At 63.9% G+C, this 226,861-nt stretch carries 204 protein-coding genes, 7 tRNA genes, 3 rRNA genes and 3 pseudogenes (2 of these 217 only partly in view); 118 read left to right on the top strand and 99 right to left on the bottom strand.

Annotated elements, in window-relative coordinates; genetic code table 11:
• Together CCOS191_RS03950 and CCOS191_RS03955 are read right to left on the bottom strand one after the other, a co-directional pair.
• Positions 1-510, bottom strand: the 5' portion of a protein-coding gene (locus CCOS191_RS03950; protein WP_431196981.1) for a response regulator. Its footprint begins 273 nt before the window's first position; 510 of the gene's 783 nt are visible here — the first part of the coding sequence; the start codon lies at positions 508-510; its stop codon lies off the left edge, out of view.
• A 113-nt stretch (positions 511-623) separates the two neighbouring features.
• Positions 624-1,094 carry an A24 family peptidase gene (locus tag CCOS191_RS03955; RefSeq protein WP_038706832.1) on the bottom strand — a complete coding sequence of 157 codons (471 nt, stop codon included), beginning with the start codon at positions 1,092-1,094 and terminating at the stop codon, positions 624-626.
• A 75-nt stretch (positions 1,095-1,169) separates the two neighbouring features.
• Here CCOS191_RS03955 and CCOS191_RS03960 point away from each other — a divergent pair, with 75 nt between their 5' ends.
• Positions 1,170-1,613: a TadE family protein gene (locus CCOS191_RS03960; RefSeq protein ID WP_046854139.1), complete on the top strand. Its 444-nt coding sequence runs from the start codon at positions 1,170-1,172 to the stop codon at positions 1,611-1,613.
• The gene (locus CCOS191_RS03965; protein ID WP_052752576.1) at positions 1,610-4,246 is read left to right on the top strand and encodes a PAS domain-containing sensor histidine kinase; all 2,637 of its coding nucleotides are present in this window, start codon (positions 1,610-1,612) and stop codon (positions 4,244-4,246) included. The genes CCOS191_RS03960 and CCOS191_RS03965 overlap by 4 nt, the downstream gene beginning before the upstream one ends.
• On the opposite strand, the gene CCOS191_RS03970 is transcribed toward CCOS191_RS03965, so the two are convergent.
• The 7 genes from CCOS191_RS03970 to CCOS191_RS04000 form a co-directional block, all read right to left on the bottom strand.
• The gene (locus CCOS191_RS03970; RefSeq protein ID WP_231867469.1) at positions 4,231-6,186 is read right to left on the bottom strand and encodes a pilus assembly protein TadG-related protein; all 1,956 of its coding nucleotides are present in this window, start codon (positions 6,184-6,186) and stop codon (positions 4,231-4,233) included. The two genes, CCOS191_RS03965 and CCOS191_RS03970, sit on opposite strands and share 16 nt — an antisense overlap.
• A 116-nt stretch (positions 6,187-6,302) precedes the next feature.
• Positions 6,303-6,863 (bottom strand): DUF4136 domain-containing protein, encoded by a 561-nt coding sequence (locus tag CCOS191_RS03975; RefSeq protein WP_023630953.1) that lies wholly within the window; start codon positions 6,861-6,863, stop codon positions 6,303-6,305.
• A gap of 19 nt (positions 6,864-6,882) precedes the next feature.
• On the bottom strand, positions 6,883-7,515 hold the full coding sequence (locus CCOS191_RS03980) for a DUF4136 domain-containing protein (protein ID WP_038706830.1): 633 nt from the start codon (positions 7,513-7,515) through the stop codon (positions 6,883-6,885).
• Positions 7,516-7,535: 20 nt separating this feature from the next.
• Positions 7,536-8,285 (bottom strand): methyltransferase domain-containing protein, encoded by a 750-nt coding sequence (locus CCOS191_RS03985; RefSeq protein WP_046854140.1) that lies wholly within the window; start codon positions 8,283-8,285, stop codon positions 7,536-7,538.
• Positions 8,282-8,587 (bottom strand): MazG-like family protein, encoded by a 306-nt coding sequence (locus CCOS191_RS03990; RefSeq protein ID WP_046857688.1) that lies wholly within the window; start codon positions 8,585-8,587, stop codon positions 8,282-8,284. Before CCOS191_RS03990 ends, CCOS191_RS03985 begins: the two co-directional genes overlap by 4 nt.
• Before the next feature lie 56 nt (positions 8,588-8,643).
• Positions 8,644-9,495, bottom strand: a complete 852-nt coding sequence (locus CCOS191_RS03995) for a MaoC family dehydratase (protein ID WP_046854141.1) — start codon at positions 9,493-9,495, stop codon at positions 8,644-8,646.
• Between the two features lie 2 nt (positions 9,496-9,497).
• The gene (locus tag CCOS191_RS04000; RefSeq protein WP_046854142.1) at positions 9,498-10,850 is read right to left on the bottom strand and encodes a 3-oxoacyl-ACP reductase; all 1,353 of its coding nucleotides are present in this window, start codon (positions 10,848-10,850) and stop codon (positions 9,498-9,500) included.
• Between the two features lie 114 nt (positions 10,851-10,964).
• On the opposite strand from CCOS191_RS04000, the gene CCOS191_RS04005 reads away from it, so the two are divergent.
• Positions 10,965-12,242, top strand: a complete 1,278-nt coding sequence (locus CCOS191_RS04005; RefSeq protein WP_046854143.1) for an acetyl-CoA C-acetyltransferase — start codon at positions 10,965-10,967, stop codon at positions 12,240-12,242.
• Between the two features lie 59 nt (positions 12,243-12,301).
• Complete coding sequence (locus CCOS191_RS04010) at positions 12,302-13,078, top strand: AraC family transcriptional regulator (RefSeq protein ID WP_038706826.1); 777 nt, start codon at positions 12,302-12,304, stop codon at positions 13,076-13,078.
• Positions 13,079-13,145: 67 nt separating this feature from the next.
• Here the strand turns inward: CCOS191_RS04010 and CCOS191_RS28660 are convergent, their stop codons facing one another.
• From CCOS191_RS28660 to CCOS191_RS04030, 5 genes and pseudogenes are all read right to left on the bottom strand, one after another.
• The gene (locus CCOS191_RS28660) at positions 13,146-13,913 is read right to left on the bottom strand and encodes a methyl-accepting chemotaxis protein (protein ID WP_442963666.1); all 768 of its coding nucleotides are present in this window, start codon (positions 13,911-13,913) and stop codon (positions 13,146-13,148) included.
• 90 nt (positions 13,914-14,003) lie between these two features.
• Positions 14,004-15,092, bottom strand: a pseudogene (locus CCOS191_RS28665) (HAMP domain-containing protein); the annotation flags it as partial.
• A 197-nt stretch (positions 15,093-15,289) separates the two neighbouring features.
• Positions 15,290-15,694, bottom strand: a complete 405-nt coding sequence (gene cueR, locus CCOS191_RS04020) for a Cu(I)-responsive transcriptional regulator (RefSeq protein ID WP_023631307.1) — start codon at positions 15,692-15,694, stop codon at positions 15,290-15,292.
• Positions 15,691-18,090 (bottom strand): heavy metal translocating P-type ATPase, encoded by a 2,400-nt coding sequence (locus tag CCOS191_RS04025; RefSeq protein ID WP_046854145.1) that lies wholly within the window; start codon positions 18,088-18,090, stop codon positions 15,691-15,693. Before CCOS191_RS04025 ends, cueR begins: the two co-directional genes overlap by 4 nt.
• A 54-nt stretch (positions 18,091-18,144) precedes the next feature.
• Positions 18,145-18,531 carry a hypothetical protein gene (locus tag CCOS191_RS04030; protein ID WP_023632214.1) on the bottom strand — a complete coding sequence of 129 codons (387 nt, stop codon included), beginning with the start codon at positions 18,529-18,531 and terminating at the stop codon, positions 18,145-18,147.
• Positions 18,532-18,677: 146 nt separating this feature from the next.
• Here CCOS191_RS04030 and CCOS191_RS04035 point away from each other — a divergent pair, with 146 nt between their 5' ends.
• Positions 18,678-18,875: a heavy-metal-associated domain-containing protein gene (locus tag CCOS191_RS04035; protein ID WP_023632213.1), complete on the top strand. Its 198-nt coding sequence runs from the start codon at positions 18,678-18,680 to the stop codon at positions 18,873-18,875.
• A 158-nt stretch (positions 18,876-19,033) separates the two neighbouring features.
• On the top strand, positions 19,034-20,215 hold the full coding sequence (locus CCOS191_RS04040) for a multidrug effflux MFS transporter (protein ID WP_046854146.1): 1,182 nt from the start codon (positions 19,034-19,036) through the stop codon (positions 20,213-20,215).
• On the opposite strand, the gene CCOS191_RS28670 is transcribed toward CCOS191_RS04040, so the two are convergent.
• Complete coding sequence (locus CCOS191_RS28670; protein WP_442963659.1) at positions 20,166-20,540, bottom strand: hypothetical protein; 375 nt, start codon at positions 20,538-20,540, stop codon at positions 20,166-20,168. The genes CCOS191_RS04040 and CCOS191_RS28670 overlap by 50 nt on opposite strands.
• A gap of 316 nt (positions 20,541-20,856) precedes the next feature.
• Between CCOS191_RS28670 and CCOS191_RS04045 the strand changes: the two genes are divergently transcribed.
• Positions 20,857-21,567, top strand: a complete 711-nt coding sequence (locus CCOS191_RS04045; protein WP_046854147.1) for an ArsR/SmtB family transcription factor — start codon at positions 20,857-20,859, stop codon at positions 21,565-21,567.
• Here CCOS191_RS04045 and CCOS191_RS04050 read toward each other — a convergent pair.
• From CCOS191_RS04050 to CCOS191_RS04070, 5 genes are all read right to left on the bottom strand, one after another.
• The gene (locus CCOS191_RS04050; protein WP_046854148.1) at positions 21,564-22,514 is read right to left on the bottom strand and encodes an adenosine deaminase; all 951 of its coding nucleotides are present in this window, start codon (positions 22,512-22,514) and stop codon (positions 21,564-21,566) included. The genes CCOS191_RS04045 and CCOS191_RS04050 overlap by 4 nt on opposite strands.
• 87 nt (positions 22,515-22,601) lie before the next feature.
• Entirely contained in the window at positions 22,602-23,288 is a 687-nt protein-coding gene (locus tag CCOS191_RS04055; RefSeq protein ID WP_046854149.1) for an SDR family oxidoreductase, read from the bottom strand.
• Positions 23,289-23,735: 447 nt separating this feature from the next.
• On the bottom strand, positions 23,736-24,320 hold the full coding sequence (locus CCOS191_RS04060) for an IMPACT family protein (protein WP_046854150.1): 585 nt from the start codon (positions 24,318-24,320) through the stop codon (positions 23,736-23,738).
• A gap of 9 nt (positions 24,321-24,329) precedes the next feature.
• On the bottom strand, positions 24,330-24,992 hold the full coding sequence (locus tag CCOS191_RS04065) for a TetR/AcrR family transcriptional regulator (RefSeq protein ID WP_046854151.1): 663 nt from the start codon (positions 24,990-24,992) through the stop codon (positions 24,330-24,332).
• Positions 24,993-25,077: 85 nt separating this feature from the next.
• Positions 25,078-25,995 carry a LysR family transcriptional regulator gene (locus tag CCOS191_RS04070; RefSeq protein ID WP_046854152.1) on the bottom strand — a complete coding sequence of 306 codons (918 nt, stop codon included), beginning with the start codon at positions 25,993-25,995 and terminating at the stop codon, positions 25,078-25,080.
• A 119-nt stretch (positions 25,996-26,114) separates the two neighbouring features.
• On the opposite strand from CCOS191_RS04070, the gene CCOS191_RS04075 reads away from it, so the two are divergent.
• The 10 genes from CCOS191_RS04075 to CCOS191_RS04120 all read left to right on the top strand — a co-directional run bounded on the left by CCOS191_RS04075 (position 26,115) and on the right by CCOS191_RS04120 (position 38,521).
• On the top strand, positions 26,115-27,461 hold the full coding sequence (locus tag CCOS191_RS04075) for an aspartate aminotransferase family protein (protein WP_046854153.1): 1,347 nt from the start codon (positions 26,115-26,117) through the stop codon (positions 27,459-27,461).
• 71 nt (positions 27,462-27,532) lie between these two features.
• Positions 27,533-29,026: a CoA-acylating methylmalonate-semialdehyde dehydrogenase gene (locus CCOS191_RS04080; protein ID WP_046854154.1), complete on the top strand. Its 1,494-nt coding sequence runs from the start codon at positions 27,533-27,535 to the stop codon at positions 29,024-29,026.
• A gap of 560 nt (positions 29,027-29,586) precedes the next feature.
• Positions 29,587-31,123 (top strand): 16S ribosomal RNA (locus CCOS191_RS04085).
• 78 nt (positions 31,124-31,201) lie between these two features.
• Positions 31,202-31,278, top strand: a tRNA-Ile gene (locus tag CCOS191_RS04090).
• A 6-nt stretch (positions 31,279-31,284) separates the two neighbouring features.
• Positions 31,285-31,360: transfer RNA gene (locus CCOS191_RS04095), tRNA-Ala, on the top strand.
• A gap of 245 nt (positions 31,361-31,605) precedes the next feature.
• Positions 31,606-34,499, top strand: a 23S ribosomal RNA gene (locus CCOS191_RS04100).
• A 137-nt stretch (positions 34,500-34,636) separates the two neighbouring features.
• Positions 34,637-34,752, top strand: a 5S ribosomal RNA gene (gene rrf, locus CCOS191_RS04105).
• Together the 16S, 23S and 5S rRNA genes with 2 tRNA genes alongside form the textbook arrangement of a ribosomal RNA operon.
• Positions 34,753-34,958: 206 nt before the next feature.
• Positions 34,959-35,618, top strand: coding sequence for a paraquat-inducible protein A (locus CCOS191_RS04110; RefSeq protein ID WP_046854155.1), 660 nt, complete (start codon positions 34,959-34,961; stop codon positions 35,616-35,618).
• Positions 35,605-36,228 carry a paraquat-inducible protein A gene (locus CCOS191_RS04115; protein WP_046854156.1) on the top strand — a complete coding sequence of 208 codons (624 nt, stop codon included), beginning with the start codon at positions 35,605-35,607 and terminating at the stop codon, positions 36,226-36,228. The genes CCOS191_RS04110 and CCOS191_RS04115 overlap by 14 nt, the downstream gene beginning before the upstream one ends.
• Positions 36,221-38,521 (top strand): PqiB family protein, encoded by a 2,301-nt coding sequence (locus CCOS191_RS04120; protein ID WP_046854157.1) that lies wholly within the window; start codon positions 36,221-36,223, stop codon positions 38,519-38,521. Before CCOS191_RS04115 ends, CCOS191_RS04120 begins: the two co-directional genes overlap by 8 nt.
• Positions 38,522-38,682: 161 nt before the next feature.
• Here the strand turns inward: CCOS191_RS04120 and rpsT are convergent, their stop codons facing one another.
• Positions 38,683-38,961: a 30S ribosomal protein S20 gene (gene rpsT / locus CCOS191_RS04125; RefSeq protein WP_023533220.1), complete on the bottom strand. Its 279-nt coding sequence runs from the start codon at positions 38,959-38,961 to the stop codon at positions 38,683-38,685.
• 249 nt (positions 38,962-39,210) lie between these two features.
• Between rpsT and murJ the strand changes: the two genes are divergently transcribed.
• The 6 genes from murJ to ispH all read left to right on the top strand — a co-directional run bounded on the left by murJ (position 39,211) and on the right by ispH (position 46,546).
• Positions 39,211-40,749, top strand: a complete 1,539-nt coding sequence (gene murJ / locus CCOS191_RS04130) for a murein biosynthesis integral membrane protein MurJ (protein ID WP_046854158.1) — start codon at positions 39,211-39,213, stop codon at positions 40,747-40,749.
• Between the two features lie 118 nt (positions 40,750-40,867).
• Positions 40,868-41,818: a bifunctional riboflavin kinase/FAD synthetase gene (ribF, locus tag CCOS191_RS04135; protein ID WP_046854159.1), complete on the top strand. Its 951-nt coding sequence runs from the start codon at positions 40,868-40,870 to the stop codon at positions 41,816-41,818.
• Entirely contained in the window at positions 41,815-44,646 is a 2,832-nt protein-coding gene (gene ileS / locus CCOS191_RS04140; RefSeq protein ID WP_046854160.1) for an isoleucine--tRNA ligase, read from the top strand. The genes ribF and ileS overlap by 4 nt, the downstream gene beginning before the upstream one ends.
• A complete protein-coding gene (gene lspA / locus CCOS191_RS04145) occupies positions 44,639-45,154 on the top strand; it encodes a signal peptidase II (RefSeq protein ID WP_023629752.1) in 516 nt (171 codons plus the stop codon). Before ileS ends, lspA begins: the two co-directional genes overlap by 8 nt.
• Positions 45,147-45,584 (top strand): FKBP-type peptidyl-prolyl cis-trans isomerase, encoded by a 438-nt coding sequence (locus tag CCOS191_RS04150; protein WP_023629753.1) that lies wholly within the window; start codon positions 45,147-45,149, stop codon positions 45,582-45,584. The genes lspA and CCOS191_RS04150 overlap by 8 nt, the downstream gene beginning before the upstream one ends.
• A gap of 14 nt (positions 45,585-45,598) precedes the next feature.
• The gene (gene ispH / locus CCOS191_RS04155) at positions 45,599-46,546 is read left to right on the top strand and encodes a 4-hydroxy-3-methylbut-2-enyl diphosphate reductase (protein ID WP_038706818.1); all 948 of its coding nucleotides are present in this window, start codon (positions 45,599-45,601) and stop codon (positions 46,544-46,546) included.
• A gap of 1 nt (position 46,547) precedes the next feature.
• On the opposite strand, the gene CCOS191_RS04160 is transcribed toward ispH, so the two are convergent.
• Complete coding sequence (locus CCOS191_RS04160) at positions 46,548-47,027, bottom strand: GspH/FimT family pseudopilin (protein ID WP_046854161.1); 480 nt, start codon at positions 47,025-47,027, stop codon at positions 46,548-46,550.
• Positions 47,028-47,135: 108 nt separating this feature from the next.
• On the opposite strand from CCOS191_RS04160, the gene pilV reads away from it, so the two are divergent.
• Genes pilV through thiO form a run of 5 tightly spaced genes read left to right on the top strand, consistent with a single transcriptional unit; the run spans position 47,136 to position 50,145 of the window.
• Complete coding sequence (gene pilV / locus CCOS191_RS26985; RefSeq protein WP_082120351.1) at positions 47,136-47,495, top strand: type IV pilus modification protein PilV; 360 nt, start codon at positions 47,136-47,138, stop codon at positions 47,493-47,495.
• The gene (locus CCOS191_RS04170) at positions 47,492-48,127 is read left to right on the top strand and encodes a PilW family protein (protein WP_046854162.1); all 636 of its coding nucleotides are present in this window, start codon (positions 47,492-47,494) and stop codon (positions 48,125-48,127) included. Before pilV ends, CCOS191_RS04170 begins: the two co-directional genes overlap by 4 nt.
• Positions 48,124-48,594, top strand: a complete 471-nt coding sequence (locus tag CCOS191_RS04175; protein WP_046854163.1) for a hypothetical protein — start codon at positions 48,124-48,126, stop codon at positions 48,592-48,594. The genes CCOS191_RS04170 and CCOS191_RS04175 overlap by 4 nt, the downstream gene beginning before the upstream one ends.
• A 1-nt stretch (position 48,595) precedes the next feature.
• Positions 48,596-48,994 carry a type IV pilin protein gene (locus CCOS191_RS04180; protein ID WP_046854164.1) on the top strand — a complete coding sequence of 133 codons (399 nt, stop codon included), beginning with the start codon at positions 48,596-48,598 and terminating at the stop codon, positions 48,992-48,994.
• 53 nt (positions 48,995-49,047) lie between these two features.
• Positions 49,048-50,145 (top strand): glycine oxidase ThiO, encoded by a 1,098-nt coding sequence (thiO, locus tag CCOS191_RS04185; protein WP_046854165.1) that lies wholly within the window; start codon positions 49,048-49,050, stop codon positions 50,143-50,145.
• 107 nt (positions 50,146-50,252) lie between these two features.
• Here the strand turns inward: thiO and CCOS191_RS04190 are convergent, their stop codons facing one another.
• Together CCOS191_RS04190 and CCOS191_RS04195 are read right to left on the bottom strand one after the other, a co-directional pair.
• Positions 50,253-50,483 carry a PP0621 family protein gene (locus CCOS191_RS04190; protein ID WP_023632576.1) on the bottom strand — a complete coding sequence of 77 codons (231 nt, stop codon included), beginning with the start codon at positions 50,481-50,483 and terminating at the stop codon, positions 50,253-50,255.
• A gap of 94 nt (positions 50,484-50,577) precedes the next feature.
• Positions 50,578-51,597, bottom strand: coding sequence for an outer membrane protein assembly factor BamD (locus CCOS191_RS04195; RefSeq protein WP_046854166.1), 1,020 nt, complete (start codon positions 51,595-51,597; stop codon positions 50,578-50,580).
• A gap of 149 nt (positions 51,598-51,746) precedes the next feature.
• On the opposite strand from CCOS191_RS04195, the gene rluD reads away from it, so the two are divergent.
• From rluD to CCOS191_RS04230, 7 genes are all read left to right on the top strand, one after another.
• Positions 51,747-52,709: a 23S rRNA pseudouridine(1911/1915/1917) synthase RluD gene (rluD, locus tag CCOS191_RS04200; RefSeq protein ID WP_038706814.1), complete on the top strand. Its 963-nt coding sequence runs from the start codon at positions 51,747-51,749 to the stop codon at positions 52,707-52,709.
• Entirely contained in the window at positions 52,706-53,446 is a 741-nt protein-coding gene (gene pgeF, locus CCOS191_RS04205; RefSeq protein ID WP_046854167.1) for a peptidoglycan editing factor PgeF, read from the top strand. Before rluD ends, pgeF begins: the two co-directional genes overlap by 4 nt.
• A gap of 267 nt (positions 53,447-53,713) precedes the next feature.
• Positions 53,714-56,278: an ATP-dependent chaperone ClpB gene (gene clpB / locus CCOS191_RS04210; RefSeq protein ID WP_023631670.1), complete on the top strand. Its 2,565-nt coding sequence runs from the start codon at positions 53,714-53,716 to the stop codon at positions 56,276-56,278.
• Between the two features lie 456 nt (positions 56,279-56,734).
• Positions 56,735-56,810: transfer RNA gene (locus CCOS191_RS04215), tRNA-Asn, on the top strand.
• Between the two features lie 4 nt (positions 56,811-56,814).
• A tRNA-Pro gene (locus CCOS191_RS04220) sits at positions 56,815-56,891 on the top strand.
• Positions 56,892-56,897: 6 nt separating this feature from the next.
• Positions 56,898-56,973 (top strand) — tRNA-Lys (locus CCOS191_RS04225).
• Positions 56,974-57,076: 103 nt separating this feature from the next.
• A complete protein-coding gene (locus CCOS191_RS04230) occupies positions 57,077-57,613 on the top strand; it encodes a dihydrofolate reductase family protein (protein ID WP_046854168.1) in 537 nt (178 codons plus the stop codon).
• A gap of 142 nt (positions 57,614-57,755) precedes the next feature.
• Here the strand turns inward: CCOS191_RS04230 and CCOS191_RS04235 are convergent, their stop codons facing one another.
• From CCOS191_RS04235 to CCOS191_RS04250, 4 genes are all read right to left on the bottom strand, one after another.
• Entirely contained in the window at positions 57,756-59,051 is a 1,296-nt protein-coding gene (locus tag CCOS191_RS04235) for an NAD(P)/FAD-dependent oxidoreductase (RefSeq protein WP_046854169.1), read from the bottom strand.
• 84 nt (positions 59,052-59,135) lie between these two features.
• Positions 59,136-59,309, bottom strand: coding sequence for a DUF3094 family protein (locus CCOS191_RS04240; protein ID WP_023631877.1), 174 nt, complete (start codon positions 59,307-59,309; stop codon positions 59,136-59,138).
• A 132-nt stretch (positions 59,310-59,441) separates the two neighbouring features.
• A complete protein-coding gene (locus CCOS191_RS04245) occupies positions 59,442-60,071 on the bottom strand; it encodes a DUF1780 domain-containing protein (protein WP_038706811.1) in 630 nt (209 codons plus the stop codon).
• 55 nt (positions 60,072-60,126) lie between these two features.
• Positions 60,127-60,558 carry a hypothetical protein gene (locus tag CCOS191_RS04250; RefSeq protein ID WP_046854170.1) on the bottom strand — a complete coding sequence of 144 codons (432 nt, stop codon included), beginning with the start codon at positions 60,556-60,558 and terminating at the stop codon, positions 60,127-60,129.
• Between the two features lie 86 nt (positions 60,559-60,644).
• Here CCOS191_RS04250 and CCOS191_RS04255 point away from each other — a divergent pair, with 86 nt between their 5' ends.
• Positions 60,645-61,352, top strand: a complete 708-nt coding sequence (locus tag CCOS191_RS04255; protein WP_046854171.1) for an energy-coupling factor ABC transporter permease — start codon at positions 60,645-60,647, stop codon at positions 61,350-61,352.
• A 44-nt stretch (positions 61,353-61,396) separates the two neighbouring features.
• Here the strand turns inward: CCOS191_RS04255 and CCOS191_RS04260 are convergent, their stop codons facing one another.
• The 5 genes from CCOS191_RS04260 to CCOS191_RS04280 all read right to left on the bottom strand — a co-directional run bounded on the left by CCOS191_RS04260 (position 61,397) and on the right by CCOS191_RS04280 (position 64,865).
• The gene (locus CCOS191_RS04260) at positions 61,397-61,645 is read right to left on the bottom strand and encodes a hypothetical protein (RefSeq protein ID WP_046854172.1); all 249 of its coding nucleotides are present in this window, start codon (positions 61,643-61,645) and stop codon (positions 61,397-61,399) included.
• Between the two features lie 322 nt (positions 61,646-61,967).
• Positions 61,968-62,168, bottom strand: coding sequence for a DNA gyrase inhibitor YacG (gene yacG, locus CCOS191_RS04265; protein ID WP_046854173.1), 201 nt, complete (start codon positions 62,166-62,168; stop codon positions 61,968-61,970).
• Entirely contained in the window at positions 62,165-62,788 is a 624-nt protein-coding gene (gene coaE, locus CCOS191_RS04270; protein WP_046854174.1) for a dephospho-CoA kinase, read from the bottom strand. The genes yacG and coaE overlap by 4 nt, the downstream gene beginning before the upstream one ends.
• A complete protein-coding gene (locus CCOS191_RS04275; protein ID WP_046854175.1) occupies positions 62,788-63,654 on the bottom strand; it encodes a prepilin peptidase in 867 nt (288 codons plus the stop codon). The genes coaE and CCOS191_RS04275 overlap by 1 nt, the downstream gene beginning before the upstream one ends.
• Positions 63,655-63,656: 2 nt before the next feature.
• Entirely contained in the window at positions 63,657-64,865 is a 1,209-nt protein-coding gene (locus CCOS191_RS04280; protein ID WP_046854176.1) for a type II secretion system F family protein, read from the bottom strand.
• A 226-nt stretch (positions 64,866-65,091) separates the two neighbouring features.
• On the opposite strand from CCOS191_RS04280, the gene CCOS191_RS04285 reads away from it, so the two are divergent.
• The 9 genes from CCOS191_RS04285 to CCOS191_RS04320 all read left to right on the top strand — a co-directional run bounded on the left by CCOS191_RS04285 (position 65,092) and on the right by CCOS191_RS04320 (position 74,456).
• A complete protein-coding gene (locus CCOS191_RS04285; protein ID WP_046854177.1) occupies positions 65,092-65,502 on the top strand; it encodes a pilin in 411 nt (136 codons plus the stop codon).
• A gap of 58 nt (positions 65,503-65,560) precedes the next feature.
• A tRNA-Thr gene (locus tag CCOS191_RS04290) sits at positions 65,561-65,636 on the top strand.
• A gap of 161 nt (positions 65,637-65,797) precedes the next feature.
• A complete protein-coding gene (locus CCOS191_RS04295; RefSeq protein WP_046854178.1) occupies positions 65,798-67,087 on the top strand; it encodes a tyrosine-type recombinase/integrase in 1,290 nt (429 codons plus the stop codon).
• Between the two features lie 272 nt (positions 67,088-67,359).
• Positions 67,360-67,593 (top strand): pyocin activator PrtN family protein, encoded by a 234-nt coding sequence (locus tag CCOS191_RS26990; RefSeq protein WP_082120352.1) that lies wholly within the window; start codon positions 67,360-67,362, stop codon positions 67,591-67,593.
• A gap of 300 nt (positions 67,594-67,893) precedes the next feature.
• The gene (locus CCOS191_RS26995; protein WP_253168138.1) at positions 67,894-68,100 is read left to right on the top strand and encodes a helix-turn-helix transcriptional regulator; all 207 of its coding nucleotides are present in this window, start codon (positions 67,894-67,896) and stop codon (positions 68,098-68,100) included.
• On the top strand, positions 68,097-68,432 hold the full coding sequence (locus CCOS191_RS04300; RefSeq protein WP_046854179.1) for a hypothetical protein: 336 nt from the start codon (positions 68,097-68,099) through the stop codon (positions 68,430-68,432). Before CCOS191_RS26995 ends, CCOS191_RS04300 begins: the two co-directional genes overlap by 4 nt.
• Before the next feature lie 816 nt (positions 68,433-69,248).
• Positions 69,249-72,122, top strand: coding sequence for a DUF927 domain-containing protein (locus CCOS191_RS04310; RefSeq protein WP_046854181.1), 2,874 nt, complete (start codon positions 69,249-69,251; stop codon positions 72,120-72,122).
• 90 nt (positions 72,123-72,212) lie between these two features.
• The gene (locus CCOS191_RS04315; protein ID WP_046854182.1) at positions 72,213-73,070 is read left to right on the top strand and encodes a hypothetical protein; all 858 of its coding nucleotides are present in this window, start codon (positions 72,213-72,215) and stop codon (positions 73,068-73,070) included.
• A 402-nt stretch (positions 73,071-73,472) separates the two neighbouring features.
• A complete protein-coding gene (locus tag CCOS191_RS04320) occupies positions 73,473-74,456 on the top strand; it encodes a DUF3644 domain-containing protein (protein ID WP_046854183.1) in 984 nt (327 codons plus the stop codon).
• 293 nt (positions 74,457-74,749) lie between these two features.
• Here CCOS191_RS04320 and CCOS191_RS28315 read toward each other — a convergent pair.
• Positions 74,750-74,930, bottom strand: a pseudogene (locus CCOS191_RS28315) (hypothetical protein); the annotation flags it as partial.
• 869 nt (positions 74,931-75,799) lie between these two features.
• Here CCOS191_RS28315 and CCOS191_RS04325 point away from each other — a divergent pair.
• Positions 75,800-77,632: an NACHT domain-containing protein gene (locus tag CCOS191_RS04325; protein ID WP_082120354.1), complete on the top strand. Its 1,833-nt coding sequence runs from the start codon at positions 75,800-75,802 to the stop codon at positions 77,630-77,632.
• Positions 77,633-77,884: 252 nt separating this feature from the next.
• Here CCOS191_RS04325 and CCOS191_RS27815 read toward each other — a convergent pair whose 3' ends face one another.
• Both CCOS191_RS27815 and CCOS191_RS28325 read right to left on the bottom strand, forming a co-directional pair.
• Positions 77,885-78,847 carry a lysozyme inhibitor LprI family protein gene (locus CCOS191_RS27815; RefSeq protein ID WP_156177505.1) on the bottom strand — a complete coding sequence of 321 codons (963 nt, stop codon included), beginning with the start codon at positions 78,845-78,847 and terminating at the stop codon, positions 77,885-77,887.
• Between the two features lie 199 nt (positions 78,848-79,046).
• Positions 79,047-79,610: pseudogene (locus tag CCOS191_RS28325) on the bottom strand (DNA adenine methylase); the annotation flags it as partial.
• Between the two features lie 1,655 nt (positions 79,611-81,265).
• On the opposite strand from CCOS191_RS28325, the gene CCOS191_RS27820 reads away from it, so the two are divergent.
• Both CCOS191_RS27820 and CCOS191_RS04340 read left to right on the top strand, forming a co-directional pair.
• Entirely contained in the window at positions 81,266-81,406 is a 141-nt protein-coding gene (locus CCOS191_RS27820; protein ID WP_156177506.1) for a hypothetical protein, read from the top strand.
• The gene (locus CCOS191_RS04340; RefSeq protein WP_046854186.1) at positions 81,399-81,629 is read left to right on the top strand and encodes a hypothetical protein; all 231 of its coding nucleotides are present in this window, start codon (positions 81,399-81,401) and stop codon (positions 81,627-81,629) included. Before CCOS191_RS27820 ends, CCOS191_RS04340 begins: the two co-directional genes overlap by 8 nt.
• A 144-nt stretch (positions 81,630-81,773) precedes the next feature.
• On the opposite strand, the gene CCOS191_RS04345 is transcribed toward CCOS191_RS04340, so the two are convergent.
• The gene (locus CCOS191_RS04345; protein WP_046854187.1) at positions 81,774-82,370 is read right to left on the bottom strand and encodes a transglycosylase SLT domain-containing protein; all 597 of its coding nucleotides are present in this window, start codon (positions 82,368-82,370) and stop codon (positions 81,774-81,776) included.
• 394 nt (positions 82,371-82,764) lie between these two features.
• On the opposite strand from CCOS191_RS04345, the gene eprS reads away from it, so the two are divergent.
• The 4 genes from eprS (at position 82,765) to CCOS191_RS04365 (ending at position 91,227) form a co-directional block, all read left to right on the top strand.
• Entirely contained in the window at positions 82,765-85,755 is a 2,991-nt protein-coding gene (eprS, locus tag CCOS191_RS04350; protein ID WP_046854188.1) for an autotransporter serine peptidase EprS, read from the top strand.
• Between the two features lie 132 nt (positions 85,756-85,887).
• A complete protein-coding gene (locus CCOS191_RS04355) occupies positions 85,888-88,911 on the top strand; it encodes an autotransporter serine protease (RefSeq protein ID WP_156177735.1) in 3,024 nt (1,007 codons plus the stop codon).
• Positions 88,912-89,213: 302 nt separating this feature from the next.
• A complete protein-coding gene (locus CCOS191_RS04360) occupies positions 89,214-90,026 on the top strand; it encodes an alpha/beta fold hydrolase (RefSeq protein WP_046854190.1) in 813 nt (270 codons plus the stop codon).
• Positions 89,989-91,227 (top strand): PAS domain-containing sensor histidine kinase, encoded by a 1,239-nt coding sequence (locus tag CCOS191_RS04365; protein WP_231867470.1) that lies wholly within the window; start codon positions 89,989-89,991, stop codon positions 91,225-91,227. Before CCOS191_RS04360 ends, CCOS191_RS04365 begins: the two co-directional genes overlap by 38 nt.
• A gap of 30 nt (positions 91,228-91,257) precedes the next feature.
• Here CCOS191_RS04365 and CCOS191_RS27020 read toward each other — a convergent pair whose 3' ends face one another.
• The 3 genes from CCOS191_RS27020 to CCOS191_RS04375 all read right to left on the bottom strand — a co-directional run bounded on the left by CCOS191_RS27020 (position 91,258) and on the right by CCOS191_RS04375 (position 93,541).
• Positions 91,258-91,542 (bottom strand): type II toxin-antitoxin system RelE family toxin, encoded by a 285-nt coding sequence (locus CCOS191_RS27020; protein WP_082120356.1) that lies wholly within the window; start codon positions 91,540-91,542, stop codon positions 91,258-91,260.
• Between the two features lie 6 nt (positions 91,543-91,548).
• Positions 91,549-91,782 (bottom strand): Phd-YefM, encoded by a 234-nt coding sequence (locus tag CCOS191_RS04370; protein ID WP_082120504.1) that lies wholly within the window; start codon positions 91,780-91,782, stop codon positions 91,549-91,551.
• Positions 91,783-92,053: 271 nt separating this feature from the next.
• Positions 92,054-93,541: a methylenetetrahydrofolate reductase C-terminal domain-containing protein gene (locus CCOS191_RS04375; protein WP_046854192.1), complete on the bottom strand. Its 1,488-nt coding sequence runs from the start codon at positions 93,539-93,541 to the stop codon at positions 92,054-92,056.
• A 236-nt stretch (positions 93,542-93,777) separates the two neighbouring features.
• Between CCOS191_RS04375 and metE the strand changes: the two genes are divergently transcribed.
• Together metE and CCOS191_RS04385 are read left to right on the top strand one after the other, a co-directional pair.
• Positions 93,778-96,081: a 5-methyltetrahydropteroyltriglutamate--homocysteine S-methyltransferase gene (gene metE, locus CCOS191_RS04380; RefSeq protein ID WP_046854193.1), complete on the top strand. Its 2,304-nt coding sequence runs from the start codon at positions 93,778-93,780 to the stop codon at positions 96,079-96,081.
• A gap of 77 nt (positions 96,082-96,158) precedes the next feature.
• Positions 96,159-96,677 (top strand): histidine phosphatase family protein, encoded by a 519-nt coding sequence (locus tag CCOS191_RS04385; RefSeq protein WP_046854194.1) that lies wholly within the window; start codon positions 96,159-96,161, stop codon positions 96,675-96,677.
• Between the two features lie 134 nt (positions 96,678-96,811).
• Here the strand turns inward: CCOS191_RS04385 and CCOS191_RS04390 are convergent, their stop codons facing one another.
• Positions 96,812-97,780: an arsenic resistance protein gene (locus tag CCOS191_RS04390; protein WP_046854195.1), complete on the bottom strand. Its 969-nt coding sequence runs from the start codon at positions 97,778-97,780 to the stop codon at positions 96,812-96,814.
• Between the two features lie 76 nt (positions 97,781-97,856).
• Between CCOS191_RS04390 and CCOS191_RS04395 the strand changes: the two genes are divergently transcribed.
• Positions 97,857-98,564, top strand: coding sequence for an SDR family oxidoreductase (locus tag CCOS191_RS04395; RefSeq protein ID WP_046854196.1), 708 nt, complete (start codon positions 97,857-97,859; stop codon positions 98,562-98,564).
• Positions 98,565-98,633: 69 nt separating this feature from the next.
• Here the strand turns inward: CCOS191_RS04395 and CCOS191_RS04400 are convergent, their stop codons facing one another.
• Positions 98,634-99,812, bottom strand: coding sequence for an acetyl-CoA C-acetyltransferase (locus CCOS191_RS04400; RefSeq protein WP_046854197.1), 1,179 nt, complete (start codon positions 99,810-99,812; stop codon positions 98,634-98,636).
• Positions 99,813-100,005: 193 nt separating this feature from the next.
• On the opposite strand from CCOS191_RS04400, the gene CCOS191_RS04405 reads away from it, so the two are divergent.
• Positions 100,006-100,275, top strand: a complete 270-nt coding sequence (locus CCOS191_RS04405) for a PepSY domain-containing protein (protein ID WP_046854198.1) — start codon at positions 100,006-100,008, stop codon at positions 100,273-100,275.
• Positions 100,272-100,802 (top strand): cytochrome b/b6 domain-containing protein, encoded by a 531-nt coding sequence (locus CCOS191_RS04410; protein ID WP_046854199.1) that lies wholly within the window; start codon positions 100,272-100,274, stop codon positions 100,800-100,802. Before CCOS191_RS04405 ends, CCOS191_RS04410 begins: the two co-directional genes overlap by 4 nt.
• A gap of 33 nt (positions 100,803-100,835) precedes the next feature.
• Here the strand turns inward: CCOS191_RS04410 and pta are convergent, their stop codons facing one another.
• Positions 100,836-102,926, bottom strand: coding sequence for a phosphate acetyltransferase (gene pta / locus CCOS191_RS04415; protein ID WP_038706799.1), 2,091 nt, complete (start codon positions 102,924-102,926; stop codon positions 100,836-100,838).
• Positions 102,927-102,958: 32 nt separating this feature from the next.
• Positions 102,959-103,261 carry a DUF3565 domain-containing protein gene (locus CCOS191_RS04420; RefSeq protein WP_046854200.1) on the bottom strand — a complete coding sequence of 101 codons (303 nt, stop codon included), beginning with the start codon at positions 103,259-103,261 and terminating at the stop codon, positions 102,959-102,961.
• On the opposite strand from CCOS191_RS04420, the gene CCOS191_RS04425 reads away from it, so the two are divergent.
• On the top strand, positions 103,260-103,745 hold the full coding sequence (locus CCOS191_RS04425) for an FKBP-type peptidyl-prolyl cis-trans isomerase (RefSeq protein ID WP_046854201.1): 486 nt from the start codon (positions 103,260-103,262) through the stop codon (positions 103,743-103,745). The genes CCOS191_RS04420 and CCOS191_RS04425 overlap by 2 nt on opposite strands.
• A 145-nt stretch (positions 103,746-103,890) precedes the next feature.
• On the top strand, positions 103,891-104,373 hold the full coding sequence (locus CCOS191_RS04430) for a glutathione peroxidase (protein ID WP_046854202.1): 483 nt from the start codon (positions 103,891-103,893) through the stop codon (positions 104,371-104,373).
• A 58-nt stretch (positions 104,374-104,431) separates the two neighbouring features.
• Here the strand turns inward: CCOS191_RS04430 and fecA are convergent, their stop codons facing one another.
• From fecA to CCOS191_RS04445, 3 genes are all read right to left on the bottom strand, one after another.
• Positions 104,432-106,741, bottom strand: coding sequence for a TonB-dependent Fe(3+) dicitrate receptor FecA (fecA, locus tag CCOS191_RS04435; RefSeq protein WP_046854203.1), 2,310 nt, complete (start codon positions 106,739-106,741; stop codon positions 104,432-104,434).
• A gap of 152 nt (positions 106,742-106,893) precedes the next feature.
• Positions 106,894-107,820, bottom strand: coding sequence for a FecR domain-containing protein (locus CCOS191_RS04440; RefSeq protein WP_046854204.1), 927 nt, complete (start codon positions 107,818-107,820; stop codon positions 106,894-106,896).
• On the bottom strand, positions 107,817-108,311 hold the full coding sequence (locus CCOS191_RS04445) for a sigma-70 family RNA polymerase sigma factor (RefSeq protein ID WP_046854205.1): 495 nt from the start codon (positions 108,309-108,311) through the stop codon (positions 107,817-107,819). The genes CCOS191_RS04440 and CCOS191_RS04445 overlap by 4 nt, the downstream gene beginning before the upstream one ends.
• A 178-nt stretch (positions 108,312-108,489) precedes the next feature.
• Here CCOS191_RS04445 and CCOS191_RS04450 point away from each other — a divergent pair, with 178 nt between their 5' ends.
• From CCOS191_RS04450 to CCOS191_RS04475, 6 genes are all read left to right on the top strand, one after another.
• The gene (locus tag CCOS191_RS04450; protein ID WP_046854206.1) at positions 108,490-108,795 is read left to right on the top strand and encodes a DUF3649 domain-containing protein; all 306 of its coding nucleotides are present in this window, start codon (positions 108,490-108,492) and stop codon (positions 108,793-108,795) included.
• Entirely contained in the window at positions 108,792-110,354 is a 1,563-nt protein-coding gene (locus CCOS191_RS04455; protein ID WP_046854207.1) for a PepSY-associated TM helix domain-containing protein, read from the top strand. The genes CCOS191_RS04450 and CCOS191_RS04455 overlap by 4 nt, the downstream gene beginning before the upstream one ends.
• Complete coding sequence (locus CCOS191_RS04460; protein WP_046854208.1) at positions 110,354-110,680, top strand: DUF3325 domain-containing protein; 327 nt, start codon at positions 110,354-110,356, stop codon at positions 110,678-110,680. The genes CCOS191_RS04455 and CCOS191_RS04460 overlap by 1 nt, the downstream gene beginning before the upstream one ends.
• 4 nt (positions 110,681-110,684) lie before the next feature.
• Positions 110,685-111,236, top strand: coding sequence for an RNA polymerase sigma factor (locus tag CCOS191_RS04465; RefSeq protein ID WP_231867471.1), 552 nt, complete (start codon positions 110,685-110,687; stop codon positions 111,234-111,236).
• Positions 111,233-112,204, top strand: a complete 972-nt coding sequence (locus tag CCOS191_RS04470) for a FecR family protein (RefSeq protein ID WP_046854210.1) — start codon at positions 111,233-111,235, stop codon at positions 112,202-112,204. Before CCOS191_RS04465 ends, CCOS191_RS04470 begins: the two co-directional genes overlap by 4 nt.
• Before the next feature lie 204 nt (positions 112,205-112,408).
• Positions 112,409-114,811 carry a TonB-dependent siderophore receptor gene (locus CCOS191_RS04475; protein ID WP_046854211.1) on the top strand — a complete coding sequence of 801 codons (2,403 nt, stop codon included), beginning with the start codon at positions 112,409-112,411 and terminating at the stop codon, positions 114,809-114,811.
• Between the two features lie 124 nt (positions 114,812-114,935).
• Here CCOS191_RS04475 and CCOS191_RS04480 read toward each other — a convergent pair whose 3' ends face one another.
• Positions 114,936-115,811 carry a helix-turn-helix domain-containing protein gene (locus tag CCOS191_RS04480; protein ID WP_046854212.1) on the bottom strand — a complete coding sequence of 292 codons (876 nt, stop codon included), beginning with the start codon at positions 115,809-115,811 and terminating at the stop codon, positions 114,936-114,938.
• A gap of 252 nt (positions 115,812-116,063) precedes the next feature.
• Here CCOS191_RS04480 and CCOS191_RS04485 point away from each other — a divergent pair, with 252 nt between their 5' ends.
• Positions 116,064-116,966, top strand: coding sequence for a DMT family transporter (locus CCOS191_RS04485; protein WP_046854213.1), 903 nt, complete (start codon positions 116,064-116,066; stop codon positions 116,964-116,966).
• A gap of 66 nt (positions 116,967-117,032) precedes the next feature.
• Here CCOS191_RS04485 and CCOS191_RS04490 read toward each other — a convergent pair whose 3' ends face one another.
• Together CCOS191_RS04490 and CCOS191_RS04495 are read right to left on the bottom strand one after the other, a co-directional pair.
• A complete protein-coding gene (locus CCOS191_RS04490) occupies positions 117,033-118,007 on the bottom strand; it encodes a 2-hydroxyacid dehydrogenase (RefSeq protein ID WP_046854214.1) in 975 nt (324 codons plus the stop codon).
• 219 nt (positions 118,008-118,226) lie between these two features.
• Positions 118,227-119,174, bottom strand: a complete 948-nt coding sequence (locus CCOS191_RS04495) for a LysR family transcriptional regulator (RefSeq protein ID WP_046854215.1) — start codon at positions 119,172-119,174, stop codon at positions 118,227-118,229.
• A gap of 180 nt (positions 119,175-119,354) precedes the next feature.
• Here CCOS191_RS04495 and CCOS191_RS04500 point away from each other — a divergent pair, with 180 nt between their 5' ends.
• Genes CCOS191_RS04500 through CCOS191_RS04515 form a run of 4 tightly spaced genes read left to right on the top strand, consistent with a single transcriptional unit; the run spans position 119,355 to position 124,131 of the window.
• Positions 119,355-120,881, top strand: coding sequence for an efflux transporter outer membrane subunit (locus tag CCOS191_RS04500; RefSeq protein WP_046854216.1), 1,527 nt, complete (start codon positions 119,355-119,357; stop codon positions 120,879-120,881).
• Complete coding sequence (locus CCOS191_RS04505) at positions 120,878-123,055, top strand: FUSC family protein (protein WP_046854217.1); 2,178 nt, start codon at positions 120,878-120,880, stop codon at positions 123,053-123,055. Before CCOS191_RS04500 ends, CCOS191_RS04505 begins: the two co-directional genes overlap by 4 nt.
• Before the next feature lie 4 nt (positions 123,056-123,059).
• A complete protein-coding gene (locus CCOS191_RS04510; RefSeq protein ID WP_008097766.1) occupies positions 123,060-123,260 on the top strand; it encodes a DUF1656 domain-containing protein in 201 nt (66 codons plus the stop codon).
• A 10-nt stretch (positions 123,261-123,270) separates the two neighbouring features.
• Positions 123,271-124,131 (top strand): efflux RND transporter periplasmic adaptor subunit, encoded by an 861-nt coding sequence (locus CCOS191_RS04515; RefSeq protein WP_046854218.1) that lies wholly within the window; start codon positions 123,271-123,273, stop codon positions 124,129-124,131.
• 44 nt (positions 124,132-124,175) lie between these two features.
• Here CCOS191_RS04515 and CCOS191_RS04520 read toward each other — a convergent pair whose 3' ends face one another.
• The 3 genes from CCOS191_RS04520 to CCOS191_RS04530 all read right to left on the bottom strand — a co-directional run bounded on the left by CCOS191_RS04520 (position 124,176) and on the right by CCOS191_RS04530 (position 125,551).
• Positions 124,176-124,673: a type II toxin-antitoxin system YhaV family toxin gene (locus CCOS191_RS04520; RefSeq protein ID WP_046854219.1), complete on the bottom strand. Its 498-nt coding sequence runs from the start codon at positions 124,671-124,673 to the stop codon at positions 124,176-124,178.
• Positions 124,670-124,996 carry a type II toxin-antitoxin system PrlF family antitoxin gene (locus CCOS191_RS04525; protein WP_046854220.1) on the bottom strand — a complete coding sequence of 109 codons (327 nt, stop codon included), beginning with the start codon at positions 124,994-124,996 and terminating at the stop codon, positions 124,670-124,672. The genes CCOS191_RS04520 and CCOS191_RS04525 overlap by 4 nt, the downstream gene beginning before the upstream one ends.
• Positions 124,997-125,104: 108 nt before the next feature.
• Positions 125,105-125,551, bottom strand: a complete 447-nt coding sequence (locus CCOS191_RS04530; RefSeq protein WP_046854221.1) for a universal stress protein — start codon at positions 125,549-125,551, stop codon at positions 125,105-125,107.
• 260 nt (positions 125,552-125,811) lie between these two features.
• On the opposite strand from CCOS191_RS04530, the gene CCOS191_RS04535 reads away from it, so the two are divergent.
• The 4 genes from CCOS191_RS04535 (at position 125,812) to CCOS191_RS04550 (ending at position 131,050) form a co-directional block, all read left to right on the top strand.
• On the top strand, positions 125,812-126,717 hold the full coding sequence (locus CCOS191_RS04535; RefSeq protein WP_046854222.1) for a LysR family transcriptional regulator: 906 nt from the start codon (positions 125,812-125,814) through the stop codon (positions 126,715-126,717).
• A 278-nt stretch (positions 126,718-126,995) separates the two neighbouring features.
• Positions 126,996-128,537 (top strand): MFS transporter, encoded by a 1,542-nt coding sequence (locus CCOS191_RS04540; protein ID WP_046854223.1) that lies wholly within the window; start codon positions 126,996-126,998, stop codon positions 128,535-128,537.
• Between the two features lie 27 nt (positions 128,538-128,564).
• Entirely contained in the window at positions 128,565-129,626 is a 1,062-nt protein-coding gene (locus CCOS191_RS04545; protein WP_046854224.1) for an HlyD family secretion protein, read from the top strand.
• On the top strand, positions 129,623-131,050 hold the full coding sequence (locus tag CCOS191_RS04550; protein WP_046854225.1) for an efflux transporter outer membrane subunit: 1,428 nt from the start codon (positions 129,623-129,625) through the stop codon (positions 131,048-131,050). Before CCOS191_RS04545 ends, CCOS191_RS04550 begins: the two co-directional genes overlap by 4 nt.
• Before the next feature lie 43 nt (positions 131,051-131,093).
• Here CCOS191_RS04550 and CCOS191_RS04555 read toward each other — a convergent pair whose 3' ends face one another.
• The 15 genes from CCOS191_RS04555 to yaaA form a co-directional block, all read right to left on the bottom strand.
• The gene (locus CCOS191_RS04555; protein WP_046854226.1) at positions 131,094-131,918 is read right to left on the bottom strand and encodes an SDR family oxidoreductase; all 825 of its coding nucleotides are present in this window, start codon (positions 131,916-131,918) and stop codon (positions 131,094-131,096) included.
• 132 nt (positions 131,919-132,050) lie between these two features.
• The gene (locus CCOS191_RS04560; RefSeq protein WP_046854227.1) at positions 132,051-132,515 is read right to left on the bottom strand and encodes a hypothetical protein; all 465 of its coding nucleotides are present in this window, start codon (positions 132,513-132,515) and stop codon (positions 132,051-132,053) included.
• A 142-nt stretch (positions 132,516-132,657) separates the two neighbouring features.
• Positions 132,658-134,112 carry a mannose-1-phosphate guanylyltransferase/mannose-6-phosphate isomerase gene (locus tag CCOS191_RS04565; RefSeq protein WP_046854228.1) on the bottom strand — a complete coding sequence of 485 codons (1,455 nt, stop codon included), beginning with the start codon at positions 134,110-134,112 and terminating at the stop codon, positions 132,658-132,660.
• A gap of 35 nt (positions 134,113-134,147) precedes the next feature.
• Positions 134,148-134,795, bottom strand: a complete 648-nt coding sequence (locus CCOS191_RS04570) for an alginate O-acetyltransferase AlgF (protein ID WP_046854229.1) — start codon at positions 134,793-134,795, stop codon at positions 134,148-134,150.
• 20 nt (positions 134,796-134,815) lie between these two features.
• Complete coding sequence (locus tag CCOS191_RS04575; protein WP_046854230.1) at positions 134,816-135,976, bottom strand: alginate O-acetyltransferase; 1,161 nt, start codon at positions 135,974-135,976, stop codon at positions 134,816-134,818.
• A 10-nt stretch (positions 135,977-135,986) separates the two neighbouring features.
• On the bottom strand, positions 135,987-137,444 hold the full coding sequence (locus tag CCOS191_RS04580; protein ID WP_046854231.1) for an MBOAT family O-acyltransferase: 1,458 nt from the start codon (positions 137,442-137,444) through the stop codon (positions 135,987-135,989).
• 179 nt (positions 137,445-137,623) lie between these two features.
• A complete protein-coding gene (locus CCOS191_RS04585; protein ID WP_046854232.1) occupies positions 137,624-138,727 on the bottom strand; it encodes a mannuronate-specific alginate lyase in 1,104 nt (367 codons plus the stop codon).
• A 7-nt stretch (positions 138,728-138,734) separates the two neighbouring features.
• Complete coding sequence (locus CCOS191_RS04590; protein WP_046854233.1) at positions 138,735-140,177, bottom strand: alginate O-acetyltransferase; 1,443 nt, start codon at positions 140,175-140,177, stop codon at positions 138,735-138,737.
• A gap of 13 nt (positions 140,178-140,190) precedes the next feature.
• Positions 140,191-141,747: a mannuronan 5-epimerase AlgG gene (gene algG, locus CCOS191_RS04595; protein WP_046854234.1), complete on the bottom strand. Its 1,557-nt coding sequence runs from the start codon at positions 141,745-141,747 to the stop codon at positions 140,191-140,193.
• A gap of 18 nt (positions 141,748-141,765) precedes the next feature.
• Positions 141,766-143,244 (bottom strand): alginate export family protein, encoded by a 1,479-nt coding sequence (locus CCOS191_RS04600; RefSeq protein WP_046854235.1) that lies wholly within the window; start codon positions 143,242-143,244, stop codon positions 141,766-141,768.
• Positions 143,241-144,773, bottom strand: coding sequence for an alginate biosynthesis TPR repeat lipoprotein AlgK (algK, locus tag CCOS191_RS04605; RefSeq protein ID WP_231867472.1), 1,533 nt, complete (start codon positions 144,771-144,773; stop codon positions 143,241-143,243). Before algK ends, CCOS191_RS04600 begins: the two co-directional genes overlap by 4 nt.
• A gap of 12 nt (positions 144,774-144,785) precedes the next feature.
• Positions 144,786-145,952 carry an alginate biosynthesis protein Alg44 gene (locus CCOS191_RS04610; RefSeq protein ID WP_046854236.1) on the bottom strand — a complete coding sequence of 389 codons (1,167 nt, stop codon included), beginning with the start codon at positions 145,950-145,952 and terminating at the stop codon, positions 144,786-144,788.
• Between the two features lie 34 nt (positions 145,953-145,986).
• Positions 145,987-147,468 (bottom strand): glycosyltransferase family 2 protein, encoded by a 1,482-nt coding sequence (locus CCOS191_RS04615; protein WP_172670871.1) that lies wholly within the window; start codon positions 147,466-147,468, stop codon positions 145,987-145,989.
• A 71-nt stretch (positions 147,469-147,539) separates the two neighbouring features.
• Positions 147,540-148,856, bottom strand: a complete 1,317-nt coding sequence (locus CCOS191_RS04620) for a nucleotide sugar dehydrogenase (protein WP_046854238.1) — start codon at positions 148,854-148,856, stop codon at positions 147,540-147,542.
• Between the two features lie 789 nt (positions 148,857-149,645).
• The gene (gene yaaA, locus CCOS191_RS04625; RefSeq protein ID WP_046854239.1) at positions 149,646-150,425 is read right to left on the bottom strand and encodes a peroxide stress protein YaaA; all 780 of its coding nucleotides are present in this window, start codon (positions 150,423-150,425) and stop codon (positions 149,646-149,648) included.
• Positions 150,426-150,574: 149 nt separating this feature from the next.
• On the opposite strand from yaaA, the gene CCOS191_RS04630 reads away from it, so the two are divergent.
• Positions 150,575-151,693 carry a polysaccharide deacetylase family protein gene (locus tag CCOS191_RS04630; RefSeq protein WP_046857692.1) on the top strand — a complete coding sequence of 373 codons (1,119 nt, stop codon included), beginning with the start codon at positions 150,575-150,577 and terminating at the stop codon, positions 151,691-151,693.
• Between the two features lie 272 nt (positions 151,694-151,965).
• Here CCOS191_RS04630 and CCOS191_RS04635 read toward each other — a convergent pair whose 3' ends face one another.
• A complete protein-coding gene (locus tag CCOS191_RS04635; protein ID WP_046854240.1) occupies positions 151,966-152,913 on the bottom strand; it encodes a bestrophin family protein in 948 nt (315 codons plus the stop codon).
• A 233-nt stretch (positions 152,914-153,146) separates the two neighbouring features.
• Here CCOS191_RS04635 and CCOS191_RS04640 point away from each other — a divergent pair, with 233 nt between their 5' ends.
• Both CCOS191_RS04640 and CCOS191_RS04645 read left to right on the top strand, forming a co-directional pair.
• A complete protein-coding gene (locus CCOS191_RS04640) occupies positions 153,147-153,443 on the top strand; it encodes a type II toxin-antitoxin system RelE/ParE family toxin (protein ID WP_046857693.1) in 297 nt (98 codons plus the stop codon).
• On the top strand, positions 153,440-153,736 hold the full coding sequence (locus tag CCOS191_RS04645; protein WP_046854241.1) for an addiction module antidote protein: 297 nt from the start codon (positions 153,440-153,442) through the stop codon (positions 153,734-153,736). Before CCOS191_RS04640 ends, CCOS191_RS04645 begins: the two co-directional genes overlap by 4 nt.
• 15 nt (positions 153,737-153,751) lie before the next feature.
• On the opposite strand, the gene CCOS191_RS04650 is transcribed toward CCOS191_RS04645, so the two are convergent.
• The 5 genes from CCOS191_RS04650 to CCOS191_RS04670 all read right to left on the bottom strand — a co-directional run bounded on the left by CCOS191_RS04650 (position 153,752) and on the right by CCOS191_RS04670 (position 156,255).
• Complete coding sequence (locus tag CCOS191_RS04650; protein ID WP_046854242.1) at positions 153,752-154,231, bottom strand: GNAT family N-acetyltransferase; 480 nt, start codon at positions 154,229-154,231, stop codon at positions 153,752-153,754.
• 254 nt (positions 154,232-154,485) lie between these two features.
• The gene (locus CCOS191_RS04655; protein WP_046854243.1) at positions 154,486-154,746 is read right to left on the bottom strand and encodes a DUF3077 domain-containing protein; all 261 of its coding nucleotides are present in this window, start codon (positions 154,744-154,746) and stop codon (positions 154,486-154,488) included.
• Positions 154,747-154,762: 16 nt separating this feature from the next.
• Positions 154,763-154,996 carry a hypothetical protein gene (locus CCOS191_RS04660; protein WP_023629291.1) on the bottom strand — a complete coding sequence of 78 codons (234 nt, stop codon included), beginning with the start codon at positions 154,994-154,996 and terminating at the stop codon, positions 154,763-154,765.
• A gap of 346 nt (positions 154,997-155,342) precedes the next feature.
• Positions 155,343-156,047 carry a hypothetical protein gene (locus CCOS191_RS04665; RefSeq protein WP_023629290.1) on the bottom strand — a complete coding sequence of 235 codons (705 nt, stop codon included), beginning with the start codon at positions 156,045-156,047 and terminating at the stop codon, positions 155,343-155,345.
• Between the two features lie 123 nt (positions 156,048-156,170).
• Positions 156,171-156,255, bottom strand: a tRNA-Leu gene (locus CCOS191_RS04670).
• 109 nt (positions 156,256-156,364) lie between these two features.
• Here CCOS191_RS04670 and queA point away from each other — a divergent pair.
• The 6 genes from queA to CCOS191_RS04700 all read left to right on the top strand — a co-directional run bounded on the left by queA (position 156,365) and on the right by CCOS191_RS04700 (position 162,438).
• The gene (gene queA / locus CCOS191_RS04675; protein WP_046854244.1) at positions 156,365-157,414 is read left to right on the top strand and encodes a tRNA preQ1(34) S-adenosylmethionine ribosyltransferase-isomerase QueA; all 1,050 of its coding nucleotides are present in this window, start codon (positions 156,365-156,367) and stop codon (positions 157,412-157,414) included.
• A 14-nt stretch (positions 157,415-157,428) separates the two neighbouring features.
• A complete protein-coding gene (gene tgt / locus CCOS191_RS04680) occupies positions 157,429-158,544 on the top strand; it encodes a tRNA guanosine(34) transglycosylase Tgt (protein WP_023629281.1) in 1,116 nt (371 codons plus the stop codon).
• Between the two features lie 42 nt (positions 158,545-158,586).
• Positions 158,587-158,922, top strand: a complete 336-nt coding sequence (yajC, locus tag CCOS191_RS04685) for a preprotein translocase subunit YajC (RefSeq protein ID WP_023629280.1) — start codon at positions 158,587-158,589, stop codon at positions 158,920-158,922.
• A gap of 64 nt (positions 158,923-158,986) precedes the next feature.
• Positions 158,987-160,849: a protein translocase subunit SecD gene (secD, locus tag CCOS191_RS04690; RefSeq protein ID WP_046854245.1), complete on the top strand. Its 1,863-nt coding sequence runs from the start codon at positions 158,987-158,989 to the stop codon at positions 160,847-160,849.
• A gap of 10 nt (positions 160,850-160,859) precedes the next feature.
• Positions 160,860-161,768 carry a protein translocase subunit SecF gene (gene secF, locus CCOS191_RS04695; protein ID WP_046854246.1) on the top strand — a complete coding sequence of 303 codons (909 nt, stop codon included), beginning with the start codon at positions 160,860-160,862 and terminating at the stop codon, positions 161,766-161,768.
• Between the two features lie 121 nt (positions 161,769-161,889).
• Complete coding sequence (locus tag CCOS191_RS04700) at positions 161,890-162,438, top strand: glycine zipper 2TM domain-containing protein (protein ID WP_046854247.1); 549 nt, start codon at positions 161,890-161,892, stop codon at positions 162,436-162,438.
• Between the two features lie 68 nt (positions 162,439-162,506).
• On the opposite strand, the gene suhB is transcribed toward CCOS191_RS04700, so the two are convergent.
• Positions 162,507-163,325, bottom strand: a complete 819-nt coding sequence (suhB, locus tag CCOS191_RS04705) for a type III secretion system regulator SuhB (protein WP_046854248.1) — start codon at positions 163,323-163,325, stop codon at positions 162,507-162,509.
• Positions 163,326-163,476: 151 nt separating this feature from the next.
• Here suhB and trmJ point away from each other — a divergent pair, with 151 nt between their 5' ends.
• From trmJ to CCOS191_RS04810, 21 genes are all read left to right on the top strand, one after another.
• Entirely contained in the window at positions 163,477-164,232 is a 756-nt protein-coding gene (gene trmJ / locus CCOS191_RS04710) for a tRNA (cytosine(32)/uridine(32)-2'-O)-methyltransferase TrmJ (RefSeq protein WP_046854249.1), read from the top strand.
• A 3-nt stretch (positions 164,233-164,235) separates the two neighbouring features.
• On the top strand, positions 164,236-165,024 hold the full coding sequence (cysE, locus tag CCOS191_RS04715; protein ID WP_046854250.1) for a serine O-acetyltransferase: 789 nt from the start codon (positions 164,236-164,238) through the stop codon (positions 165,022-165,024).
• Positions 165,025-165,192: 168 nt separating this feature from the next.
• Positions 165,193-165,684, top strand: a complete 492-nt coding sequence (gene iscR, locus CCOS191_RS04720) for a Fe-S cluster assembly transcriptional regulator IscR (protein ID WP_023630639.1) — start codon at positions 165,193-165,195, stop codon at positions 165,682-165,684.
• Between the two features lie 44 nt (positions 165,685-165,728).
• On the top strand, positions 165,729-166,943 hold the full coding sequence (locus tag CCOS191_RS04725) for an IscS subfamily cysteine desulfurase (RefSeq protein ID WP_046854251.1): 1,215 nt from the start codon (positions 165,729-165,731) through the stop codon (positions 166,941-166,943).
• Positions 166,944-166,989: 46 nt separating this feature from the next.
• Entirely contained in the window at positions 166,990-167,376 is a 387-nt protein-coding gene (gene iscU / locus CCOS191_RS04730) for a Fe-S cluster assembly scaffold IscU (protein ID WP_023630637.1), read from the top strand.
• A gap of 25 nt (positions 167,377-167,401) precedes the next feature.
• Positions 167,402-167,725: an iron-sulfur cluster assembly protein IscA gene (iscA, locus tag CCOS191_RS04735; RefSeq protein WP_023630636.1), complete on the top strand. Its 324-nt coding sequence runs from the start codon at positions 167,402-167,404 to the stop codon at positions 167,723-167,725.
• Positions 167,726-167,733: 8 nt separating this feature from the next.
• Positions 167,734-168,255: a co-chaperone HscB gene (hscB, locus tag CCOS191_RS04740; RefSeq protein WP_031315121.1), complete on the top strand. Its 522-nt coding sequence runs from the start codon at positions 167,734-167,736 to the stop codon at positions 168,253-168,255.
• Between the two features lie 43 nt (positions 168,256-168,298).
• Complete coding sequence (gene hscA / locus CCOS191_RS04745) at positions 168,299-170,161, top strand: Fe-S protein assembly chaperone HscA (RefSeq protein WP_046854252.1); 1,863 nt, start codon at positions 168,299-168,301, stop codon at positions 170,159-170,161.
• 3 nt (positions 170,162-170,164) lie between these two features.
• Positions 170,165-170,506, top strand: a complete 342-nt coding sequence (gene fdx / locus CCOS191_RS04750) for an ISC system 2Fe-2S type ferredoxin (RefSeq protein WP_046854253.1) — start codon at positions 170,165-170,167, stop codon at positions 170,504-170,506.
• Between the two features lie 10 nt (positions 170,507-170,516).
• Positions 170,517-170,717: a Fe-S cluster assembly protein IscX gene (iscX, locus tag CCOS191_RS04755; RefSeq protein ID WP_023630071.1), complete on the top strand. Its 201-nt coding sequence runs from the start codon at positions 170,517-170,519 to the stop codon at positions 170,715-170,717.
• Positions 170,718-170,806: 89 nt separating this feature from the next.
• Positions 170,807-171,232, top strand: coding sequence for a nucleoside-diphosphate kinase (gene ndk / locus CCOS191_RS04760; protein WP_008092560.1), 426 nt, complete (start codon positions 170,807-170,809; stop codon positions 171,230-171,232).
• A 28-nt stretch (positions 171,233-171,260) separates the two neighbouring features.
• On the top strand, positions 171,261-172,403 hold the full coding sequence (gene rlmN / locus CCOS191_RS04765) for a 23S rRNA (adenine(2503)-C(2))-methyltransferase RlmN (RefSeq protein ID WP_028689594.1): 1,143 nt from the start codon (positions 171,261-171,263) through the stop codon (positions 172,401-172,403).
• Positions 172,404-172,417: 14 nt separating this feature from the next.
• A complete protein-coding gene (pilW, locus tag CCOS191_RS04770) occupies positions 172,418-173,179 on the top strand; it encodes a type IV pilus biogenesis/stability protein PilW (protein ID WP_046854254.1) in 762 nt (253 codons plus the stop codon).
• Positions 173,176-174,225, top strand: coding sequence for a RodZ domain-containing protein (locus tag CCOS191_RS04775; protein ID WP_046854255.1), 1,050 nt, complete (start codon positions 173,176-173,178; stop codon positions 174,223-174,225). Before pilW ends, CCOS191_RS04775 begins: the two co-directional genes overlap by 4 nt.
• A 3-nt stretch (positions 174,226-174,228) precedes the next feature.
• On the top strand, positions 174,229-175,338 hold the full coding sequence (ispG, locus tag CCOS191_RS04780) for a flavodoxin-dependent (E)-4-hydroxy-3-methylbut-2-enyl-diphosphate synthase (protein WP_023630055.1): 1,110 nt from the start codon (positions 174,229-174,231) through the stop codon (positions 175,336-175,338).
• A gap of 24 nt (positions 175,339-175,362) precedes the next feature.
• Entirely contained in the window at positions 175,363-176,649 is a 1,287-nt protein-coding gene (gene hisS / locus CCOS191_RS04785) for a histidine--tRNA ligase (RefSeq protein ID WP_046854256.1), read from the top strand.
• Positions 176,650-176,687: 38 nt separating this feature from the next.
• A complete protein-coding gene (locus CCOS191_RS04790) occupies positions 176,688-177,329 on the top strand; it encodes a tetratricopeptide repeat protein (RefSeq protein WP_038706767.1) in 642 nt (213 codons plus the stop codon).
• On the top strand, positions 177,304-178,473 hold the full coding sequence (gene bamB / locus CCOS191_RS04795; RefSeq protein ID WP_156177508.1) for an outer membrane protein assembly factor BamB: 1,170 nt from the start codon (positions 177,304-177,306) through the stop codon (positions 178,471-178,473). Before CCOS191_RS04790 ends, bamB begins: the two co-directional genes overlap by 26 nt.
• Positions 178,474-178,590: 117 nt before the next feature.
• Complete coding sequence (der, locus tag CCOS191_RS04800; protein WP_046854258.1) at positions 178,591-180,054, top strand: ribosome biogenesis GTPase Der; 1,464 nt, start codon at positions 178,591-178,593, stop codon at positions 180,052-180,054.
• 200 nt (positions 180,055-180,254) lie between these two features.
• Complete coding sequence (locus CCOS191_RS04805; RefSeq protein WP_046854259.1) at positions 180,255-181,403, top strand: pyridoxal phosphate-dependent aminotransferase; 1,149 nt, start codon at positions 180,255-180,257, stop codon at positions 181,401-181,403.
• Positions 181,391-182,182 (top strand): amidohydrolase, encoded by a 792-nt coding sequence (locus tag CCOS191_RS04810; RefSeq protein ID WP_046854260.1) that lies wholly within the window; start codon positions 181,391-181,393, stop codon positions 182,180-182,182. Before CCOS191_RS04805 ends, CCOS191_RS04810 begins: the two co-directional genes overlap by 13 nt.
• A 97-nt stretch (positions 182,183-182,279) precedes the next feature.
• Here CCOS191_RS04810 and CCOS191_RS04815 read toward each other — a convergent pair whose 3' ends face one another.
• Both CCOS191_RS04815 and CCOS191_RS04820 read right to left on the bottom strand, forming a co-directional pair.
• Entirely contained in the window at positions 182,280-184,835 is a 2,556-nt protein-coding gene (locus CCOS191_RS04815) for a sulfite reductase flavoprotein subunit alpha (protein ID WP_046857694.1), read from the bottom strand.
• 102 nt (positions 184,836-184,937) lie between these two features.
• Positions 184,938-187,217 carry a TonB-dependent receptor gene (locus tag CCOS191_RS04820; RefSeq protein WP_046854261.1) on the bottom strand — a complete coding sequence of 760 codons (2,280 nt, stop codon included), beginning with the start codon at positions 187,215-187,217 and terminating at the stop codon, positions 184,938-184,940.
• Between the two features lie 220 nt (positions 187,218-187,437).
• Between CCOS191_RS04820 and CCOS191_RS04825 the strand changes: the two genes are divergently transcribed.
• Both CCOS191_RS04825 and CCOS191_RS04830 read left to right on the top strand, forming a co-directional pair.
• Positions 187,438-188,118: a Fe2+-dependent dioxygenase gene (locus CCOS191_RS04825; protein ID WP_046854262.1), complete on the top strand. Its 681-nt coding sequence runs from the start codon at positions 187,438-187,440 to the stop codon at positions 188,116-188,118.
• Positions 188,119-188,121: 3 nt separating this feature from the next.
• Complete coding sequence (locus CCOS191_RS04830) at positions 188,122-188,871, top strand: tetratricopeptide repeat protein (protein ID WP_046854263.1); 750 nt, start codon at positions 188,122-188,124, stop codon at positions 188,869-188,871.
• Positions 188,872-189,051: 180 nt separating this feature from the next.
• Here the strand turns inward: CCOS191_RS04830 and CCOS191_RS04835 are convergent, their stop codons facing one another.
• Complete coding sequence (locus tag CCOS191_RS04835) at positions 189,052-190,215, bottom strand: type III PLP-dependent enzyme (RefSeq protein ID WP_025337787.1); 1,164 nt, start codon at positions 190,213-190,215, stop codon at positions 189,052-189,054.
• Between the two features lie 654 nt (positions 190,216-190,869).
• Between CCOS191_RS04835 and CCOS191_RS04840 the strand changes: the two genes are divergently transcribed.
• The 3 genes from CCOS191_RS04840 (at position 190,870) to CCOS191_RS04850 (ending at position 194,864) form a co-directional block, all read left to right on the top strand.
• The gene (locus CCOS191_RS04840; RefSeq protein WP_046854264.1) at positions 190,870-191,358 is read left to right on the top strand and encodes a sigma-70 family RNA polymerase sigma factor; all 489 of its coding nucleotides are present in this window, start codon (positions 190,870-190,872) and stop codon (positions 191,356-191,358) included.
• A 17-nt stretch (positions 191,359-191,375) separates the two neighbouring features.
• Positions 191,376-192,338, top strand: a complete 963-nt coding sequence (locus CCOS191_RS04845) for a FecR family protein (protein ID WP_046854265.1) — start codon at positions 191,376-191,378, stop codon at positions 192,336-192,338.
• A 108-nt stretch (positions 192,339-192,446) separates the two neighbouring features.
• A complete protein-coding gene (locus tag CCOS191_RS04850; protein WP_046854266.1) occupies positions 192,447-194,864 on the top strand; it encodes a TonB-dependent siderophore receptor in 2,418 nt (805 codons plus the stop codon).
• 72 nt (positions 194,865-194,936) lie between these two features.
• Here the strand turns inward: CCOS191_RS04850 and CCOS191_RS04855 are convergent, their stop codons facing one another.
• Genes CCOS191_RS04855 through CCOS191_RS04870 form a run of 4 tightly spaced genes read right to left on the bottom strand, consistent with a single transcriptional unit; the run spans position 194,937 to position 198,379 of the window.
• Positions 194,937-196,094 (bottom strand): osmoprotectant ABC transporter ATP-binding protein OsmV, encoded by a 1,158-nt coding sequence (locus CCOS191_RS04855; protein WP_046854267.1) that lies wholly within the window; start codon positions 196,092-196,094, stop codon positions 194,937-194,939.
• Entirely contained in the window at positions 196,091-196,744 is a 654-nt protein-coding gene (locus CCOS191_RS04860; RefSeq protein WP_046854268.1) for an ABC transporter permease, read from the bottom strand. Before CCOS191_RS04860 ends, CCOS191_RS04855 begins: the two co-directional genes overlap by 4 nt.
• On the bottom strand, positions 196,741-197,652 hold the full coding sequence (locus CCOS191_RS04865) for a glycine betaine ABC transporter substrate-binding protein (RefSeq protein WP_046854269.1): 912 nt from the start codon (positions 197,650-197,652) through the stop codon (positions 196,741-196,743). The genes CCOS191_RS04860 and CCOS191_RS04865 overlap by 4 nt, the downstream gene beginning before the upstream one ends.
• Before the next feature lie 13 nt (positions 197,653-197,665).
• Entirely contained in the window at positions 197,666-198,379 is a 714-nt protein-coding gene (locus CCOS191_RS04870; RefSeq protein WP_046854270.1) for an ABC transporter permease, read from the bottom strand.
• Positions 198,380-198,859: 480 nt separating this feature from the next.
• Here CCOS191_RS04870 and CCOS191_RS04875 point away from each other — a divergent pair, with 480 nt between their 5' ends.
• Positions 198,860-200,443, top strand: a complete 1,584-nt coding sequence (locus CCOS191_RS04875; RefSeq protein ID WP_023629783.1) for a peptide chain release factor 3 — start codon at positions 198,860-198,862, stop codon at positions 200,441-200,443.
• Between the two features lie 96 nt (positions 200,444-200,539).
• Here CCOS191_RS04875 and CCOS191_RS04880 read toward each other — a convergent pair whose 3' ends face one another.
• From CCOS191_RS04880 to CCOS191_RS04940, 13 genes are all read right to left on the bottom strand, one after another.
• Positions 200,540-201,619: a polyamine ABC transporter substrate-binding protein gene (locus CCOS191_RS04880; protein ID WP_023629782.1), complete on the bottom strand. Its 1,080-nt coding sequence runs from the start codon at positions 201,617-201,619 to the stop codon at positions 200,540-200,542.
• Positions 201,620-201,671: 52 nt separating this feature from the next.
• Complete coding sequence (locus CCOS191_RS04885; protein WP_046854271.1) at positions 201,672-202,013, bottom strand: cupin domain-containing protein; 342 nt, start codon at positions 202,011-202,013, stop codon at positions 201,672-201,674.
• A gap of 33 nt (positions 202,014-202,046) precedes the next feature.
• A complete protein-coding gene (locus CCOS191_RS04890; RefSeq protein WP_046854272.1) occupies positions 202,047-203,453 on the bottom strand; it encodes an NAD(P)/FAD-dependent oxidoreductase in 1,407 nt (468 codons plus the stop codon).
• A gap of 65 nt (positions 203,454-203,518) precedes the next feature.
• On the bottom strand, positions 203,519-204,328 hold the full coding sequence (locus tag CCOS191_RS04895; RefSeq protein WP_046854273.1) for a helix-turn-helix domain-containing protein: 810 nt from the start codon (positions 204,326-204,328) through the stop codon (positions 203,519-203,521).
• Positions 204,329-204,661: 333 nt separating this feature from the next.
• Entirely contained in the window at positions 204,662-205,630 is a 969-nt protein-coding gene (locus CCOS191_RS04900; RefSeq protein ID WP_046854274.1) for a peptide ABC transporter ATP-binding protein, read from the bottom strand.
• A complete protein-coding gene (locus CCOS191_RS04905) occupies positions 205,630-206,598 on the bottom strand; it encodes an ABC transporter ATP-binding protein (protein ID WP_046854275.1) in 969 nt (322 codons plus the stop codon). Before CCOS191_RS04905 ends, CCOS191_RS04900 begins: the two co-directional genes overlap by 1 nt.
• Before the next feature lie 10 nt (positions 206,599-206,608).
• A complete protein-coding gene (locus tag CCOS191_RS04910; protein ID WP_046854276.1) occupies positions 206,609-207,535 on the bottom strand; it encodes an ABC transporter permease subunit in 927 nt (308 codons plus the stop codon).
• Positions 207,536-207,545: 10 nt separating this feature from the next.
• The gene (locus tag CCOS191_RS04915; protein ID WP_028689623.1) at positions 207,546-208,556 is read right to left on the bottom strand and encodes an ABC transporter permease subunit; all 1,011 of its coding nucleotides are present in this window, start codon (positions 208,554-208,556) and stop codon (positions 207,546-207,548) included.
• Positions 208,557-208,632: 76 nt separating this feature from the next.
• Positions 208,633-210,228 carry an ABC transporter substrate-binding protein gene (locus CCOS191_RS04920; protein WP_046854277.1) on the bottom strand — a complete coding sequence of 532 codons (1,596 nt, stop codon included), beginning with the start codon at positions 210,226-210,228 and terminating at the stop codon, positions 208,633-208,635.
• A gap of 72 nt (positions 210,229-210,300) precedes the next feature.
• The gene (locus tag CCOS191_RS04925; protein ID WP_046854278.1) at positions 210,301-211,680 is read right to left on the bottom strand and encodes an OprD family porin; all 1,380 of its coding nucleotides are present in this window, start codon (positions 211,678-211,680) and stop codon (positions 210,301-210,303) included.
• 157 nt (positions 211,681-211,837) lie between these two features.
• Positions 211,838-213,430 carry an ABC transporter substrate-binding protein gene (locus tag CCOS191_RS04930; protein ID WP_046854279.1) on the bottom strand — a complete coding sequence of 531 codons (1,593 nt, stop codon included), beginning with the start codon at positions 213,428-213,430 and terminating at the stop codon, positions 211,838-211,840.
• A 211-nt stretch (positions 213,431-213,641) separates the two neighbouring features.
• Positions 213,642-215,267: an ABC transporter substrate-binding protein gene (locus CCOS191_RS04935; RefSeq protein WP_046854280.1), complete on the bottom strand. Its 1,626-nt coding sequence runs from the start codon at positions 215,265-215,267 to the stop codon at positions 213,642-213,644.
• 312 nt (positions 215,268-215,579) lie between these two features.
• Positions 215,580-216,302, bottom strand: coding sequence for an SIMPL domain-containing protein (locus tag CCOS191_RS04940; protein ID WP_046854281.1), 723 nt, complete (start codon positions 216,300-216,302; stop codon positions 215,580-215,582).
• Positions 216,303-216,503: 201 nt separating this feature from the next.
• Here CCOS191_RS04940 and CCOS191_RS04945 point away from each other — a divergent pair, with 201 nt between their 5' ends.
• Together CCOS191_RS04945 and CCOS191_RS04950 are read left to right on the top strand one after the other, a co-directional pair.
• Positions 216,504-217,760 carry an ATP-binding protein gene (locus CCOS191_RS04945; RefSeq protein ID WP_038706754.1) on the top strand — a complete coding sequence of 419 codons (1,257 nt, stop codon included), beginning with the start codon at positions 216,504-216,506 and terminating at the stop codon, positions 217,758-217,760.
• On the top strand, positions 217,760-218,320 hold the full coding sequence (locus tag CCOS191_RS04950) for a response regulator transcription factor (RefSeq protein ID WP_023632665.1): 561 nt from the start codon (positions 217,760-217,762) through the stop codon (positions 218,318-218,320). Before CCOS191_RS04945 ends, CCOS191_RS04950 begins: the two co-directional genes overlap by 1 nt.
• Positions 218,321-218,469: 149 nt before the next feature.
• Here the strand turns inward: CCOS191_RS04950 and CCOS191_RS04955 are convergent, their stop codons facing one another.
• A complete protein-coding gene (locus CCOS191_RS04955) occupies positions 218,470-218,658 on the bottom strand; it encodes a hypothetical protein (protein ID WP_046854282.1) in 189 nt (62 codons plus the stop codon).
• Between the two features lie 14 nt (positions 218,659-218,672).
• On the bottom strand, positions 218,673-220,307 hold the full coding sequence (locus CCOS191_RS04960; protein ID WP_046854283.1) for a hypothetical protein: 1,635 nt from the start codon (positions 220,305-220,307) through the stop codon (positions 218,673-218,675).
• 190 nt (positions 220,308-220,497) lie between these two features.
• Here CCOS191_RS04960 and CCOS191_RS04965 point away from each other — a divergent pair, with 190 nt between their 5' ends.
• From CCOS191_RS04965 to CCOS191_RS04990, 6 genes are all read left to right on the top strand, one after another.
• Positions 220,498-221,439 (top strand): AEC family transporter, encoded by a 942-nt coding sequence (locus tag CCOS191_RS04965; protein WP_046854284.1) that lies wholly within the window; start codon positions 220,498-220,500, stop codon positions 221,437-221,439.
• Between the two features lie 49 nt (positions 221,440-221,488).
• Positions 221,489-222,844 carry an amino acid permease gene (locus CCOS191_RS04970; protein WP_046854285.1) on the top strand — a complete coding sequence of 452 codons (1,356 nt, stop codon included), beginning with the start codon at positions 221,489-221,491 and terminating at the stop codon, positions 222,842-222,844.
• Positions 222,845-223,310: 466 nt separating this feature from the next.
• Positions 223,311-223,979, top strand: a complete 669-nt coding sequence (locus tag CCOS191_RS04975; RefSeq protein ID WP_046854286.1) for a FadR/GntR family transcriptional regulator — start codon at positions 223,311-223,313, stop codon at positions 223,977-223,979.
• Positions 223,980-223,992: 13 nt separating this feature from the next.
• Positions 223,993-225,273, top strand: coding sequence for a CynX/NimT family MFS transporter (locus tag CCOS191_RS04980; RefSeq protein WP_046854287.1), 1,281 nt, complete (start codon positions 223,993-223,995; stop codon positions 225,271-225,273).
• Between the two features lie 115 nt (positions 225,274-225,388).
• Entirely contained in the window at positions 225,389-225,859 is a 471-nt protein-coding gene (locus CCOS191_RS04985) for a nuclear transport factor 2 family protein (protein ID WP_046854288.1), read from the top strand.
• Between the two features lie 43 nt (positions 225,860-225,902).
• Positions 225,903-226,199 (top strand): GIY-YIG nuclease family protein, encoded by a 297-nt coding sequence (locus CCOS191_RS04990; RefSeq protein WP_046854289.1) that lies wholly within the window; start codon positions 225,903-225,905, stop codon positions 226,197-226,199.
• Between the two features lie 57 nt (positions 226,200-226,256).
• Here CCOS191_RS04990 and CCOS191_RS04995 read toward each other — a convergent pair whose 3' ends face one another.
• Complete coding sequence (locus CCOS191_RS04995; RefSeq protein ID WP_046854290.1) at positions 226,257-226,520, bottom strand: DUF3077 domain-containing protein; 264 nt, start codon at positions 226,518-226,520, stop codon at positions 226,257-226,259.
• A gap of 133 nt (positions 226,521-226,653) precedes the next feature.
• Positions 226,654-226,861, bottom strand: partial view of a hypothetical protein gene (locus CCOS191_RS05000; protein WP_046854291.1) — the 3' portion only. Its footprint extends 35 nt past the window's final position; only the last 208 of its 243 coding nucleotides appear in the window; its start codon lies off the right edge, out of view; the stop codon is at positions 226,654-226,656.

The following is a 226,861-nucleotide window of genomic DNA, read 5'->3' on the forward strand; positions in this document are numbered from 1 at the left end:
GCCCTGGCCCCGGGCTTTTTCCAGGTCCTGGTAGAGGTCGTCGATGGACTCGGCCAGCTCCTGCAGGCGCTGGTTGAGGCTGCCCAGTTCGCGGAAGTTGCGCCGCCGCTCCAGCAGCGCGGTTTCCTGGCGGCGCACGCCTTCGAGCAGTTCGTCCAGGTCCATGGGTTTCTGGTAGTAGTCCGCAAAGCCCTCGCGCAGGGCGCGGATCACGTCCTGCTTGTCGGCGCGGCCGGTCAACATGATCGCCTCGAACATGCGCTGCGGCCCGGCGATCTGCTTCAACGTGCGCACCAGTTCGATGCCATCGCGCTCGGGCATGTGCAGGTCGCACAGGATCAGGCCGATGGTTTCGTCCGCCTTGAAGCAGTCGATGCCCTGGCCGGTGGAGTGGGCGGGGACACAACGGTAGCCCTCGCTTTCGAGGAATTCGCACAACTCTTCGACGATCACTGGCTGGTCGTCGACCACCAGCACTTTCACCTCACTGACGGGTTTGTTCACGATCAACTCCCTGTTGTATCGGCCCTGCTCCCGGGCCAGACGCTCTGGCAGTTAGAAAAGTAGTCGCACTTTGCCGTTATGTACATTGGTCCTACTCCAGAATCCGACCCTTCGGTCGTTTATTGGATCCATACCGCTGTCAGCAGGAAGCCCGCGAGCACGTAGGGGGCAAAGGGCTGCTTGTCGCCGACCTGTTCGGCCAGCGCCTGCAGGCGCTTCTTCACCTTGGGGTTGAGCAGGGTCCACAGGCGCCGGCGGCCGAACATCCAGGCCAGGACGGTGACCCCGGCGCCGATGAAGGTGCCGAGCACGTACTGTGGGCTGGTGGCCAGGGCCAGGGCGCCCATCAGTTTCACGTCGCCTGCGCCGAAGCGGCCAAGCATGTAGCCGGGCAGGGTGAGCAGCATGACGATGGCCAGGCCCCAGCCGGCCTCGCTGGCGTCGGCGCCGATCCAGCTGCGTCCGGTGGCGAACAGCCAGGCCAGGGCGCACGCCGCGACGCCCAGGGTCAGGGCGTTGGAGATTTGTCGTTCACGGACATCTTGTTCGGTGCACAAGGCAAGCCACAGCAGGAGAACAATGCTTTGCATTGGCAAAATGCCATCCCTATTCGTTGAACGGTTCTATGCTTTCAGACAGGTCTCACAGTCAGGGTAGACGCGAACATGAAAGCAGGCCCGGCGGGACAACAAAAAGGCGCGGCTGCCATCGAGTTTGTCGCGGTATTCATGGTGTTTTTCGCGGTGTTCTACGGCCTGGTCAGCTACGCCTTGCCAATGCTCATGCTGCAGTCGTTCAACCAGGCCAGCAGCGAAGCGGTGCGCCGTTGCGTGGCCGTGGACCCGAACAGCCAGACCTACGAGCTGGACGTGCAGGGGCTGGCCCGCCAGGTGATCGGCCAGCAACTGGCGTGGATGCCCAATGCGCTGGGCTTCAATGTGAACACCGATACCCGGGTCACCGTGGGCACGGACAAGGTGCTGACGGTGGTGATCGACTACCCTCGCGAACGCCTCAACCGGGTCTTGCCAACCTTGTTGCTGCCCGTGATCGGTGATGTGCCCAAGCTGCCCGCGCGGCTGCAGGCCCAGGCGAGCCTGCAACTGTGAGTGGCGGTCTGTTCGACCGCTGGTTCGCCGCGCCGGCTCCCGCCCAGGCGCCCGAGGCGACACCCGCCGTCGGCCTGCAACTGTGGCTCGACGACCAGGCGCGGGTGCTGCGCCTGGCCGGCCCGCTGCGCAGCTTGCTGGCATTGCCCGGCCAGGCTGGCGCACGGGTGCACGACTACCTGGAGCGACACAGCTGGCTGGTGCTCGAAGGCCATCCCGCTGACTGGCAGGGGCAACCACTGGACCTGGATTTCCATACGGTCATGGGCCACGCCCTGCACACCCGTGGCTGGCTGCAACGCCACGAGCAGGGTTGGATGCTGCAACTGTTCGATATCGGCGACCTGCTCCGCGAACAGCGCTGGGATCGCCAGCGGCCGCTGCTCGGGGAGATTGGCCATGCCCTGCGCGAATGCGGCGCCGAGCGCCTGGCGCAGACGGTGCGCGAGCAGTTGCGCAGCCTGGCTGAACATTGGCAGGCCGCCGCATTGCGCCTGGTGCTGCGCGAGCCGGGCGGCTGGCGCCACTTCGCCAGCAGCGACGATGCCTGGCCCTGGCCCGATGACCGTCGGTTGCGGGACAGGCTGGACCAGTGGCCGGCCCAGACCCTGATCGAGGTGCGCGACGACCCTGATCTGCTCGCCCTGTGCGGAGGCGCCTCGCTGTTCCTGGTGCCCTATCGGCAAGGGCTGGAGGCCGAGGCCTGGATGTTGTGCGCCGGGGCGCGCCAGGTGCCTGCGGTCGACATGGCCATGGCCCTGGTGCGCAGCTTGACCGAGCCGCTGCTGGTACGGCATCGCCGCCAGCAATTGCAGCACCAGGCCCATCACCTCGACGACCTGCAGCAGCAGTTGGGCGCGGGGTGGTGGGAGTGGCCGGCGCACGGCGACCTGCAGTTGGACCCGGCCCTGGCCGCAGCCCTTGGTTTCGACAGCCGGGTCGGCCAGGCCCAGTGGCTTGCCCGCTTGCACCCGGCCGACCGCGAACCGGCGCAGCTGGCCCTGGACCAGGCCCGTGCCGGGCAGGCGTTGAGCCTGGGCGTGCGTCTGCTGGACCGTGACCCGCTCGCGGCGCCGCGCTGGTTCCATTGGGCTGGCCAGGGCCGGGGTGGCCAGTTGCGCGGTTTCCTGCTCGATATCAGTGCCCTCAAGGCCCAGGAGCAACAGGCCGGCGCGGCCCGGGCGCGGCTGGAGAACCTGATTGCCCGCTCACCCGCGGTGATCTATGTGCAACGCTATGCCGAGGGCGCGCTGCACAGCGATTTCTACAGTGCCAGCCTGGCGCCGTTGCTGGGCTGGGAGGCCGACGGCGAACTCGCCCGCCAGCCGGGCCTGGCGGTGCACCCTGACGACCGTCCGCTGTGGCTGGAGCGTACCCGCAGCCTGCTGCGCGATGGCCTGGTGCGTTGCCGCTATCGCCTGCGCGACCACCTCGGTGGTTACCACTGGATGCTCGACGAGGCCCGCCTGCTGCGTGACGACCTCGGCCAGCCGCTGGAAGTGGTCGGCCTGTGGCTTGACGTCAGCGAGGCTACCGAGGCCGCCGAGCGCATGCGCCAGAGCGAGGAACGCTACCGGGTGCTGGTGGAGGACTCACCGGCAATGATCTGCCGCTATCGCCCGGACCTCACCGTGCTGTTTGGCAATCGCCCGCTGGCCGATTACCTGGGCTGCTCGCCCGAGCAGTTGCAGGGCGCGGACCTGGGGCAATGGTTGTCCGCCGACCAGCGCGAGGGGTTCATCCAGCGCCTGCGAGCACTGACTCCCGAGCAACCGGTGAGCAGCGCGGAGATCTGCCTGCAGTTGCCTGGCCGTGAGCATGCCTGGTGGGTCTGGGCCGACCGCGGCCTGTTCGACGGCGAAGGCCGCCTGCTCGAGGTCCAGGCCGTGGGCCGTGACAACACCGAGGTGCGGCGCAGCCAGCAGCAGCTGTTGCAGGGTGCCAAGATGGCCACTCTCGGCGAGTTGGCCACCGGCCTGCTGCACGAGATCAACCAACCGCTCAACGTGATGCGCATGGCAGTGGTCAATGCGCTCAAACGCCTGGAGAACGGTGCCGCCGATCCGGCCTACCTGGAGGACAAGTTGCGTCGCATCGAGGCGCAGGTAGAGCGAGCGGCCCGGCTGGTCGAGCACATGCGCGTGTATGGCCGGCGTTCGACGGTCGAGCGCGAGCGCTTCGCCGCCTGGGGCGCGGTACAGGGCGCCCATGCATTGCTGGAGGAGGGCCTGCGCGGCAAGGGCGTGGCGCTGCACCTGGAATCGCCCGAGGCGATGCCACAGGTGCTCGGGCATCAGGACCAGCTGGAGCAGGTGCTGATCAACCTCATGGTCAACGCCCGCGATGCCTTGCTGGAGCAGCAGGTGGCGCAGCCCTGGATCCGCGTGCGCCAGGCGCTGCATGGCGAGCGCCTGTGGCTGCTGGTGGAGGACAATGCCGGCGGCATCGATGCGCGGCTGCACGAGCGGATCTTCGAACCCTTCTTCACCACCAAGCCGGCTGGTGTCGGCACCGGCCTGGGGCTATCGGTCAGTCACGGCATCGTCAGCCAGATGGGCGGCGAGCTGAGGGTGAGCAACACGCCCGGGGGCGCGTGCTTCTGCATCGAGCTGCCGGTTCACTGCACCAGCTGAGCGTGGCCGCTGGAGCAACTGAGGTTGGCGCCGACCTCGGCGCTGGCCAGGTCGATGCCCAGCACCTTGAGCAAGCCGTTGACCAGTGGATCGAGCAAGGGGCTGAGCAGGTTCCTGATGATCGGCTCGAGGATGTTCTTCACCCCGTCCAGCAGGCCGGCGGTGAGCACCAGCACCTGGCCGAGGCCACTGTTGGCAGTGGGCCTGTAGGCTTCCAGATGAACACCGGCAAGCGTGCCGGACAGGCTGCCTACTACCTGGGCCTGGTCGCTATCCATGGGCTGGAACATCGGATCCTGGCCGATAGTGCGCGGGGCATGGTCGCCGGCGAAGACCAGTGGTTTTTCCGTCGGGCCGCTGCCGAGCAGCTTGGTGTCCACCCGCAGGCCGATACCGCCGCCGGCATAGGGCACGCGTGTACCGCAGGACGGCGGCAGGATCAGCAGGCGGCTGCAGACATTGGTGCCGATATCGATGACCGGCAGGGCCTGCACTTTCACCAGGTCAGGCCCCTTGCTGAGGAAGTCAGCCGGTGAGTCGAACTTGCCGATCGCGATCCTCGCCGCCGAGCGCTGGGTGAGGGTGGTCAGGCTCTTGGGCGCGCAGCTGTAGTTGTCAGGCGGGGCTGGGCGCAGGCGGCTGGTGCCTTCAGCCACTTCGATGCCGATATCGATATGCATCTGGCTGTCCAATAGCTTGATGTCGCTGACCTTGCACGGGATGCCCAGGGCGCAGGTCAGCGACTGTACGGTGCCCAGCAGGTTCAGGCTGAGCAGGTTGTTGAGCACGTTGGTCAAGGGCGCCGCCAGGTCCAGCACGGCGTTGAGCAACCCGGCGATACCGCTCAGCAGGGGCAGGTCCAGTGATACCAGCGCGCGGATCTGCGCGGTATGGACGCGCAACTCATCGCTGCGCGGGTCGCCCACGGCGGAGTTCTGCGGGGGCTGGATCACCTTCAGGTACACGCGGCCGTTGATCAGGCCCAGCACGTTGATGGGGATCTCGGCATTCACCGCTTGTCGATTAGCCGCCAGCTGAATCATCGCCTGGACCAGTTGCAGCACTTGCACGTTCGCGTCCAGGCCGGCCTGGACGGTGCCGGTCTGCAGGTTGAGCAATTGTCCAACGGTGATCGGCCCTTTGAGGTCCGCGGCGAGTTTGAGCAGATTGCCGGTCACCTCCACGGCGGCGCCGCTTTGCTGCAGTACTTTGACGGCGACGTCCAGCAGCTTGTCGGCGGTGGTCTGGAGGTTCAGCAATTGCTGATAGTCGCCCAGGTTCAGGTGCAGGTCGGTGGACAGTGCGTCGAGGTAGTCGAGCAGGTTGAGCTGGGTATCGGCGATGCCTTGCCAGCCCAGCACGGTGAGTTGCGTGCTGGCGCCGATGGCCTTCAACAAGGCGTTGAGAATGTCCGACTGCATCGAACTGACCTGCAGCAGTGTGCTGCGAATGCTCAACATTGCCTGGGGCGGCCCAGGGCTTGCGGCCACCGCGCTGGCGCGCAGGGTGGTGGTGCGGGCGATGGCACCGCCCTGCACCAGCGCGTAGATGCCACCGGCGAAGCTGGTGACCACCACATTGCTGACCTCGACCTTGATCGCCTCGTTGCGCTGGTTGTCGGCAGTGAAGGTGCGCAGGTTGTCGTTGCCGGTGCGCAGGTAGCCGCAGCTGGCGATCAGCGGGTTGAGCGGCGAATGGCCGTTGCGGGTGGCGGCGGTGCGGGCCAGGGTGGATGCCTGCGGGCCGCTGCCGGTGCAGGCGCCGTCATGCTCGGCGGCTTCCAGCGCAGCCATGTCGGCGATGCGTTGCAGCTTGCGTTGTTCGAGGTAGAGGCGGCCGCTGTCGACGGTCAGGAGCATGAACACCAGGGCCAGGCCCATGGTCAGCGCGGCCATCAGGCCGATCGCGCCGCGTTGGCGCACAACGGAACGGGGAACCACGGGCACTCCTTTGCCGGCCTGGGGCCCGGCAGCGCGGCGGCGGTGCAAGGAGTGTAGTCAAGGTGATGGCAAGTTGCCTTGATCGAAGTGCCCCGCCCCAGCGGCGCATCACGGGCTCAATGTGGCGGATAGTTGCTCAGCACCTGGGTCACGGTCTTCTGGATCGCCGCGTTGCGCTCCTGCGGGCTGGGCGGGTAGTTGTTCATGATCTGTTCGGCGCTGCCACGCCACACCAGCTTGCCGTCACGCCCGTCGAACAGGTCGACCTGGATGGTCGCCACCTTGTAGTCGACGCTGCGGGTCTCGTTGTACATCGGCCCGCCCCAGTAGCCGCCCCAATAACCGCCCCAGGCGCCGCCGTAGTTGGTGGTGATCTGCTGCTGGCGGTCCTCGACGATCAGGTAGGCGCGCACCTTCACATCGGCCCGGGCACTGCCCTGGACCGGGCGCAGGCCACGCTGGTCGAGCTGCCCGGCGACCGCCTGGCGGATGCGCTGCTCGGTCAGGTCGCTCTTGATCCGTGGATCGTCCGGACGGTATTGCAGGGCCGGCTCCTGCCAGGCCCAACTGCGGTAGGCGGCGAAGTCGCGGCTGGCATCGAAGTCCTGCTGCACATTGTTACTCGAACAGGCCGCCAGCAGCAGGGCGAAGGACAGAAGTACGAGACGGCGCAACATGATGGTTCTCCGTAAAGGGTCAGCTGGGAGGATAGCCGCTCATCGCCTTGCTCACCGACTCGCGCAGGGCGCTTTCGCGTTCACGAGGCGAGTCCTTGTCGCTGCCGCTTTCGGCGCTGGCGCTCCACACCGGCTGACCGTTGCGGGCGTCGAACAGGTCGATGCGCACCACCATCACTTCGACCTGGTAGGTGCGCACGATCGGCACGCTGCCATAGGCGCCATAACCATTGCGGTAGCCGCCGTAGCCGACGCTGCCATAGGGGTAGGGGCCGTAATAGGGATCGTAGTCGTAATCGCGCACCTGGCGCAGGCGCCGCTCCAGGCGCACGTCGGCGCTGACCAGCAGGTCGGCAGGGGCATTGTGTGCCGGGCGCAGCCCGTGCTGGTCGAGGGCGCTGCTGACCGCGTCGGCCAGCTGGCCCGGCGTGGCGTTCGCCAGGCCGCCGGGGGGCTGGCTGTTGCGCCAGCTCCAGCTGCGGTAACGACCATAGTCGCGCGGCGGCGTGGGGTAGGCGCTGGCGTCGAAGGTACCGGCGGCTTGCGGCGGTGCCGGTGGCAGCGGCTTGCCGCTGGCGACGTAGGGGTTGCTGCCCTGGCAGGCGGCCAGGGCAAGGGGGAGCAGGGCCAGGCAGAGCAGACGGTACGGCATGTATCCTCCTGGCGGGCGGGTCAGTGGGGCCGGCAGATCCAGTGCAGATAACGACCCAGGCCGGCGAAGCTGGGGTGGCGCCGGTGCGCCAGCTCCATCTCCAGCAGGTCGAGCAGCTCGGCCTTGGCCTGGAACTCCTTGGGCATGTAGTCGTGGAACACCCGCACGCCGCTTTCGCTTTCGACCTGCCACATGGGATCAAGTTGCGCCTTGAGCTCGCGTGGATCAAGTGGTTTCTGTGGCGTCAGGCTCTGCTTCTCGCCGGCCAGGCGGTTGTGCCGCAGCTTGCGGAAATGCCCCTTGAGCAGGTTGCGGTAGACCAGCGCGTCGCGGTTGTAGAAGGCCAGCGACAGCCAGCCGCCCGGCGCGGTCAACTGGTGCAGCACCGGCAGGATGCTTTCGGGTTCGGCCAGCCATTCGAGCACCGCGTGGCACAGCACCAGGTCGTAGGGCTCGGTGAGCTGGCCAAGCAGGTCCTGCCAGGGCGCCTGGATGAACGTGGCCTGCTGGCCGGCCTCGGCGAAGCGCGCACGGGCACCATCGAGCATCGGCGCGGCGGGCTCGGCGAGGGTCAGTTGGTGGCCACGCTGGGCCAGCCACAGGGCCATGTGGCCCAGGCCGGCGCCGATGTCCAGTACCCGCAAGGGGCGGTCGGGCAAGGTTTCGGCCAGGTCGGCCTGGAGCACCGCCAGGCGGATCGCCCCCTTGGCGCCACCATAGATCTTCTCGGCGAAGCGGCTGGCCAGCTCATCGAAATGACGGTCGTTCATTTGGCGAAGCGCCTCTCGCTGTCGGCGAGCTTGGCCCGCACCACCTCGTTCATGTCCAGGCCAAGCTCGCTGCACAACAGCAGCAGGTAGAGGACGATATCGCCCACTTCCTGGCCGGCGTGGGCAAGCTGGTCGGCGGGCAGCTGGCGCGACTGGTCTTCGCTCAGCCACTGGAAGATCTCCACCAGCTCGGCCATTTCGACGCTGGCGGCCATGGCCAGGTTCTTCGGGCTGTGGAAACCCCGCCAGTCGTTGGTGTCGCGGATGCGGTGCAGGCGTTCGGTCAGTTCTTGCAGGTTCATCGGGATCTCCTCGTGGCGCATAGCTTCCGGCGAGGTTCCTTGCAAAGCAAGCCCGATCAGAGCGCGCGCCAGCTGCCGAGCATGTGCACCAGCCCGCCGTGGCCATCCAGGCGCAGCTCGCCGGCCGGACCCGCCTCGCTGGCGCTCAGCACTACTTCCGAAGGCAGTCGCACCGGCTTGTGGAAATCCACCGTGAATTCATAACCGGCTTTCGGCAGGTGGCCCTGCAGCGCTGCCAGCGCCATGGCCTTGCTCCACATGCCGTGGGCGATGGCCCTGGGGAAACCGAACAGCCGTGCGCTGAGGCGGCTCAGGTGGATCGGGTTGTAGTCGCCGCAGACCCTGGCATAGCGCCGGCCGATGTCGCTGTCGGCGTACCAGCGGGTGGCCTCGGGCAGTGCGGCGGGGGCCTCTGCGGTGGTGCTGGCGGCCTGTTGCTCGAGCTTGAGGCCGCGCACCAGCATGCGGCTGGTCTCGCGCCAGAGCAGCCCGAGTCCGTCTTCGGCCTCGGTCACCAGGTCGAAGGTGCCGCCCTTTTCGTGGGGCTGCAGGTTGTCGGCGTACACCGCGAAGCGCAGCCCATCGATGCCGCCCAGCGGGCGCAGCACCTGCAGGCTGTTGTGCAGGTGCACCAGCCCGAGCAAGGGGAAGGGGAAGTCGTCGGCGGTAAGCAACTGCAATTGCAGGCTGAAGGCCATGACGTGCGGGTAGGTGCCCGGCAGGCGGCCGTCATCGGCGAAGTGGCAGAGCCGGCGATAGGCCGCCAGGTTGGCGCCATCGACCCGCAGGTAGCAGCGCAGGCCAGGCTCCGGTAATTGGCTGCCACGGATCTTGCGTCTGCCGAGTGCGCGCAGGTAGAGGTTCAGGCGTGAGTCGGGGCTGTGCAGGTCGTGCCAGGGTCGGGTCATGGTCAGGCTCCCATCAAGGCCTGGCCGCAGACCCGCAGGGCCTGGCCGTTGACCGCGCCGGAACCTGGCTGGCTGAGCCAGGCGATGGCCTCGGCGACATCCTGCGGCAAGCCGCCCTGGCCGAGTGAGCTCAGGCGCCGGCCGGCCTCGCGCAGGCCCATGGGCATGGCCGCGGTCATGTGCGTCTCGATAAAGCCCGGCGCCACCGCGTTGATGCTGGCGCCCTGTTCGGCCAGGCGCGGCGCCCAGGCCTGGGCGAAACCGATCAGCCCGGCCTTGCTGGCCGCGTAGTTGGACTGGCCGCGGTTGCCGGCGATACCGCTGACCGAGGCGAGCAGGGTGATACGGGCGTCGCGCTGCAGCTTGCCACCTTCGGACAGCGCCTGGGTCAGCACCTGCGGGGCCTTGAGGTTGACGGCCAGCACCGCGTCCCAGTATTCCGGGGTCATGTTGGCAAGGGTCTTGTCGCGGGTGATGCCGGCGTTGTGCACCACGATGTCCAGGCCTTGCGGCAAGGCTTCGAGCAACTGCGCGGCGGCATCGGCAGCGCAGATGTCCAGGGCCAGGGCACGGCCGCCCAGGCGCGCGGCGAGGGCGTCGAGGTCGCGCTGCGCCTGGGGCACGTCGAGCAAGGTCACCTCGGCGCCATCGCGGGCCAGCGTTTCGGCGATGGCCGCGCCGATACCCCGCGCGGCACCGGTGACCAGGGCGTGACGGCCGGCCAGCGGGCGGGTCCAGTCTTCGACCTGGGCGGCGCATGCCGACAGGCGCAGGACTTGGCCGGAAACGAAGGCGCTCTTGGGCGAGAGGAAGAAGCGCAGCGCGCCTTCGAGCTGGTCTTCGGCGCCGTCACCGACATACAAGAGATTGGCCGTGGCGCCGTTGCGCAACTCCTTGGCCAGCGAACGGCTGAAACCCTCCAGGGCGCGTTGGGCGACACTGGCTTGCGCATCGTCCAGGCTTTCCGGGGCGCGCCCCAGAATCACCACATGGGCGCTGGGGGCCAGGCTGCGCAGCAAGGGCTGGAAGAATTCGCGCAACTGCTTGAGCGCATCGCTGTCGGACAAGTGACTGGCATCGAACACCACGGCCTTGATTTTCGGCCCCAGGCCCGCGACCCAGGCGGGGGCGTCGAGCGCTTCGGCATCGAAACCGTAGCAATCGGCGGTCAGGCGTGGGGCGATTGCCGCGACCTGGCTGGCCAGCGGGCCGCCACCGAGCACCAGCGCGCCCTCGATGGGGCGCAGGCGCCCGGCCTGCCAGCGCTCCAGCGGCACCGGGCGCGGCAGGCCGAGGGCATCGACCAGTTTGCGGCCAAGGGTGGAGTTGGCAAAGCCCAGATAGCGGTCGCTCATGTACGGTTCTCCCTGAAGGCAAGCATGCAAGTGTGGACCAACTTTGTGGCAGGGTCGTTCGAATCCGCGAAAAGAACCTAGGCTTAGGGTCAAATTGTTTCAGGAGGAACAGGCATGCAGTCAATTCGCCGGGTCGCGATCCTGGGGGGCAACCGGATTCCCTTCGCCCGCTCCAATGGCGCCTACGCCAAGGCCAGCAACCAGGCGATGCTCACCGCCGCCCTCGAAGGCCTGGTGGAGCGCTACCGCCTGCACGGGCTGCGCCTGGGCGAGGTCGCGGCGGGGGCGGTGCTCAAGCATTCGCGTGACATGAACCTGACCCGCGAGTGCGTGCTCGGCTCGCGCTTGTCGCCGCAGACGCCGGCCTACGATATCCAGCAGGCCTGCGGCACCGGGCTGGAGGCGGCGCTGCTGGTGGCCAACAAGATCGCCCTGGGGCAGATCGACAGTGGCATCGCCGGCGGCGTCGACACCACCTCGGATGCCCCCATCGCGGTGAGCGAAGGGTTGCGCCAGATCCTGCTGCAGGCCAACCGTGGCAAGAGCCTTGGCGAGCGCCTCAAGCCTTTCCTCAAGTTGCGTCCGGGCCTGCTCAAGCCCGAGCTGCCGCGCAACGGCGAGCCGCGCACGGGGCTGTCGATGGGCGAGCATTGCGAGCGCATGGCGCAGACCTGGCAGATCGAGCGCGGCGATCAGGATGCGCTGGCGCTGCTCAGCCATCAGCACCTGGCGGCGTCCTATCGCGAGGGATGGCACGACGACCTGCTCACGCCTTACCTGGGCCTGACCCGCGACAACAACCTGCGCGCCGACCTCACCCTGGAACAGCTGGCCAAGCTCAAGCCGGTGTTCGAGCGCAGCGGCCTCGGCACGCTCACCCCGGGCAACTCCACGCCGCTGACCGATGGCGCCTCGCTGGTGCTGCTCGGCAGCGAGGCCTGGGCCGAGGAGCATGGCCTCAAGGTGCAGGCCTACTTGGTCGACGGCGAGGCGGCGGCGGTGGATTTCGTCCATGGCCAGGAGGGCTTGCTGATGGCGCCGGTGTACGCGGTGCCACGGCTGCTGGCACGCAACGGCCTGACCTTGCAGGACTTCGATTTCTACGAAATTCACGAAGCCTTTGCCGCCCAGGTGCTGTGCACCCTCAAGGCCTGGGAAGATGCCGACTACTGCCGCACACGACTGGGGCTCGATGCGCCACTCGGTGCGATTGACCGTACCAGGCTGAACGTGAAGGGCAGTTCGCTGGCCGCGGGGCACCCGTTCGCCGCGACGGGCGGACGGATTCTGGCGAACATGGCCAAGCTGCTCAGCGAGCGGGGCAAGGGGCGCGGCCTGATCTCCATCTGCGCGGCGGGCGGGCAGGGGGTGACGGCGATCATCGAGCGATAGGTTCGGCGTTGACTGCGATGGCTGATACCCTTGTCCGTCCCGAGACACCAGGCCCCAACATGTCGACTATCGGCCCGCGCCCCATCCCCACGCTGGACCACTTGCCCAGGCCGCTCTACGCCCGTGCCGAGAGCCTCGGCGCCGGCTCCTGGACCACCCGCCACCGCCACGACTGGGTGCAGTTCTCCTACGCCATCAGCGGCGTGCTTGGCGTGTACACCAGCGACGGCAGCTACTTCGCCCCGCCGCAATGGGGCGTGTGGATCCCGGCCGGCACCGAGCACGATGTGGTGACCTCGATGCAGGCCGAGATGCGCAGCCTGTATGTGCGCAGCGATGCCTGCCCATGGTCGCCCAGCGAATGCCGGGTGCTGGAGGTCACGCCGCTGGCGCGCGAACTGATCAAGCAGTTCTGCACCTTCGCGGTGGCCTATCCGGAGGGCGACAGTGCCGAAGCGCGGCTGGTGGCGGTATTGCTGGACCAACTGCGCACCCTGCCGCAGGTGGGCTTCTCGCTGCCGTTGCCGCGCCATCCGGGGTTGCTGGCGCTGTGTAACGGGCTGATCGCCGCGCCGGACCAGGTGCAGACCTTGCAGCAGTGGGCCGTGCAACTGGGGGTGTCCGAAAAGACCCTGATGCGCCTGTTCCAGCGCGAGACGGGGCTGAGCTTTCGCAACTGGCGCCAGCGCATGCGCCTGCTGACGTCGCTGGCGCTGCTGGAAGCGGGGGAGAGCGTCACCCAGGCGGCGCTGGGCTGCGGTTATGACTCGACCTCGGCCTACATTGCCGCGTTCAAGCAGTTGTTCGGGGCGACCCCGGGGGAGCTTCGCCTGTAGCCGTTAAAAGGCCGGTCGGTGGGCAACCGCGCATCTACAAAAAGCGCGCGTGCCCACCGACGGTGACTCAGGTCCTGAACCTGCGCACCAGCGCATCCAGCTCGTTGGACAGCCCGGCCAGGCTCTCGGAGTCCTGGCGCGCCGCCTGGGCCAGTTCCGCCACCAGTTGGGCATCGCCATGGATATGGCTGATGTGGCGGTTGATGTCCTCGGCCACCTGGTGCTGCTCCTCGGCGGCGGTGGCGATCTGGGTGTTCATGTCGCGGATGACGTCCACCGATTCGCGGATCTGGCCGAAGCTGTCGCGGGCCAGGCCGATACGGCTGACCGACTGCTGCGACACCTCGATGCTGGCGTGCATCTGCTCGGCGACCTGGGCCGTGCGGCTGGCCAGGTTGCCCAGCAGGCCGTCGATCTCGGCGGTGGAGTCGGCGGTGCGCTTGGCCAGGGCGCGGACTTCGTCGGCGACCACGGCAAAGCCGCGGCCCTGCTCTCCGGCGCGGGCGGCCTCGATGGCGGCGTTGAGCGCCAGCAGGTTGGTCTGCTCGGCAATCGAGCGGATGGTGCCGAGGATCGACTGGATGGCATTGCTGTCGCGTTCCAGTTGCTGGATCGACTGCGCCGACTGCTCGATTTCCTGGCTCAGGCGATCGACGCTCTGTACCGCCGCGTCGATCTGCTGCTGCCCTTCGCGGGCCTGCTGCTGGCCGCTGTCGGCCGATTGCGCGGCCTGGCTGCAGGAGCGGGCCACTTCGTTGGCGGTGGCGACCATCTCATGGAAGGCCGTGGAAACCATGTCCACCGCCTCGCGCTGGCGCCCGGCGGCTTCGGCCATGTCGCCGGAGACGCGGGTCGAGCTGTTGGAGGTGCTGAGGATCTTGCTCGCCGCACCGCCGATGTGCTGGATCAGGCTGCGGATGGCGCCGAGGAACTGGTTGAACCAGCTGGCCAGCTGGGCGGTTTCGTCGCGGCCGCGGATCTCCAGGTTGCGGGTCAGGTCGCCTTCGCCCTGGGCGATGTCCTCCAGGCCGCTGGTGACGCTGTTGATCGGGCGCACGATGAGCTTGGCGAACGCCGCGCCCACCACGGCGAACACGGCGGCCAGGATCAACGCGACGACGCCGATCAGCCAGGTAAGGCGAGTGGTGGTCTGCATCACTTCGTCTTGCTGGATCAGGCCGATGAAGGTCCAGCCGAGTTTCTCGTCGGGGTAGACGTTGGCCATGTAGCGCTCGCCGTTCAACTGCACTTCGGCCAGGCCCTTGCCGGCCTTGGCCAGCTCTGCGTAGCCGTCGCCCAGGCTGGCGAGCTGCTTGAAGTTGTGGCTGGCGTCGCGCGGGTCGACCATCACGTTGCCGTTGTTTTCCATGAGGATCAGGTAGCCGCTCTCGCCCAGCTTGATCTGCTTGACGATCTCGGTAAGGCCCTTGAGCGACACATCGATGTTGACCACGCCGCCCGGATTGCCCAGCGTGTTGGCCACGGCGCGCACGGTGCTGACCAGCACGGCATCGTCGCCGGCCCAGTAGTAGGGCGCGGTGCGCAGGGTCTTGCCGGGGTTGGCCATGGCCGCCTGGTACCAGGGGCGGGTGCGCGGGTCGTAATTGGCCATTTTCGGATCGCCCGGCCAGAACGCGTAGCCGCCGTCCTTCAAGCCGTAGGACACATAGGCGTAGTCCGGGTGGCTCTGGGCCAGGCGGCTGAACAGGTCGAACAGCGCCTTGTCCTGCTCACCGGGAGCGATGCTGGCGGCATCGGCGCTGATGTGCTTCTTGACGTTGTCAGCCGTGGCCGACACCAGGGGTTGCGCGGCGAGGTAGTCGACGTTCTGGGTGATGCCCTGGAAGAAGATGTCCATGGCGTTGCCGACCTGGCGAATCTCCCGGCTGCTGTTGTCGAGGAAATCGTCGCGGGCTTCGCCGCGCAGGTTGAGCACCACCAGGGTGGCGACCAGGACGATGGGCAGGCCGGCGATGATGGCGAAGGCCCAGGTGAGTTTCTGCTTGATGTTCATCCACGCTCCCAGAGTTGTTCTTGTCGTTGCACGAGGCTGTAACAGTGCATCGGCAAAGCCTGGGTTTTATGTAGGCGAACTCCCGTATTTATTGGGTGAAAAGGCTATTCAAGGGGATATCGGTCGAGGCTGGCTAATATGGCATACCAAAAACTGTCCGCAGGAACGGCAGACTGCCGCTCCCGCAGACGATGCCCTCAGTGACAGCAGCCGCTGCCATTGGCCAGGTCCTTGAGGATCGGGCAGTCCGGGCGGTCATCGCCCTGGCAGTGGGCCACCAGCTCACCGAGGGTGTCGCGCAGGCTCACCAGCTCTTCGATGCGCTGGTTCAGCGCATCGATATGCTGCATGGCCAGGGCCTTCACGTCGGCGCTGGCGCGCTGGCGGTCCTGCCACAGGGTCAGCAGCTTGGCGACTTCGTCCAGGGAGAAGCCCAGGTCCCGCGAGCGCTTGATGAACGCGAGACTGTGCAGGTCTTCCTGCTGGTACAGGCGATAGCCGCTTTCGCTGCGCGTGGCGGGGCGCAACAGGCCGATGGACTCGTAGTAACGGATCATCTTGGCGCTGAGCCCGCTGCGGCGGGCGGCCTGGCCGATGTTCATGGCGCCTCCTGGTCGATGGCGGTGGGTTTCCAGGTTTTCAGCCACAGGGCGTTGCTGACCACGCTGACGCTGGACAACGCCATGGCGGCGCCGGCCAGTACCGGGTTGAGGTAGCCCAGTGCGGCCAGGGGGATGCCGACCAGGTTGTAGATGAAGGCCCAGAACAGGTTCTGGCGGATCTTCGCATAGGTCTTGCGGCTGATGTCCAATGCCGCAGGCACCAGGCGCGGATCGCCGCGCATCAGGGTGATGCCGGCGGCCTGCATGGCCACGTCGGTGCCGCCGCCCATGGCGATGCCGATATCGGCGGCGGCCAGTGCCGGGGCGTCGTTGATGCCGTCGCCGACCATGGCCACCACGCCTTGTTGCTTGAGCGCGGCGACTGTAGCCGCCTTGTCCGCCGGCAGCACTTCGGCATGCACGTCATCGATGCCCAGGGCGTCGGCCACCACCTTGGCGCTGCCACGGTTGTCGCCCGTCAGCAGGTGGCTGCTGATGCCACGCGCATGCAGTGCGTCGATGGCCGCGCCGGCGCCGGGCTTGAGGCTGTCGCCGAAGGCGAACAGGCCGAGCACGCGAGGGTGCTGGCCGCGTTCGATCAGCCAGGACAGCGTGCGGCCCTCGGCTTCCCAGGCCTGCGCACTGTCGGCCAGGTCGCCCGGCGGCAGGCTGTTTTCGTCGAGCAGGCGGCGGTTGCCCAGGGCCAGTTCACGGCCATCCACCTGGCCGGCGATGCCGCGACCGGTGAGGGACTGGCTGTCAGCAACCTGCGGCACGTGCAGGCCTTGTTCGGCGCAGGCGTCGAGTACCGCCCTGGCCAATGGGTGCTCGCTGCCGCGTTGCAGGGCGCCGGCCAGGCGCAGCAACTCGCCGTTGTCGCCGCTGCTGGCCCGGCTGTGAACGATGCGCGGGCTGCCCGAGGTGAGCGTGCCGGTCTTGTCGAACACCACGCTGTTCACCGCATGGGCACGCTCCAGTGCTTCGGCGTCCTTGATCAGGATGCCGTGGCGGGCGGCGACGCCGGTGCCGGCCATGATTGCGGCGGGCGTGGCCAGGCCGAGGGCGCATGGGCAGGCGATCACCAGCACGGCGACGGCATTGATCAGGGCGGTTTCCAGCGGCGCGCCGGCCAGCCACCAGCCGACCAGGGTGATCAGCGCCAGCACCAGTACTGCAGGCACGAACACCTGGCTGACCCGGTCGACCAGCTTCTGGATGGGCGCCTTTGCCGCCTGGGCGTCCTCGACCAGGCGGATGATGCGCGCGAGCACGGTCTCGGTGCCCAGGGCCCGGGTTTTTACCAGCAGCCGGCCTTCGCCGTTGATGGCCCCACCGGTTACCGAGTCGCCAGGCGCCTTGGGCACGGGCAGGCTTTCGCCGCTGATCAACGCCTCGTCGGCATGGCTGCTGCCTTCGAGCACTTCACCATCGACCGGGAAGCGCTCGCCGGGTTTGACCAATACCAGGTCGCCCAGGCGCAACTGACTGATCGCCACCTCTTCCTCGCGTCCCTCGATGACCCGCACCGCCCGTTCCGGGCGCAGCGCCTCCAGCGCCCGGATGGCGCTGGCGGTCTGGCGCTTGGCGCGGCTTTCCAGGTACTTGCCCAGCAGCACCAGGGCGATGACCACCGCCGAAGCTTCGAAATACAGGTGCGGTTCCATGCCGTCGTGGGCGTTGGCCCATTGGTACAGGCTCAGGCCGTAGCCGGCGCTGGTGCCCAGGGCGACCAGCAGGTCCATGTTGCCGGCACCGGCGCGCACGGCCTTCCAGGCGGCGACGTAGAAGCGTGCGCCGAGGATGAACTGCACCGGCGTGGCCAGCAGGAACTGCGCCCAGGCCGGCAGCATCCAGTGCACACCGAAGGGTTGCGCCAGCATCGGCAATACCAATGGCAGGGCCAGCAGCAGGGCGGCGCCGACCGCCAGGCGTTCGTTGCGCAGGCGGCGTTGGGCTTGGGCCTGGTCATCGTCGGCGGTGCGCGGCAGGCTGGCGCTGTAGCCGGCCTTTTCCACCGCGGTGATCAACACGCCGTCATCGACGGCCTGCAAAACTTCGAGGTGGGCGCGTTCGCTGGCCAGGTTGACGCTGACCTGCTCGACCCCCGGCAGCTTGCCGAGGGCGCGTTCGACACGGCCGGCGCAGCTGGCGCAGGTCATGCCGCCGATCTGCAGTTCGAGGGTGCGGGTGGGGACGCTGTAACCGGCGTCGCGCACCGCGCCGACCAATGCCGGCAGGCTGTCGGCCGGCGCCTGGACCCGGGCCTGCTCGGTAGCCAGGTTGACGCTGACATGTTCGGTGCCGGTGACCTTGCGCAGGGCGCGTTCGACCCGACCTGCGCAACTGGCGCAGGTCATGCCGCTGATCGGCAGGTCGAAGGTGGTGGATGCGGGCATGGCTCTCTCCTCCGTGGATAGGCCTTCAGCATCAACCTTGCCATGCGGGCAAGGTCAATAGCCCAGGTTGGCTTGCCTCAATTCCAGGCCCTTGTGCCCTGTGGCGATGCGGTACTTCTTGATCTGCCCCGCCTGCAACGTCAGGCGCGTGCTGCGCTGGTCCTCGATACCCGGGGCGCAACCGGGCATCTGCCCGGGGAGCAGGCGCAAGCGTACATCGACAGGGCCCGGTGGCAGGTTGAACGAGGTCGATTGCTCCTGGAACAGCCGGCCGGCCAACTGATCGTTGAGGTAGATACCGATCTCGCAACTGCTGGCCACTTCCAGGCGCTCCCGGGAAATCATCAGCACGCTGTAGTCCGAATTGCCTTCGGCGCTGGCCGGTGGCACCACGGCCAGCGCGCCCAGCAGTCCGACTAGGCTCATTGCTGCCCTGATCATGAAGAATCTCCTGCTTGCCAAAATCGTCAAAGGCGCAGCTTGGCCGAGCCGCGCAAGGATTTCCAGCCCGGCCGTTTGACGCGGAACTTGACCTTGCCCCGATGGCAAGGCTGAAAGTGGACAAAACCCACAAGGAGGCAACCTCTATGCAAGTGTTCAATGTACAAGGCATGACCTGTGGCCATTGCGTGAAAGGCGTGACCCGTGCGGTGCAGGAGCAGGACGCCGCGGCGCGGGTGGAAGTGGACCTGGCGGCGAAGCAGGTGCGGGTGGACAGTGCGCTGGCGGCGGATCAGATCCTGGCGGCGATTCGTGAAGAGGGGTATCAGGCCGAGGTGGCCTGAACGGCTGGATTGTCCAGCTAAAGCAATTCTGTAGAAGCGGGCTGCCCGGGCAAGTCCGCGTCTACAGAAATACAGGCCAATTATTACAAAGGTTTTCAACGCCCAATGATCCAGTGCAGGTAGACTACCTGACTTGCTTAGCCTGCTATGGATTCTCCATGAACCTGCGAACCTTGCTGATTCTCGGCGCCCTCAGTGCGTTCGGGCCTTTGGCGATCGACTTCTATCTGCCGGCCTTCCCGGCCATGGCCCATGCCTTCGCCACCGACGAAAAGCATGTGCAGGCGACCCTGGCCGCCTACTTCCTCGGCTTGTCCCTGGGCCAGCTCGCCTATGGGCCAGTGGCCGACCGATTCGGCCGGCGCATCCCGCTGTTGTTCGGGGTCGGCTTGTTCACCGTGGCCTCCCTGGCCTGCGCCTATGCCCCAAACCTCGACAGCCTGATCGTGGCGCGCTTCGTCCAGGCCCTGGGCGGCTGCGCCGGCATGGTGCTGTCGCGGGCAATCGTCAGTGACAAGTGTGACGCGGTGGCCTCGGCCAAGGTGTTCTCGCAATTGATGCTGGTGATGGGCCTGGCACCGATCCTCGCGCCGATGCTCGGTGGCGTGCTGGTCAATGTATCCGGTTGGCAGTCGATCTTCCTCGCCCTGAGCCTGTTCAGCGCGGCCTGCCTGGTGGCCGTTGGCCTGGGGCTGCCGGAGAGCTTGCCGGCCCATGTGCCGCGCCAGCCCTTGTCGGGCGCGCTGCGCCAGTACCTGCGGCTGTTCGGTGACCGGGTGTTCGTCGGCCATGCGTTGACCGGCGGCATCGCCATTGCCGGGATGTTTGCCTACATCGCCGGTTCACCGTTCGTGTTCATCAAGTTGTACGGGGTGCCCGCCGAGCACTATGGCTGGTTGTTCGGCACCAACGCAGCAGGCTTCATCTTGATGGCCCAGGTCAATGCGCGCCTGCTGGCCAAGCGCGGCCCGGCGTTCCTGCTGGCGCGGGCAGTGTGGCTGTACCTGGTGGCGGCGCTGGCGCTGCTGCTGGTCGCGGCGCTGCGCCCAGCGCAGTTGTGGCCGTTGCTGGTGCCGTTGTTCGTATGCATCGCCAGCCTCGGCTGCATCATCCCCAACGCCTCGGCCTGCGCCATGAGCGGGCAGGGCGCGCGGGCCGGCAGCGCCTCGGCGCTGATGGGCTGCCTGCAGTTCAGCGTCGCCGCGGGCGCGGCAGCGCTGGTCGGGGTGCTGCACGATGGCAGCGCGGTGCCCATGGCGCTGGTGATCAGCCTGTGCGGTGCGCTGGTGGTCAGTGTCGCAATGCTGACCCGCCGACTGCAGGCCAACCGGCCTGCGTGAGCGGGTGGGGCGCGTTCAGGCGCGCCTCGAGCAGGGCGACGAATGACCGCGCTTCGGCCTCGTTGCGGAAACTCACCACATGCTGATCGAGCTGGACTTGCCAGGGACAAGCGGGATTTCGGTTCGACGCACTGACGACAATCTTCATCGCGATCCACCTCCAGTGAGCGGGAGCGGATCTAGTGTAGCGCCGCCCCCGGCGCTCGCCATGACCAGGATCAGTCCCCTGACTGACGGTCATGGTGGCCTGAAGTAGGGAGACCTTCTGTTTTGCAGGGCAGAAGTTTTCACCGTGGCTATCGGACTTTTCCAGCTTCTTGATCATCGCTACCAGCCACGTTCCTGGCGCAGCCACAGTAGAACGGGGGCATGAGCCGTGTCTGCGGCGTAGCGCACTGACAGACGCATCTTCCAGAACGGTGCTCGGGGGGACCAGCGACTACCCATCCCGGGCCTGCCGCCCTCACGGCGAGCCCCCGCCAGCGGCTTATACTGCCTCAGGCGCCCAATGCCAGCGTGAGATCCTTCCTGGCCTGGCGCTGACCATCCGGCACACGAACAATCCCGTGCTTGCCCGCACAGGCGGCAGGGCGTCGGCGCTTATCGCCGCCAGACGGGTTACATCAGGGAGCTTCAGTTTCATGACCGCAGTCCGCAGCATCAGTCAGGTTGCCAGCCTGATGGCCGAACCCAAGCGCAGCGCCATGTTGTGGGCGTTGATCGATGGCACTCCGCGTGCGGCGGACGAGCTTGCCGTGATCACCGGCCTGAGCACTTCCTCGGCCTGCGCGCACCTGTCGCTGCTGTCCAGTGCCGGCTTGCTCAGGCACGAGGCGCGTGGGCGCAAACGCTTTTTCCGCCTGGCAACGCCGGAGGTCGGCACCGCGGTGGAGGCCCTTGCCAGCGTCCAGTTGGCCAGCCGCTCAGCCGGGGGGCAGGGCACCTCGCTGCAAATCCCCCTGTCGATGCGCAAGGCGCGCCTGTGCGGCGACCATCTGGGCGGCGAGGTGGCTGCCGCGCTGCTGCATCGGCTGCATGCAGCCGGTTGGTTGGAGGGCAGCGAACAGCAACTGGTCGTAAGCCAGGAGGGCAAGGGGCAATTGGAGGCGCTGGGGGTGTTCATCGATGCACTGGCCGCCGCCGACCGGCGTGGCTGCGTGATCTGCCACTGCAGCAAGTGGGATGATCAGGGCCCGCACCTGGGCGGTTGCCTGGGCAAGGCGTTGCTCAGGTTGTTCACCCAGTCGGGCTGGGTGCGTGAGCAGGAGGGCAGCCGGGCGGTACACCTTACACCGCTCGGCCAGCAGCAGATCAACGCGATCGCCTGCCTGCCCTCGCGCCAGGCCGGTTAGCGCACCAGGCGTGCGTCCAGGCTGTTCTGCGCCAGGCGGCGTGCCTGGTCCTGGGTCATGCCCAGATGCTCGTGCAGGGCATGGAAGTTTTCGGTGACGTAGCCGCCGAAGTAGGCCGGGTCATCGGAGTTGACCGTGACCTTCACGCCACGCTCGAGCATGTCGAGGATGTTGTGCTGGCTCATGTGGTCGAACACGCACAGCTTGGTGTTGGACAACGGGCAGACGGTCAACGGGATCTGCTCGTCGATGATGCGCTGCATCAGGCGTTCGTCTTCGATGGCGCGCACACCGTGGTCGATACGCTGGATCTTCAGCAGGTCGAGCGCCTCCCAGATGTATTCGGGCGGGCCTTCCTCGCCGGCATGGGCGACGGTGAGGAAGCCTTCGCTGCGGGCGCGGTCGAAGACGCGCTGGAACTTGCTGGGCGGATGGCCTTTTTCCGAGCTGTCCAGGCCTACGGCGACGAATGCGTCGCGGAAGGGCAGGGCCTGGTCGAGGGTCTGCTGCGCCTCGTCCTCGCTCAGGTGGCGCAGGAAGCTGAGGATCAGGCCGCTGCCGATGCCAAGCTGTTCACGGCCATCCTTGAGTGCGCCGGTGATGCCATTGAGCACCACCTCGAACGGGATGCCCCGGTCGGTGTGGGTCTGCGGGTCGAAGAACGGCTCTGTGTGGATAACGTTCTGCGCCTTGCAGCGTTGCAGGTAGGCCCAGGTCAGGTCGTAGAAATCCTGCTCGGTACGCAGGACGCCGGCGCCCTGGTAATAGAGGTCGAGGAACTCCTGCAGGTTGTTGAAGGCATAGGCGCCGCGCAGGGTTTCGACATCGGCCCAGGGCAGCGCGACCTTGTTGCGTTCGGCCAGGGCGAACAGCAGTTCGGGCTCCAGCGAGCCCTCCAGGTGCATGTGCAGTTCCGCCTTGGGCAAGGCGTTCAGCCAGTCATACATGTGTGCAATCTCGATCAGGTACGGTTGGCCGCCATTCTACAGGGCCTGGCCGGGCAATGCGCCCATCCAGGCCCGCAAAGCCCCGGATCACCAGGTGAGCGATTCGCCCTTGTAGTTGATGAAGCGCAGGCCGCCGTTGCCGCTCTGCGCCTTGATCTGCTCGAGCATGCCACGGGTGCTGGTGAGCACGTCGATCTCGGCATTCTCGCCGCCCATGTCGGTCTTCACCCAGCCCGGGTGCATGGCCAGCACGGCAAGGTCGGGGCGCTGCAGTTCGACCACGAAGCTGTTGATCATCGAGTTGAGGGCGGCCTTGCTGGCCTTGTACAGGCAGATCTCGCCGCCGTCGGGGATGGTCACGCTACCCAGGATCGAGCTCATGAAGGCCAGCACGCCGCTGCCTTCACGCACTTGGCTGGCCAGACGTCGGGCCACGCGGATCGGCGCCACGGCGTTGGTCATGAACAGCTCGCCGATCTGCTGCACCTGCACGCTTTCCAGGTCCTGTGGCAGGGGGCCCATGACGCCGGCGTTGACGAACACCAGGTCGAATACTTCCCCTTGCAGGCGCTGCTTGAGCCCGTCGAGCTGGGCGGTGTCGTTCATCTCCAGGCGCTCGATACGCACACCGGAAACCTCGCGCAGAGCGCCTGGCTGTTGCGGGTCGCGCACGGTGGCGACGACATTCCAGCCGTCTTCCTGCAGGCGTTGCACCAGCCCCAGGCCAAGGCCTCGGGAGGCTCCGATGATCAGGGCGTTCTTGTTTGCGGTCATTGCGATACTCCATATCAAAGGCGGGGCGAGCGCTGTTGTGCATGGTTTCGCTCGCCGCGCGACAACGGGGTGATTGCCCTCCACCGGGAAAGGCCTGGGTGACGAGCATAAACCAGGTGCCTGACGCTTGCCTTGTGGAGGCTGGTCAAAAAACGATCGATTGCCTGGAAAGCCTGTGGGCGCTGGGCCTGGCGCTGTAGTTCACGGGTTATCCACAAGCCGCTCCACAGTAATTGTGTGCAAGCGCAGCGGGCCTGAAAATGGCGGTTTGGGGGCGGGCTTACATTGAAAGCTGGGGATAACTCACAGTCTTTCAGTCACTTGTGTCGGTGTCACACAAATGTGATCAAAATATGCTCAATGCTTCGCAGGCCTTGTCGCACAAGGCCTGTATCAGCTTGCCCCAAGCTTATCCACAGGCAGGCCCACAGCAGTTGTGGGCAATGTTCACTCTCTTTCCAGCAGGATACGACCGCGGCTCAGGTCGGCGAGTTGCTGCTGCAGTACGTCGAGGTGGCTTTCACCCAGGGCGATGCGCAGGTCGACGCCGTTGGCGGTGAACTGCTCGTCCAGCACCACGCCGTCCACCTCGGCCAGGCGCAGCTTGAGCAGCGCCAGTTCGCTGAAGGTGCAACTGCAACTGAACGCGCTGCGCTGCACCAGCACACGCTTGGGTGCCTGCTGCAGGCATTTGTTGGCGCCGCCACCGTAGGCCCGGGCCAGGCCACCGGTGCCCAGCTGGATGCCGCCGTACCAGCGGATCACCAGCACCACCACCTGGTCGCAGTCCTGGGCTTCGATGGCGGCGAGGATCGGTCGCCCGGCCGTGCCGCCCGGTTCGCCATCATCGCTGCTGCGGTACTGGGCGCCGAGCTTCCAGGCCCAGCAGTTGTGGGTGGCCGCCAGGTCGCTGTGGCGTTCGATGAAGGCCATGGCCTCGGCGGGGCTGCCGATCGGGCCGGCGAGGGTGATGAAGCGGCTCTTGCGGATTTCTTCGCGCAATTCGCAGAGCTCGAGCAGGGTAGAAGGCATAAGTCCGGGTCAGGCGGGCGTGCTGATGCCGCAGCCTTTGAGAATGATGTGGATAAGATTGTTGCTGGCGTCTTCCATGTCCTGTTTGGTCAGGCGGCTGCGGCCGGTGACCTGGCAGATCTGGGTGGCGAAGTCGGCGTAGTGCTGGGTGCTGCCCCAAAGCAGGAAGATCAGGTGCACCGGATCTACCCGGTCCATCTTGCCGGCGTCCATCCAGGCCTGGAACACCGCGGCGCGGCCACGGAACCATTCCCGGTAGTCGGCGCTGAAGTACTCGCTCAGGCACTCGCCACCGCTGATCACTTCCATGGCGAAGATCCGCGAGGCCTGCGGGTTGCGCCGGGAGAACTCCATCTTGGTGCGGATGTACTGGCTGAGCGCCTCGGCCGGGTCGTCCTCCACGCTCAGGGCGTTGAAGGTGCTGTCCCACAGTTCGATGATGTTGCTCAGCACCGCGATGTACAGGCCCAGCTTGTTGGTGAAGTAATAATGCAGGTTGGCCTTGGGCAACCCGGCCTTGAGCGCGATGGTGTTCATGCTCGTGCCCTTGTAGCCGTGGCGGGCGAACTCGTCCTCGGCGGCCTGGATGATGGCCTGTTCGTTCTTCTGGCGGATGCGGCCGGCGGGCTTGCCCGAGGTGGGGGAGCGATGCGCAGGGACTTCTAGGGTCATGGACGATTCCGGGCGGGTCGTTACGGATGTTCGACAGATTACCTGCCTGTGGCGAAGTGACAAGCATTAGCGTCAGGGACAGGCATCAGCGTGTCGCAGCCAGGCTTTCGAGGAAGCTTTCCAGCACCAGGTTCGGCCGCCGCCCCTTGCGTGTCACCCAGCTCAGACCCAGGTCATAGAAGCGTTGGGCAGGCTTCAGCGCGCGCAGGCGCCCCTGCTGCACCCAGAAGCTGGCGTAGTGGTCGGGCAGGTAGCCGATGTAGCGGCCCGTCAGGATCAGGAAAGCCATGCCTTCGCGGTCCGAGGCGCTGGCGGTGCAGTGCAGGGCTTGGTAGTGCGCCTGGATGTCGGCGGGCAGGCGGAAGGTCGGGGCGATCGCGTCCTGGGCGTTGAGGCGATCGTCATCGATCTGCTGGTCGTCAGCGTAGAACAGCGGGTGGCCGACCGCGCAGTAGAGCAGCGAGCGCTCGCTGTACAGCGGCTGGTATTCAAGCCCCGACAGCGGGCTGGTCTGCGGTACCACACCCACGTGCAGGCTGCCGTCGAGCACACCTTGCTCGACCTGGCTGGGGGCGATCATGCGGATCTGGATACGCACGTCGGGGCCGCGGTCCTTGAGTTCGGCCAGGGCGTGGGTGATGCGCATGTGCGGCAGGGTGACCAGGTTGTCGGTGAGGCCGATGTTCAGCTCGCCGCGCAGGTGCTGGTGCAGACCATTGACCTCGGTACGGAACGACTCCAGGGCGCTGAGCAGTTGTAGCGCCGAGTGGTAGACCTCGCGCCCCTCCTCGGTCAGCGAAAACCCCGCCCGGCCGCGCTGGCACAGGCGCAGGCCCAGGCGTTGCTCAAGGTCGTTCATCTGCTGGCTGATGGCCGAGCGGCCGATGCCCAGGACGTTTTCCGCCGCGGAAAAGCCGCCGCACTCGACCACGCTGCGGTAGATCTTCAATAGGCGAATGTCGAAATCACTGACTTGGGCGAGGGGATCGGGGCGTCGGCTCATTAGTTTAGTTATCCGCTGACTGAAGGTTAGAAAAGCTGGGTTTTTCGAACTTTATCGCCGTGACAACTTAGCTGCAACAACACCCATCGTTGCCTAATCGTCTTTCGAGGAACCGCCCGATGAACATGCCCGAATCCGCTCAAGCCGGTCTGGCCAGCCAGCTCAAGCTGGATGCCCACTGGATGCCCTACACCGCCAACCGCAACTTCCAGCGCGACCCGCGGCTGATCGTGGCGGCCGAAGGCAACTACCTGGTCGACGACAAGGGGCGCAAGGTGTTCGACGCCCTGTCGGGCCTGTGGACCTGCGGCGCCGGGCATACCCGCAAGGAGATCAGCGAGGCAGTGGCTCGCCAGGTCGCCACCCTCGACTACTCGCCGGCCTTCCAGTTCGGCCATCCGCTGTCGTTCCAGCTGGCCGAGAAGATCGCCAACCTGGTGCCGGGCGACCTGAACCACGTGTTCTTCACCAACTCCGGCTCCGAGTGCGCCGACACCGCGCTGAAAATGGTGCGTGCCTACTGGCGCCTGAAAGGCCAGGCCACCAAGACCAAGATCATCGGCCGTGCCCGTGGCTATCACGGGGTGAACATCGCCGGCACCAGCCTGGGTGGCGTCAACGGCAACCGCAAGCTGTTCGGTCAGTTGCTGGACGTCGACCACCTGCCTCACACCGTGCTGCCGGCCAACGTGTTCAGCAAGGGCATGCCGGAAGAGGGCGGTATCGCCCTGGCCGACGAGATGCTCAAGCTGATCGAGCTGCATGACGCCTCGAACATCGCCGCGGTCATTGTCGAGCCGCTGGCCGGTTCCGCCGGTGTGCTGCCGCCGCCGAAGGGCTACCTCAAGCGCCTGCGCGAGATCTGCAGTCAGCACAACATCCTGCTGATCTTCGATGAAGTGATCACCGGCTTCGGTCGCATGGGCGCCATGACCGGTGCCGAAGCCTTCGGCGTGACCCCGGACCTGATGTGCATCGCCAAGCAGGTCACCAACGGCGCCATCCCGATGGGCGCGGTGATCGCCACCGGCGAGATCTACCAGACCTTCATGAACCAGCCGACCCCTGAGTACGCGGTGGAATTCCCCCACGGCTACACCTACTCGGCGCACCCGGTCGCCTGCGCCGCCGGCATCGCCGCACTGGACCTGCTGCAGAAGGAAAACCTGGTGCAGTCGGCCGCCGAGCTGGCGCCGCACTTCGAGAAGCTGCTGCACGGCGTCAAGGGCACCAAGAACGTCGTCGACATCCGCAACTACGGCCTGGCCGGCGCGATCCAGATCGCCGCGCGCGACGGTGATGCCATCGTTCGTCCGTACGAGGCTGCCATGAAGCTGTGGCAAGCCGGCTTCTATGTACGCTTCGGTGGCGACACCCTGCAGTTCGGGCCGACCTTCAACACCCAGCCGCAAGAGCTGGACCGTCTGTTCGACGCCGTGGGCGAAGCCCTGAACAAGGTCGACTGATTTTTCCGATTTTGACGTCGGGCGCGTGAGTACCACGCGCCTGTCTCTACCTTCTTTATCTGGAGTTATGCATGAGCATTGTTCAGCACCTGATCCACGGCGAACTGGTCAGCAAGGGCGAGCGCACCGCCGATGTCTTCAACCCGTCGACCGGCCAGGCCGTGCGCAAGGTCGAACTGGCCAGCCGCGCCACCATCCAGCAGGCCATCGATTCGGCCAAGGCCGCCTTCCCGGCCTGGCGCAATACCCCGCCGGCCAAGCGCGCCCAGGTGATGTTCCGCTTCAAGCAACTGCTTGAGCAGAACGAAGCGAAAATCTCGCAGATGATCAGTGAAGAGCACGGCAAGACCGTGGAGGACGCTGCGGGCGAACTCAAGCGTGGCATCGAGAACGTCGAGTTTGCCTGCGCCGCCCCGGAGCTGCTCAAGGGCGAGTACAGCCGCAACGTCGGCCCGAACATCGACGCCTGGTCCGATTTCCAGCCGCTGGGCATCGTCGCCGGTATCACTCCGTTCAACTTCCCGGCCATGGTGCCGCTGTGGATGTACCCGCTGGCCATCGCCTGCGGCAACGCATTCATTCTCAAACCGTCCGAGCGTGACCCGAGCTCGACGCTGTACATCGCCCAGCTGCTGCTGGAAGCCGGCCTGCCGAAGGGCATCCTCAACGTGGTGCACGGCGACAAGGAAGCGGTCGACGCGCTGATCGAGGCGCCAGAGGTCAAGGCCCTGAGCTTTGTCGGCTCGACGCCGATCGCCGAATACATCTATGCCGAAGGCACCAAGCGCGGCAAGCGCGTCCAGGCACTGGGCGGCGCGAAGAACCACGCGGTGCTGATGCCCGACGCCGATCTGGACAACGCGGTCAGCGCGCTGATGGGCGCTGCCTATGGTTCTTGCGGTGAGCGCTGCATGGCCATTTCGGTGGCGGTGTGCGTCGGCGACCAGGTGGCCGATGCGCTGATCGCCAAGCTGGAGCCGCAGATCAAGGCGCTGAAGATCGGTGCCGGTACGTCTTGCGGCCTGGACATGGGCCCGCTGGTGACTGCGGCCGCCCGTGACAAGGTGGTGGGTTACATTGACGACGGCGTTGCCGCTGGCGCCAGGCTGGTGGTCGATGGTCGTGGCTTGCGTGTGGCCGGTAACGAAGATGGCTATTTCGTCGGTGGCACCTTGTTCGACAAGGTCACCCCCGAAATGCGCATCTATAAGGAAGAGATCTTCGGACCGGTGCTGTGCGTGGTGCGGGTGAACAGCCTGGAGCAGGCCATGCAGTTGATCAACGAGCATGAGTACGGCAACGGTACCTGCATCTTCACCCGTGACGGTGAGGCGGCGCGGCTGTTCTGCGACGAGATCGAAGTGGGCATGGTCGGCGTCAACGTGCCGCTGCCGGTGCCAGTGGCGTATCACAGCTTCGGTGGTTGGAAGCGTTCGCTGTTTGGTGACCTGCATGCCTATGGGCCGGACGGTGTGCGCTTCTATACCCGTCGCAAGGCGATCACCCAGCGTTGGCCGCAGCGGGCCAGCCATGAGGCGTCGCAGTTTGCCTTCCCTAGCTTGTAAGGCGCAGGGATGAAAGCGGGGCGGCCGAGAGGCCGCCCCGCTTTGTTTTGAGGTTTTGCTTTATATAACTGAAATAAAGGTTGACGGGGTTTCAGATCCCCTTATAATGCGCCTCACTTCCAGCGACATCGGAACGAAAAACTCCTTGAATATCAACGAGTTGATCGATCAGGAGGGTTGCAGAGGTGCTTCGGTCGTCAGATCGGCAGCGGTGAAAAAGGCAGTTGACAGCAGGTTGTAACGCTGTATGATTCGCCTCCCGCTACGAGAGATCGCAGCGAGTCAGGTGTTTGAAGTTGAACGGGTTTCTCGCAAAATACTTCGAAATAAACGCTTGACAGCAAATGAGGAAAGCGTAGAATGCGCGCCTCGGTTGAGACGAAAAGCTCTTAGCCAAACGCTCTTTAACAAATTGAATCAAGCAATTCGTGTGGGTGCTTGTGAGTATGGACTGATAGTCGCCAAGATTATCAGCATCACAAGTGGCCATGCGAGAAATCACATAGTCATTTGAGATTGCTGAGCCAAGTTTAGGGTTTCTTAAAAACCCAAGCAGTATTGAACTGAAGAGTTTGATCATGGCTCAGATTGAACGCTGGCGGCAGGCCTAACACATGCAAGTCGAGCGGATGACGGGAGCTTGCTCCTTGATTCAGCGGCGGACGGGTGAGTAATGCCTAGGAATCTGCCTGGTAGTGGGGGACAACGTTTCGAAAGGAACGCTAATACCGCATACGTCCTACGGGAGAAAGCAGGGGACCTTCGGGCCTTGCGCTATCAGATGAGCCTAGGTCGGATTAGCTAGTAGGTGAGGTAATGGCTCACCTAGGCGACGATCCGTAACTGGTCTGAGAGGATGATCAGTCACACTGGAACTGAGACACGGTCCAGACTCCTACGGGAGGCAGCAGTGGGGAATATTGGACAATGGGCGAAAGCCTGATCCAGCCATGCCGCGTGTGTGAAGAAGGTCTTCGGATTGTAAAGCACTTTAAGTTGGGAGGAAGGGCAGTAAGCTAATACCTTGCTGTTTTGACGTTACCGACAGAATAAGCACCGGCTAACTCTGTGCCAGCAGCCGCGGTAATACAGAGGGTGCAAGCGTTAATCGGAATTACTGGGCGTAAAGCGCGCGTAGGTGGTTCGTTAAGTTGGATGTGAAAGCCCCGGGCTCAACCTGGGAACTGCATCCAAAACTGGCGAGCTAGAGTATGGTAGAGGGTGGTGGAATTTCCTGTGTAGCGGTGAAATGCGTAGATATAGGAAGGAACACCAGTGGCGAAGGCGACCACCTGGACTGATACTGACACTGAGGTGCGAAAGCGTGGGGAGCAAACAGGATTAGATACCCTGGTAGTCCACGCCGTAAACGATGTCAACTAGCCGTTGGAATCCTTGAGATTTTAGTGGCGCAGCTAACGCATTAAGTTGACCGCCTGGGGAGTACGGCCGCAAGGTTAAAACTCAAATGAATTGACGGGGGCCCGCACAAGCGGTGGAGCATGTGGTTTAATTCGAAGCAACGCGAAGAACCTTACCAGGCCTTGACATGCAGAGAACTTTCCAGAGATGGATTGGTGCCTTCGGGAACTCTGACACAGGTGCTGCATGGCTGTCGTCAGCTCGTGTCGTGAGATGTTGGGTTAAGTCCCGTAACGAGCGCAACCCTTGTCCTTAGTTACCAGCACGTTATGGTGGGCACTCTAAGGAGACTGCCGGTGACAAACCGGAGGAAGGTGGGGATGACGTCAAGTCATCATGGCCCTTACGGCCTGGGCTACACACGTGCTACAATGGTCGGTACAGAGGGTTGCCAAGCCGCGAGGTGGAGCTAATCTCACAAAACCGATCGTAGTCCGGATCGCAGTCTGCAACTCGACTGCGTGAAGTCGGAATCGCTAGTAATCGCAAATCAGAATGTTGCGGTGAATACGTTCCCGGGCCTTGTACACACCGCCCGTCACACCATGGGAGTGGGTTGCACCAGAAGTAGCTAGTCTAACCTTCGGGAGGACGGTTACCACGGTGTGATTCATGACTGGGGTGAAGTCGTAACAAGGTAGCCGTAGGGGAACCTGCGGCTGGATCACCTCCTTAATCGAAGACATCAGCCTGCTGATGAGCTCCCACACGAATTGCTTGATTCATGATGTAAAGACGATCAAGACCCTATATAGGTCTGTAGCTCAGTTGGTTAGAGCGCACCCCTGATAAGGGTGAGGTCGGCAGTTCAAATCTGCCCAGACCTACCAATATGCGGGGCCATAGCTCAGCTGGGAGAGCGCCTGCCTTGCACGCAGGAGGTCAGCGGTTCGATCCCGCTTGGCTCCACCACTTTCTGTTGTGTCTACCTTGATCAGAACTTAGAAATGAACATTCGGCGATGAATGTTGATTTCTGACTTTTGTCAGATCGTTCTTTAAAAATTCGGATATGTGATAGAAATAGACTGAACACCAGTTTCACTGCTGGTGGATCAGGCTAAGGTAAAATTTGTGAGTTCTGCTCAGTAATGAGCGAAATGCGAATTTTCGGCGAATGTCGTCTTCACAGTATAACCAGATTGCTTGGGGTTATATGGTCAAGTGAAGAAGCGCATACGGTGGATGCCTTGGCAGTCAGAGGCGATGAAAGACGTGGTAGCCTGCGATAAGCTTTGGGGAGTCGGCAAACAGACTGTGATCCAGAGATCTCTGAATGGGGGAACCCAGCCAGCACAAGCTGGTTATCTTGTACTGAATACATAGGTGCAAGAGGCGAACCAGGGGAACTGAAACATCTAAGTACCCTGAGGAAAAGAAATCAACCGAGATTCCCTTAGTAGTGGCGAGCGAACGGGGACCAGCCCTTAAGCTGGTTTGAGATTAGTGGAACGCTCTGGAAAGTGCGGCCATAGTGGGTGATAGCCCCGTACACGAAAATCTCTTGCCAGTGAAATCGAGTAGGACGGAGCACGAGAAACTTTGTCTGAACATGGGGGGACCATCCTCCAAGGCTAAATACTACTGACTGACCGATAGTGAACCAGTACCGTGAGGGAAAGGCGAAAAGAACCCCGGAGAGGGGAGTGAAATAGAACCTGAAACCGTATGCGTACAAGCAGTGGGAGCCTACTTTGTTAGGTGACTGCGTACCTTTTGTATAATGGGTCAGCGACTTATATTCAGTGGCGAGCTTAACCGAATAGGGGAGGCGTAGCGAAAGCGAGTCTTAATAGGGCGCTTTAGTCGCTGGGTATAGACCCGAAACCGGGCGATCTATCCATGGGCAGGTTGAAGGTTAGGTAACACTGACTGGAGGACCGAACCGACTACCGTTGAAAAGTTAGCGGATGACCTGTGGATCGGAGTGAAAGGCTAATCAAGCTCGGAGATAGCTGGTTCTCCTCGAAAGCTATTTAGGTAGCGCCTCATGTATCACTGTAGGGGGTAGAGCACTGTTTCGGCTAGGGGGTCATCCCGACTTACCAAACCGATGCAAACTCCGAATACCTACAAGTGCCGAGCATGGGAGACACACGGCGGGTGCTAACGTCCGTCGTGAAAAGGGAAACAACCCAGACCGTCAGCTAAGGTCCCAAAGTCATGGTTAAGTGGGAAACGATGTGGGAAGGCTTAGACAGCTAGGAGGTTGGCTTAGAAGCAGCCACCCTTTAAAGAAAGCGTAATAGCTCACTAGTCGAGTCGGCCTGCGCGGAAGATGTAACGGGGCTCAAACCATGCACCGAAGCTACGGGTATCACCTTTAGGTGATGCGGTAGAGGAGCGTTCTGTAAGCCTGTGAAGGTGAGTTGAGAAGCTTGCTGGAGGTATCAGAAGTGCGAATGCTGACATGAGTAACGACAATGCGAGTGAAAAACTCGCACGCCGAAAGACCAAGGTTTCCTGCGCAACGTTAATCGACGCAGGGTTAGTCGGTCCCTAAGGCGAGGCTGAAAAGCGTAGTCGATGGAAAACAGGTTAATATTCCTGTACTTCCAGTTATTGCGATGGAGGGACGGAGAAGGCTAGGCCAGCTTGGCGTTGGTTGTCCAAGTTTAAGGTAGTAGGCTGAGATCTTAGGCAAATCCGGGATCTCAAGGCCGAGAGCTGATGACGAGTGCTCATTAGAGCGCGAAGTGGTTGATGCCATGCTTCCAAGAAAAGCTCCTAAGCTTCAGATAACTGGGAACCGTACCCCAAACCGACACAGGTGGTTAGGTAGAGAATACCAAGGCGCTTGAGAGAACTCGGGTGAAGGAACTAGGCAAAATGGCACCGTAACTTCGGGAGAAGGTGCGCCGGTGAGGGTGAAGCACTTGCTGCGTAAGCCCACGCCGGTCGAAGATACCAGGCCGCTGCGACTGTTTATTAAAAACACAGCACTCTGCAAACACGAAAGTGGACGTATAGGGTGTGACGCCTGCCCGGTGCCGGAAGGTTAATTGATGGGGTTAGCGCAAGCGAAGCTCTTGATCGAAGCCCCGGTAAACGGCGGCCGTAACTATAACGGTCCTAAGGTAGCGAAATTCCTTGTCGGGTAAGTTCCGACCTGCACGAATGGCGTAACGATGGCGGCGCTGTCTCCACCCGAGACTCAGTGAAATTGAAATCGCTGTGAAGATGCAGTGTATCCGCGGCTAGACGGAAAGACCCCGTGAACCTTTACTATAGCTTTGCACTGGACTTTGAGCTTGCTTGTGTAGGATAGGTGGGAGGCTTTGAAGTGGGGACGCCAGTTCTCATGGAGCCATCCTTGAAATACCACCCTGGCAACCTTGAGGTTCTAACTCAGGTCCGTTATCCGGATCGAGGACAGTGTATGGTGGGTAGTTTGACTGGGGCGGTCTCCTCCCAAAGAGTAACGGAGGAGTACGAAGGTGCGCTCAGACCGGTCGGAAATCGGTCGTAGAGTATAAAGGCAAAAGCGCGCTTGACTGCGAGACACACACGTCGAGCAGGTACGAAAGTAGGTCTTAGTGATCCGGTGGTTCTGTATGGAAGGGCCATCGCTCAACGGATAAAAGGTACTCCGGGGATAACAGGCTGATACCGCCCAAGAGTTCATATCGACGGCGGTGTTTGGCACCTCGATGTCGGCTCATCACATCCTGGGGCTGAAGCCGGTCCCAAGGGTATGGCTGTTCGCCATTTAAAGTGGTACGCGAGCTGGGTTTAGAACGTCGTGAGACAGTTCGGTCCCTATCTGCCGTGGACGTTTGAGATTTGAGAGGGGCTGCTCCTAGTACGAGAGGACCGGAGTGGACGAACCTCTGGTGTTCCGGTTGTCACGCCAGTGGCATTGCCGGGTAGCTATGTTCGGAAGAGATAACCGCTGAAAGCATCTAAGCGGGAAACTTGCCTCAAGATGAGATCTCACTGGAGCCTTGAGCTCCCTGAAGGGCCGTCGAAGACTACGACGTTGATAGGTTGGGTGTGTAAGCGCTGTGAGGCGTTGAGCTAACCAATACTAATTGCCCGTGAGGCTTGACCATATAACACCCAAGCAATTTGCGCTGAGGCCAAATTGTGGTGGTGAAGACGAAACGAACCGAAAGTTCGCGACGAACCACACATATCGCATATCCGAATTGGCTGGCATGTCTGCAAGGACGTACTGGCAACCGAATTTCTTGACGACCATAGAGCATTGGAACCACCTGATCCCATCCCGAACTCAGTAGTGAAACGATGCATCGCCGATGGTAGTGTGGGGTTTCCCCATGTGAGAGTAGGTCATCGTCAAGATTCATTTCGCAAAACCCCTATCTGCGCGAGCAGGTAGGGGTTTTGTCTTTGCGCCTGGAAAAGGCTGTGGGGCCGGCTTGCCGGCGATGTGCCGTGCTCACGGAAAATGTGACTCGAACACCGATACAGTTCCTCATACTGGCCATCTCCCACAATTCGAGTCGGAACACTAGAATAGAGCCGACGCATCCATTCAGAACCCCTTTATGCCTAACCCTGTCGAACCCGAAGCGCTCGCGCAGCTGCCGCTGGATGAACTGGTGGCCTGCCACGAGTGCGACCTGCTGATGCGCAAAGTCTCGCTGCAGACTGACGAAAAGGCGCAATGCCCACGTTGTGGCTACGAGCTGTATGCCCACCGCCACAACCTGGTCAACCGCAGCCTCGCCCTGGTGCTGACGGCCCTGCTGCTGTACGTGCCGGCCAACTTCCTGCCGATCATGCAGTTGCACCTGCTCGGCCAGACCTCCGACGACACGGTCTGGAGCGGCGTGCTCGGCCTGTACAATTCAGGGATGCGCGGCATCGCCGTGGTCGTGTTCCTGTGCAGCATGGCCATTCCCCTGCTCAAGCTGCTGTGCCAGCTGGCGGTGTTGCTGAGCATCCGTCTCGACTTCGGCCGCAGCTATGGCCTGCTGATCTATCGTATCTACCACCACCTGCGTGAGTGGGGGATGCTCGAGGTCTACTTCATGGGCGTGCTGGTGGCCATCGTCAAGCTGGTCGACCTGGCCGAGCTGAGCATCGGCCTGGGCCTGTTCTGCTTCATCAGCCTGCTGCTGGTGCAGGTCTGGCTCGAGGTGGTCATGTCGCCGCACCAGATCTGGGTGGCCTTGTCGGGGGAGGACGTCCATGCGGGCGATTGATGCAGGCATCCTGGTCTGCAATGAATGCCATGAGCTGAACCGCCATGAGCCTGGCGGCACCTCGCAGACCTGCACCCGCTGCGGGGCGGTGGTGCACGCTCGGCGGCCCAACAGCATCGTGCGCACCTGGGCGCTGCTGATCACGTCGATGATCCTCTATATCCCGGCCAACGTGCTGCCGATCATGACCGTCAGCGCCTTGGGGCAGGGCAGCCCGGACACCATCATGTCTGGCGTTATCACCCTGATGAAGCACGGCATGTTGCCGATCGCCGCGGTGGTGTTCATCGCCAGCATCCTGGTGCCCACCTTCAAGCTGGTGGGTATCGCCCTGCTGCTCTATTCGGTGCAACGCCACCAGCCGCTGTCGGCGCGGCAGCGCATCCTGATGTACCGCTTCATCGAGTTCATCGGCCGCTGGTCGATGCTGGATATCTTCGTCATCGCCATCCTCGTGGCCGTGGTGAATTTCGGCCGCATCGCCAGTGTCGAAGCCAACCTGGGCGCCGTCGCCTTCGCCTCCGTGGTGATCCTGACGATGCTCGCCGCTTTAACTTTCGATCCCCGACTGATCTGGGACAACACGGAGTCGGATGACGACCATGAGTGACTTGCCTACGGCTAAAACCCGCCCAGCTTCGAACTGGTCGGCCATCTGGATCCTGCCGCTGATTGCCTTGGCGATCGGTGGCTGGCTGGCCTGGCAAGCCTACAAGGATGCCGGCATCGAGATACAGGTGCGCTTCGAGAGTGGCGAGGGCATCGTCGCCAACAAGACCGAGGTCATCTACAAAGGCATGTCGGTGGGCAAGGTGGTCGCCCTGGTGCTGGATGACAAAGGGGACAACCGTGGCGTCGTCGCCACCATCGAGATGCGCAAGGAGGCAGGCCCGCACCTGACCAAGGGCACGCGCTTCTGGCTGGTCAAGCCGAGTGTCAGCCTGGCAGGTATCTCGGGCCTGGAGACGCTGGTTTCGGGTAACTATATCGCCGTCGATCCCGGGGAGGGTGAGCCGACCAAGCGCTTTACCGCGCTCAAGGAAGCACCGCCACTGTCCGATGCCGAGCCTGGCTTGCACCTGACGCTCAAGGCCGAGCGACTGGGCTCGCTCAACCGCGACAGCCCGATCTTCTACAAGCAGATCCAGGTCGGCCGGGTGAAGAGCTATCGCCTGTCCGAGGATCAGGGCACGGTGGAGATCAAGGTGTTCATCGCGCCGGCCTATGCCAGCCTGGTGCGCAAGCACACACGTTTCTGGAACGCCAGCGGGGTCAGCATCGATGCCGACCTGTCCGGCGTGAAGGTGCGCACTGAATCGCTGTCGAGCATCGTGGCCGGGGGCATCGCCTTTGCAACGCCGGAGAACCGCAAGGACAGCCCGCCCACCGATCCAAGCCTGCCGTTCCGTTTGTACGAGGACTTCGACGCGGCCCAGGCCGGCATCCGCGTCAAGGTCAAGCTCAGTGACTTCGAAGGCTTGCAGAAGGGGCGTACGCCGGTGCTGTACAAGGGCATCCAGGTGGGCACGCTCAAGGATCTCAAGGTCGAAGGTGACCTTACCAGCGCAACGGCCGAGCTGACCCTGGACCCACTGGCCGAGGACTACCTGGTCGAAGGCACGCAGTTCTGGGTGGTCAAGCCATCGATTTCGCTTGCCGGGATCACCGGCCTCGAGGCATTGGTGAAGGGTAACTACATTGCGGTGCGCCCGGGCGAGCCGGGCGCCAAGCCCCTGCGCGAGTTCGAAGCACGTCCCAAGGCGCCACCACTGGACCTGAAGGCGCCCGGCCTGCACATGGTGCTGTTCGCCGACACCCTGGGCTCGCTGGAAGTGGGCAGCCCGGTGATGTACCGCCAGGTGCGCGTGGGCAGCGTGCAGAGCTACCAGTTCGCCCGCAACAGCAAGCGCATCCTGATCGGCGTGCACATCGAGAAGGAATACGCCAACCTGGTCAACGGTTCCACGCGCTTCTGGAATGCCAGTGGCATCACCCTGACCGGTGGCCTGTCGGGTATCCAGGTCAAGAGTGAGTCGCTGCAGACGCTCATGGCCGGTGGTATCGCCTTCGATACGCCGAAGCCGGATGTACCGCTAAAGCGTCGCATCCCGCGTTTCCGCCTGCATGAAAGCCAGGACGCGGCCAACCGGGCCGGTACCCTGATCACTATTCGCGTGGACCGCGCCGATGGCCTGAAGCCGGGCACGCCGATCCGCTTCCGCGGGTTGGACGTGGGTAGCGTCGAGAGCGTCGACCTGACCGGCGACCTGCAGGCGGTCCTGCTCCGTGCGCGGATTACCCAGGCGGCCGAGCGTATCGCCCGCACCGGCACGCAGTTCTGGGTGGTCAAGCCTGCCTTGGGGCTGGTGCGTACCCAGAACCTCGACACGTTGATCGGCGGTCAGTACCTGGAGGTGCTGCCGGCGCTCAAGGATAAGGGGCCGCAGCGAGACTTCATCGCCCTGAGCGATGCCCCCGAGGTGAAAGGCGAGGAGGTCGGCCTGCCGCTGACCTTGAGCGCGGCGCGTCGTGGCTCGATCAAGCCGGGCGTGCCGGTCACCTACCGGGAGATCGCAGTAGGCAAGGTCACCGGCTTCGAGCTGGGCCAGACCGCCGACCGGGTACTTATCCACATTCTTATCGAGCCTCGCTACGCCGGGCTGGTACGTGGCGGCAGCCGCTTCTGGAACAGCAGCGGGTTCGGCTTCGACTGGGGCTTGTTCAAGGGCGCCACGGTGCGTACCGAGTCGGTGGAGACCTTGATCGAGGGTGGGATTGCCTTCGCCACGCCCGATGGCGAGCAGATGGGCAACCCGGCGCGCCCGCAGCAGACCTTCGCGCTGTTCGACAAGCCGGAGGATGAGTGGATGCAGTGGGCGCCGAAGATCCAGATCGGCAAGTGACATAGTGATTGTGGGGGCGGCGCACCGCCGCTCCCACGTTACTTGTGCTGGACCCAATGCGGGTGGATGCCCGCGTTACAAAGCCAGAAACCGCTGTCAGGCTCGAATCACAGGCATAAAAAAACCGACCCTAGGGTCGGTTTTTTCGACAAGAACGTCGCTTAGGCAGCTGCAGCTTCTTTCAGTGCCTTGATGTGGCCATTCAGACGGCCTTTGTGGCGAGCAGCTTTGTTCTTGTGGATGATACCCTTGTCGGCCATACGGTCGATTACAGGTACAGCCAGAACGTAAGCGGCTTGCGCTTTTTCGGCGTCTTTTGCGTCGATGGCCTTGACTACATTCTTGATGTAGGTACGGACCATGGAACGCAGGCTGGCGTTGTGGCTGCGACGCTTCTCAGCCTGTTTTGCACGTTTCTTGGCGGAAGGTGAGTTGGCCACCGTCGAGCTCCTCGAAAGACTTTAGGTAAATAGCAAACAAAATAGGCCGCGAATCATGCCGATGAGTCGATCGGATGTCAAGGCCACCTGCAAGGTTCCGCCGAGTGGTGAGCCAACAGGAGGGAAATATTCCTTTCTGTCGCACGACCTGTAAACTCGGGAATTTTTGGCTCCCCTGCGAAGGCGCGGGAGTATCGCACATTCGGACGCGGTCTGCAGCGTCCTCTGCCCCTGGCGTGAAACTTTTCGATGAACCTGCTCAAATCCCTGGCTGCGGTCAGCTCCATCACCATGATTTCCCGGGTGCTCGGCTTCGTGCGCGATACCATCCTGGCGCGGGTGTTCGGCGCCGGCATCGCCACCGACGCCTTTTTCATCGCCTTCAAGCTGCCCAACCTGCTGCGGCGGATCTTCGCCGAAGGCGCGTTCTCCCAGGCCTTCGTGCCGATCCTCGCCGAGTACAAGACCCAGCAGGGCGAGGAGGCCACCCGCACTTTCGTCGCCTATGTCAGTGGCCTGCTGACGCTGATCCTGGCGCTGGTCACCGCCATTGGCATCCTCGCCGCGCCCTGGGTGGTCTGGGCCACGGCACCGGGCTTCGTCGACAGCGCAGAGAAGTACGAGCTGACCACTTCGCTGTTGCGGGTGACCTTTCCTTATATATTGCTGATCTCGCTGTCGTCGCTGGTCGGCGCGATCCTCAACACCTGGAACCGCTTCAGCGTGCCGGCGTTCACCCCCACGCTGCTCAACGTGGCGATGATTGCCTTCGCCGTGCTGCTCACGCCCTACTTCGACCCGCCGATCATGGCCCTGGCCTGGGGCGTGCTGGCCGGTGGCCTGGCGCAACTGCTGTACCAGCTGCCGGCGCTGAAGAAGATCGGCATGCTCGTGTTGCCGCGCCTGAACCTGCGCGATGCCGGCGTGTGGCGTGTGCTCAAGCAGATGCTGCCGGCGATCCTCGGGGTATCGGTGAGCCAGATCTCGCTGATCATCAACACCATCTTCGCCTCCTTCCTGGTGGCCGGCTCGGTATCGTGGATGTACTACGCCGACCGCCTCATGGAGCTGCCCTCGGGCGTGCTCGGCGTGGCCTTGGGTACCATCCTGCTGCCGACCCTGGCCAAGACCTACGCCAACCAGGACCGTGAGGAGTATTCGCGGATCCTCGACTGGGGCCTGCGCCTGTGCTTCCTGCTGGTGCTGCCCTGCACCCTGGCCCTGGGCATCCTCGCCGAACCGCTGACCGTGGCGCTGTTCCAGTATGGCAAGTTCAGCGCCTTCGACGCGGCGATGACCCAGCGCGCGCTGGTCGCGTATTCGGTGGGGCTGATGGCGATCATCCTGGTCAAGGTGCTGGCACCTGGCTTCTATGCGCAGCAGAATATCCGCACACCGGTGAAGATCGCGGTCTTCACCCTGGTGTGCACGCAGTTGCTCAACCTGGCCCTGGTCGGCCCGCTGGCCCATGCCGGGCTGGCCCTGGCGATCAGCCTGGGCGCCTGCCTGAACGCCGGCCTGCTGTACTGGAAGCTGCGCAGCCAGCAACTGTTCCAGCCGCAACCGGGCTGGACGATGTTCCTGCTCAAGCTGGTGCTGGCAGTGGCGCTGATGTCGGGCGTGCTGTTGCTGGGCATGCACTACATGCCGGCCTGGGAGCAGGGCAACATGCTCGAGCGCTTCATGCGCCTGGGTGCCCTGATCGTCGCTGGCGTGGTGACCTATTTCGGTTGCCTGTACCTGTGTGGTTTCCGCCCACGGCACTTCGCCCGCAAGGCGTTGCACTGAGGCGCGAAAAGGGTCAGGCGTCGGTTTTTCGCATTCCACACTCCAGGGTGGCGCTGCTGCCTGTCACCAGCGCCCAGGTGTGGTTATAATCGGCCACTTTATGAGCAAGAAGCGCGTTATGCAGCTGGTTCGAGGTCTTCACAACCTGCGCCCCGAGCACCGGGGCTGTGTCGCCACCATTGGCAACTTCGACGGGGTCCACCGCGGCCACCAGGCGATCCTCGCACGCCTGCGCGAACGTGGCCAGGAACTCGGCCTGCCCACCTGCGTGGTGATCTTCGAGCCACAGCCTCGCGAATATTTCGCCCCGGAGACCGCGCCGGCCCGCCTGGCGCGCCTGCGTGACAAGGTCGAGCTGCTGGCCGGCGAGGGCATCGACCGGGTGCTGTGCCTGTCGTTCAACCAGCGCCTGAGCCAGCTCAGCGCCGAGCAGTTCGTCAAGGCGGTGTTGGTCGATGGCCTGGGCGTGCGCCACCTCGAAGTGGGCGACGACTTCCGCTTCGGCTGCGACCGCGCCGGTGATTTCGCCTTCCTCACCGAAGCCGGCAAACGCCATGGCTTCAGTGTCGAGGCAGCCAACACCGTCATCCAGGATGGCCTGCGGGTCAGCAGCACCGAAGTGCGCAAGGCCCTGGCCGAGGGCAACTTCGAGCTGGCCGAACACCTGCTGGGCCGCCCGTACCGCATTACCGGCCGCGTGCTGCATGGCCAGAAGCTGGCCCGCCAGCTTGGCACACCTACCGCCAACATCCAGCTCAAGCGCCGTCGCGTGCCGCTGTCCGGGGTCTACCTGGCCAGCATCGAGATCGACGGCCAGCAGTGGCCGGGTGTCGGCAATATCGGAGTACGCCCCACCGTCGCCGGTGACGGGCGTCCTCACCTGGAGATTCATCTCCTGGACTACGCCGGTGACCTCTATGGCCGGCGCCTGACGGTGGAATTCCACCACAAGCTGCGTGAAGAGCAGCGTTTCGCCTCCCTGGAGGCGCTGAAGTCGGCGATCGACGCGGACATCGCCGCCGCACGTGCCCACTGGCACGCTCAACCGCTAACGAAGAGCCTGAAATGACCGACTACAAAGCCACGCTTAACCTTCCGGACACCGCCTTCCCCATGAAGGCCGGCCTGCCTCAGCGCGAACCGCAGATCCTGCAGCGCTGGGACAGCATTGGCCTGTACCAGAAGCTGCGCGAAATTGGCAAGGATCGTCCGAAGTTCGTCCTGCACGACGGCCCGCCCTATGCCAACGGCAAGATCCATATCGGTCATGCGCTGAACAAGATTCTCAAGGACATGATTGTCCGTTCGAAGACCCTGTCGGGCTTCGACGCCCCGTACGTACCGGGCTGGGACTGCCACGGCCTGCCGATCGAGCACAAGGTCGAGGTCACCCACGGCAAGCACCTGACCGCCGACCGCACCCGCGAGCTGTGCCGCGAGTACGCCGCCGAGCAGATCGAGGGGCAGAAGACCGAGTTCATCCGCCTGGGCGTGCTGGGTGACTGGGACAACCCGTACAAGACCATGAACTTCGCCAACGAGGCCGGCGAGATCCGCGCCCTGGCCGAGATGGTCAAGCAAGGCTTCGTGTTCAAGGGCCTGAAGCCGGTTAACTGGTGCTTCGATTGCGGTTCGGCCTTGGCCGAAGCCGAAGTCGAGTACGCCGACAAGAAATCCCAGACCATCGACGTCGCCTTCCCGGTCGCCGACGAGGCCAAGCTGGCCGCTGCCTTCGGCCTGGCCGCGCTGGCCAAGCCCGCCGCCATCGTGATCTGGACCACCACCCCGTGGACCATCCCGGCCAACCAGGCGCTGAACATCCACCCGGACTTCACCTACGCCCTGGTCGATACCGGCGAGCGCCTGCTGGTGCTCGCCGAGGAGCTGGTCGAGTCGTGCCTGAAGCGCTATGCGCTGGAAGGTTCGGTCATCGCCACCGCCCCGGGTTCGGCCCTCGAGCTGATCAACTTCCGTCACCCGTTCTACGATCGCCTGTCGCCGATCTACCTGGCCGAATACGTCGAGCTGGGCGCCGGTACCGGCGTGGTGCATTCCTCGCCCGCCTATGGTGAAGACGACTTCGTCACCTGCAAGCGCTACGGCATGGTCAACGACGACATCCTCACCCCGGTGCAGAGCAACGGCGTGTACGTCGAGTCGCTGCCGTTCTTCGGCGGCCAGTTCATCTGGAAGGCCAACCCAGCCATCGTCGACAAGCTCAGCGAAGTCGGCGCGCTGATGCACACCGAGACCATCAGCCACAGCTACATGCACTGCTGGCGCCACAAGACCCCGCTGATCTACCGCGCCACCGCGCAGTGGTTCGTCGGCATGGACAAGCAGCCCACCAGCGGCGACAACCTGCGCGAGCGCTCGCTCAAGGCCATCGAAGAGACCAAGTTCGTTCCGGCCTGGGGCCAGGCGCGCCTGCACTCGATGATCGCCAACCGCCCGGACTGGTGCATTTCGCGTCAGCGCAACTGGGGCGTGCCGATCCCGTTCTTCCTGGACAAGCAGACCGGTGAGCTGCACCCGCGTACCGTCGAGCTGATGGAGGAAGTGGCCAAGCGCGTCGAACAGCAAGGCATCGAGGCCTGGTTCAAGCTGGATGCCGCAGAACTGTTGGGCGATGAAGCCGGCCTGTACGACAAGATCACCGACACCCTCGACGTCTGGTTCGACTCTGGCACCACCCACTGGCACGTGCTGCGTGGCTCCCACGATATCGGCCACGCCACCGGCCCGCGCGCCGACCTGTACCTGGAAGGCTCCGACCAGCACCGCGGCTGGTTCCATTCTTCCTTGCTGACCGGCTGCGCCATCGACAACCACGCGCCGTACCGCGAGCTGCTGACCCACGGCTTCACCGTGGACGAAAACGGCCGCAAGATGTCCAAGTCGCTGGGCAACACCATCGAGCCGGAAAAGGTCAACAACACCCTGGGTGCCGACATCCTGCGCCTGTGGGTGTCCGCCACCGACTACTCCGGTGAGATGGCCGTTTCCGAGCAGATCCTGCAGCGCAGCGCCGACGCCTACCGCCGCATCCGCAACACCGCGCGCTTCCTGCTCTCGAACCTGTCCGGCTTCGACCCGGCCCGCGACCTGCTGCCGGCCGAGGACATGCTGGCCCTGGACCGTTGGGCGGTCGACCGCACCCTGCTGCTGCAGCGCGAGCTGGAAGAGCACTACGGCGAGTACCGGTTCTGGAACGTCTACTCGAAGATCCACAACTTCTGCGTGCAGGAGCTCGGTGGCTTCTACCTCGACATCATCAAGGACCGCCAGTACACCACCGGCGCCAACAGTGTCGCCCGCCGCTCCTGCCAGACCGCGCTGTACCACATCAGCGAGGCGCTGGTGCGCTGGATCGCGCCGATCCTGGCGTTCACCGCCGATGAGATCTGGCAGTACCTGCCGGGCGAGCGCAACGAGTCGGTGATGCTCAACACCTGGTACCAGGGCCTGACGGAACTGCCGGCCGACGCCGAGCTGGACCGCGCCTACTGGGACCGCGTGATGGCGGTCAAGGCCGCGGTCAACAAGGAGCTGGAGAACCAGCGTACCGCCAAGGTCATCGGCGGCAACCTGCAGGCCGAGGTCACCCTGTTCGCCGAAGAGGGCCTGACCGCCGACCTGAACAAGCTCGGCGACGAGCTGCGCTTCGTGCTGATCACCTCGGCGGCCAGCGTGGTGCCGTTCGTCCAGGCGCCGGCCGATGCCGTGACAACCGAAGTCGAAGGCCTCAAGCTGAAAGTGGTCAAGTCCGGCCATGCCAAGTGCGGTCGTTGCTGGCACTTCCGCGCCGATGTGGGCAGCCACCCGGAGCATCCGGAAATCTGCGCCCGTTGTGTCGACAACCTGAGCGGTTCCGGTGAGGTGCGCCACTATGCCTAACGCTTCCGCGGGGCGCTTCGGGCGCCTTGCCTGGCTCTGGCTGAGCCTGGTGGTGCTGGTCCTCGACCAGGCCACCAAGGTCTACTTCGAGGGCGCGCTGAGCCTGTACCAGCAGATCGTGGTCATCCCCGACTACTTCAGCTGGACCCTGGCCTACAACACCGGCGCGGCGTTCAGCTTCCTGGCCGACAGCTCCGGCTGGCAGCGCTGGCTGTTCGCGCTGATCGCCGTGGTGGTCAGCGCCGTGCTGGTGGTCTGGCTCAAGCGCCTGGGGCGCAACGAGACCTGGCTGGCCGTGGCCCTGGCGCTGGTGCTGGGCGGTGCATTGGGCAACCTGTACGACCGCGTGGTGCTTGGCCATGTGGTCGACTTCATCCTGGTGCACTGGCAGAACCGCCACTACTTCCCGGCCTTCAACCTGGCCGACAGCGCCATTACCGTGGGCGCGGTGATGCTGGCGCTGGATATGTTCAAGAGCAAGAAGTCCGAGGAAGCCGTCCATGACTGAGACCCGTATCGGCCAGAACACCGAAGTCACCCTGCACTTCGCGCTGCACCTGGAAAACGGCGACACCGTCGACAGCACCTTCGACAAGGCCCCGGCCACGTTCAAGGTCGGCGACGGCAACCTGCTGCCGGGCTTCGAGAACGCCCTGTTCGGCTTCAAGGCCGGTGACCAGCGCAAGCTGAGCATCGCCCCGGAGAACGCCTTCGGCCAGCACAACCCGCAGAACGTGCAGGTGATGCCGCGCTCGCAGTTCGAAGGCATGGAGCTGTCCGAAGGGCTGCTGGTGATCTTCAACGACGCCGCCAACACCGAGCTGCCGGGCGTGGTCAAAGCGTTCGACGACAACCAGGTGACCATCGATTTCAACCATCCACTGGCTGGCAAGACCCTGAACTTCGAGGTGCAGATCCTCGACGTGAAGGCCGTGTGAGCCTGGAGCCGAGCATGCAAATCAAACTCGCCAACCCGCGCGGCTTCTGCGCCGGGGTCGACCGGGCGATCGAGATCGTCAACCGCGCCCTGGAAGTCTTCGGCCCGCCGATCTACGTGCGCCACGAAGTGGTGCACAACAAGTTCGTGGTCGAAGACCTGCGCAACCGTGGCGCGGTGTTCGTCGAAGAGCTGGACCAGGTGCCGGACGACGTCATCGTCATCTTCAGCGCCCACGGTGTCTCCCAGGCCGTGCGCCAGGAAGCCGCCGGCCGTGGCCTGAAAGTGTTCGACGCCACCTGCCCGCTGGTGACCAAGGTGCATATCGAGGTGGCCAAGTACAGCCGTGATGGCCGTGAGACCATTCTCATCGGTCACGAAGGGCACCCGGAAGTCGAAGGCACCATGGGCCAGTACGACGCCAGCAACGGCGGCGCCATCTACCTTGTCGAAGACGAGGACGATGTTGCCCAGTTGCAGGTGAACGACCCTGACCACCTGGCCTTCGTCACCCAGACCACCCTGTCGATGGACGACACCAGCCGGGTGATCGACGCCCTGCGCGCGCGCTTCCCGAACATCGGCGGCCCGCGCAAGGACGACATCTGCTACGCCACGCAAAACCGCCAGGACGCCGTCAAGCAACTGGCCGACGAGTGTGACGTGGTACTGGTGGTCGGCAGCCCCAACAGCTCCAACTCCAACCGCCTGCGTGAGTTGGCCGAGCGCATGAGCACCCCGGCCTACCTGATCGACGGTGCCGAGGACCTGCAACGCAGCTGGTTCGACGGTGCCGAGCGCATCGGTATCACCGCCGGCGCCTCGGCGCCCGAGGTGCTGGTACGTGGCGTGATCGAGCAGCTCAAGGCCTGGGGTGCCACCGGCGCCGAAGAGCTCGACGGCCGCGAAGAGAACATCACCTTCTCGATGCCCAAGGAACTGCGGGTTCGCTCGCTGATCTGACTCAGTCACCTGCACAGCGGCGGCCCTCGTCGCTGCGCAGGCTGACCCGGCCACTGGGGCTCAGCACCACCTGATGCTGGCTGCCAGGCCCGCTGCGCTGGCAGATGTCCAGCGTGATGCCGACAAAGCCTTCCCCTATCGGTGCGCCACGCTTGCTGAAGCGCACCTCCCGCGTGGAACTGGCCACCACCTTCACCGGCCTGGCCAGGCGATGCTCGCGCAACAGCTGGCCGTCGTGCTCCCGCGACACACGCCAGCCCTTGCCCCAGTCACCTTCCAATGGACGAACTGTCAGCGCCAACTGATGCAGCGCAGCCTGGTTGCGCGCAGCGCGCAGTGCCTGCGCCAGTTCCCGGGCTGCGGCGGCCAGTTGCAGGGTTTCGCCGAGCTTGGCGTAGGCCGTTATCCCCAAGTGTGCCAGCAGGCTGCCAATCGTCAGTGCGCACATCATTTGTAGCAGTGTTACGTCTTGTTGCCTCACCGTGCATTCCTCCCTGGAAGTGCTTCGCTGTAGCTTCCGGCCTGGCCGCGCGAGGCGCCAGTCAGCCGGTTCGGGTAGACGGCGAGGAAAGATCCCAGGAGGGTGACGATGTGGGCGAAGGAAGGCGGGATGACGTTGCTGGAGGTGCTGCTGGCGATGACGGTGTTGGCGCTTGGGGTGTTCGCCGCAGCGGCCTTGCAGGTGCGTGGCATGCAGGCGGCCGAGAGCGCCCGGCGTGACGGTCAGGCGTTGCAGCTGGCCCGGGGCATGCTCGAGCGGGTGAGGGCCAGCGGCACGCTCGAAGCGGGGGAGGAGAGTGCCTGGCGCTCGCGGGTCACCCAGGTGCTCGGCACCTCGGCGCAAGGGCGAATCAGGCGCCACGCCGACATGCTGGAACTGCAGGTGAACTGGCCGGCCCAGGCTGAGGGACGGCCGGCCTTGCAGTTGCAGGGCAGGGTGCTGCCATGAAACGCGGGCAAGCAGGCGCCGGGCTGGTCGAGGTGTTGCTGGCCGTGGCCCTGGGGGCGTTGTTGCTGGTGACGGCGAGCCAGTTGTTCGGCCGGGCCTATCAGGCCTGGCGGCTGCAAGGCGCGGCGGCGAGGCTGCAGGACGATGCGCGCCTGGTCCTGCAGCGCCTGGCCGAGGACATCCGCATGGCGGGCATGTTCGGCTGCCTGCGCCTGGAAGCGGCGGACTTCACCGATCCGCAGGCTGCACTGGCGTTCGCCAGGCCGATCGAGGCCAACGCTGACAGCCTCACGCTGGTAGGCGCCGAGCTGCCGGGATTGCTCGGCGCGCCGGACTGGACCGTGCTCACCGACTGTCGCAGTTGGGCGCGGGTTCAGCGTGGCCAGCATGTGCCTGGCGATGCCCTGCTGGCCTTGCCGGTGCGCCGGGTTACCTACCGCGTGCGCAATGGCAGCCTGATGTTCACCAGCAACGCCCAGCATGCCAGCCTGGTCGACAATGTCCGGGCCCTGCGGGTGCGTCATGGCGACGGTCGCGTCGATATCGAGTTGCTCATGCAGGACCGCGAACATCGGCTGGAGCAGCGCCATGCACTGAGCGTGGCCGTGCGCAATCCTGGGGATGACGCATGAGCCGCCAGCGTGGCGTGGTGCTGTTGCTGGCCCTGAGCCTCAGCCTGCTGCTTGGCCTGCTGACCGCGCTGGGCATGCGCGAAGCCTTGCTGCAGGCGCGGCAGGTCGGTGAACAATGGCGCAGGGCGCAGGCCTTCGAACAGGCCGAAGCCAGCCTGGTGGAAGGGGGCGCGTTGCTGCAAGGCGGCTTGCCTGCGCTGTGCCTCGATTGCCTGCCGCCTGAGCTGCCGACGGCCTCGCCTGCCGCGCCGTGGCGAACCACCGACAGTGGCTATGTCCTGCTCCAGCACCTGGGGCAGACACGCCGTGCCGTCGGCCTACCGCCGGACGAGCGGGTCGACCTTGTGCGGATCACGGCGCTGAGCCGCCAGGTGCGCGGCCGGCAATTCCTGGAAGCGGTGTATGCCGTGGACGGGCAGGGCAATATCGGGCGCATCAGCTGGCGCCAGCGCCTGGAGGAGGGCTGACATGCAGCGGGGTCTTGGTCTGATCGAATTATTGATTGTCGTGGCGCTGATCGGCATGCTGGCAGCCATTGCCTACCCCAGTTACAGCGACCAGCTACGCCGTGCCGCGCGCAGCGAGGTGGTCGGGCTGCTGCAGGACGCGGCGTTGCGCCTGGAACAGCATCGCGCGTATGTCGGCGGCTATGCCGACAGCGAGCAGCTTGTCACGGTATTACCGGCCGGCAGCCGCTACTACCGCCTGCAGGCGCAGCGCGACGAAGACGCTTTCACACTGCTTGCCCGCCGTGTGACGGAGACGTTCATGGCCGACGACCGCTGTGGCGACTTCCGCCTCGATCACGCTGGCGTGCGTGACAATCCGGGCGGCAGCGCAGACGAGCAGACGTGCTGGGGAAGCTGAAGATCAAAAGGTGCCCGCGCACCGTGGAATTACTTCAGGTGTTGGATCGAACGATGAGCAAGCAAGTAGTGATTGTCGGCGGTGGCGTCATCGGCCTGCTGACGGCGTTGAACCTGGCGGCGGATGTCGACCGGGTGGTGGTGTGCGACCAAGGCGAAGTAGGGCGTGAGTCGTCCTGGGCCGGTGGCGGCATCGTCTCGCCGTTGTACCCCTGGCGCTATAGCCCGGCGGTAACGGCGCTGGCGCATTGGTCGCAGGATTTCTATCCACAGCTGGGCGAGCGTCTGTTCGCCAGCACCGGCATCGACCCAGAGGTGCATACCACCGGGCTGTACTGGCTGGACCTGGACGACGAAGCCGAGGCCCTGGCCTGGGCGGCCAGTGAGCAGCGGCCGCTCAGCGCCGTGGATATCTCGGCTGCCTACGACGCAGTGCCGGTGCTCGGGCCAGGCTACCGCCATGCCATCTACATGGCGGGCGTGGCCAACGTACGCAACCCGCGCCTGGTGAAGTCGCTCAAGGCCGCGCTGCTGGCGCTGCCCAACGTGACCCTGCGCGAGCATTGCCAGATCAGCGGTTTTGTCCATGAAAGCGGGCGTGTCGCCGGGGTGTGCACCGAGCAGGGCGTGCTGGCCGCCGACGAGGTGGTGCTCAGTGCCGGTGCCTGGAGCGGCGATCTGCTGCAGACATTGGGCCTGAGCCTGCCGGTGGAGCCGGTGAAAGGGCAGATGATCCTGTTCAAGTGCGCCGAGGACTTCCTGCCGAGTATGGTCCTGGCCAAGGGCCGCTACGCGATCCCGCGCCGCGACGGGCATATCCTGGTCGGCAGCACCCTGGAGCATGCCGGCTACGACAAGACCCCGACCGGTGATGCGCTCGAGAGTCTGAAGGCTTCGGCAGTGGAGCTGCTGCCAGCGCTGGCGGATGCCGAGGTGGTGGGGCACTGGGCGGGCCTGCGCCCTGGGTCGCCGGAAGGCATCCCTTACATTGGCGCGGTGCCGGGGCATGAGGGGTTGTGGCTGAACTGCGGCCATTACCGCAACGGGCTGGTGCTGGCGCCGGCGTCTTGCCAGCTGTTCAGCGACCTGCTGCTGGGGCGTGCGCCGATCATCGATCCGGCGCCGTATGCGCCGCAAGGGCGTTTGGCTTAAGTTCGTCGGGCCCGCTATGCGGGCCTTTCGCCGGCAAGCCGGCTCCCACAAGGTTCGAAGCCAGCGCAGTCCGGCTTGCCGGCGAAAGGCCGCAGGGCGGCCCTCGCTCAGCGCTGTTGCCCCGGCCCTTGCTCCAGATGCTGCTGGCTGCAATACCACTCCTTGCCCAGCTGCAACGCCCGGTCATTGGGCAGGTGCACGCCGCAATGGGCGCAGCGCACCATCTGCAGCGGGTCCTGCAGGCGCGGTTCGGCAGGTGATTGCTGACTGGTCTTGAACTTGCGCCACAGCCAGAACGCGGCGGCGATCAGGGCGATCCAGAAAAGTAGGCGAACCATGGTGTCCAGCTTGTCGAATGAAGAAGGCGACAGTCTAGGACGCGGCCAATAAAAAAGGGAGGCCTCGGGCCTCCCTTTCTGCGCATGCGACGTATCAGTCGAACAGACCGAAGGTCATGTAGCTGAACCAGCTGCGGTCCTTCTCGGCTTCCTTCGGACCTTCCGGCAGGATCGGGTCGCCGTTCTCGTCCTTGGGCAGCAGCTCTTCGGGCATCTCGGAGCGGGCGTCCTGGAACTGCTTGACCACGTCCTGGTTGGCGCGGGTCTCGCCCGGCGGCAGCGGGGTCTTGGTTTCGATCAGGCCCAGGGTGGCCTTGGACAGCCACGAGCGGTTGCCGTTTTCGTCGACCTTGGTGACGAACTGGCCATCGACCAGGCTCGGGTGGTCCGGGTAGTTGAGCTTGAGGGTCTCGAGGCTGGTGGCGGCCAGCTCGTCCAGGTGCATGCGCTGGTACGACTCGACCATCACTGCCAGGCCGTCACCCACCGATGGGGTTTCCTGGAAGTTCTCCACCACGTAGCGGCCACGGTTGGCGGCTGCTACATAGGCCTCGCGGCTCAGGTAGTAGTTGGCCACGTGGATTTCGTAGGAGGCCAGCAGGTTGCGCAGGTAGATCATGCGCTGCTTGGCGTCCGGGGCGTAGCGACTGTTGGGGAAGCGGCTGGTCAGCTGGGCGAACTCGTTGTACGAGTCGCGGGCGGCGCCCGGGTCACGCTTGGTCATGTCCAGCGGCAGGAAGCGCGCCAGCAGGCCGCGGTCCTGGTCGAACGAGGTCAGGCCCTTGAGGTAGTAGGCGTAGTCGACGTTCGGGTGCTGCGGGTGCAGGCGGATGAAGCGCTCGGCAGCCGACTTGGCAGCCTCGGGCTCGGAGTTCTTGTAGTTGGCGTAGATCAGCTCGAGCTGGGCCTGGTCGGCATAGCGGCCGAACGGGTAGCGCGACTCCAGGGCCTTGAGCTTGTTCACGGCGCTGGTATAGCTGGAGTTGTCCAGGTCGGCCTGCGCCTGCTGGTACAGCTCGGCCTCGCTGAGGTTCTCGTCAATGACTTCCTTGTTCGAGGAACAGGCAGCGGTGAGCCCGAGGATGGCGATCAGCAGCAGGTGTTTCACTTGCATGGCGGCTTGCGTCCCTTTGACGGCCGCTGTCTTGGGCGGTGCCGTCCTGTTATGATGAGCGCCCCCGGCCAAACCCCGGGGCAAAAGAAGCCGTATTTAACCACAAGCGCGCAGCCGAAACCAAAGGCTGAACGCCCGTCGATTCGAGCATGTCCGAGATCATTCAACTTAGCGCAGAGGTCCCGTCCGAACTGGGCGGCCAACGCCTCGACCAGGTCGCCGCCCAATTGTTCGCCGAGTACTCGCGTTCGCGCCTGTCCTCGTGGATCAAAGATGGCCGCCTGACCGTCGATGGCGCGGTGCTGCGGCCGCGCGACACCGTCCACACCGGCTCCATCCTGGCCCTCGAGGCCGAGCAGGAGGCCCAGGGCGAATGGGTGGCTCAGGACATCGAGCTGGACATCGTCTATGAAGATGACCAGATCCTGGTGATCAACAAGCCGGCCGGGCTGGTGGTCCACCCGGCGGCGGGCCACCCCGACGGCACCCTGCTCAATGCCCTGCTGCACCATGTGCCAGACATCATCAACGTACCGCGCGCCGGTATCGTGCACCGCCTGGACAAGGACACCACGGGCCTGATGGTGGTGGCCAAGACCCTGCAGGCGCAGACCAACCTGGTCGACCAGCTGCAGAAGCGCTCGGTCAGCCGTATCTACGAGTGCATCGTGGTCGGCGTGGTGATCGCCGGCGGCAAGATCGACGCCCCGATCGGCCGCCACGGCGGCGAGCGCCAGCGCATGGCGGTCACCGACGGCGGCAAGCCGGCGGTCAGCCACTACCGCGTGCTCAAGCGCTTCCGCTCGCACACCCATGTGCGGGTCAAGCTGGAAACCGGCCGCACCCACCAGATCCGCGTGCACATGGCGCATGTCGGTTATCCGCTGGTCGGCGACCAGACCTACGGCGTGCGTTTCCGCATTCCGCCGGCCGCCAGCGTGGCCATGGTCGAGGCGGTGAAGAACTTCCCGCGCCAGGCCCTGCACGCCCGTTTCCTGGCCTTGGATCACCCGACCACCGGTGAGCGCATGGAATGGGCCTCGCCGCTGCCGGACGACTTCCTCTGGCTGCTGTCGCTGCTCAACGACGACCGCGAGAGCTTTATCGGATGAGTGGCCTGACGCAGGCGCTGATCATTCCCGACTGGCCGGCCCCGGCCTCGGTACGCGCCTGTGTCACCACCCGCGAGGGCGGCGTCAGCCTGCCGCCCTATGAATCCTTCAATCTTGGCGACCATGTGGGCGATGACCCCGCTGCGGTTGCCGAGAACCGTCGTCGCCTCAGCGAAGAATTCGCCATCCAGCCCGCCTGGCTCAAGCAGGTGCACGGGCTGGTGGTGGCCGATGCCGACCCTGCCGTGGTCGCCGAGGCCGATGCCAGCTGGACCGACCAGCCGGGCATCGCCTGCACCGTGATGACCGCCGATTGCCTGCCTGCCCTGTTCTGCGACCGCGCCGGTACCCGCGTGGCCGCCGCCCATGCCGGCTGGCGCGGGCTGGCCGGTGGCGTGCTGGAAGCCACCCTCGATCGCCTGGCCCTGCCACCCGAAGAGGTGCTGGTGTGGCTGGGCCCGGCCATCGGGCCGCAGGCGTTCGAGGTCGGCATGGAAGTGCGCGATGCCTTTACCGCCGTGCATCCCGAGGCCGCCGCGGCGTTCGTCGACGGCGAGCGGCCGGGCAAGCTGATGGCCGATATCTACCAGCTGGCGCGGATTCGCCTGGCGGCATGCGGTGTTACTGCCGTGTATGGCGGTGGGTTCTGCACTGTCAGTGATCCGCGCTTTTTCTCCTACCGCCGCACCCCTCAGGGTGGGCGGTTTGCTTCACTGGTGTGGCTCAGCCCTCGCTAAGCCTGGGGCCGCTTCACGACCCAATCGCTGGCAAGCCAGCTCCCACATGCCAAAGTCTGTACTGCCCCTGTGGGAGCCGGCTTGCCGGCGATTGGGCTGCGCAGCAGCCCCGGCAATATCAATCCCACCACCGCCCTGCTGACCTCCGTCAACCCCGCTACGCTTGAATCTTCCAGAATCACCCATATCTATTGGTCATCTCAGGCAGGTTCATCATTACAGGTGCTGTCCATCGCTCCGCCTGCCCTTTAAAGGAAGGTATCCCCCATGCGAATAGACCGACTGACCAGCAAGCTGCAACTCGCGTTATCCGATTCCCAATCCCTGGCCGTGGGCATGGACCACCCGGCCATCGAGCCCCTGCACCTGCTGCAGGCGCTGATCGACCAGCAGGGCGGCTCGATCAAGCCGCTGCTGATGCAGGTCGGCTTCGACGTCAACAGCCTGCGCAAGGCGCTGACCAAAGAGCTCGACCAGCTGCCGAAAATCCAGAACCCCACCGGCGACGTGAACATGTCCCAGGACCTGGCGCGCCTGCTCAACCAGGCCGACCGCCTGGCCCAGCAGAAGGGCGACCAGTTCATCTCCAGCGAGCTGGTGCTGCTCGCCGCCATGGACGAGAACAGCAAGGTCGGCAAGCTGCTGCTCGGCCAGGGCGTGAGCAAGAAGGCCCTGGAAAACGCCATCAACAACCTGCGCGGCGGCGCGGCGGTGAACGACGCCAACGCCGAGGAATCGCGCCAGGCCCTGGACAAGTACACCGTCGACCTGACCAAGCGTGCCGAGGAAGGCAAGCTCGACCCGGTGATCGGCCGTGACGACGAGATCCGCCGCACCATCCAGGTGCTGCAACGCCGCACCAAGAACAACCCGGTATTGATTGGCGAGCCCGGCGTCGGCAAGACCGCCATCGCCGAAGGCCTGGCCCAGCGCATCATCAACGGCGAAGTGCCCGACGGTCTCAAGGGCAAGCGCCTGCTGGCGCTGGACATGGGCGCGCTGATCGCCGGCGCCAAGTACCGCGGCGAGTTCGAAGAGCGCCTAAAAGGCCTGCTCAACGAACTGAGCAAGCAGGAAGGCCAGATCATCCTGTTCATCGACGAGCTGCACACCATGGTCGGCGCCGGTAAAGGCGAGGGCGCCATGGACGCCGGCAACATGCTCAAGCCGGCCCTGGCCCGTGGCGAGCTGCACTGTGTCGGCGCCACCACGCTCAACGAGTACCGCCAGTTCATCGAAAAGGACGCAGCCCTCGAGCGCCGTTTCCAGAAGGTGCTGGTCGAGGAGCCGAGCGAGGAAGACACCATCGCCATCCTGCGCGGCCTGAAAGAGCGCTATGAAGTGCACCACAAGGTGGCCATCACCGACGGCGCGATCATTGCCGCGGCCAAGCTCAGCCACCGCTACATCACCGACCGCCAGCTGCCGGACAAGGCCATCGACCTGATCGACGAAGCCGCCAGCCGCATCCGCATGGAGATCGACTCCAAGCCGGAGGTGCTCGACCGCCTCGACCGTCGCCTGATCCAGCTGAAGGTGGAATCCCAGGCGCTGAAGAAGGAAGAAGACGAAGCGGCGAAGAAACGCCTGGAAAAACTGACCGAGGAAATCGAGCGCCTGGAGCGCGAGTACTCCGACCTCGAAGAAATCTGGGCCTCGGAAAAGGCCGAGGTGCAAGGTTCGGCGCAGATCCAGCAGAAGATCGAGCAGGCCCGCCAGGAACTGGAAGCCGCGCGCCGCAAGGGCGACCTCAGCCGCATGGCCGAGCTGCAGTACGGGGTGATCCCGGACCTGGAGCGCAGCCTGCAGATGGTCGACCAGCACGGCAAGACCGACAACCAGCTGCTGCGCAACAAGGTCACCGAGGAAGAGATTGCCGAAGTGGTGTCCAAGTGGACCGGCATCCCGGTGGCGAAGATGCTCGAAGGCGAGCGTGAGAAGCTGCTGAAGATGGAAAGCCTGCTGCACGAACGGGTGATCGGCCAGGACGAGGCGGTGACCGCCGTGGCCAACGCCGTGCGCCGTTCCCGCGCCGGGCTGTCCGACCCGAACCGCCCGAGTGGCTCGTTCCTGTTCCTTGGGCCCACCGGGGTGGGCAAGACCGAACTGTGCAAGGCGCTGGCCGAGTTCCTCTTCGATACCGAAGAGGCCATGGTGCGCATCGACATGTCCGAGTTCATGGAGAAACACTCCGTGGCGCGGCTGATCGGTGCCCCGCCAGGGTATGTGGGCTATGAAGAGGGCGGTTACCTGACCGAGGCCGTGCGCCGCAAGCCGTACTCGGTGGTGCTGCTCGACGAGGTGGAGAAAGCCCACCCGGATGTGTTCAACGTGCTGCTGCAGGTGCTTGAAGATGGTCGCCTGACCGACAGCCACGGCCGCACCGTGGACTTCCGCAACACCGTGATCGTGATGACCTCCAACCTGGGCTCGGCGCAGATCCAGGAACTGGCCGGGGACCGCGAGGCGCAGCGTGCGGCGGTGATGGATGCGGTGGGCGCGCATTTCCGTCCGGAGTTCATCAACCGCATCGACGAAGTGGTGGTGTTCGAACCGCTGGGCCGCGAGCAGATCGCCGGTATCACCGAGATCCAGCTCGGCCGCCTGCGTGGTCGCCTGGCCGAGCGCGAGCTGTCGCTGAGCCTCAGCCCGGAGGCGTTGGACAAGCTGATCGCCGTCGGTTACGACCCGGTGTATGGCGCACGGCCATTGAAGCGTGCGATCCAGCGCTGGATCGAGAACCCGCTGGCGCAGCTGATCCTGGCGGGCGAGTTCCTGCCGGGTGCGGCGATCACCGCGAAGGTCGAGGGCGACGAGATCGTCTTTGGCTGACCTGCAGTAAACGAAGAGCCCCGCGTAAGCGGGGCTTTTTTATGTGTGCTGTCCGGTCTTGTCGCGGGACAAAGCCCGGTCCCACGCCAATCTGCGCCAGAAGGTAGCCAATGCGTGGGAGCGGGCTTGCCCCGCGATAAGGCCAGTACAGGCAGCGCAAACCCCTGATTTTCTGGCTTCCAAGCTAACTTGCTGAAAATTTTGAAAAAAGTGCTTGCACAAAAATCAGAGTGCCCCTAATATTCGCCCCGCTGTCAGGCACTGAGCAGATCGCCAGCAACACCGACGATCTGAAAATAACTTACAAATCAGTAAGTTGAACGAAAAAAAGTGGTTGACAAGCAAAACGAAGAATGTAGAATAGCCGGCCTCAGCAGCGACAACGCGAAAGCGGATAGCCAAAGAGATCGAAGCTAACACAGACTTCGAAGCAGTAAAGATGTACCGAAGTTCAGTTCCGCGATAGCTCAGTCGGTAGAGCAAATGACTGTTAATCATTGGGTCCCTGGTTCGAGTCCAGGTCGCGGAGCCAATCTCGGGGTGTAGCGCAGTCCGGTAGCGCGCCTGCTTTGGGAGCAGGATGTCAGGAGTTCGAATCCCCTCACCCCGACCATTTTCCGGGTCGTTAGCTCAGTTGGTAGAGCAGTTGGCTTTTAACCAATTGGTCGTAGGTTCGAATCCTACACGACCCACCATGTAAAAAGGGCATCTCGATTGAGATGCCCTTTTTCTTTTGTCCGCGATTTATATCCCCGCCCTTTGCTACCCTGTGGCCTTTGCCCGCAGGAGCGCCCGCACATGCCACTCAAAGCCAGTGTTTTCATCGCCACCAGCCTGGATGGCTATATTGCCCGTGAAGATGGCGGCCTCGATTGGTTGATGGGCGCCACCCAGTCCGCTGACGACCATGGTTATGCCGGGTTCATGGCGGGTGTCGATACGTTGGTGATGGGGCGCGGCACCTTCGACAAGGTCATGACCTTTGGCGAGTGGCCCTATCCGGATACGCGAGTAGTGGTGGTCAGCAGTACTCTCGAGGCGCTGCCCAGGGGCGTATCAGAGCGCGTCGAGCTGCACCCCGGGCCGATCCCGGCGCTGCTCGAGCACCTGCAGGCCACGGGCGCAAAGAGCCTGTACCTGGATGGCGGCAAGCTGATTCAGGGGTTCTTGCGCGAGGGGCTGGTGGATGAACTGACCATCACCCGCATCCCCGTGCTGCTGGGGCAGGGGATACCGTTGTTCGGCGAGTTGGCGAAGGATGTGCTGTTGCAGCACATGAGGACGACCAGTTACGAGAGCGGGTTTGTGCAGAGTACGTATCGCGTGGTCAAGTAAACAGTAGCGGCCGCGTTGATTCGGCTCGATCCCTGTAGGAGCGGCTTCAGCCGCGATCACCCGCAAAGCGGGTGCCAGGCACCGCAGTGCCTGCATCGCGGCTGAAGCCGCTCCTACAGAGCAGCCTCAAGGCCTGGATGCCTCAGTGCAGCTTCAGACGCGGCTCGGTGCCCCGGCCAATCTTGCTGCCCAGCATCAGCATCAAGGTGCGGAAGGTCCCGTACAGCGCCATCTGGTGCATGCGATACAGCGACACATAGAACATCCGCGCCAGCCAGCCTTCCAGCTTGACGCTGCCCATCAGGTTACCCATCAGGTTACCCACCGCCGAGAAGCGCGACAGCGATACCAGCGAGCCATAGTCCTTGTACTCGTAGGTCGGCAGCGCCTTGTTCTCCAGGCGCAGCTTGAGGCTCTTGGCCAGCAGCGAGGCCTGCTGGTGCGCGGCCTGGGCCCGTGGCGGCACATTGCGGTCGGTACCCGGTTGCGGGCAGGCGGCGCAGTCGCCGAAGGCGAAGATGTTGTCGTCCAGGGTGGTCTGCAGGGTCGGGCGCACCACCAGCTGGTTGATGCGGTTGGTCTCCAGGCCGTCGATGTCCTTGAGGAAGCCCGGTGCGCGAATGCCCGCCGCCCAGACCTTCAAGCTGGCCTGGATCACTTCGCCCGAGGCGGTCTTCAGGCCATCGGCGGTCACTTCGCTGACGGCGGCGTTGGTCATCACCGTTACCCCGAGTTTTTCCAGGGTCTTGTGCACCGGCACGCTGATGCGCTCCGGCAGCGCCGGCAACACCCGTGGGCCGGCTTCGATGATGGTGATGTGCATGTCTTTGGGCTGGATCTTGTCCAGGCCATAAGCCGCCAGCTCGTGGGCGGCGTTGTGCAGCTCGGCTGCCAGCTCCACGCCGGTGGCGCCGGCGCCGACGATGGCCACGCTGATCTGCTCGCTGGCCACATCACCCGCATGAGCGCGCAGATAGTGGTTGAGCAGTTGCTGGTGGAAGCGCTCGGCCTGCTTGCGGCTGTCGAGGAACAGGCAGTGCTGCGCCGCGCCCAGGGTGCCGAAGTCGTTGGTGTTGCTGCCCACGGCAATGACCAGGGTGTCGTAGCCGATGGTGCGCGCAGGCAGCAGCTCACGGCCCTCGTCGTCGAGGGTCGCGGCCAGCTGGATCAGTTTGCTTTCGCGGTCCAGGCCGCTCATGCGCCCCATCTGGAAGTTGAAGTGGTTCCACTTGGCCTGGGCCACGTAGTTCAGTTCGTCTTCCGAGGAGTTCAGCGAGCCGGCCGCCACTTCGTGCAGCAGTGGCTTCCAGATGTGCGTCAGGTTGGCATCAACCAGGGTGATCTCGGCCTGTTTGCGCTTGCCCAGGCTTTTACCCAGGCGGGTCGCCAGTTCCAGGCCGCCGGCGCCGCCGCCGACAATCACGATGCGATGAGTCATGGGGATATCTCACAAGTTTTACGGAATTCGTGGACACAAGGTCCGGCCGCATCCGGCATGAGGGGCGGGCGAGCGCAAGGCAGCTCATAGCACCAGTCCACTCAGCAAGCGGCTCAACAGGCCCAGACCGATGGTCACGGCCACCACCAGCAACAGGAGCAGCCACGGCCGGAAGGGCCGGCGCTCGACTTGATGCTGGGGGGCGCTCAGATACTCATCGACGCGACGCTGATCTTCAGGATTCAGGCGGCTGGTCATGGTGGGCCTCGTCAGATAGACGTTCGTGACTGCGTGTACGCCACAGCGTTCACGCAAACGCATGGGTCGAATGATAATGCTTTCTATCCCTGGCGCCGAGTGTACGTGATCGCAAAGACACCCGGCACTGGATCAAAGACTGATGCCTACGTCGAACACGATGCTGCGCCCCAGGTTGCCGCGCAGGAAATCCGGCGCGTCCGGGTGGGCGAACAGCACCCGGGCGAAGGTCGGCCCCACCAGCGACAGCGACCGCCAGCCCTGGCGCAGGTACTCGGTGGGCGGCGGGAAATGGCTGTTGAGGTCGAGCACCTCGCGCTTGAGGCTGGCGAAGGCGATGATGTCCAGCTCGCTCAGGTCCAGTCCGCGCTCGCGGTAGTTGTGCGACTTCTTGCGCAGGGTCGGCGCCAGGCGCGCCAGCAGTTCCTGGGCACTGATGCGCCGGGGCCGCTGCTCGCGGCGCACCAGCTGGGCCAGGGAGAAGGCGCTGCGCCGCCGTTGCAGCTCCTCGCGCCATTCGTCGTTGAGCCGGCGGCCCTCGTCGAGCACGAAGAACACCTCGAACGCAGCGTCGCGGAACAGCACGTCCGGCGGCTCTTGCCCGGCCGGGGTGAAGTCCTCGCTGCGGTAGGGGATGTTCAGCCCTTGCAGCAGGCGCTGGCAGACCCAACGCTCGCGCTCCCATTTGCGGGCATTGGACAGGAACGCATTGGCTTGCTCGGCCTGGATGGTAAGCAGGCGGAGGTAGTCTGAGTCATCCATGGGGACAAGCTTAGTCGCTAATTGATGACGGTAAGATGCTGTTTGTGCGTAGGAATCAGCCCAGCACCAGCCATTGCTGCACCACCCCCAGCAGATGCAACAGCCCGCCGCCCAAACAAATGGCCGAACTGACCGCGATAAACCGCCGGCTGCGCCCGGTGCCAGCCAACACCAGCGGCCCCAGCAGGCCCCGCGCCAGGTACACCAGGGTAATCAGGCAGATCACCGGCAACAGCAAAGGCAATGGGCGCATCAGCCCAGCCGCCGACAAGGCATAGGCCGACCAGACGAGCAGCACCGCCGCGATCGCCGCAGTAACCAAGGCGGGGTAGGCGCGTCCTTGCTCCGCCGCCCTGGCCATGCGCTCGCCGGCGCCGAACAAGCGGTACCAGCGCGGGCCAACGGCGATCACCGCCAGGTGCAGCACGCCGGCGATGGCGCTGAACGCCGCACCGAGCAGTAGCGGCAGGTTAAGTCCTTCAGGCATGGCGGACGCGTCCTGCATCGAAAGGAGCTGCCAGCCTATAGCAACCGGTGGCAAGGGAGAATGGGTGTAGACTCAGGCTTATCCACATGGCCGACAGGGATATTGTTCAGGTGATCAGCGCACAAGTCTTGTCCAGCACCAGCCTTACCCTTGGCTGGATAGCTTACGTGCCCCTGCTGATCTGGGCCGCCAGCCGCACCCGCTGGGTCGAGCTGTTCACCGACACCCGCCGCCAGCACCTGCTGTTCGGCACGGTGTTCTGTCTGTTCATACTCTGGCTGGTGCGCCGCGATTTCGATACCGGGGTGTCGTACCACTTCATCGGCATGACCGCCGTCACCTTGCTGCTGGACTGGCCATTGGCCGTGCTCGGCGGCTTTCTCGCCCAGCTCGGCCTGTTGCTGATGGGCCGGCAGGACCTTGCCGCCATCGGCGTCAACGGCCTGCTGATAGTCGGCCTGCCGGTGCTGGTCACCGAGGTGTGCGCGATCCTGGTCGAGCGCGCCCAGCCGCGTAACCTGTTCGTCTACATCTTCTGTTGCGGGTTCTTCCCGGCGGCGTTGACGGTGTTGCTGTGCCTGATGGCAGGGTTGGGCTTGCTGTGGATGGATGAGCGTTTCGCCATGCCGGAATGGCTCAGTGACTTCGTTGGCTACCTATGGCTGATGATGTTCCCCGAGGCATTTATCAACGGTACGGTGATCAGTGCGCTGGTGGTGTTCTGCCCGGAGTGGCTGGAGACCTTCAACCGCAGCCGCTATCTGCAGGCGCCGTGGAAGGATGACGAGAAGTGATGTGAATGGCACCGGCGTCGCCGGTGATCTGGACCTGTCGTTTCTCAATCCAGATCGTCGCGAGAATAGCGTGAGCGTTTGAACAGCAAGCGCTGGCCAACAAGCACGAACAACATCCCCCACAGCCCGCCATCGAGCTGCAGCACTTGCCGTTCGCCCAGCTGGGAGCAAGTGGTGATACCGACCACCATGAAGATGACGTACAGGGCCCTCCTCAATACTTTGGGTCGGCACATCCAGTCGAGCAGCACGCCTGCCGCCAGTCCGTAAGCGATGAAGTACAGTTCTGGCATGTTGGCGTCCTGCTCGGATGGCCAGCCGCAAGGAGGAGGGCTGTTGCATCGAACGATGCCAATGGCTGGGGAGAGTGCCTATTCAGTTTGGTCTGATTAAGCGGTACGAAACTTCTGAGGGTGGTCTGTTCGCAGGTAACAGGCATGCACTGTATGAGAGGGAATTGAACTGTACCGGCCTCTCGCCGGCAAGCCGGCTCCCACACCGACCGCGTAAACCTAAAGCCAAGCGCCGTCCCTGTGGGAGCTGGCTTGCCAGCGATGGGCCGCAACGCGGCCCCAGGATTCAAGCAGCAGCTGTTGTCAAGGCTGCGCGATCCGTTTAGTGCCGCGGCTCCAGGTCCCCCGAATACAGCTCATCCTCGGACTCCTCCGCCCCGGCGATCTTGTGCTCCTCGGCCGCCCAGGCGCCCAGGTCGATCAACTTGCAGCGGTCCGAGCAGAAGGGCCGGAACGGGCTCTGCTCGCCCCATTCCACGGGCGCCCCGCAGGTCGGGCAATCAACGGTCATCGGCTGGCTCATGGCTGGCCTCCTCGTAAAGTCAGGTAAAAGTGGTGCAGGCGGTCGATCTCGTCGTGCAGCGATTGCAGGTCACGATCGTTGATCACCACGTCATCGGCATGGCGCAGGCGCTCTTCCCGGGCCAATTGGGCCTTGAGAATCGCCTGCACCTGTTCCGCGCTGGTGTTGTCGCGGGCCAAGGTGCGTTGCACCTGCAACTCGGTCGGCGCGTCGATCACCAGGATGCGCTGGGTCTTCTGGTGCTGCCCCGACTCGATCAACAGCGGCGAAACGTACACCGCATAGGGCGTCTCGGCCTTGGCCAGGTAGCTGAAGATCTCCTGGCCGATCAGCGGGTGCAGCAGTTGTTCCAGCCATTGCCGTTGGCTCGGGTCGGCGAAGATCAGCTGGCGCAGGGCGCCACGGTCGAGCTGGCCGTCCGCCTGCAGCACGCCTGCGCCAAAGCGCTCGACGATACTGGCCAGGGCAGGGCGCCCCGGCTCGACGACCCAGCGCGCAGCCTGGTCGGCATCGACCAGGTGCACGCCCAGTTCGACGAAACGCTCGGCGGCGGCGCTCTTGCCGCTGCCGATGCCGCCGGTGAGGCCAAGAATCCAGGGTGTGAAGGGCGCTGTGCTCATCAGGTTCCAAGCAGTTGCAGGTATGAGGCGACTATTTCATCACCCCAGAGCAATGCGATCCACCCCGCAATGGCCAGATAAGCCCCGAAAGGCAATGCCGCGCCCATTTGCATGCGCTTAAGACGCACAAGCGTCAGCCCGATCAACGCCCCCGCTAAGGACGCCAGCATCAAGGTCAGCGGCAGGATCTGCCAGCCGCCCCAGGCACCGAGCATGGCCAGCAGCTTGAAGTCGCCGAAGCCCATGCCCTCCTTGCCGGTGATCAGCTTGAAGACCCAGTACACCGACCACAAACTCAGGTAACCCGCCACCGCGCCCCACAGCGCATCGCTCAGCGGCACCAGCAGCCCGAAGGCGTTGACGATCAACCCCAGCCACAACAGCGGCAGCACCAGCACATCCGGCAGCAACTGGTGCTCGGCATCGATCAGGCTCAAGGCGATCAGCCCCCAGGTCAGCAGCATCACCCCCAGCGCCTCGACACCCGGCCCGAAATGCCAGGCCACCAACAGCGAGAGCAGGGCGCTGCCAAGCTCCACCAGGGGATAACGCAGGCTGATTCGCGCCTTGCACCCCGCGCACCGCCCGCGCAGGGCCAGGTAACTCAGCAGCGGAATGTTTTCCCAGGCGCGGATCTGGCGCTGGCAGTGCGGGCAACGCGAAGCTGGCAGGCACAGGTCGAAGCGCTCGTGCTCGGCCTGCGGCAGCCCCAGCACCTCCTGCGCCTCCCGCTGCCATTGGCGCTCGAGCATGATTGGCAGACGGTACGCCAGCACATTGAGAAAGCTGCCCACCAGCAACCCCAGCACCGCGGCCAAGGTATAGAAGAAAGGCGGATGTTCGACGATTACGGTCCAGGCATTCATGTTCAGATCAGGCTACCCAACTGGAAGATCGGCAAATACATCGCCACGACGAGGCCCCCCACCAGCAGCCCGAGGATCAGCACGATGGCCGGCTCAAGCAGCGTGGTCAACTGCTCCAGCGCCTGGCTCACCTGTTCTTCGTAATGCAGCGCGGCCTTGTCCAGCATCCGGTCGAGGGTGCCGCTGGCTTCGCCCACCGCCACCAGCTGGCGCAACAGCGGCGGGAACAGCGCATCCGCCTCCATTGCCTGCTGCAATCCCATGCCGCCGGCCACGTCCTGGCGCAACTTGAGGATCGCCCGCTCGTGCAGGCTGTTACCACTCACCGGCGCCACCGTGGCCAGCGCATCCAGCAACGCCACCCCGGCGGCATAAGAGGTCGCCAGGCTGCGGGCAAAGCGCGCCAGCGCCGCCTGCCCGAGAAGTGAGCCCACCACCGGCACCCGCAACACCCCGCGCAATATCCACAGGCGCGCCGGCAGATGCCGTTGGTACAACGCCCGCACGCCAAACCCCAGCGCAGTTATCAACAGCACCAACCACCCGACGTGATTGCCCAGTCCTGTGGATAAATCGATCACCCACTGGGTGAACGCCGGCAGCGCCTTGTCGAAACTGGCGAACAACCCCTGGAACCGCGGTACCACCTCCAGCAGCAACAACGCCGCCACCCCCAACCCCGTCAGCAGCAACAGCGCCGGATACAGCATCGCCTTGCGCACCTTCTGCCGCAGCGCCTGGCGTTTCTCCAGCATGGTCGCCATCTGCTCCAGCTGTCGGTCCAGCGTGCCCGACTGCTCGCCCACCCGCACCAGGTTGCAGTACAGCGCATCGAACCACCCCGGATGGCGCTGCAAGGCATCCGCCAAGCCCAACCCCGCCGCCACATCCTGTTGCAACCGCGCCAGCAACGCCGCCATGGCGCTGTTCACCGTGCTGCGTGCCATCACCTCGAACGCCTGCAACAGCGGCACCCCCGCCGTGAGCAAGGTCGCCAGCTGGCGGCTGAACCCCGGCGCATCCGCCTTGCCCGCCCGTTGCGGCCAGCGCCAGCGCAGCCCACCCGCCAGCCGCACCCGCGTCGCGCGAATCCCCTGCTGGCGCAACCACGCCTGCACGAACGCCGGGCTGCGCCCAATGTGCTGGCCCTGTTGCGGCGTGCCGCTGGCATCGATGCCTTCCCAGGCGTACAGACGGGTGGAAGCAGGCATGGCGAGAGTCCTTTTGCGCGGGGGCGAAAAGCCCGGTAACAGCTTGCCCGGCCTGCTGCCGGGCGCGTTTCCCTGTGGCTCACTAGAGTAGTCCAGCGAAGATGACGCCCCGCCGCGCAGGGGTGACAAAAGGTGTCGGTTCAGGCCTACTGCGCGCCTGCCGGCCGGGGCACGCCACGATGAAAGCGCCCGCCGCGCCTCCACGTATCACGAAGGAAGACCGTTCATGAAAGGGCAACGAGGTATCACCCTGATCGAACTGATGATCGTCGTCGCGATCATCGGCATCCTGGCGACCATCGCCATCCCCATGTACACCAACCACCAGGCCCGCGCCAAGGCTACCGCCGCGCTGCTGGAGATTTCCGCGCTGAAGACGCCGATGGACGTGCGCCTGAACGACGGCAAGGACGTACCCGACGTCGCCAGCCTCGGCGGCCAGCCCGCCACCGCCCATTGCGCGATCACCGCCAGTGGCAAGGCCGCCGACGGCACCGCCAGCATCACCTGCACCCTGGCCGACGCACCGGCCAATGTGCTGGGCAAGACCGTGACCCTGGCGCGTACCCAGGCAGGCTGGACTTGCGTGACCACAGTAGAGGAAGACCTCGCGCCCAATGGCTGCACGGTGCAATGAAAGTGAGGTGAAACAGGGGTTTGCGTAACCGACACGGCAGTGGTACGTTGCGCAACACGCCGGTGTAGCTCAGTCGGTAGAGCAGCGCACTCGTAACGCGAAGGTCGCAGGTTCGATTCCTGTCTCCGGCACCAGAGACCAGTTTCCAGAAGTCTATGACTGTCTACGAAACACCCCGAAAAGCCCGCCTAGCGCGGGCTTTGTTGTTTCTGTCTGTCTCGTTTTGACTCTGGGCATCTACGCGATTTAGGGATATGGTTAGGGATATCTCGGTTCGACAAGGAAACGTATCCCTATGGCGCGCACAGTGGTGCCTCTCACCGATCCCAAATGTGATGCGGCCAAGCCTCGGGAGAAGGATTACAAGCTGTTCGATGGCAAAGGCCTCTATCTGCTGGTGAAGCCGTCAGGGGTCAAGACTTGGCGTATGAAGTACACCAAACCTGATGGCCGTGATGGTTTAGCCACGTTTGGCAACTATCCGGCGCTCGGCTTGAAAGCGGCCAGGGAGCGACGCGCCCTGGCGCTTGAGCTTCTTGCTGCTGGGAAAGACCCCATCGAGCAGGCGCGCTTGGACAAACAGGAAGCGGTAAACGCCCGATCGAATACATTCCGTTTGCTTGCTCAGGAATGGCATGCGGCTTGCGCTCGTAAGTGGACACCTGGTCATGCTTCCACCGTGTGGCGACGCATTGAATCCCACCTGTTGCCCACTCTCGGTGATCGTCCGGTCGCGGAGCTCAAAACACGGGATCTGCTTGTTCCGCTGAAAGCAGCGGAAAAACGGGATACCTTGGATACGGCTGCACGCCTACGCCAGTACATGACGGGCATCCTCCGTATGGCGGTTCAGCATGGCCATCTAGATTTCAACCCTGCGATCGATCTGCAAGGCGCCACGGCTACCCGCAAAACAGCGCACCGGCCTGCTTTGCCATTCGAGCGCTTACCTGAGCTTCTCCAGCGGATAGATGCCGACAGCGGGCGCGGCCTGACCAAGCTCGCGGTGCAACTGACTATGTTGGTGTTCATCCGCTCCAGCGAGCTCCGCTTCGCTCGCTGGGGAGAGATAGACATGGGGAGGCTGATGTGGGAAATCCCTGGCGAAAGGGTGGCTATTGAGGGTGTGAAGAACTCCCATCGTGGCTCCAAGATGAGCACTCCACACCTGGTACCGCTCAGCCGACAGGCTATAGAGGTGCTGGAGAAAATCCGTAACCTCACTGGTCGTTTCGATCTGGTGTTTGCGGGTGACCACAATCACTGGAAACCCATGAGCGAGAACACCGTGAACAAATCGCTGCGGCGTATGGGGTATGACACCAAGGCAGAGGTATGCGGCCATGGTTTTCGAACTATGGCTTGCTCCGCACTGGTTGAGTCTGGGCTGTGGAGTAAGGACGCTGTCGAACGGCAAATGAGCCACCAGGAGAGAAACACGGTACGTGCAGCCTACATCCACAAGGCTGAGCACATACAAGAGCGTAGGCTTATGGTGCAGTGGTGGGCCGATTACTTGGATGCCAATCGCAAGGATGCAATTACGCCATACGATTTCGCCCATGGGCGGTTACCACGATCATGAAATAGATGGCATGCGACCGGGGACGATGCTCGCCCTCTTCAATGGCGGTGTAGCAGGTGTAACTGGTGTAGCGGCAGGCCACAACCTGTTGAAATTCTTGGGCAATGTCGTTGTTACACCTTGAGTAGTCTCGGCTTAGACCCGGTGTAACAAGGCGGAACAGTGTAACAGCCGAAAAGCCCAGCTCTTCCTGCTGGCAGCTCTTCGCTTGGACACAAAATCTCCACATGGCGCGGGATTTAGCCCCAGGCATGGGGCGCGGGGGAGGATAAATGGTTGATACCCAAACATACGACATGCTTCTGAAACGTTACGGCAGCATGTGCTTACCGCTTGAGATCGTGCGACAGCACTATCTGCAGCATTTGGGCACACCTGCACTTCTCAGAGAGCTAGGCAAAGGGAGGCTAACGTTGCGGGTAGTAAAGGGCGACTGGGGTGGACGCATCCAGCGTGTGGTTTACCTTCATGATCTGGCTAGCTGGCTTGATCAAGGTGGTAACTGACCCCCCTTTGAAAGCAACGCAGCGCGCTGGCGTCGGTCACTACCGTTCGTCGGGTAGGAATGTCGTCAAGCTACGTCGTCGGTGCGCCCTAGAAGTTAGATGGGGATAACTCCAGCCGGCTAGAAATTCCCCTGTTTCTTTCCCCTGTGAATCGGCATAAATAGTGGGCCCTGTTCATACCAATACAGGGCACTAGCTATGACAACTCGTAGCATCGCAAACGCTACTTCTCCCACTCCATCAAATCCAGGCGCTAGCCTCGACGATACCAATCCACTTAGATTTGACCCAGCAACTCGGTTGATCCGCATAACCGATGTGGTCGCGCTGGTAGGTCTTGCACGCCCGACGATCTACAAGCTGATGAGCCAGCCTGAAAGCGGTTTTCCCCAGCCGGTCAAACTTACTGATAGCACCGCTCGCGGTGCGCCCGTTGCCTGGGTTTTATCTGAAGTGTTGGATTGGACTCGTGCCCGCATTGCCGCTCGCAACAAGGTGGCGGCATGACACCCATCTTCCTACCACACACGATTCTCGATGCGGTCGGAGTACTTGAAAATGCTCGGCCTACAGTTGCCATGGGCCGTGATCGTCTGCGCGCCTTGCGTGATCGTGCCATTTCCGAGGGGGCACACGTTCTGCTCTTGGCCTGGCCGTCGCTGGAATGGGTGATGCTGGCCGTCGAGGTGCCATCGGGTGTAGTTATCGAAGACGCGCGGCAATTAATCCCCAACCTGCTGGCCAATCCCGCTGCCTTGGAGCACATGCGTTCAGAGTCTCGCAATGGCCAGCATCTAAGTTGGCTGTCTCTGGTCCGCCCTGTCGTCGCTAAGCACTAACGAAAACGCCCCCGGCTGCAACCGGAGGCGTTAGAGGTACATTCGTATGCCCCCTCAATCTATGACGTCGTTCGTGATCGCGCAAGCCTCGTGTATTGCTCTTATTAAATCGAGACGCTATGCTCCGTCTGTCGCTGCAAATTCAGTGACCGGGTTTGGCGACCCGATAAACAATAGGCGCACAGGCGCCCCCATATCGATTGCTGGCGCTTTTTTTGTGCCCGCATCTCTGCGTTATGGCGGCTGTGCGTGGGAGACCTTCGGGTCTGCCGGGTTCCTATTGTCCCGGTTCGCCAACCCGCGTACAGCTGCCACCCTTAATCGTTTGGCGACGATCCGTGGCAGCTCCTCAACAATAGGAGCTTCACATGCACGCCCTCAATCCGTCCAAAATTCGCGCCGCCGCCCACCGGGCAATGGCTCTCGCCGCTCTTCACGCAAACTCCAGTCTTGCTACCCGCCTCGCACGTTACAACCGACATATGAACCTTGCCCGCGCCCTGGAAACCGTAGGGGGTGCGCAATGAAATCTGCATTCCAGGGACTTGAGGGGCGTCTCCCCGAAGATCTTCTATCCGTATGCGCCACCAATGCTGCCGGTGTGCCAATTGATGCCATCACTGCGGCGTGTTCCCGCGTCGACGCCGTTTTGCACTTGCTCATGGCGCAGTTCAATTCGGGTTCGGATGTTGAGAGGTTGTCTGACTCAGTAATAGCGAATGTTATTTGGGACGTCCAAGGCACCGTAGGGCTGATTCGGTCTTTGGCCTTGCACGGCGACAGGTCCACTTATCAACTGGTGCATGGGGATCGCAAATGAGCAAGCGCCCCAGCTTTTCCGAAGTCAAACACGCTTCCCTCAGGTCAATCGAGCAAGTCCTTTCTAACTGGTTGCCGGGCGGTAAACGGGTAGATGGCGGTAAGGAGTACACCGCTCCAAACCCTACACGAACTGACAAGCACGCAGGCTCTCTTAAGGTCAACTTAGCCAAGGGCACTTGGTGTGACTTTGCTACGGGTGACAAAGGTGGCGATTTGATTGACCTGGTGCGCTACCTGGATCGCGTCACTGATATGGACGCCTGCAACAAACTTGCGGCCTTTCTTTGCGTCGAGCCAGGTAGCACAAGCACCAAGCCGCCCAGTACAAAAGTCTCGAGACAGGACTGGATACCAGTGCTTCCCATTCCTGAGCAGGCGATGCAGAAGGTAATGCATACGCACAGGCAGCACGGTAAGCCCTCAAAAGTCTGGATCTACCGCAATGCCAGTGGTCAGCCCCTCATGGTGTTGTATCGCTTCGACTTGGTGCCGGATGAGACCGGCTCGGCGCGCAAAGTGTTTGCGCCACTTACCTGGTGCAAACACTCGGGCAATGGCTCGCTTGCTTGGCGCTGGCAGGGCTTACCTGACCCACGTCCGCTGTTGAATCTTGATGAGCTGGCTAAACGCCCAGCGGCACCAGTCGTACTCTGCGAGGGTGAGAAGGCCTCCGATGCCGCTGTCGAGCTGCTGCCTGAATATGTTGCCACCTGCTGGCCCAACGGGACGAACTCTTGGCATAAGGCTGATTTCGCGGCGCTAGTCGGGCGTGACGTGTTGCTGTGGCCTGACAACGATGCCCCAGGCTTGAAGTGCATGGATGCCTTGGCCGACCACCTGCGAAAACTCGGAGCTGCCACGGTGCAGACGGTAGCCTTGACGGTGTTCGGGCAGCTCCCTGGTATGGACGGTGAGCACCCCACCGTCTCCCCAGGCGGTGAGTGGCGCGAAGGTGACGATGCTGCAGATGCTCAATCCAAAGGCTGGACTGCCCAACACTTGGCAGAGCTGCAACGCACCGGGGAACTGTTCGCCCTCGCACCTGCCGCCACACCCGCTCCAGCCAAGCAGAGCAAGACCACTGGCCGGGCCAAGCAGCAACCCGAGAAGAAAACCGCCCCGCCCCCGAGCGGCTTCCGTGTCACAAAGGATGGGGTGTTCTATGTCGGTGACGATGGCGAAGCGCGTGCGGTTTGTTCACGTCTAGAAATACTTGCGCGCACTCGTGACGAAAAGGGCCACGGCTGGGGTCTGCTGGTGGAGTTCGATGACCCGGATGGGGCCAGCAAACGCCTCAACATTCCGGCCAGGGCAATGGCGGGCGACTTTGGCAAGGAAGTGCTCGCGCCATTGGTTGATATGGGGCTGCGCCTGGCACCCGTGCGCACTGCTCGCAATTCGCGCAACGACCTGCAGAGCTACCTCCAAGGCTATGACGGTTCCGAGCGCGCCCGCCTGGTAACCCGACTGGGCTGGCATGGGGACGCCTATCTGGTGCCGGATCGGCAGATAGGGGCAAGCACTGAGTATCTGCATTTCTACGAGGCCGGCGCCCAGCTTCCGCCCATTACGCAGATAGGGACACTAGAACAGTGGCAGCAGCAAATCGGCGCACTGTGCGTTGGGAACAACCGCTTGGCGTTCGTCGTGTGCGTGGCTTTCGCTGGAGCGGTACTGCACCTGCTTGGGCATGAATCGGGCGGCTTCCACCTGTACGGTGATAGCTCGGGCGGAAAGACCACCCATTTGCAGGTGGCGGCTTCGGTTTGGGGTGGGCCGCGTCTGGTGCGCTCCTGGCGCTCTACGGACAACGCCCTGGAAAGTATCGCGGCGGCGCACTCGGACGGATTGCTGGTGCTCGATGAGATCGGGATGTGCGACCCACGGATCATCGGTGAAACGGTCTACATGCTCGGCAACGGTACCGGCAAGGCGCGGGCCAATGATCGGGGCATGAGCGGGCGCCAAGTTCAAGAGTGGCGCTTGCTGTTTCTCTCCACCGGAGAAAAGACCCTTGCGCAGCACATGGCCGAGGCAAATAAGGATTTGAAAGCAGGTATGGAGGTACGTCTGCTTGCTGTCCCTGCTGATGCCAGCAAAGGGCTTGGGCTATTCGAGGAACTGCATGGCTTCGACGATGCCGCCGCTCTGTCAGACGCGCTCAAGGCTCGGGTGAACAAGTTTTACGGCTCGCCTGCCTTTGCCTTCCTGTCGGCCCTCTGCGACCCGACCAAGTTGCGCGCCTATACATCCATGGTACGCAGCACCGTGGAGCGTTTCACTGCTGAAGCGCTCCCGGCCAGTGCTAGCGGCCAGGCCCAGCGGGCCGCAACACGTTTCGGTTTGGCAGCGGCTGCGGGAGAGCTGGCCACCGCCCTAGGCGTTACGGGGTGGCCAGACGGTCTGGCGCTCGACTCAGCCCGCGTATGCCTGAATGCCTGGTTAGCTGAGCGAGGTGGCGCTGGAAACATGGAGGGTGATGCGATTCTCGCACGCCTGCGCCAGGTGATTGAGCGTTTTGGAGAGAGCCGCTTCACCCGCTGGGAATCGACGGCTGCCAAGGTAGATGAACACGGCCCCCGCACTATTGACCGGCTCGGCTTTCGCAAGTCGATGGAGCACGGCATGGGTGACACGTCGCACACGACGACAACCTATTACGTACTTCCTGAAGCTTGGCGGTCTGAAATCTTCCGAGGCATGAACCTCAATGCGGTGAACAAAGAGCTGCTGAGGCGTCGGGTATTGGAGCCAGGCAAAGATGGCAAGGCCTCCACCTCTGTGCGCCTGCCCGGCCTCGGACTACAGCGCTGCTACGTCGTCGTGACGATCCCTGAACCGGCTGAGAACGAAGTACTGGCCGCTTGAATCACTGCCTCTAAACCCACGAGGTAGTGTCGGCAACATGCGGCCTTGCCAGCCTCTCGCATAACCACTTCCAATCATTAGGTGTTGAGTATGAAAGAACTGAAAAAGCAGCGTGACGAATTGATTGCAGAGCGTGACTCTCTTGAAGGTAGCATTCCGGGCCTGAGGGCCGCGTGGGAAGCAACACCGAGTAACTGGAACCGTCATGGAAATTGCATTGGCAGCCCTGAAAGTACGGCGGCTATGAATAAGCTTTCCAGCGCAGAGGGACGCTTGCGCAGTATTCCTGGTGCTATTGAGCGAATTGAACGCGAGATCAGCTATCAGGAAAGCTTGGCGAATGCGAAGCAGGCCAAGACAAAGGCTCGTCAAGTCATGTCCGATTCAGTTAAGACCGTAATTTCACTGGAGAGCACTCGCACGCTTGTTCTTGATCGCCTGCAAGCGATCCAAAAAGAATCAAATCTAGCCATCGAGAGGGCACAGCAAGCTGAGATTGATGCTGCGAACCTCTACGCCCACAACGTAGCAGCCGGTAACAGTGAGGGTGAAAAGGCTGCAAGCACCGCGATGGAGAAAGCTAGCACCTTGCTCATTGAGGCTGATGAACATGCAAGGCGCCAAGAACTGATTGTCGCTGCATTGCAGGCGGAAATTGAGGCGCTCGATGCTAAAATCTCCAAGGCTAAACAGGAGTCTAGCCAAGCTCAGGACCATGCCCTATGCGCAGCCGTTTTGGCCCTCGGCGATGAATGGAATCGCTTAGCCAAGCAACTTGCCGTTGTGGGCTCTCGAATTCTTGCCGCAGACCATCATCGAGGTAGCGGGAGCATGATGTTGTCAGACCTGTCGATCCCGCTCTTCGGCCCCTCAGCCACAGAGCTCGACCGGGACGATTTGCTAGAAGGCGCTAAAGGCATCACCTTAGTGGATCTGATCGAAGCGTAACCCAGAAACAGCCCGCAGATGCGGGCTGTTTGTTATTGCGATGGTTACGGTTGATCCCGTCAAAAGCAGCTTGGCCAAGCTCGCGGATGTCCAATATGGGTAGAGAGAACATCCAGTCACGACGGACCGCTATCGACCCATTCAGTCACTCTGAAAGCCCCCCCTGGTAGCACTAAGATTGCGCTTATATGCAGTCAGCCATCACGTTTCAGAAACGGTAATCGGTATGTGGATGTATGTTCAGTTCAAAGCCCCACTCAATCCATCAGGCCACAAGCCAATACTGGATTTTCCGCGATATATGGCTATGATTTAAGGATCAAAACGCAAATTTTCGGGCGCAGTGGCCATTTTTCATGGTTCTGTATTAACCGTAAGTGGTTTACGTTAAGGATAATGAGGATGGCACCAGAGAAAAGAGTGCGATCGGTCGGTTCTGTGGCCGGTGAGCTTATCAAAAAATCGAGGGAGGCTGCTCTCGCTTCAGTCCAGATTTTTAATAATCCTGCCCTCACATTTAAGTCTGAGATATTTATAGTCCTGATGATGATTTCTTGGACTTATCTCCTTCATGCTTTTTATCGAAAGAACGGAATTGAGTACCGTTACTTCAAGATGGAAGGCGCACGGAAAAGATTTCAAAAAACCGCTAAGGGTGCAGTTAAGCATTGGGAGTTAGAGAAATGCTTGAATTGCCCACAGTCACCTGTAAATGCCAGTGTTGCGAATAATCTCAAGTTTCTAATCGGATTGAGGCATGAGATCGAACACCAGATGACGACTAGAATAGATCAGTTGCTAAGTGCTAGGTTTCAAGCCTGCTGCCTAAACTATAATGAACTGATCAAGTCGTTGTTTGGTCATGACTGCGGCATAGATAAGCACTTGTCATTTAGCTTGCAATTCTCCTCGTTAAATAAGGAGCAGGTGGATCGATTGTCTCAGGCAGACGGTCTCCCTGAAAATATTCGAGCTTATATTACAGAGTTTGACCTAGCATTAACTGATGAGGAGTTCAATGATCCTAAGTTCTCCTACCGCGTTTTCTTCGTGCCTAAAACTGCGAATCATAAGGGGCAGGCTGATCAGGTTATTGAGTTCATTAGGCCAGGGTCAGAAATGGCTCAAGGAGTGAATACGAAGTATATCCAAATCAAAGAGATAGAGCGTCCTAAATTCTTGCCTTCAGCAATTGTTGAAAAGGTAAAAAATGCGGGGTATCCACGATTCAATATGATGCACCATACCAGAATGTGGCAAAATCACGAGGCAAAGAAACAAGGAAAAGGGTTTGGGGTCGCCGTAATGAATACCTGGTACTGGTATGAGTCTTGGCTAGAAAAAGTGCTGGCAGAGTGCGAAGTGCGAAAACAGGAATTTACTTAAGGTGTGTGCAGCGTAGGGTTATATTTCCACGAAAAAGCTAGCCAGGGAGGAAAAATTTCGTTTCGCCCAAGGGCGGCTTTGGGTCGTTAGCGGTCACATCGCGAATGGCTGCAACCGACTCTAGTCGAACGTGATGAAGGATTGCGCTGGGTCGAAGACACAGAGTTCGTGGCTAGCAGCTTTTGGCCGTTAGCGGCCCTTGCAGAAGCTCTGCTTCGAGTCGAAAGCAGCAATTCGCAACACCAGGCACCTCTCCCGAGCAACTGCTGCTCAATGAGTGTTCTGCCCCCCTTGCCGAAGGTCTTCACCTGGTAGTCGGTAACAGCCTGGAACAGACATTCAGCAATCACGCAATCTTTCCACTTCGATTGCAGGCGCACATGAGCCCTGAGCCTCGTGATAGCGGCGCATTGCCTCAACTGCCTCGGAGTAGGCCGGATTGTCGGGCGGTAAGATCTCGGACAGTTTGGGCATCAATGCTCTTACGTTAGTGAATCGTCTCGGACAGATTGCCGGTTCCCAGCAACTGGAAATCTACCGCCGCTTGATAAAGCGAGTCCGCAAGCAGTTTAAGACACTCGACTTCCTCCACCGGTGCTCCGCCAACTTCAGCGTCGTGCTGCGCTCTTATCGCTTCAAGTGCTTCGCGTGCAACGGCTCTCCAGCTTTGGCCATACCTTTTAGGGTTCGCTTCATGATCAGCCCATTCCGCTGTGTTGAATCATTATAGGGCTCTAGCGAAGGGATGATGCCTTGAAAACAGTTAGTAACGGCTATTGGCCGTTAGCTGCCATTTTTCAAGGGCAGCTATGGGCCGAAATCCGCCTTTCGCGACCGGCCGCTTGGGTCGGAAGCGGACCTTCCCAACAGAGTCGCCTCATTGTGGCTCGGTCCAACGTTCATGAAAGCGTCATGGCCGCCCTAGCGACCCTCGATCTTCATGCTGAGGCCATCTCATCTGGCATATCACGCCTGAGGACTTGATCGGTCACACAGTGCGCGGCGGTTGTAAACGCACGGCTGGCTGAAGCCACCCATGAGCAGCACCGATGATGGATGGATGTCACTAGGCCACGTGCCAAGCCAGCTGTTGCGGGGTGTACCCACTACTGACGCGCGGATGGTACTCCGTCCCCCTCACGCAGCGGACCAGCTTGTACTCAAGTCAGTTGTAAACGCCTGCGATAAAGACCGTGATACAGCCGAAGCGCGTCCTTTGAAAACCTTCATGCTCTCACATGACCTTCATATCGGTCGATGCACAAGCGGCTAGAAATCATGATATCTAAAGGCTAGTATGCCAATCTGGCATTTTGCCTTTTTCTAAGGTCTAAGGATGACAAATGGCACTTACTTCCGCAGCATTAACTACTCTAGTTGCGCGCAGTCTTACCCCTGCCATAAATGATTTATATAATGCAGCCAAAGGCGCAATAAAAGAGTCGCTAGAGAAGATTCACATAGCACAAGGCGGAAAGAAATTTGCTCGCAGTCTACTTAAGGTAGAAAAAGTTAAGACCATCTGGTCTCCTGACAAAGAAATGTCAGTGATGGATTTTTATTACCCATCATCCATTAAGGTCAATGAAGATCGACTAGCCATAAAGAAGATAAAAGACCTGCCGCTCGGGAATTTGATCATAGAGGGGATAGTCGGCAGAGGGAAGTCGATATTTTTGAGATACCTAGCAGCAACAATGCTAAGGGACGAAGACTTCCATGATATCCCTATATTCCTAGAGCTTCGAACGATTTCCCCAAAGCGGACTATCGTGCAAGCAGTTGAGCGCTACATGAACTCAATAGGCCTAGACATGTCGGAGGGAGTATTCGAATATATTGCATCCTCAGGCAAGCTTTGCTTGTTACTAGATGGCTTCGATGAGATATCTGATGAGTCTGTGAACGATGTCGTGGAAGAAATTGAGTTCCTTCAAATTAGGTACCCTGACCTTCGACTAATCATTTCTTCTAGGCCGGGAAATGAAATCCAGAAACTACCAGGCTTTGAAGTGGTGGAGTTATTATCCCTAACCGAGGATGATTATGACCCATTTATGAAGAAACTCAATATCCCCTCAGCCAAAAGGGTAGAGTTGATAAGTGCAATAGAAGAGAGTCCATCCAATATTGAAGGAATTATAAGCACGCCATTAATGATGACCCTGGTAATATTGGTCTATGAATCCGAGCGTGAGATTCCGCGAACTCTACCAGAGTTCTTTGAGAAGCTTTTTCATGTTGTGTTCACCCGTCACGACAGACTAAAGATAGGTTTCAATCGCAAGCACTTCAGCGGATTATCTGAAAGGAAATTACAGAAAGTATTTGAGGCCTTTTGCTTTATGGTGATTGAGCTTGGCCATGGGCGAACTTTAGATGCTGAAGCTTTCGATTCGACCTTTGAAGCTGCCATTCAATATGTGGAAGACTGTAAGTGCGAAGTAGACGGCTTCAAGAAAGACATAGTTAAAGTTGCATGCCTTATGATGGAAGAAGGCATCGGCGGGTTTGCCTTTTTGCACAAAAGCATCATGGAGTACTACGCCGCAGCCTTCATCAAGCACTCACCGGAAGATATAGGCGCTTTGTTTTACGAAGAGGCAGCCAAGCAGGATCCAAGAAAATGGAAACCTATTCTTACATTTCTGGAGTCAATCGATAAGTACAGATTCTCAAAATATTTCATGCTTGTGGATGGGATGCAGTTGCAACACAGAATAACAGGCATACTTGAGCGAAGGGATGACAATGAGCTTTTAAATTTTATTGGCGAATTTTATCCTGAAGTAGCTATAAATTTCCTCCCTGATGGTAGGCCAGTGTCATTCGGCCCGATGGGACCCCTACTTAATTACTGGCATGACTGGCTTGACAGCAACCTTGGCGTATTCATATTTGATCTGGTTGACAGCAAAGAAGACATTGAGGTAGCTGCCCGTGCTATCAATGGTGGCTTTCCGGGAGTGATCGTCCATGAGAAAAAAGGTCGAATGGGCATTAAGCTTTGCGGCCTAATTGAATTGTACGGCCCAGATAAAATGTGGACGCAATTGGAATTCGCCGAAACGCAAATTCACGAACTGGTGAAAGCAGCACAAGGGGTGGTAGACGCGAATAAACTAAAAAGATCAATTTTCGCCAAAAAACCGAAAAAAGATGAAGTATCAGCATAGATATAGATTGCTCGCCTCAACTAAGCCTTCCAATCAGACTGAACGTTCCCCGATTGTGCTTAAATAAGGGCTGGAAATGGCATCCAAATCCTGGACAACCAGGGATTGGATGCCATTTCATTTCGAGGACCAATGCATGCATTGTCGTGAAATGGTGAACTGATTGCACCATTTTGTGCCCTCATGAATTGCGCCTTGAAAGCTGCTTCACCTGTCCTCGCGCTGAAACTAGGTGCTATGATGGATTGGGGCTTAGTAGCCAGTTATGTCCTCAATTTGCTTGATACGACTTTCATAGGCGCCCGACATAACCGAAGCATGTATCATGGGCCGTATCGATCCTCCGACAAATCTATCGGCGCTGTAGTCGGCCCATTTTCTAATCCACGACTTCCATTGCGCATGCAACGACCTAAATTCAGACGCATCTCTTGCATCTTTGAGCTCATTGCGTTTATTTCTAATCGCTGCGCATAATTTTGAACGCTGCACATGGTATTCAGCGTACGCATGGCGATTCATTTCATACTGAGTAAGCGGCTCGTCTTTCCAGACCGTACTCCAGAGTACAGAATCAATTGCCTCTATAATGCCCGAGACACTTTCAACAGATAGCAGTGCCTGCTCATACTGGACATGAAATTTTGTAGCCGACTCGTGCGCCAACACGTGGCGAATCTCGAAAGTTTTTTGAAGACTTGCCCATAGCTGCGAAACATCTGGCACTACCAGTGCAGCCTCTGGCGTTTGGTTCCTCAACGCGAAAGGATCTATTGCGGCTCGAACCAAAATTTTGAATTTCTGCCCAATCAACTGATCGAGGGTTGATTCTAAATGCCCAAGAGAACTAAATGGCAAGCTATAGGCCACTATCTCTCCAATGCTAACTACTTTTTTATGGAGTATCGAGATAGCCTCGGCTGCTTTTAATTTATCACCAACCAGCGCTAAGCCGCGAGTTAAATACTCACCACCAGCATCAACAATCATTGTTACAACCGAGCGAAAATATGCTTCCAGAGTAGCAATTGCAGCAACAGGGAAATGCCTGTACAACTCTACATTCTCTGTCCCCCTGAGATATTCTAGGGACTCTTCCAAGGTTCGAATTCTCGATACAGCTTCATAGATAGCACCATCTACCCTTCCAATCTCCAGCCGCGATCGGACTTCTGCAATTCTTTCTTCAAGAACGTACCTAATAGCCTTAGCCATAATATCCTCTATAATATCGTTCTATTAGTTCTTCAGTTTGCACTATGAAGCCTCGACTGGGATACAAGACGGGTACTGGCTCCTTCCGTATCCAACGCATAGAGGTTTTGGTTCTCGATGTCGCTTACCAGCGGCTGACCGAGCTGGCCTGCGACGTTCTCTCCTTGCCGATCCGGCTACTCCATAGCGCGGAAGTGAATCAAAACAAGCCATCCAAAGCGGATGGCTGCCAGTTCATAATTACCAGCTCGCCAGTCACCTCCGCTTTACCCTGTCGCTGGTTTGTGTTGCTGTAGCGGATATCCAAACATCCGAAGTGAAAGCCGTCGAAGGCTCGCCTGATGTCCGGGTGGTCGTTGATGCTGACCATCACCTTGCCCTTGCACCGACACATGAAGTCGGCCATGCGCTCGTACTACTCGAAGGGGAAGTCGACGCCATGGATGGCAGTCTGCCAGTGAGGCGGGTTCATCTAAACGAAGGTGTGTGCTCGATCGTAACGCTCGGCGCAGACGAACCAGAAGAGGTTCGCGAAGTAAGTGCCGGCAAGACGCTGCCACGCAGCGGACAGATTCTCTTCCATGCGCAGCAGGTTGATGGCCGGCCCTGTGGTGGCGGTACCGAACGTCTGCCCAGTGACCTTGCCGCCGAAGGCATGCTGCTGCAGGTATAAGAACCGAGCGGCACACTGAAGATCGGTGAGCGTCTGAGGGCGCGTCATCTTCTGCCACTAGTAGATCTGCCGATAGCTGAGCGCCCACTTGCAACAATCTGGCTCGATTTTTTCAGGGTGCCTTTTGAGGCTATAGGGAAGGTTCAGCGAAGGATCGCGCAGTCCTATCAGCCTCATTTCCAACCTCTGACGGGTAGCGGAGCAGAATCGTCATTCATATAGGTATTCACTTTGGACGATGAAGGTCTGCTATAGGTCGATAGCGGCCTATCATGGTTACACCGGATCTGTTGTTACACTGCAAGGGCAAAGCGAAGGCTTGAGCGTGTATCACCGTTTTTTCCTTTTAAAACAATGAGTTGTTGGGTGTCGTTACACCCATTACACCTGTTACACTGCTTTGGATTCGTAGTCATCTAGCGACCCCATGCCCCTAGTTGGTCGTGCCTTCAGCGGCTGAGGCATTCCCACCTCCCGGATCCCAGGAGCCGCCGGGGACCCTGAGAGATGTGGCCAGATACGGGGCAGGAAACCCGCGCTTTCTTGTTAGCGGGAGCGTTCACAGCTTAGTGAACTGCTTCACTGGGTGAACCCACCCAAATGATTGGTTAACCCTCGAATTATCTTGCCAACTGCAAGAATGAAGCTTCGCTTGCAGTCAGCTCATTGATCCCAGAAGGAGTGTTGCGGTGCATTAACCGCCAAGGGCTCGGGCCGCCTCAATGCCACGTGGGGTTAGCAGCCCGGCATACTCCCTACGAGGCCTGATGTTACCGGCCTGCATCCTCGTGATTCGGTAGCATCCGTAACCTTTCGCCCACAGTTGCTCAAAAATTTCCGCATTGGACTCGATGAATGTCCTCTCGAGTTCCTGGCCTTCCTCATGCATCTTCAGCAGTGTGCGTAGCATGGTGTTGAGATTTTGGGGCGTGGTAGTCATATGGCAGTGCTCTGGGTTGGGTTCAGCTAATCCTAGACGCTCTCCCGGCTTCGACTCCGTAGAAGTGACTTTTGCTTTAGGGATACGTTTAGGGATACGTCTGCGTGCACTTAGCTGGACTCTCCTTTAAATACAGGTCATATTACCCGCTGTTAGATTCCTGTCTCCGCATCTATCACCGCAGTCCTTGCAGTGCGGGCGTTTTGTTTCTAGCCATCTCAGCAAGCCTCATCAATGACTAGATGTAGCTAACCTGCACACGCCTGCTGTGACATGGCTGCTGTACGCGGGAGACCATCTGGTCTGCCGGGTTATCTTTTCCTCGGTTCGCCAATCTGTGTACAGCTGCCTCCCTATGCACACGTAGGGCTATCAATATCGGGCACTTTTCCATCATGGCGACAGCACGTGGGACACCTCCGGTGTGCCGGTTCCTTTCGTCCCGGTCGGCCAACCCACGTACTGTTGCCACCCAGTCCCTCCGTGCAAGCCATTTCCTACGCTTTCCATCGCCATTTCCCATCCCCAAGAACCTTGCACTAGAAGCCCCCAAGGAATAAATTCCCTACCAGTCGCGGCAAATTCCGCGACCGGGTTTGGCGACCCGGATAAACTTGGCGCAGCAGCGCCCCACACGATTGCAGGCGCTTTTTTTGCGTCCGCAGCCTCGTGCCATGGCGGCTGTGCGCGGGAGACCTTCGGGTCTGCCGGGTTCCAAGTTCCCGGTTCGCCAACCTGCGTACAGCTGCCACCCATTGTTTGGCGACAGTGCGTGGTGGTTCCAACCTAACTTGGAGTCTCATGCATGACCATCAAACGTCTGTACAGGATCCTCGCATCCGCTCTCCGCCGCCCAACCCGTGCGGCCACCCCATCCCCAACCTTCTACCCGATCGACAGCCAGTCCCTCGCCGACCGCGCCAATCGCGAGGTGCGCCATGACTGACCATGAACGCATGTCTACCCTGCAAAGCTACGTCTGGACCCTCGAACTGCTAGGCGAGGCGCTGGTCCAGCATGACGAGGTGCTCGAGTGCGAGCACAACCCGCAACTGAGCTTTCGCAACACAGCGGGCATTCACCAGGCGATCCGGATCATCAGCCGCTTGGCCAGCGAGCAGTTCGGCAAGCTGGAGGTGATGAAAGAAGAGGGTGTTTCTACAGGTTGATGCTGCGCATCATCGGGGCCGCTTTGCGGCCCTATTGCGGGGTGTGTCCTGGGCGGACTCCACTTGAACCATCGCGTCTTGCAAGAGCGTGCCCGGTCAGCAACGCATCGCTCGCCCGGTGTTCCATCACTCCCGAATCAGCGACTACCAGAACCACCCACCCCGAGCCAGCTCCTGCTCACAACTCCGATACTGCGCCCCAAACACCGACGCCCGCGCCTGCACCTTCTGCGACACGTTCTTCAGCCACGGCTTGGCGTCGTAACTACGGTTGCGGTAGCCGCCCCAGCCTTCGTGGTAATTCAGGTACTGGCCATAGGCGTCCCACTTGGACACGCCATTCACCCGCTGGCTCTTCTGCATGTACCAGCCCATGAAGTCGAGGGCGTCGGCGAAGTCGTCGCGGGCGGCGCCCCAGCCGCCGGCTTCGCGCTTGTAGTCGGCCCACGTCTCGTCCTTGGCCTGGGCGTAGCCGTAGGCGGTGCTGACCCGGCCCCAGGGGATGAAGCCGAGGAAGTAATAGCGCGGCGGCAGGGCGTCGTGCTTGAACGATGACTCCTGGTACATCATCGCCATCGGCACCTGCACCGGGGCGCCCCAGCGCGCCTGCATCTTCAACGCCGCCTCGTGCCATTTCGGCTTCTCGCGGAAGATCTCGCAGAGGTTCTCGGGGTTGGCGGGAGGCTTGGTGGCACAGCCGGCTACAGCCAGGAGCAGGGCCGGCATGGTGAGCCGAAGCATGGAGGGGTTTCCTTGTGCGGACGTCGGGGTCGCAGGGCGCTGACGCTTTATACATTCTTTTGAGACGCAGATGAATCAGCGGGCGGGCGTAACTGGTCCAGTTCCTGGCATAAGCCCCTTCGGACTTCATTTTGCTTGCATCCTCACGCGGCAAATGGCGGCACATGGCTATTCCGTTGTCTGACCTTTACAGCCCGATTTACTTTCTGGGTGCTGCGATTACCATCGGGCGCTACTGCCCCCGAAGCGATTTTTTTGCCACTGAATCGCGAAAAAATATGTCTATCCCTTTCGCCTGACGCCGAAGTACCCTGCGCAGTGGCCGCCCTTGGTTGTGCGGTCGGGTCGAGCAAGAACGCTCTACCCCACAACAAAAACAAGAGAAGTCATCGACATGGATGTGAGATGTGCTCAGCTCAAGCGGCTGACCGGCACCCTGTGCCTCGCGTTTGCCTTTATCCTACCGCTCTCGGCTGCGGCGGCCTATCAGGAAGCCGGCCGTGCCGGCGATCCGGCCAGCTGGCGCTCGGCCGAATACCAGCAGGACTGGGGCCTGGAGCGCATGCAGGCCAACCAGGCCTATGCCGCTGGCATCACCGGCGCGGGCGTCAGTATCGGCGCCCTGGACTCGGGGTTCGATGCCGCCCATCCCGAGGCCAGCCCCGGGCGTTTTCATCCCGTCACCGCCACCGGCCAGTACCTGGACGGCACGCCGTTCAGTGTGTCCGGGGTGCTCAACGACGCCAATGACAGCCATGGCACCCATGTCACCGGCACCATGGGCGCGGCGCGCGATGGCGTGGGCATGCATGGCGTGGCCTTCGATGCCCAGGTGTATGTGGGCAACACCAACAAGAACGACAAGTTCCTGTTCGGCACCGACCCGGATCCGCGCTACTTCAAGGCGGCCTACGACGCGCTGGTGGATGCTGGCGCGCGGGCCATCAACAACAGCTGGGGCAGCCAACCCAAGGATGTCAGCTACCAGACCCTCGGCGACCTGCGCGCGGCCTACGCCCAGCATTACCAGCAAAACACCTGGCTCGACGCCGCCGGTGACGTGGCGCGGCGGGGTGTGATCAATGTGTTCAGCGCCGGCAACAGCGGGTATGCCAATGCCAGCGTGCGCTCGGCGCTGCCGTACTTCCAGCCGGAACTGGAGGGCCATTGGCTGGCGGTGTCGGGCCTGGACAAGAACAACCAGCAAAAATACAACCAGTGCGGCATCGCCAAGTACTGGTGCCTGGCCACGCCGGGTGCGGCGATCACCAGTACCGTGCCCGATGGCGGCTACGCCACCTACAACGGCACCTCGATGGCCGCGCCCCATGCCACTGGGGCCCTGGCCCTGGTCATGCAGCGTTACCCCTACCTGAATAACCAGCAGGCTTTGGAGGTGCTGCTGACCACCGCGCGCCAACTCGATGGCTCGCCCACCCAGGGGCCCAGCGAGCGGGTGGGCTGGGGTGTTCCGGACCTCGGCCGGGCGTTGCACGGCCCGGGGCAGTTGCTGGGTCAATTCAACGTCAACCTCGGGCGCGGCCAGGGCGATAGCTGGAGCAACGGCATCTCCGACCAGGCCCTGGCGCAGCGCCAGGCCGAGGACGCCGCGGAGCGCCAGGCCTGGCAGCAGACCCTCAAGGATCGCGGCTGGGAGCAGGGCCTGGGCGCGGGGGCCAGCCAGCAGGATCGCAGCGACTATGCCCTGGGCATGGCCCGCGACGCGGCGGCCGCGCAGCGGGTCTACCAGGGCAGCCTGGTCAAGTCCGGGGCCGGCTGGCTGGAACTGACCGGGGACAACAGCTACCGTGGGCCGACCCGGGTCGACGGCGGCTTGCTGGTGGTCAACGGCAGCCTGCAATCGGCGGTGACGGTCAACGCCGCGGGTACCCTGGGCGGCAGCGGCCGGGTCGGGGCCCTGACCGCCAGCGCCGGCGGCGTGGTGGCCCCGGGGAATTCCATCGGCACCTTGAATGTCGCCGGCAACCTGGACTTGCAGCCGGGCTCGACCTATCGGGTGGAACTCTCGCCCACGGCCAGCGACCGCCTGGTGGTGGGTGGCCAGGCCCGTGTCGCTGGCGCCAACCTGAGCCTGGCCCCCGAGGCGCGACCGAACCTGTTGGCCGCTGGCCCGGTCGCCAGCCTGGTGGGGCAGCAGTTCGACATCCTGCAGGCGGCGGGTGGGGTCGATGGGCGCTTCGCCCTGGTGCAGCCCGGCTACCTGTTCCTGGGGACCGTGCTCGACTATTCGGCCAACGGCGTGCAACTGGACGTGTCCCGCAGCGCTGCGACCTTCGACAGTGTCGGCGCCACGGCCAACCAGCGCGCCAGCGGCGGCGCGGTGGAGCGGCTGGGGTCGGGCAACCCGGTGTACGAAAGCCTGCTGCTGTCGACCTCGCTGGACCAGGCCCGGGACGGCCTGCGCCAGTTGGCCGGGGAGATCTACCCGGCGCTGGACTCGATGCTGCTCAGCCAGGGGGCAGTGCTGCGCGATGCCTTGGGCGAGCGTGTGCAAGCGGATGCCTTGCAAGCCAACACTGCCTCGAGCGAGGCGGGGGCGTCCCAGCTGTGGCTCAAGGGCCTGGGCAGTTGGGGGCGCATCGAGGGCGTGCAGGGCACCGAGTCCTACACCAGCTCCCTAGGCGGCGTGCTGCTGGGCCTGGACCGTGACTTCGACGCGCAGACCCGTGCCGGCCTGGCCGCCGGCTACAGCGACAGCTCCCTGGGCATGGGCGGCAGCCACTCGCGGGCCACGGTCGACAGCTACCACCTGGGCGGCTATGTGCGTCACGACATCGACCAGCTGCGCCTGAGCCTGGGCGGCAGCTACAGCTGGCACCGTGCCGAGGTGCGCCGCGACCTGGCCTATGCCGAGGTCTCCGGCCGCCAGCGCGCGCGGCTCGATGCGCGCAGCCAGCAGCTGTTCGCCGAGGCGGCCTATCGCCTGGCGTCATCGGCACTGCAGCTGGAGCCTTTCGCCAACCTGACCTACCAGCACCTGGAGCGCGACAGCTTCCATGAAAAGGGTGACGCCGCGGCGCTGCATGCCGGCGATGAGCAGCGCGATGCCTGGCTCAGCACCCTGGGCCTGCGTGGCCGCCAGCAATGGCAGCTGGGCCCGCAACAGGACCTGCAACTGGCGGCCAGCCTCGGCTGGCAGCACCGCCTGAGCGGCAGCCAGGACAGCGAGCACCTGGCCTTTGTCGGCAGCGACCAGGCGTTTGCGGTGCACACCGCGCCGGCCTTGCGCGATGCCGCGCTGGTGGGCTTGCAGGCACGCCTGGGCTTGGCCCGCGACCTGGACCTGAGCCTGGATTACCAGGGGCGCCTGGCCAGCCGCGAGCAGCAGCATGGCGCCGGGCTCACCCTGCAATGGCATTTCTGAAACGCCGTGGCACGGGTGGGCCAGGCGTTGCAGTACGGAGTGTGACCAACGCGGTTTTTATCCATACAACTAAGGAAGGTCGTAGTGAAGCACGTCAAAAAGGATGACAGCGCACGCGGGCAGGGCTGGGCCCTGGCCCCACTGGGGCGGGCATTGGTGGGTTGGGCGGCGTTGCTGGGCACGGCCCAGGCCGCGCCCTATGTGGAGAGCGGGCGCCAGGGTGATGCCAGCAGTTGGCGCAGCAGCGAATTCAAGGCCGACTGGGGGCTGGGGGCGATCAACGCCGACAGCGCCTATGCCGCCGGCTACAGCGGCAAGGACGTAAAGCTCGGGATCTTCGACCAGCCGGTCTACGCCCCGCACCCCGAGTTCGCCGGCAAGGACAAGATCGTCACCATGGTCACCAGCGGCATCCGCCAGTACACCGACCCCTACATCCCGGTGAAGGCCGGCGATGCCTTCCGCTACGACGGCAGCCCGTCGGTGGGCTCCGATGGCCAGCTCGGCTCCCATGGCACCCACGTCGGCGGCATCGCCGCCGGCAACCGTGACGGCGTGGAGATGCATGGCGTTGCCTTCGATGCGCAGATCATCAGCGCCGACAACGGCGACCCCGGCCCCGAGGATGGCATTGTCCTGGGCAACGATGGCGCGGTGTACAAGGCCGGCTGGGACAGCTTGGTGAACAGCGGCGCGCGGATCATCAACAACAGCTGGGGCATCGGCATCACCGATCGCTTCGCCAAGGGTGGGCGCAATCCGGACTTCCCGCATTTCACCGTGGATGATGCCCGGGCGCAGTTCGCGCAGATCCAGCCGCTGCTGGGTACCTTGCCTGGCGGCGCCTATGACGGCGCCATCGCCGCTGCACGCAGCGGTGTGCTGACCATTTTCGCCGCCGGCAACGATTACAACCTGAACAACCCCGATGCGATTGCCGGGCTGGGCTATTTCGTCCCGGAGATCGCCCCCAACTGGATGACCGTGGCGGCGTTGCAACAGAATCCCGACACCAGCAGCGCCAACCCTTACGTCATCAGCACCTTCTCGTCCCGTTGCGGCTATACCGCAAGTTTCTGCGTCTCGGCCCCCGGTACGCGCATCTACAGCGCGGTGATTGGCGGCACCAGCCTGGCCGACCTGACCCAGGGCTACGCCAACAAGAACGGTACTTCCATGGCCGCGCCCCATGCCGCCGGCGCGGCGGCGGTGCTGATGGAGCGCTTCCCGTACATGAGCGGCGCGCAGATCGCCAGCGTGCTGCGCACCACCGCCACCGACATGGGCGCGCCGGGCATCGATGCCTTGTACGGCTGGGGCATGATCAACCTCGACAAAGGTATCCGCGGCCCGGCGATGCTGGTCACCGAGCAGGATATCCCCGAGGAGTTCCGCATCGCTGGTGGCTACGGGCCGAGCCAGTTCGTGGCTGATTTGCCGGGTGTCGGCGCGCTGGTGGACGCCGGCAGGCCCACTGAGCGGCGTTGCAACGGCCTGAGCTGTGGGCTTGACCTGTGGAGCAACGACATTTCCGGCCATGGCGGCCTGACCAAGCAGGGCATCGGCACCCTGGTGCTCAGCGGCAACAACACCTACTCCGGCCCGACCCTGGTCAACCAGGGGCGGCTGGCGGTCAATGGTTCGCTGCAATCGACGGTGACGGTCAACGACGGTGGCGTGCTGGGCGGCAACGGCCGGATCGGCGCGCTGGTGGTCAGCCGTGGCGGCGTGGTGGCGCCAGGTAACTCCATCGGTACCTTGCGCGTGGCTTCCGACGTGACCTTCCAGCCGGGTTCGACCTATGCGGTGGAAGTGGACAGTACGGGCAGCGACCGTCTGGTCAGCGATGGCCAGATAGCCGTGGGCGGTGCGAACCTGGCCCTGGACCTGCAGAACCCTGGCGTTTCGCTGCAGTCCCAGCAAGCCACCAGCCTGGTGGGGCGGCAGTTCGACATCCTGGATGCCGCAGGCGGCGTGCAAGGCAGTTTTGCCCAAGTGCAGTCCAACGCGTTGTTCCTCGGTGGTGGCTTGGCGTATACCGGCAGTGGGGTGCGGCTGGCGGTGCAGCGTAATGCCACCTCGTTCGCCAGTGTCGGCCTTACCGCCAACCAGCGTTCGGTGGCCGCGGCGGCTGATCGGCTCGGCGCGGGCAACCCGGTCTACGAGAGCCTGCTGTTGTCGGCCGATGCCGCCAGCGCCCAGCAGGCATTCGATCAGCTGTCCGGCGAAATCCACCCGGCGGTCGGTAACCTGCTGCTCAACGACAGCCGCCAGTTGCGCGACGCCGTGGGCGAGCGTACCCGGCTGCAGGGCGTGGAAGGCCAGGACAATGGCCTGTGGGTCAAGGCCCTGGGCGCCTGGGGCAAGGCCGACGGTAATTCCGGACATGCGCGCTACAGCAGTTCGATTGGCGGCGTGCTGCTGGGGGTCGACGGGCAGATGAGCGAGGACAGCCGCGTCGGCGTCTTCACCGGCTACAGCGACAGTTCGCTGAGCATGGGCGATGGCCGTCATTCCTCGGCCAGCGTTGACAGCTACCACCTGGGCGCCTATGCCGGCAAGGAGCTGGAGCAGATGCGCTTGAGCGCGGGCGCGAGCCACAGCTGGCACCGCATCGAGACCAAGCGCGAACTGCAGTACAACGAGGTCAGCGATCGCCAGAAGAGCAAGCGCGATGCGCAGAGCACCCAGGTGTTCGGCGAGGCGGCCTGGAAGGTCGAACTGCCGAGCGTGGCGCTGGAGCCGTTCGCCAACCTGGCGTATGTGCATATCGCCAGCGACAGCTTCAAGGAGCATGGCGGCGCTGCGGCGCTCAAGGGCGGCGAGGATAACCGCGATGCCTGGCTCTCGACCCTGGGCATGCGCGTCGGCAAGCAACTGCAGTTGTCCAGCGGCCAGGCGCTGGAGCTGTCCGCCACCCTGGGTTGGCAGCACAACCTGAGTTCCACCGGGGCTGACCAGCACCTGGCCTTCGCCGGCCAGGGCGATACCTACAAGGTCCAGGCGTTGTCGCTGGACCGCGATGCGGCGGTTGTCGGTGCGCGGGCCGGCATCGCCGTTGGGCGCCAGGCCCGGGTCAACCTGGACTACAACGGCCTGCTGGGCAGCCGCGACAAGAGCCACGGGGTCGGCCTGACCCTGGATTGGGCGTTCTAAGCCCCGGCAGCGCAAGACCTTGCAGCGGCCCCGGTGATCGATCGGATGCAACAGATCACCGGGGCTGCGTTGCAGCCCTTTCGCGACACAAGGCCGCTCCACGCAAGCCAAGGACGTGTGACGCCTTTGTACGCAAAATCCGCGCTCTTCCCGCCCATATCGCGTATGGTGTCAGCCAGATCACCTTGGAAACACCCGGCCTGCCCCTCATGTCGAGCGCGGGCGCGCCTCGACCATTCTCACCCGCAGCATGCACCGCTCGGCACTGCTCAGCACAACGTTGCACGACATCGGGATAGGTAATGACCCTGCAAAAGCGTAACAACGTGCACATCGCTGGGGGCGGCAGTACCACCTTGATCCTGTCGCACGGCTTCGGCTGCGATCAGTCGATGTGGCGCTGCCTGCTGCCTCATCTGGTCACCCGCTTTCGGGTGGTCACTTACGACCTGGTCGGTGCCGGCCAGTCCGACCTTGCGGCCTACACGACGGAAAAATATGCGTCGCTCTGGGGCTATGCCACGGACCTCAACGAGCTGATCGACGCTTATGCCGAGGGGCCGGTGATCGTCGTAGGGCACTCGGTGAGTGCGATGATCGGTGTGCTGGCGGAGCGGCAGCGGCCTGGGCGGCTTGCCGGGCTGGTGATGATCGGCGGCTCGCCCTGCTACATCGATTCGGCGGAGTACACCGGTGGCTTTGCGCCGGAGGAAATCCAGGCGCTGCTCACCACCCTCGATGACAACTACCTCGGCTGGTCCAGTTCCATGGCCCCGACGCTGATGGGCACGCCCGGGCAACCGCTGCTGCAGGCGGAGCTCACCAGCAGTTTCTGCCGCACCGACGCGCAGATCGCCCGGCACTTTGCCCGGGTCATCTTCCTCTCCGACCATCGCCAGGAGGTCTGCGGCCTGCCAGTTCCGACGCTGATCGTGCAGTGCACGGGCGACCCGGTGGTGCCTGTGGCCGTGGGCGAGTACCTGCATCGCGTGCTCCCCGACAGCCAGCTTAGCCTTATCGACAACATGGGCCATTACCCGCAGCTGAGCGCCCCGGGAGCCTGCGCGGCGGCGATGGATGCGTTCTTTGCCGAGCATGGGTTCGGCCATGGATGACGCCGCCTTGCTGTTCGATGAGTCGTTGTTCGAGCACGCGCCGTGCGGGCTGGTCGTCATGGCCGCGGATGGCACCGTGCTGCGCTGCAACCAGACGTTCAGCCAGTGGCTGGGGCATGACCCGGCGGCGTTGCAGGCGCGCAGTTTCGATCAGTTGCTGACGGCTGCGGGGCGGGCGTTCCAGCTCACGCACTGGGGGCCGTTGATGAACCTGCAGGGCTCGGTGTCGGAGGTGAAGCTTGAGCTGCGTCACCGTGATGGGCACCTGCTGGCCATGCTGCTCAACGGGGTGCGGCGTGAAACCGCCGAGGGGGTGCGCTACCACCTGGCGCTGCTCGGCACCCGCGAGCGGGACCGCAACGAACGGGCGGCGCTCGTGGCCATGCAGCGCGCCGAAGAGCTGCTGGCGCAGAAGGTCAGCGCCGAGGCCGCCCTGCAACGGGCACAGGCCGAACTTGCCGCTGCCTATGAAAACGCCGAGCGCCGCGCCATCCTCGCCGAGCAGATGGTCGCGGTCGCCAGCCATGACCTGAAGAACCCGATGACGGCCATCAAGATGGCGACCGAACTGCTCGAACGCGATGCCGACAGCGACCGGGCCCGGCGCTTGCTGGGCAGCATCGGCAGTGCCGCCGACCGGGCGCAGCGGATGATCGTCGACCTGCTGGACTTCGCCTCGATCAGGCTAGGGCAGGGCATCCGCGTGACGCGTCAGCAGGTCGATTTGCGCCAGGCGGTGGACCAATGCGTGAGTGAGCTCAGGGTGGCCTTCGCCCAGGCCGGTATTCGCCATTATTCGCGCGGGCATGGCACCTTCGAAGTGGACCAGGACCGCTTGCAGCAGATGCTTGGCAACCTGGTCGCCAACAGTGTGGCCTATGGCGACCCGGGCTTGCCGATCACCGTGACCACCGACCTGACGGACGAAGGCGCGACCTTGAGCGTTCACAATCACGGGCCGGCCATTGCTGAAGCGGTGATCCCGACGCTGTTCGAGCCGATGACGCGAGGCAGCGAGCGCGAGGATCCGCTGCGTTCGGTGGGCCTGGGCTTGTTCATCGTCAAGCAGATTGCCGAGGCGCATGGCGGCAGGATTGGCATGCGTTCGGATGCGATCTATGGCACTACCTTCACCGTGTGGTTGCCGGCCAGGGGGGCACTGCCTGGCACTGTTGCTGCCGTTGATGGGCGGGAACAGTAATCTGCCCCGTTCTTCCTGCTCTTGCAGGGCTCATATACGGCGATTGGCAGCGTCATACACCTCGTCATCGCGCCTGGCGCCACTACAGAGCACCAGCACAACTTCTGTACCGTTGATGCGACAGACGATACGTATATCCCCTGTCCGTATTCGTCGGCATCCTGCAAGCGTACCCCTTAGTGGTTTGCCGAGTTTATCGGGCTCACCTTGAGCGATGCGCTCGCGTACGACTTTAAGGACCCGCTGAGCTTCGGCGCGGCCAAGCTGCAGGAGATCGTCTTCTATCTCGGGATGAAACCTGACAGTCCAGACCATGTGCTTCTACCTGAAGCGAGCCTCCATGTCCTCCAGGCTCACGGTGTGTTCTTCATTGAGGCTGCGCAGGCGCTCGGTGGCGAGACGTTCGGCACGCAGGTCGGATAGCTCGTCCAGCATGGCCTGGTAGGCTTGCACGCCCATCAGGACCGCAGCGGGTTCGTTGTCCTTGAAGATGACCAGGTGAGTGGCATCCCCGCTGGTCACTTCCTTCAAGCGTGCGCCAAACGTCCGGGCCATGGTGGTGGCGGACACTGCCTGTTCAGCTCGGGTCAGTAGGCCAGTCATTTGGAGTTCCTCGGCTTCACACACGATAAGTGAGTGAATGGTTCGCTTAATTATGCGTATATCAATGCGCATATTTATACGTATGACAAACGGCTAGTGTAGGTGTTGAGGATACGTTGTGGGCTTGCAGGCTATTGTCCGGGTTTGGGCAGGGCTTGGCCTCATCGGGACGGTTGCCGGATGTATCTTGTGATTGCGACGCCCTATCTACGTGGGCCAGCCCTCATTCATTGAATTTGGGAGTGGTGCTGCGGTTTTGGGTGGGTTGACGGGTAGTAGTCGTCTCGAACCACCCCGGCCACGAACTACGCTGCCGGTTCTCCACCTGCACACAGGGAATCAGCCGCTCACGCAACACCTCGGTCCTGCCCACGCTCACCGCCAGCCGGTACTTGGCGCTGTGCACGCATTCCCGATCGCCAAACTCGCAACGATCCAGGCTGGTGCCGCCGCACGGCCCGTTTGCCAGCCCCTTGGGGCAGGTCTCGGGGCAGATATACAGCGTGTCCTCCAGCCGGCAACTGCCACAGGTATCGCAGCCCACCATCGGCCGTTTGATACGCCGTTCCAGCTGGTGCAGCCACTGCGCTGCCGTGGGGTTGGCCCATAGCGGCCGGGTCACGGCCCAGCCGAAGGCCTTGCTCAAGGCGGTGGTGCGGCTGAACAGTTGATGGTGCATCGCCGACAGTAGGTGATAGCGAACCTTTTCCTTGTTGGACGCGGTGATCTGCCGTTGGCCGAGGCGCCAGGCGTGCCCGGGTGGGTGGAAGGCGACCGGCGTCAGGCCAGGTGCCTGCCAGGCTGCTTCCCAGGCCGGGGCCCAGTCCTGCAGTGAGCTGAACTGCGGTTCCAGCACCTCGATGGCCTGCTCTAGTGCCTCGAATTGCGCCACCTCGTGGATGCCGGACAAGTGCACCCCGGCATAGCCCATCAATTTCAGGCCGATCACCTGCAAGGCCAGGCGCTGGTTGGCGCGCTCCTTGGCGTAGGTCTTGGAAACCGCAGCCTCGGCGGCCAGCAGTGCGCGCATCGATGGCGTGACGGTCACCCCGGCGACATGCTCGAGCATCCCGGCACGGCCCTCGGTCAGCGCCATGATGCAGGCCATCAGCGGCTTGGGGCGGGGCTGGCGCTGCATCCAGTCGAAGGCTTCCTGGTGTTTATCGATATCGAAACCGAGCTGCAGGATGAACAGGTCGGCTCCGGCGGCGAGTTTCTTTTCAGCCTTGCTGTACTGCGCGCCGCCTTCGGCCTCCTGGTACTTGAACGGGTTGAGCGCGGCGGCCAGCAGCCAGTGCGGGCGGGCCTGGCGGACGATCTGCAGGGCGGCGACCGATTCGAGGTAGCGCACCGGGCGCTCGCCCGGGACGTGGCCGGGCAGGCGGTCGCCGGTGAGCAGCAGCAGCTGGTCGAGGCCGGCGGCGTCCATGCGTTGCAATTGCGCCAGCAGCTCACGGCGCTCGCGGTCCTTGCCTGAGAAGTGCAGCAGGGCGGGGACGGGCTCGGCCAGGCTGTTGAAGGCGTCCAGCGGCGACATGTCCAGGGCGCTGCCAACGCGGTCGCCGATGGCCACGGTCAGCGGCCAGCCGCACAGCTGGGTGCGGGCCATGAGGGTGTCGAGGGTGGCGAAGCGCTCGGCGCTGGGCTTGGGCACGAACTCGAGGATGCAGGCGAAGGCGTTGGCGTCCAGGGTCGTTTTCAGCAGGCTCATGGGGTGTGGGCTACCGGGTTGAGGCAGGGTGGCAGTGTGCGACAGGTGGGCGGCTTTGGCATGTCTGAATGCGCGGGGGAATGTGTTGATTGAGACATATGGGCCCGAGCCGACGGCATCCAAAAGGCACTATGAGCAAATCTTGAGTTCATCTCAAATTTAATGAGTTTGTCTCACATTAACCCTCAGCCCAGAATCTCCCTCATTCATTTTAAAAAGGATCGAGGGACCACGACATGGCACTGGCACACAACCTGGGTTTCCCACGCATCGGCCGCGACCGTGAGTTGAAGAAAGCCCAGGAAGCGTTCTGGAAGGGCGAGCTGAACGAAGCCGGCTTGCGCGCCGTGGGCCGTGAGCTGCGTGCCGCCCACTGGCAGTTGCAGAAGGATGCCGGCATCGACCTGCTGCCGGTCGGCGACTTCGCCTGGTACGACCAGGTGCTGACCCACTCGCTGACCTTTGGCGTGATCCCCGAACGCTTCCGTGCCAAGGACGGTGCCAAGCCGACCCTGCAGACCCTGTTCGCCATGGCCCGAGGCGCCGTGGCGACAGACCGAAGCGACAGCTGCTGCGGTGGTGCCCACGCCCAGGAGATGACCAAGTGGTTCGACACCAACTACCACTACCTGGTCCCCGAGTTCAGCGCCGACCAGCAATTCGCCCTGAGCTGGGAGCAGCTGTTCGAAGAGGTGGAGGAGGCCAGGGCCCTGGGCCATGCGGTCAAGCCGGTGGTGATTGGCCCGTTGACCTACCTGTGGCTGGGCAAGGCCAAGGGCGCCGACTTCGACAAGCTCGACCTGCTCGACCGCCTGCTGCCGCTGTATGACCAGATCTTCAACCGCCTGGCGGTGCAGGGCGTGGAGTGGGTGCAGATCGACGAGCCGATCCTCGCCCTCGACCTGCCGCAGGACTGGAAGAACGCCTACGAGCGGGTCTACAACATCCTCCAGCGCGCCCCGCTGAAAAAACTGATCGCCACCTACTTCGGCGGCCTCGAAGACAACCTCGGCCTGGCCGCCAACCTGCCGGTCGATGGCCTGCACATCGACCTGGTGCGTGCCCCGGATCAGTACCCGACCATCCTCGACCGCCTGCCGGCCTACAAGGTGCTGTCGCTGGGCGTGGTCAACGGCCGCAACGTCTGGCGCTGCGACCTGGACAAGGCGCTGGAGGTGCTGGGGCACGCCCACGAGCGCCTGGGTGATCGCCTGTGGGTGGCACCGTCGTGCTCGCTGTTGCACAGCCCGGTGGACCTGGCCCGTGAAGACCAGCTCGATGACGAACTGAAACGCTGGCTGGCATTCGCCGTGCAGAAGTGCCAGGAAGTGGCGGTGCTGGCCAAGGCACTGAACCAGCCCGAGGGCGACGAGGTGCTGGCGGCGCTGGCGCAGAGCCGCGCCGTGCAGCATAGCCGCGCCACCTCGCCACGGATTCACAAGCCGGCGGTGCAGGCCCGTGTCGCCGCGATCAAACCAGCCGACAGCCAGCGCGCCACCGCTTTCGAGCAGCGTATCGTCAAGCAGCGCGCCGGGCTCAACCTGCCGGCGTTTCCGACCACCACCATCGGTTCGTTCCCGCAAACCGCGGCCATCCGCCTGGCGCGCCAGGCGTTCAAGCAAGGCACGCTGACCGAGGCCGACTATTTCGAGGCCATGCACAGCGAGATTCGCCATGCAGTTGAGATCCAGGAAAACCTCGGTCTGGACGTGCTGGTGCACGGCGAGGCCGAGCGCAACGACATGGTCGAGTACTTCGCCGAACAGCTGGACGGCTACGTGTTCACCCGTTTCGGCTGGGTGCAGAGCTACGGTTCGCGCTGCGTGAAGCCGGCGGTGATCTTCGGTGACCTGAGCCGCCCGAAGGCGATGACCGTGGCCTGGATCACCTACGCCCAGGGCCTGACCCGCAAGGTGATGAAGGGCATGCTGACGGGCCCGGTGACCATGCTGATGTGGTCGTTCCCACGCGAGGACGTGAGCCGCGAGGTGCAGGCACAGCAGCTGGCGCTGGCGCTGCGTGACGAGGTGTTGGACCTGGAGGCCGCCGGCATCAAGATCGTGCAGATCGACGAAGCCGCTTTCCGCGAGGGCCTGCCGCTGCGCCGCAGCGCCTGGCCGCGCTACCTGGAGTGGGCCACCGAGGCGTTTCGCCTGTGTGCCTCGGGTGTGCGGGACGAGACGCAGATCCACACCCACATGTGCTACAGCGAGTTCAACGATGTGATCGAGTCGATCGCGGCGATGGATGCGGATGTGATCACCATCGAGACCTCGCGTTCGGACATGGAACTGCTGGAGGCGTTCGAGCAGTTCGCTTACCCGAACGAGATCGGCCCGGGCGTGTACGACATCCACTCGCCGCGGGTGCCCGCCAGGGAAGAGATGGTCAAGCTACTGCGCAAGGCCACCCAGCGGATTCCGGCCGAGCGGTTGTGGGTGAACCCGGATTGCGGCTTGAAGACCCGTGGCTGGCCGGAGACCGAGGCGGCGTTGGTGAACATGGTCGCCGCTGCCCGCGAGTTGCGCGCTTCGGCCTGATAGTGGGGTTGGCAGGGCCCGCGCATGTTCCCCACACTTCGGCTAGAGTGCCCGGACATTCCTGCCGAAGCCCTGCCATGAAGCCCATCCACCTCACCCTGATCTGCCACGCCCGCACCGAGGCGCAAAGGGTGGGGCGCTTCGCCCAGGATGGCGAGCCTTTGCTGGAATTGCCTTCGCTTGTGCCTGAACCGGCGGTCCGCTACCTCAGCGCGCCTGAGCTGCGTGCCCGGCAAACAGCCGAGGGCCTGAGGGCGACGGTTGATGAGGGGCTGCGCGATTGCGACCTGGGCACCTGGAAAGGTCAGCCGCTCAAGCATCTGGATAAGGCCGCGTTGCAGGCGTGGCTGAGTGACCCCCATGCCACGCCTCACGGCGGCGAATCGCTGGCCTCGCTGTGCGAGCGTGTTGCCCATTGGATGGACAGCGTCCTGGGCGAGGGCGAATGGATCGCCGTCACCCACCCCTTCGTCATTCGCGCCGCAATGCTGCATGCGCTGGGCGCGCCTCTGCAATCCTTCCACCGCATAGATGTGCAGCCCCTGGCCTGCTTGCGCTTCAGCCATTACGGTCAATGGCGGGTGCAACTGGGCTGAGCATTGTGGGGCCGCTCCGCGCCCCTTTCGCCGGCAAGCCGGCTCCCACAGGGATGGCACTTGGCTTGAGAGCAGCGCGGTCGGAGTGGGAGCCGGCTTGCCGGCGAAAGGGGCGCGAAGCGGCCCCGACGACATCAGCTTGAATGAGCGGCCCGTACCAAACTCGGCACGACGCGAACGTAGACCAGCTCGCTGACCAGCTCCACCAGCGTCTGGGTAATCACCGCCGCCGCTGCCAATGCCCGGATCGACTCAGGCAGCGCCAACGCCAACGGCAGCACCACCAGCGAATTACGCGTGGCGGCGCTGAAGGTCACCGCCCGCGCCTCGCCTGTGGACAACTTGAACAGCCGCGCCGCAAACCACCCGAGCAGCGGCGCCAGCAAAGCGAAGCCGACATATACCGGCACTACCGGCAGCAGGTCGTCCAGCCGGCTGGCGACCACGCCGATCTGCGAGCCGATCACCGCGATCAGCACCAGGGCCATGGCCGGCACCGGCAGCCAGGCCCAGGCGCCGTTCCACTTCGAAACCACTGCAGAGCGCCGTGCCCCGGCGCTGGTGGCGACGGCCAGCAGCAGTGGCAGCGCGATCAGCAGTACGAAGGCCTCGACAAATGGCGCCACGGAAATCTCCACATGGCCGGCGCCGCCGAGCATCAACGCCAGGTACAGCGGCAGCAGCGCCAGTTGCACCAGCAACAGCACGGGCGTGGCGGCCAGGGTCAGGCGCGCGTCGCCCTTGCCGAGGTGAGTGAACACCACCACATAGTCGATGCACGGCGTCAGCAGCACCAGCAGGGCGCCGACCAGCACGGCGGGGTGCTCGACCAGCCCACGGGTTCCAGCCCATACCAGCAGCGGCACCAGCACGAAGTTGGCCAGCAATAGCGCGCCCATGAAGCGCCGGTTGCCAAGCCCTGCGCGCAGGTCGAGGAACGGGATCTGCAGGAACATCGCGTACATCAGCACGGCGATGGCCGGAGTCACCAGCGCTTCGAGCGCGCCGGCGGTGCTGGGTACGAGCAGGCCGAGCACGGCGGCCAGCACCACGGCGATGAAGTACAGGGGGATCTGGTTTTGCTCGAGTTGCTCTCTGTTCACGGGCGGCCTGGCATTTCCGACTGAATTACTGGGGCAGGCAGGGTACTATCCGGCGCAGTCCATAGGGAGTGATTCGATGCGAATTCTAGTGGTCGGTGCAAGCAAGGGATTGGGCCAGGCGCTGGTGCAGGGCTTGGGTGGGCATGGCGATACGCTGATTGGTGTGTCGCGTAGCAGGCCGGTGGCGTTGCCGGGCGCGGCGCAGTGGATCGAGGCCGACCTTGGCCAGCCGCGCCAGGCCGCGACGATCATCCATGAGGCGGTGGCCGACGGTGGGCTGGACGTGCTGGTGTACAACGTCGGCATCTGGGAGACGCGGGCCTTCGAGGAAGGCTACAGCTTCCTCGATGATGACGAGGCGCAGATCGAGCGCATGGTCGACACCAACATCACCGCGCCGCTGCTGCTGATCAAGCGCCTGCTGCCGCTGCTGCTGCAGAGTGCCCGACCCCGGATCATCCTCACCGGCTCCACCTCCGGCCTGCCGGGCAGTGGTCGCCCGGAGGTGACCTTCGGTGCCAGCAAGTTCGGCTTGCGCGGCATCGCCGAAAGCCTGCGCGAAGGCTTCCGCGAACAGGGCCTGGGGGTGAGTTGCCTGAACCTGGGCTACCTGAACACCGAGGATGGCCTGGACGTGCCGCTGGCCGAGGCCGAACGGCGTGGCGAGGGTTCGCTGATCCCGCTGCACGATGTGGTGCAGGTGTGCCGGATGATGCTGAACCTGTCGTCGGCCAGCTATGTGCGCGACATCACCTTGCCGGCGCTGCGCGACGAGCGCTTCTGAAAGGGTAGGGGCAAGCCCGCTCCCACGAAGGTAATCCTTGTGGGAGCGGGCCCGCGATAGGCCTTCAGCTCAACGCTCGATCGCCAGCGCCACGCCCTGGCCGCCGCCGATGCACAGGGTCGCCAGCCCTTTCTTGGCATCGCGCTTGATCATCTCGTGCAGCAGGGTCACCAGCACCCGGCAGCCCGACGCGCCGATCGGGTGGCCCAGGGCAATGGCGCCGCCATTGACGTTGACCTTCGCCGCATCCCATTCCAGCTGTTTGCCCACCGCCAGCGCCTGGGCGGCGAAGGCTTCGTTGGCTTCGATCAGGTCCAGGTCGGCGAGCTGCCAGCCGGCCTTGTCCAGGCAGCGCTGGGTTGCCGACACCGGGCCGATGCCCATGATCGCCGGGTCCACGCCGGCGCTGGCGTAGGCGGCGACCTTGGCCAGTACCGGCAGGCCCAGGGCCTTGGCCTTGTTGGCGCTCATCAGCAGCACCGCGGCGGCGCCGTCATTGAGGCTGGAGGCGTTGCCGGCGGTGACGCTGCCGTCTTTCTTGAACGCGGCGCGCAGTTTGCCCAGAGACTCGGCGGTGGTGCCGGGGCGTGGCTGTTCATCGGTGTCGAACACCAGCGGCTCGCCTTTTTTCTGCGGGATGTGGATCGGGGTGATCTCGTCCTTGAAGCGGCCGGCCTCGATGGCGGCCACGGCCTTGCGCTGGGACTCGGCGGCGAAGGCGTCCTGCTGCTCGCGGCTCAGGCCGTACTTGTCCACCAGGTTCTCGGCGGTGATGCCCATGTGGTAATCGTTGAAGGCGTCCCACAGGCCGTCGCTGATCATGCTGTCGACCAGCTGGCCGTGCCCCATGCGCTGGCCGGTGCGTGCCGAGGGCATCACATAGGGCGCCAGGCTCATGCTCTCCTGGCCACCGGCGATCACCACCTCGGCATCGCCGCAGCGGATGGCCTGGGCGGCCAGGTGCAGGGCCTTCAGACCCGAGCCGCAGACCTTGTTCAGGGTCAGGGCGGGCACTTCGTAGGGCAGGCCGGCCTTGACGGCGGCCTGGCGGGCGGGGTTCTGCCCGGCGCCGGCGGTGAGCACCTGGCCGAGAATCACTTCGTCGACCTGGGCCGGGTCCAGCTGGGTCTGGGCCAGCAGCTGGCGGATCACCGCGGCGCCCAGTTCCACGGCGGACACGTTGGCCAGGGCCCCCTGGAAGCTGCCGATGGCAGTGCGGGTGGCGGCGACGATGACGACTTCGTTCATTGTTGTTCTCCAGGATACGAGCGTGATCGTCACAGCATCCGCGCCCGGGGCTTATTTGAGAAGTTTGTTTTTCTTTGCCATTGATCCGAAATTCAAATGAATGATCGGGGCGGCGCGGTGCCTTCATTCGCGCAGAACTAAGCTTGGCCGGTCACAGTGCGGTTTCCAGTCAACCTGAACGGAGTTGCCGACCATGCGCCATTCAGTGATCGCCCTCACCCTGCTGCTGGCCAGTGCCGGTGCGTTCGCCAGGACCGAATGCACCAGCGCCGACCGCAGCACCTGGCAGGATGCCGACAAGTTCCAGGCCCAGCTCAAGGAGCAGGGCTACAAGATCAACAAGTTCCAGGTCACCAAAGGCAATTGCTACGAGATCTACGGCTTCGACAAGGATGGGCGCAAGGTCGAGATCTACCACGACCCGGTGACGGGCAAGGCGGTCAAGACCGAGATCCACAAGTGACGGCAAGCGTGCGGCTATGGGATCCGTTGCTGCGCGTGAGTCACTGGTCGCTGGCGCTGGTGTTCTTCGCCAACTACTGCTTCAACGAGGCCGGTGACGACTGGCACCAGTGGCTGGGCTACTACGCGTGCGGCTGCCTGTTGGTGCGGTTGGTGTGGGGCTTTGTCGGGCCGCGCAGCGCGCGCTGGGCCGACTTCTGGCCCACCCCGTCGCGGTTGCGGGCGCATGCCCGGGCGTTGTGGCGCGGCGAGCGTTACCACCGCATGGGGCACACGCCGATCGGCGCGCTGGTGATGGTGTGGATGATGCTCGGCATCGCCAGCCTGGGGGTGAGCGGCTGGATGATGCTCGAGGTGGATGCCTTCTGGGGCGCCGAGTGGCTGGAGACGCTGCACAGCCTGCTGGCCGATGGCTTGCTGGCGCTGGTCTGCGTGCACCTGCTGGCGGCGCTGGTGGAGAGCGTGCGCCTGCGCGAGAATCTGCCGTGGTCGATGGTGACCGGGCGGCGGCGCTCGCCGGAGGATTGATGAGCAAAGGGCCGCATGGCGGCCCTTTGCTGTTTAGCGCACGGTGCTGGCCTGGATCGCGGTCAAGGCGATGGTGTGCACGATATCGTCCACCTGCGCTCCGCGCGGCAGGTCGTTGACCGGCTTGCGCAGCCCTTGCAGCATCGGCCCGAGGCTGACGCAGTCGGCGCTGCGCTGCACCGCCTTGTGCGTGGTGTTGCCGGTGTTCAGGTCAGGGAACACGAACACCGTGGCGCGCCCGGCTACCGGGCTCGACGGCGCCAGCTGTCGGGCGATCTCGGGGTTGGCGGCGGCGTCGTACTGCAACGGGCCGTCGATCAGCAGGTCGTGCTCGGCCTGCTGCGCCAGGCGCGTGGCCTCGCGGACCTTCTCCACCTCCTCGTCGCTGGCCGCCGAGTCGCTGGAGTAGCTGAGCATCGCCACCCGTGGCGCGATGCCGAACGATTCGGCCGACTCGGCGCTCTGCCGGGCGATCTCGGCCAGTTCGGCGGCGCTGGGGTGCGGGTTCATCACGCAGTCGCCATAGACCAGCACCTGGTCGGGGAACAGCATGAAGAACACCGAGGACACCAGGCTGCTGCCTGGCGCGGTCTTGATCAATTGCAAGGCCGGCCGGATGGTGTTGGCGGTGGAATGCACCAGGCCCGAGACCAGGCCGTCGACTTCACCGAGTGCCAGCATCATGGTGCCGATCACCACCGGGTCTTCCAGCTGCTGCTCGGCCATCGGCGCGTTGAGGTTCTTGCTCTTGCGCAGGTTCACCATGGGTTCGACATAGCGGCCACGGATCACCTCGGGGTCGAGCACCTCCAGGTCCGGCGGCAGGCTGATGCCCTGGGCGCGGGCCACGGCCTGCACTTCCTCGGGCTTGGCCAGCAGCACGCAACGGGCGATGCCCCGGGCCTGGCACAAGGCCGCGGCCTGCACCAGCAAAGGCTCGGCGCCCTCGGGCAAAACGATGCGCTTGTTGGCCTGCTGGGCGCGCTGGATCAACTGGTAGCGGAACACCGCCGGTGACAGGCGCAGCTCGCGTGGCGTGCCGCAGCGCTGGTGCAGCCAGGCGGCGTCCAGGTGGCTGGCGACGAAGTCGGTGATGAACTCGGCGCGCTCGCGGTCGTCCACCGGGATCTCGCGGTTCAGCGAGTTGAGCTGGTTGGCGGTGTCGTAGGAGCCGGTGCTCACCGACAGGATCGGCAGGCCGGCCTGCAGGGCGCCGCGGCACAACTCGAGGATGCGCGGGTCGGGCTTGCTGTCGCTGGTCAGCAGCAGGCCGGCCAGGGGCACGCCGTTGATCGCCGCCATGCACACGGCGAGGATGATGTCGTCGCGGTCGCCCGGCGTCACCACCAGGGTGCCGGAGGTCAGCAGCGGCACGGTATTGGCCACGGTGCGGGCGCAGATGATGATCTTGCTCATGCGCCGCTGGTCATAGTCGCCGGGGTTGAGCACCTGGGCGCCGAGCAGCTCGGCCACGTCGCGGGTGCGCGGGGCGTTGAGCTCGGCCTGGTAGGGGATGCAGCCGAGCAGACGGAAGTCGTTGCCGCGCAGCAGCGGCGAGTGCTCGCGCAGGCGCGTGGCGAAGTCGGCCATGCTTTCGTCGGTGCGCACCTTGTTGAGGATCACCCCCAGCACCTTCGGGTCGCGCGGGCCGCCGAACAGCTGGGCCTGCAGCTCGACGCGACCGGACAGCTCGCTGAGCACCTCGTTTTCCGGCGCCGATACCAGGATCACCTCGGCGTCCAGGCTCTTGGCCAGGTGCAGGTTGACCCGGGCGGCATAGCTGGCGTGACGGGTCGGCACCATGCCCTCGACCACCACCACGTCCTTGCCGACGCAGGCCTGCTGGTACAGGCGGATGATCTGTTCGAGCAGTTCGTCGAGCTGGCCGTCACCGAGCATGCGCTCGACATGGCCCAGGCTCAGGGGCGTCGGCGGCTTGATGCCATGGGTGCGGGCGACCAGTTCGCTGGAGCGCTCCGGGCCGGTGTCGCCGGGGTGCGGCTGGGCGATCGGCTTGAAGAAGCCGACCTTGAGCCCGGCGCGCTCCAGGGTGCGCACCAGGCCCAGGCTGATGGAGGTCAGGCCGACGCCGAAGTCGGTCGGCGCGATGAAAAATGTCTGCATGCGTGCTTCTCGGAATAAGCGGTGCAAGGAGTTCAGCGGCCAAGGGTAGCGCTAACGGCACCCTGAGCGCACCAGCCGCAGGGGAATACCTGGCCGATGCGCCGGGCGCGTTCGTCGGCATCGAGCACCCAGGGCCGGGCCTGCCAGGGCGGCTGGTGGCGCAGATGCTGGGTGTGGCCGCAGGACAGCTCGACCACCCAGTGCCGCTCTTCGTTGAGGTGGAAGCCGGTGATCCGACTGATGGGCTGCTGTTGGTCCGCGCCGGGTTCGCAATCGGCCGATGCGTTGGTTACACTTGTTCGTTCTATATTCTTTTGCAAAAGGTCTTGCCCCATGCTGATCGCCGCCAACAAGGCTGTCTCCATCGACTATACCCTCACCAACGACGCTGGTGAGGTCATCGACAGCTCCGCCGGTGGTGCGCCGCTGGTCTACCTGCACGGTGCCGGCAACATCATCCCGGGCCTGGAAAAAGCCCTGGAAGGCAAGCAGGCCGGTGAGGAACTGACCGTTGCCATCGAACCCGAAGAAGCCTACGGCGAATACTCCGCCGAGCTGGTCAGCACCCTGAGCAGCAAGATGTTCGAAGGCGTCGACCAACTGGAAGTCGGCATGCAGTTCCACGCCTCGGCGCCGGACGGCCAGATGCAGATCGTCACCATCCGCGACATCGACGGCGACGACGTGACCGTCGACGGCAACCACCCGCTGGCTGGCCAGCGCCTGAACTTCAAGGTCAAGGTTGTCGACGTGCGTGACGCCAGCGAAGAAGAAATCGCTCACCGTCACATCCACGGTGAAGGTGGCCATCACCACTGATTTTCTGCGCTAAGCTCAGAGAGTCGCCAGGCGCTCGGGCAAGCCGGACTTGCCCTCCTCGGGAGGGTGGACGGTTTGGCCGCGCGCCTTTTTCGTGGGCGGGATTCGCCCCTGCGGCAATCGGAACCTGAGAGGGGATTTCATCATGAGTGCATTTCACGACCTGACGTTGAAGGCGCTGAACGGCGAGGACCTGCCCCTTGCTCCGTTCAAGGGCCAGGTGGTGCTGGTGGTCAATGTCGCCTCCAAGTGCGGCCTGACGCCGCAATACGCTTCGCTGGAAAAGCTGCACCAGCAGTACAAGGGCCAGGGCTTCAATGTGCTCGGCCTGCCGTGCAACCAGTTCGCCGGCCAGGAGCCTGGCAGCGAGAAGGAAATCCAGGACTTCTGCAGCCTCAACTACGGCGTGAGCTTCCCGCTGGGGGCCAAGCTCGAGGTCAACGGCGCGCAACGTCATTCGCTGTATCGCCTGCTGGCGGGCGAAGGCGCCGAGTTCCCCGGCGACATCACCTGGAACTTCGAGAAGTTCCTGGTCGGCAAGGATGGCCGGGTGCTGGCACGCTTTGCCCCGCGTACCGCGCCAGATGACCCGACCGTGGTGCAGGCGATCGAGAAAGCGCTGGCCTGATCACGGGCTGCCCAGCGCCGGCTCGCCGGCGCCGGGCAGCAACGCAGCCCCGGGCGATCTAGAACTCTACCGACGTCTGCACGTACAGCGTGCGCGGCTCACCCACGTACTTGCCCTTGTTGTTGTCGTCGAACGAGCGGGTGTAGTACTCGCGGTTGAACAGGTTCTTCACCCCCACCGCCACCTTCAGGTTCGAAAGCGCAGGCCCGAAGTCATAGCCGGCGCGGGTGCTGACCAGCATGTAGCCGGGGATGCGCCCGGTGCTGCCGTCGGCACTCTCGCTGCCGGTGTTGGCGTTGTCGGCGTACTGGCTGCTCTGGAAGCTGCTGTCCAGGTTCAACTGCCACGGGCCTTCGGTATAGCCGATGCCCAGCGTGCCCTTGTGGCGCGACGAGAACGGCACCTGGTTGCCCTTGTTCGGGCCGTCTTCACGAATGGTGGCGTCGACGAAGGCGTAGCCGGCATGCACATCGAAACCGGCCAGGGCTGGGCTCAGGCCGTCGAGGGCATAGCGCACGCTGGTCTCGATGCCCTGGTGGCGGGTTTCGCCGCGGGCGATCACCGAATCGTTGGTCTGGTTGCTTTCGTACTGGTTGTCGAAATTGATCAGGAACGCGCCGATCTCTGCCTGCAGGTCGCCATTGTCGTAGCGGGTGCCAACTTCCCAGGTGCGCGCCTTCTCCGGTTTCACCTCGCCACTGCTGACCCGGTTGGGCATCTGGCTGTACTGCACGCTGCCGAACGAACCTTCGGTGTTGGCGTACAGGTTCCAGTGGTCGGTGAGGTGGTACATCACGTTCAGGGCGGGCAAGGCGGTGTTGTAGCTGCCCTGGTACTGCTGGCCGTTGAGCTTGTTGCTCTGCCGTGAGTCGATCATCTCGTAGCGGATGCCCGGGGTGATGGTCCAGCGGCCGATATCGATACGGTCGTCGAGGTAGATCGCGTGAGCTTCGGTGCTGCCGCGGGTGTCGCGGTCGTTGCGGCTGGCGGTGGTCGGCAGGGCGCCGTTGACCGGCTCGCGGTAACGCAGCTCGTGGCCGGCTTCGTTGACGTAGCGGTAGCCGACGCCCAGCTCGTGCCAGCTGTCGCCCAGGGCCAGGCCCTGCGAGAAACGCGTTTCGATGCCGCGCACCCAGTATTCGCGCGGCGACAGCGAGACGAAGCTGCCCTGGTCGAGGTAGCCGCTGCGCAGGGTCTTGGTGAAGAAGCTGTTGACGCTGAACTGGCGGTCGTCCTGCTTGTAGTCGTAACCGAAGTTGAACAGGGTGCGACGGCCCCAGAACTTGTCCTTCAGGCGCGTCGACTGGTATGGGTCGGCGTCGAAGTCTGCCGTGCTGAGGCCGCCGGGCATCTCGGCCTCGCCCTCGTAGTACTGGGCCATGGCGTGCAGGCTGTTGGCGTCGTCCAGCTGCAGCTTGCCCTTGAGCATCAGGTCGTCGATCTGCGTGTCGCTGTGTTCGCGCCAGTCACTGCCACGGGTGCCGGAGTAGAGCAGGGCGCCGCCCAGGCCGTTGGCGTTGGTGCCGCCGATCAGCAGGTTGGCGCTGTTCTTCAGGCCATCCTGGCTGGACGACGGGCTGATCTGATTCTGCATCGCCGCCTTGAAGGTGGCCTCTTCGGGAATGGCGCGGGTGACGAAGTTGACGATGCCGCCGACGTTCTGCGGCCCGTAGCGCACCGCGCCGCCGCCGCGCACCACGTCCACGGCGTCCATGTTGCCCAGGCTGATCGGCGCCAGCGACAGCTGCGGCTGGCCGTAGGGGGCGAAGGGCACCGGAATGCCGTCCATCAGCACGGTGGAGCGCGAGGCCAGGCGCGGATTGAGGCCGCGGATGCCGAAGTTCAGCGCCAGATCGTGGCTGCCGGTGCCGTTGTTTTCCGGGGCGTTGACGCCGGGAATGCGGTTGAGCACTTCGCGGGCACTGCTGGCGCCGCTGCGTTCGAATTCATCGCGACGCACCACGTCGCGGGCACCGGGGTGCTCGAAGACGTTGTCCTGGCGGGCCTCGGCCAGCCAATCGCCGACCACGGTCGAGGCGCTCAGTTCGACCGCTGCATTGCCGCCTGTGGCCGGCAGCGGTTGCAGGCTGTAGGCGTTGTCGACCTCCTGACGCGCCTGCAGGCCACTGCCGCGCAGCAGGGCGTCCAGGCCCTGGCCGACCTCGTACTGGCCTTCCAGGCCTGGGCTGTTCAGGCCTTGGGTGAGGCCGGGGCTGAACGAGATCAGCGCGCCGCTTTCGCGACCGAACTGGTTCAGGGCCTGTTCCAGTGTGCCGGGCGCGATGTGGTAGTCGCGGGGCTCGCCGGCCAGGGCAAACGGGGCGGCGAGGATCAGGGCGTAGGCGAGGGGGCTGAGGCGCAGGGGCATGTGACGGAGGTCCTGTGACAAGGGGTTCTGCCTTCTCTGTCACGCGAGGTTCGGGAAATGGCTCAACGAATATGAAATAAATTTGGGTTGGCACCGCTCTTCGTGGGAGCGGGCTTGCCCCGCGATGGCCATGTGTTGCTCTCGCTTGCCTCTCAGCCGGTTTTCGCAGCCTCCAGCGACACCCAGTACCGGGTGAACCGTCGCACCTTCACCGGGAGTGTCACCTCCAGCATTTCCAGGATCCGCTCACTGTCGGCCAGTGGATACGACCCGGAAATTCGCAGGTCGGCGACGCTTTCGCTGCAACCCAGCTGGCCGAGCCGATAACGCCCAAGCTCGGCGAGAAAGTCGCCCAGGCGCATCTGCGACACCACCAACATGCCGTCCACCCAGGCCGCGCGGTTGGGGTCGAGCGGCGCGATGGCCTGCCAGCCGCCCACGGCAAACCGCGCCTGGTGGCCGGCCAGCAACGGTGTGCCGGCCACGCTGGCGCTGCCGCTGAACACTGACACCAGGCTGAAATCGTCGAACTGGCGCACATCGAAGCGCCCGCTTTCCAGGCGCAGCTCGCCCTGGGCCGTGACCAGGCGCAGTGGACGGGGATCGTCTTGCACTTCGAGCAACAACTCGCCCTCCTGCAACCGCACCCGGCGCTGCTGGCCGTCGAAACGCACATCAGCGGCGCTGCGGGTGTTCAGGTGCAGCTGGCTGCCATCGTCGAGGGTCAGGCGGCGGCGCTGGCCGACCGGGCTGCGGTAGTCGGCCATCAGCCCGGGCAGCGGATTGTGCTGCTGCAGGCCCAGCCCGGCGGCACTGGCTACGCCGGCCAGCAGCAAGACCTTGAGGGCGCGGCGTCGGGCGGGCGAGGATGGTGCCTGCAGGGTGGCGTGGACCACTGGCGCGGTCACGCCGCGCAGGCGCTGGTTGACCTGCTGGATATGCGCCCAGGCGCGCTGGTGCTCGCTGTCTGCCTGCAGCCAATGCTGCAGGGCCTGGTGCTGGTCGAAGTCGGCACTCTGCGATTCGATCAGCCAGTGCACCGCCTGTTCGGCGATCTGCGCCGAGAACGTGCCGTTCACAGGGCGAAGTAGCAGCGCAGGGCTGCCTTGTGCAGGTAGCGCTTGACCGTGGCCAGGGAGATGCCCAGCTCACGGGCGATCTCGCCCTGGCCCAGGCCATCGACCTGGGCCAGCAGGAAGGCGCGCTTGACCAGCGCCGGCAGGCCGTCCAGCAGGCGGTCAAGCTCCAGCAGGGTATCGAAGATAAGGGCTTTGTCTTCCTCGCTCGGTGCCACCTGTTCGGGCACCTGGGCCAGGGCCTCGAGGTAGGCGCGCTCCAGTTCCTGGCGGCGGAAGTGGTTGCACAGCACACGCTTGGCCACGGTGGTGAGGAAGGCGCGGGGCTCGATCAGTTGCGGCGCTTCACGGGCCTGGAGCAAGCGCACGTAGGTGTCCTGTGCCAGGTCGGCGGCGCTCTGCGGGCAGCCCAGGCGTCGTCGCAGCCAACCGGTCAGCCAGCTGTGGTGGGCGATGTAGAGGCCTTCGACGGTGGAAGAGAGGGCGCTGGGCACCGATGCGACTCCGGCGCCGGATAGCGCAACTGGAAGTAAGAATTGTTCGCATTGTATTCATGCCGCTGGTGTTCGGCAATCGCTGCCGACGCAAGGCATGCGACCGCTCGCGCCGCCATGCTTTGCTTATGAGAATTGAAATCATTAGTATTGCAGCCCCAATTCCCGGACCCTCGCCATGAAGAGCAAAGCCGCCGGCCTTCCCCTGAGCTACCGCCTGGCCGTGACCTCACGCAGCCTGGCCGCGCTGCTGGGTGGCTACCTGCTGGCGTCGATGGCCAGTGTCTGCATCACCCTGCTTGCGCCGATGACCCAGGCCGACGCGACGATGACCGGGATGATGCTGTCATTCGTCTTCTACCTGGTCGCCTTCATCTGGTGCTTCGCCTGCCGCAGCGCCTGGCGCGCCTGGCTGGGCATGCTGCTGCCAAGCCTGGTGCTGGGGCTGATCAACGCACTGGCCTACTGGATGAACCTGCCATGAAAGAAGGCTTCCGCCAGGCCATGGCCTGGCTGCACACCTGGACCGGCCTGATCTTCGGCTGGCTGCTGTTCGCCATCTTCCTCACCGGAACGCTGTCGTACTTCAAGGACGAGATCAGCCACTGGACCCAGCCCGAGGTGCAGAGTCATCCACTCGACCCGGTGACCAGTCTCGGCCTGGCCCAGCGTTACCTCGAAACCAATGCCGGCCACGCCAGCACCTGGTTCATCCGCCTGCCCAGCGAGCGCGAGGCGGCGTTGAGCGTCAGCTGGCGCGACCCGAACGGTGGTGGGCGGCGTGGTTTCACCGACAAGGAGCTCGACGCGCGCACCGGCGAGGCGGTCGAGGCCCGCGACAGCCGTGGCGGCGAGTTCTTCTACCGCTTCCACTTCCAACTGCAGATGCCCCACCCATGGGGGCGCTGGCTGTCGACCTTCTGCGCCTTCATCATGCTATTGGGGCTGGTCACCGGGATCATCACCCACAAGAAGATCTTCAAGGAGTTCTTCACCTTCCGCCCGGGCAAGGGCCAGCGGTCCTGGCTCGACGGTCACAACGCCATCGGTGTGCTGGTGCTGCCGTTCCATCTGATGATCAGCTACAGCAGCCTGGTGATCTTCATGTACATGGTCATGCCGGCCAGCATCCTGGCCAGCTACGGCGACAGCAGCGGCTACTTCAACGATGTGTTCGGTCGCGACGAGGTGCCCAAGGCGGTTGCCCAGGCCGCGCCGCTGGCGCCGTTGACCGAACTGTATGCCAAGGTCCAGGAACAGGCGCCGGGGGCGCGCATGGGCTACATCCAGGTGCACAACCCGGGTGACCGCAACGCCCGGGTCACCTTCACCCGCGCCTCGGCCGACAGTGTCGCCTACCAGCGCAGCGCCATCTGGACCTTCGATGGCGTCAGTGGCGAGCTGCTGCGCCGCGGCGCGCCGGAAAGCGCGGCGATGACCACCTCGTTCACCTTCGTCGGCCTGCACATGGGCAACTTCGCCGGGCCTTGGCTGCGCTGGCTGTACTTCGCCTTCGGCGTGGCCGGCACCGTGGTGATCGGCACCGGGCTGGTGATGTGGCTGGGCAAGCGCCAGCTCAAGCATGCCAAGAGCGCGCGCATGCCCGGCGAGCTGCGCCTGGTCGAAGTGCTGAACATCGCCAGCATGAGCGGCCTGTTGCTGGGCGTGGCGGCGTTCTTCTGGGCCAATCGCCTGCTGCCGGCAACGCTGGAAGGGCGGGCCGACTGGGAGATCAACGGCTTCTTCCTGGCCTGGGGCGCGTCATTGCTCCACGCCATGCTGAGGAGCGGGCGCCGCGCCTGGGGCGAACAACTGACGCTTGGCGCGCTGGCGTTCGCCTTGCTGCCGTTGCTCAACGCGCTGACCTCCGACAAGGGGCTGGATCACTCCATCGCCGCCGGTGACTGGGCCATGGCCGGTTTCGACCTGACGGCCCTGGCCACCGGCCTGTTCCTGGCCTGGGCCGCCGGCAAGATGCTGCGCGCGCCCAAGCCGGCCGCCAAGCGTGCGCCACGCGCCGCCAAGACCGTGGAGGCGAGCTGATGCTGGGAGTTGCGCTGATGGGCTTCGCCGGTTTCGCCGGCCTGTGCCTGGCCATGGAAAAACACTTCAACGACCTGCTCGGGCGCAAGCCCACGGGGCGGCAGCTGCGAGCCTTGAAAATCACGGGCTGGGCGTTGTTGCTGCTGTCGTTGATCCTCGCCGTGCATGGGCGCGGCTGGGCCCTGGGCCTGGTGGAGTGGATCGCCGTGCTGATGGCCGGCGTGACCCTGTGGGTGTTCGGCCTGCCCTACCAGCCGCGGTTGTTGCTCGGCGCGGCGCTTGCCAGCCTGGTGCTCGGGCCGCTGCTGGCCGTGCTGGCGGTCTAGGCCCTTGAGCGATTCCGAGGCCGGCGGCGGGCGGGCACGCTTCCTCCAGGTGTTCCTCGCCCAGCGTGCGCGCATGGAGGCGCTGGTCAGCCGCCGCGTCGGCTGCCGCGCCACGGCGTCGGACCTGGTGCAGGACCTGTTCCTGCGCTTCTGGCGGCGCCCCGAGGTGAAGGTCGAGGCGCTCGATACCTATCTGCTGCGCAGCGCCAGCAACCTGGCCATCGACTACCTGCGCAGCGAAGGCAGCCGCGACCGCGCCGCCGAGGGCTTGCACGAACCCGATGAAACGCATTGCGCCCAGGCACCCGAGCAGGCCCTGGAGGTCGACCACGACCTGCAACGCATCGAGGCAGCCCTGCGGGCGCTGCCCGAACGCACCCGGCAGATCTTCCTGCTCAGCCGCATCCATGGCTGCACCTACGGCGAGATCGCCAAGGCCATGCAGTTGTCCCAGAGCGCAGTGGAAAAGCATATGATGCGCGCCCTCGAAGCGTGCAAGGCGAGTGTCGCCGAACCCGCGTCCCCACTGCGCCGGTCAGGGAGCGCCCGTCGATGAGTGTTGAACAGCCGATCACTGCCGCCCAGTCCCAGGCCGCCTTGCGCTGGCTGGGGCGCATCCAGCAGCAGCCGGCGCAGGCCGAGGGCGCGGCGTTCAAGCGCTGGTTGCTGGAGAGCCCCGCCCATCGCCAGGCCTATGCCGAGGCCCAGGCGCTCTGGCGCCTGAGCGAGGCGCCGGCGGCGCGGCTGGCGGCCGAGGAACACCAAGGCCTGCAAACATACCTGGAGGCCATGCGCCGGCCCGAGCGCAAGGGACCGTGGCGCGGCCTGGCTGTGGCGGCGAGCCTGGCCCTGGCGCTGGGATTCGCGGCAGGCTGGCAGCCACAGTTCTGGCTGCAGGACCTGCGCGCCGACTACACCAGCGGCGCGCAGGTACGCCAGGTAACCCTGGCCGATCGTTCGCAACTGACCCTGGATGCCGGCACTGCCGTGGCAGTGGATTTCGCCCAGGGCGAGCGGCGTGTGCGGTTGCTGCGCGGCGCCGCGTTCTTCGAGGTAACCCATACCGGCGAGCCGTTCCTGGTGGATGCCCAGGGCGGCGAAGTGCGGGTGCTGGGGACCCAGTTCGAGGTGCGCGGACAGGGTGACGGCGCGCAGGTCACGGTGCGCAGCGGGCGGGTGGCGGTGACGGCGGCCGAAGGGCAACCGGCCCGTGAACTGACAGCCAACCAGCAGCTGGCCTATGCCGGTGGTGTGGCCGGTGGGGTCGAGGCGGTGGACAGCGACAGCCGCATGGCCTGGCGCCAAGGCTGGCTGAACTACTACCAGGTGCCGTTGGCGCAGGTGATCGAGGACTTGGGGCGTTACTACCCCGGGCGGATCCTGCTGCTCGACGGTGAGCTGGCGCAGCGCAGGGTCAGTGGCAGTTTCCCGGTTGAGGAACCGCTGGCCGCGCTGGATTCGCTGGGCAAGGTGATGGGGTTCGAGCGGCAGACTGTGCTGGGCCGGTTGACCGTTTTGCGTTGACCTGAGCCGACGCCATCGCGGGGCAAGCCCGCTCCCACGAGTCCGTTCCCATAAGCCATTGCGTGGGAGCGGGCTTGCCCCGCGATAGCGTCGGAACAGCAAAATATTTCCATCAGGTGATGAGGTACTCCACGCTGGCATCCGTGTAGTGAGTGGAAGTGCGATTCATTCGCATACGATCATCCCGCCCACAGGTCCGCGTCCATGAAGTTCACCCCGCGTTGCGTCTCGCTCTGGTTCGGCCTCTGCAGCTTGTCCGCCATGGCCGTCGTGCCCCATGCCGTGGCCGCCCAGCAGAGCCAGGTCTATGCCTTCGCCCAGCCCAGCCAGCCGCTGGCCCAGGCACTCAACGCCTTCAGCCGTACCACCGGGCAGAGCGTGGTCTATACCCTGACGCTACCGGACCTGCGGGCCCCGGCGCTGAACGGCACCTTCGACGCCGAGCAGGCGCTGCAGCAGTTGCTCGGCAATTCAGGCCTGGCCTGGCGCCGCCTCGACGCCCGCACCCTGACCCTGGAGCCGGTCGACACCTCCGGCGCGCTGAACCTGCAGGCCACCACCATCAACTCGCAACTGGACGACTACAGCTACCAGCCGCCGGCCAGCGCCTCGATCATGCGCGGCCAGGGCGCGACCCTGGATATCCCGCAGGCCGTGAACGTGGTCCCGGCCCAGGTGATCCGCGACCAGGTACCGCGCAACCTGGACGATGCCCTGTACAACGTCAGCGGCATCACCCAGGGCAACAACTTCGGCGGTACCGCCGACACGGTGATGAAGCGTGGCTTCGGCGACAACCGCGACGGCTCGATCATGCGCGACGGCATGCCGATCGTGCAGGGCCGCGCGCTCAATGCCAGCACCGAACGGGTCGAAGTGCTCAAGGGCCCGGCCTCGCTGCTCTACGGCATCCAGGACCCGGGCGGGGTGATCAATGTGGTCAGCAAGCGCCCGCAACTTACCCAGTACAACGCCCTGACCCTGCGCGGCTCGACCTACGGCAGTGGCAAGAACGGCAGCGGCGGCGGCCTGGACAGCACCGGTGCGCTGGGGGAGAGCAACCTGGCCTATCGCCTGATCGTCGATCACGAGGATGAAGACTACTGGCGCAACTTCGGCGTGCACCGCGAATCGCTGGTGGCGCCGTCGCTGGCCTGGTACGGCGAGGACACCCAGGTGGTGCTCGCCTATGAGCACCGCGAGTTTCGCTATCCGTTCGACCGCGGGACCGCCTTCGGCAGCGACGGCCACCCGTTGAACATACCCGCCACCCGCCGCCTGGACGAGCCGTTCAACGACATGGAGGGCCGCTCCGACCTGTACCGCCTGGAAATCGACCATCAGCTGGACGATGCGTGGAAGCTGCACGTCGGCTACAGCTTCAACCGCGAGACCTACGACGCCAGCCAGGTGCGCGTGACCGGCGTGGATGAAAGCAAGGGCACGCTGTCGCGCAGCATCGACGGCACCCGGGGCGCCCTGAGCCGCGACCAGTTCGCCACCTTCAGCCTCAACGGCAGCGTCGAGCTGGCCGGCATGCGCCACGACCTGGTGCTGGGTGCCGATCACGAGGACCGCAAGGTCTACCGCGCCGACCTGATCCGCCAGAACAGCCGCTCGACCTTCAGCTACCTGAACCCGGTCTATGGCCGCGAAGTGGAAGGCACCAACGTGCGCGCCACCGACAGCGACCAGACCGACAAGCTGCGCACCGATTCGCTGTTCCTGCAGGACGCCTGGCACCTGGACGAGCACTGGATCCTGGTGGCCGGTGGGCGCTTCCAGCAGTACGACCAGTACGCCGGCCGCGGGCGACCGTTCAACGTCAACACCGACACCAGCGACCAGACCTGGGTGCCCCATGCGGGCGTTGTGTACAAGGTGGATGAGCAGCTGTCGTTCTATGGCAGCTACAGCGAGTCGTTCAAGCCCAACTCGACCATCGCCCCGCTGAGCATCGGTGGTGGCCGCACCCTGACCCTGGACTCTGGGATCGCGCCGGAGGAGGGCAAGTCCTGGGAGCTGGGGGCCAAGCTCGACGTGCCGGGCGCGGTGACCGGTACCCTGGCGCTGTTCGACATCACCAAGCGCAACGTGCTGGTGGCCGATGGCGACACCCAGCCGGGGACCATTCTCTACAGCAACGCAGGGGAAGTCCGCTCACGGGGTGTAGAGCTGGACCTGACCGGTCAGCTCAGCGAACGCTGGAGCCTGATCGGGGCCTATGCCTTTACCGACGCCGAGGTCACCAAGGACCCGCAGCTCAAGGGCAATCGCCTGCAGAACGTCGCTCGTCACAGTGGTTCGCTTTCGGCGGTATACGACTACGGCAGCCTGTTCGGCGGTGATCGCCTGCGCCTGGGAGCCGGTGCGCGCTACGTGGGTGAGCGTGCGGGCAACGCGACAAACGACTTCGACCTGCCGGCCTATACCGTGGCCGATGCCTTCGCCAGCTACGAAACCAAGCTGGACGAGCACAAGGTGCGCCTGCAGTTGAACGTGAAGAACCTGTTCGACAAGGTGTACTACAGCTCGGCGGTGAATCGTTACTTCGTCGCGGTGGGGGATGCGCGGCAGGTCAGTCTATCGAGCACTCTGGAGTTCTGATCAGCGGGACCGCTGCGCGGTCCATCGCCGGCAAGCCGGCTCCCACAGGAGATCGTGTGACTTTATGGGAGCCGGCTTGTCGTGGCGACGAACCACGGCGATGGGCCGCAATGCGGCCCCAGAATCAATTGGCAAACGCCGCCCGATATTCCCCCGGCGTCGCTCCCAACGCCTGGCGAAACCGGTTGCTGAAGTGGCTGGCACTGGCAAACCCGCACAGCAGCGCCACTTCGCCCAGGGGCAGTGTGCCCATGCGCAGCAGGCGACACGCCCTTTGCAGCCGCCGGGCCAGCAGGTACTGATGCGGCGGCAGACCGAAGCTTGTCCGGAACATCCGTGCAAAGTGGTATTCGGACAGGTTGCAGCGCAGTGCCAGCTCGCCAAGCGTCAGCGCCTGGTCGAGGTGGGCCTCGATATAGTCCACCAGTTGCCGTCGCTGGTGCGGCGCCAAGCCGCCCTTGAGTTTGAGCCCCTGGCGCAGGCCGGCCTGATTGAGCACGGCGTGGTCGATGATGTCGTGGGCCAGGCTGCTGGCCAGCAGGCGCTCGCCGGGCTCGGCCCAGTCCAGGCCGATCAGCTGGCGAAAGCGTGCGGCCTGTTGCGGGTCGTCGAGGAAGGTCGCCTCGTGCAGCTGCATTTCACGCGGCTCGCGGTCCAGCAGGCGGGTACAGCCAAGGGCGAATTGCTGTTCGCTGATGTACAGGTGGGCCAGGCGGATCGTGCCGTTGACGACCCAGTTGGACTCATGGCCGGCCGGCATGATGCACAGCTTGCCCGGCGCGCCCTTGTCGGCCGGACGCTGGCGGCGGAAGGTTCCGGTGCCGTCGGCTATGTAGCAGGACAATGTGTGGTGGCTGGGCGCCTGGTAGTCGCGGGCGTCGTCGCGGTTGCTCCACAACGCCGCCGCCAGCCCGTCGCCCAGGTGCGCGCTCAGCTCCAGCCGGGCGTGGGGCGAGGCATGCATGGCATTGAAGACTTGCAGGTGGTCGAGTGCGGGCATCGGAGACTCCTCTGAAGGCCATCGTACTGCGGCGGCGCTGAGATGGCAGCTGGCGGAAGAGGAAAAGCGCAAGTTTATGCAAGCGTCGGAATCAGGGCGCGGTAAAGACTCGTAGTCCTGGCGAGGGCTGCGCCCTCGAATCGCTGGCAAGCCAGCTCCCACAAGGTGAAGGCATGTGCTGTTCCTGTGGGAGCTGGCTTGCCAGCGATGGGCCGCGAAGCGGCCCCAAGTCGACTGTCTGGAGGAATGCCCGTGAACCTGTCGCTCTACCTGCTTACCGTCCTGATCTGGGGCACCACCTGGATCGCCCTGAAGCTGCAACTGGGGGTGGTCGCCATCCCGGTGTCGATCGTCTACCGCTTCGCCCTGGCCGGGTTGATCCTGTTCGCCTTGCTGTTGCTCACCCGCCGCCTGCAGCCGATGAACCGGCGTGGCCACCTGGTGTGCCTGGCCCAGGGCCTTTGTCTGTTCTGCGTCAACTTCATGTGCTTCCTCACCGCCAGCCAGTGGGTCGCCAGCGGCCTGATCGCCGTGGTGTTCTCCACCGCCACCCTGTGGAACGCGATCAATGCACGGATCTTCTTCGGCCAGAAAATCGCCGCCAACGTGCTTGGCGGCGGGGCCATGGGGCTGCTGGGCTTGGGGCTGTTGTTCTGGCCGGAGCTTTCCCATCATGCCGCCAGCCGCGAAACCCTTTATGGCCTGGGCTTGGCGCTGCTTGGTACCTTGTGTTTCTCTGCAGGCAACATGCTCTCCAGCGTGCAGCAGAAGGCCGGGCTCAAACCCATGACCACCAATGCCTGGGGCATGGTTTACGGCGCGTCGATGCTGGCGGGGTATTGCCTGCTCAGGGGCATCCCCTTCGATATGGAGTGGAACACGCGTTACATCGGCTCGCTGCTGTATCTGGTGATCCCGGGCTCGGTGATCGGCTTTACCGCCTACCTCACCCTGGTCGGGCGCATGGGGCCGGAGCGGGCCGCCTACTGCACCGTGCTGTTCCCGCTGGTGGCGTTGAATGTGTCGGCGTTCGCCGAGGGCTATCAGTGGACAGCGCCGGCGTTGTTGGGGCTGGTGGCGGTGATGGCGGGGAATGTGCTGGTGTTTCGCAAGCCGAAGCCCAGGCCTGTGGAAGGGGAACTGGCAGTCAAGTAATGGCGCCCTGTCGCAGTCTGCAGTGGGAGCGGGCTGCGACCGGGCCAGTACCTCGGGTTGAACGGCTCAGCCTTTCCACACCTGCGGATTCACCAGGTCCTGCGGCCGCTCGCCCAGCAATGCCGAGCGCAGGTTGTCGATGGCCCGGTTGGCCATGGCTTCGCGAGTCTCGGCAGTGGCCGAGCCGATGTGAGGCAGGGTCAGGGCGTTGGGCAGCTTGAACAGCGGCGAATCGCCGAGCGGTTCCTTCTCGTACACATCCAAGCCGGCGCCGCGAATGGTGCCCTCCTGCAGTGCCTCGACCAGTGCCGCTTCGTCCACCACCGGGCCACGGGCGATGTTGACCAGGAACGCGCTGGGCTTCATCAGCTTCAGCTCGCGGGCGCCGATCAGCTTGCGGGTGGCGTCGGACAGCGGCACCACCAGGCAGACGAAATCGGCTTCTGCCAACAGCTCATCCAGGCTGCGCAATTGCGCGCCCAACTCCTGTTCCAGCGCGGCCTTGCGGCTGTTGCCTGTGTACAGCACCTGCATGTTGAAACCGAAACGGCCACGCCGGGCGATGGCCGCACCGATGTTGCCCAGGCCGACGATGCCCAGTTTCTTGCCGTGCACATCGCAGCCGAACTGCGCCGGGCCGACGGTGGCCTGCCAGTGGCCGGCCTTGGTCCAGGCGTCCAGCTCGGCGGTGCGCCGGGCGCAACCCATGATCAGGGCGAAGCCCAGGTCGGCGGTGCTTTCGGTGAGCACGTCGGGGGTGTTGGTCAGGGCGATGCCGCGCTCGTTGAAGTAGTCCAGGTCGTAGTTGTCGTAGCCGACCGAGACGCTGGACACCACCTCCAGCTTGCCCGCGCCTTCGAGCTGCGCCCGGCCCAGCTTGCGGCCGACGCCGATCAGGCCGTGGGCCTCGGGCAGCGCTTCGTTGAACTGGGCGGCAATGTCGCCCAGCTTGGGGTTGGGCACGATCACGTTGAAGTCGTGTTGCAGGCGCTCGGCCATGGCCGGGGTGATGCGGCTGAAGGCCAGGACGGTCTTTTTCATCGGGCTGCTTCTCTGCAAGGTGCAAGGACGGGATCTGCGCAGAGGGGGCCGCGTTGCGGCCCATCGCGGATAAATCCGCTCCTACAGGAAACTCATGACCCTGTAGGAGCGGATTTATCCGCGATAGAGGGCCAAGCCCTCTCATGAACCTCTCTGCCAGACGCTGAAATCAATGGTTAGCAACCTACCATTGTCCCCCGCCCGAATGCACCGGCTTTTTCAGTTGGCGATCAGCAGCTCGTGGGTTTTCAGGTCGGCCTCGTGGGCGGCGAGAATCTCCGGCAGCGAGTTGCGCAGGTACTCGACCCAGGTCTTGATCTTCGCATCCAGGTACTGGCGCGACGGGTAGATCGCATACAGGTTCAGCTCCTGCAGGCGGTACTGCGGCAGGATCCGCACCAGGCTGCCGTCGCGCAGGCCATCGATGGCGGTGTAGATCGGCAGCACGCCCACGCCCATGCCGCTGCGGATCGCGGTCTTCATCGCATCGGCGGAGTTCACCTGGAACGGCGAGGTGGTGATGTTGACCACTTCCTGCCCCTCGGGGCCGTCGAACAGCCATTTCTCCAGCGGGATCACCGGGCTGACCATGCGCAGGCAAGCATGCTTGAGCAGGTCGGCGGGCTTGTGCGCGAAGCCGTGGCGCGCCACGTAGTCGGGCGCGGCGCAGACGATGCTGTAGGTGATGCCCAGGCGCTGGGAGACGAACCCCGAGTCCGGCAGCTCGCTGGCCAGCACGATCGACACGTCATAGCCCTCGTCGAGCAGGTCGGGCACGCGGTTGGCCATGGTCAGGTCGAAGGTCACGTCCGGGTGCGATTCGCGGTAGCGGGCGATGGCGTCGACCACGAAGTGCTGGCCGACGCCGGTCATCGAATGCACCTTCAGCTGCCCGGCGGGGCGGGCATGGGCATCGCTGGCCTCGGCCTCGGCTTCTTCGACGTAGGTAAGAATCTGTTCGCAGCGCATCAGGTAGCGCTTGCCGGCCTCGGTCAGCGCGATGCGCCGGGTGGTGCGGTTGAGCAGGCGGGTTTGCAGATGGGCTTCCAGGTTGGAGACCGCCCGCGACACGTTCGCGGTGGTCGTATCCAGTTGCGCCGCGGCAGCGGTGAAGCTGCCGAGCTGGGCCACGCAACTGAAAGCACGCATGTTTTGCAGGGTGTCCATGGGTCACTCTCGGTTTAGAGGACAAAATTGTGACATGAAGTAACGCTGTTTCGCTTTCGACTAAAGCCGGATTATCGCTGTTTTGGTAACAAAGATTCGCAGGAATATACGCTTATCGCCAATGAAACCCGCCCCTAGAATTGCCCGGCCCCTCCACCTCTTCCTCGGGAAATCGCAGCTGTGCCGCGTCGCAACATCAGAGCGCTTAGCGCGCTCAGTGCCTGTGCCCTTTGTCTCACCTTGAGCGGCTGTATCGGAACCTGGGGCATCGCCCCGCAGAGCAAGACCCTCCAAGCCAACCAACTGACCACCGACGACGCCATCCGTGAGGCTGCGCGCGACGCCCACTGGCCGGCCCAGCAATGGTGGCGCGCCTATGGCGACGCGCAGTTGAACGACTGGGTCGCACTGGCATTGGCCGGCAGCCCGAGCATGGCCATGGCCGCCGCGCGGGTGCGCGAAGCCAAGGCCATGGCAGGCGTGGTCGAGTCGGCGGAAAAGCTGCAGGCCAACGGCAACGCCACCCTCAAGCGCCACAACTGGCCGGAGGATCAGTTCTACGGCCCCGGCGCGCTGTCCGGCGCCAACACCTGGGACAACAACGCCGCCATCGGCTTGAGCTACGCCCTGGACCTGTGGGGCCGCGAGCGCAATGCCAGCGAGCAGGCCGTGGACCAGGCGCACATGAGCGCCGCCGAGGCGCGCCAGGCCCAGCTGGAGCTGGAGAACAACGTGGTGCGCGCCTACATCCAGCTCAGCCTGCATTACGCCCGGCGCGATATCGTGCTGGCGGAGCTTGCGCAGCAGGAGCAGATCGTCGCCCTGGCCAAGCGTCGCCTCAACGGTGGCATCGGTACCCATTTCGAAGTCAGCCAGGCCGAGGCGCCGCTGCCGGAAACCCACCGCCAGATCGACAGCCTCGACGAAGAGATCGCCCTGGCCCGCAACCAGCTGGCCGCCCTGGCCGGCAAGGGGCCGGGGGAGGGTGCGAAGCTGCAACGCCCGACCCTGACCCTCGCTGCGCCGCTGAAACTGCCCTCGAACCTGCCCGCCGAACTGGTCGGGCAGCGTCCCGACGTGGTCGCCAGCCGCTGGCAGGTGGCGGCCCAGGCCCGTGGTATCGACGTGGCCCACGCCGGGTTCTTCCCCAATGTCGACCTGGTCGGCGGCCTCGGCTTCATGGCCACCGGGGGCGGCCCGCTGGAGTTCCTCACCGGGCGCAAGTTCAACTACAACGTCGGGCCGGCCATCAGCCTGCCGATCTTCGATGGTGGTCGCCTGCGCTCGCAGCTGGGCGTGGCCTCGGCGGGCTATGACGTGGCCGTGGCGCGCTACAACCAGACGGTGATCGGCGCGTTGCAGAACATCTCCGACCAACTGATCCGCCGCGAGTCGATGAAGGAGCAGGCGCATTTCGCCGCCGAATCCGTGGCCGCCGCGCAGAAGACCTACGACATCGCCACCGTCGCCTTCCAGCGCGGGCTCACCGATTACCTCAACGTGCTGAATGCCCAGACCCTGCTGTTCCGCCAGCAGCAGGTGCAGCAGCAAGTGCAGGCCGCGCGCCTGGTGGCCCATGCCGAACTGGTCACTGCCCTGGGCGGCGGCCTGGAGGCGGGCAAGGATGTGCCCGATCAAGAGCGCCAGGCCGCACCGAAAACACCCGCCACCCTGGCCATCTTCGACACGCCGGACCACGCCGAATGAGCACATCGAGCTTGCCCTTGCGCTGGCTGCAGAGCCTGGAGTGGCGCCGGGGGTTCTTTGCCTGGGCGCGTACCGACGGCGTCACCTGGGTCTATATCTTCAAAGTCCTGGCCGCCGCCTTCATCACCCTGTGGCTGGCCATGCGCCTGGAGCTGCCGCAGCCGCGCACGGCGATGATCACCGTGTTCATCGTCATGCAGCCGCAGAGCGGCCATGTGTTCGCCAAGAGTTTCTACCGGGTGCTCGGCACCCTGGCCGGCTCGGCGATGATGATCGCGCTGATCGCGATTTTCCCGCAGAACACCGAGCTGTTCCTGCCCAGCCTGGCTCTGTGGGTCGGCCTGTGCTCGGCGGGTGCCATGCGCTATCGGACCTTCCGTGCCTATGGTTTCGTGCTGGCCGGTTACACCGCGGCGATGATCGGCCTGCCGGTGCTGCAGCACCCCGACCAGGCGTTCATGGCGGCGGTGTGGCGGGTGCTGGAGATCGCCCTGGGGATTCTCGTTTCGACCTTCGTCAGCGCCGCGATCCTGCCGCAGTCGGCCAGTGCCGCCATGCGCAACGCCCTGTACCAGCGCTTTGGCGTGTTCGCCGGGGTGGTGGTCGAGGCCCTGCGCGGCGACAGCCAGCGCGACCGTTTCGAGACCAGCAATGTGCGCTTCGTTGCCGAGGCGGTGGGCCTTGAGAGCCTGCGCAACGTCACCGCCTTCGAAGACCCGCACATGCGCCGGCGCTCCGGCCGGCTGGTGCGCATGAACAGCGAGTTCATGGCCATCACCACGCGTTTCAACGCCCTGCACCGGTTGCTTGAGCGCTTGCGCGCCCGTGGCCCGCTGCAGATCGTCGGCGCCATCGAACCCGGCCTGCAAACCCTGGCCGAGCTGCTGCAGCCCTATGTCGGCCGGGCGCTGACCGACGCTGACGCCTTGCGCCTGGCCCTGGAGCTGGGCACCTACAAGGAAGGCCTGCAGGCCCAGGTGCGTGGTCTGCGTGCCGAGTATCTGCAGACCAACCCCAGCGAGGCTGACCTGCTCGATTTTCATACCGCCTTCGAGCTGCTCTACCGCTTCGTCGACGAGATGTACAGCTACGCCGAGACCCACGCCTCGCTGGCCGTGCACAAGCACGAACGCGAACAGTGGGATGAACCTTATGTGGCCCAGACCAGCTGGCTGGTATCGCTTGCCGCTGGGGTGCGCGCCTCGGCGGTGCTGTTGCTGCTGGGCAGCTACTGGCTGCTCAGCGACTGGCCCAGTGGCGGCATGATGACCCTGATCGCCACGGTCACCGTGGGCCTGTCGGCGGCATCGCCGAACCCCAAGCGCATGGCGTTCCAGATGGCCTGCGGCACGGCGATCGGCGCCTTCGTCGGCTTCTTCGAGACGTTCTTCGTGTTCCCCTGGATCGATGGCTTCGCGCTGCTGTGCATGGTCCTGGCGCCAGTGTTCGTGCTCGGTGCGTTCCTCGCCTCGCGCCCGGCCTATGCCGGTTACGGCCTGGGCCTGCTGGTGTTCTTTGCCATCGGTTCAGTGCCGAACAACCTGACGGTCTACGACCCCTATACCTTCATCAACGACTACATCGGCATGGTCATCGGCATGTTCGTCTGTGCCGCGGCCGGGGCGATCATCCTGCCGCCCAACAGCCGCTGGTTGTGGAGCCGGCTGGAGCAGGAGCTGCGCGAGCAGGTGCTGTTCGCCATAGGCGGGCGCCTGCGCGGCCTGGGCTCGGCCTTCGAAAGCCGTACCCGCGACCTGCTGCACCAGGCCTACGGCCTGGCCGCCGGCAAGCCGCAGGTACAGAGCCAACTGATGGGCTGGATGTTCACCGTGCTGGAGATCGGCCACGCCATCATCGAGCTGCGCAAGGAGCAGGCCCGCGCCCCGGTGCACCCGGCCTACGCCGAGTCGCAGCCGTGGCGCCAGGCCATCCGCGTCATGGGCCGGGCCCTGGCGCGGTTGTTCCTGCAGCCCAGCGCCAGCAACCACGAACGCGCGCTGGTGGCGGTGGACCATGCCATCAGCCGCGTGCAGGCCACCGACGAACCTTTCGCCCGGCACTTCGACACCTCGGTGCTGCGCCGGGCGCAGAGCTACCTGCACTTCATCCGTTCTTCCCTGCTCGACCCACAGTCGCCGCTGGCTCCGGCGAAAGGATCGCACGATGCTCCGTGAAACCATGCCCCGCGAGATCGCCTTCCATGGCGTGTACATGCCCACCATGACCTTGATGTTCCTGTTCGCCCTGGGCCTGGCCTGGGGCCTGGACCGGTTCATCGCCAGCCATGATGGCTACCGCTTCTTCTGGCACCCGGCGCTGCTGCGCCTGAGCCTGTTCGTCTGCCTGTTCGGCGCCCTGGCGCTGTCGCTCTACTGGTGAGAATCCTGCAATGAAAAAGTTCTTCAGCCTGATCGCCACCCTGCTGGTGCTGACCGCTGCCGTGGTGATCGGCCGCCAGTTGTGGCTGCACTACATGACCACGCCGTGGACCCGCGACGGCCGGGTGCGCGCGGACATCATCAACGTTGCCGCCGATGTGCCGGGCTATGTGGTGGAAGTGCCGGTAAAGGACAACCAGCGGGTGAAGAAGGGCGACGTGCTGATCCGCATCGACCCGGAGCACTACCAGTTGGCGGTGGAGCAGGCCAAGGCGCTGGTTGCCTCGCGCAAGGCCACCTGGGAAATGCGCAAGGTCAACGCCAGGCGCCGCGCCGACATGGACAACCTGGTGATCTCGAAAGAGAACCGCGACGACGCCAGCAACATCGCCAGCTCCGCGCTGGCCGACTACCAGCATGCCCAGGCCGAGCTGGCCGCCGCCGAACTGAACCTCAAGCGCACGCAGATCGTTGCCACCGTCGATGGCTACGTGACCAACCTGAACATCCACAAGGGCGATTACGCCCGCACCGGCGAGGCGGTGATGGCGGTGGTGGATGAGCAGTCATTCTGGGTGTACGGCTTCTTCGAGGAAACCAAGCTGCCCCACGTCAAGGTAGGGGACGTGGCCGAACTGCAGATGATGAGCGGCGAGCGCATCAAAGGGCATGTGGAGAGCATCGCACGAGGGATCTACGACCGCGACAACCCGCAGAGTCGCGAGCTGATCGCCGATGTGAACCCGACCTTCAACTGGGTGCGCCTGGCGCAGCGGGTGCCGGTGCGGATCCATATCGATGAAGTGCCGGAAGGGTTCCTGCTGGCGGCGGGGACAACGTGTACCGTGGTGGTCAAGCCGAGCGAGGGCTGATCCAGTCCTCGCGCTGACGCCATCGATAAATTGGCGGGCAAATGTCAGCGCTTGAGGGTGGCGTTGAATCGGGCTGTTGCCGCAGCAGCTTCCTGCAACAGCTGATCCCAGTCGTCAGGCGGGTGTCCGTTACCCAGCATGCGGCGGAACACTCGGTAGGCGTCATCGCTGCTCTCGTAAGCGCGTTTGCTGTTGTCATCATTCACCCACGCCAGCACGATGATCTTGCTGGATGCGTGATAACGGAAAAACAAACGATATTGCTGGAAGAACTTGGCACGGAACCAGTGCTTGTGTTCCGCGCCCAGTGTGCCGCCCATGCGATGGTCCGGGTTGCCGGGCGCCTGGGCAATGACGTCGAAGGCCAAGCGTCTGATGGCCTTCAATCGTTTTGCCGCATTTTTCTTCACATACCCGACCGGATCTTTCCTCTGAAGCACTTCGACTTCATCGATGAGCGCCTCGAGCTTGTCGAGAAAGAGGGGGTGGGCGAACACACTCCAGCCATGCACGCATAGAGGTTTGCGCCTCGTTTCAGTCATTCATCGTCCGCCGATAGAGGTTGATCGAGATCGATTTCAACGTCGCCAACCAGTGCATCCAGGCGAGCGACGAGCTCTGCATCGACAACCTTCAAACGTTGCGGGTTCGTGGCGATATCCCGTTCCAGGAATTCGAGGAACTGCCCCACGGCAGGGTCTTCCTCGGCTGTCTCTGCGCGGGTCAGTATCACTGCTCCGTCAGGGCGGATCGAGTAGTGAATCTTGTCACGCTTTTTCAGGCCCAACGCGCGGCGAACGGTTTCGGGGACCGTTGTCTGGTAGCGCTCGGTCAGGGTCGATTCCGCTTCGAAGGTAGTAGCCATTGTCGTCAGTCCGCGAGGGGTAATATCGGTCACGGTAATGCGAGTGCATTACCTGGTCAATGCAGTTGCATTACCTCGTGTGTACTGGCTGATCAACGGTTTTCTGGCTCAAGCTGCCCCGACCAGCACGGGCACCTTCACCCGGTCGATCACCTTGGCGCTGATCGACGGATCGAGCAGCCTGCCTAGCCGTGACAGGTGGCGGTGGCCGATGATGACCAGTTCGCACTCTAGCTCCCGGGCCTTGGCGATGATCGCCTCCACCGGCTGGCCGGTGACCATGCAGCCCAGGCTGTCGAAGCCGGCGTCGCGCAGCATGCTCACGGCGCTGTTCACCGCGTGCTCGGCCTGTTGCTGTTCGTCGCAGGCGGCGGGGTATTCCTCCAACTCATCTTCGGTGTAGGCCGTGCGGTGGTCGTGCACGGCGAAGGTCGAGTCGATGGCCAGCAGCACATGCAGGGTGTGCTCGCCGGGGCGGCAGTAGCGCTGGGCGAGGGTGAGCAGGCTGGTGGCTGCCGGGGAGGCGTCGATGGCGATCAGAACCGGATGGGGCATGGGCAATCCTTTGGAGAATGGATGGCAGTGCTGCGCTCATCGCCGGCAAGTCGCAACGGCGAACCGCGGCGCCCACAGGGAGATGCGCTGCCTGCAGGCGCTGCGCTTCGCCGCCGCGGCTTGCCAACGGTGAGGCCACACCATTGTCGATTCATTGACCTCTAGGGATAAATGGTCCCCCACGCACGGCGCCATTGCGTCAGACGCAATCGGCCAACCTGTTACCATCGCGTTTCCCACAGCTGTCACGGAAAACGGCCATGCAACTCCCGGACATGAACCTGCTCGTCGCCCTCGATGTGCTGCTCGACGAAGGCAGCGTGGTCGGTGCCGCCCAGCGCATGAACCTGAGCCCGGCGGCAATGAGTCGGACCCTCGGGCGAATCCGCGAGGCCATGGGCGATCCGATCCTGGTGCGTGCCGGCCGTGGCCTGGTGCCGACACCGCGAGCGTTGGCCCTGCGCGAACAGGTGCATGGCTTGGTGGAGCAGGCTGGCCTGGTGTTTCGCAGCCGCGATGCCGTCGACCTGGTCAACCTCGACCGCGCTTTCAACATCCGCACCAACGACCTGTTCATTGCCCTGTATGGCGCACAGTTGCTGCGCATGATGCTGGCCCAGGCGCCGCGCACGGTGCTGCGCTTCGTGCCCGAGGGCAGTGGCGATGACGATGCGGTGCTGCGCAACGGGCAGATCGACCTGATCATCAGCTCGGCCATCGAACTGGGGCCGGAGATCAAGGTGCAGAGCCTGTTCAATACCTACTTCGTCGGCCTGGCCCGTGAGGATCACCCGATCTTCGATGCCGCGATCACCCCCGAGCGTTTTGCCGCCTACCCGCAGATCAGCGTGTCCCGGCGTGGCCGCGCCAACGGGCCGATCGACGTGTCGCTGGCCAACTGCAAGGTGGAGCGGCGAGTGGCGCTGATCACCACCAGCTTCCATTCGGCGATGTTCTCGCTGCCGGATTCGGACCTGATCCTGCCGATACCGGCCAATATCCTCAACAGTGTGCAGCGCTTGAAGCTGCCGTTGCGTTCGTTCGAGATCCCGGTGCCGCTGGAGAAGGTCAACGTGATGCAGGCCTGGCATCCGCGCTTCGACAATGACCCGGCGCACCGCTGGTTGCGGCAGACGTTGAAGGCCTGCGGCAGCATCGATCCTTGATGAGGACCACTGCGCGGTCCATCGCCGGCAAGCCGGCTCCCACCCCGACCGCGCCGTCCTCAGGCCAAGCGCGATCCTTGTGGGAGCTGGCTTGCCAGCGATGAGGCCATTACAAGCAACACAAGACAGTTGCTCCCAAAGGAGGAGATGCTAGCTTGCAGCATTTAGCCTGGATTGCGTCTGGCGCAACATAAAGCTGCCAACAAGTCAGTTTTCGTCAGCATTCGACCTTCTTAGACTTCCCCCAGCCCCTAAAATGTTGCTGGAGATGTCTATCCATGAGTTCCCTGACCGCGCCTTCCGCTGCGCTGGCCGCCGCCCCTGCGCCGGCCGCCCCCGCGCAGACGGCGTTCGGCCTGCGGGTGGTGGTCGGGCTGTTCGGCGTGTTGCTGGCGGTACTGTGCGCCGGGCTCAACGAGGCGGTGACCAAGATTTCCCTGAGCGACATCCGTGGCGCCATGGGCATCGGCGCCGACGAAGGCGCCTGGCTGCTGGCGGTGTACAGCGCCGCTTCGGTCTCGGCCATGGCCTTCGCGCCGTGGCTGGCCACCACCTTCTCGCTGCGCCGCTTCACCATGACCGCCGTCGGCCTGTTTGCCGTGCTCGGCCTGATCCAACCCTTCGCCCCCAACCTGCACAGCCTGATGTTGCTGCGTGTGCTGCAGGGCTTCGCCTCGGGCGCCTTGCCGCCGATGCTGATGAGCGTGGCGCTGCGCTTCCTGCCACCGGGCATCAAGGTCTATGGCCTGGCCTGCTATGCCCTGACCGCCACCTTCGGGCCGAACCTCGGCACGCCGCTGGCTGGCCTGTGGACCGAGTACGTCGGCTGGCAGTGGGCGTTCTGGCAGATCATCCTGCCGTCGCTGCTGGCAATCGCCTGTGTCGGCTGGGGCCTGCCCCAGGATCCGTTGCGCCTGGAACGCTTCAGGCAATTGGACTGGCGCGGGGTGTTGCTTGGCCTGCCGGCGATCAGTTGCATAGTCCTCGGCCTGTCGCTGGGCGACCGCTGGGGCTGGTTCGACTCGCCGCTGATCTGCTGGCTGCTCGGTGGCGGTGTGCTGTTGCTGGTGTTGTTCATGTACAACGAGTGGTCCGAGCCATTGCCGTTCTTCCAGTTGCGCATGCTCTCGCGGCGCAACCTGAGCTTCGCCCTGGTGACCCTGGCCGGTGTACTGGTGGTGTTGTCCGGCGTGGGCAGCATCCCCTCGGCGTACCTGGCGCAGATCCAGGGCTATCGCCCGGCGCAGACCAGTCCGCTGATGATGCTTGTGGCCATGCCGCAACTGCTCGCCCTGCCGCTCACCGCGGCGCTGTGCAACATCCGCGCGGTGGACTGCCGTTGGGTGCTGGCGGCGGGCCTGGCGATGCTGGCGGCGTCGTGCGTGGGGAGCAGCTTGCTGACCTCACAGTGGATTCGCGGCGACCTCTACCCCTTCTACCTGCTGCAGGTTTTCGGCCAGCCGATGGCGGTGCTGCCCCTGCTGATGCTCTCCACCAATGGCATGACCCCGCAGGAAGGCCCGTTCGCCTCCGCCTGGTTCAACACGGTCAAGGGCCTGTCGGCGGTGATCGCCGGCGGCCTGCTCGACGCCCTTGGCACCCTGCGCCGGCATTTTCATTCCAACCACCTGGTCGACAGCCTGGGCAACGCGCCGCTGATCGACGACAACGCCGCTGGCCTGGCCAAGCGCATCCATGAACAGGCCCTGGTGCTGACCTCGGCCGACCTGTACCTGGTGATGGCGGGTATCGCCGTCGCCATGATCTGCCTGATCCCCTTCGTGCCTACCCGGATCTTCCCGCCGCGTGCGGTGGCCTGAAGCCGGGGCTGAATTCGAGATAGAAAGATGACCAACAACCGCAAGACGCTCTTCATCGGTTCGGCACTCGCCGTGGCCGTGCTCGCCGCCCTGGTCGGCCCCTGGATGTTCGGCAGCGATCATCGCCAGCGCACCAACGATGCCTACGTGACCGCCGACTACACGGTGGTGGCGCCGAAGGTGGCGGGCTTCATCAAGGAGGTGCTGGTGGAGGACAACCAGCAGGTGAGTGCCGGCCAGTTGCTGGCGACCATCGATCCGCGCGATTACCAGGCCGCGCTCGACGCCGCCCAGGCGCAACTGTTGGTGGCCAGGGCGCAGAGCCTGGATGCCCGCGCTACGCTCGAGCGCCAGGCCTCGTTGATCGCCCAGGCCGAGGCGGCGGTGAAGGCAGCCCAGGCCGAGGCGGCCTTCGCCGACCATGAGGTGACCCGCTACAGCCGCCTGGCCGAGCAGGGCGCCGGCACCGTGCAGAATGCCCAGCAGGCACGCAGCGGCGTCGACCAGGCCCGCGCGCGGCTGGCCAACAGCCAGGCGGCGCTGCTGGCCACGCGCAAGCAGGTGGATATCCTCAGCGCCCAGGTGGCCAGCGCCGATGGCCAGCTCAAGCGTGCCGAAGCCGGGCTGGAAAAAGCCCGGCTGGACCTGTCCTACACCCGCATCACCGCGCCGCTCGACGGCATGGTCGGCGAGCGCGCCCTGCGCATCGGGGCTTACGTCAACCCAGGGGCGCGGCTGCTGTCGGTGGTGCCGCTGGAGCGCGCCTATATCGTCGGCAACTTCCAGGAGACCCAACTGACCCATGTGCAACCGGGGCAACCGGTGAGTATCAGCGTCGATACCTTCTCCGGCGAACAACTCCACGGTCGTGTCGAGAGTATCGCCCCGGCCACCGGGGTGACCTTCGCCGCCGTGAAGCCGGACAATGCCACCGGCAACTTCACCAAGGTGGTGCAGCGTATTCCGGTGAAGATCGTCTTCGATGGCGGCCAGCCGCTGTTGGCGCGCCTGCGCGTGGGCATGTCGGTGGAAGCGACCATCGATACCCACGGCGACACGCTGGCCGGCAAAGAGGTGACTGCGCGATGAGACGCCTGAGCCCTCTGTTGCTGGCCATGCTGCTGGCCGGCTGCACCCTCGGCCCGGACTTCCGGCGCCCGGACAGCGAGGCGCCCAAGGACTGGGCCGAGCTGCAAGGCGCCGCCGCGGCCAGCCAGCCGGTGGCCGAACCGCTGGAGTTGCGTTGGTGGGACAGCTTCCATGACCCGCGCCTGAGTGCGCTGATCCAGAAGGTCACCGAGCGCAACCTCGACCTGCGCATGGCCAGTGCACGTCTGCTGCAAAGCCGCGCACTGCGCAGCAGCGTGGCGGCGGACGAGCTGCCGGCGGTGGACGTGAACGCCGGGTACAGCCGTGCGCGCAACAGCGCCGAGGGGCTGAACGACCCGTCCGGCAAGTCTGGCAAGTCGGCGTACAACCTCTGGCAAGGCGACCTGGTGGCCGGCTGGGAACTGGACCTGTGGGGGCGTGTGCGCCGCCAGGTCGAGGCCGCCGACGCGAGCGTGGCGGTGGCGGAGAACGATCGCAGGGGCGTGCTGCTGGCCTTGCTTGCGGAAACCGCCGGCAATTACATCCAGTTGCGTGCCGTGCAGCACACCCTGGACATTACCCAGGACAACCTCAAGGTCGCCCGCCACAGCCTGAAGTTGTCCGAAGGCCGCCAGGCGGAAGGGGTCGCCACCCGCCTCGACGTAGCCCAGGCCAGCGCCCAGGTCGCTTCGATCGAGGCGCGCCTGCCGACTCTGGAGGCCCGTCGCGACGACCTGATCAACGCCCTCGGCCTGCTCGCTGCCGAACCGCCACGCAGCCTGCAGCGTGAGCTGCTGCAAGGTGGCGAGCTGCCCGCGCCGCAGCAGCGCTTCGCCATTGGCGTGCCTTCGGAGCTGGCCGAGCGCCGGCCGGACATTCGCCAGGCCGAGGCCCGCCTGCATGCCGCCACCGCCAGCATCGGCGTGGCCAAGGCGGACTTCTACCCGAGCATCCGTTTGTCCGGGAGTGTCGGTTTCCAGGCCATGCAACTGTCCGATTTCGGTGGTTGGGATTCACGCCGGTTCGCCTTCGGCCCGCAACTGTCGCTGCCGATCTTCGAGGGCGGGCGGCTCAAGGGCACCCTGGAGCTGCGCGAGGCGCAGCAGCAGGAGGCGGCGCTGAACTACCGCAAGGTGGTGCTTGGTGCCTGGCACGAGATCGACGACGTGCTGCGCCTGTACAACGCCAGCCAGCTGCGCCGTGATCACCTGGCCGAGGCGGTGCGGCAGAACCGCATCGCCCTGGAGACAGCGCAGCGCCAGTATGTGGAAGGGGCGGTGGACTTTCTCAATGTGCTGACGGTGCAGGGTGCGCTGCTGGCCAGCGAGGAGCAGTGGATCGACAGTTCGGCGGCGGTGTCGCAGGCGCTGGTCGGGCTATACAAGGCGCTGGGCGGCGGCTGGCAGGCGTTCGATCAGGTTTGAAACGCATCGCGGGGCAAGCCCGCTCCCACGATGCCTTGTGTCGTCAGAGCGGTCGCAACAGACCGAAGCGTTTGCGCAGTACCCAATCCAGCAACCTCTGTGGCAGCACCCGCGCCATCAATGGCAGCGCCGTGCTGCCATTGCCGATACGCACCAGCGCCGGCACTGGCGACTTGCGTGTGGCGGCCAGCAGGCGCTGGGCAAACACCGCCGCCGAGGTCGGCCGGTCCTGCGACGCCCGCGCCCGGGCCTGTACCTGTTCGCGCAACGGCCACCATGGGGAATCGCTCGCCAGTACCTGCTCGGCCTGTTGCTGGGCATTGCTGGCGAACTGCGAGGCGATCGCCCCCGGCTGCACTTCCATCACCCGGATACCGAACGGCGCCAGTTCCAGGCGCAAGGCAGCGGTCAGCCCGTGCACGGCTGCCTTCGACGCGCAGTACGCGCCGGCGAACGGGGTGACCAGCACGCCCGAGACGCTGCCGATGTTCACCACCAGCCCACGCGAGCGGCGCAGTAGCGGGAACAGCGCGCGGGTTACGCCGACCAGGGCGAAGACGTTGGTTTCGAACTGTTGGCGCATGGCCTCGACACCGCCGTCGAGCAGCGGGCCCATGGCGCCGTAGCCGGCGTTGTTGATGAGGATATCGAGGCCGCCGTGGCGGTCTTCCAGCTCGTCGGCAAGGCGGGTCAGTGCCTCGCCGTCATTCACATCCAGTTGCCGTGCGGCAAAGCCGGCGGCGAGCAGGGCGTCGACGTCGTCGGGCTTGCGGGCGGTGGCCCAGACTTCGTGGCCGGCATCGCGGAAGGCGTCGGCCAGGGCGCGGCCGATGCCGCTGGAACAACCGGTGATGAGGACGGTGGGCATGGGGCGGGCCTCAGGTCTGGAAGAGTCGTAATAGGTGCCTCGGCCCTATCGCTGGCAAGCCAGCTCCCACAGGGATCACCGAAGCCTCTGTGGGAGCTGGCTTGCCAGCGATAGGGCGGTACAGGCAATAAATCAATTGGCGAATGTACCTTGCAGATGCTCGGCACGAAACTCCAGGGTCTGCGGCCGATACCCCGAGCGCAGCGGCGGCACCGGCAGGCAATCACTCCACTCGACGCCCGGCTGCAATTCGCCGGGACCACGATAGCGGGGTGCTGCATAGGTATTCTCAGCAAGGTTCACGGTATCGCCGGGGGCATAGGCGGCCACGCGCCAGCGCAGCTCGGTCAGCGGCGCCTTGTTGCCGTTCTTCATGCGCACCTGCAGGGCGCGGTCGGCGGGGCACTGGTCGGGGGCGTAGCTCAGGCGAATGTCCAGGCGCGCCAGCTGCGAGGCCTCGCGGGTGTCCTGCCAGACCACGCCTAGCGCCACCAAGCCCAGCCCGCACACGGCGGCCAGGGAAATCGGCAAGGCCTTGGCCGGGTAACGCAGCAGCAGGACCAGCCAGGTGAGGATGAGCAGGGCACCGATGATCATGGTGGGGCAGGCCTTGGTGGCGGGGGTTTGACCATCGTAGCTGCAAATTGGGTAGGCCTCCAAAACGCAATCGCGGGGCAAGCCCGCTCCCACGCCGTAAAACTGCGTGAAAGCGGGCTTGCCCCGCGAAGGTGCCCCAGGCTTACTGCGCGATGGTCTTCACCGAAACCCCACGCTCCACCGGCGTGGAAGTTCGCCCGTACACATCCTCGAAGCGCTCGATATCATCCTCGCCCAGGTAGCTGCCGGACTGCACCTCGATGATCTCCAGCGGGATCTTGCCCGGGTTGCGCAGGCGGTGCACCGAGGCGATGGGGATGTAGGTGGACTGGTTCTCGGTGAGCAGGAACACGTTCTCGTCGCAGGTCACCTCGGCGGTGCCGGACACCACGATCCAGTGCTCGGCGCGGTGGTGGTGCATCTGCAGCGACAGGCTGGCGCCCGGCTTGACGGTGATGTGCTTGACCTGGAAGCGCCCGCCCATGTCCACCGAGTCGTACGAGCCCCACGGGCGGTAGACCTCGAGGTGATTCTGGGTCTCGGTTCGGCCCTGGGCGTCGAGGGTGTTGACCAGTTGCTTGACGCCTTGGACCTTGTCCTTGTGGGCGATCATCATGGCATCCTTGGTTTCGACCACCACGATGTTCTCAAGGCCGATCACCGACACCAGCTTGCCATTGCCATGGATCATGCAGTTGTGGCTGTCCTGTACCACCACGTCGCCCTTGGTGACGTTGCCGTTGTCGTCCTTCTCGTGCACGTCCCACAGCGACGACCAGCAGCCCACGTCGCTCCAGCCGGCCGACAGCGGCACCACGCAGGCGCGCTGGGTCTTCTCCATCACCGCGTAGTCGATGGAGTTGTCCGGGCAGCAGGCGAAGGTGGCTTCGTCGATGCTCAGCACATCGGCGTCTTCGTCGCTGCGCTCCAGGGCCAGCAGGCAGGTGTCGTAGATGTCCGGATCGTGCTTTTTCAGCTCTTCCAGGAAGCGGCTGGCGCGGAACAGGAACATGCCGCTGTTCCAGAAGTAGCCGCCGGCGCGGACGAACTCGTTGGCGCGTTTCTCGTCGGGTTTCTCGACGAACTGCGCGACCCGAGCCACGCCCTCGGGCAGCAGCGAATCCTGGCTGGAACGGATGTAGCCGTAGCCAGTCTCTGGCTTGGTCGCCGGCACCCCGAACAGCACCATCTCGCCGCGCTCGGCGGCCACGGTGGCCAGGGCCAGGGCGCGCTGCAGGGCCTTCTGGTCCTCGATCACGTGGTCGGCCGGGAGCACCAGCATCAGTTCGTCACGGCCTTCGTTGACCAGCTTCATCGCAGTCATGGCCACTGCCGGCGCGGTGTTGCGGCCGAACGGCTCCATGAGGATGGCCTGGGTTTCCAGCTTCAGCGCGCCCAGCTGCTCCTGGACGATGAACTTGTGGTCCTTGTTGCAGACCACGATGGGGGTGTCCATGCCATCGAACACCAGGCGTTCGATGGTCTGTTGGAACAGGGTGTGTTCGCCGGTCAGGGCCAGGAACTGCTTGGGGAACTGCTTGCGCGACAGAGGCCACAGACGCGAACCGCTACCACCAGAAAGAATTACCGGGATCATCATGTTTCTCCAATAGTCGTTTAGAGGCAGGGGGATCAGTTGCTAGCCACGGGGCGAGTTACCCACACCGGCGACAGGCTGCTGCCGGAACCAGTGACATACAGCACGGCCGCTTCGCCGCGCTCCAGGGCGACGGGCTTGACGTCGCCGACTTTCTTGTCGCCTGCATACAGGGCAAGGTTGACCTTGACCGGGTTGATTTCACGTTCGCCACGGCCCTTGGCGGCCACCGGCTTGACCACTTCGGTCTTGCCGTCGGCGGTCTTCAGGGTCAGTTGCTGGTCGCTGAGGTTCTGCACCCGCACCAGGGCTTTCTGCTTGTTCTTGAACGGTGGCTCCTCGATCAGCTGCGGGTTGCCACCGTTGTTGTTGACCAGGGTGTAGTACTTGTCGGCGGCCAGCTTGACCGGGACGCTCTTGCCGCCGACCTGGGCGGTGTAGTCACCACCGGGCAGGAAGCTGAAGTCGCTGCTGGCCTGGGCGCCGACCTGCTTGATCTGGGTGTTGCCGACGCTGGCGGCGGTGGGGCTGCTGGCGGCGTTGTACAGGCGCACGAAGGTCGAGCCCTTCGGCGCGCTCGGGCCATAGAGGGCGGCATCGGCGCCGGCGAAGGCCTGCATCGAGGCCAGGGACAGGCCGGCGGCGAGGGTGAGGGCTTTGGCAATGGAAGTCTTGGTGGTCATGTGCGTGTTCCTCTCTATCTTCAGTGGTCCGTCCGGTTGGACGACAGGGCCAGGTTTTCTTCGGATTTGCGGGAGTTCTTCAGCTGTGCGATCCACTGCGGATCGAAGGCGCTGAGGTCGTTCTTCATGGGCAGATACCGTTCAGGGAATTCCCACACCACGACTTGTGGCGGGGCATTTTTGAAAGCGTCGCTTTGCAGGTACTTGAGCATTGGCAGCAACGGGCCGTGGCCGTCTTCGGCGTAGTTGGCGACGTCGCTGCGCAGGGCCTGCTGCAGGGCGCCGAGGAAGTTCCAGTGCGGGTTGGCGCTGTAGCTGGTGCCTACCAGCGCCACCGGGATGCGGCTGTCGTCAAACAGCGCGTCGCCACCCTCGGCGCCCTCGGCCTGTACCGGGTGGGTCTTGCGTTGTTGCAGGGTGTCGGGGGTGGGCAGCAGGTTGCTGAACAGCGGATCCAGCGGCAGGAAGTTGGTCAGGTCGCCCTTGTACGGCGCGCTGGCGCCGGCCTCGGTGATGTACGCCTGTGGCTCGCCGGTGAGCAGTTGCTGGCGGTCGACGGCTTCGGCCAGCGATTGCGCGACCACTTCGGCGCCCATCGGCGTCCAGTGGGTGTCGGTGCGCAGGAACACCTGGCCGCGGGCCTTGGCCTGCTCCAGCGGCGCCAGCAGGTCAGGGGCGAATACATTGGCCTGGCGCGCCTGGGCGTGGAACTGGTTGAACAGGTCGTCGTGCAGGCTGGCTGGCGTCTCCTTGCCGATGTATTCGGAATAGAGGCGGGCCTTGGCCGGGACGATCGCCAGCACCAGCTGCACGCCCTGGCGTTGCAGTGTGTCACGAACCCCACGCACCAGTGCCAGGTTGTCCTGCATCTGTTGCTGCGCGCCGGCGGTGGGGTTGAATTCCTCGTCGGTGAACAGCCACTGGTCGCGGCCCAGCACCACGCCGGGGCGGCCTTCGTTGAACAGCTTGAAGTCCAGCGCGGCCCACAGGTTGGTGCCGACGCGTTTGATCGGGAATTGCTCGTCGTAGTGGGTTTCGGCGGCCTTGGCCAGCTTGCCGTCGAGCAGGGTCATCTGCCCGGTGCGGTTGAAGCTTTCCAGCCCGCCGACCGACCATGCGCCCAGCCCGACCAGCAGGCCCATGAACGACAGCGAATAGGTGATGCGAAGTGTCCGGTTCATGATTCAGGCCTCAGAACTGGAAGTACAGGAACGGGGAGTAGCTCTGCGCCGAGAGCTTGAGCACCGAGGCGACGAACAGCAGCAGGACCAGGGCGCGGGTCATGATCCGCGTCCAGTCCAGCCCCACCGAGCCGTCGGCGTTGATTTGCACCGGCGTGGCCTTTGGCGTTGGCTTGGCATTGCGGTAGAAGTCGCGCAGGCCGAATAACGCCAGGCTCAGGTAGGCGACGACCAGCGTGGCCACTTGCAGGCCGGTGAGCTGGGCGCTGTTGATTTCCGACAGCTGCCAGTCGCCGAAGCTGAACATCGCGCCGTACATGCGCGCGGCCACGTGCAGGTTTTCGGCGCGGAAGATCACCCAGCCGACCACCACCAGCAGGAAGGTGAAGGCCCATTTCACCGGGTTGAAACGCTGCGGGTTGGTGTCCAGCCCGAGCGCGCGCTCGATGGCCAGCCACAGGCCGTGCCAGGCGCCCCAGATGATGTAGGTGAAGTTGGCGCCGTGCCACAGCCCGCCCAGCAGCATGGTCAGGAACAGGTTGCGGTAGGTGTTGAAGGTGCCTTTGCGGTTGCCGCCCAGGGTGATGTACAGGTAGTCGCGCAGCCAGGTCGACAGGCTGATGTGCCAGCGCCGCCAGAACTCGGTGATCGACTGGCTGATGTAGGGCTGCTTGAAGTTCTCCATGAAGCGGAAGCCCATCATCAGGCCCAGGCCGATGGCCATGTCGCTGTAGCCGCTGAAGTCGAAGTACAGCTGCGCGGTGTAGGCCAGGGCGCCGAGCCAGGCATCACCGGTGGTGGGGTTCTGCAGGGCGAAGCAGTGGTCGGCGACCACCGCCAGGGTGTCGGCGATGAACACTTTCTTGATGAAGCCCTGCATGAAGCGGGTGCAGCCTTCGGAGAACTTGTCCAGGGTGTGGGTGCGGTTGTTGAACTGGTCGACCAGGTCCTTGAAGCGCAGCACGGGGCCGGCGATCAGGTGCGGGAAGATCGCCACGAAGGCCGCGAAGTCGATCAGGTTGCGCGTGGCCGGGGTGTCGCCGCGGTACACGTCGATGATGTAGCTGATCGACTCGAAGATGTAGAACGAGATGCCGATCGGCAGCAGCACATGGGTGAGGATGAACGGCTCCAGCCCCATCGAGGTCATGATCGCGTTGAGGCTGTCCACCCCGAAATTGGCGTACTTGAAGTAGCCGAGGATGCACAGGTCGACGCCCACGCCGAGCAGCAGCCAGCGCTGCGCGGGCTTGGTGCGCACGCCGGCGGCGCCGACCTTCAGGCCGATCCAGTAGTTCCACAGGGTGACCCCGGCGAACAGGGCGAGGAAGTCCACCCGCCACCAGGCGTAGAAGATGTAGCTGGCAACCAGCAGCAGCAGGTTGCGATAGCGATTCCCGCTCACGTAGTACAAGCCGAGGAAAACCGGCAGGAACAGGAACAGGAACACGTTGGACGAGAAGACCATCCCGGTTCTCCTAGTTATGCACAGCACCTGGGGCACAGCGCCCCCCAAACCCCCCACGAAAATGCAGGCGGCACCTTGGTCCAGGTAGGAGCGGATTTATCCGCGATTGCGATCGTCATGGCAGAGGTTGTGGGCCTGCTGACGCCATCGCGGATGAATCCGCTCCTACAGGGATCGTGTTACTTCTTCGATTCCGCGCTCGGGTCATAGACCCGCGTCACATCGCCACCCAGCCGGAAGCTGTTGAACGGCTGCATGTCATGCTTGCGCTCGAGGGTGTCGCCGACGCACTGGTACAGCGCGCACCACGGCTCGAGCCAGGCGTACTTGCTGTCGATCTTCAGGTCCTTGAGGTCCTGCTTCACGCCGGCGCGGGTGTTGAAATGAACAGGGTCGCGGGCACCGGCCAGCACGCCTTCGCCAAGCCGTTGCAAGGCGAAGTTGTTTTCCTTGCGCAGGTCCACGCCGTTGGCCTGGGCGAAGCTGGCGATCATCGCCAGCGGCGGCAGGGCGTAGTTGTGGTAGGCCAGGGCGCGTTGCTTGCGCTTGACCTCGTTGGGCAGGAAGCCCTGCTCGTCGACCTGGTTGACGCCGACCTTGTATTCCTTCACCGCCCAGTCGAACAGCTCCTGCTGGTCGGTGGCCACGGCGGTGGCCATCACTGACCAGGCCGCCCAGTAGCTGTGGTTGTTGATCTTCTCCAGCGGCAGGTCGCTCCAGTCGCGCACGGTCTGGCGTGCCAGGCGCACGAACCATTTCTCGATCTGCTCGGCTTCGGCGCGGTGCGCCGCCAGTGGTTGCGAGTTGGAGAACTTCAGGCGCAGCCACGAGCCGCTCATGCTGCCCAGGGCCCATTTGCGCATGGACTTGCCGGTATGGTTGTAATCGGTGGACATCAGCGCATCGGCGCGTGCCCAGGTGTCGAGCCAGGTCAGGGCGCAGTCCAGTTGCGCCGGGCGGCCATCGCGCATGTACTGGCCGACCATCTTGCTGACGCCTTTCTCGAGGGTGGTGATGTCCTCGGTGGATTTGCGGAAGGCTTTTTCCGAGGCGACATTGAGCGTCGCCCGGGCCTTGTCCGAACCTTCGTACTTGCTGCGGAACTGCAGCGCGCCGGTATAGGGCTTGGGCGCGGCTTCGCAGCGGAAATTGCCGTCGCCGGTCTTGAGCTTGTCGATGCCCTCGTAGTAACCCTGGGGCGGCACCAGCGCGGCCTGCGCCGCGCCGCCGAACAGGGCGAGGGCAAGCAGGGCGGGTGCGGTCTTGCTGCTTATGGTGGTCATGGTCGCCTCACTGGCCAGCTTGCGCGGTGTGCTGCGCGGGGCTGGCGAAGTTGTTGCGTTTGCAGAGTTTGGCTTCGACTTTCTGCGTACCGCTTTCTGGCCCTTGGACCTCCAGGGCGAGCAGGTTCTGGCCTGCCCAGTCTTCGTCCTCGCGCATCTGGAAGACGAAGCGCCCGTCGGTGTCGGAGGTCTCGGGCTTCTCGATCTTGATGTCCTCGTGGCGGCCGTTGAGGTACCACAGGGTGGCCTGCAGCACCTTCACCGAGGTGTCCTCGAACTTGATGTCGAGCTGGTGGTTGCGGTTGACCAGGTCCTTGATCACGCCGTTCTTGCCGTTGACCATCAGCTCGTTCTTGCCAGGCTTGAGGGTGGCGCTGGCGCTCATCTGTGCCGGGCGGTCGTCACAGCCGTCGTCGAGCAGGCCGAGGATCTGCCGCCAGATGGTTTCCTGGTCGAGGCGGTACAGCGGCGAGAACTCCCACACCAGGATCTTCGGCGGGTTGTTCTGGAATTCCTCGCTGCCCAGGTACTGGATCATCGAGCCTTCCAGGCCGCCGCCGGGGAAGGCGACGTTGAGCACATCGGCGCCGATGTACTGCTCGAGGAAGCCCGAGAAGTTGTAGTTCTTGCCGCTGTGGCTGGTGCCCACCAGGGTGATCTGCGCGTTGCCCGAATCGCCGAACAGGTCGTCGCCGCCGGCGGCGCCCTTCGGTTCGGTGGCGAACTGGTCCATGTACTGCACCGCATAGCTGGTGCCGCACAGCTGGCCGGCGACGTTGTGCAGGGTGCCGGTCTTGCCCATGCGCCCGGACTTTTTGGTCTCGAATTCCTTGCGCGGGATGCCTTCGAAGGCCGGCATCTTGTGCACGGTGTCGGCGACGATCTTCGCTGCGCGCTCGGCGCCGTAGGGCGTCCAGTGCTGGTCGCCGCGGAAGTAGAAGTCCTTGCCCTGGTCGGCGGCGGCCAGTTGCTCGTTGGTCAGCGGCGACAGGTCGGGCACGTTGTAGCCCATTCTGCTGAAGCGCTGGAGCATGGCCTGGTAGTTGCGCAGGGCCTTCTGGTAGTCGAAGGCGGCCTTCTCTTCGGGGTTGAGCATGTTACGGTTCACCAGGCCACGGGTCGGCTGGTACACCACCACCAGCTCGACGCCACGCTTCTTGAACGCGTCGTGCACCTGCTGCAGGCGCTTGTAGCCGCCCGGGGTGGTGTCGAACTCGGTGCGCAGGTCCTCACGGGTACGGAACAGCCAGTCGCCCTGGGCTTGCACCAGGGTGGTGAAGTTCTGCTGGTAGCGCGTGGTATAGCGGCTGGCGTCGTGGGCCTCGGGGCACAGCTGGCAGCACGGTTCGGCGCTGAAGGTCGGTGCCTTGACGTCTTCGGCGCGCACGCCCTGGCTGATGGCCAGGAGGGCGGCGGACAGGCCCAGCAGTTTCATCAGGTGTGGAGTCATGGTCTGGGCTTCCTTAGTCGATCATTTCGGTCTGGCGTTCGACCGGGTCGATCAGCACGGCCTTCTGCTGGCGCACCAGCAGGTCGAGGATTTCGTCCTGGCGCTCGCCGAGCACGCCGTTGAAGCTGATGCCGTTGGCCTTGCGCGGCATCAGCATCGACACCTTGTACAGCTCCACCGACAGCGGCGAATCGATAGACAGCGGGCCTGAACCGTTGGCCGCCAGCTCGCCGCCGACCACGATCAGCGACACCTTGGTATCGAACGGGTCGAGGGCGATGTCGCGGTCGGTGTCGGACAGGTCCTTGATATGGCCGTACACGCCCACCAGGCCATTGGCCATGGCGACGTTCTCGTACAGGCGGATGTTCACGCTGTTGCGCACGCGGATGCCGTGGCGGCGGTTGTTGATCAGCTTGTTGCCCCAGATCAGGTTGTCGCCGCTCTCGTACAAGGTGATGCCGTCGGTGTGGTTGCGGTAGATCTCGTTGTAGGCAATCAGGTTGTTGACGCTGTTACGGTCGATCACCACGCCCGAGAGCTTGTTGTCGTAGCTCTTGTTGTTGATGATCCAGCTGTCGTTGACCTCGCGGGAAACGATGATCCCGTGCTTCTTCTTGGTGCCGTACACGGTGTTGCCGGCGATGATCAGGCGGTGCGAGCGGTCGTGGGGGTCGATGCCGTAGACGATGTTGTCGCGGTAGGTGCTGTCCTTGACCACGAAGTCGCTGGTCTCGTAGCAGTAGAAGCCGTACCACATGTCGCTGAACTCGGAGCCGATGATCCAGCCGGTGGGTTCCGGGCGGCCCATCTGCTTGGCCATGTTCGGCGTGTACTGTGAGATGCTCACGCCATAGGACTTGGATTTGGCGTAGCCGAAGCTGGCCATCTTGCTGTTGACGATATAGGTCTCGGTGCCGCCCCAGCTGAGCAGGAACGGGCGGAATTCGTCGGGCTTGCGGAAGGTTGCCGGGCCATTGGCCTGCTCGCGCCACCCCGTGACTTGGGTGTCGCTGACGAACAGCTTGCCGTCGTTGACGATGAACGAACCGCCTTCCTCGGACAGGCGCAGTTCCTTGACCTTGCCGTCGATCTCCAGCACGCCCTTGCGCCCGACCACGATCGGCAGGCGCGCCAGGTACACGCCCGGTGCGGTTTCACGCAGGTACTGGCTGGGGACCTTCTTGCTCAGCTCCACCAGGTCGACGTGGCCGTCATCGACGAAGATCGCCTGGGGGATGCCGTGCTGGCGGCGGACCCATTCGGCGCCCTTGTTGTCACCGCCGATGAACTCCTTGAGGGTGTCCTCCTGGAGCATGCGGCGCACGCTGACCTTGCCCTTGTGCTGGCGGTCGATCTTCTGCTGCACGGCCTGGGCGGTGTAGCCGGACAGGTCGGGCAGCTTGGGCGGGTCCATCTTCAGCGGCTCGATCGGCGCGCTGGAGACGGTATAGGTCTTGGCCTGTTGCAGCCCTTTGGCCATCTCGGGCTCGGCGGCCTGGGCAAGGCCGCCGGCCAGCAGCAGGGCGCTGGCGAGCAGGCTGTGGCGAAGGTTCGGGTGCAGGTTCATGGCTATCCTCTCCCGGCCTCAGTAGCGCCAGATCACGTCGACGAAGGCGCGGTGCATGTACGAGTCGGCCTCTTTGCCGTAGGCGTCGCCCGGCTTGAACACACCGGCTCGCAGGCGCACCAGGGCCGACGGTTCGTCGATCGACTGGCTGATCGAGGCCGGCAGCAGACCCTGCTTGAAGTACTTGGTCACGACCACGTCCATTTCCTGGCCGAGGTCTTTCTCGCCCTGCACCAGCGGGCGGCTGATACCGCCGTCGTCGACCACCGCGTTGATGCCGCTGGAGCCGATGTTCTGCTTGCCGTCGACGCGCCAGAATTTGTGGTAGATGAAGCTGGCGTCGTAGTCGTCGCGCAGCTGCCAGGAGGCGAACAGGGTGGCCGCCTGCAGGTTGCCCAGCTCGCCGCGGAAGGCTTCGCCGAAGCGGTGCACGCGCGAGCGGGTGCCGGTGAAGTTGGAGCGGTTGCTCTCAAGGCCGGTCTGCTCGAAATTGTTCGAGCCATCGCTGCCACCGCCGCCACTGCCCCGGGCGTAGGCCGCGCCGACCTGCCACTGCGGGTCGAGGCGCAGGCGGATGCCGAGGTCGGTGGCCCAGGCGTTGACGTCGCCGCTCTGCTTGCCGGTGGCGACCTGGTCGTTGCCGACCGCCTGGCTGCTGAGGGTGTCGCGCTCGCCAGTCAGCCAGGTGACGCTGCCCCAGTAGTTGACGGTGTGGTCGTTGCGCCAGTTGTAGGCGTCGCTGTTGGCTTCCAGGCCCAGCCAGGTGAGGTCGCCGGTGCGGGTCTTGTCGAGGGCGTCGACGGTTTCGCCGGGGCTCTTCAGGCTGCCGCCGTCATGGCTGTGGTGGGCACGCAGGCCAACCCAGTGGCCGGGTGTCCATTGCGTGGCGACGTTGCCGTAGACATGGGTGCGGTCCTTGTCTTCGGGGGCCAGTTCGGTGAGGTCGGTGCGGTATTCGCTGAAGCGCTGGGCAACGCCAAGGTCGGCCTTGAGCAGGGTGGTGTCGAAGGTCCAGTTCAGCGCCTCGATGTTGGTGTCGCGCCACATGCCGTCGTCGCTGCGCAGGCGTTGGCGGCCGAAGCGCAGCTGCTCGCCGGGGTAGGGGGTCAGGCCGCTGTAGCCGATCCAGAATTCGCGCATGGCCAGGTAGCTCTTGTCCGGCTTGCGGCTGTCGTCGCCGTTGTCGCTGGTGGTGCCGTCGTCGTTCTGGCGCAGGGTGTCGGTTTCGATGATGTCGGTGGCGGCCACCGCCTGGCCCATGGCGAAGGCGCTCCAGTTGCCGCGCTCGCCGTACACCCATGGGCGCAGGTCAAGGCCGAGGCCGTTGACGTCGCCGCCGGAGCGGGTGCCCAGGTCGCGGTCGTCCTCGGACTGGCCGGTGATCTTCACGTCGAGGCCGAAGTTCTTCTGCGCGGTTTCCGCCGCCAGGGTCGGCATCGACCACAGCAGGGCGAAGCCCAGGCCGATGCCGGCTTTCACGAAGGGGTTGAGCGTCATAGCGAATCCTCGGCGTCTACTTCTTCTTTTTCGTCCTGCAGCGCTTCGATGGCCAGGGTGCTGTTGGCGCCTTGGGCCATGCTGCTGCGCGCCTGCTTTTCCTGCGCCAGCAGTTGCTGGGCCTGGTTGCGCTGGTCGGGCGTGAGCTGCTGGTCGAGCTGTTGCAGCAGCTCGCTCGACTGTGGGGTCGGGTTGACCTGGGAGAGTTGCGCGAACACCCAGGCATTGGTCGGCGCCGGGCGGATGCCGTGGCCTTCGCTGAACAGCTGGGCCAGGGCATAGTCGGCGCTGTTCTGGCCACCACGGGCGGCGGCGAGCAGGTGGTCGACGGCCTTTTGCGGCTCGACCTGGCCCAGGTAGCCACGGCGGTACAGCTGGCCGAGGTAGTAGTCGGCGCTGACTTCGCCGGCGTCGGCGGCAGCCTGCAGGTGTTCCTGGGCCTTCTGCGCGTCGGCGGGCACGGTCTTGCCTTCGTAGTAGAGCCGGCCCAGCAGCAGTTCGGCGCGGGGCTGTTCTGCTTCGCGGCCTTTGTCGATATAGGCCATCAGCTGGTCGGTGTCGCCCAGTTCGGGGAAGTCGTAAAGCAGCTGCGCCAGGCTCACCCAGGATGCCGGGTTGGCCGGCGCGACCTGCTCGAGCAGGTCCTTGGCGGTCTTCTCGTCGGTCTGGCCGAGGCTGCGGTCGGCCAGCACGCGGGCGACGCTGTCGACCCGGGTGGCCGGCACGGTGCCGCGGGCATGAGCGGCCTTGAGCTGCTCGAGCAGGGCGGCCTGCTGGTCGGGCTGGGCGCGTTTCTGGTAGACGGTGGCCAGTTCCACGTAGCAGATGTCGGTAGTGGACAGCGCGGCCTTGCAGATCTTCTCCACCTCGCCCAGGTTTTGGTCGTAGGTGCCCTGGGTGCGGTACAGCAGTACCTGGGCCAGGCCGGCTTCGGGGTTGCCGGCGGCGCGCCACTGGTCGATCTGCTGCTGGGCGTTGACCTTGGGGAAGCTCTGCGGGTACTGCAGGTAGAGCATCGCCAGCGGGATCAAGGTATTCGCCTCACCTTGTTGCGCCGCGAGCTTGAGCAGGGTCTCGGCCTCTTCGCGCTCGGCCTGGGTGCTGTCGGGCTTGGCCACCAGCAGGCGGCCGAGGCGCGCCTGGGCACGGGGCGAGGTGGCGGCTGCGGCGCGGTAGGTGGCTTCGGCTTGCTTGAGCTTGGCCGGGTCGCGGGTGCCGACCTGGATGTCCGCCAGGCCGACCTGGGCGTCGCTGTAGCCAAGGTCGGCGAGGGCCTTGTAGTTGCGCTCGGCGGTGGCGGTGTCGCCGCGCTTGAGCGCTTCGTTGGCCAGGCGCTGGTCGGGCAGGCCGGCGCAGCCGGCCAGGGTGATGGCAGCGGCCAGGGCGCATGCCCCCAGGCGCAAGCTGTCCCTGTGGGAGCCGGCTTGCCGGCGAGAGGCCAGTGCAGGCGCTGCATCCGCTGGGCGAGTGCTGCGCACTCGATCGCCGGCAAGCCGGCTCCCACAGATATCGGGGTGTCTGCTGGTCATTATCCGATCCTCTTACAGCCCGCGGGCCACGGCCTTGTCGATCAGCCAGTTCAACGACGGGCCACGGTCGCTGTTGACCGAGGCCGGGCGGCCGGCGAGTTCGGCTGGCAGGCCGCCGTCGGGCTTGATCTGCACGCGGATGTCGGAGGCCAGGTTGTCGGTGTCCAGGCTCGAGCTGCCGGTGATCCGGCCGCTGCGCACTTCGTCTTCGCCGGCGATCTGGAAGTTGACCCGGGTGCCCGGTTTCACTTCGTCGAACTGGCGATAGCTGAAGCGCGCCTCGATGGTCGGGGTGCTGGTACGCGGGATCAGCGCGAACACCGGCTGGCCCTTGCTGGCGTACTGGCCGTCATCCACCAGCTGGCGCGAGACCACACAGTCGCACGGGCTGGTGAGGGTGCCGGAGAGTTGCTTGCCGAACAGCTCCTCGACCTTGGCCGGCTCCAGTTGTGAGTCGTCCAGGTGGCCTTTGAGCAGGTCGAGCATGCTGGTGTTGAAGGTTGCCAGCGGCGCGCCCTTGGCCACGCTCGCGCCGTTTTCCACCAGGCTCTGCACGCTGCCGTCGCGGGGCATGGTGACGTTGGTGGTGGGCACCGCGACCACGCCGGCTTCGGCATGGCTGACGAAGTACAGGCCATAGAGCGATTTGGCGACGAAACCGAAGGCCACCAGGCCGACCACGAACACCCCGGCGGTGACGGTGACCGCGCGCAGGCGGCCGAAGGCGGACAGGCCCGAGCCCCCGTCCTTCTGCTTGCGCGCCTTGGTGAAGTTGTCGCGCTGCAGGGTGCTGAGCACGTCGCCGACGCTGATCAGCTCGCCGGACAGGTGGCTGGTGATGATATGGCGCAGGGTGGCGATGTCGCGCGGCTCCAGGTTCTGGAACTCGGTGCCGGTGCGGCCGGTGTCGCGGCTGCTGGTGCGTACCAGCAGCTCGACGTCCATCGACAGGCCGAGGTTGTCGACCACGAACTGCAGGCGGCCGCGCAGCACTTCGCCTTCGGCCAGGGGCTTCTTGGCATGGAAGGACAGACCCCCGGCGGACAGGTCGTCAACCTTCACCTCGTGCGGCTCGCGGTTGCCGTCCAGGTAGCGCAGCTTGGCGGGAATGCGCACCCGGGCATGCTGGCGCTGCGCTTCGGATTCATGCACGACGTTGACGTTCACGGCGGTATTCATGGCGATATTCGTTCCTGTTATCCGATCCGGGGGCTCACACGACCATGAACAGCACGGCGACGAAGATGCTCGCGGCCGAGAAGGTCATGGTCCGCGAGGACCAGGTGTTGAACCATTGTTGAAAACTTGCGAGGTCGCGCTTGAGGGCAGTGGGCTGGCGGGTCCAGGACTGCTTGTCGAGGCGGAAGAACACGTAGATCTTCATCACCGCGCCGACGATCTGGTTGTAATAGAGAATCAGCGGGTAGGCGGGGCCTACGTTGTGGCCCGAGCACAGCAGCATGATGGTGAGGATCAGGCGGGTGATGCCGATCCACAGCAGGTACACCAGCAGGAACTGCAGGCCGAACTTGAAGCTGGCGATCACCGCCACGGTCAGGCCCAGCAGGCTGGTCCACATCGACACGCGCTGGTCGAGCAGGACGATGCTGGTGAACAGCCCCAGGCGCTTGAGGCCCAGGCCCAGGGCGCGGGAGTTCTGCCGCAGGTTATTGCCGTACCAGCGGTACATCAGCTTGCGGCTGGCCTTGACGAAGCTTTTCTCCGGCGGGTGCTCGACCGTGTTGATCGCCGCGTCAGGCACGTAGAAGGTGTCGTAGCCCAGGCGCATCAGGCTGAACCAGCTGGACTTGTCGTCGCCGGTGAGGAACTTGAAGCGGCCCAGGCGCCAGTGCATCAGCGAGTCGCTTTCGACGTCGGCGATGAACTCGGGGTTGGTCACTACGCTTGCGCGGAACATCGACATGCGTCCGGTCATGGTCAGCACGCGTTTGCTCAGGGCCATCGAGCACATGTTGATGTGGCGCTGGGCGAAGCGCAGCTTGTGCCACTCGCTCATGATGTAGCCGCCGCGCACTTCGCAGAACTCGTTGGTGGTCAGGCCGCCGACGTTGGGGTAGAGCTTGAACCACGGCACGGTCTTGCGCACCACGCCTTCGGCCAGCACGGTGTCGCCGTCGATCACCGCGACCACGGCGTTCTCGTCCGGGAGCATCCGCGAGATGGCGCGGAAACCATAGGCCAGGCCGTCGCGCTTGCCGGTGCCGGCGATGCGCACGATGTCCAGGGTGACGTGTCCGGGCGGGTTGTACTTGGCCCACAGGCTCTTGACCAGCAACTCGTCGGACTTTTCCACCAGCGAGCAGACCACCGTGGTGGGGAAGCCACAGTCGATCGCCTCGCGGATCACCGAGCTGTACACCTGGGCGGTGGTCAGCGCATCGATGCGGAAGCTGGTGACCATCAGGTACACATGCGACGGGTCGGCGGCCTTGCCGAGCTTCTGCACCTTGCGGCGCAGGTACGGGTAGACCAGGTACAGGAAGATCATGCCGCGGATGAAATGGGTGGCGCCCATGGAGTAGCGCCAGATGCCGACTGCGCCGACCAGGAAGATGAAGTGCTTCGACTGCGAATCGAAGATATCGCTGGGCAGGGCCAGGGCGATCAGCATGAGCAGGCTCATGTAGAGCAGCCAGCCGGCGCACTGCAACAGCACTGTCTGGAACCTTTGCATGTTCGGCATCCGTCGAGAATTCGGGGTGGGAAGGGCGGCGCGCTGGGGAGGGACGCGCCGCCCGACCGGGTTTACCAGCAGATGCCTTCGGTGCGGCTGGTGGTGCAGGTCGGCTTGCTCATGAACCCGACCAGGTCGATCACTTGCTTGCCGGCCGGCGCCTGTTGGGCCAGGGCACGGAATTTCTCGTCACGGTTGCCCAGCACGATGATGTCGGCGTCGTTCACCACCTGCTCGAAGTTGGCGTTGAGCAAGGAGGACACATGCGGAATCTTCGATTCGATGTATTCCTTGTTGGCGCCGTGCACCCGGGCGTACTCGACGTTCTGGTCATAGATGTCCAGCTGGTAGCCCTTGCCGATCAGGCGCTCGGCCAGCTCCACCAGCGGGCTCTCGCGCAGGTCGTCGGTACCGGCCTTGAACGAAAGACCGAGCAGGGCGACCTTGCGCTTGTCGTGGCTCTCGATGATGTCGAAGGCGTTCTGCACCTGGGATTCGTTGCTGCGCATCAGCGAGTCGAGCAGCGGCGCCTTCACGTCCAGGCTCGAGGCGCGGTAGGTGAGGGCGCGCACGTCCTTGGGCAGGCACGAGCCACCGAAGGCGAAGCCGGGGCGCATGTAGTACTGCGACAGGTTGAGCACCTTGTCCTGGCAGACCACGTCCATCACGTCGCGGCCATCGACACCGACCGCCTTGGCGATGTTGCCGATCTCGTTGGCGAAGGTGACCTTGGTCGCGTGCCAGACGTTGCAGGTGTACTTGATCATCTCGGCCACTTCGATCGGCTTGCGGATCACCGGGGCATCGAGTTCTTCGTACAGGGCTTGCAGGACGTCGCCGCTGGCGCTGTCCAGTTCGCCGATGACGGTCATAGGTGGGTGGTCGTAGTCCTTGATCGCGGTGCTTTCGCGTAGGAACTCGGGGTTGACCGCCACGCCGAAATCGACACCGGCCTTCTTGCCCGAGCAGTCTTCGAGGATCGGGATCACCACGTTCTTGACGGTACCCGGCAACACGGTGCTGCGCACCACGATGGTGTGACGGCGGGTGGTGTCGCGCAGCACGTAGCCGATCTCGCGGCACACCGACTCGATGTACTCCAGGCCCAGGTCGCCGTTCTTCTTGCTCGGCGTGCCGACGCAGATCATCGACACGTCGCTGGCGCGGATGGCCTCGGCAAAGTCCGTGGTGCCGCGCAGACGGCCATTGGCGATGCCTTGCTGCAGCAACTCTTCCAGGCCCGGTTCGACGATGGGCGACTTGCCCTGGTTGATCAGGTCGATCTTGGTGCTGGACACGTCCACCCCAATCACGTCATGGCCTCGTGCCGACAGGCAACCGGCACAGACTGCACCCACATAACCCAAACCAAAGATGCTGATACGCATCGCATTCACCTCGTGTGTTTATCACGCCAGCCCTTCAGCGAAGAGCCAGCCGGGTTGATTGACCAGCAGTTTTCGGGCGCACGGTTCCATGGCGAATTGACACTTCACCGAACGCAGGCATGAATAAATCCGGAGCGCAAAAAGTTATGCACTCAAAGTTGGCAGTCAAAGGCCAGTATTTAAAAGGCGTGCCCTGAAATGCAGCCGTCTTTATTGCAAGTCGCTCTTCGCGAATTGCTGTGCTTGTTTTTCAAGTGGATAAATCCTTTGAAATCAACCACTAGGACGAATTTTAGGGGCGCTTGTCTCCTGCATGGATTATGGCTTCAGGCACTTCCTGTACCGCCGTTGAAGTTTTCGAGCCGATTGTGAATGGCGGCCCTTTGTCATCTGTAAGTCATTTCTCACGCTCAGCGCTTGAAACTCGTTACGGGTGCTATGAGCCATTGGGCGTAGTAGAAGTTCCTGGGGCGGTTCCGCCACGGTGAAAGATTTCTAAATATTTTTTCAGAGGGAAATACTTTCAATCTGATAGCACGGCGCAGTTTCGTCCCCGTATATAAAGGGCGAAAACGCAGCGGGATGGTTATATGCCAGCATGCGAAAATATTTTTCAAAATTCGTCAAAAAACTACGAACGGTCTTATGGCGTTTTGCGATAAGGATGTGACTGATGATTTATTGGCGCTGGAAATTTGGCTGATGGCGTTTTGCACTGTGCCCCGTTGCAGGGCTGATGGGCTCATCGCGGGCTTGCCCCGCGATGAGCTGCAAAGCGGCGCTGAAAAATCAGCCCTCAGCGTGATCGCGCAGGAACACCAGATGATCTGGCTTCGACTGCTCGGCGCTGTAGTAGTAGCCCTGCGCATCGAAGCGCTTGAGCTGCTCCGGGTCGTTGACCCGCTCCTGGATCACGAAGCGGCTCATCATCCCGCGGGCTTTCTTGGCATAGAAACTGATGATCTTGTACTGGCCGTTCTTCAGGTCCTTGAAGTCGACGTCGATCACCCGCGCCTTCAGGGCGCTTTTCTTCACCGCGCTGAAGTACTCGTTGCTGGCCAGGTTCAGCAGCACGTCGTCGCCCTGGTCGGCCAGGGCCTGGTTCAGCCACTCGCTGATGCGCGTGCCCCAGAAGGCATACAGGTCCTTGCCGCGGGCGTTGGCCAGCTTTGTGCCCATTTCCAGGCGGTAGGGCTGCATCAGGTCCAGCGGACGCAGCAGGCCGTACAGGCCCGAGAGCATGCGCAGGTGATCCTGGGCATAGCTGAAATCGTCCTCGCCCAGGCTTTCGGCGTCGAGCCCGGTGTAGACGTCGCCCTTGAACGCCAGCAGCGCCTGCTTGGCGTTGGCCGGTGTGAAATCCGGGGTCCAGCTGCCGAAACGCGCGGCGTTGAGGCCGGCGAGCTTGTCGGAGAGGTGCATCAGCTCGGCGATTTGCGCCGGCGACAGCTCGCGCAGTTGCACGATCAGTTCCTGGGAATCGTCCAGGTACTGGGGCAGGGTATGGCGTTGGGTCACCGGCGGGGTGTCGTAGTCGAGGGTCTTGGCGGGGGAAATCACCGTCAGCATCGGGTCGGCTCCTGGAATCGTCGGGCGAATTCTACGGGGCTGCCGGCGCAACGCCAAACTATGGCGACGATAGTCAGCGAACATCGCCACAGGCAACGCTCGGCTGTCGCGTTATAGTGCGCGCCATGCCTTCAAGGAGAATGCACATCGTGCGTATCGCGTTTGCCCTGTTCGCCGGGCTGCTGAGCCTGGGTGCCCAGGCGGCCCCGGCGGATTTCGTCAGTCTTGACCGTGAGCGCTGGCCGGAGCAGTTGAACAGCCCGGCGCTGTTCGACGTGGCGTCGCGGGCGGAGATCCTGTCGTTTGCCCGGGTGCTGCACGAAAGCGAGATGCTCGACGAGCCGGCGCTGAAGGCCCGGCTGGGCCTGCGCCAGATCAACCTGAACGTGGTGCGGGCAGTGCGGGCGCGCTTGTGGCAGCGTCTGTGGATCAGCTATCAGCAGGCGCAGCGCAGTTGCGAACAGGATGCCTCGTTCTGCTACCCGGTGGAATCCATGTCCGATTTGCGTACACAGGCCGCTGTGTTCGCCGAAGATGTCGGCTCGTTCTATACCGAGTGGGTCGAGCCCAGTCATCAGTTCCATACCCGTTACCTGGATGAGCAACTGCGCAAGGCGGCGCTGTTCCCGCAGACCACCAGCGAGGTGGCCAAGCTCTCCGATCGTGAACGCAATGGCGAGGAACTCAATGACCGGATGTTCCTGCTGACCTTCGTCAGCGGCCCGGCCCCCCAGGGCGGTAGCACCGATGCGCTGGCTGACTACCTGCGCCGGCAGAAGCTCGACGGGATTTTCTTCGTGCTCGGCAATCGCCTGCAGCAACGGCGCGATGCCGGCCCGCTGGGCGACCTGTATGCCGGCCAGTGCGTGGGTATCCAGGGCTGGGAATACCGCTCCCATGCCCAGTGGCAGGATTGGCAGGACTCGCTGCGGCGCAGCCAGGCGCGGGTGCAGGCCGACCTGGCCGGGCAGTATGTAGCGCTGTTCCGTCCGCCCTATGGCCAGCGCCGTGCCGATGGCGAAGCGTTCCTGGACAGCCAGCAACTGCGGGTTTCACTGTGGGACATCGACGCCCAGGATGACGGCCCGCTGACCGCCGAGGCCTCGGCGCAGCGGGTGCTGACGCTGATGCTGTTGTGGCGCAAGGGGGTTATCCAGTTCCGTGACGGCTTGCCCAAGGCCCAGCCGGCGCTGGAGTGGCTGTTGCAGCACACGGCCCAGAGCGGGATCGGCTGGGAAGGGTGTCGGGAGTATGCACGGCGGGGGTAGGTTTGCGAGCGGTGGGGCGTTGCGAGGTGTTCGGCGAGATTTCTGTAGCGCCAGGGAGATCGAGCGCCGCCCGCGCGGCGCATCGCGGATGAATCCGCTCCTACATTCGTTGCAACGTACCTAACCTGTCAGGCCATGGTTGCCAGCCTTGGCGCAAGGCTTGAGACAGGTGGGGCGGCAGCAATGCCCGCCGATATATCACGTCGATCGCACAAGGCCAACAACCATGGCCTATCAGACATGGCCACGTTGCAACAGATGTAGGAGCGGATTCATCCGCGATGCGCCGCGCGGGCGGCGCTCGATCTCACGGGTGTGGAAGGACTATCGTCGAACGCTTCGCGGCCACACTGCGCCTCACGCTGCATCGACTCCAGATTGCGCTCGATGGTCTCGCAGATCGTGTCCATCGGGATCTGATGCTCACTGATGCGGAACGGGCTCTGCAGGTCCGTGCCGATCCGCTCGATCGCCAGCAGCATGAAACCGACAACCGTCGAAGCCAGCGGCGTGAACCAGCCCAGCGACTCCACCAGGCCCACCGGCACGATCAGGCAGAACAGCGTGATGAACAGCCGTGGGAAGTACACATAAGGGTAGGGCAGCGGCGTGTTGGCGATCCGCTCCATCCCACCCTGGGCGTTGGACAGGTCCACCAGCGTCGACTCCAGGCGCGCCAGGCGGATGCTGTCCACCCGCCCGGCCTGGTATTCCTGGGCCAGCAGTGCCGCCGAACCGCTGAGGATGTCATTGGCGAAGTTGTTGGAGCGACTGCGCCGTTCGAACTCGCCGGGCGGTATGAAGGCCATCAGCTCGTCCGGGCATTTCTCGTTCTTGAGGTGGGCGGCCAGGCAGTTCACATAGGCGATATGCCGGCGCAGCAAGGTCGCCTTCACCGGGTTCGGCCCGTCAGCCGGGTCGTCGACCAGTGTCAGCACCTGCCGGGCGAAACTGCGTGAACTGTTCACCAGCGCCCCCCACAAGGTGCGCGCCTCCCACCAGCGGTTGTAGGCACTGCTGTTGCGAAAGCTCACCAGCACCACCAGCGCCGAGCCCAGCAGGGTGAGCGGGATCAGCGGCAGGCTGAACTTGCTGTTGAAGAACAGCATGAAGTCGATGGTGACCAGCACGTCCCAGATCAGCAGCCAGAACAGCGACCAGCCGATGTAGCCGAAGGTCTTGACCACCAGGCGGTACTTGCGGGCGAGGAGGGCTTTCACGTTGCGGGAACCTCGAAGGGGGGGATGCAGGTTCCGACGCAGGATCGGGGAGCAAGGTTCCTGATTAGGGTATTGCAAGAATTTTCGGGGACATGGATGACGCGGACTTGGGAAGTCTCCCTGTATTGGATCTAGTGCCACTCCCGCATTGTCGAGGTTCGCAAGGTGCCCGACACGTGGTTGCCTTCAGTATTGATCGCTCGTATCTATTCGGATACAGTCTGGAGGGCTTGTTGAGCTACGAAGTCGAACAAACGAAAAGCTTTGCCGTCTGGTTGGCCAATTTGCGCGATTTGCGTGCGCGAATCGCTATCGCTCGCAGGCTTGAGCGACTGTCACGGGGGAATCCTGGGGACTTCAAACCCGTTGGTGGCGGTATCAGTGAACTGCGCATTGATGTATCAGGTGGATACCGCGTCTATTTCACCAGCAGGCAAGGCAGGTTGATTTTGCTTCTGGTGGGTGGAGACAAGTCCTCGCAGGCCGGTGACATCCTTAAGGCAAAGGCACTGGCGAAGGAGCTGAAATGAACGAGAAACTCGTACCATTTGACATGGCTGATCTGTTGGACAGCGATGCTGCGATCAGTGAGTACCTGAGCCAAGTGCTTGCGGATGGTGACACTGACGAAATTCTTCGTGCGTTGGGTCATATTGCCAGGGCACGTGGTATGTCACAGATCGCCAAGGAAACGGGCTTGGGTCGTGAGAGCCTTTACAAGGCGTTCGGTCCTGGAGCCAAACCGAGATTCGATACGGTACTCAAGGTCATTCGTGCATTGGGAATCGATTTGCAGGCTCAGCCCCACGTCCTACCGCGTTGAGTCGTGAGGCGGCGCTCAGGCTGATGGCAGTTTCATCTGAATCAGCGCCACCCGGGACCCATCCGGCGCCCGCCGCTCCTCAATCCCGAACGGCACAAAACCCAGCTGTGGATAAAGCAGCAGCCCTGCGGTGTTATGGTTGAAACACGACACCCAGATCTCCCGCGCCGCGAAATCTTCGCGAGCCAGGGCGATCATGCATTGCACAAGGTAGCGCGCCACACCCTGGCCTCGCGCGGTCGGGGCCACCACCACATTACCTAGCGCGCAGACGCCGTCATATTCAGCCTTATAGAAATTGGCGAAGCCAACGATCGCCCCGTCAGCCTCGATCACCGTCGAACCGCTGCGCTGGGCGATGGCTTCGCTCAGCGCAGCGGATGTGAGCGGGTAAGTGGCTTTGGGGAACATATAGAAGAGTTCGTCCGCGCTTTGAGGGAAGCTACAGAGCGTGGCGATGTCGGCAGGTTGGACGGGGCGATGGATTAGTGGCACGGGGAATGTTCCGATGGGACCAGAAGCTATTTACCCTGTGCGGCCGGTAACGTGAAGTCAATGCTGTGGCTCTACAGTAAATTGCACTAACTGTGATTTTCTGTGCAGTCAGGAGTGTCGCAAAGGCTTGGCTAGAGGCGGTAATGCAGCTCGAAAGTCATTAACGCGTAGACGGGCGAGCCCACTCCCATAGGGCTTTATCGAGCGTGTGGGAGCGGGCGCAGCCGATTTAGACGGTAGACGTTGGGTCAGGGCTATTCAGTCGAGCCCCGTTGGCGACCCAGCTCCACATCATCCATCACCGCCTTGGCCATATCGCTCATCAAGTGTGCTCCCCAGCCAAGGTTGACCTCGCCATCAATCGCTGCAAGCAATGTCATGCGCTTCACGCAGGCCATGATCGCAGAGGCTTGCTCCATGGCTGACTTTCCGTCCTGCCCCGGTTCGACCCGGAACAGTGGTTGCTCGCCATCGCCATAGCCGAATCCGGTCACGCCGGCAGTCTTGTCTTTCATCGTGTTTTCTCCCTGTTCAGTGCTTGATCTGCAGCTTGCTCAGTGCCAGCTCCACCAGCCCGCGTGCGGCCTCGATTTCGTGCATCGTTGCCATGGACATACCGCGCGCTGTGCTGGTGACCTGGGTGAGGGCGTTCTGGTGGGTGACGGAGAGGGCGCAGAACAGACGTTCCGAGATCTGGATGAGCAAGTCTTCGAGCGAGTGGGCTGTTTCGGGAGAAAGCGGTGGATCGGGGACAATCTTCAACATGGTGTGATCCTTGCTGAAGGGCTGTCACCATTGCTGTCAAACAAGAGGGTGGCAGCGGTACGTGGGTTGACAGACCGGTCAGTAAGGGAACCCGGCGCACCCGAAGGTGCCCCACGTACAGCCGCCATAGGTGGCAAAGCTGTGCGAGTTAATTACTGGAGCGGCCTGTCAAAGCCGGTCGCTGATTTGGCAGCGACGGGTCGAGACTAGAGGCCGATCCAGACCATCGCAATGGCTTGAAAGGGGTTGGGAGTATGTTTGGGAAATGGACTACAGGGAATGGGGAAAGTCTTAAAGGACTGGCCGTGCAACGAACTCGAAGTCGCCAGGCGACGCCTACTCTCATTCAAAGTTCGGCAGAGGATCCACGGTCGCGGAAGCAGGGCGTTGATTTCTTGAGGTCATGACTCGCCAACTCGATGTATCTGATGATTCGCTGGTTGAAATGAGCGTGGTCACTTAGCAGTGCCTTGACGAGCAGGACGATAAGGATAAGCAACACGAGGACTAGGATAGAAATCTTGCCAGCGCCAGAGTTCCAGGATTCGCTTGCCTTGAGTACTTCGATCGAGAGCGGAGCGAGAAAGGTTACAAGTGCGATCAGTACCAGGCTTTGGGACAGGTTCAGGGACTTGGGCGGTGGCGTGCAGATTTTTGCGAACTCTGCCAGCCGAGCGGCTTGAGTGGCGGTCATGCCACTGTCCTGGAGGCGTTGCAGAAAGAGCGCATAGCGAAGAGTGAAGCTGCTTTTCAATGAGGATTGCGATGCGATGGCATGTAGGCGGTACAAGTCCTGATAGTAAGACAGACTGAAGATTTCCCGCGAGAGCCAGAGGGCAGTCATGCACAGTGCAACGCAAACCGCCAAGCCCAGTAGGAGGACGGGGCGGCCATGAAAGTCCGGCGCCTGTGTAAGCAGGACTGTCAGCAGGATGACGCAAAGCCAGATGGGTAGCTTCTCGAGTCGGAGCGGCTGGGTGAAAAGTGCCTGGAAGTAGCGGGGCCTACTGGCTCGATACGCTTTGAGTACTTCATTCCATTCTTCGAACACTGTGGACTCCTGTCTGTTGATCCATCCTTTGCGTGCTGTCCACCCTCAAGGCGCCAGGCTGGGTGACCACTAAAATCCGGCCATAAAAAAAGCCGACCATTTGGTCGACTTCTTTCTGGATCTTGGTGCCCCGAGGGAGACTCGAACTCCCACTCCTTTCGAAAACGGATTTTGAATCCGCCGCGTCTACCAATTCCGCCATCAGGGCTTGTGGCGCCGCAGTATAGAGAGGTCGCCCAAGGCGGTCAATCGGCTTTCATGGTCAATTTTCACGCATTGGGCTAAACTTCCCGGCCCTGTCGAACCCGAACATCATCATGCGCGTCGCCGATTTTTCCTTCGAACTCCCCGATTCCCTGATTGCCCGCCATCCACTGGCCGAGCGTCATGGCAGCCGCCTGCTGGTGCTCGATGGCCCCAGCGGCGAACTGGCCCACAAGCAGTTCACTGACCTGCTCGACTACCTGCGCCCCGGCGACCTGATGGTGTTCAACAACACCCGGGTGATCCCGGCGCGGCTGTTCGGCCAGAAAGCCTCCGGCGGCAAGCTGGAAGTGCTGGTCGAGCGCGTGCTCGACAGCCACCGCGTGCTGGCTCATGTGCGTGCAAGCAAGGCACCTAAAGAAGGCGCGCAGATCCTCATCGACGGTGGCGGCGAGGCCGAGATGGTCGCCCGCCACGACACCTTGTTCGAGCTGCGTTTCAGCGAAGAGGTGCTGCCGCTGCTCGAGCGCGTCGGCCATATGCCGCTGCCGCCGTATATCGATCGCCCCGACGAGGGCGCCGACCGCGAGCGCTACCAGACCGTCTACGCTCAGCGCGCCGGCGCCGTGGCCGCGCCTACCGCCGGCCTGCACTTCGACGAGGCGCTGCTGGAAAAGATCGCCGCCAAGGGCGTCGAGCGCGCCTTCGTCACCCTGCACGTAGGGGCGGGCACCTTCCAGCCGGTGCGGGTCGACAAGATCGAAGACCACACCATGCATAAAGAGTGGCTCGAAGTGAGCCAGGATGTGGTCGATGCCGTGCAGGCCTGCCGCGCCCGTGGCGGCCGGGTGGTCGCCGTGGGCACCACCAGCGTGCGTTCGCTGGAGAGCGCGGCGCGCGATGGCGAGCTCAAGGCGTTTAGCGGCGACACCGACATCTTCATCTTCCCGGGCCGGCCGTTCCATGTGGTCGATTGCCTGGTCACCAACTTCCACCTGCCGGAGTCCACGCTGCTGATGCTGGTCTCGGCCTTCGCCGGTTACCCCGAGACCATGGCCGCCTATGCGGCGGCGGTCGCGAACGGTTACCGCTTCTTCAGTTACGGTGATGCCATGTTCATCACCCGCAATCCGGCGCCACGCGGCCCAGAGGATCAAGCATGAGTCGCACCTGTCGAATGTCGTTCGAACTGCTGGCCACCGACGGCAAGGCCCGTCGCGGCCGGCTGACCTTCCCCCGTGGCACGGTCGAGACCCCGGCCTTCATGCCGGTGGGCACCTATGGCACGGTCAAGGGCATGCTGCCGCGTGACATCGAGGCCATCGGCGCCGAGATCATCCTCGGCAACACCTTCCACCTGTGGCTGCGCCCGGGTACCGAAGTCATCAAGAAACACAACGGCCTGCACGATTTCATGCAATGGAAAGGCCCTATCCTCACTGATTCCGGTGGTTTCCAGGTGTTCAGCCTGGGCGCCATGCGCAAGATCAAGGAGGAAGGCGTGACCTTCGCATCGCCAGTGGACGGTTCCAAGGTGTTCATGGGGCCGGAAGAGTCCATGCAGGTCCAGCGCGACCTGGGCTCGGACATCGTGATGATCTTCGACGAGTGCACGCCGTACCCGGCCGAGCACGACGTGGCGCGCACCTCGATGGAGCTGTCGCTGCGCTGGGCCCAGCGCTCGAAGAACGCCCATGGCGACAACACCGCGGCGCTGTTCGGTATCGTCCAGGGCGGCATGTACCAGGACCTGCGCATGCGCTCGCTGGAAGCGCTGGTCAACATCGACTTCGATGGCCTGGCCATCGGCGGCCTGTCGGTGGGCGAGCCCAAGCACGAGATGATCAAGGTGCTGGACTACCTGCCCGCGCAGATGCCGGCTGACAAACCTCGTTACCTTATGGGGGTAGGCAAGCCGGAAGATCTTGTAGAGGGTGTGCGCCGCGGCGTCGACATGTTCGACTGCGTGATGCCCACGCGCAACGCGCGCAACGGCCATCTGTTCGTCGATACCGGGGTGATCAAGATCCGCAACGCGTTCCATCGCCACGATGAATCGCCGCTGGATCCGACCTGCGATTGCTACACCTGCACCAACTTCTCCCGCGCCTATCTGCACCACCTGGACAAGTGCGGCGAAATGTTGAGCAGCATGCTGAATACCATCCACAACTTGCGCCATTACCAGCGCTTGATGGCCGGTTTACGCGAGGCTATTCAACAGGGTAAATTGGCCGCCTTTGTCGACGCCTTCTACGCCAAGCGCGGGCTTCCCGTTCCGCCTTTGGACTGACTGTTCGCAATCATTATTAGAAAATTCCATTAGGAGAGCCCAATGAGCTTCTTTATCCCCGCCGCCTACGCGGACGCAGCAGCCCCCGCCGCCGGCCCAGCCGGTACCGGCTTCGAGTGGATCTTCCTGGTCGGCTTCCTGGTCATCTTCTACCTGATGATCTGGCGCCCGCAGGCCAAGCGTGCCAAAGAGCAGAAGAACCTGCTGAGCAACTTGCAAAAAGGTGACGAAGTTGTCACCAACGGCGGCATCGCCGGCAAGATCGTCAAGGTTGCCGATGACTTCGTGGTCCTGGAAGTGTCCGACAATGTCGAGCTGAAGTTCCAGAAGGGCGCCATTGCCGCGACCCTGCCAAAAGGTACGCTCAAGGCTATCTGAGTTACCGGTTTCATTTTTCCAGTCGGGGCGCGCAAAGCGCCCCGCGTCTTGAACGGGCGGCGTGATGCTGAACAAATACCCTCTGTGGAAATACCTGCTGATCGTGTTGGTACTGGCGGTCGGCTTCATTTATTCCGCACCCAACCTCTATCCGGATGATCCGGCGGTGCAGATCAGCGGTGCCAGTTCCGCCCTGCATGTCAGCCAGGCCGATCTCGATCGCGTCACCAAGGCGCTGACCGATGCCGGCATCACCGTCAAAGGCGGCAGCCTGGGCGAGAAGGGCAGCGCGCTGGTGCGCCTGACCAACCAGGAAGACCAGTTGCCGGCCAAGGATGTGGCGCGCAAGGCCCTCGGTGACGACTATGTCGTGGCCCTGAACCTGGCCCAGACCACTCCGCAGTGGCTGCGCAACCTGGGTGCCAGCCCGATGAAGCTCGGCCTGGACCTGTCCGGTGGTGTGCACTTCCTGCTGGAAGTGGACATGGACAAGGCCATGACCGCGCGCATGAAAGTCTACGAAGGCGAGGTCAAGACCTTGCTGCGCAAAGAGCGCATCCGCTACCGCAGCCTGCCGCAGCAGGACGGCGGGATCATGCTGGGCTTCGCCGACGATGCCACCCGCGAACAGGCTCGCAGCCTGATCCGCAAGAATTTCAGTGATTTCGACCTGACCACCACCGAGCGCAACGAGCTCGCCGTGCTGCGCCTGGCACTGACCCAGGCCAAGGTCGCCGAGATCCGCGAATACTCCATCAAGCAGAACCTGACCACCGTTCGCAACCGTGTGAACGAGCTGGGCGTGGCCGAGCCGCTGGTGCAGCGCCAGGGCGCCAACCGCATCGTGGTCGAGCTGCCGGGCGTGCAGGACACTGCCGAAGCCAAGCGTATCCTCGGCAAGACCGCCAACCTGGAGTTCCGCTTCGGTGCCGAGCCGGGCGCGTCCAAGGCCACCACCGAAGTGTTCGAGTTCCGCGAAGGCGGCCGCTCCGCTCCGGTCGAGCGCGGCCTGATCATCACCGGTGACCAGGTGACCGACGCCCAGGCCAGCTTCGACGAGCACGGTCGCCCGCAGGTGAACATTCGCCTCGACGGCCATGGCGGCGAGCTGATGAGCCGCGCTACGCGCACCAACGTCGGGCGCAGCATGGCGGTGATCTTCATCGAGCAGAAGCCGATCACCCGCTACGAGAAGCAGACCGTCGATGGCGTCGAGAAGGACGTTGCCGTACAGAGCTTCAAGGAAGAGAAGAAGATCATCAGCCTGGCGACCATCCAGTCGCCTTTGGGCAGCCAGTTCCGCATCACCGGCCTGAACGGCCAGGGCGAATCGTCCGAGCTGGCCCTGCTGCTGCGTGCCGGTGGTCTGGCCGCGCCAATGTACTTCGCCGAAGAACGTACCATTGGCCCGAGCCTGGGTGCCGACAACATCACCAAGGGTATCGACGCGTCCCTGTGGGGCATGCTGTTCGTCTCGCTGTTCATCATCGCCATCTACCGTGGCTTCGGCGTGATCGCCACCGTGGCCCTGGCGGGCAACATGGTCCTGCTGCTGGCGCTGATGTCGCTGCTGGGGGCCACGCTGACCCTGCCGGGTATCGCCGGTATCGTGCTGACCATGGGCATGGCGGTGGACGCCAACGTGCTGATCTTCTCGCGTATCCGCGAGGAGCTCAAAGCCGGCATGTCGGTGCAGCGCGCCATCCACGAAGGCTTCAACCGTGCGTACACCGCGATCATCGACGCCAACCTGACCAGCCTGCTGGTCGGCGGCATCCTGTTCGCCATGGGTACCGGCCCGGTCAAAGGCTTCGCGGTCACCATGTCCCTCGGGATTTTCACCTCGATGTTCACCGCCGTCATGGTGACCCGTGCAATGGTCAACCTGACCTGCGGCGGGCGTGACATCAAGAAGCTGTGGGTTTGAGGGAGCTGCGATGAAAACCATCAACTTCATGGGCGTGCGCAATGTCGCGTTCGCCATTACCGTGCTCCTCACCGTGCTGGCGCTGTTCAGCTGGTGGCAGAAGGGCCTGAACTTCGGCCTGGACTTCACTGGCGGCACGCTGATCGAGCTGACCTACGAGCGCCCGGCGGATCTCAAGGCCGTGCGTGCCGAGCTGGTCGATTCCGGCTTCCACGAGGCCGTGGTGCAGAGCTTCGGCGCCACCACCGACCTGCTGGTGCGCATGCCGGGCGACGACCCGCAACTGGGCAACAAGGTGGCCGCAGCGCTGCAGAAGGCCGGTGGCGACAACCCGGCCACGGTCAAGCGTGTCGAGTTCGTCGGCCCGCAGGTCGGTGAAGAACTGCGCGACCAAGGCGGCATGGGCATGCTCCTGGCCCTGGGCGGTATCCTCATCTACCTGGCCTTCCGCTTCCAGTGGAAGTTCGCCGTTGGTGCGATCATCTCGCTGGTCCACGACGTGGTGGTGACCCTGGGTATCCTGTCGTTCTTCCAGATCACCTTCGACCTGACGGTGCTGGCGGCGGTGCTGGCGATCATCGGTTACTCGCTCAACGACACCATCGTCGTGTTCGACCGGGTGCGCGAGAACTTCCGGGTCATGCGCAAGGCCTCGCTGATCGAGAACATCAACGTCTCGACCACCCAGACCCTGCTGCGCACCATCGCCACTTCGGTATCGACCCTGCTGGCCATCGCCGCGCTGCTGTTCTTCGGCGGCGACAACCTGTTCGGCTTCTCCCTGGCGCTGTTCATCGGTGTCATGGCGGGTACCTACTCGTCGATCTACATCGCCAACGTGGTGCTGATCTGGCTGAACCTGAGCAGCGAAGACCTGATCCCGCCGGTCAAGACCGAGGGTGTGGACGAGCGCCCGTAAGGCTTCGTCCTGCGCCGTCTGGCGTAAAGAAAGGCGCGAGTGTTGAACTCGCGCCTTTTTTTTTGCTCCAAGGCTGGGAGAAGGCGGGCCATATGCCCGCGGGTACGATCAGGAGGTTCACGTGAACAAATCAATGCTGGTGGGTGCGGTTCTGGGTGCTGTCGGTGTGACTGCCGGAGGTGCTGTGGCGACCTACAGCTTGGTGAACAAGGGGCCTGAGTACGCCCAGGTCACCGACGTGCAGCCGATCAAGCAGCAGGTGAAGACGCCGCGCGAGGTCTGCAAGGATGTCACCGTGACGCGCCAGGCGCCGGTCAAGGACCAGCACCAGATCGCCGGCACGGTGGTCGGTGCCATCGCCGGTGGTCTGCTGGGTAACCAGATTGGCGGCGGTACCGGCAAGAAGATTGCCACCGTGGCCGGTGCGGTCGGTGGTGGCTATGCCGGCAACAAGGTGCAGGAAGGCATGCAGGAGCGTGACACCTACACCACCACGCAAACCCGGTGCAACACGGTCAATGACATCAGTGACAAGGTCGTGGGCTACAACGTGACCTATTCCATTGGTGATCAGGTCGGCAAGGTGAAAATGGATCACGAGCCGGGCTCGACCATCCCGCTGGACAAGAACGGCAAGCTGATCCTGGGTCAGAATCAGCCGGGGCAGTGAAGCTGCGTCAGTGCCAAAAACGAAAAAAGCACCTCGAGAGGTGCTTTTTTTGTGCTCGCAATCGGCGCTTAGCGCTTCATGTGTTCCGGCAGGTGCGGCTGGATGGCAGTCAGCACGGCCTTGAAGCACTTGATGTTGCCCGCGACGATGTGGCCTTTTTCGAGGAATTCGTGGCCACCGTTGAAGTCGCTGACCAGGCCGCCCGCTTCCTGGATCAGCAGCACGCCTGCGGCCATGTCCCACTCGGACAGGCCCGACTCCCAGAAGGCGTCGAAGCGGCCGGCAGCCACGTAGGCCAGGTCCAGGCTGGCGGAGCCGGCGCGGCGGATGCCGGCGGTCTGGCCGGTCAGGGCGCGGAACATGCCCAGGTAGTTGTCCAGGTCGGCCATCTGGCTGTCACGGAACGGGAAGCCGGTACCCAGCAGGGCGCCTTCCAGGCTGGTGCGCGAGCTGACGCGCAGGCGACGGCCATTGATCTGGGCGCCACGGCCACGGCTGGCGGTGAATTCTTCCTGGCGAACCGGGTCGACGATCACGGCGTGCTCGAGGCGGCCACGGTATTTGCAGGCGATGCTGACAGCGAAGTGCGGCACGCCACGCAGGAAGTTGGTGGTGCCGTCCAGCGGATCGATGATCCACAGGTAGTCCTTGCCTTCTTCGCCGGTGCCGGCGTGCAGGCCAGTTTCTTCGCCCTGGATGGAGTGGTTCGGGTAGGCCTTGCGCAGGGCCTCGACGATGACCTTCTCGGCGGCGCGATCAACCTCGGACACATAGTCCTTGGCCTGCTTTTCGTCGACTTTGATGCTGTCCAGGCGTTCGATGGAGCGGAAAATCAGTTCACTGGCGCTGCGAGCGGCGCGCAGGGCGATATTCAGCATAGGCTGCATGGGAAGGTCACCTGGAGATGTTAAAGAGGAAAGCCGGCCATTCTAGCAGAAATCTTTGACGACAGAAGTGTCACATTTGCTTTCATGGCGTTACGCTGGTCGGTTCTGTAAGATCGAACCCTCCTTTTTCTGCATCCGAGAGCACGACACCTTGCTGCAAAATATTCGTGTTGTCCTGGTCAATACCAGCCACCCCGGCAACATCGGCGGCGCTGCGCGTGCCATGAAGAACATGGGCTTGTCGCGCCTGGTGCTGGTGCAACCGAAAGAATTCCCGGCCGCCGATGCCTCGGCGCGCGCCTCGGGTGCCGACGATGTGCTGGCCGGCGCCCAGGTGGTCGACAGCCTCGAGCAGGCGCTGGTCGGCTGCAGTCTGGTCATGGGCACCAGCGCCCGCGAGCGCAGCATTCCCTGGCCGCTGATCGGCCCCCGTGAGTGCGGCACCAAGGCGGTGGAGCACGCCCTGGCCGGCGAGGAAATCGCCCTGGTGTTCGGTCGCGAGCACGCCGGCCTGACCAACGAAGAACTGCAGCGATGTCACTTCCACGTGCACATTCCCTCCAATCCCGACTTCAGCTCGCTGAATCTGGCCGCCGCGGTCCAGGTGCTCGCCTACGAGGTGCGCATGGCCTCGTTGGCGGTGCAGGACACGGCGCCAAAGGTCGAGAAGGCGGACGCCAATGAGTTGGCGACCATGGACGAAATGGAGCTGTTCTATGACCACCTGGAAAAGACCCTGGTGGACATCGGCTTCCTCGACCCTGCCAAGCCCAAGCACCTGATGCCGCGCATGCGCCGGCTGTATGGGCGCAGCTCGGTCGAGCGTACGGAAATGAGCATTTTGCGCGGCATCCTCACCGAGACCCAGAAAGTCGTCCGGGGCGAGCCGCATAAACGGAAGGACTGAACGATGTTCGAGCGTCTGCGTGAAGATATTCAAAGTGTTTTCCATCGTGACCCGGCGGCGCGCAATGCCTTCGAGGTGCTGACCTGCTACCCGGGCATGCACGCCATCTGGCTGCACCGCCTGGGCAATGCCCTGTGGAAGCGCGATTTCAAATGGCTGGCGCGCCTGGTGTCGAACTTCGGTCGCTGGATGACCGGCATCGAGATCCACCCGGGCGCGACCATCGGCCGGCGGTTCTTCATCGACCACGGCATGGGCATCGTCATTGGCGAAACCGCCGAGATCGGCGACGACGTGACCCTCTACCAGGGTGTCACCCTTGGTGGTACCAGCTGGAACAAGGGCAAGCGTCACCCGACCCTGGAAAACGGCGTCGTGGTCGGTGCCGGGGCCAAGGTGCTGGGCCCGTTCACCGTGGGCGCCGGGGCCAAGATCGGCTCCAACGCCGTGGTCACCAAGGCTGTGCCGGCCGGCGCCACGGCGGTGGGCATCCCGGGGCGGATCATCGTCAAGACCGAGGATGACGCCGTCGAGGCCAAGCGCAAGGCCATGGCCGAGAAGATCGGCTTCGATGCCTATGGCGTCAGTGGCGACATGCCGGACCCGGTGGCGCGCGCCATCGGCCAGATGCTCGACCACCTGCAGGCCGTCGACGAGCGCCTGGAGGGCATGTGTGGCGCGCTGACCCGGATGGGCAGTGACTACTGCGCCAAGGAGCTGCCGGCGCTGCCCGACGACGACTTCGCCGAAGCCTGCGTCGAGCTGAAGCAGGGCGACACTCGGTCGCATTGATTGCGCCGGCCCGATACAAGGGGCGTGTGCTCGCGCCCCTTGTCTGCTACACTCGCGGCCGCCTCCCGCATGCATACCCGACTAAAGCACTAGGTCTTATAGTTGACTTAAATGCTCGGGAATCGCATACTCGCACACATCCTGTAACTCCCGTGGTACCCATACGCCATGCGACTGACTACCAAAGGCCGATACGCCGTGACCGCCATGCTTGACCTGGCGTTGCACGCGCAGCAGGGGCCGGTGTCTTTGGCCGATATTTCCGAGCGCCAGGGCATTTCCCTCTCTTATCTGGAACAGCTGTTCGCCAAGCTGCGCCGCAGCAGCCTGGTATCCAGCGTTCGCGGCCCAGGCGGCGGCTACCAGCTGTCGCGAGGCATGGAAACCATCCAGGTGGCCCAGGTCATCGACGCGGTCAATGAATCGGTCGATGCCACCCGTTGCCAGGGCCTGGGGGATTGCCACGCCGGTGATACCTGCCTGACTCACCACCTGTGGTGTGACCTGAGCCAGCAGATCCATGAATTCCTCAGTGGCATCAGCCTGGCTGACCTCGTCATGCGCCGCGAGGTGCAGGAAGTCGCCCAGCGCCAGGACCTGCGCCGCGTCGCAGGCCGAACTGCCCAGCTGGACAAGATTGAGACGTCCGCCGTCGACTGAAACTGCAGCGACGAGCGACGCCACCGCCTGATAGGAGATACTCAATGAAGTTGCCGATCTACCTCGATTACTCCGCGACCACGCCGGTCGATCCCCGTGTCGCCCAGAAGATGGCCGAGTGCCTGCTGGTTGACGGGAACTTCGGTAACCCGGCCTCGCGCTCCCACGTGTTCGGCTGGAAAGCCGAGGAAGCAGTCGAGAACGGCCGCCGCCAGGTCGCCGAGCTGATCAATGCCGATCCGCGCGAGATCGTCTGGACCAGCGGTGCCACCGAGTCCGACAACCTCGCCCTCAAAGGCGTGGCGCACTTCTATCAGACCAAGGGCAAGCACATCATCACCTCCAAGATCGAGCACAAGGCGGTCCTGGATACCGCTCGCCAGCTCGAGCGTGAAGGTTTCGAGGTCACCTACCTCGAGCCAGGCGAAGACGGCATCGTCACCCCGGCGATGGTCGAAGCCGTCCTGCGCGACGACACCATCCTGGTCTCGCTGATGCACGTGAACAACGAAGTCGGCTCGATCAACGACATCGCCGCCATCGGTGAACTGACCCGTTCGCGCGGTGTACTGTTCCACGTCGACGCCGCCCAGTCGGCCGGCCGGGTCGAGATCGACCTGCAAAAGCTGAAAGTCGACCTGATGTCGTTCTCGGCGCACAAGGTCTACGGCCCGAAAGGCATCGGTGCGCTGTACGTCAGCCGCAAGCCGCGTGTGCGCCTGGAAGCCATCATCCACGGTGGTGGCCATGAGCGCGGCATGCGTTCGGGCACCCTGCCGACCCACCAGATCGTCGGCATGGGCGAAGCCTTCGCCATCGCCAAGCAGGAAATGGCCGCTGAAAACGTGCGCATCAAGGCCCTGAGCGACCGCTTCTTCAAGCAGGTCTCGGACCTCGAAGAGCTGTACGTCAACGGCAGCCAGACCCAGCGCGTGCCGCACAACCTGAACCTGAGCTTCAACTACGTCGAAGGCGAGTCGCTGCTGATGTCGCTCAAGGACATCGCTGTTTCGTCCGGTTCGGCCTGCACCTCCGCTTCGCTCGAGCCGTCCTACGTCCTGCGCGCCCTGGGTCGCAACGACGAGCTGGCGCACAGCTCGATCCGCTTCTCCTTCGGTCGCTTCACCACCGAGGAAGAAGTCGACTACGCCGCGCAGAAAGTCTGCGAGGCGGTGAACAAGCTGCGCGAATTGTCGCCGCTGTGGGACATGTACAAAGACGGCGTCGACATCTCCAAGATCGAGTGGGCCGCCCACTAAGCAGTCGCCGGCAAGAGCGGCTCCCTGATGAGGAAGGAATTGCACCATGGCATACAGTGAAAAGGTCATCGACCACTACGAAAACCCGCGCAACGTCGGCAAGATGAACGCCGACGATCCGGATGTCGGTACCGGCATGGTCGGCGCTCCGGCCTGCGGTGACGTGATGCGCCTGCAGATCAAGGTCAACGAGCAGGGCGTCATCGAAGACGCCAAGTTCAAGACCTACGGTTGCGGTTCGGCCATCGCCTCCAGCTCCCTCGCCACCGAGTGGATGAAGGGCAAGACCCTGGACGAGGCCGAGACCATCAAGAACACCCAGCTGGCTGAAGAGCTGGCATTGCCGCCGGTCAAGATCCACTGCTCCGTGCTCGCCGAAGATGCCATCAAGGCCGCTGTTCGCGATTACAAGCAGAAGAAAGGCTTGGTCTGAGTCGACTGCGAGGTAAGGAGTTCCGATGGCTATCAGCATGACAGAAGCCGCCGCCAACCACATTCGCCGCTCCCTCGACGGGCGCGGCAAGGGTGAGGGCATTCGCCTGGGCGTGCGCACCACCGGCTGCTCGGGCCTGGCCTACGTGCTGGAGTTCGTCGACGAGCTCGCTGCCGAAGACCAGGTGTTCGAGAACCACGGCGTGAAGGTCATCATCGACCCGAAGAGCCTGGTGTACCTCGACGGCACCGAGCTGGACTTCGTCAAGGAAGGGTTGAACGAAGGTTTCAAGTTCAACAACCCCAACGTGCGCGGTGAGTGTGGCTGCGGCGAAAGCTTCAACGTTTGAGGCTGGCTGTGGGTACTCTTTGCCATTTCGCCCTGTTCGACCTGCAACCGGCTTTCCGCCTGGACCTCGACAAACTGGCTGTTCGCTATCGCGAGTTGGCCCGTGAGGTCCACCCTGACCGCTTCGCCGACGCTTCCGAGCGTGAGCAGCGTGTCGCGCTGGAAAAGTCTGCGGCGCTGAACGACGCTTACCAGACCTTGCGCAGCGCGCCGCGTCGCGCCCGGTACCTGCTGGCCATCGGTGGCCACGAAGTGCCCCAGGAAGTCACGGTGCATGACCCGGACTTCCTGCTGCAGCAGATGCAGTGGCGCGAAGAGCTCGAAGAGTTGCAGGACGAAGCCGACCTTGACGGTGTCGGTGTGTTCAAGAAGCGCCTCAAGGGTGCCCAGGACGCACTGAACAATGACTTCGCCGACTGTTGGGACGATGCAGCCCAGCGCGACAAGGCCGAGCGCCTGATGCGCCGCATGCAGTTCCTCGACAAGCTCGCCCAAGAAGTGCGCCAACTCGAAGAGCGCCTCGACGATTAACCCCGGCGTCGCCCGTGATGACGCCTAAGGTACTCAGATAAGCATGGCCCTACTGCAGATCGCCGAACCCGGTCAGAGCCCTCAACCGCACCAGCGCCGCCTGGCGGTGGGTATCGACCTGGGCACCACCAATTCTCTCGTCGCCGCCGTGCGCAGCGGGCGCAGCGAGCCGCTGCCCGACGACCAGGGCCAGGTGATCCTGCCCTCGGCCGTGCGTTATCTCGAAGGCCGCAGCGAAGTGGGCCAGGTCGCCCGTGATGCCGCCTCCAGCGACCCGTTGAACACCATCCTGTCGGTCAAGCGCCTGATGGGGCGCGGTCTGGCCGACGTCAAGCAATTGGGCGAGCAACTGCCGTACCGCTTCGTCGGTGGCGAGTCGCACATGCCGTTCATCGACACCGTCCAGGGCCCGAAGAGCCCGGTGGAAGTGTCGGCCGATATCCTCAAGGTACTGCGCCATCGCGCTGAGCAAACCCTCGGTGGCGAGCTGGTGGGTGCGGTGATCACCGTGCCGGCATACTTCGACGATGCCCAGCGCCAGGCAACCAAGGACGCCGCCAAACTGGCCGGCCTCAATGTCCTGCGCCTGCTCAACGAGCCTACCGCGGCGGCCGTGGCCTATGGCCTGGACCAGAATGCCGAAGGCCTGGTGGCGATCTACGACCTGGGCGGTGGTACCTTCGATATTTCCATCTTGCGCCTGACCGGCGGTGTCTTCGAAGTGCTGGCCACCGGTGGCGATACTGCCCTGGGCGGCGATGACTTCGACCACGCCATCGCCGGCTGGATCATCGAGCAGGCGGGGCTGTCCTCCGACCTCGACCCGGCCACCCAGCGCCAGCTGCTGCAGGCTGCCTGTGCGGCCAAGGAAGCCCTGACCGACGCCGACGTGGTCGGTGTCAGCCACGGCGCCTGGCAGGGCGAGCTGAGCCGGGCGGCTTTCGACGCCATGATCGAGCCATTGGTCGCCCGCAGCCTCAAGGCTTGCCGTCGTGCCGTGCGTGACAGCGGCGTCGAGCTCGAAGAAGTCGGCGCGGTGGTCATGGTCGGCGGTTCGACCCGCGTGCCGCGCGTGCGCGAGGCGGTCGGCGCACTGTTTGGCCGTACCCCGCTGACCTCGATCGACCCCGACCAGGTGGTGGCCATCGGTGCCGCGATCCAGGCCGACACCCTGGCCGGCAATCGTCGCGAAGGCGGCGAGCTGTTGCTGCTGGACGTCATCCCGCTGTCGCTCGGCCTCGAGACCATGGGCGGGCTGATGGAGAAGGTGATCCCGCGCAACACCACCATCCCGGTGGCCCGCGCCCAGGAGTTCACCACTTACAAGGATGGCCAGTCGGCCATGATGATCCACGTCCTGCAGGGTGAGCGCGAGCTGATCAGCGATTGCCGCTCGCTGGCACGCTTCGAGCTGCGCGGGATCCCGGCGATGGTGGCCGGTGCGGCGAAGATCCGCGTGACCTTCCAGGTCGACGCCGACGGCCTGCTCAGCGTCGCCGCCCGCGAGCTGGGTTCGGGCGTGGAATCGAGCATCCAGGTCAAGCCATCCTATGGCCTGACCGACGGCGAGATCGCCCGCATGCTCAAGGATTCGTTCGAGCATGCCGGCTCCGACAAGCACGCGCGCCAGTTGCGCGAGCACCAGGTCGACGCCGAGCGCCTGCTTGAAGCAGTGCAGGGCGCCCTGGACGCCGATGGCGAACGCCTGCTCAGCAGTGACGAGCGCGACGCCATTGCATTCCAGATGCAGGAACTACGTGATTTGCTGAGCGGCACTGATGGCGCCGCCATCGAGCAACAGACCAAGCGTCTGTCGCAGGTGACCGATGCATTTGCCGCCCGTCGCCTTGATTCGACGGTCAAAGCCGCACTGGCCGGGCGCAACCTGAATGAGATCGAGGAGTAATCGATGCCGCTGGTGACATTCCTGCCGCATGAGAAGTTCTGCCCCGAAGGGCTGACCGTGGAAGTGCCGTCCGGGACCAATATCCTGGAGCTGGCCCACGACCATCACATCGAGATGGAAAGCGCCTGCGGCGGCGTCAAGGCCTGCACCACCTGCCATTGCATCATCCGCAAGGGCTTCGACTCCCTTGAGGAGGCCGATGAGCTGGAGGAAGACATGCTGGACAAGGCCTGGGGCCTGGAGGCGCAATCGCGCCTGGGTTGCCAGGTGGTCGTCGGCGATGAGGACCTCACCATCGAGATCCCCAAATACTCGCTCAACCACGCCGCAGAAGCGCCGCACTGAGGTTTTGTACATGAGTCTGAAATGGGTTGATGTACTTGAGATCGCCATCCAGCTTGCGGAAAGCAAGCCTGAGGTCGATCCTCATTACGTGAATTTCGTCGATCTGCGCGCCTGGGTGATGGCGCTGCCTGAATTCGATGACGATCCGTCGCGTTGCGGTGAGAAGGTTCTCGAGGCCATCCAGGCGGCCTGGATCGACGAAGCCGACTGAACGCACGCTGCAGGTTAGGCAATCCCCCGGAACCCGCGTATAATTCGCGGGTTTAATTTTTCGCAACACTCATATTTCTGGAGTTTTCCATGGCTGTTCAACGTACTTTCTCCATCATCAAGCCTGACGCCGTTGCCAAAAACGTCATCGGCAAGATCACCACTCGCTTCGAAGAAGCCGGCCTGAAAATCGTCGCTTCGAAAATCAAGCAACTGTCCAAGGCCGAAGCCGAAGGCTTCTACGCCGAGCACAGCGCTCGTGGCTTCTTCGGTGACCTGGTTGCCTTCATGACTTCCGGCCCGGTCGTTGTTCAGGTTCTGGAAGGCGAGAACGCCATCGCTCTGAACCGTGAGCTGATGGGCGCTACCAACCCTAAAGAAGCTGCTGCCGGCACCATCCGCGCCGACTTCGCCGAGTCGATCGACGCCAACGCCGTTCACGGTTCGGACTCCGAAGCCGCTGCTGCTCGCGAAATCGCTTACTTCTTCGCTGCTACCGAGGTAACCACTCGCTAAGCGAAGGCTTACGAGTGAGGGTGAATCCATGACGACATCGACTGACAAGATCAACCTGCTGGGGCTTACCCTGGCGGAAATGGAACAGTTCTTCGACTCAATCGGGGAGAAGCGCTTCCGTGCCGGTCAGGTGATGAAATGGATTCACCACTTTGGCGTCGATGATTTCGCCGCCATGACGAACGTCGGCAAGGTCTTGCGCGAAAAGCTCGAGGCCGTTGCCGAAATTCGGGGCCCGGAAGTGGTCAGCGAAGACATTTCCGCCGACGGCACCCGCAAGTGGGTGGTCCGCGTTGCCTCCGGCAGCTGCGTCGAGACCGTCTACATCCCTACCGACGATCGCGGCACCCTGTGCGTGTCGTCGCAAGCCGGCTGCGCCCTGGACTGCAGTTTCTGCTCCACCGGCAAGCAAGGCTTCAACAGCAACCTCACCGCCGCCGAAGTGATCGGCCAGGTGTGGCTTGCCAACAAATCCTTCGGGACCGTCCCGGCCAAGATCGACCGCGCGATTACCAACGTGGTCATGATGGGCATGGGCGAGCCCTTGCTGAATTTCGACAATGTCATCGCCGCCATGAAGATCATGATGGAAGATCTGGGCTATGGCATTTCCAAGCGTCGCGTGACCCTGTCCACCTCGGGCGTGGTGCCGATGATCGACGAGCTGGCCAAGCACATCGACGTGTCCCTGGCCCTGTCGCTGCACGCGCCGAACGACGAGCTGCGCAACAAGCTGGTGCCGATCAACAAGAAGTATCCGCTGAAGATGCTGCTGGAGTCGTGCATGGGCTACATGTCCACCCTCGGCGGCAAGCGCGTGCTGACCATCGAGTACACCCTGCTCAAGGACGTCAACGACCAGCCCGAGCACGCCGCGCAGATGATCGAGCTGCTGCGCGATGTGCCGTGCAAGATCAACCTGATCCCGTTCAACCCGTTCCCGCACTCCGGCTACGAGCGGCCGAGCAACAATGCCATCCGCCGCTTCCAGGACCTGCTGCACCACGGCGGCTTCAACGTGACCACGCGCACCACCCGCGGTGATGACATCGACGCCGCCTGCGGTCAGCTGGTGGGCCAGGTCAATGACCGCACCCGCCGCAGCGAGCGCTACATCGCCGTACGTCAGCTGGCCGCCGACGAGCCGCAAGACAGCGCCGCGCGCCCCTGACGAGCACCTGCCCCATGAGCCTGCGCACCGCGCTGTCGATCCTGACGCTTTCGCTGCTGGCCGGCTGCGTGTCCGGCGGCGCGGGTGACCCCTTGGCCGACCGCCAGGGGCGTGAGGCGGCGGGGCAGGCCTATGTGCAGTTGGGCCTGGGGTATTTGCAACAAGGTTTGACCGAGCGCGCCAAGGCCCCTCTGGTCAAAGCGCTCGCCCTCGACGCCCGTGACGCCGACGCCCATGCCGCGCTCGCCCTGGTATTCCAGGCCGAGGATGAGCCCGCCCTGGCCGACGAGCATTTTGACAAAGCCCTGGCCATCCGCCCGGATGACACGCGAATCCGTAACAACTACGGCAGTTTCCTATATGCTCAGGGCCGTTTCGACGAAGCCCACGCGATGTTCCTCCAGGCCGCCGCCGATACCCTGTATCCTGAGCGTTCGCGCGTCTACGAGAACCTCGGGCTCACCGCCTTGAAGCGGGGGCAGGGCGCTCAGGCCCGCGAATACCTGGAAAAGGCCCTTCGGCTCAATCAGCGGCAACCGAAGGCTTTGCTCGAAATGGCTGAGTTGTCCTACGAAAACAGGCATTATGTGCCGGCCCGGGATTACTACGATCGATTCAGCCAGCTGAGCGACCAGAATGCCCGCAGCCTGCTGCTGGGCCATCGCCTGGCACTTGCCCTTGACGAGCAGGGCACCGCGGCCCGCTTGGGCCAGCAATTACAACGACTTTATCCCGGTACGCCGGAATATCAGCAATACCTGTCGGAGCAACGATGAAAGCCGCGCACACTGAAGTAGCAGCAGCGACTCGCCAGAACCCCGGTGACGTCTTGCGCCAGGCCCGCGAAAAACGCGAATGGAGCCAGGCCGAGGTCGCTCGCAAGCTCAACCTCACGGTATCTTCGCTGAACAACCTGGAAAGCGGCGCCTTCGACAAGCTGCCCGGGCATACCTTCGCCCGTGGCTACATCCGCGCCTACGCCAAGCTGATGGACATGGACCAGGCGCCCCTGGTCGAGGCCTTCGACCAGATCACCGGGACCCACGCCAAAGGCAGTGAGGTGCACGCGCTCGGCCGCATCGAAGAACCGGTGCGCCTGTCGCACAACATCCTGCGCGTGGTCAGCCTGTTGCTGCTGGTCGCCGTGGTCGGCGGCGGCTTCTTCTGGTGGCAGGACCAGAGCAGCCTGCGCGGCAAGGACCTGGCCAAGATTGCCCTGGAGCACGTCGAGGTCGAGAGCGCCGACGGCACCACGCAGATTCACCCGCTGGACGAGCCAGAAGATCAGGCGGTGAGCGAGGGCCAGCAGGCCGAAGGCCAGGCCCTGCCGCTGGAACCGAGCAGTGCCGAGCAGGCGCCGGTCGCTGAGGCCCAGGCGCCAGTCGCCTCCGTTGCGCCTGCCACGCCAGCCACCAGCGCCGCGCCGACTGCCACCGCGCCTGTGGCACCGGTTGTCGCGCCAGCCGCGCCTGCCGTGGTCACCCCCGCCGTGCCTGCCGCCACCGCGCCAGCCACAGCCGTCGCGGCCACCGCTGCGGCCGCACCGGCGGCGCCCGCTGAAGCCGCACCGGCCCCGGCCGGCAGCGCCAAGGTTCATATCCAATTCACCGCCGATTGCTGGACCCAGGTCTCCGACGGCAACGGCAAGGTGCTGTTCAGCGCCATCAAGCGCAAGGGCGACAGCCTGGAACTGACCGGCAAGCCACCGTTCGCGGTGCGCCTGGGCTTCGCCCGTGGCGCCCAGGTGAGCTACAACGGCCAGGCGGTCGATGTCGCCCCGTTCACCAGTGGCGAAACCGCTCGCCTGAAGTTGGGACAGTAAGTCATGCACGGCGAATCTCCGATCAAACGTCGCGAATCCCGCAAGATCTGGGTCGGCAATGTGCCGGTGGGTGGTGATGCGCCCATCGCGGTGCAGAGCATGACCAACACCGACACCAACGATGTCGCCGCCACCGTGGCGCAGATCCAGCGCCTGGTCGATGCCGGCGTGGACATCGTACGTGTCTCGGTACCGGACATGGACGCCGCCGAGGCGTTCGGCAAAATCAAGAAACTGGTCAGCGTGCCGCTGGTCGCCGATATCCACTTCGACTACAAGATCGCTCTGCGCGTGGCCGAGCTGGGTGTCGACTGCCTGCGCATCAACCCGGGCAACATCGGCCGTGAAGACCGTGTGCGCGCCGTGGTCGATGCCGCCCGCGACCGTGGTATCCCGATCCGCATCGGCGTCAACGCAGGCTCCCTGGAAAAGGACCTGCAGAAGAAGTACGGCGAGCCGACCCCGGCGGCGCTGGTCGAATCGGCCCTGCGTCACGTCGAGCACCTTGACCGCCTGGATTTCCAGGACTTCAAGGTCAGCGTCAAGGCCTCCGACGTGTTCATGGCCGTCGAAGCCTACCGCCTGCTGGCCAGGCAGATCATCCAGCCGCTGCACCTGGGCATCACCGAAGCCGGTGGCCTGCGCTCGGGGACGGTGAAATCCGCCGTCGGCCTAGGTATGCTGCTGGCCGAAGGCATCGGTGACACCATCCGCATTTCCCTGGCCGCCGATCCGGTCGAGGAAGTGAAGGTCGGCTACGACATCCTCAAGTCGCTGCACCTGCGTTCCCGTGGCATCAACTTCATCGCCTGCCCGAGCTGCTCGCGGCAGAACTTCGATGTGGTCAAGACCATGAACGAACTGGAAGGGCGCCTGGAGGACCTGCTGGTGCCGCTGGACGTGGCGGTGATCGGTTGCGTGGTCAACGGCCCGGGCGAAGCCAAGGAATCGCACGTGGGCTTGACCGGCGGCACGCCGAACCTGGTGTACATCGACGGCAAGCCATCGCAGAAGCTGAACAACGACAACCTGGTCGACGAGCTGGAAAAGCTCATTCGCCAGAAAGCGGCCGAGAAGGCCGAGGCCGACGCGGCGCTGATCGCCCGCGGCTGAGACACAGATTCGTAAGGACTATTCGTGAGCAAATCGCTGCAAGCCATCCGTGGCATGAACGACATCCTGCCCGACCAGTCGCCGCTGTGGCGCTACTTCGAGGGCACCGTGGCCGGCTTGCTGGACAGCTACGGCTACAGCCAGATCCGCACGCCGATCGTCGAGTTCACCGAGCTGTTCAAACGCTCTATCGGTGAAGTCACCGATATCGTCGAGAAGGAGATGTACACCTTCCAGGATAACAAGGACTCGCTTACCTTGCGCCCGGAAGGCACCGCCGCTTGCGTGCGCGCAGTGCTCGAGCACGGCATCATCGGTAATGGCCAGGTGCAGAAGCTCTGGTACGTGGGCCCGATGTTCCGCCACGAGCGCCCGCAACTGGGACGCTACCGGCAGTTCCACCAGATCGGTGTCGAGGTGTTCAACCTGGCCGGCCCGGATATCGACGCCGAACTGATCATGCTCACCTGGCGCCTCTGGGCGTTGCTGGGTATCCAGGACGCAGTGACCCTGGAGCTCAACAGCCTTGGCACCAGCGAAGCACGTGCGCGCTATCGCGATGCACTGGTGGAGTTCCTGTCCCAGCGCATCGATCAGCTGGACGAAGACAGCCAGCGCCGCCTGAAGAGCAATCCGCTGCGTATCCTCGACAGCAAGAACGCAGGCACTCAGGCCGCCCTGGTGGGCGCGCCGAAGCTCGAAGAGTACCTGGACGAAGAGTCCCGCGTGCATTTCGAGGGTGTGAAGGCGCGTCTTGACGCTGCTGGCATCCCGTTCGTGATCAACACCAAGCTGGTACGCGGCCTGGACTACTACAGCAAGACCGTGTTCGAGTGGGTCACCGACAAGCTCGGTGCCCAGGGCACGGTCTGCGCCGGTGGGCGCTACGACGGCCTGGTCGAGCAGATGGGCGGCAAGCCGACCGCTGGCGTTGGCTTTGCCATGGGTATCGAGCGCCTGCTGCTGCTGATCGAAACCCTCGGCAAGGTGCCTGAGTCGATCAGCCGTACCATCGACGTCTACCTGTGCGCCTTTGGTGAGCAGGCCGAGCTTGCTGGCCTGAAGATCAGCGAGCAACTGCGTGATCGTCTGCCGAACCTGCGCCTGGCGGTCAACGCCGGTGGCGGCAACTTCAAGAACCAGTTCAAGAAGGCCGACAAGAGCGGCGCGCTGTTCGCCCTGATCCTCGGCGACGACGAGCTGGCCAAGCAAGAGATTGGCGTGAAGCCCCTGCGTGGCCAGGGCGAACAACAGAACATTGCCTGGGATGCGCTTGCTGCGCACCTGGAAACCGCGATCGCCCAGGCGTGATGCGGTCCGACAACGAATAGGCGAATAGGAGTATTGGGGTGTCGAGTACCGATGATGAAGGCCTGGCAGCGGCCAAGGACTGGTGGAACCGCAACGGCAAGCCACTGCTGACCGGCGCCCTGCTGGCCGGTGTGGTGGTGATGGGCTGGCAGACCTGGCACAAGTACCAGGCCAACCAGTCGCAAGGCGCTTCGGCGCTGTACCAGGCCCTGCTGGAAACCTCGCTGACGCCGGATGGCAAGCCTGACGCGAGCAAGGTGGCGGAGCTTTCCGGCAAGCTCAAGAGCGAGTTCGGCGGCACCGCCTACGCCCAGTACGGCAGCCTGTTCGTCGCCAAGGTGGCGGTCGAGAGCGGCAAGCTGGACGACGCGGCGAGCGAACTCAAGAGCGTGATGGACAAGCCGGCCGACGCCACCCTGAGCGAGATTTCGCGCCAGCGCCTGGCTCGCGTGCTCGCGGCCCAGGACAAGGCCGAGGACGCCCTCAAGCTGCTCGACGGCGACACCGACAAGGCCTTCCTGGCCAGCCGTGAAGAACTCAAGGGCGACCTGCTGGTGCAGCTGGGCCGCGCCGATGACGCGCACGGCGCCTACGAAAAAGCCAAGGCCGCGCTGTCCGACGACGCCGCGATCGGTGGCCTGCAACTGAAGCTGGATGACCTGGCCAAAGGGGACGCCTGAAGTGAAGGGTTGGAAACAAGCAGCAGTGCTCACCCTCGCCGTCCTGGCGGCGGGTTGCAGCAGCAACAGCAAGAAGGAACTGCCCCCGGCCGAGCTGACCAAGTTCACCGAGGAAGTGGTACTGAAGAAGCAGTGGAGCCGTTCGATCGGTGACGGCCAGGGTGAGACCTACAACACCCTGGTGCCGGCCATCGAGAACGACCGCATCTACGCTTCCGACGTCAACGGCGAGGTCTTCGCGCTGAACCGCATCACCGGTGACGTGGTGTGGAAGAAGGACCTCGAGCTGCCGGTTTCCGGCGCCGTGGGCGTGGGCTATGGCCTGGTCATGCTGGGTACCCTCAAGGGCGAGGTCATTGCCCTGGACTCCAGCACCGGCGAGGAGCGCTGGCGCTCCCGCGTCTCCAGTGAAGTGCTGGCACCGCCCGCCAACAATGGCGACGTGGTGGTGGTACAGACCCAGGACGACCGCCTGGTCGGCTTCGACGCCGCCACGGGTGACCGTCGCTGGATCTACGAGAACAGCCCGGCCGTGCTGACCCTGCGCGGTACCGGCGCGCCGGTGGTGACCAACCGCCTGGCCGTTGCCGGCCTGTCCACCGGCAAGGTGGTGGCGGTCGACATCAGCAACGGCGTGCCAGTGTGGGAAAGCCGCGTGGCCGTTCCACAGGGCCGTTCCGAGCTGGACCGCGTGGTGGACATCGACGGCGGCCTGCTGCTGTCCGGTGGCACCCTGTACGTCAGCACCTACCAGGGCCGCGTTGCCGGCCTGGACCTGGAAAGCGGCCGCGTGCAGTGGCAGCGCGATGCCTCCAGCTACGTGGGTGTCGCCCAGGGCTTCGGCAACGTCTATGTCAGCGAAGCGTCGGGTACCGTGCAGAGCGTCGACGAGCGTTCTTCCAGCTCGCTGTGGAGCAACGATTCCATGGCCCGCCGTCAGCTGTCGGCGCCGGAAGTGTTCTCCAGCTATGTGGCTGTCGGTGACTTCGAGGGTTACCTGCACCTGCTCAGCCAGGTCGATGGCCGCTTCGTCGGCCGTGAGCGTATCGACAGCGATGGCCTGCGCGCCCGCCCACTTGTGGTCGGCGACACCATCTACGTCTTCGGCAACAGCGGCAAGCTCGAGGCACTGACCATCCGCTGAAGCTATGCTTGGGCCCGTTCGCGGGCTCAGGTTGCGGCGTAGGAAACGCCGCCCGAACTCCGGCCGCTGCCTTGCAGCGGCCTTTGCATTTTCAAGAATTCAAGAGTGGAGAGCCGCATGGTTCCCGTAATCGCCCTGGTGGGCCGCCCCAACGTCGGCAAATCCACCATGTTCAACCGCCTGACCAAGACCCGCGATGCCATCGTCGGTGACCTGTCGGGCCTGACCCGTGACCGCCAGTATGGTGATGCCAGCTGGCAGGGTCGCTCGTTCATCCTGATCGACACCGGTGGTATCACCGGCGACGAAGTAGGCATGGACGAGAAGATGGCCGAGCAGTCGCTGATGGCCATCGAGGAAGCCGACTACGTACTGTTCCTGGTCGACGCCCGTGCCGGCATGACCGCCGCCGACCAGATGATCGCCGACCACCTGCGCAAGCGGAACAAGTCGGCCATCCTGGTGGCCAACAAGATCGACAACATCGACCCCGACATCGCCCGCGCCGAGTTCTCGCCGCTGGGCATGGGCAACGCCATCCCGGTGGCCGGCTCCCAGGGCCGTGGCATCAACGCCCTGATGGAATCGGTGCTCGGACACATTCCGCGTGACGCCGAAGAAGAAGCCCTCGACCTGGAAGTCGCCGAAGGCGAGGAGGCCGTGCGCATCCCCGGCCCGAGCGAAAAGGACGGCATCAAGATCGCCATCATCGGCCGCCCGAACGTGGGCAAGTCGACGCTGGTCAACCGCATGCTCGGTGAAGAGCGTGTGGTGGTGTACGACGAGCCCGGCACTACCCGCGACAGTATCTACATCCCGTTCGAGCGTGATGGCGAGAAGTACACCTTCATCGACACCGCCGGCGTGCGCAAGCGCGGCAAGATCCACGAGGAAGTCGAAAAGTTCTCGGTGGTGAAGACCCTGCAGGCGATCAAGGACGCCAACGTGGTGATCTTCGTCATGGACGCCCGTGAAGGCGTGGTCGACCACGACCTCAACCTGCTGGGCTTCGCCCTCGACGCTGGCCGGGCGATCGTCATCGCACTGAACAAGTGGGACGGCATGGAGCCGGGCGAGCGCGACTATGTGAAAACCGAGCTCGAGCGCCGGCTGTTCTTCGTCGACTTCTGCGACATCCACTTCATCTCCGCCTTGCACGGTACCGGTGTTGGCCACCTGTACAAGTCGGTGCAGGCCGCGTTCAAGTCGGCGGTTACCCGCTGGCCGACCAGCCGCCTGACGCAGATCCTCGAAGACGCCATCAGCGAGCACCAACCGCCGCTGGTCAACGGCCGTCGCATCAAGCTGCGCTATGCCCACCTCGGTGGCGCCAACCCGCCGCTGATCGTGATCCACGGCAACCAGACCGAGAAGGTGCCCAAGTCTTACTCGCGTTACCTGGAGAACACCTACCGTCGCGTGCTCAAGCTGGTCGGCACGCCGATCCGCATCGAGTACAAGGGCGGTGAGAACCCGTACGAGGGCAACAAGAACACCCTCACCGATCGCCAGGTCAACAAGAAGCGCCGCCTGATGTCGCACCACAAGAAGGCCGAGAAGAAGCGCCGCGACAAGCGTTGATTCCGTGCTGGCTTCATCGCCGGCAAGTCGGCTCCCACAGCGTATGCGCAAGCGACAATACCTGTGGGAGCCGGCTTGCCGGCGATAGGGCCCTTTGATCCACCGCAATCCCCCTATTGTTTCAACCTTTTTCCTGACCGCTCGTTCCGCTATGCTCGGATCCATCCCCGTGCCGGACAAACCCCAGGAAAGAGGGCTCCATGATCCGCAGCAAACTGCCGAACGTCGGCACGACCATCTTTACCACCATGTCGCAACTGGCCATGCAGACCGGTGCGCTCAACCTGTCCCAGGGCTTCCCTGACTTCAACGGCCCCCAGGCCCTGCTCGATGCCGTTGGCCGCCATGTGGCCGCCGGGCATAACCAGTATTCGCCGATGACCGGCCTGCCAGCCCTGCGCCAGCAGGTTGCGGCCAAGATCGCCCGGCTGTATGGCGTGGCAGTGGATGCCGACCAGGAAGTGACCATCACCCCGGGCGCCACCGAGGCGATCTTCTGCGCGATCCAGGCGGTGATCCACCCCGGTGACGAGGTGATCGTCTTCGACCCCAGCTACGACAGCTACGAGCCATCGGTTGAGCTGGCCGGTGGCCGCTGCGTGCATGTGCCGCTGCGCGACGGCAGCTTCAGCATTGACTGGCAGAAGTTCAGCGACGCCCTGAGCCCGCGCACGCGCATGGTCATCCTCAATTCGCCGCACAACCCCAGCGGCGCCTTGATCAGCCGCGACGACCTGGACCAGCTGGCCGCGTTGATCGGCAGCCGCGATATCTACCTGGTCAGCGACGAAGTCTACGAGCACCTGATCTACGACGGTGTGCGCCACGCCAGCGTGCTGGCCCACGCGCAGCTGTACAGCAAAGCCTTCGTCATCAGCTCGTTCGGCAAGACCTACCACGTCACCGGCTGGAAAACCGGCTACGTGGTCGCGCCACCGGCCCTCAGCGCCGAATTGCGCAAGGTGCACCAGTACGTCAACTTCTGCGGCGTCACGCCCTTGCAGTGCGCCCTGGCCGACTTCATGGCCGAGCACCCTGAGCACATCGACGAGCTGCCGGCCTTCTACCAGGCTAAGCGCGACCTGTTCTGCGACCTGCTGCAGGACTCGCGCTTCACCTTCACCCGCACCCCGGGCACCTATTTCCAACTGGTGGACTATTCGCAGATTCGCCCCGACCTGAACGATGTCGACATGGCCCTGTGGCTGACCCAGGAGCATGGCGTGGCCAGCATCCCGGTGTCGGTGTTCTACCAGCAACCCATCCCCGAGCAACGCCTGGTACGCCTGTGCTTTGCCAAACGCGAGGAGACGCTGCGCCAGGCAGCGGAAAGACTATGCGCGATCTGAGCCAACTGCCGAACCTGAAAATCGCCCTGGTGCAGACCACCCTGGCCTGGCACGACCGCGAGGCGAACTACGCGCACTTCGAGGAGCTGATCACCCAGGCCGGCGAGGTGGACCTGGTGGTTCTGCCGGAAATGTTCACCACCGGGTTTTCGATGGAGTCCGAAAGCCTGGCCGAGCCGGAAAACGGCCCGACCTACAAATGGCTCAAGGCCCAGGCGAAGAAAGCCAACGCCGTGATCACCGGCAGCGTGATCATCCAGGCCGCCGACGGCAGCCATCGCAACCGGCTGCTGTGGGCGCGGCCCGATGGCGAGATCCTGCACTACGACAAGCGCCACCTGTTCCGCATGGCCGGCGAGCACAAGCATTACACCCCGGGCGAGCGTCAGGTGCAGTTCGAGCTCAAGGGCTGGCGGATTCGCCCGCTGATCTGCTACGACCTGCGTTTCCCGGTGTGGAGCCGCGATGCCCAGGACACCGACTTGCTGCTGTACACCGCCAACTGGCCGGCGGCGCGGCGCCTGCATTGGAACCGGTTGCTGCCGGCACGGGGCATCGAGAACCTGTGCTTTGTGGCAGCAGTGAACCGGGTCGGCACCGATGGCAAGGGCTTCGCTTACTCCGGCGACAGCCAGGTGCTGGACTTCCAGGGTGAGAGCCTGCTCAGCGCGGGTGAGGCCGACGGGGTGTTCACCGTGGTGCTGCGGGCGGCGGAGCTGGCCGCGTATCGGGCGCGGTTCCCGGCCAATATGGATGCCGATACCTTCGAATTGCATTGAGGGCCAATCGCGGGGCAAGTCGCATCGGCGCACCGCCGCTCCCACGCCAGGTTCTTGGCTGCGTGGGAGCGGGCTTGCCCCGCGATGCTTTCAGGCTTCAGTACACATCCCGCCGATAGCGCCCATCCTCGATCAGCTGCTGCACCCGCACCTCACCAAGCATGCCCTGCAGCGCCGCATCAACGCCGGCAGCCATGCCGTGCAAACTGCCGCAGACATACACGCAAGCTCCTTCATCGACCCAGCGCTTGAACTCGGCGGCCTGCTGCAACAGCACGTCCTGCACGTAGATCTTCTCTGCCTGGTCCCGTGAGAAAGCCAGGTCCAGCCGTTGCAGGTCGCCGCTTGCCACCCAACCCTGCAGTTCCTCACCGCACAGCAGGTCGTGCGCCCGGTTGCGCTCACCGAACAGCAGCCAGTTGCGCTGCTCGCCCGCCGCGATGCGCGCCTTTAGCAGGCTGCGCAGGCCAGCCAGGCCGGTGCCGTTACCGATCAGCACCAGGGGGACCGATCCGCCGGGCAGGTGGAAGCCGCTGTTGCGACGCAGGCGTGCGCTGACGCTGCCATCGAGTGGCAGATACTCGGTCAGCCAGCCGGAACCCAGGCCCAGGCTGCCATCGGCGTGGCGCTCCTGGCGCACGATCAGCTCCAGCGCGCCGTCGCTGGCGATGGATGCAATCGAGTATTCGCGAGCGGCCAGCGGGATCAGGGCATCGACCAGCGCCTGTGCATGCAGGCCCACCAGGTGTTCGCGGCCGACCGGCAGTTGGCGGCTGGCCAGTGCCTGCGCCAGGTTTTCCTGCAGGCCGTCGAGCAGCACCGGGCAATGAGGGTCGAGGCCCAGGCCTGCCAGGAAGGCATCGACACGGAGCTGGCCATTGCGCGGCAGGATCTCGATCAGGTCGCCGGCTTCCCAGGTCGCGGGCATTTGCGCCTGCAGGCCCAGCAGGTAGACCGGCGCGCCCTGGCTGCCTGGGTTGAGCAGTTCACGGCGCAGCAGATGCCAGTTGCCGAAGCTCGGTGCTTGCCAGGCGGCGACGGGACGGGCGCCGGTCAGTTGCGTCAGTTCCTGTTGCCACAGCGCAAGCGCGGCGGGGTCGGCATTGTCCACTTCCACCGGGCTGAAGGCGCAGGTGGCGCCGCGCTCGCCGAGCCAGGCCTGGAGGCGGCGGGCGAAGCCGCAGAAGTGCGGGTACTGGCGGTCACCCAGGGCCAGCAAGGCGTAGTCCAGGTGCTCCAACGCCCACGGCTGGCCGAGCACCTTGCGTTCGAAGCCGCGGGCGCTGTCCGGGGCCTCGCCGTCGCCGAAAGTGCTGACCACGAACAGTGCGCGGTTGGCATTGCGTAATTGGGCTTCGCCCAGCTCGGCCAGCGGACGGACCTGCACCGGCAAGCCGGCAGCCTGCAGCTGGCCGGCGCTCTGCCAGGCCAGCTGTTCGGCGAAACCGCTCTGGCTGGCGAAACCGATCAGCCAGCTGTCGCCGGCGTTGCCCTGATCACCCACCGCGCCACGGGCGGCGCGTACCTGGCGTTTCTTGCGGCGGCGGTCGAGGTACAGCAACCAGCCGGTAACGAAGAACAGCGGCATGGTCAGGCTGGCGAGGGTAACGATGATGCGCCCCGGCAGGCCGAAGTACTCGCCGACGTGCAGGGCATAGACGCTTTGCAGCAGTTGCGCCTTGAACGACTTGTCGGCATAGCGTTCGTGACGCTTGACCTGGCCGCTGGCCGGGTCGAGGGTGAGGGTGTTGAAGGCGCGCTCGTGCTCGGCGCCCTGCAGCAGGTAGAACAGCGTCGCAGGCTGGCCACCGACCGGCGGCAGGCGCAGGTTGTAGGTGGCCAGGTCCGGGCCTGCGGCTGCCTTGAGATTGGCCCAGATGGCATCATAGTCCACCACCCGTGGCGGGGCGTTCTTGTCCACTTTGGGCGGACCATGACGACCGCCACGGCCTTCGCCGCGTTTCTGCTCGCCCGCCGCGGGCTGGTCGGCCAGCAGGCGGTTGAGGCCCTCGCGGTACCACTCGTAGGACCAGAACAGCCCGGTCAGGGCGAACAGCAGGTAGAACAACAGGCACCAGGTGCCGAACACCGCGTGCAGGTCCCAGTTGAAGGCGCGGCCTTTTTTCGCCCAGTCCAGCGTCAGCCAGGTGCGCCAGTTCCGGGCCTTGCGCGGCCAGCGCAGGTACAGCCCGGAGAGGCAGAAGAAGATCAGCATCAGGGTGCAGGCGCCGGTGATCTGCCGGCCAGTGTCGCCCATGGCCAGGAACCGGTGCAGGTTGAGCATGAGGTTGAAGAAGCCAAGGCCTGCGACTTCACCCTTGAGCTCGCCGGTGTACGGGTCGGCGTAGCGCAGCGCGCCACGGCGCTCGCCGGGAGCCGGGGTGAAGAAGATCCGCGCCGCGTTGCCCTCGCGGGTATCGACCCAGAGCATGGAGACCTGGTCGCCTTGCGCGGCCTCGACCCGACGCACCAGCTCGGCCGGCGGCAGCACGCCTTCCTGGCGTACCTCGACCTTGAGCACCTCGGCGTTGAATGCGCGCAGCAGTTCTTCCTGGAACGACCAGATCGCGCCGGTGATGCCCATCAGCGCCAGCACCAGGCCGGCGGTGATGCCAAAGAACCAGTGCAATTGGAACAGCGTCTTCTTCACCACATCGATCACCTTGTCTTGCCGCCAGCAACTGCGCGGCGTGCATTATGCCTTGATACGCAAAAGCCCCGTTCAATCGATTGAACGGGGCCTGGGGTGCGGCTTTTAGAAGTGGACGCTGGTGGTCAGCAATGCCGTGCGTCCCGCTGCCTGGTTGGCGAAGTGGGTGGAGTAGGCCTTGTCGTAGTAGACCTCGTTGGTGAGGTTCTGCACGTTCAACTGCAGGTCGATGTTCTTGGTCAGCTTGTAGGCCGCCATGGCGTCGTAGCGCACGTAGCTGTCGACCATGGTGGTGTTGGCCACGCTGCCGTAGACGTCGTCGACGTAGAAGGCGCCGCCACCGACCGTCAACTTCGGCGTCAGCTGGTAGGTGGTCCACAGGCTGGCGCTGTTGTTCGGCGTGTTGGGCAGCTGGTTGCCGTCGTTGGCCTTGCCCAGCGGGCCACCGTCGATCTGGCGGGCCTGCATGTAGGTGTAGCCGGCGAATACCTGCCACTTGTCGGTCAGCTTGCCGCTGGCCGACAGCTCGATGCCTTGCACACGGGTTTCACCGACGTTCTCGTAGGTGTTGGTGTTGACCTGGACCCGGGCATTTTCCTTCTCGGTGCGGAACAGCGCCGCGGCCAGGGACAGGCGCTGGTCGAGCAGGTCCCACTTGGTGCCGAGCTCGTAGTTGGTGGTTTCTTCCGGCTCCATGTCACTGTTGAGCAGGTTGCCGGAGCGGTCGGTGGCATTGCCCAGCGGGTTGCCTTCGGTGCCCTCGCCGAGCATGGCGCCAGGCGGAGTGGCGGATGTGGCGTAGGACACATAGATGCTGCCGTTGTCGGCGGGCTTCCACACCAGGCCAAGCTGGCCGGTGATGAACTCGCTGGTGTCCTGGCCCTTGGCGGGCACACCCTTGGCGCTCACCGCGGTGCTGCCGTCGGCATTGTAGCCACGGTAGTCGGTGTCGAAGTGGTCATAGCGCAGGCCCATGTTGAGCAGCCACTGCTGGGTCAGCTCCAGGGTGTCGAACACGTAGAGTGCGCGGGTCTTGCTGCTGGTCTTGGTGCCGGCGTAGTTGCGCGCGACGGTACCGACCCAGGCATCGTCCGGGTTCGGGTTGTCCAGCGAGGTGCAGCTGCCGCCGCTGCCCGGCCCGGTGCAGGTGAGCTTGCTGTTGGGGGTGACGGTGTAGCTCTGGCGGTCGGACTCTTCCTTGGTGAACTCGACGCCGGTGGAGAAGCTGTTCTTCAGGCCGCCGAGGTAGAACTCACCGAACAGGTCGGTCTGGTTGGTGGTGGTGGCGGTGTTGCCCACACGGGTGTTGGCGCGACGCCAGACGCCGTTGTTGTTGACGTTGCCGGCACTGTCGTCGGGCTGGGTCAGCACGTAGTCCTGCATGCTGTTGCCGTGGCGCAGGGTGTTCTTGATGGTCAGCGTGTCGGACAGGTCGTGCTCGATGGCGAAGGTCGCGATATCGACACGGGTCTTGCGGAAGTCGCGGCCGGTCAGGCCGTAGAAGTTGTCGCTGTCGCCGCCGTCCACCGGCTTGTCCGGATGGGCAGAGGTGCGTGCGGCGCTGCCAGCCCGTGGCACGCTGTAGGGGATGCCGGAGTCCGGCAGGTCGTCGCTTTCCAGGTGGTAGTAGTCGAGGTTGACGCGGGTCGGCGTGCCCAGGCCGAAGGCCAGCGACGGGGCGATGCCCCAGCGGTCGTAGTTGACCTTGTCGCGGCCGGCGACGTTGCTCTCGTGGGTCATCAGGTTCAGGCGCCCGGCGACGCTGTCGCTGAACTGGTAGTTGCCGTCGAAGGTGTAACGCTGGGTCTGGTCGCTGCCCCAGGTCCAGGCGCCATCCAGCGAGTTGCCCAGGTGCGCGCGCTTGCTTACCAGGTTGATGGTGCCGCCAGCGGCGCCACGGCCACCAATGGCCGAGTTCGGCCCCTTGGCCACTTCGACAGACTCGATGGCGAATATTTCGCGGGTCTGGGCGCCGGTGTCCCGCACGCCGTCCAGGTAGGTGTCGCCCTGGGCGTCGAAGCCACGGATGAAGGGGCGGTCGCCCTGCGGGTTGCCGCCTTCGCCGGCGCCGAAGGTGATCCCGGGTACCGTGCGCAGGGCGTCCTGCAGGGACATGGCGTTGGTGTCCTTGATCACCTGCTGGGGAATCACCGTGATCGAGCGCGGCGTGTCCACCAATGGCGCGGTGTACTTCTGCGACGAGGCCTTGTCGACCTTGTACTCGGTGCTTGCCTGTTCGGCCTTGCCATTGACGCTGGTGGCGTCGAGGGTGATGGCGTTGCTGGCGGCCGGGTCGGCGGCATAGGCCGAGGTGGCGGTGATCGCCATGCCGATGGCGGAGGCGAGCAGACGTGGTGAACTCACAGCAGATGGCACGTGACGCATTGTTGTAGACCTTCCCCAAGGTATGAAGGCCGCGGATGTTAATGTAAGCGAATGTAAGGAACAATTGAGAAGCGTTACCATTCGCCAGGAATTTACATTCTTTACAATTTGGCCTTACGGTTTTAACGGTCTCGTGCGTCCTGCCTTGGTGAAAGGGGCTTGTGGTGAGTAAAAGGTAATCAATATCATTGACGCCCCTATCGCTCTCGGTGCCGTCGCCATGCTGCTTCACATCCCAGGCCTGTTCGAGGCCGACGAAATCCTGCGCATTCGCGAGGCCCTGGAGCAGGCCGACTGGGCCGACGGCAAGATCACCGCCGGATACCAGTCGGCCAAGGCCAAGCACAACCTGCAGTTGCCCGAGGGTCATGCGCTGGCTAAGGAAATCGGCAGTGCGTTGATCGAGCGGCTGTGGCGCAACCCGTTGTTCATGTCGGCGGCGCTGCCGCATAAGGTGTTCCCGCCGCTGATCAACTGCTATCGCGAGGGCGGCAGTTTCGATTTCCATATCGACAATGCCCTGCGCCAGCCCAAGGGCAGCCCGGAGCGGGTGCGTACCGACCTGTCCTCGACGCTGTTTCTCAGCGACCCGGACAGCTACGACGGCGGCGAACTGGTGATCCAGGACACCTACGGCGTGCGCCAGGTCAAGCTGGCCGCCGGCGACCTGGTGCTGTACCCCGGCACCAGCCTGCACAAGGTCAACCCGGTCACCCGCGGGGCACGCTATGCGGCGTTCTTCTGGACCCAGAGCCTGGTGCGCGAGGACAGCCAGCGCACCTTGCTGTTCGAGATGGACAATGCGATTCGCCAACTGGGCGCCGATGTGCCGGAGCATCCTTCGTTGCTGCAACTGACGGGCACCTACCACAACCTGCTGCGCCGCTGGGCCGAGGTCTGAGCCGTGTCTTATCAATTGCGCCGTGAGGAAGTGGTGGATGTGGCAGGGCTGAAGGCGATGCTCGAGCACAGCCCGGGGCAGGCCGCGCAGGCGATCCTAACGGCGGCGGGGCAAGGGGCGGTCGAGGCGCAGCTGTTGCTCGGGCAGATCCTGCTCGATGGGCGCGGTATCGAAGAGGATGCCTCCGTGGCCCGCCGTTGGTTCGCCATTGCCGCCCAGGGCGGCAGCGCCATGGCCCACAACATGCTTGGCCGTTGCCTCGAGCACGGCTGGGGTGGCGAGGTGGATCTCGCCCAGGCGGCCATTCACTATGCCCGGGCGGCCGACGCCGGGCTGGACTGGGGGATGTACAACCTGGCCAACTTGCTGGCCACCGGGCGCGGGGTGGCGGCCGACCAGGCCCAGGCGTTGATGTGCTACGAGAAAGCCGCGCAGTTGGGGCATGCCAAGTCGATGAACCTGTATGGGCGGTATCTGGAGCAGGGCATTGCCACCGCCGCGAGCCCGGTAAGGGCCATGCGCTGGTACCGGCGTTCGGCCGAGGCGGGGGATTTCCGCGGGATGTTCAGCCTGGCGCTGGTGCTGGTCGAGCGGGGGCAGATAGCCGAGGCCGGGCCGTGGCTGGACCGCGCCAGGGTCGAGGGCAACCTGAATTTCCTGCGCAGTGCGCTGGTGACGTTGCAGGGGGCGGGGCCGGCGTTGATGTCCTTTGCGGCGCGTTATGCCGAAGAGATCGAGCGACGGGAAGACTGAGCCTGATCGTGCGGGCCTCAGCGCGAGACCGCTACCACGAGCAAGTAGGGGCCGCTTTGCGGCCCATCGCCGGCAAGCCGGCTCCCACAAGGTTCAGCGCAAGTCTCAGAACTGCGCGATCCCTGTGGGAGCCGGCTTGCCGGCGATGGGCTGCGTAGCAGCCCCAAGTAACGGCTCGAGTTACAGGTAGTAGGCTTTCAACGGCGGGAAGCCGTTGAACTCCACCGCGCTGTAGCTGGTGGTGTAGGCGCCGGTGGACAGCCAGTACAAGCGGTCGCCGATGGCCAGGTTCAGCGGCAGGCCATACTTGTAGTTCTCGTACATGATGTCGGCGCTGTCGCAGGTCGGGCCGGCGATCACCACTTCCTCGGCCTCGCCTTTCTTCTCGGTCCAGATCGGGAACTTGATCGCCTCGTCCATGGTTTCGATCAGGCCGGAGAACTTGCCCACGTCGGTGTAGATCCAGCGCTCGACGGCAGTGCGCGACTTGCGCGCCACCAGCACCACTTCACTGACCAGGATGCCGGCGTTGGCGATCAGCGAACGGCCAGGCTCGAGGATGATTTCCGGCAGGTCGTCGCCGAAGTCTTCCTTGAGGAAGCGGATGATCTCTTCGGCGTAGGTCTCGAGGCTGTTGGTGCGGGTGATGTAGTTGGCCGGGAAGCCGCCGCCCATGTTGATCAGCTTCAGCTCGATGCCGTCTTCTTCCTTGAGGCGCTCGAAGATCACCTTGACCTTGGCGATGGCCGCGTCCCACACGCTGATGTCGCGCTGTTGCGAGCCGACGTGGAAGGAGATGCCGTAAGGCACCAGGCCCAGGTCGCGGGCGAGGATCAGCAGGTCCATGGCCATGTCGGTCTGGCAGCCGAACTTGCGCGACAGTGGCCAGTCGGCGGTGGTGGAGCCTTCGGTGAGAATGCGCACATAGACTTTCGAGCCCGGCGCGGCCTTGGCGATGTTGCGCAGGTCGGCCTCGGAGTCGGTGGCGTACAGGCGCACGCCTTTCTCGTAGAAGTAGCGGATGTCCTTGGACTTCTTGATGGTGTTGCCGTAGCTGATACGGTCGGCGCTGACGCCGCGGCCGAGCACCTTGTCCAGTTCATAGATCGAGGCGATGTCGAAGCTCGAGCCCTTTTCCTTCAGCAGGTCGATGATCTCGACCGCAGGGTTGGCCTTGACCGCGTAGTAGACCTTGGCGAATTCGAACCCGGCGCGCAGGTCGTCATAGGCCTGGCTGATCATCTGGGTATCGATGAGAACGAACGGGGTTTCCTGCTTGTCGGCGAACGCCTTCATTTTCTGGAAGGTGTCACGCGCAAAGTAGTCTTCGACCTGGATCGACATGCTCAGGGGCTCCATGGGCAAACTGAAAAGATAAGTGGCAGCAACTGAACGTCCTCCGTATCCCCACTTTGGTTCGCCTACTTCCCAAGGCATGTCGCCGAAAGCAAAAAGGTCAGCCGTGCTTGGAAAAGGCGGGTGACCTTGCTGTCTCGTCGTCAGTACTTGAGCCGGATGGATCGTTTCCAGCATGGACGTTCGGCGCGCACTTTAGGACGTGAAAACGGCAATATCAACAGGCAGTCCCGGGGTATTCGTCGCCTGTCGCGGAGCTGCCGCTGTGATAACCGACTGATGGGCGCCGAGTAGGTTCCTGAAAAGGCCATCAGCGTAAAAAATTGTGGAATAGGTGGCGATCTGGCCGCGATCGGCTGACAGCTTCATTCTTTGCATGATGGCTCTGGTTTCGCTGCGAAAGGGCGGAGGAACCCGTAGGTGACCGTTTGTCGGGGGCTGAGACAGGGCTGCGAATGGACACTGAGTGTTCAAATTTATGGCCACGTATTCAGCCCGGTTTTTACCGCGAAATTGGCCATAAATTTTTTGTTACGCAGAGCCCGTCGTGGCCATTGGTCGTGCAAGGGACATGTCGATTGCCGTCCTTGATGAGAAACATTACTATTCGCGACCTCATCTGCCTCCCTGACGACCCCGACCGTGTCCGGACCCAAAGGCTTCCTCGACCATTACCAAGAGCTGATCGGCACCTGGACGCGCAAACTGCGCAGTCGACAGCAGGCCGAGGACCTCACCCATGATGCCTTTGTGCGGGTGCTGGAAAACCCGCGCGAGCAGGTCGAACAGCCACGCGCCTATCTGCACCAGACTGCCCGCAACATCGCCGTCGACGGCTTTCGCCGCGAGGACCGGCGCCAGGCCCTGGAGCTTGAGGCCTTCGCAGGGGACATGGCCGCAGGGGACGACCCGGAAGCGTATGTGCACGCCCTGGAACTGGCCGACAGCGTCGAGCGGGCGCTGGCCGAGCTGCCGCTGAACTGCCGCAGGGTGTTCATCTGGCAGAAGCTCGAAGGCCTGACCCAGGCCGAAATTGCCGAGCGCATGGGTTTGACCAAGAACATGGTCGAAAAGTATATGATCCGCACGCTCCGACATCTGCGTGAGCACCTGGATGTGTCGGCCAGATGAGTCAGGAGACCCCTTCGATGAAACAGCACGCGCCCGATCCCGTGGGCGAGCAGGCGGCCAGCTGGTTCGCCCGGGCACAGGACGCGCCGCACGACAATGCCGTGCAGGCGGCGTTGCAGGCGTGGCTGGCGCAGCACCCCTCAAATCGGCAAGAGTACGAGCGCCTGGCGCAACTGTGGCGCGCTGCCGACTTCATTCCGCGGCAACGCCTCGAGGCGCTGTGCCAGCCCGAGCCGGTACGCCAGTTGCCGCGCCGACGCTTGTTGCGCCAGGCATTGGCGGCCGGGGTGGCGGTGGTCGCGCTGGGGCTGGGCTGGACAGGTTGGCAGTATCAGCAGCTCAACCATCAGGACACGTTGAGCACGGCCCTGGGCGAGCGGCGTCAGGTCGAGTTGCCGGACGGCTCACGGCTGGAGCTCAACAGTGCCACCCAGGTGCAGGTGATGTTCTCTGCGGGGCAGCGCCATGTGCGCCTGGGCGCGGGCGAGGCGATGTTCATCGTCGCCCATGACAGCGATCGCCCCTTCGTGGTGAGCACTGCCCAGGGCGATGTCACCGTCACCGGCACCCGCTTCGATGTACGCCAGGATCCGAACAGCACCCGCGTGGCGGTGGAGCAGGGTTCGGTGAAGGTACAGGGCGCGGCCGAGTCGCTGGCGCTGCTCACTGCCGGCCAGGGTTCGCATATCGATGCGCAGGGCAAGGTCGCCGCGCCCTATGCCATCGATGCCAACGCGGTGACCGCCTGGCGCCAGGGCAAGCTGGTATTCGACAACGCGCCGCTGAGCGATGTCGTGGCGGAAGTCTCGCGCTACCGTGCCCGGCCACTGCATGTGGCGCCCGGCAAGGCCGCCGCGCTGCGCCTGTCGAGCACCTTCAGCAGCGACGATCCGGACGCCCTGTTGCGGGCCTTGCCGAGCATCCTGCCGGTGCGGGTGAAGACCCTTGCGGACGGCTCCAGCGAAATTATTCTGAAATAGATTCAGGTTTTTTTCCGTTCGTTCGTCTTCCCCGCCAGCTGCAACTGCCAAGCATTTCCATTTGCATGCGGTTGGCGTTTATCTCGACTCTCAGGACCCATCGAAGACGTGAACAACAATAATCCCCTTCTCCAGTTGCGCCGCCTGGCGCTGGCCCTGGCGGTCAGCGCCGCCGCCGGTAACAGCTACGCCGACAGCATCCAGATCCAGGCCCAGCCATTGGCGGGCGCGCTCAAGCAATTGGGCCAGCAGACCAACCTGCAACTGTTCTTCAGCCCCGAGCTGGTGGATGGCAAGCAGGCCCCGGCGGTGTCCGGCAACCTGGCGCCGGAGCAGGCCCTGCAGCAACTGCTGCAAGGCAGCGGGCTGACCTTCGAGCAGTCCGCCGACACCGTGGTGGTCAAGCCGGCCCAGGCTGCAGGCACCCTGACCACCGGCAGCCTGGAGCTGGCGCCCACGGATATCAAGGTGGTCGGGGACTGGCTGGGCGATGCCGACCAGAGCGTGGTGCAGAACCATCCGGGCGCGCGCACCGTGGTGCGCCGCGAAGCGATGGTGGAGAAGGGCACGATGAACGTGCGTGACGCCCTGCGCGGTATCCCGGGCGTGCAGGTGCAGGACTCCAACGGCACCGGTGGCAGCGACCTGTCGCTGAACGTCGGCGTGCGTGGCCTGACGTCGCGCCTGTCGCCGCGTTCGACGGTGCTGATCGATGGCATTCCGGCGGCTTTCGCCCCCTATGGTCAGCCACAGTTGTCGATGGCGCCGATCTCCTCGGGCAACCTCGACAGCATCGACGTGGTCCGTGGTGCAGGCTCGGTGCGCTATGGCCCGCAGAACGTCGGTGGGGTGATCAACTTTGTCACCCGGGCGATCCCCGAGAAGGCCAGCGGCGAGCTGTCCACCACCCTCGAGACTTCGCGCGATGGCGGCTGGAAACACACCGAATCGGCCTTCGTCGGCGGCACCGCCGACAACGGCATGGGCGTGGCGCTGCTGTATACCGGCGTGAATGGCGATGGCTATCGCGAAAGCAACAACGACAACGATATCGACGACGTGATGCTCAAGACCCACTGGGCACCGACCGATGTCGACGAGTTCTGGCTCAATTTCCACTACTACGACGGCCGTGCCGACATGCCGGGCGGCCTGACCCAGGCCCAGTACGATCACAACCCCTACCAGTCGGTGCGCGACTACGATTACTTCAGCGGCCGGCGCAAGGACGTGTCGTTCAAGTGGCAGCGGCAGATCGACGATGCCACCCAGTTCGAGGTGCTGACTTACTACACCGACAGCTTCCGTGGCAGCGCCATTGCCGCCCGCGACCAGAAGACCCTGTCGTCGTACCCGCGCAACTACCACACCTTCGCCATCGAGCCACGTCTGTCGCGGATCTTCTTCGTCGGCCCGACCACCCAGGAAGTCAGCGTCGGCTATCGCTACCTGAAGGAAGCGATGCGCGAGCAGTCCACCCGCCTGGCGCTGGTCGACAACGTGCCGACCGTGACCCCGACCTCTGACGGCCATGTGTTCCAGGACCGCAGCGGTGGCACCGAGGCCAGCGCCTACTACATCGACGACAAGATCGACGTCGGCAACTGGACCATCACCCCGGGCATCCGCTTCGAGCACATCAACACCGACTGGCGCGACCGACCGGTGATGGACGCCAACTACCGTCCGGTGCCGGAGAAGAACCGCAGCATCACCAGCAACGAACCGCTGCCGGCGCTGAGCGTGATGTACCACATGTCCGACGCCTGGAAGCTGTTCGCCAACTACGAGACCTCGTTCGGCAGCCTGCAGTACTTCCAGCTGGGCCAGGGCGGCGTTGGCGACAGCACGGCAAACGGCCTGGAGCCGGAGAAGGCCAAGACCTACGAAATCGGCACGCGCTATGACAACGGCAACTGGGCCGGTGAGCTGACAGCCTTCTACATCGACTTCGACGATGAGCTGCAATACATCAGCAACGATGTCGGCTGGACCAACCTCGGGGCGACCAAGCACCAGGGCATCGAGGCCTCGGCGCGCTACGACCTGTCCGGCCTGGACCCACGCCTGCAGGGTCTGTCGGTGAATGCCGGCTATACCTACACCCGTGCTACCTACGAGGGGGAGATCCCTGGTTTCAAGGGCCGTGACCTGCCGTTCTATTCGCGCCAGGTGGCCACCGCCGGCGTGCGCTACGAGGTCAACCGCTGGACCTGGAACCTGGATGCCTACGCCCAGTCGAAGCAGCGCGCGCCGGGTACCGGGATGAACGCCGATGGCAGCTTCAACGGCAACTACATCACCCAGCCAAGCGCCGACGGGCAATATGGCGACATTCCGGGCTACGTCACCTGGCATGCCCGGGGTGGCTATGCGTTCGGGCCGCAGCTGTCGAACCTGAAGCTGGCCGCCGGGGTGAAGAACCTGTTCGACAAGCAGTATTTCACCCGCTCCAGCGACAACAACGCGGGGATCTATGTGGGTGAGCCGCGCACGTTCTATGTGCAGGCCAGTGTAGGGTTCTGATAGCGCGTCGCCTTTATCGCGGATGAATCCGCTCCTACCTGTAGGAGCGGATTCATCCGCGATGAGGCCGGCTCAGGAAACCACTGCCTCCGCCGGCGACACGATCGAGGTCTTCGCCCCGCGCGAGCGCCCAGAGCTCAGGTACGCCGCAATCGACTCCTGCGTCACCTCTCCCAGGAACACCTGTTCGGCATCCAGCACCGGCAACCACGCCCGATTGAACTCGTACATGCGCGACAGCAGGATGCGCAGGTGCTCATCGTGCGCCGCCGTGGCATTGAACGGACGCAGGAAATCCCCGCACGTGCCCTGCTGGCGGTGCATGTCGCGCCGGCGCACATAACCCAGCGCGCGATTCTGCGCATCGGTCACCACCACGTAACGGCGGTCATGCTCGTCCAGCAGCTCCAGCGCATCGCCCACCGGTGTTTCCGGGCTCAGCGACGGCGCGTTGTCCGCCGCATCCTCGGCGCGCACCAGCAGCAGGCGCTTGAGCGTGCTGTCCTGGCCGACGAAGTTGCTGACAAAATCGTCCACCGGGTGTGCCAGCAGGGTGTCCGGGTGATCCAGCTGCAACAGCTTGCCGGCGCGGAAGATGGCGATCTTGTCGCCCAGCTTGATGGCCTCGTCGATGTCATGGCTGACCATGATCACCGTCTTGTTCAGGGCCCGCTGCATCTCGAAGAACTCGTTCTGGATCATCTCGCGGTTGATCGGGTCGACCGCGCCGAACGGCTCGTCCATCAGCAGCACCGGGGCCTCGGCGGCCAGGGCGCGGATCACGCCGATGCGTTGCTGCTGGCCACCGGACAGTTCGCGTGGGTAGCGCTGCAGGTACTGCTTGGGCTCGAGCTTGATCATGTGCATCAGCTCGCGGGCGCGGTCATGGCATTTCTGCTTGTCCCAGCCGAGCAGGCGCGGCACCACGGTGATGTTCTCCTCGATGGTCATGTTGGGGAACAGGCCGATCTGCTGGATCACATAGCCGATATGCCGGCGCAGGGTCACCTCGTCCAGGCCGGTGGTGTCCTCGCCATTGATGAACACTTGCCCTGAGGTCGGGGTGATCAGGCGGTTGATCATCTTCAGCGTGGTGCTCTTGCCGCAGCCGGAGGGGCCGAGGAACACGCAGATTTCGCCTTCGTTGACGGTGAGGCTTACCGCGTCGACGGCTTTGACGTCCTTGCCGTTGACGTTGAAGGTCTTGCTGAGGTTCTTCAGTTCGATCATGAGCGCAGTCCTTCTGGAGTCAGGGCACGTTGCAGGGCTTGCAGGAGCAGGTCGGCGATGATCGCCAGCAGGCTGACCAGTACGGCGCCGACCAGCAGCATCGACATGTCGCTGCGGCTGATGGCGGTGAGGATGAGCACGCCCAGGCCGCCGGCGCCGATGGTCGCGGCGATGGTCATCACGCCGATGTTCATCACCACGGCGGTGCGCACGCCGGCCAGGATCACCGGCACGGCGATGGGCAGCTCGACCATGCGCAGGCGCTGGCCGAAGGTCATGCCGATGCCACGGGCGGCCTCGCGGATACCCGGCTCGACGTTGGTCAGGGCCAGGTAGGTGTTGCGCAGGATCGGCAGCAGTGAATAAAGGAACACGGCGGTGATCGCCGGCAGCGGCCCCAGGCCCTGGCCGAACTTCGAGTAGAACGGCAGCAGCAGGCCGAACAGGGCGATCGAGGGGATGGTCAGCAGCACCGTGGCGCTGGCCTGCAGGGGGCCGGCGAATACCGGGAAACGGGTCATCAGGATGCCCAGCGGCACGCCGACGATGATGGCCAGGCCCACGGCGATGCCGACCAGGGTGATGTGCTGCCCGGTCAGTTGCAGGACCTGGGTCCAGTCGAGGTGGGCAAAGGTGTCGAGCAGGTTCATGGCTGTACCTCGCCGAGTGAATGCTCACGCAGGAATGTCGTGGCGACCACGGTCGGGCTCTGGTGCTCGACATCGACCTGGGCGTTGAGCTTGCGCATGGTCTGGTCGTCGAGCTGACTGGCCAGCGGTTCGAGCAGGGTGGCCAGTCGTGGGTGGGCGTCGAGCACCGCCTTGCGCAGCACGGGCGCCGCGGTGTAGTCGGGGAAGTAGTGCTTGTCGTCTTCCAGCAGCTTGAGGTCGAAGGCGTCCAGGCGCCCGTCGGTGGTGTAGACCAGGCCGGCGAACACCTGGTTGTTGCGCATCGCGGTGTAGACCAGGCCGCCATCCATCTGGCGGATGTTGCGCCGATCCAGGGGCAGCCCGTACATCTCGCGCAGTCCGACCAGGCCATCGGGGCGGTTGGCGAACTCGGTGTCCAGGGCCACCAGGTGGTTGCGGGCGGGCTCGTCACGCAGCACCTGGTTGAGATCGCTGATGGTGTTGACCTGCGGGTAGGCCGCGGCGACCTGCCTGGGCAGCCCCAGGGCGTAGGTGTTGCTGAATTTCGACGGAGTCAGCCAGACCAGTCCTTTTTCTGCGTCGAGTTTTTTGACCCGGGCATAGGTGGCCTCGGCGCTGGGCATGCGCTCGTCGATATGGTTGTAGGACACCAGCGAGACGCCGGTGTATTCCCACATCAGGTCGAGCTGACCGGTCTCCTGGGCCTGGCGGGCGATGTTGCTGCCAAGGCCGGCGGTCACCCGCACGTCGAAGCCGTTGGCGCGCAGGTACTGGGCGGTGATTTCGGCGAGCACGGTCTGTTCGGTGAACACCCGCGCGCCGATGCGGATCAGCGGCTTTTCCGCTGCCTGGGCAAAGCCTGCGCATAGCAGGGCCGCGCCCAGCAACAGGGCGATTGTCTTCTTCATGGTATCCCTCTCGTTATCGGGCCAGGCCACGTTCCAGCCAGCGCTTGCTGGAGAAACTCACCAGCGCGTCGAGCGCCAGGGCCAGCAGCGCGGTGCACGCGGCACCCAGCAACAGCTGCGGCTGGTTGTTCAGGGCAATGCCGGGGAAGATCAGGCTGCCCAGGCTGTTGGCGCCGATCAGGAACGCCAGCGGTGCGGTACCGACGTTCAGCGCCAGGGCCACGCGCACCCCGCCGACGATGATCGGCACGGCATTGGGCAGTTCCACCTGCCACAGCTGCTGGCGCGGGGTCATGCCGATGCCGGTGGCGGCTTCCTTGAGTGAGGCGGGGACGTTTTTCAGGCCCTCGTAGGTATTGCGCACGATGGGCAGCAGGGAGGCGAGGAACAACGCGAAGATCGCGGGACCGGCGCCGATGCCCAGGATACTCAGGGCGATGGCCAGGACGGCCAGGGGAGGAATGGTGTTGCCAACGTTGAAGAACTGCATGAAGCGCTCGGCCTTGTCGACCCGGTGCGGTCGACTCAAGGCAATGCCGGCGGGGATGCCCACGGCCAGCGCCGCCGCCATCGAAGCCAGCACCAGGACCAGGTGCGCTTGCAGGTAGAACCCAAGATCGTCGCGGTAGCGGTCGATCGTGTCGATGCCGATCCAGTGGACCAGCAGGGCCAGGATGACGAGCACGGCGGCCCATCCCAACAGCCCTTTTCCGTAGCGTGCAGCCACAGGCGGACTCCTTTTTTATAGTCGGCGATCACACCCCCGTGCGGCCGGCCATTCCTGGCGGCGGGTGGTGTGCTCGCGAGTAGCAGCCGATGCGCGGCATCAGGCCATGAGCCGAACCCCGTCGGGCTCGTGAAGCAGGTGAAACCAGCCCTGAAGCGAAGCGGCTTGCAGGGGAGTGGACGTCTCCGTGGGCGTAAAGGTTCCCATCTAGAGCGGCATTTGGCCAGTGTTAATCACTGGAGTTTAGGAAATTTCGCGCGATAAAACAGCGTAAATATTACGTGGAGGCGTTGAAATTCCTGCTATCGAGGCGTTTGCCGACGCGACGTTGGATGGCCCTGGGCTAGGCGATGTATGCGTGGCTGTCGTGATCCTTCGAATACCATGTTCGGGCCGCCTTTCGTATCTTCGGTTTTGGTCCGCGCCCCGACTTCAGGTATGATATCGCCCCTTTTTGAATCCCCAGTCAGGCGATTTCCCATGACCAACCAGGCCGCCGAAGTCGCGAAGCGCCGCACTTTCGCAATCATTTCCCACCCCGACGCCGGTAAGACCACCATCACCGAGAAGCTCCTGCTGATGGGCAAGGCCATTGCCGTCGCCGGTACCGTGAAGTCGCGCAAGTCCGACCGCCACGCCACCTCCGACTGGATGGAAATGGAGAAACAGCGCGGCATCTCCATCACCACCTCGGTGATGCAGTTCCCCTACCGCGAGCACATGATCAACCTGCTCGACACCCCCGGCCACGAAGACTTCTCGGAAGACACCTACCGCACCCTGACCGCGGTGGACTCGGCGCTGATGGTGCTCGACGGCGGTAAAGGCGTCGAGCCGCGCACCATTGCCCTGATGGATGTGTGCCGCCTGCGCGACACGCCGATCGTCAGCTTCATCAACAAACTCGACCGTGACATCCGCGACCCGATCGAACTGCTCGACGAAATCGAGGCGGTGCTGAAGATCAAGGCCGCGCCGATCACCTGGCCGATCGGTTGCTACCGCGACTTCAAGGGCGTGTACCACCTGGCCGGCGACTACATCATCGTCTACACCCCGGGGCATGGCCACGAGCGCACCGAAGCGAAGATCATCGAGAAGCTCGATTCCGATGAAGCCCGCGCCCACCTGGGTGACGAATACGACCGCTTCCTCGAACAACTCGAACTGGTGCAGGGCGCCTGCCACGAGTTCGACCAGGACGCGTTCATCAATGGCCAGCTGACCCCGGTGTTCTTCGGTACCGCATTGGGCAACTTCGGTGTCGACCATGTGCTCGACGCGGTTGTCGACTGGGCGCCGCGCCCATTGGCCCGTGTCGCCCACGAGCGCACCGTGGAGCCGGTGGAAGAGAAATTCACCGGCTTCGTGTTCAAGATCCAGGCGAACATGGACCCGAAGCACCGTGACCGTATCGCCTTCATGCGTATCTGCTCGGGCAAGTACGAAAAGGGCATGAAGATGCGCCACGTGCGCACTGGCAAGGACGTGCGCATCGGTGATGCCCTGACCTTCTTCTCCTCCGAGCGCGAGCAGCTGGAGGAGGCCTATGCCGGCGACATCATCGGCCTGCACAACCATGGCACCATCCAGATCGGCGACACCTTCACCGAAGGCGAGGCGCTTGGCTTTACCGGCATCCCGCACTTCGCCCCGGAGCTGTTTCGCCGCGTGCGCCTGAAGGACCCGCTGAAATCCAAGCAGCTGCGCCAGGGCCTGCAGCAGCTGGCCGAAGAGGGCGCGACCCAGGTGTTCTTCCCCGAGCGCAGCAACGACATCATCCTCGGCGCGGTCGGTGTGCTGCAGTTCGACGTGGTCGCCAGTCGCCTGAAGGAAGAGTACAAGGTCGAGTGCGCCTATGAGCCGATCACCGTCTGGTCGGCGCGCTGGATCAGCTGCGACGACAAGAAGAAGCTCGAGGAATTCCAGAACAAGGCGGTGGAGAACCTGGCCATCGACGGTGGTGGTCACCTGACCTACCTGGCCCCGACCCGGGTCAACCTGGCGCTGATGGAAGAGCGCTGGCCGGATGTGAAATTCCGCGCGACTCGCGAGCACCACTAAGAGCAGCTGCAAGCTGCGAGCTTCAAGAAGAGGCGGGCCCGGAAAGGCCCGCCTTTTTCTTGTCGCTTGCAGCTTCAAGCTTGTAACTGACGTATGTCAGTTGCCGGCTTTTATGCTGGTCCAGATCCGCGTCCTGATGCGGTCGATCTTCGCCGGCATCGCTTCCAGCGCATACAACTTGCCCATCACGTCGTCACTCGGGTAGATCATCGTGTTGCCCTTCAGCGCCGGGTCCACCAGCGCATCCGCCTGCTGGTTGCCATTGGCGTACTGCACGAAGTTGCTGATGTTGGCCATCACTTCCGGCTGCAACAGGTAGTTCATGTACGCATACCCGGCCTTCTCGTCAGGTGCATCGGCCGGCATGGCCACCATGTCGAACCACATCGGCGCGCCTTCCTTCGGGATCGAGTAGCCCACCTTCACCCCGTTCTTCGCCTCCTCGGCACGGTTCTTCGCCTGCAGCACGTCGCCCGAGAAACCCACCACCAGGCACACGTCGCCATTGGCCAGGTCGCCGGTGTACTTCGAGGAGTGGAAGTAGCTGATATACGGGCGCACCTGCATCAGCAACGCCTTGGCCTTGTCATAGTCCGCCGGGTTCTGGCTGTGGTGGGGCAGGCCCAGGTAGTGCAGGGCGATCGGCAGCAGCTCGGGGCCGTTGTCCAGCACCGCCACGCCGCAGCTCTTGAGCTTGGCGAGGTATTCGGGCTTGAAGAACAGGTCCCACGAATCGATGGGCGCATTGTCGCCGAGCACCGCCTTGACCTTGTCGATGTTGTAGCCGATGCCGGTGCTGCCCCACAGGTAGGGGAAGCCGTACTGGTTGCCCGGGTCGTTGACCTCCAGGGCCTTGAGCAGCACCGGGTTGAGGTTCTTCCAGTTGGGCAGTTGCGACTTGTCCAGCTGCTTCAGGGCCTTGCCCTGGATCTGCCGGGCCATGAAGTGGTTGGAGGGGAACACCACGTCGTAGCCGGAGTTGCCGGTCATTAGCTTGCCGTCGAGGGTCTCGTTGCTGTCGAACACGTCGTAGGTGGGATTGATGCCGGTGGTTTGCTGGAAGTGCTTCAGGGTGTCCGGGGCGATGTAGCTCGACCAGTTGTAGATCTTCACCGAGTCGGCGGCACTGGCCACGCTGGCGGCCAGCATCAGGGGAGCGAGAAGGAGGGTGCGCATGTCGGGGTTACCTTGCTTTGTCTGTTGTTATCGAAGGCAGGCGATCAGCGGATCAGAAAATGAGGACGTAGGTCTTGCGCACGGTCTCCTGGATATCCCAGGTGCCGAGGCTGTTGGCCGGTAGCATCAGTGCGTCTCCGGCTTCTATGACCAGGGGCTCGCCACCGTCGGGAGTGAAGGTGCAGCGGCCCTTGATGAAATGGCAGAACTCCTGCTGCACGATCTGCCGCCGCCAGCGCCCCGGGGTGCATTCCCAGATACCGGTCTCGACGCCGTCGTTGCGTTCGACGCAGGTGACCGAAGTGACCGCGACCGTCTCGCCGAGGGGCACGGCGACCGGGGTGCTGCTGTCCAGGATGGCGCTGTCGGTGTGCTTGAACTGGGTGATGCTCATGACCGGTGGATCCTGTGTGGTGGTGAGGGGAAGTCAGTGCATGAAGCCTTCCATGAAGTCGGCCAGCCCACTGGCCAGGCGCCGCCGCCAGGGCGCGCTGGCGGGGTTGGCGAGGGTCCGGTCCTCGTGGACGAAACTCTGGATGATCGCGTTGTAGCCCAGCCAGCGGCACGGCTCGGGTGGCCAGCTGGCCAAGCTCGACAGCGGGCGGTTGTCGTGCACCCAGGGCTGCGCCGTCAGTTCGTTGTGCTGGCCGAGGATCAGCGCGGCCAGGGTGCGTCCACCGAGGTTGGTGGCGCCGACACCCTCGCCGCCATAACCGCCGGCCAGGGCGATGCCGCGCTGGCGGTCGCAGAGCATGTGCGGGCGGAAACGCCGGGCCATGCCGAGGTTGCCGCCCCAGGAGTGGGTGATGCGTACGTGCTTGAGCTGTGGGAACAGTTCGCCGAACAGGTAGCGGCGCAGCTCCACCTCGTCGGTGGTCAGGGTGAAGTCCTCGCGCAGGCGGCCACCGAAGCGGTAGCCGCCGCGGGCACCGAACACCAGGCGGTTGTCGGCGCTGCGCTGGCCATAGGTGACCTGGCGGCTGTTTTCGCTGAAGGCCTGGCCCTGGCTCAGGCCGATCTGCTCCCAGGTCGACTCCGGCAGCGGCTCGGTGGCCACCAGCAGGCTCTGTACCGGCAGCTGGTGCCGCCCGAGCGGTGGCAGGCTGGCGGCGTAGCCTTCCACGGCCGGCACCACCCAGTGGCTGCGGATGCGTGCCAACGGGGTGCGTACTTCGCCGGTCTGCCAGTCTATGGCTGGGGTGTTCTCGTAGATCGGCACTCCCATGGCCTCGACTGTCCGTGCTAGGCCACGCACCAGCCTTGCCGGTTGAATGGTGGCGACGTGTGGGCTGTAGAGGGCGCCGTAGGGGTTGCTGATCTTCAGCTGGGCATCCAGCTGTTCCGGGCGCAGCCAGCGGTAGTCGTCTTCATTCATGCCCTGGCGGTAGAGGTCGTCGAGCCAGGCGCGCAGGCTGCGTTCCTGTTCCGGGTAGCGGGCGGCGCAGTAGAGCACTCCGCCCTTGCGGTAGTCGCAGGCGATGCCTTCGCGCAGGAGCACGTCGTGGACTTCGTCGGGGATGCCATGCAGCAGGTCGATGCTTTCACGCCTTTGCTGCGGCGAGAGCGTGGCCAGCAGGCGGTCCTCGCCCAGCAGGTTGCCCATCAGCCAGCCGCCATTGCGTCCGGAGGCGCCGAAGCCGGCGATGTTGGCCTCGATCACCGCGATGTTCAGCTGCGGCGCCTGGCGTTTGAGGTAGTAGGCCGTCCACAAGCCGGTGTAGCCCGCGCCGATGATGCACACGTCGAGGTCCAGGTCCTGACGCAGGGCCGGGCGCGCGCACAATGGCTCGTCGAGCTGGTCCATCCACAGGCTGATCGTGCGCAGGGGTTGCATCGGGTCGGGCTCCACATCCGTTCAAGGTCTGTGGACGATCCTAGTGAAGCGCGGGGAGGGCTGTCTTACGTGCGTGCACGCAGGGAAATTTGCTTGAGGTAGGCCTTTGGCGACAGGCCGGTGTGCTCACGGAAGCACTTGTAGAACGCCGACAGCGAATTGAAACCGGCGTTGAACGCCAGGTCATCGACGGGCGCCGCAGCGCAGCTATTGTCCAACCGGCTCAGCAGGTGCTGCAGGCGGGCCTGGTTGACGTAGCGGTAGAAGCTCTGGCCAAGCACCTGGTTGAGCAGATAGGAAATCTGGTTGCGGCTGTAGCCGCTTTCGTCGGCGACCTGCTGCAGGTCCAGTTCAGGGTCAAGGTAGGGGCGTTGGGCCTGGAAGTAATGCTCCAGGTCCTGGGCCATGGTCGACAGCTGGCGTGGCGACAGGCCAAGCCGGCTGGTGGCCGGACGCGGACCACCGGCGGGGCTGCCCTTGGCATCGCCGCGCACCAGCGTGGCGTATTCGTTGATCCGCCAGATCAGCCCGTCCCTGACCGTGATCGCCTCGCTGGATTGGAACGCCACCAGGCCGTCGCCACCTTGTACGGTGACCTGGTACTGGATGAACGCGGTGCAGCCATCGACGCGGATGCGGTCGCTGTGGACGATGTCCTCCCCGGCCTCATGGGGCAGGCTGGCGCGCACGTAGTCGCGCAGCTGGGTGAAACCGAGCACGCGGTTCTGGAAGAAGTCGTGGTACTGGATATCCGGGTGGTACAGGGCCATCACCCCGTCCAGGTCGCGATGCTTCCAGCACAGGTGGTAGCGCATGACGGTGGCGGCGGTGAGAGGGGTCTGCTCAGGGCCGTCGGAGAGGGGAGTGGTGGTCATGGGCCCGATAGTGCATTGCAGAAAACCCAGGCGCAAGGCCACGGATCCGGCATTTTGCACGGTTTTTCCGAGCGGTTGCCGGCTAAGTTTTTGATTTGTATGTATGTAATTTTTTGATACAGCTGGCATGGGGGCTGCACCTCTTTTGATCAACACCACACGAGGAGAACAGCCATGCGCTCGATACTGCTGTGGATGATTGGGGTGCCGATTCCGGTGATCATCCTGATCTGGTTCTTCATGCATTGAAACAATCGCGGGACAAGCCCGCTCCCACGAGGCCGAACTGGCTTCGTGGGAGCGGGCTTGCCCCGCGATGAAGGCTACCCGGACCTACAGGAACTGCTCGGCATAGTGGCACGCCACCTGCCGCGTGCTCACTTGGCGCAACGCCGGTACTTCCTTGGCGCAGCGTTCGGTGGCATACGGGCAACGCTTGTGGAACGCACAACCGTCCGGCGGATTCAGCGGGTTGGGCAGTTCACCGGCAATGCGGATCTTCGGCTTCAGCGGGTCCGGGTGGATCGCCGGGGTGGCCGACAGCAGCGCCTGGGTATACGGGTGCAGCGGCTTGTCGTAGATGTCCTGCTTGGGCCCCATTTCCGCTGGCCGGCCGAGGTACATCACCAACACCTGGTCCGCCACATGGCGCACTACCGCCAGGTTGTGGGAGATGAACACGTAGGCGGTGTTGAACTCCTTCTGCAGGTCCATGAACAGGTTCAGCACCTGGGCCTGGATCGACACGTCCAGCGCCGAGGTGGGTTCGTCGGCCACCAGCACCTTGGGTTGCAGCATCATCGCCCGGGCCAGGGCGATGCGCTGGCGCTGACCGCCGGAGAACATGTGCGGATAACGCTGGTAGTGCTCGGGGCGCAGGCCCACCTGCTCCATCATCTTCTGCACTTTCTCGCGGCGTTCGGCCTTGCTCAGCGAGGTGTTGATCAGCAGCGGCTCGGCGAGCTGGTCGCCGATCTTCTGCCGAGGGTTGAGCGAGGCGTAGGGGCTCTGGAACACCATCTGCACGTCGCGGCGCAACTGTTTGCGCTGGTCCTTGCTGGCGCCCTTGACCTCGTGGCCGGCGATCTGCAGCGAACCGGAGGACGGCTCTTCGATCAGGGTCAGGGCCCGCGCCAGGGTCGACTTGCCGCAGCCGGATTCACCGACCACGGCCAGGGTCTTGCCGGCCTCCAGTTCGAACGACACGCCGTTGAGCGCCCGCACCAGCGCATGGCCCTTGAACAGGCCGCGGGAGACTTCGTAGTGGCGGGTCAGCTCACGAGCGGAAAGTACGACGGCCATCACGCCACCTCCTGGTTCAGCGGATAGAAGCAACGCACCAGGCTATGGGCCTGGGGATCGAGGGCCGGGCGCTGCCGGCGGCAGTTTTCCTGCACATAGGGGCAGCGCGGTGACAGCAGGCAGCCTTGCGGGCGGTCATAGCGGCCGGGGACGATGCCGGGCAGGGTGGCCAGGCGTTCGGCGCCGATGCTGTGCTCGGGAATGGCCGCCAGCAGCGCTTCGCTGTACGGATGGGCGGGAATGTCGAACAGCTCCGGCACCTGGCCGACTTCGACTGCTTGCCCTGCGTACATCACACACACGCGCTTGGCGGTTTCGGCGACCACGGCCAGGTCGTGGGTGATCAGGATGAGCGCCATGTTGCGCTCTTTCTGCAGGTTGACCAGCAGCTCCATGATCTGGGCCTGGATGGTCACGTCCAGCGCGGTGGTCGGTTCGTCGGCGATCAGCAGTTTCGGCTCGCCGGCGATGGCCATGGCGATGGCCACGCGTTGGCTCATGCCGCCGGACAGTTGGTGCGGGTAGGCGTCCAGGCGGCTTTCGGCGGCCGGGATCTCGACCTTCTTCAGCAGCTCCAGCGCGCGCTGGCGCGCAGCCTTGCCCTTGAGGCCCAGGTGCTGGCGCAGCACTTCCTCGATCTGGTAGCCCACGGTATAGCTGGGGTTGAGCGCGGTCATCGGGTCCTGGAAGACCATGGCGATGTCCTTGCCCACCACCTTGCGGCGCTGCCGGCCGCTGAGCTTGAGCATGTTGGTGCCGGCGAAGTCGAGCACGTCCGCGGTGATGCGCCCGGGGGCTTCGATCAGCCCCATCAGCGCCATCATGGTCACCGACTTGCCCGAGCCCGACTCGCCGACGATGGCGAGGATCTCGCCGGCATCCACGCTCAGGTCGAGGCCGTCCACCACGGGCACGGCATTGGCGTCGCCGAAGCGCACGTTCAGGTTGTTGATCTGCAACAGTGACATGGCGATCTCCTCAGGCGGCGTTCTTGAGTTTCGGGTCCAGCGCGTCGCGCAGGCCGTCGCCCATCAGGTTGATTGCCAGCACACTGAGCAAAATGGTCAGGCCGGGCAGGCTCACCACCCACCAGGCGCGTTCGATGTAGTCGCGGGCCGAGGCCAGCATGGTGCCCCACTCGGGGGTTGGCGGCTGCACGCCGAGGCCGAGGAAGCCCAGGGCCGCGGCGTCGAGGATCGCCGAGGAGAAGCTCAGGGTGGCCTGCACGATCAGCGGCGCCATGCAGTTGGGCAGCACGGTGACGAACATCAGCCGTGGCAGGCCGGCACCGGCCAGGCGCGCGGCGGTGACGTAGTCACGGTTCAGTTCGCCCATCACCGCGGCGCGGGTCAGGCGCACGTAGGACGGCAGCGAGACGATGGCGATGGCGATCACGGTGTTGATCAGGCCTGGGCCGAGGATGGCGACGATGGCCACGGCCAGCAGCAGCGAGGGCAGGGCCAGCATCACGTCCATCAGGCGCATGATCGAGGGGCCGAGGATCTGCGGGAAGAAGCCGGCCAGCAGGCCCAGCAGGATGCCCGGGATCAGCGACATCACCACCGACGACAGGCCGATCAGCAGCGACAGTCGGGCGCCCTGGATCAGCCGCGAGAGCAGGTCGCGGCCCAGTTCGTCGGTACCGAGGATGAACTGCCAGGTACCGCCTTCGAGCCATACCGGCGGCGTGAGCAGGAAGTCGCGGTATTGCTCGCTGGGGTTGTGCGGCGCCACCCAAGGGGCGAACAGGGCGCAGAACACCACCAGGCACATGAACGCCAGGCCGGCCACCGCGCCCTTGTTGCGCGAGAAGGCCTGCCAGAATTCTTTGTACGGCGAGGGATAGAGCAAGCTTTGGTCGACCACGCTGGGCGGGGTGACGGATTTTGGAATCGGGCTGGTCATGGCGTAGTCCTCAGCGCTGATGACGGATGCGTGGGTTGGCCAGGCCGTAGAGGATGTCCACGACGAAGTTGACCAGGATCACCAGGCAGGCGATCAACAGGATGCCGTTCTGGACCACGGGGTAGTCACGGGCACCGATGGCTTCGATCAGCCATTTGCCGATGCCCGGCCAGGAGAAGATGGTTTCGGTGAGCACGGCGCCGGCCAACAGCGTGCCGACCTGCAGGCCGAACACGGTGAGTACCGGGATCAGCGCGTTGCGCAGGCCGTGGATGAACACCACGCGCGACGGCGACAGGCCCTTGGCGCGGGCGGTACGGATGTAGTCCTCGCGCAGCACTTCGAGCATCGACGAACGGGTCATGCGGGCGATCACCGCCAGCGGGATGGTGCCCAGCACGATGGCCGGCAGGATCAGGTGCATCACGGCATCCTTGAACGCGCCTTCCTCGTCGCTGAGCAGGGTGTCGATGAGCATGAAGCCGGTTTTCGGCTCGATGTCATAGAGCAGGTCGATGCGCCCGGAGACCGGTGTCCAGCCCAGGCTCACCGAGAAGAACATGATCAGGATCAGGCCCCACCAGAAGATCGGCATCGAGTAGCCGGCCAGGGAGATGCCCATCACCCCGTGGTCGAACAGCGAGCCGCGCTTGAGCGCGGCGATCACCCCGGCCAGCAGGCCGATGACCCCGGCGAACAGCAGGGCGGCCATGGCCAGCTCCAGGGTAGCCGGGAACAGGGTGAGGAATTCGTTCCATACGCTTTCACGGGTGCGCAGGGATTCGCCCAGGTCGCCCTGGGCGAGCTTGCCGACATAGTCCAGGTACTGGGCCGGCAGCGGCTTGTTCAGGCCCAGGCGCTCCATGGCCTGGGCATGCATTTCGGGGTCGACCCGGCGTTCGCCCATCATCACTTCGACGGGGTCGCCGGGGATCAGGCGTATGAGCGCAAAGGTCAGCAGGGTGATACCGAAGAAGGTCGGAATCAGCAGACCCAGGCGTCGGGCAATAAAACTCAACATTGTCAGGGGTACCTCATCAGCCGGAAACGGCGTGCCGCCGGGGCCTCTTGCACAAGGTCCGGCGGCTGTTGTTGTTCTACTTCACCTTGGTGGTGGCGAAGTTGTTGTTGGTCAGTGGGTTGATCACATAGCCTTCGACGTTCTCGCGCATGGCGGTGAACATTTTCGGGTGGGCCATGCTGATCCACGGCTGGTCTTCATCGTACACCGCCAAGGCCTCGTTATAGAGCCTGGCGCGTTCGTCGTTGTCGATCACTTCGCGGGCGCGGGTGATCAGGTCCTGGAATTTCTGGTTGCACCAGCGCGCATAGTTCTCGCCGCTTTTCACCGCGTCACAGCTGAGCATCGGCGTGAGGAAGTTGTCCGGGTCGCCGTTGTCGCCGGCCCAGCCCGCCGACACCAGGTCGGCCTCGCCCTTCTTGGCGCGACGCAGCATCTCGGCCCACTCCATGACGCGGATGTCGAGCTTGATGCCGATCTTGGCCAGGTCCGACTGCAGCATTTCGGCGGACAGGCGCGGGTTGGGGTTGGTCGGGCCACCGCCGTTGCGGGTGAACAGGGTGATCACCGTGCCCTCCGGCACGCCGGCTTCCTTGAGCAGGGCGCGGGCCTTGTCGAGGTCGTGGGGCGGGTTCTTGTTGTCGGTGTTGTAGCCGATCATGGTCGGTGGATACGGGTTGACCCCAACCAGGGCGTTGCCCTTGCCGAACAGCTGGTCGACGTGGGTCTGGCGGTCGAAGGCCATGTCGATCGCCTTGCGCACGCGCACATCGCTCAGGTACTTGTGCTGGGTGTTCATCGAGATGTAGCCGGTAACCAGCGCCTCGATCTCGGCGACCTTGAGTTTCGGGTCGGTCTTGATCCCCGGCACGTCGTCAGGCTTGGGATACAGGGCGATCTGGCATTCGTTGGCGCGCAGTTTCTGCAGGCGCACGTTGCTGTCGGTGGCGATGGCGAAGATCAGCGCGTCGGCGGGTGGCTTGCCACGGAAGTAGTCCGGGTTGGCCTTGTAGCGGACGTTGGCGTCCTTGTTGTAGCGCTGGAACACGAACGGGCCGGTGCCGACCGGCTTGCTGTTGAGCTCGCCGGTCTTGCCGGCCTTGAGCAGCTGGTCGCCGTACTCGGCGGAGTAGATCGAGGTGAAGGCCATGGCCAGGTCGCGCAGGAAGGGCGCCTCCGGGCGGGTCAGGGTGATCACCACGGTGTGATCGTCGGTCTTCTCGACCGACTTGAGCAGGTCCTTGAAGGCCATGCTCTCGAAGTAGGGGTAGCCGACGCTGGTCTTGTCGTGCCACGGATGGTCTTTCTTCAGCTGACGGTTCAGGCTCCACAGCACGTCATCGGCATTGAAGTCGCGGGTGGGCTTGAAGTAGTCGGTGGTGTGGAACTTGACGCCTTCGCGCAGGTGGAAGGTGTAGACCAGGCCGTCGGGGCTGACGTCCCAGCTGGTGGCCAGGGCCGGCTGGATCTCGGTGGTGCCGGGCTTGAAGTCGACCAGGCGGTTGAAGATGGCCTCGGCCGTGGCGTCGGCGGTGACGGCGGTGGTGTACTGGACGATGTCGAAGCCTTCCGGGCTGGCTTCGGTGCACACCACCAGCGGCTTGGCCGCCAGATTCGATGCGGCGCCCAGGATGACGGCTGCCAGGGCAGCACGTAGCGGTAGCAATTTCATGGAACCTCCCTGCAGTGCTAGTTCCAGCGTAGCCGCCACGGCCCGTGGGGAGGCGGGCCGTGGCGCCAACGGTCAGAGGATGTTGAACGGAATGGTGGTGACGACGCGGAACTCGTCGAGACTGCCGTCGCTCTGCGCCTTGCTGGCACGGTGGGCGGTATAGGTGGCGCGGATGGTGGTGTCCTTCAGCATGCCGCTCTGCACCGCGTAGCTGGTGCCGATGCCCCACTCGTAGTGGTTCTCGCCGTCCTGGCCGCGGACGTCATAGGCGGTGCCCTTGTAGTGGGTACCGTCGATATCCCAGCCGCGGGCGTTGTAGACGTTGAACTTCAGGCCCGGCACGCCATACGGCGCCATGTTCAGCACATAGCTGATCTGCAGCGATTTCTCGTTCGGGCCGTTGAAGTCCGACAGCAGTGAGTTGGCCAGGTAGATGCCGTTGGTCTCGTGCAGGTAGTCGAAGTACTCGTTACCGTTGACCTGCTGCCAGGAGGCGGTGAGGGTGTGGGCCTGGTGGGTCAGGCCGAACGACAGGCTGTAGGTGTCGTTGTCGATCTCGCCCATCTTCTTGCTGCCTTCGTCCACGGTCTTGTAGTAGTTCAGACCGGTGGTCAGGCTCAGCACCGCGCTGTCGCCCAGCACGTGGTTGGCGCCGAAGTAGTACTGGTTCCAGAAGTCCTCGACCTTGGTGGCGTAAAGGCTGGTGGTCAGGCTCTTGAGCGGCTGGTAGTTGATGCCGACGGTGCTGGCGCGGTCGGTTTCCCTGCCGTTGCCGTATTCGCTGCGGAACTTGCTCAGGCTCTGCTCGGTACGCGGCGAAACGCGGTCGAAGGTACCCACGTCGAACGACAGGTTCTCGAACTCGGCGCTGTGCAGGAACGCGCCCTGGAAGCTCGAAGGCAGCGCGCGGTTGCCGATGTAGGCGATCATCGGCGTGTCGACCGACTGACGACCGACGGTCAGCGTGGTGTTGGAGATGCGCGCCTTGACGTTGCCCAGGCCCATCTTGCTCCACTGGCCGATCGGGTCGCCGTCGCTGTGGGTCAGGGTACGGTTGTTCGGGCCGGCCACGGCGGCGCGACCTTGCTCGAGGGCGATGGCATTGTAGGCTGCGGCCTCGACGGCAAAGCCGACGGTGCCTTCGGTGAAGCCCGAGCTGTAGTTGAGGATGGTGCCCTGCACCCAGTTGTCGCGGCTGTGGGTGTCGTGGCGGGTGCCATCGCTCTTGGTGTATTTCCACAGCGGCGCGCGGGTGGCGCGTTCGCGGGCATACCAGTTGCGGGTGCTGCCGGACAGGCTCTGGCCATCAATGAAACCTTTGGCTTCGGCCTGTTCGCTGCTGGACTTGAGCGCGAACGGCACGAAGTCCTGGCTTGCGGGTTCGGCCTGAGCGAGGGCGCAGAAGGCGCCGACGGACAAGGCCAGTGCGGTGGTTGTGGTACGAATCAACATGAAAGCTCCCTGATATTTTTCTAGTTATCACCCGACCTTGTGGGCCGGGCTTGTCACGGTGACGCGGTACTGCAGTGTCTGCCTGGGGGTTGCCAGGCAAATCCGGGCTGCACGCCGTCGCGGGAGTGGGTCGCACTCCCGGCCGGGCGTTGCAGGGTCAATCGATGCTGACGCCGGAGAAAACGTTGCGTCCGAAGGGGCTGACCTTGAAGTCTTTCACGCTGATGCTCAGCGGCTGGTTGACCGTGGAGTGCGCGACCGGGGTGATCGGCACCTGTTGCTTGAGACGTTGCTGGGCTTGTTCGTAGAGGCTGGTGCGCTGGTCGCGGTCGGTGACCTGCTTGGCTTTTTTCACCAGCGCGTCGTATTGCGAATCGCACCACAAGGAGTAGTTGTTGCTGCCGATGGCGTCGCAGCTGAACAAGGTGCCGAGCCAGTTGTCCGGATCACCGTTGTCGCCGGTCCAGCCGATCAGGGCGATGTCATGCTCGCCGCTCTTCATGCGCTTGAGGTATTCGCCCCATTCGTAGCTGACGATGCGCACCTTGAAACCGAGCTTGCTCCAGTCGGACTGGAGCATTTCGGCCATGAGCTTGGCGTTGGGGTTGTAGGGGCGCTGTACCGGCATGGCCCACAGGGTGATCTCGGTGCCTTCCTTGACCCCGGCCTGCTTGAGCAGCTGCTTGGCCTTTTCCGGGTCGAAGGGGGCGTCCTTGATCGATTTGTCGTAGGACCATTGGGTCGGCGGCATGGCGTTGACGGCGGCCTGGCCAGCGTCCTGATAGACCGCCTGGATGATCGCCTGCTTGTTCACCGCCATGTCCATGGCTTGGCGCACCTCCAGCCGGTCGAAGGGTGGGTGCTGGGTGTTGTAGGCGATATAGCCAAGGTTGAAACCGGGTTGCGTCATCACCTGCAGCTTGCCGTCTTCCTTGAGCGCGGGCAGGTCGGCCGGGCGCGGGTGCAGGGTGATCTGGCATTCGTTGCGGCGCAGCTTCTGGATGCGCACCGAGGGGTCGACGTTGATCGAGAACACCAGGTTGTCGATCTTCACCCGGTCAGGTGCCCAGTAGTCCTTGTTGCCCTTGAAGCGGATCTGCGAATCCTTCTGGTAGCGCTGGAACACGAACGGACCGGTGCCGATCGGCTTCTGGTTGATATCGCTGGCCTTGCCGCTGGCCAGCAGGTGGTCGGCGTACTCGGCGGAGAGGATCGAGGCGAAGGCCATGGCGATGTTCTGCAGGAACGCGGCGTCGACCTTGTTGAGGGTGAAGGCCACGGTCAGCGGGTCGGTCTTCTCGACCTTGGCGATGTTCTTGTCCAGCCCCATGCTGATGAAGTACGGGAACTCGGTGGGGTAGGCCTTGCGGAAGGGGTGGTCCTTGTCGAGCATGCGGTTGAAGGTGAACAGCACGTCGTCGGCGTTGAAGTCGCGGCTGGGCTTGAAGTCCTTGTTGCCATGGAACTTCACCCCGGGGCGCAGGTGGAAGGTGTACTTCAGGCCGTCCTCGGACACCTGCCAGTCGGTGGCCAGGCCCGGCTGCACGGCGGTGCCGCCACGCTCGAACTCGACCAGGCGGTTGTAGATCGGTTCGGCGGCGTCGTTGTCGGTGGCCGCGGTGTACTGGGCGGTGTCGAAGCCCGCCGGGCTGCCTTCGGAGCAGAACACCAGGTTGTTGGCGAGGCTCGCGGGAGCCTGGCTCAGCAGGCCGAGGGCAAGCAGGGTGGAACTCAGTGTGGTCAGGCGCATGGCAGATCCTTTGTCCGTGTCTTCAGGCCGCGACAGGCAAAACGCGGCTGCTGCATCCCGGTCCTGACGATAGGCGCGCCAGAATGCGGGAACCAGGGTTCGCTACTGATTTGGGTGCGGGAGCGTTCCGGCGAGCGTGAGGGAATTACCCTACGTATCGCCCGGTCGTGTCATCGTCCCGCCGGAAAACCCGGCGGGACGATCACGGCCGTTACTTGTCCACGCTGACCCCGTAGAAGGAGTTCAGGCCGAACGGGCTGATCTTGAAGTCCTTCACTTTCGCGCTCATGGGCTGATACACGGTGGAGTGGGCGATCGGGGTGATCGGCACCTGCTCCTTGAGGATATGTTGCGCCTGCTTGTACAGCTCGGTGCGTTTGGCCTGGTCGGGGGTCGCCTTGGCTTGCTTGATCAGGTCGTCGTAGGGCTTGTAGCACCACTTGGAGAAGTTGTTGCCATCCATGGCATCGCAGCCATAGAGCGTGCCCAGCCAGTTGTCCGGGTCACCATTGTCGCCGCTCCAGCCAATCAGCATGGCGCCCTGCTCGCCGCCCTTGGAGCGCTTGATGTACTCGCCCCATTCGTAGCTGACGATCTTGGCCTTGATGCCGATCTTGGCCCAGTCGGACTGGAGCATCTCGGCCATCAGCTTGGCGTTGGGGTTGTAGGGGCGTTGCACCGGCATGGCCCACAGGGTGATCTCGGTGCCTTCCTTGATGCCGGCTTCCTTGAGCAGCTGCTTGGCCTTCTCGGGATCGTACTTGGCATCCTTGATCGTGGTGTCGTAGGACCACTGCGTTGGTGGCATGGCGTTGACCGCCAGCTGGCCGGCACCCTGATACACCGATTCGATGATCTGCTGCTTGTTGACCGCCATGTCCAGGGCCTGGCGGACCTTGAGTTGGGACAGGGGGTTCGCTTCGTTGCTGCCCTTGACCTTGTCCATCACGTTGTAGGCGATGTAGCCGAGGTTGAAGCCGGCCTGGTCTGGCATCTGCAGCTTCTTGTCTTCCTGCAGCGGCTTGATATCGGCCGGACGCGGGAAGAGCGTCACCTGGCACTCGTTCTTCTTGAGTTTCTGCATGCGCACCGAGGCGTCGGTGCTGATGGCGAAGATCAGGTTGTCGATCTTCACGTCCTCAGGATTCCAGTAGCTCTTGTTGCCGGTGAAGCGGATGTTCGAGTCTTTCTGGTAGCTCTTGAACACGAACGGCCCGGTACCGATCGGCTTCTGGTTGATCTCGGCGGGCTTGCCCTGCTTGAGCAGCTGGTCGGCGTATTCGGCCGACTGGATCGAGGCGAAGTGCATGGCCATGTTCTGGATGAACGCGGCGTCGACGTCGTTGAGGGTGAACTTCACAGTGTGCTCGTCGACCTTCTCCACCTTGGCGATGTTCTTGTCCATGCCCATGTCGGTGAAGTACGGGAACTCGGTAGGGTAGGCCTTGCGGAAGGGGTGGTCCTTGTCGAGCATGCGGTTGAAGGTGAACAGCACGTCGTCGGCGTTGAACTCGCGGGTCGGTTTGAAGTAGTCGGTGGTATGGAACTTGACGCCTTCACGCAGGTGGAAGATGTAGGTCTTGCCGTCCTCGGAGACGTCCCAACTGGTGGCCAGGCCCGGAATGACCTTGGTGCCGCCGCGCTCGAATTGCGTCAGGCGGTTGAAGATGGTCTCGGCGGAGGCGTCGAAGTCGGTTCCGGTGGTGTATTGCCCCGGGTCGAAACCGGCCGGGCTGCCTTCGGAGCAGAACACCAGGTTGGACGCGGCGTGGGCGATCGGTGCACCGGCTAGCAAGCCTGCGCCTACCAGGAACGGAATGACTGCGTGTTTGAGCATGGTGGCCTCATTGTTGTCATTTTTCGAATTGAGGCGGCCTCGTGAGCCGACCTGCGGATACTTATGCAGGGGGTATTCCCAATGCAACACTCAGCAGGATGGTTGACGCCAAAAACGTGGTACTGACGTACATGGATGTCGCATCCATATAACTTTGGCGAATGTTGAACGTTTGCGAGGGGGAAAAGGGCGAAAATTTCAGGATATTTCGCACTTTATGTGACAAGCAGACGCACCCGTTTGGTGCGTAGGAAAGGTCTGAAACTGCTGTCCGAGACGGTTTTGACCGCCTCGGACATCCAGTTGAATGGGTCAGGGCACCTGAACTTCGATCAGGCCGTCGGCACTCATGCTCACTTCGCTGGTTCCGGCTTCGATATCCGGTGCCGGCGCGGCTTCATCGGCGGCGCCCTTGGCCATCATCGCCATCGGTGCGTTGCGCAGGTAAGGGCGCGGGTAACCGCTGCTGTTGAGGTTCAGGCTGACCACCTTGTAGCCTTTGCCGCCCAGGGCATCGGTGGCCAGCTGGGCGCGGGCCTTGAACGCGGCGACGGCATCCTTGAGCAGCTCGTCTTCATTGGACTTGCGTGTGGCCGGGGCAATGGAGAAGTCCATGCCGCCCATCTTCAGGTCTTGCAGCAGGTCACCGGTGAGCTTGGACAGGGCCGGGAAGTCGGCGCTTTCCAGGCGCAGTTCGGCGCGCTCGCGCCAGCCGGTGATCTTCTGGCCCTTGGTGTCGTAGATCGGGTAGCTGTTACGGCTGCCCTGGCTGATCTTCACGTCCTTGACCTGGCGGGCCTGCTGCACGGCCTTGTTCATGGTCTCGGTGATCTCTTTGGCCAGCTTGCCCGGGTCGGTGTTCTGCGCTTCGCTGTACAGCGTGACGACCATCAGGTCGCGTGCCACTTCCTTGCTGACTTCGGCACGCAGCGACACCTGGTTGTAGCGTGGCTCGTCGGCCGCCAGGGCCGGCAGGCTGGCGAGCATGCCGCAGGACAGGGCAACGGCGGCGGCGCCGCGACGGGTAATGTGCATGTGGAGCTCCTTGGCAGGGTAAGGCGTGGGTGAGCAGATCCGTTCCACGCATGGCCGATCAGACCGGTGACAGTGTAGAGGGTTCAAAAGTGCCATCATGAATCTATGACAAAGTGTGGCGCTTTGCCGCATCGCTGCAGTGGAGCGCCCGGCTTCGGTATACTCCAGCCGATTTTCCTGGAGCACTCATTGGGAGAGCTCATGCTCGCCGTCGCACATCCGTTGTCCGCCACACGCCAGAACCTCTGGCGCCTGACCTTCATCCGCATCCTCGTCCTCGCGGCCCAGGCGGGCTCGGTAGGCGTGGCCTACTGGACCGAGCTGCTGCCGCTGCCGTGGTTCTCGCTGGCAGTCACGCTGGCCCTGTCGTCGCTGCTGTGCGCGTTCACCGCCCTGCGCCTGCGCCTGTCGCTGCCGGTGACCGAACTCGAGTACGCCCTGCAGCTGGCCTGCGACCTGCTGATCCACAGCGCCCTGCTTTATTATTCGGGCGGCTCGACCAACCCCTTCGTCTCCTATTACCTGGTGCCATTGGCCATCGCCGCGGTGACCTTGCCGTGGCTCTACTCGCTGGTGCTCTCGGGTATCGCCCTGGTGGCCTACAGCCTGTTGCTGGTGCAGTACTACCCGCTGGAAACGCTGCCGCTGGCGCGCGACACCATGCAGGTCTACGGCATGTGGCTGAGCATCGCCCTGGCTGCGGGGGTGATCACCTTCTTCGCCGCGCGCATGGCCGAGGAGTTGCGCCGCCAGGAGAACCTGCGTGCCGAGCGCCGCGAGGAAAGCCTGCGCGACGAGCAGTTGCTGGCCGTGGCCACCCAGGCGGCCGGCGCCGCCCACGAACTGGGCACGCCGCTGGCGACCATGAGCGTGCTGCTCAACGAAATGCGCCAGGACCACGCCGACCCGCTGTTGCAGGAAGACCTGCAGATCCTCCAGGACCAGGTCAAGCTGTGCAAGGAGACCCTGCAGCAGCTGGTGCGCGCCGCCGAGGCCAACCGGCGCCTGGCGATCGTCGAGCAGGACGTCACCGCCTGGCTCGACGAGGCGCTCAACCGCTGGCACCTGATGCGCCCGGAAGCCAGCTACCGCTTCCAGCGCCTGCGCGATGGCGTGGTGCCGCGGCTGACGCCGCCGCCGGACCTGACCCAGGCCCTGCTGAACCTGTTGAACAATGCCGCCGATGCCTGCCCGGACGACCTGGAGGTGCGCCTGGACTGGGACGCCCAGGACATCGTCATCAGCATCCGCGACCATGGACCGGGCGTACCGCCGGCCATTGCCGAGGCGATCGGCAAACCTTTCATTACCACCAAGGGCAAAGGCTTCGGCCTGGGCCTGTTCTTGAGCAAGGCCAGCGTGACGCGTGCGGGCGGTTCGGTGAAACTCTATAGTCATGAGCAGGGTGGCACCCTGACCGAATTGCGCCTGCCCCATGGCAAGCGAGGAGATGCATGATGAGCGAAGAAAACCAGGTCGAAGGCGAAGAGCTGCCGCACCTGCTGCTGGTGGATGACGACGCCACCTTCACCCGGGTGATGGCCCGGGCGATGTCGCGTCGTGGGTTCCGTGTAAGCACTGCGGGTTCCGCCGAGGAAGGCTTGAAACTGGCCGAACAGGACCTGCCCGACTACGCCACGCTGGACCTGAAGATGGAGGGTGACTCGGGCCTGGTGTTGCTGCCCAAGCTGCTGGAGCTGGACCCGGAGATGCGCGTGGTGATCCTGACCGGTTACTCGAGCATCGCCACGGCGGTCGAGGCTGTCAAGCGCGGGGCCTGCAACTACCTGTGCAAACCGGCCGACGCCGACGATGTGCTGGCGGCGCTGCTCTCGGAGCATACCGACCTGGATACCCTGGTGCCGGAAAACCCGATGTCGGTGGATCGCCTGCAGTGGGAGCACATCCAGCGCGTGCTGGGCGAGCACGAGGGCAATATCTCCGCCACGGCGCGGGCGCTGGGCATGCACCGGCGCACCTTGCAGCGCAAGCTGCAGAAGCGTCCGGTCCGACGCTGAAGTCCACTGGGGGCGCTGCGCGCCCCATCGTCGCGGTTCGTCGCCACGACAAGCCGGCTCCCACAAGGATCATCGATGCCCTGTGGGAGCCGGCTTGTCGTGGCGACGAACCGCGACGATGGGGCCACGTAGTGGCCCCCTGCGTTTTGTCAGGCTTTCCCTCCCGAGCGGTCAACCCGTACCGCCAGCTGTCCTGCTCCCGATGGCGCCTCGAACGCCACCTGTCCGCCTGCCGGCACTTTCGCCCGGCCAATCACCTTGCCATCACGCAGCAATTCCAGCGGCATGCCTTCCATCGACTGGCCCGAAGCGAGTTCCAGTTTGACCTTGATATTCATCGGTGACCTCCTTGTCACGCGTTGCGATCGATATAGAGCGTTGTCTTTGCGTCCAGGCTGGCGATCAGCTCCGGTGAACCGCCGCGGAACTGGCGGAACAGGTTGCGCCCGCGTTGCTTGCCGTCCGCCGGCACCTGCACGCTCGGGTGGAACTGGTCGGTGAGCTCGGCATAGCCGCTCCATGGGCCAATGTACGACTCGTTGAGCTGGTCGGTGATGCTGAAGGCATAGCGCACCGCGTTGCCCCGTTGCCAGTTCAGGCCATCGGGCTCACGGCGCTCCCAGCCGGTGATCACCGGCGAGGTGGCGGGGGCATCGATGAAACCGGTGGGCTTGTTCGGCTTGTAGTCCTTGAGCAGCAGGTAGGTGCTCCAGCCCCACCAGTCGCCAATGCGATTGCGGTCGTTGAGGTCGTTGACGTCCTTGCGCCGCAGCACCGCCTTGCCGTCCTGGAAGTACAGCGCGGCGAAGTTGCCGGGCACCAGGTCCTGTTCGGCGGCGCGCAGGTCGGGCGCCAGGCGCAGGGCCGAAAAGTCCTTGGCCTGGGGCACGCGGCCCTCGGCGAAGGCCTGGAACACTTCATCGACCGAGCGCTGCACGGCGCGCGCCACTTGACGACGGTTGGCCACATCGACGCTGTCGAAGTAGCGCTTGTCGCCGTAGGCGCGCCATTGCTCGCCCTCGGCATTGCGCACGGCCAGGCCGTACTTGCTGTCCTCGTCGTGCATGAAGCGCGAGATCAGCGAGCCGACGTCGCTCGGCGTGACGGTGTCGGCCAGGGCCTTGCGCGGTACCCGCAGGTGGCCGGCGGAGAACAGGTCGGTGAGGAAGTGGTCGGCGAAGGCGTTCATTGCATAGGCCAGTTGCAGGTCGCGTTCGGCGCCGCTGGCGCGGGCTTTCAGCGCCTGCTGCAGGGCGGCGGCGTGGCCGGCCTGGTAGGCCAGCAGCGCCCAGGGGCCGAAATGGTCCCAGTTGCTGGCGGCCAGTTTCAGGTAGCGCCCCAGGGGGAACAGGTCGGAGGCGAAGCTGCCGCCGCCGGTAATGCGGTTCCAGCGTGCCGACAGGCTGTCGCCCAGTGCGTCATAGGCTTCATGGGGCTGTCGGCCATCCTTGATGGCCTGGTTGGCGGCGCGGATTTCTTCCTGCATGACCGCGAGGATCTGTTCGGCTTCCGCCTTGGCCGCCGGCAGGCGCGCCAGGGAGTCGAAGGCCTGGATGAAGCGCTCGATCCGTTCGGCGTCGCTGCCGCCATCGGCGATCGGGCGCTCGGGCAGGCCGTAGAAGTCGCCGCCCAGGGCGATCACCTGGCCATAGGTCAGGTTCAGGCCGTTGGGCAGTGGCAGCGGCGACTGATGGGCGGGGATGCCTGGTTGGCCCACCTCGTAACGCAGCAGGGCGTTGTCGCCGATGGCGGTGTGTTCGGCGCCTTCGAAGAATAGCTCCGGGCCGCGCTGCGCAGCTTTGCCGCCAGCCGACGGTGGCGCAGGGCGGTGATACTTGAGGGTGTGGTGACCGTGCATGACCAGCACCAGATGGCTGTCGGGGCCGGGCAGGGCGACGCCCTGCTCATCGAACAGCTGGTCGAGGTCAGCGACCACCAGCGTGGCCTGGGCTTTCGCGGCCACAGGTGCAGCGTGCATTCCTGACATGATTTGCTCCTTGCAATGTCTGGATAATCCATTTTTATACTGTATGCATATACAGTAATATGCATCATATGCAGGAAATTTCCTACGTCAAGACCCCTTTGTGCTGGCATCTGGCAGCTGTGGCGGGCGCAAGCCCCCGGCTCTCACGTATGATTGCGCTCCCTAACGGCATTTCCCGGGACCACGTTGCATGCTCGCCCTACTCATCCAGACACTGAACATCACGGCCCCTGTGTTCGCCATGCTGTTCATGGGCGTGCTGCTCAAGCGCATCCGCTTGATCGACGACAACTTCAACCGGGTCGCCTCCAAGCTGGTGTTCAACGTGTGCATGCCGGCGCTGCTGTTCCTCGGCATCTACCATGCCGACCTGGCGTCGGCGGTGAAACCAGGGGTGATGCTCTACTTCGTCGGCGCGACGCTGGCGTGCTTCGGCCTGGCCTGGGGCCTGGCGATCTGGCGCTGCCCGCGGGCTGACCGCGGCGTCTACACGCAAGGTGCGTTTCGTGGCAACAACGGCGTGATCGGCCTGGCACTGGCGGCCAGCCTGTATGGCGACTACGGTATATCCCTCGGCGCGGTGCTGGCCGGGCTGGTGATCCTCATGTACAACTCGCTGTCGGCGGTGGTACTGGCGGTGTACAGCCCGGACCTGAAGTCCGACCCTTGGAGCATCTGCAAGAGCATCCTCAGCAACCCGTTGATCCTCAGCGTGCTGGTGGCAACACCCATGGCCTACGGCCAGGTGCCGCTGCCCAACTGGCTGCTGACCTCCGGTGACTACCTGGCGCAGATGACCCTGCCGCTGGCGCTGATCTGCATCGGCGGCACCCTGTCGCTGGCGGCCCTGCGCGACAGTGGCAGGCTGGCCGTCGATGTCAGCTTGGTGAAGATGGTCTGGCTGCCGCTGCTGGGCACCCTGGGTGCCTGGCTGTGCGGGTTCCGTGGCGCCGAGCTGGGCATCCTGTTCCTCTACATCGCCAGCCCCACCGCGGCGGCCAGCTATGTGATGGCGCGGGAGGCCAACGGCAACCATGAACTGGCGGCGTCGATCATCGTGATCACTACACTGATGGCCGCCGTCACCACGAACATCGGGATTTTCTTCTTGCAATGGGGTGGATGGATCTAGCCCATTTGCAAGCAAAACCAATAACACTGCCTCACCTAAAGGACACTTCATGCAAGACCAGAGCACGCCCGAGCGCTTGCAGCGCGGGCTGAAGAATCGCCATATCCAGCTGATCGCGCTGGGCGGGGCCATTGGCACCGGGCTGTTCCTGGGCATCGCCCAGACCATCCAGCTGGCCGGCCCGTCGGTGCTGCTGGGCTACGCCATCGCCGGCCTGATGGCCTTCCTGATCATGCGCCAGTTGGGCGAGATGGTGGTCGAGGAGCCGGTCGCCGGCAGCTTCAGCCACTTCGCGCACCAGTACTGGAGCGAGTTCGCCGGTTTCGTCTCGGGCTGGAACTACTGGGTGGTGTACGTGCTGGTCGGCATGGCCGAGCTCACGGCCGTGGGGATCTATGTGCAGTACTGGTGGCCGGACTTCCCGACCTGGGCCACTGCGGCGATCTTCTTCGTGGTGATCAACGCCATCAACCTGACCCAGGTGAAGGTATATGGCGAAATGGAGTTCTGGTTCGCCCTGGTCAAGGTGGTGGCCATCGTCAGCATGATCGGCTTCGGCGCCTGGCTGCTGAGCAGCGGCCACGGCGGGCCGGATGCCAGCGTCGCCAACCTGTGGCAGTACGGCGGCTTCTTCCCCAATGGCGTCACCGGGCTGATCATGGCCCTGGCGGTGATCATGTTCTCCTTCGGTGGCCTGGAGCTGGTGGGCATCACCGCCGCCGAAGCGGCCAACCCGCGTGAGAGCATCCCGAAGGCGACCAACCAGGTGGTCTATCGCATCCTGATCTTCTATATCGGCGCGCTGGCCGTGTTGTTGTCGCTGTACCCCTGGCAGAAGGTGGTGCAGGGCGGCAGCCCGTTCGTGATGATCTTCCACGAACTGGACAGCGACCTGGTGGCGACCATTCTCAACATCGTGGTGTTGACCGCCGCGCTGTCGGTCTACAACAGCTGCGTGTACGCCAACAGCCGCATGCTGTTCGGCCTGGCCACGCAGGGTGACGCGCCGCGTCAGCTGCTCAAGGTCAGCCGCCGTGGCGTGCCGCTCACCGCGTTGGGCGTGTCGGCCTTCGCCACCGGCCTGTGCGTGCTGATCAACTACCTGATGCCGGGCGAGGCCTTCGGCCTGCTGATGGCCCTGGCGGTGTCGGCGCTGGTGATCAACTGGGCGAGCATCAGCATCACCCACCTGAAGTTCCGCAAGGCCAAGCTGGCGGCCGGCATCACGCCGTTCTACAAGAGCCTGTGGCACCCGCTGAGCAACTACCTGTGCCTGGCGTTCATCGTGCTGATCCTGGTGGTGATGTACCTCACCCCGCCAATCCGTATCTCGGTGATGCTGATCCCGGCGTGGATCGCCGTGCTGTGGGTGGCATTCCGGATGAAGAAGGCACGTCAGGCCTGATCTGGCCTGTTGCGGCTTCAGGGGCATCTCTTTCAAGGCCTTGGATGCGAGGATTGTTGAGCGCATCAGGGCCACCAGGTGTCCGCCGTAACTCTTGCAGTGTCGATGAGATCGAGCGCCGCCCGCGCGGCGCATCGCGGATGAATCCGCTCCTACATTTGTTGCAACGTACCGAACCTGTAAGGCCATGGTTGCCAGCCTTGGCGCATGTCTTGGGACGAGTGGGAAGGCGGCAATGCCCACCAAGAAATGGCGTCGAGCGCGCAAAGCCTACAACCATGACCTATCAGGCATGGCCACGTTGCAACAAATGTAGGAGCGGATTCATCCGCGATGCGCCGCGCGGGCGGCGCTCGATCTCATAGGCACTGCAAAGCTTGCGGCTGACACCTGGCAGCCCTGATGCGCTCAACAACCGCACCTTGCTCCCTGTTCACCAACCCGCTATCGTCAAGCAATTCATCCGATGACTGGACGTAAGCCACCCGTGACCCCGCTCATCAAACGCAGCCTGGTAGAACAAGCCGTAGACCAGCTCCGCGAGCGCATCGCCCAGGGCACCTGGTCAGTAGGCCAGCGCCTGCCCACCGAACCGGAGCTGGCCAGCGACCTGGGCATCAGCCGCAACACCGTGCGCGAGGCCATGCGCGTCCTGGCCTTCAGCGGCCTGGTGGAAGTCCGCCAGGGCGACGGCAGCTACCTGCGCACCGCCGTGGACCCGCTGCAGGCCGTGCAGGTGATGTCGCGCTGCGCCGTCGAACACGCCCGCGAAACCCGCCATATCCTTGAAACACAAGCCATCGGCCTGGCCGCGTTGCGCCGCACCGAAGCCGACCTGCAGGCACTGCGCGACGCACTGCAACACAGCGCGCAGCACTACCACGGCGATGTGGATGCCTATGTCGAATGCGACCTGGTCTTCCACCAGCGCCTGGTGGACTCCGCCCACAACCCCGCCTTGAGCGAGCTGTACCGCTACTTTTCCGGCGTGGTCGGCGCGGCCCTGCAGCACAACATGACGACCGTCCCCCGTTGCCAGGCCGTGTTCGACCTGCACGGGCAGATCCTCGACGCCCTCGAACAACGCGATCCGGAGCGGGCCAAGCACCTGAGCCGGACCCTCATCGAATCCTGACCACGAGAAGGCCATGGCCGAACAACTGACCCGCAACACCGCGCCCCGCGAGGCGGATCTCGAAGAATTGCTGATCGACGCCGAGGCCGACGATGAGCAAGTCCAGCAACAGCCTGTGGTGCTGCGCCGGCCCTGGCTGTTGTTGCTGGGCCTGGTACTGGTGGCGCTGAACCTGCGTCCGGCGCTGTCGAGCATGTCGCCCGTACTCGGGCAGGTGTCCGAAGGGCTGGGGCTCAGCGCATCGCAGGCGGGCCTGCTGACCACCTTGCCGGTGCTGTGCCTGGGGCTTTTCGCGCCGCTGGCGCCGATCCTGGCACGACGCTTCGGCAGCGAACGGGTCATCCTCGGCATCTTGCTGACCCTGGCGCTGGGCATCCTGGTGCGCAGTGCCCTGGGCGCCACCGGCGTGTTCATCGGCAGCCTGATGGCCGGTGCGAGCATCGGCATCATCGGCGTGCTGCTGCCCGGCATCGTCAAACGCGATTTCCCACAGCATGCAGGCACCCTGACCGGCGTCTACACCATGGCGCTGTGCCTGGGCGCGGCGATGGCCGCCGGTGCCACGGTGCCCTTGACCCGCCACTTCGATGACAACTGGGCGCTGGGGCTGGGCTTCTGGGTGCTGCCGGCGCTGTTGGCTATGCTGGTGTGGCTGCCGCAGTCGCGCCAGGGCCATGGCGTGCACAAGGTGGCCTACCGAGTGCAAGGCCTGTGGCGCGACCCGCTGGCATGGCAGGTGACCCTGTACATGGGCCTGCAGTCGTCGCTGGCCTACATCGTGTTCGGCTGGCTGCCGTCGATCCTCATCGGCCGTGGGCTGAGCCCGACCGAGGCGGGGCTGGTGCTATCCGGCTCGGTGATCGTGCAACTGGTCAGTTCGCTGAGCGCGCCATGGCTGGCGACGCGCGGCAAGGATCAGCGGCTGGCCATCGTGGTGGTGATGCTGGTGACCCTGGGCGGGCTGTTCGGCTGCCTGTACGCGCCGCTGGAAGGGCTGTGGGGCTGGGCAATACTGTTGGGGCTGGGCCAGGGCGGCACCTTTGCCCTGGCGTTGACCTTGATCGTGCTGCGCTCCAAGGACGCCCATGTGGCGGCCAACCTGTCGAGCATGGCCCAGGGCGTGGGCTACACGCTGGCTTCCATGGGGCCGTTCGCGGTGGGGCTGGTGCATGACCTGACCGGGGGCTGGGGCGCGGTGGGCTGGATCTTCGCGGTACTGGGGATCGGCGCCATTGTGTTCGGGTTGGGTGCCGGGCGTGCGTTGCATGTGGGGGTGGTCAGCGAGCGGGTCTGAGGTCTGCTGGCACCTGGTTCGGGCTTCGGTACCATTCATGGCGCAAATGGCTGTGGCGCCAAAGCCGGGCCCGGACTATCTTGCGCTTCTCGAGCCCAAGCACGGATAACCGCCAATGAGCGATGCCAACAGCGCCCTGATCACCCGTTTCTACCAGGCCTTCCAGCGCCTGGACGCCGAGGCCATGGTGGCCTGCTACAGCGACGATATCGTTTTCAGCGATCCGGTCTTTGGCACCTTGCGCGGGCAGGATGCCGGGGACATGTGGCGCATGCTCACCCGCCGCGCCAAGGACTTCACCCTGACCTTCGACAACGTGCGCAGCGACGAACGCGGCGGCGGCGCGCATTGGGTGGCGACCTATCTGTTCAGCCAGACCGGGCGGGTGGTGGTCAACGATATCCAGGCGCGCTTCGTGATCCGTGACGGGCTGATCTGCCAGCACGACGATACCTTCGACCTGTGGCGCTGGTCGCGGCAGGCCCTGGGCATGCCGGGCGTGCTGCTGGGCTGGTCGCCGATGTTGCAGAACAAGGTGCGCCAACAGGCGTTCAAGGGGCTTCGCGCATTCCAGCAGGCGCGCTGAGGCGTTAAGCTGGCGGCCTTCTTCCGTTGCACCGAACCGAGCCGTGAGCGAAACAGCGCCTTCCCCCGACTGCAAACCCTGGTACGTCTATCTGGTGCGTGCCGCCAACGGCTCGCTGTACTGCGGTATCAGCGACGATCCGCAGCGGCGTTTCATCAAGCACCAGAAAGGGCAGGGCGCGCGGTATTTCAAGACCAGCCCGGCGCAGGCGCTGGTGTATGTGGAGCAGTGGCCGGACAAAGGCGAGGCGCTGCGCCAGGAGCGTTTGGTGAAGAAGCTGCGCAAGGCGGCGAAGGAGGCGTTGGTGGCGTCCTATACCGGTGTCGCCACGGCCCCATGACACGTTGCGGTGCCTTGGCCATGCATACCCTTGGCGCCGCATAGCCTCGCGATATTTCTAGTGCTTCATGCCTAGTTCGGCATCATCCATCAGCGCCTTGGCCAGGGCGCTCAGGTAATACGACGCCCAGAGTAGCTGGGGCTTTTCTTCCATGATCCCGGTGATGGTCAGGTCGCGTACGCAGCCCATCAGCTCCGAAGCCTGGTCGCGGGCGTGCTGGCAAGGGATGCCGGGCTCGATGCAGAACAGCGGTTCGGTCATGCCTTCGCCCTGGTAGAACTTGGTCTTGCCGGCGGTGGTGGGGGTGTTGTCTGTGGTCATGTTGTTCTCCCTGAAATGGTCGGTGCCTGTGCGGGCGCTATCGCGGGACAAGCCCGCTCCCACGCAGCCAAGTACTGCGAAGTCCTGGCGTGGGAGCGGCGGTTCGCCGCTGCGACTTGCCCCGCGATTGGGCTTAATGCAACGTCGGCGCTTGCGCCGGCATCTGTACCTGGATCAACGCCGCTTCGAGCAACACACGCAGCGACTCCATCTCATGCATCGACGCCATCATCAGCACGGCGGCCGGCGACCTGGGTTTGAGCTGCACGGCATGATGGGCCACGGTCAAGGCGCACAGGGCGTACTCGGTGGCCTGGATAAGGGTGTCTTCGAGGGAGTGA

It is taken from the genome of Pseudomonas sp. CCOS 191 (assembly GCF_001007005.1).
Taxonomy (GTDB): Bacteria; Pseudomonadota; Gammaproteobacteria; order Pseudomonadales; family Pseudomonadaceae; genus Aquipseudomonas; species Aquipseudomonas soli.

Bases quoted from the DNA above. Each gene is read 5' to 3' on its own strand.
- CCOS191_RS03955 (WP_038706832.1), bottom strand. From the start codon at position 1,094: ATGCAAAGCATTGTTCTCCTGCTGTGGCTTGCCTTGTGCACCGAACAA.
- CCOS191_RS03960 (WP_046854139.1), top strand. From the start codon at position 1,170: ATGAAAGCAGGCCCGGCGGGACAACAAAAAGGCGCGGCTGCCATCGAG.
- CCOS191_RS03975 (WP_023630953.1), bottom strand. From the start codon at position 6,863: ATGTTGCGCCGTCTCGTACTTCTGTCCTTCGCCCTGCTGCTGGCGGCC.
- CCOS191_RS03980 (WP_038706830.1), bottom strand. From the start codon at position 7,515: ATGCCGTACCGTCTGCTCTGCCTGGCCCTGCTCCCCCTTGCCCTGGCC.
- CCOS191_RS03985 (WP_046854140.1), bottom strand. From the start codon at position 8,285: ATGAACGACCGTCATTTCGATGAGCTGGCCAGCCGCTTCGCCGAGAAG.
- CCOS191_RS03990 (WP_046857688.1), bottom strand. From the start codon at position 8,587: ATGAACCTGCAAGAACTGACCGAACGCCTGCACCGCATCCGCGACACC.
- CCOS191_RS03995 (WP_046854141.1), bottom strand. From the start codon at position 9,495: ATGACCCGACCCTGGCACGACCTGCACAGCCCCGACTCACGCCTGAAC.
- CCOS191_RS04000 (WP_046854142.1), bottom strand. From the start codon at position 10,850: ATGAGCGACCGCTATCTGGGCTTTGCCAACTCCACCCTTGGCCGCAAA.
- CCOS191_RS04005 (WP_046854143.1), top strand. From the start codon at position 10,965: ATGCAGTCAATTCGCCGGGTCGCGATCCTGGGGGGCAACCGGATTCCC.
- CCOS191_RS04010 (WP_038706826.1), top strand. From the start codon at position 12,302: ATGTCGACTATCGGCCCGCGCCCCATCCCCACGCTGGACCACTTGCCC.
- CCOS191_RS28660 (WP_442963666.1), bottom strand. From the start codon at position 13,913: ATGGCCGAAGCCGCCGGGCGCCAGCGCGAGGCGGTGGACATGGTTTCC.
- cueR (WP_023631307.1), bottom strand. From the start codon at position 15,694: ATGAACATCGGCCAGGCCGCCCGCCGCAGCGGGCTCAGCGCCAAGATG.
- CCOS191_RS04025 (WP_046854145.1), bottom strand. From the start codon at position 18,090: ATGCCCGCATCCACCACCTTCGACCTGCCGATCAGCGGCATGACCTGC.
- CCOS191_RS04030 (WP_023632214.1), bottom strand. From the start codon at position 18,531: ATGATCAGGGCAGCAATGAGCCTAGTCGGACTGCTGGGCGCGCTGGCC.
- CCOS191_RS04035 (WP_023632213.1), top strand. From the start codon at position 18,678: ATGCAAGTGTTCAATGTACAAGGCATGACCTGTGGCCATTGCGTGAAA.
- CCOS191_RS04040 (WP_046854146.1), top strand. From the start codon at position 19,034: ATGAACCTGCGAACCTTGCTGATTCTCGGCGCCCTCAGTGCGTTCGGG.
- CCOS191_RS28670 (WP_442963659.1), bottom strand. From the start codon at position 20,540: ATGATCAAGAAGCTGGAAAAGTCCGATAGCCACGGTGAAAACTTCTGC.
- CCOS191_RS04045 (WP_046854147.1), top strand. From the start codon at position 20,857: ATGACCGCAGTCCGCAGCATCAGTCAGGTTGCCAGCCTGATGGCCGAA.
- CCOS191_RS04050 (WP_046854148.1), bottom strand. From the start codon at position 22,514: ATGTATGACTGGCTGAACGCCTTGCCCAAGGCGGAACTGCACATGCAC.
- CCOS191_RS04055 (WP_046854149.1), bottom strand. From the start codon at position 23,288: ATGACCGCAAACAAGAACGCCCTGATCATCGGAGCCTCCCGAGGCCTT.
- CCOS191_RS04060 (WP_046854150.1), bottom strand. From the start codon at position 24,320: ATGCCTTCTACCCTGCTCGAGCTCTGCGAATTGCGCGAAGAAATCCGC.
- CCOS191_RS04065 (WP_046854151.1), bottom strand. From the start codon at position 24,992: ATGACCCTAGAAGTCCCTGCGCATCGCTCCCCCACCTCGGGCAAGCCC.
- CCOS191_RS04070 (WP_046854152.1), bottom strand. From the start codon at position 25,995: ATGAGCCGACGCCCCGATCCCCTCGCCCAAGTCAGTGATTTCGACATT.
- CCOS191_RS04075 (WP_046854153.1), top strand. From the start codon at position 26,115: ATGAACATGCCCGAATCCGCTCAAGCCGGTCTGGCCAGCCAGCTCAAG.
- CCOS191_RS04080 (WP_046854154.1), top strand. From the start codon at position 27,533: ATGAGCATTGTTCAGCACCTGATCCACGGCGAACTGGTCAGCAAGGGC.
- CCOS191_RS04110 (WP_046854155.1), top strand. From the start codon at position 34,959: ATGCCTAACCCTGTCGAACCCGAAGCGCTCGCGCAGCTGCCGCTGGAT.
- CCOS191_RS04115 (WP_046854156.1), top strand. From the start codon at position 35,605: ATGCGGGCGATTGATGCAGGCATCCTGGTCTGCAATGAATGCCATGAG.
- CCOS191_RS04120 (WP_046854157.1), top strand. From the start codon at position 36,221: ATGAGTGACTTGCCTACGGCTAAAACCCGCCCAGCTTCGAACTGGTCG.
- murJ (WP_046854158.1), top strand. From the start codon at position 39,211: ATGAACCTGCTCAAATCCCTGGCTGCGGTCAGCTCCATCACCATGATT.
- ribF (WP_046854159.1), top strand. From the start codon at position 40,868: ATGCAGCTGGTTCGAGGTCTTCACAACCTGCGCCCCGAGCACCGGGGC.
- ileS (WP_046854160.1), top strand. From the start codon at position 41,815: ATGACCGACTACAAAGCCACGCTTAACCTTCCGGACACCGCCTTCCCC.
- lspA (WP_023629752.1), top strand. From the start codon at position 44,639: ATGCCTAACGCTTCCGCGGGGCGCTTCGGGCGCCTTGCCTGGCTCTGG.
- CCOS191_RS04150 (WP_023629753.1), top strand. From the start codon at position 45,147: ATGACTGAGACCCGTATCGGCCAGAACACCGAAGTCACCCTGCACTTC.
- ispH (WP_038706818.1), top strand. From the start codon at position 45,599: ATGCAAATCAAACTCGCCAACCCGCGCGGCTTCTGCGCCGGGGTCGAC.
- pilV (WP_082120351.1), top strand. From the start codon at position 47,136: ATGTGGGCGAAGGAAGGCGGGATGACGTTGCTGGAGGTGCTGCTGGCG.
- CCOS191_RS04170 (WP_046854162.1), top strand. From the start codon at position 47,492: ATGAAACGCGGGCAAGCAGGCGCCGGGCTGGTCGAGGTGTTGCTGGCC.
- CCOS191_RS04175 (WP_046854163.1), top strand. From the start codon at position 48,124: ATGAGCCGCCAGCGTGGCGTGGTGCTGTTGCTGGCCCTGAGCCTCAGC.
- CCOS191_RS04180 (WP_046854164.1), top strand. From the start codon at position 48,596: ATGCAGCGGGGTCTTGGTCTGATCGAATTATTGATTGTCGTGGCGCTG.
- thiO (WP_046854165.1), top strand. From the start codon at position 49,048: ATGAGCAAGCAAGTAGTGATTGTCGGCGGTGGCGTCATCGGCCTGCTG.
- CCOS191_RS04190 (WP_023632576.1), bottom strand. From the start codon at position 50,483: ATGGTTCGCCTACTTTTCTGGATCGCCCTGATCGCCGCCGCGTTCTGG.
- CCOS191_RS04195 (WP_046854166.1), bottom strand. From the start codon at position 51,597: ATGCAAGTGAAACACCTGCTGCTGATCGCCATCCTCGGGCTCACCGCT.
- rluD (WP_038706814.1), top strand. From the start codon at position 51,747: ATGTCCGAGATCATTCAACTTAGCGCAGAGGTCCCGTCCGAACTGGGC.
- pgeF (WP_046854167.1), top strand. From the start codon at position 52,706: ATGAGTGGCCTGACGCAGGCGCTGATCATTCCCGACTGGCCGGCCCCG.
- clpB (WP_023631670.1), top strand. From the start codon at position 53,714: ATGCGAATAGACCGACTGACCAGCAAGCTGCAACTCGCGTTATCCGAT.
- CCOS191_RS04230 (WP_046854168.1), top strand. From the start codon at position 57,077: ATGCCACTCAAAGCCAGTGTTTTCATCGCCACCAGCCTGGATGGCTAT.
- CCOS191_RS04235 (WP_046854169.1), bottom strand. From the start codon at position 59,051: ATGACTCATCGCATCGTGATTGTCGGCGGCGGCGCCGGCGGCCTGGAA.
- CCOS191_RS04240 (WP_023631877.1), bottom strand. From the start codon at position 59,309: ATGACCAGCCGCCTGAATCCTGAAGATCAGCGTCGCGTCGATGAGTAT.
- CCOS191_RS04245 (WP_038706811.1), bottom strand. From the start codon at position 60,071: ATGGATGACTCAGACTACCTCCGCCTGCTTACCATCCAGGCCGAGCAA.
- CCOS191_RS04250 (WP_046854170.1), bottom strand. From the start codon at position 60,558: ATGCCTGAAGGACTTAACCTGCCGCTACTGCTCGGTGCGGCGTTCAGC.
- CCOS191_RS04255 (WP_046854171.1), top strand. From the start codon at position 60,645: ATGGCCGACAGGGATATTGTTCAGGTGATCAGCGCACAAGTCTTGTCC.
- CCOS191_RS04260 (WP_046854172.1), bottom strand. From the start codon at position 61,645: ATGCCAGAACTGTACTTCATCGCTTACGGACTGGCGGCAGGCGTGCTG.
- yacG (WP_046854173.1), bottom strand. From the start codon at position 62,168: ATGAGCCAGCCGATGACCGTTGATTGCCCGACCTGCGGGGCGCCCGTG.
- coaE (WP_046854174.1), bottom strand. From the start codon at position 62,788: ATGAGCACAGCGCCCTTCACACCCTGGATTCTTGGCCTCACCGGCGGC.
- CCOS191_RS04275 (WP_046854175.1), bottom strand. From the start codon at position 63,654: ATGAATGCCTGGACCGTAATCGTCGAACATCCGCCTTTCTTCTATACC.
- CCOS191_RS04280 (WP_046854176.1), bottom strand. From the start codon at position 64,865: ATGCCTGCTTCCACCCGTCTGTACGCCTGGGAAGGCATCGATGCCAGC.
- CCOS191_RS04285 (WP_046854177.1), top strand. From the start codon at position 65,092: ATGAAAGGGCAACGAGGTATCACCCTGATCGAACTGATGATCGTCGTC.
- CCOS191_RS04295 (WP_046854178.1), top strand. From the start codon at position 65,798: ATGGCGCGCACAGTGGTGCCTCTCACCGATCCCAAATGTGATGCGGCC.
- CCOS191_RS26990 (WP_082120352.1), top strand. From the start codon at position 67,360: ATGGTTGATACCCAAACATACGACATGCTTCTGAAACGTTACGGCAGC.
- CCOS191_RS04300 (WP_046854179.1), top strand. From the start codon at position 68,097: ATGACACCCATCTTCCTACCACACACGATTCTCGATGCGGTCGGAGTA.
- CCOS191_RS04310 (WP_046854181.1), top strand. From the start codon at position 69,249: ATGAGCAAGCGCCCCAGCTTTTCCGAAGTCAAACACGCTTCCCTCAGG.
- CCOS191_RS04315 (WP_046854182.1), top strand. From the start codon at position 72,213: ATGAAAGAACTGAAAAAGCAGCGTGACGAATTGATTGCAGAGCGTGAC.
- CCOS191_RS04320 (WP_046854183.1), top strand. From the start codon at position 73,473: ATGGCACCAGAGAAAAGAGTGCGATCGGTCGGTTCTGTGGCCGGTGAG.
- CCOS191_RS04325 (WP_082120354.1), top strand. From the start codon at position 75,800: ATGGCACTTACTTCCGCAGCATTAACTACTCTAGTTGCGCGCAGTCTT.
- CCOS191_RS27815 (WP_156177505.1), bottom strand. From the start codon at position 78,847: ATGGCTAAGGCTATTAGGTACGTTCTTGAAGAAAGAATTGCAGAAGTC.
- CCOS191_RS27820 (WP_156177506.1), top strand. From the start codon at position 81,266: ATGACCATCAAACGTCTGTACAGGATCCTCGCATCCGCTCTCCGCCGC.
- CCOS191_RS04340 (WP_046854186.1), top strand. From the start codon at position 81,399: ATGACTGACCATGAACGCATGTCTACCCTGCAAAGCTACGTCTGGACC.
- CCOS191_RS04345 (WP_046854187.1), bottom strand. From the start codon at position 82,370: ATGCTTCGGCTCACCATGCCGGCCCTGCTCCTGGCTGTAGCCGGCTGT.
- eprS (WP_046854188.1), top strand. From the start codon at position 82,765: ATGGATGTGAGATGTGCTCAGCTCAAGCGGCTGACCGGCACCCTGTGC.
- CCOS191_RS04360 (WP_046854190.1), top strand. From the start codon at position 89,214: ATGACCCTGCAAAAGCGTAACAACGTGCACATCGCTGGGGGCGGCAGT.
- CCOS191_RS04365 (WP_231867470.1), top strand. From the start codon at position 89,989: ATGCGTTCTTTGCCGAGCATGGGTTCGGCCATGGATGACGCCGCCTTG.
- CCOS191_RS27020 (WP_082120356.1), bottom strand. From the start codon at position 91,542: ATGGTCTGGACTGTCAGGTTTCATCCCGAGATAGAAGACGATCTCCTG.
- CCOS191_RS04370 (WP_082120504.1), bottom strand. From the start codon at position 91,782: ATGGCCCGGACGTTTGGCGCACGCTTGAAGGAAGTGACCAGCGGGGAT.
- CCOS191_RS04375 (WP_046854192.1), bottom strand. From the start codon at position 93,541: ATGAGCCTGCTGAAAACGACCCTGGACGCCAACGCCTTCGCCTGCATC.
- metE (WP_046854193.1), top strand. From the start codon at position 93,778: ATGGCACTGGCACACAACCTGGGTTTCCCACGCATCGGCCGCGACCGT.
- CCOS191_RS04385 (WP_046854194.1), top strand. From the start codon at position 96,159: ATGAAGCCCATCCACCTCACCCTGATCTGCCACGCCCGCACCGAGGCG.
- CCOS191_RS04395 (WP_046854196.1), top strand. From the start codon at position 97,857: ATGCGAATTCTAGTGGTCGGTGCAAGCAAGGGATTGGGCCAGGCGCTG.
- CCOS191_RS04400 (WP_046854197.1), bottom strand. From the start codon at position 99,812: ATGAACGAAGTCGTCATCGTCGCCGCCACCCGCACTGCCATCGGCAGC.
- CCOS191_RS04405 (WP_046854198.1), top strand. From the start codon at position 100,006: ATGCGCCATTCAGTGATCGCCCTCACCCTGCTGCTGGCCAGTGCCGGT.
- pta (WP_038706799.1), bottom strand. From the start codon at position 102,926: ATGCAGACATTTTTCATCGCGCCGACCGACTTCGGCGTCGGCCTGACC.
- CCOS191_RS04425 (WP_046854201.1), top strand. From the start codon at position 103,260: ATGCTGATCGCCGCCAACAAGGCTGTCTCCATCGACTATACCCTCACC.
- CCOS191_RS04420 (WP_046854200.1), bottom strand. From the start codon at position 103,261: ATGGGGCAAGACCTTTTGCAAAAGAATATAGAACGAACAAGTGTAACC.
- CCOS191_RS04430 (WP_046854202.1), top strand. From the start codon at position 103,891: ATGAGTGCATTTCACGACCTGACGTTGAAGGCGCTGAACGGCGAGGAC.
- fecA (WP_046854203.1), bottom strand. From the start codon at position 106,741: ATGCCCCTGCGCCTCAGCCCCCTCGCCTACGCCCTGATCCTCGCCGCC.
- CCOS191_RS04450 (WP_046854206.1), top strand. From the start codon at position 108,490: ATGAAGAGCAAAGCCGCCGGCCTTCCCCTGAGCTACCGCCTGGCCGTG.
- CCOS191_RS04455 (WP_046854207.1), top strand. From the start codon at position 108,792: ATGAAAGAAGGCTTCCGCCAGGCCATGGCCTGGCTGCACACCTGGACC.
- CCOS191_RS04460 (WP_046854208.1), top strand. From the start codon at position 110,354: ATGCTGGGAGTTGCGCTGATGGGCTTCGCCGGTTTCGCCGGCCTGTGC.
- CCOS191_RS04470 (WP_046854210.1), top strand. From the start codon at position 111,233: ATGAGTGTTGAACAGCCGATCACTGCCGCCCAGTCCCAGGCCGCCTTG.
- CCOS191_RS04475 (WP_046854211.1), top strand. From the start codon at position 112,409: ATGAAGTTCACCCCGCGTTGCGTCTCGCTCTGGTTCGGCCTCTGCAGC.
- CCOS191_RS04480 (WP_046854212.1), bottom strand. From the start codon at position 115,811: ATGCCCGCACTCGACCACCTGCAAGTCTTCAATGCCATGCATGCCTCG.
- CCOS191_RS04490 (WP_046854214.1), bottom strand. From the start codon at position 118,007: ATGAAAAAGACCGTCCTGGCCTTCAGCCGCATCACCCCGGCCATGGCC.
- CCOS191_RS04495 (WP_046854215.1), bottom strand. From the start codon at position 119,174: ATGGACACCCTGCAAAACATGCGTGCTTTCAGTTGCGTGGCCCAGCTC.
- CCOS191_RS04505 (WP_046854217.1), top strand. From the start codon at position 120,878: ATGAGCACATCGAGCTTGCCCTTGCGCTGGCTGCAGAGCCTGGAGTGG.
- CCOS191_RS04510 (WP_008097766.1), top strand. From the start codon at position 123,060: ATGCCCCGCGAGATCGCCTTCCATGGCGTGTACATGCCCACCATGACC.
- CCOS191_RS04515 (WP_046854218.1), top strand. From the start codon at position 123,271: ATGAAAAAGTTCTTCAGCCTGATCGCCACCCTGCTGGTGCTGACCGCT.
- CCOS191_RS04520 (WP_046854219.1), bottom strand. From the start codon at position 124,673: ATGACTGAAACGAGGCGCAAACCTCTATGCGTGCATGGCTGGAGTGTG.
- CCOS191_RS04525 (WP_046854220.1), bottom strand. From the start codon at position 124,996: ATGGCTACTACCTTCGAAGCGGAATCGACCCTGACCGAGCGCTACCAG.
- CCOS191_RS04530 (WP_046854221.1), bottom strand. From the start codon at position 125,551: ATGCCCCATCCGGTTCTGATCGCCATCGACGCCTCCCCGGCAGCCACC.
- CCOS191_RS04535 (WP_046854222.1), top strand. From the start codon at position 125,812: ATGCAACTCCCGGACATGAACCTGCTCGTCGCCCTCGATGTGCTGCTC.
- CCOS191_RS04540 (WP_046854223.1), top strand. From the start codon at position 126,996: ATGAGTTCCCTGACCGCGCCTTCCGCTGCGCTGGCCGCCGCCCCTGCG.
- CCOS191_RS04545 (WP_046854224.1), top strand. From the start codon at position 128,565: ATGACCAACAACCGCAAGACGCTCTTCATCGGTTCGGCACTCGCCGTG.
- CCOS191_RS04550 (WP_046854225.1), top strand. From the start codon at position 129,623: ATGAGACGCCTGAGCCCTCTGTTGCTGGCCATGCTGCTGGCCGGCTGC.
- CCOS191_RS04555 (WP_046854226.1), bottom strand. From the start codon at position 131,918: ATGCCCACCGTCCTCATCACCGGTTGTTCCAGCGGCATCGGCCGCGCC.
- CCOS191_RS04560 (WP_046854227.1), bottom strand. From the start codon at position 132,515: ATGATCATCGGTGCCCTGCTCATCCTCACCTGGCTGGTCCTGCTGCTG.
- CCOS191_RS04565 (WP_046854228.1), bottom strand. From the start codon at position 134,112: ATGATCCCGGTAATTCTTTCTGGTGGTAGCGGTTCGCGTCTGTGGCCT.
- CCOS191_RS04570 (WP_046854229.1), bottom strand. From the start codon at position 134,795: ATGACCACCAAGACTTCCATTGCCAAAGCCCTCACCCTCGCCGCCGGC.
- CCOS191_RS04575 (WP_046854230.1), bottom strand. From the start codon at position 135,976: ATGAACCGGACACTTCGCATCACCTATTCGCTGTCGTTCATGGGCCTG.
- CCOS191_RS04580 (WP_046854231.1), bottom strand. From the start codon at position 137,444: ATGGTCTTCTCGTCCAACGTGTTCCTGTTCCTGTTCCTGCCGGTTTTC.
- CCOS191_RS04585 (WP_046854232.1), bottom strand. From the start codon at position 138,727: ATGACCACCATAAGCAGCAAGACCGCACCCGCCCTGCTTGCCCTCGCC.
- CCOS191_RS04590 (WP_046854233.1), bottom strand. From the start codon at position 140,177: ATGACTCCACACCTGATGAAACTGCTGGGCCTGTCCGCCGCCCTCCTG.
- algG (WP_046854234.1), bottom strand. From the start codon at position 141,747: ATGAACCTGCACCCGAACCTTCGCCACAGCCTGCTCGCCAGCGCCCTG.
- CCOS191_RS04600 (WP_046854235.1), bottom strand. From the start codon at position 143,244: ATGACGCTCAACCCCTTCGTGAAAGCCGGCATCGGCCTGGGCTTCGCC.
- algK (WP_231867472.1), bottom strand. From the start codon at position 144,773: ATGACCAGCAGACACCCCGATATCTGTGGGAGCCGGCTTGCCGGCGAT.
- CCOS191_RS04610 (WP_046854236.1), bottom strand. From the start codon at position 145,952: ATGAATACCGCCGTGAACGTCAACGTCGTGCATGAATCCGAAGCGCAG.
- CCOS191_RS04615 (WP_172670871.1), bottom strand. From the start codon at position 147,468: ATGCAAAGGTTCCAGACAGTGCTGTTGCAGTGCGCCGGCTGGCTGCTC.
- CCOS191_RS04620 (WP_046854238.1), bottom strand. From the start codon at position 148,856: ATGCGTATCAGCATCTTTGGTTTGGGTTATGTGGGTGCAGTCTGTGCC.
- yaaA (WP_046854239.1), bottom strand. From the start codon at position 150,425: ATGCTGACGGTGATTTCCCCCGCCAAGACCCTCGACTACGACACCCCG.
- CCOS191_RS04645 (WP_046854241.1), top strand. From the start codon at position 153,440: ATGAACGAGAAACTCGTACCATTTGACATGGCTGATCTGTTGGACAGC.
- CCOS191_RS04655 (WP_046854243.1), bottom strand. From the start codon at position 154,746: ATGAAAGACAAGACTGCCGGCGTGACCGGATTCGGCTATGGCGATGGC.
- CCOS191_RS04660 (WP_023629291.1), bottom strand. From the start codon at position 154,996: ATGTTGAAGATTGTCCCCGATCCACCGCTTTCTCCCGAAACAGCCCAC.
- queA (WP_046854244.1), top strand. From the start codon at position 156,365: ATGCGCGTCGCCGATTTTTCCTTCGAACTCCCCGATTCCCTGATTGCC.
- tgt (WP_023629281.1), top strand. From the start codon at position 157,429: ATGTCGTTCGAACTGCTGGCCACCGACGGCAAGGCCCGTCGCGGCCGG.
- yajC (WP_023629280.1), top strand. From the start codon at position 158,587: ATGAGCTTCTTTATCCCCGCCGCCTACGCGGACGCAGCAGCCCCCGCC.
- secD (WP_046854245.1), top strand. From the start codon at position 158,987: ATGCTGAACAAATACCCTCTGTGGAAATACCTGCTGATCGTGTTGGTA.
- secF (WP_046854246.1), top strand. From the start codon at position 160,860: ATGAAAACCATCAACTTCATGGGCGTGCGCAATGTCGCGTTCGCCATT.
- suhB (WP_046854248.1), bottom strand. From the start codon at position 163,325: ATGCAGCCTATGCTGAATATCGCCCTGCGCGCCGCTCGCAGCGCCAGT.
- cysE (WP_046854250.1), top strand. From the start codon at position 164,236: ATGTTCGAGCGTCTGCGTGAAGATATTCAAAGTGTTTTCCATCGTGAC.
- iscR (WP_023630639.1), top strand. From the start codon at position 165,193: ATGCGACTGACTACCAAAGGCCGATACGCCGTGACCGCCATGCTTGAC.
- CCOS191_RS04725 (WP_046854251.1), top strand. From the start codon at position 165,729: ATGAAGTTGCCGATCTACCTCGATTACTCCGCGACCACGCCGGTCGAT.
- iscU (WP_023630637.1), top strand. From the start codon at position 166,990: ATGGCATACAGTGAAAAGGTCATCGACCACTACGAAAACCCGCGCAAC.
- iscA (WP_023630636.1), top strand. From the start codon at position 167,402: ATGGCTATCAGCATGACAGAAGCCGCCGCCAACCACATTCGCCGCTCC.
- hscA (WP_046854252.1), top strand. From the start codon at position 168,299: ATGGCCCTACTGCAGATCGCCGAACCCGGTCAGAGCCCTCAACCGCAC.
- fdx (WP_046854253.1), top strand. From the start codon at position 170,165: ATGCCGCTGGTGACATTCCTGCCGCATGAGAAGTTCTGCCCCGAAGGG.
- iscX (WP_023630071.1), top strand. From the start codon at position 170,517: ATGAGTCTGAAATGGGTTGATGTACTTGAGATCGCCATCCAGCTTGCG.
- ndk (WP_008092560.1), top strand. From the start codon at position 170,807: ATGGCTGTTCAACGTACTTTCTCCATCATCAAGCCTGACGCCGTTGCC.
- rlmN (WP_028689594.1), top strand. From the start codon at position 171,261: ATGACGACATCGACTGACAAGATCAACCTGCTGGGGCTTACCCTGGCG.
- pilW (WP_046854254.1), top strand. From the start codon at position 172,418: ATGAGCCTGCGCACCGCGCTGTCGATCCTGACGCTTTCGCTGCTGGCC.
- CCOS191_RS04775 (WP_046854255.1), top strand. From the start codon at position 173,176: ATGAAAGCCGCGCACACTGAAGTAGCAGCAGCGACTCGCCAGAACCCC.
- ispG (WP_023630055.1), top strand. From the start codon at position 174,229: ATGCACGGCGAATCTCCGATCAAACGTCGCGAATCCCGCAAGATCTGG.
- bamB (WP_156177508.1), top strand. From the start codon at position 177,304: ATGACCTGGCCAAAGGGGACGCCTGAAGTGAAGGGTTGGAAACAAGCA.
- der (WP_046854258.1), top strand. From the start codon at position 178,591: ATGGTTCCCGTAATCGCCCTGGTGGGCCGCCCCAACGTCGGCAAATCC.
- CCOS191_RS04805 (WP_046854259.1), top strand. From the start codon at position 180,255: ATGATCCGCAGCAAACTGCCGAACGTCGGCACGACCATCTTTACCACC.
- CCOS191_RS04810 (WP_046854260.1), top strand. From the start codon at position 181,391: ATGCGCGATCTGAGCCAACTGCCGAACCTGAAAATCGCCCTGGTGCAG.
- CCOS191_RS04820 (WP_046854261.1), bottom strand. From the start codon at position 187,217: ATGCGTCACGTGCCATCTGCTGTGAGTTCACCACGTCTGCTCGCCTCC.
- CCOS191_RS04825 (WP_046854262.1), top strand. From the start codon at position 187,438: ATGCTGCTTCACATCCCAGGCCTGTTCGAGGCCGACGAAATCCTGCGC.
- CCOS191_RS04835 (WP_025337787.1), bottom strand. From the start codon at position 190,215: ATGTCGATCCAGGTCGAAGACTACTTTGCGCGTGACACCTTCCAGAAA.
- CCOS191_RS04845 (WP_046854265.1), top strand. From the start codon at position 191,376: ATGAAACAGCACGCGCCCGATCCCGTGGGCGAGCAGGCGGCCAGCTGG.
- CCOS191_RS04855 (WP_046854267.1), bottom strand. From the start codon at position 196,094: ATGATCGAACTGAAGAACCTCAGCAAGACCTTCAACGTCAACGGCAAG.
- CCOS191_RS04860 (WP_046854268.1), bottom strand. From the start codon at position 196,744: ATGAACCTGCTCGACACCTTTGCCCACCTCGACTGGACCCAGGTCCTG.
- CCOS191_RS04865 (WP_046854269.1), bottom strand. From the start codon at position 197,652: ATGAAGAAGACAATCGCCCTGTTGCTGGGCGCGGCCCTGCTATGCGCA.
- CCOS191_RS04875 (WP_023629783.1), top strand. From the start codon at position 198,860: ATGACCAACCAGGCCGCCGAAGTCGCGAAGCGCCGCACTTTCGCAATC.
- CCOS191_RS04880 (WP_023629782.1), bottom strand. From the start codon at position 201,619: ATGCGCACCCTCCTTCTCGCTCCCCTGATGCTGGCCGCCAGCGTGGCC.
- CCOS191_RS04885 (WP_046854271.1), bottom strand. From the start codon at position 202,013: ATGAGCATCACCCAGTTCAAGCACACCGACAGCGCCATCCTGGACAGC.
- CCOS191_RS04890 (WP_046854272.1), bottom strand. From the start codon at position 203,453: ATGCAACCCCTGCGCACGATCAGCCTGTGGATGGACCAGCTCGACGAG.
- CCOS191_RS04895 (WP_046854273.1), bottom strand. From the start codon at position 204,328: ATGACCACCACTCCCCTCTCCGACGGCCCTGAGCAGACCCCTCTCACC.
- CCOS191_RS04900 (WP_046854274.1), bottom strand. From the start codon at position 205,630: ATGGCCGTCGTACTTTCCGCTCGTGAGCTGACCCGCCACTACGAAGTC.
- CCOS191_RS04905 (WP_046854275.1), bottom strand. From the start codon at position 206,598: ATGTCACTGTTGCAGATCAACAACCTGAACGTGCGCTTCGGCGACGCC.
- CCOS191_RS04910 (WP_046854276.1), bottom strand. From the start codon at position 207,535: ATGACCAGCCCGATTCCAAAATCCGTCACCCCGCCCAGCGTGGTCGAC.
- CCOS191_RS04915 (WP_028689623.1), bottom strand. From the start codon at position 208,556: ATGTTGAGTTTTATTGCCCGACGCCTGGGTCTGCTGATTCCGACCTTC.
- CCOS191_RS04920 (WP_046854277.1), bottom strand. From the start codon at position 210,228: ATGAAATTGCTACCGCTACGTGCTGCCCTGGCAGCCGTCATCCTGGGC.
- CCOS191_RS04925 (WP_046854278.1), bottom strand. From the start codon at position 211,680: ATGTTGATTCGTACCACAACCACCGCACTGGCCTTGTCCGTCGGCGCC.
- CCOS191_RS04930 (WP_046854279.1), bottom strand. From the start codon at position 213,430: ATGCGCCTGACCACACTGAGTTCCACCCTGCTTGCCCTCGGCCTGCTG.
- CCOS191_RS04935 (WP_046854280.1), bottom strand. From the start codon at position 215,267: ATGCTCAAACACGCAGTCATTCCGTTCCTGGTAGGCGCAGGCTTGCTA.
- CCOS191_RS04940 (WP_046854281.1), bottom strand. From the start codon at position 216,302: ATGCACATTACCCGTCGCGGCGCCGCCGCCGTTGCCCTGTCCTGCGGC.
- CCOS191_RS04945 (WP_038706754.1), top strand. From the start codon at position 216,504: ATGCTCGCCGTCGCACATCCGTTGTCCGCCACACGCCAGAACCTCTGG.
- CCOS191_RS04950 (WP_023632665.1), top strand. From the start codon at position 217,760: ATGAGCGAAGAAAACCAGGTCGAAGGCGAAGAGCTGCCGCACCTGCTG.
- CCOS191_RS04955 (WP_046854282.1), bottom strand. From the start codon at position 218,658: ATGAATATCAAGGTCAAACTGGAACTCGCTTCGGGCCAGTCGATGGAA.
- CCOS191_RS04960 (WP_046854283.1), bottom strand. From the start codon at position 220,307: ATGTCAGGAATGCACGCTGCACCTGTGGCCGCGAAAGCCCAGGCCACG.
- CCOS191_RS04965 (WP_046854284.1), top strand. From the start codon at position 220,498: ATGCTCGCCCTACTCATCCAGACACTGAACATCACGGCCCCTGTGTTC.
- CCOS191_RS04970 (WP_046854285.1), top strand. From the start codon at position 221,489: ATGCAAGACCAGAGCACGCCCGAGCGCTTGCAGCGCGGGCTGAAGAAT.
- CCOS191_RS04975 (WP_046854286.1), top strand. From the start codon at position 223,311: ATGACTGGACGTAAGCCACCCGTGACCCCGCTCATCAAACGCAGCCTG.
- CCOS191_RS04980 (WP_046854287.1), top strand. From the start codon at position 223,993: ATGGCCGAACAACTGACCCGCAACACCGCGCCCCGCGAGGCGGATCTC.
- CCOS191_RS04985 (WP_046854288.1), top strand. From the start codon at position 225,389: ATGAGCGATGCCAACAGCGCCCTGATCACCCGTTTCTACCAGGCCTTC.
- CCOS191_RS04995 (WP_046854290.1), bottom strand. From the start codon at position 226,520: ATGACCACAGACAACACCCCCACCACCGCCGGCAAGACCAAGTTCTAC.